The 223,541-nt window shown below is 69.0% G+C and carries 222 protein-coding genes, 4 tRNA genes and 1 pseudogene (1 of these 227 running past the window's edge); 76 read left to right on the forward strand and 151 right to left on the reverse strand.

Going from position 1 to position 223,541, the window contains the following annotated elements:
* Positions 1–952: IS110 family RNA-guided transposase (locus AC0KXF_RS03550; RefSeq protein WP_473107897.1), on the forward strand; the 952-nt coding region annotated here is incomplete at its 5' end.
* Here AC0KXF_RS03550 and AC0KXF_RS03555 read toward each other — a convergent pair.
* From AC0KXF_RS03555 to AC0KXF_RS03600, 10 genes are all read right to left on the reverse strand, one after another.
* Positions 942–1,310 carry an EamA family transporter gene (locus AC0KXF_RS03555; RefSeq protein ID WP_473107898.1) on the reverse strand — a complete coding sequence of 123 codons (369 nt, stop codon included), beginning with the start codon at positions 1,308–1,310 and terminating at the stop codon, positions 942–944. The two genes, AC0KXF_RS03550 and AC0KXF_RS03555, sit on opposite strands and share 11 nt — an antisense overlap.
* 136 nt (positions 1,311–1,446) lie before the next feature.
* Positions 1,447–2,553: a mandelate racemase/muconate lactonizing enzyme family protein gene (locus tag AC0KXF_RS03560; protein ID WP_473107899.1), complete on the reverse strand. Its 1,107-nt coding sequence runs from the start codon at positions 2,551–2,553 to the stop codon at positions 1,447–1,449.
* A 31-nt stretch (positions 2,554–2,584) separates the two neighbouring features.
* On the reverse strand, positions 2,585–3,694 hold the full coding sequence (locus AC0KXF_RS03565) for a saccharopine dehydrogenase NADP-binding domain-containing protein (protein ID WP_473107900.1): 1,110 nt from the start codon (positions 3,692–3,694) through the stop codon (positions 2,585–2,587).
* A 9-nt stretch (positions 3,695–3,703) separates the two neighbouring features.
* Positions 3,704–4,846: an NAD(P)/FAD-dependent oxidoreductase gene (locus AC0KXF_RS03570; protein ID WP_473107901.1), complete on the reverse strand. Its 1,143-nt coding sequence runs from the start codon at positions 4,844–4,846 to the stop codon at positions 3,704–3,706.
* Positions 4,843–6,132: an amidohydrolase gene (locus AC0KXF_RS03575; protein WP_473107902.1), complete on the reverse strand. Its 1,290-nt coding sequence runs from the start codon at positions 6,130–6,132 to the stop codon at positions 4,843–4,845. The genes AC0KXF_RS03570 and AC0KXF_RS03575 overlap by 4 nt, the downstream gene beginning before the upstream one ends.
* Positions 6,104–7,288: an amidohydrolase family protein gene (locus tag AC0KXF_RS03580; protein WP_473107903.1), complete on the reverse strand. Its 1,185-nt coding sequence runs from the start codon at positions 7,286–7,288 to the stop codon at positions 6,104–6,106. The genes AC0KXF_RS03575 and AC0KXF_RS03580 overlap by 29 nt, the downstream gene beginning before the upstream one ends.
* A 16-nt stretch (positions 7,289–7,304) precedes the next feature.
* Positions 7,305–8,519, reverse strand: a complete 1,215-nt coding sequence (locus AC0KXF_RS03585) for a M24 family metallopeptidase (protein ID WP_473107904.1) — start codon at positions 8,517–8,519, stop codon at positions 7,305–7,307.
* Positions 8,520–8,522: 3 nt separating this feature from the next.
* Positions 8,523–9,341, reverse strand: coding sequence for an ABC transporter permease (locus tag AC0KXF_RS03590; RefSeq protein ID WP_017885272.1), 819 nt, complete (start codon positions 9,339–9,341; stop codon positions 8,523–8,525).
* The gene (locus AC0KXF_RS03595; RefSeq protein ID WP_473107905.1) at positions 9,334–10,113 is read right to left on the reverse strand and encodes an ABC transporter ATP-binding protein; all 780 of its coding nucleotides are present in this window, start codon (positions 10,111–10,113) and stop codon (positions 9,334–9,336) included. The genes AC0KXF_RS03590 and AC0KXF_RS03595 overlap by 8 nt, the downstream gene beginning before the upstream one ends.
* Positions 10,114–10,170: 57 nt before the next feature.
* Positions 10,171–11,217: an ABC transporter substrate-binding protein gene (locus AC0KXF_RS03600; protein WP_473107906.1), complete on the reverse strand. Its 1,047-nt coding sequence runs from the start codon at positions 11,215–11,217 to the stop codon at positions 10,171–10,173.
* Positions 11,218–11,341: 124 nt separating this feature from the next.
* On the opposite strand from AC0KXF_RS03600, the gene AC0KXF_RS03605 reads away from it, so the two are divergent.
* Positions 11,342–11,986, forward strand: coding sequence for a GntR family transcriptional regulator (locus AC0KXF_RS03605; RefSeq protein WP_017885275.1), 645 nt, complete (start codon positions 11,342–11,344; stop codon positions 11,984–11,986).
* Here the strand turns inward: AC0KXF_RS03605 and AC0KXF_RS03610 are convergent.
* From AC0KXF_RS03610 to groES, 4 genes are all read right to left on the reverse strand, one after another.
* Positions 11,958–13,511 carry a class I adenylate-forming enzyme family protein gene (locus AC0KXF_RS03610; RefSeq protein ID WP_473107907.1) on the reverse strand — a complete coding sequence of 518 codons (1,554 nt, stop codon included), beginning with the start codon at positions 13,509–13,511 and terminating at the stop codon, positions 11,958–11,960. The genes AC0KXF_RS03605 and AC0KXF_RS03610 overlap by 29 nt on opposite strands.
* A gap of 23 nt (positions 13,512–13,534) precedes the next feature.
* A complete protein-coding gene (locus tag AC0KXF_RS03615) occupies positions 13,535–13,969 on the reverse strand; it encodes a PaaI family thioesterase (protein WP_473107908.1) in 435 nt (144 codons plus the stop codon).
* Positions 13,966–15,000 carry a zinc-binding dehydrogenase gene (locus tag AC0KXF_RS03620; protein ID WP_473107909.1) on the reverse strand — a complete coding sequence of 345 codons (1,035 nt, stop codon included), beginning with the start codon at positions 14,998–15,000 and terminating at the stop codon, positions 13,966–13,968. The genes AC0KXF_RS03615 and AC0KXF_RS03620 overlap by 4 nt, the downstream gene beginning before the upstream one ends.
* A gap of 200 nt (positions 15,001–15,200) precedes the next feature.
* Positions 15,201–15,497 carry a co-chaperone GroES gene (gene groES, locus AC0KXF_RS03625; RefSeq protein WP_223044568.1) on the reverse strand — a complete coding sequence of 99 codons (297 nt, stop codon included), beginning with the start codon at positions 15,495–15,497 and terminating at the stop codon, positions 15,201–15,203.
* Between the two features lie 255 nt (positions 15,498–15,752).
* On the opposite strand from groES, the gene AC0KXF_RS03630 reads away from it, so the two are divergent.
* From AC0KXF_RS03630 to AC0KXF_RS03640, 3 genes are read left to right on the forward strand one after another with little or no spacing between them, the layout of a single operon-like run.
* Positions 15,753–16,190 carry a DUF4190 domain-containing protein gene (locus AC0KXF_RS03630; RefSeq protein WP_473107910.1) on the forward strand — a complete coding sequence of 146 codons (438 nt, stop codon included), beginning with the start codon at positions 15,753–15,755 and terminating at the stop codon, positions 16,188–16,190.
* A 48-nt stretch (positions 16,191–16,238) separates the two neighbouring features.
* Positions 16,239–16,667 (forward strand): DUF4190 domain-containing protein, encoded by a 429-nt coding sequence (locus tag AC0KXF_RS03635; protein WP_473107911.1) that lies wholly within the window; start codon positions 16,239–16,241, stop codon positions 16,665–16,667.
* A 20-nt stretch (positions 16,668–16,687) separates the two neighbouring features.
* Positions 16,688–17,968: a class I SAM-dependent methyltransferase gene (locus AC0KXF_RS03640; RefSeq protein WP_473107912.1), complete on the forward strand. Its 1,281-nt coding sequence runs from the start codon at positions 16,688–16,690 to the stop codon at positions 17,966–17,968.
* A 240-nt stretch (positions 17,969–18,208) separates the two neighbouring features.
* Here the strand turns inward: AC0KXF_RS03640 and AC0KXF_RS03645 are convergent, their stop codons facing one another.
* The 8 genes and pseudogenes from AC0KXF_RS03645 to glmS all read right to left on the reverse strand — a co-directional run bounded on the left by AC0KXF_RS03645 (position 18,209) and on the right by glmS (position 25,366).
* Positions 18,209–18,640 carry a hypothetical protein gene (locus AC0KXF_RS03645; RefSeq protein ID WP_473107913.1) on the reverse strand — a complete coding sequence of 144 codons (432 nt, stop codon included), beginning with the start codon at positions 18,638–18,640 and terminating at the stop codon, positions 18,209–18,211.
* Positions 18,641–18,764: 124 nt separating this feature from the next.
* Positions 18,765–19,847: a tRNA (adenosine(37)-N6)-threonylcarbamoyltransferase complex transferase subunit TsaD gene (gene tsaD, locus AC0KXF_RS03650; RefSeq protein ID WP_473107914.1), complete on the reverse strand. Its 1,083-nt coding sequence runs from the start codon at positions 19,845–19,847 to the stop codon at positions 18,765–18,767.
* Positions 19,848–19,938: 91 nt separating this feature from the next.
* Entirely contained in the window at positions 19,939–20,496 is a 558-nt protein-coding gene (gene rimI / locus AC0KXF_RS03655; RefSeq protein WP_473107915.1) for a ribosomal protein S18-alanine N-acetyltransferase, read from the reverse strand.
* A complete protein-coding gene (tsaB, locus tag AC0KXF_RS03660) occupies positions 20,493–21,182 on the reverse strand; it encodes a tRNA (adenosine(37)-N6)-threonylcarbamoyltransferase complex dimerization subunit type 1 TsaB (RefSeq protein ID WP_473107916.1) in 690 nt (229 codons plus the stop codon). Before tsaB ends, rimI begins: the two co-directional genes overlap by 4 nt.
* Positions 21,179–21,841 carry a tRNA (adenosine(37)-N6)-threonylcarbamoyltransferase complex ATPase subunit type 1 TsaE gene (gene tsaE, locus AC0KXF_RS03665; protein ID WP_473107917.1) on the reverse strand — a complete coding sequence of 221 codons (663 nt, stop codon included), beginning with the start codon at positions 21,839–21,841 and terminating at the stop codon, positions 21,179–21,181. The genes tsaB and tsaE overlap by 4 nt, the downstream gene beginning before the upstream one ends.
* Positions 21,838–22,974, reverse strand: coding sequence for an alanine racemase (alr, locus tag AC0KXF_RS03670; protein WP_473107918.1), 1,137 nt, complete (start codon positions 22,972–22,974; stop codon positions 21,838–21,840). Before alr ends, tsaE begins: the two co-directional genes overlap by 4 nt.
* A 137-nt stretch (positions 22,975–23,111) precedes the next feature.
* Positions 23,112–23,456, reverse strand: a pseudogene (locus AC0KXF_RS03675) (holo-ACP synthase); the annotation flags it as partial.
* A 59-nt stretch (positions 23,457–23,515) separates the two neighbouring features.
* The gene (glmS, locus tag AC0KXF_RS03680) at positions 23,516–25,366 is read right to left on the reverse strand and encodes a glutamine--fructose-6-phosphate transaminase (isomerizing) (RefSeq protein WP_473107919.1); all 1,851 of its coding nucleotides are present in this window, start codon (positions 25,364–25,366) and stop codon (positions 23,516–23,518) included.
* A 32-nt stretch (positions 25,367–25,398) separates the two neighbouring features.
* Between glmS and coaA the strand changes: the two genes are divergently transcribed.
* Positions 25,399–26,421 carry a type I pantothenate kinase gene (coaA, locus tag AC0KXF_RS03685; protein WP_473107920.1) on the forward strand — a complete coding sequence of 341 codons (1,023 nt, stop codon included), beginning with the start codon at positions 25,399–25,401 and terminating at the stop codon, positions 26,419–26,421.
* A 187-nt stretch (positions 26,422–26,608) separates the two neighbouring features.
* Here coaA and AC0KXF_RS03690 read toward each other — a convergent pair whose 3' ends face one another.
* Complete coding sequence (locus AC0KXF_RS03690) at positions 26,609–27,556, reverse strand: helix-turn-helix transcriptional regulator (protein ID WP_473107921.1); 948 nt, start codon at positions 27,554–27,556, stop codon at positions 26,609–26,611.
* A 94-nt stretch (positions 27,557–27,650) separates the two neighbouring features.
* Here AC0KXF_RS03690 and AC0KXF_RS03695 point away from each other — a divergent pair, with 94 nt between their 5' ends.
* Positions 27,651–28,229: a DinB family protein gene (locus AC0KXF_RS03695; RefSeq protein WP_473107922.1), complete on the forward strand. Its 579-nt coding sequence runs from the start codon at positions 27,651–27,653 to the stop codon at positions 28,227–28,229.
* Between the two features lie 64 nt (positions 28,230–28,293).
* On the opposite strand, the gene glmM is transcribed toward AC0KXF_RS03695, so the two are convergent.
* The 35 genes from glmM to AC0KXF_RS03870 all read right to left on the reverse strand — a co-directional run bounded on the left by glmM (position 28,294) and on the right by AC0KXF_RS03870 (position 51,564).
* Entirely contained in the window at positions 28,294–29,643 is a 1,350-nt protein-coding gene (gene glmM / locus AC0KXF_RS03700; RefSeq protein ID WP_473107923.1) for a phosphoglucosamine mutase, read from the reverse strand.
* A gap of 17 nt (positions 29,644–29,660) precedes the next feature.
* On the reverse strand, positions 29,661–30,140 hold the full coding sequence (gene rpsI, locus AC0KXF_RS03705) for a 30S ribosomal protein S9 (RefSeq protein ID WP_473107924.1): 480 nt from the start codon (positions 30,138–30,140) through the stop codon (positions 29,661–29,663).
* A 37-nt stretch (positions 30,141–30,177) separates the two neighbouring features.
* Positions 30,178–30,624 (reverse strand): 50S ribosomal protein L13, encoded by a 447-nt coding sequence (gene rplM / locus AC0KXF_RS03710; protein WP_223044578.1) that lies wholly within the window; start codon positions 30,622–30,624, stop codon positions 30,178–30,180.
* Positions 30,625–30,982: 358 nt separating this feature from the next.
* Entirely contained in the window at positions 30,983–31,852 is an 870-nt protein-coding gene (truA, locus tag AC0KXF_RS03715; RefSeq protein ID WP_473108193.1) for a tRNA pseudouridine(38-40) synthase TruA, read from the reverse strand.
* A gap of 458 nt (positions 31,853–32,310) precedes the next feature.
* Positions 32,311–32,826, reverse strand: a complete 516-nt coding sequence (gene rplQ / locus AC0KXF_RS03720; protein WP_473107925.1) for a 50S ribosomal protein L17 — start codon at positions 32,824–32,826, stop codon at positions 32,311–32,313.
* A 45-nt stretch (positions 32,827–32,871) separates the two neighbouring features.
* Complete coding sequence (locus tag AC0KXF_RS03725) at positions 32,872–33,858, reverse strand: DNA-directed RNA polymerase subunit alpha (RefSeq protein ID WP_223044580.1); 987 nt, start codon at positions 33,856–33,858, stop codon at positions 32,872–32,874.
* 201 nt (positions 33,859–34,059) lie between these two features.
* Positions 34,060–34,458 (reverse strand): 30S ribosomal protein S11, encoded by a 399-nt coding sequence (gene rpsK / locus AC0KXF_RS03730; RefSeq protein WP_017885301.1) that lies wholly within the window; start codon positions 34,456–34,458, stop codon positions 34,060–34,062.
* Positions 34,459–34,506: 48 nt separating this feature from the next.
* Entirely contained in the window at positions 34,507–34,875 is a 369-nt protein-coding gene (gene rpsM, locus AC0KXF_RS03735; protein ID WP_017885302.1) for a 30S ribosomal protein S13, read from the reverse strand.
* Positions 34,876–35,117: 242 nt separating this feature from the next.
* Positions 35,118–35,234: a 50S ribosomal protein L36 gene (rpmJ, locus tag AC0KXF_RS03740; RefSeq protein WP_017885303.1), complete on the reverse strand. Its 117-nt coding sequence runs from the start codon at positions 35,232–35,234 to the stop codon at positions 35,118–35,120.
* Between the two features lie 67 nt (positions 35,235–35,301).
* The gene (gene infA, locus AC0KXF_RS03745) at positions 35,302–35,523 is read right to left on the reverse strand and encodes a translation initiation factor IF-1 (RefSeq protein ID WP_017885304.1); all 222 of its coding nucleotides are present in this window, start codon (positions 35,521–35,523) and stop codon (positions 35,302–35,304) included.
* Positions 35,524–35,719: 196 nt separating this feature from the next.
* Entirely contained in the window at positions 35,720–36,562 is an 843-nt protein-coding gene (gene map, locus AC0KXF_RS03750; protein ID WP_473107926.1) for a type I methionyl aminopeptidase, read from the reverse strand.
* Between the two features lie 3 nt (positions 36,563–36,565).
* On the reverse strand, positions 36,566–37,165 hold the full coding sequence (locus AC0KXF_RS03755; protein WP_473107927.1) for an adenylate kinase: 600 nt from the start codon (positions 37,163–37,165) through the stop codon (positions 36,566–36,568).
* Positions 37,162–38,487 (reverse strand): preprotein translocase subunit SecY, encoded by a 1,326-nt coding sequence (gene secY, locus AC0KXF_RS03760; protein WP_473107928.1) that lies wholly within the window; start codon positions 38,485–38,487, stop codon positions 37,162–37,164. The genes AC0KXF_RS03755 and secY overlap by 4 nt, the downstream gene beginning before the upstream one ends.
* Before the next feature lie 213 nt (positions 38,488–38,700).
* Positions 38,701–39,162 (reverse strand): 50S ribosomal protein L15, encoded by a 462-nt coding sequence (gene rplO / locus AC0KXF_RS03765; protein ID WP_223044584.1) that lies wholly within the window; start codon positions 39,160–39,162, stop codon positions 38,701–38,703.
* Positions 39,159–39,347: a 50S ribosomal protein L30 gene (gene rpmD, locus AC0KXF_RS03770; protein ID WP_223044585.1), complete on the reverse strand. Its 189-nt coding sequence runs from the start codon at positions 39,345–39,347 to the stop codon at positions 39,159–39,161. The genes rplO and rpmD overlap by 4 nt, the downstream gene beginning before the upstream one ends.
* On the reverse strand, positions 39,347–40,015 hold the full coding sequence (rpsE, locus tag AC0KXF_RS03775) for a 30S ribosomal protein S5 (RefSeq protein WP_255572769.1): 669 nt from the start codon (positions 40,013–40,015) through the stop codon (positions 39,347–39,349). The genes rpmD and rpsE overlap by 1 nt, the downstream gene beginning before the upstream one ends.
* 23 nt (positions 40,016–40,038) lie before the next feature.
* On the reverse strand, positions 40,039–40,413 hold the full coding sequence (rplR, locus tag AC0KXF_RS03780; RefSeq protein ID WP_223044587.1) for a 50S ribosomal protein L18: 375 nt from the start codon (positions 40,411–40,413) through the stop codon (positions 40,039–40,041).
* A gap of 3 nt (positions 40,414–40,416) precedes the next feature.
* Positions 40,417–40,953, reverse strand: coding sequence for a 50S ribosomal protein L6 (gene rplF / locus AC0KXF_RS03785; RefSeq protein WP_223044588.1), 537 nt, complete (start codon positions 40,951–40,953; stop codon positions 40,417–40,419).
* A 6-nt stretch (positions 40,954–40,959) separates the two neighbouring features.
* Complete coding sequence (gene rpsH / locus AC0KXF_RS03790; protein WP_473107929.1) at positions 40,960–41,358, reverse strand: 30S ribosomal protein S8; 399 nt, start codon at positions 41,356–41,358, stop codon at positions 40,960–40,962.
* A gap of 117 nt (positions 41,359–41,475) precedes the next feature.
* The gene (rplE, locus tag AC0KXF_RS03795; RefSeq protein ID WP_473107930.1) at positions 41,476–42,036 is read right to left on the reverse strand and encodes a 50S ribosomal protein L5; all 561 of its coding nucleotides are present in this window, start codon (positions 42,034–42,036) and stop codon (positions 41,476–41,478) included.
* Positions 42,037–42,399, reverse strand: coding sequence for a 50S ribosomal protein L24 (gene rplX / locus AC0KXF_RS03800; RefSeq protein ID WP_223044590.1), 363 nt, complete (start codon positions 42,397–42,399; stop codon positions 42,037–42,039). It abuts the gene before it with no gap.
* A 4-nt stretch (positions 42,400–42,403) separates the two neighbouring features.
* Positions 42,404–42,772, reverse strand: coding sequence for a 50S ribosomal protein L14 (rplN, locus tag AC0KXF_RS03805; protein ID WP_017885317.1), 369 nt, complete (start codon positions 42,770–42,772; stop codon positions 42,404–42,406).
* Between the two features lie 31 nt (positions 42,773–42,803).
* Positions 42,804–43,076 (reverse strand): 30S ribosomal protein S17, encoded by a 273-nt coding sequence (gene rpsQ / locus AC0KXF_RS03810; RefSeq protein ID WP_017885318.1) that lies wholly within the window; start codon positions 43,074–43,076, stop codon positions 42,804–42,806.
* A gap of 2 nt (positions 43,077–43,078) precedes the next feature.
* A complete protein-coding gene (gene rpmC / locus AC0KXF_RS03815) occupies positions 43,079–43,390 on the reverse strand; it encodes a 50S ribosomal protein L29 (RefSeq protein WP_017885319.1) in 312 nt (103 codons plus the stop codon).
* Positions 43,390–43,809, reverse strand: coding sequence for a 50S ribosomal protein L16 (gene rplP, locus AC0KXF_RS03820; RefSeq protein ID WP_223044591.1), 420 nt, complete (start codon positions 43,807–43,809; stop codon positions 43,390–43,392). The genes rpmC and rplP overlap by 1 nt, the downstream gene beginning before the upstream one ends.
* Before the next feature lie 2 nt (positions 43,810–43,811).
* The gene (gene rpsC, locus AC0KXF_RS03825; RefSeq protein WP_017885321.1) at positions 43,812–44,570 is read right to left on the reverse strand and encodes a 30S ribosomal protein S3; all 759 of its coding nucleotides are present in this window, start codon (positions 44,568–44,570) and stop codon (positions 43,812–43,814) included.
* Positions 44,571–44,574: 4 nt separating this feature from the next.
* The gene (gene rplV / locus AC0KXF_RS03830; RefSeq protein ID WP_223044592.1) at positions 44,575–44,955 is read right to left on the reverse strand and encodes a 50S ribosomal protein L22; all 381 of its coding nucleotides are present in this window, start codon (positions 44,953–44,955) and stop codon (positions 44,575–44,577) included.
* Positions 44,956–44,980: 25 nt separating this feature from the next.
* Positions 44,981–45,262 carry a 30S ribosomal protein S19 gene (gene rpsS / locus AC0KXF_RS03835; RefSeq protein ID WP_105804995.1) on the reverse strand — a complete coding sequence of 94 codons (282 nt, stop codon included), beginning with the start codon at positions 45,260–45,262 and terminating at the stop codon, positions 44,981–44,983.
* 24 nt (positions 45,263–45,286) lie between these two features.
* Entirely contained in the window at positions 45,287–46,123 is an 837-nt protein-coding gene (gene rplB, locus AC0KXF_RS03840; RefSeq protein ID WP_223044593.1) for a 50S ribosomal protein L2, read from the reverse strand.
* Between the two features lie 22 nt (positions 46,124–46,145).
* Positions 46,146–46,445 carry a 50S ribosomal protein L23 gene (gene rplW / locus AC0KXF_RS03845; protein WP_223044594.1) on the reverse strand — a complete coding sequence of 100 codons (300 nt, stop codon included), beginning with the start codon at positions 46,443–46,445 and terminating at the stop codon, positions 46,146–46,148.
* The gene (gene rplD / locus AC0KXF_RS03850) at positions 46,442–47,110 is read right to left on the reverse strand and encodes a 50S ribosomal protein L4 (protein WP_223044595.1); all 669 of its coding nucleotides are present in this window, start codon (positions 47,108–47,110) and stop codon (positions 46,442–46,444) included. Before rplD ends, rplW begins: the two co-directional genes overlap by 4 nt.
* A 3-nt stretch (positions 47,111–47,113) precedes the next feature.
* Positions 47,114–47,767 (reverse strand): 50S ribosomal protein L3, encoded by a 654-nt coding sequence (gene rplC, locus AC0KXF_RS03855; protein ID WP_223044596.1) that lies wholly within the window; start codon positions 47,765–47,767, stop codon positions 47,114–47,116.
* Positions 47,768–47,783: 16 nt separating this feature from the next.
* Positions 47,784–48,092, reverse strand: a complete 309-nt coding sequence (gene rpsJ, locus AC0KXF_RS03860) for a 30S ribosomal protein S10 (protein ID WP_010156393.1) — start codon at positions 48,090–48,092, stop codon at positions 47,784–47,786.
* Between the two features lie 578 nt (positions 48,093–48,670).
* Complete coding sequence (locus tag AC0KXF_RS03865) at positions 48,671–49,768, reverse strand: MraY family glycosyltransferase (protein WP_473107931.1); 1,098 nt, start codon at positions 49,766–49,768, stop codon at positions 48,671–48,673.
* Complete coding sequence (locus tag AC0KXF_RS03870) at positions 49,765–51,564, reverse strand: polysaccharide biosynthesis protein (RefSeq protein ID WP_473107932.1); 1,800 nt, start codon at positions 51,562–51,564, stop codon at positions 49,765–49,767. Before AC0KXF_RS03870 ends, AC0KXF_RS03865 begins: the two co-directional genes overlap by 4 nt.
* A gap of 269 nt (positions 51,565–51,833) precedes the next feature.
* On the opposite strand from AC0KXF_RS03870, the gene AC0KXF_RS03875 reads away from it, so the two are divergent.
* Positions 51,834–54,089, forward strand: a complete 2,256-nt coding sequence (locus AC0KXF_RS03875; RefSeq protein ID WP_473107933.1) for a M1 family metallopeptidase — start codon at positions 51,834–51,836, stop codon at positions 54,087–54,089.
* Positions 54,090–54,171: 82 nt separating this feature from the next.
* Here the strand turns inward: AC0KXF_RS03875 and tuf are convergent, their stop codons facing one another.
* From tuf to rpoB, 9 genes are all read right to left on the reverse strand, one after another.
* The gene (tuf, locus tag AC0KXF_RS03880) at positions 54,172–55,365 is read right to left on the reverse strand and encodes an elongation factor Tu (RefSeq protein WP_473107934.1); all 1,194 of its coding nucleotides are present in this window, start codon (positions 55,363–55,365) and stop codon (positions 54,172–54,174) included.
* A 165-nt stretch (positions 55,366–55,530) separates the two neighbouring features.
* Positions 55,531–57,651, reverse strand: a complete 2,121-nt coding sequence (gene fusA, locus AC0KXF_RS03885) for an elongation factor G (RefSeq protein ID WP_473107935.1) — start codon at positions 57,649–57,651, stop codon at positions 55,531–55,533.
* Positions 57,652–57,767: 116 nt separating this feature from the next.
* Positions 57,768–58,238 carry a 30S ribosomal protein S7 gene (gene rpsG, locus AC0KXF_RS03890; protein WP_223044602.1) on the reverse strand — a complete coding sequence of 157 codons (471 nt, stop codon included), beginning with the start codon at positions 58,236–58,238 and terminating at the stop codon, positions 57,768–57,770.
* A complete protein-coding gene (gene rpsL / locus AC0KXF_RS03895) occupies positions 58,238–58,609 on the reverse strand; it encodes a 30S ribosomal protein S12 (protein WP_017885335.1) in 372 nt (123 codons plus the stop codon). The genes rpsG and rpsL overlap by 1 nt, the downstream gene beginning before the upstream one ends.
* 276 nt (positions 58,610–58,885) lie before the next feature.
* A complete protein-coding gene (locus tag AC0KXF_RS03900; protein ID WP_473107936.1) occupies positions 58,886–59,521 on the reverse strand; it encodes a spermidine/putrescine ABC transporter substrate-binding protein in 636 nt (211 codons plus the stop codon).
* Between the two features lie 2 nt (positions 59,522–59,523).
* Positions 59,524–60,006, reverse strand: a complete 483-nt coding sequence (locus tag AC0KXF_RS03905; protein ID WP_473107937.1) for a hypothetical protein — start codon at positions 60,004–60,006, stop codon at positions 59,524–59,526.
* A complete protein-coding gene (locus AC0KXF_RS03910) occupies positions 60,003–61,067 on the reverse strand; it encodes a hypothetical protein (protein ID WP_473107938.1) in 1,065 nt (354 codons plus the stop codon). Before AC0KXF_RS03910 ends, AC0KXF_RS03905 begins: the two co-directional genes overlap by 4 nt.
* A 224-nt stretch (positions 61,068–61,291) precedes the next feature.
* Entirely contained in the window at positions 61,292–65,188 is a 3,897-nt protein-coding gene (locus AC0KXF_RS03915) for a DNA-directed RNA polymerase subunit beta' (RefSeq protein WP_473107939.1), read from the reverse strand.
* A gap of 43 nt (positions 65,189–65,231) precedes the next feature.
* Positions 65,232–68,729 (reverse strand): DNA-directed RNA polymerase subunit beta, encoded by a 3,498-nt coding sequence (rpoB, locus tag AC0KXF_RS03920; RefSeq protein WP_473107940.1) that lies wholly within the window; start codon positions 68,727–68,729, stop codon positions 65,232–65,234.
* A 378-nt stretch (positions 68,730–69,107) separates the two neighbouring features.
* Between rpoB and AC0KXF_RS03925 the strand changes: the two genes are divergently transcribed.
* The 4 genes from AC0KXF_RS03925 to AC0KXF_RS03940 are packed head-to-tail and all read left to right on the forward strand — an operon-like array spanning position 69,108 to position 71,427.
* Positions 69,108–69,776: a phosphatase PAP2 family protein gene (locus AC0KXF_RS03925; protein WP_473107941.1), complete on the forward strand. Its 669-nt coding sequence runs from the start codon at positions 69,108–69,110 to the stop codon at positions 69,774–69,776.
* Between the two features lie 10 nt (positions 69,777–69,786).
* Positions 69,787–70,098, forward strand: coding sequence for a glutaredoxin domain-containing protein (locus AC0KXF_RS03930; RefSeq protein ID WP_473107942.1), 312 nt, complete (start codon positions 69,787–69,789; stop codon positions 70,096–70,098).
* Positions 70,095–70,970 carry a spermidine synthase gene (locus AC0KXF_RS03935; protein WP_473107943.1) on the forward strand — a complete coding sequence of 292 codons (876 nt, stop codon included), beginning with the start codon at positions 70,095–70,097 and terminating at the stop codon, positions 70,968–70,970. The genes AC0KXF_RS03930 and AC0KXF_RS03935 overlap by 4 nt, the downstream gene beginning before the upstream one ends.
* On the forward strand, positions 70,963–71,427 hold the full coding sequence (locus tag AC0KXF_RS03940; RefSeq protein WP_473107944.1) for a SprT-like domain-containing protein: 465 nt from the start codon (positions 70,963–70,965) through the stop codon (positions 71,425–71,427). Before AC0KXF_RS03935 ends, AC0KXF_RS03940 begins: the two co-directional genes overlap by 8 nt.
* 24 nt (positions 71,428–71,451) lie before the next feature.
* On the opposite strand, the gene AC0KXF_RS03945 is transcribed toward AC0KXF_RS03940, so the two are convergent.
* The gene (locus tag AC0KXF_RS03945) at positions 71,452–72,027 is read right to left on the reverse strand and encodes a DUF4916 domain-containing protein (RefSeq protein ID WP_473107945.1); all 576 of its coding nucleotides are present in this window, start codon (positions 72,025–72,027) and stop codon (positions 71,452–71,454) included.
* Positions 72,028–72,093: 66 nt separating this feature from the next.
* Between AC0KXF_RS03945 and AC0KXF_RS03950 the strand changes: the two genes are divergently transcribed.
* On the forward strand, positions 72,094–72,969 hold the full coding sequence (locus AC0KXF_RS03950) for a nitrilase-related carbon-nitrogen hydrolase (RefSeq protein WP_473107946.1): 876 nt from the start codon (positions 72,094–72,096) through the stop codon (positions 72,967–72,969).
* Positions 72,970–73,056: 87 nt separating this feature from the next.
* On the opposite strand, the gene AC0KXF_RS03955 is transcribed toward AC0KXF_RS03950, so the two are convergent.
* A complete protein-coding gene (locus AC0KXF_RS03955) occupies positions 73,057–74,307 on the reverse strand; it encodes a CapA family protein (RefSeq protein ID WP_473107947.1) in 1,251 nt (416 codons plus the stop codon).
* A 32-nt stretch (positions 74,308–74,339) separates the two neighbouring features.
* Here AC0KXF_RS03955 and AC0KXF_RS03960 point away from each other — a divergent pair, with 32 nt between their 5' ends.
* Both AC0KXF_RS03960 and AC0KXF_RS03965 read left to right on the forward strand, forming a co-directional pair.
* Complete coding sequence (locus AC0KXF_RS03960; protein WP_473107948.1) at positions 74,340–75,110, forward strand: M15 family metallopeptidase; 771 nt, start codon at positions 74,340–74,342, stop codon at positions 75,108–75,110.
* A 201-nt stretch (positions 75,111–75,311) separates the two neighbouring features.
* Positions 75,312–75,734: an NUDIX hydrolase gene (locus tag AC0KXF_RS03965; protein ID WP_473107949.1), complete on the forward strand. Its 423-nt coding sequence runs from the start codon at positions 75,312–75,314 to the stop codon at positions 75,732–75,734.
* 13 nt (positions 75,735–75,747) lie between these two features.
* Here the strand turns inward: AC0KXF_RS03965 and AC0KXF_RS03970 are convergent, their stop codons facing one another.
* The 5 genes from AC0KXF_RS03970 to AC0KXF_RS03990 are packed head-to-tail and all read right to left on the reverse strand — an operon-like array spanning position 75,748 to position 80,447.
* Positions 75,748–77,295, reverse strand: a complete 1,548-nt coding sequence (locus tag AC0KXF_RS03970) for an FAD-dependent oxidoreductase (protein ID WP_473107950.1) — start codon at positions 77,293–77,295, stop codon at positions 75,748–75,750.
* A 47-nt stretch (positions 77,296–77,342) separates the two neighbouring features.
* Positions 77,343–78,302 carry an ABC transporter substrate-binding protein gene (locus AC0KXF_RS03975; protein WP_473107951.1) on the reverse strand — a complete coding sequence of 320 codons (960 nt, stop codon included), beginning with the start codon at positions 78,300–78,302 and terminating at the stop codon, positions 77,343–77,345.
* A complete protein-coding gene (locus tag AC0KXF_RS03980) occupies positions 78,299–79,000 on the reverse strand; it encodes an ABC transporter permease (protein ID WP_473107952.1) in 702 nt (233 codons plus the stop codon). The genes AC0KXF_RS03975 and AC0KXF_RS03980 overlap by 4 nt, the downstream gene beginning before the upstream one ends.
* On the reverse strand, positions 78,997–79,638 hold the full coding sequence (locus tag AC0KXF_RS03985) for an ABC transporter permease (protein ID WP_473107953.1): 642 nt from the start codon (positions 79,636–79,638) through the stop codon (positions 78,997–78,999). The genes AC0KXF_RS03980 and AC0KXF_RS03985 overlap by 4 nt, the downstream gene beginning before the upstream one ends.
* The gene (locus AC0KXF_RS03990; protein ID WP_473107954.1) at positions 79,635–80,447 is read right to left on the reverse strand and encodes an ABC transporter ATP-binding protein; all 813 of its coding nucleotides are present in this window, start codon (positions 80,445–80,447) and stop codon (positions 79,635–79,637) included. The genes AC0KXF_RS03985 and AC0KXF_RS03990 overlap by 4 nt, the downstream gene beginning before the upstream one ends.
* A gap of 194 nt (positions 80,448–80,641) precedes the next feature.
* Here AC0KXF_RS03990 and AC0KXF_RS03995 point away from each other — a divergent pair, with 194 nt between their 5' ends.
* Together AC0KXF_RS03995 and AC0KXF_RS04000 are read left to right on the forward strand one after the other, a co-directional pair.
* Positions 80,642–81,334, forward strand: coding sequence for a lysophospholipid acyltransferase family protein (locus tag AC0KXF_RS03995; RefSeq protein WP_473107955.1), 693 nt, complete (start codon positions 80,642–80,644; stop codon positions 81,332–81,334).
* A 126-nt stretch (positions 81,335–81,460) separates the two neighbouring features.
* Complete coding sequence (locus AC0KXF_RS04000; protein WP_473107956.1) at positions 81,461–83,140, forward strand: FAD-binding dehydrogenase; 1,680 nt, start codon at positions 81,461–81,463, stop codon at positions 83,138–83,140.
* Positions 83,141–83,163: 23 nt separating this feature from the next.
* Here AC0KXF_RS04000 and AC0KXF_RS04005 read toward each other — a convergent pair whose 3' ends face one another.
* The gene (locus tag AC0KXF_RS04005; RefSeq protein WP_473107957.1) at positions 83,164–84,087 is read right to left on the reverse strand and encodes an Lrp/AsnC family transcriptional regulator; all 924 of its coding nucleotides are present in this window, start codon (positions 84,085–84,087) and stop codon (positions 83,164–83,166) included.
* Positions 84,088–84,285: 198 nt separating this feature from the next.
* Here AC0KXF_RS04005 and AC0KXF_RS04010 point away from each other — a divergent pair, with 198 nt between their 5' ends.
* The 4 genes from AC0KXF_RS04010 (at position 84,286) to AC0KXF_RS04025 (ending at position 90,209) form a co-directional block, all read left to right on the forward strand.
* A complete protein-coding gene (locus AC0KXF_RS04010; RefSeq protein WP_473107958.1) occupies positions 84,286–85,956 on the forward strand; it encodes an amidohydrolase in 1,671 nt (556 codons plus the stop codon).
* 126 nt (positions 85,957–86,082) lie between these two features.
* Entirely contained in the window at positions 86,083–87,444 is a 1,362-nt protein-coding gene (locus AC0KXF_RS04015) for an MFS transporter (RefSeq protein ID WP_473107959.1), read from the forward strand.
* Between the two features lie 132 nt (positions 87,445–87,576).
* Entirely contained in the window at positions 87,577–89,220 is a 1,644-nt protein-coding gene (locus AC0KXF_RS04020; RefSeq protein WP_473107960.1) for a thiamine pyrophosphate-binding protein, read from the forward strand.
* Positions 89,217–90,209, forward strand: coding sequence for a C-terminal binding protein (locus AC0KXF_RS04025; RefSeq protein ID WP_473107961.1), 993 nt, complete (start codon positions 89,217–89,219; stop codon positions 90,207–90,209). Before AC0KXF_RS04020 ends, AC0KXF_RS04025 begins: the two co-directional genes overlap by 4 nt.
* A 63-nt stretch (positions 90,210–90,272) precedes the next feature.
* Here the strand turns inward: AC0KXF_RS04025 and AC0KXF_RS04030 are convergent, their stop codons facing one another.
* The 6 genes from AC0KXF_RS04030 to AC0KXF_RS04055 form a co-directional block, all read right to left on the reverse strand.
* A complete protein-coding gene (locus AC0KXF_RS04030; protein ID WP_473110097.1) occupies positions 90,273–91,049 on the reverse strand; it encodes an HNH endonuclease family protein in 777 nt (258 codons plus the stop codon).
* 104 nt (positions 91,050–91,153) lie between these two features.
* Complete coding sequence (locus AC0KXF_RS04035) at positions 91,154–92,692, reverse strand: SulP family inorganic anion transporter (RefSeq protein WP_473107963.1); 1,539 nt, start codon at positions 92,690–92,692, stop codon at positions 91,154–91,156.
* Positions 92,693–92,738: 46 nt separating this feature from the next.
* Complete coding sequence (locus AC0KXF_RS04040; protein ID WP_473107964.1) at positions 92,739–93,284, reverse strand: MogA/MoaB family molybdenum cofactor biosynthesis protein; 546 nt, start codon at positions 93,282–93,284, stop codon at positions 92,739–92,741.
* Positions 93,281–93,781, reverse strand: coding sequence for a cyclic pyranopterin monophosphate synthase MoaC (gene moaC, locus AC0KXF_RS04045; protein ID WP_473107965.1), 501 nt, complete (start codon positions 93,779–93,781; stop codon positions 93,281–93,283). The genes AC0KXF_RS04040 and moaC overlap by 4 nt, the downstream gene beginning before the upstream one ends.
* Positions 93,774–95,132 (reverse strand): molybdopterin molybdotransferase MoeA, encoded by a 1,359-nt coding sequence (locus AC0KXF_RS04050; RefSeq protein WP_473107966.1) that lies wholly within the window; start codon positions 95,130–95,132, stop codon positions 93,774–93,776. Before AC0KXF_RS04050 ends, moaC begins: the two co-directional genes overlap by 8 nt.
* 13 nt (positions 95,133–95,145) lie before the next feature.
* Positions 95,146–95,406, reverse strand: coding sequence for a MoaD/ThiS family protein (locus AC0KXF_RS04055; RefSeq protein ID WP_473107967.1), 261 nt, complete (start codon positions 95,404–95,406; stop codon positions 95,146–95,148).
* A gap of 50 nt (positions 95,407–95,456) precedes the next feature.
* On the opposite strand from AC0KXF_RS04055, the gene AC0KXF_RS04060 reads away from it, so the two are divergent.
* Together AC0KXF_RS04060 and AC0KXF_RS04065 are read left to right on the forward strand one after the other, a co-directional pair.
* Positions 95,457–96,623, forward strand: coding sequence for a ThiF family adenylyltransferase (locus tag AC0KXF_RS04060; RefSeq protein ID WP_473107968.1), 1,167 nt, complete (start codon positions 95,457–95,459; stop codon positions 96,621–96,623).
* On the forward strand, positions 96,616–97,029 hold the full coding sequence (locus AC0KXF_RS04065; protein WP_473107969.1) for a molybdenum cofactor biosynthesis protein MoaE: 414 nt from the start codon (positions 96,616–96,618) through the stop codon (positions 97,027–97,029). Before AC0KXF_RS04060 ends, AC0KXF_RS04065 begins: the two co-directional genes overlap by 8 nt.
* A gap of 51 nt (positions 97,030–97,080) precedes the next feature.
* On the opposite strand, the gene AC0KXF_RS04070 is transcribed toward AC0KXF_RS04065, so the two are convergent.
* The 10 genes from AC0KXF_RS04070 to AC0KXF_RS04115 form a co-directional block, all read right to left on the reverse strand.
* A complete protein-coding gene (locus tag AC0KXF_RS04070) occupies positions 97,081–98,196 on the reverse strand; it encodes a cysteine desulfurase family protein (RefSeq protein WP_473107970.1) in 1,116 nt (371 codons plus the stop codon).
* A 38-nt stretch (positions 98,197–98,234) separates the two neighbouring features.
* Positions 98,235–98,738, reverse strand: coding sequence for a hypothetical protein (locus AC0KXF_RS04075; RefSeq protein ID WP_473107971.1), 504 nt, complete (start codon positions 98,736–98,738; stop codon positions 98,235–98,237).
* Positions 98,739–98,950: 212 nt separating this feature from the next.
* Positions 98,951–100,033, reverse strand: a complete 1,083-nt coding sequence (gene moaA, locus AC0KXF_RS04080) for a GTP 3',8-cyclase MoaA (protein WP_473107972.1) — start codon at positions 100,031–100,033, stop codon at positions 98,951–98,953.
* A 261-nt stretch (positions 100,034–100,294) separates the two neighbouring features.
* A complete protein-coding gene (locus tag AC0KXF_RS04085) occupies positions 100,295–101,416 on the reverse strand; it encodes an ABC transporter ATP-binding protein (protein ID WP_473107973.1) in 1,122 nt (373 codons plus the stop codon).
* 59 nt (positions 101,417–101,475) lie between these two features.
* Positions 101,476–102,249: an ABC transporter permease gene (locus AC0KXF_RS04090; protein WP_473108194.1), complete on the reverse strand. Its 774-nt coding sequence runs from the start codon at positions 102,247–102,249 to the stop codon at positions 101,476–101,478.
* A 123-nt stretch (positions 102,250–102,372) separates the two neighbouring features.
* A complete protein-coding gene (gene modA, locus AC0KXF_RS04095; protein WP_473107974.1) occupies positions 102,373–103,218 on the reverse strand; it encodes a molybdate ABC transporter substrate-binding protein in 846 nt (281 codons plus the stop codon).
* Positions 103,215–103,622 (reverse strand): TOBE domain-containing protein, encoded by a 408-nt coding sequence (locus AC0KXF_RS04100; protein ID WP_473107975.1) that lies wholly within the window; start codon positions 103,620–103,622, stop codon positions 103,215–103,217. Before AC0KXF_RS04100 ends, modA begins: the two co-directional genes overlap by 4 nt.
* 124 nt (positions 103,623–103,746) lie before the next feature.
* Positions 103,747–105,573, reverse strand: a complete 1,827-nt coding sequence (gene selB, locus AC0KXF_RS04105; protein WP_473108195.1) for a selenocysteine-specific translation elongation factor — start codon at positions 105,571–105,573, stop codon at positions 103,747–103,749.
* Between the two features lies 1 nt (position 105,574).
* On the reverse strand, positions 105,575–106,903 hold the full coding sequence (gene selA, locus AC0KXF_RS04110; RefSeq protein ID WP_473107976.1) for an L-seryl-tRNA(Sec) selenium transferase: 1,329 nt from the start codon (positions 106,901–106,903) through the stop codon (positions 105,575–105,577).
* A gap of 92 nt (positions 106,904–106,995) precedes the next feature.
* Positions 106,996–107,091: transfer RNA gene (locus AC0KXF_RS04115), tRNA-Sec, on the reverse strand.
* A 175-nt stretch (positions 107,092–107,266) separates the two neighbouring features.
* Between AC0KXF_RS04115 and selD the strand changes: the two genes are divergently transcribed.
* Complete coding sequence (selD, locus tag AC0KXF_RS04120; protein WP_473107977.1) at positions 107,267–108,259, forward strand: selenide, water dikinase SelD; 993 nt, start codon at positions 107,267–107,269, stop codon at positions 108,257–108,259.
* Positions 108,260–108,314: 55 nt separating this feature from the next.
* On the opposite strand, the gene AC0KXF_RS04125 is transcribed toward selD, so the two are convergent.
* Genes AC0KXF_RS04125 through fdhD form a run of 5 tightly spaced genes read right to left on the reverse strand, consistent with a single transcriptional unit; the run spans position 108,315 to position 114,975 of the window.
* Positions 108,315–108,656: a TraR/DksA family transcriptional regulator gene (locus AC0KXF_RS04125; protein WP_473107978.1), complete on the reverse strand. Its 342-nt coding sequence runs from the start codon at positions 108,654–108,656 to the stop codon at positions 108,315–108,317.
* Positions 108,657–108,675: 19 nt separating this feature from the next.
* On the reverse strand, positions 108,676–109,773 hold the full coding sequence (nrfD, locus tag AC0KXF_RS04130; protein ID WP_473107979.1) for an NrfD/PsrC family molybdoenzyme membrane anchor subunit: 1,098 nt from the start codon (positions 109,771–109,773) through the stop codon (positions 108,676–108,678).
* A gap of 28 nt (positions 109,774–109,801) precedes the next feature.
* Positions 109,802–110,788 (reverse strand): 4Fe-4S dicluster domain-containing protein, encoded by a 987-nt coding sequence (locus AC0KXF_RS04135; RefSeq protein ID WP_473107980.1) that lies wholly within the window; start codon positions 110,786–110,788, stop codon positions 109,802–109,804.
* The gene (gene fdh, locus AC0KXF_RS04140) at positions 110,785–114,105 is read right to left on the reverse strand and encodes a formate dehydrogenase (RefSeq protein ID WP_473107981.1); all 3,321 of its coding nucleotides are present in this window, start codon (positions 114,103–114,105) and stop codon (positions 110,785–110,787) included. Before fdh ends, AC0KXF_RS04135 begins: the two co-directional genes overlap by 4 nt.
* 9 nt (positions 114,106–114,114) lie before the next feature.
* Positions 114,115–114,975, reverse strand: coding sequence for a formate dehydrogenase accessory sulfurtransferase FdhD (fdhD, locus tag AC0KXF_RS04145; protein WP_473107982.1), 861 nt, complete (start codon positions 114,973–114,975; stop codon positions 114,115–114,117).
* A gap of 150 nt (positions 114,976–115,125) precedes the next feature.
* Between fdhD and AC0KXF_RS04150 the strand changes: the two genes are divergently transcribed.
* The 3 genes from AC0KXF_RS04150 to AC0KXF_RS04160 are packed head-to-tail and all read left to right on the forward strand — an operon-like array spanning position 115,126 to position 117,463.
* Positions 115,126–116,466: a molybdopterin molybdotransferase MoeA gene (locus AC0KXF_RS04150; RefSeq protein WP_473107983.1), complete on the forward strand. Its 1,341-nt coding sequence runs from the start codon at positions 115,126–115,128 to the stop codon at positions 116,464–116,466.
* Positions 116,463–117,179: a molybdenum cofactor guanylyltransferase gene (mobA, locus tag AC0KXF_RS04155; protein ID WP_473107984.1), complete on the forward strand. Its 717-nt coding sequence runs from the start codon at positions 116,463–116,465 to the stop codon at positions 117,177–117,179. Before AC0KXF_RS04150 ends, mobA begins: the two co-directional genes overlap by 4 nt.
* On the forward strand, positions 117,176–117,463 hold the full coding sequence (locus tag AC0KXF_RS04160) for a DUF6457 domain-containing protein (RefSeq protein WP_473107985.1): 288 nt from the start codon (positions 117,176–117,178) through the stop codon (positions 117,461–117,463). Before mobA ends, AC0KXF_RS04160 begins: the two co-directional genes overlap by 4 nt.
* Positions 117,464–117,480: 17 nt before the next feature.
* Here AC0KXF_RS04160 and AC0KXF_RS04165 read toward each other — a convergent pair whose 3' ends face one another.
* The gene (locus AC0KXF_RS04165) at positions 117,481–118,740 is read right to left on the reverse strand and encodes a LuxR C-terminal-related transcriptional regulator (protein ID WP_473107986.1); all 1,260 of its coding nucleotides are present in this window, start codon (positions 118,738–118,740) and stop codon (positions 117,481–117,483) included.
* A gap of 130 nt (positions 118,741–118,870) precedes the next feature.
* Here AC0KXF_RS04165 and fdhA point away from each other — a divergent pair, with 130 nt between their 5' ends.
* A complete protein-coding gene (fdhA, locus tag AC0KXF_RS04170; protein ID WP_473107987.1) occupies positions 118,871–120,088 on the forward strand; it encodes a formaldehyde dehydrogenase, glutathione-independent in 1,218 nt (405 codons plus the stop codon).
* Between the two features lie 128 nt (positions 120,089–120,216).
* Here fdhA and AC0KXF_RS04175 read toward each other — a convergent pair whose 3' ends face one another.
* Positions 120,217–121,140, reverse strand: coding sequence for a LysR family transcriptional regulator (locus AC0KXF_RS04175; RefSeq protein WP_473107988.1), 924 nt, complete (start codon positions 121,138–121,140; stop codon positions 120,217–120,219).
* Positions 121,141–121,286: 146 nt separating this feature from the next.
* Between AC0KXF_RS04175 and AC0KXF_RS04180 the strand changes: the two genes are divergently transcribed.
* The 4 genes from AC0KXF_RS04180 (at position 121,287) to AC0KXF_RS04195 (ending at position 124,416) form a co-directional block, all read left to right on the forward strand.
* Entirely contained in the window at positions 121,287–121,901 is a 615-nt protein-coding gene (locus tag AC0KXF_RS04180) for a CBU_0592 family membrane protein (RefSeq protein ID WP_473107989.1), read from the forward strand.
* 52 nt (positions 121,902–121,953) lie between these two features.
* A complete protein-coding gene (locus AC0KXF_RS04185) occupies positions 121,954–123,144 on the forward strand; it encodes a MarP family serine protease (protein WP_473107990.1) in 1,191 nt (396 codons plus the stop codon).
* Between the two features lie 136 nt (positions 123,145–123,280).
* Complete coding sequence (locus AC0KXF_RS04190) at positions 123,281–123,802, forward strand: RNA polymerase sigma factor (protein WP_473107991.1); 522 nt, start codon at positions 123,281–123,283, stop codon at positions 123,800–123,802.
* On the forward strand, positions 123,799–124,416 hold the full coding sequence (locus AC0KXF_RS04195) for a methylated-DNA--[protein]-cysteine S-methyltransferase (protein ID WP_473107992.1): 618 nt from the start codon (positions 123,799–123,801) through the stop codon (positions 124,414–124,416). The genes AC0KXF_RS04190 and AC0KXF_RS04195 overlap by 4 nt, the downstream gene beginning before the upstream one ends.
* 118 nt (positions 124,417–124,534) lie before the next feature.
* Here AC0KXF_RS04195 and AC0KXF_RS04200 read toward each other — a convergent pair.
* The 4 genes from AC0KXF_RS04200 to galU all read right to left on the reverse strand — a co-directional run bounded on the left by AC0KXF_RS04200 (position 124,535) and on the right by galU (position 127,461).
* Positions 124,535–124,610: transfer RNA gene (locus AC0KXF_RS04200), tRNA-Ala, on the reverse strand.
* Positions 124,611–124,777: 167 nt separating this feature from the next.
* The gene (locus AC0KXF_RS04205; RefSeq protein WP_473107993.1) at positions 124,778–125,878 is read right to left on the reverse strand and encodes a hypothetical protein; all 1,101 of its coding nucleotides are present in this window, start codon (positions 125,876–125,878) and stop codon (positions 124,778–124,780) included.
* Positions 125,879–125,907: 29 nt separating this feature from the next.
* Positions 125,908–126,531 (reverse strand): GNAT family N-acetyltransferase, encoded by a 624-nt coding sequence (locus AC0KXF_RS04210; protein ID WP_473107994.1) that lies wholly within the window; start codon positions 126,529–126,531, stop codon positions 125,908–125,910.
* Positions 126,532–126,534: 3 nt separating this feature from the next.
* Complete coding sequence (gene galU, locus AC0KXF_RS04215) at positions 126,535–127,461, reverse strand: UTP--glucose-1-phosphate uridylyltransferase GalU (RefSeq protein WP_473107995.1); 927 nt, start codon at positions 127,459–127,461, stop codon at positions 126,535–126,537.
* Positions 127,462–127,531: 70 nt separating this feature from the next.
* Between galU and AC0KXF_RS04220 the strand changes: the two genes are divergently transcribed.
* Positions 127,532–128,170, forward strand: a complete 639-nt coding sequence (locus tag AC0KXF_RS04220; RefSeq protein WP_473107996.1) for a 5-formyltetrahydrofolate cyclo-ligase — start codon at positions 127,532–127,534, stop codon at positions 128,168–128,170.
* A gap of 100 nt (positions 128,171–128,270) precedes the next feature.
* Positions 128,271–128,549, forward strand: a complete 279-nt coding sequence (locus AC0KXF_RS04225; protein WP_223044683.1) for an FmdB family zinc ribbon protein — start codon at positions 128,271–128,273, stop codon at positions 128,547–128,549.
* Between the two features lie 273 nt (positions 128,550–128,822).
* Here AC0KXF_RS04225 and AC0KXF_RS04230 read toward each other — a convergent pair whose 3' ends face one another.
* The 6 genes from AC0KXF_RS04230 to AC0KXF_RS04255 all read right to left on the reverse strand — a co-directional run bounded on the left by AC0KXF_RS04230 (position 128,823) and on the right by AC0KXF_RS04255 (position 137,208).
* Positions 128,823–132,626, reverse strand: coding sequence for an AAA family ATPase (locus AC0KXF_RS04230; RefSeq protein ID WP_473107997.1), 3,804 nt, complete (start codon positions 132,624–132,626; stop codon positions 128,823–128,825).
* 69 nt (positions 132,627–132,695) lie between these two features.
* The gene (locus tag AC0KXF_RS04235) at positions 132,696–134,060 is read right to left on the reverse strand and encodes a uracil-xanthine permease family protein (protein ID WP_473107998.1); all 1,365 of its coding nucleotides are present in this window, start codon (positions 134,058–134,060) and stop codon (positions 132,696–132,698) included.
* Between the two features lie 111 nt (positions 134,061–134,171).
* Entirely contained in the window at positions 134,172–134,531 is a 360-nt protein-coding gene (locus tag AC0KXF_RS04240) for a cupin domain-containing protein (protein ID WP_473107999.1), read from the reverse strand.
* 103 nt (positions 134,532–134,634) lie between these two features.
* Positions 134,635–136,056, reverse strand: coding sequence for an NAD(P)/FAD-dependent oxidoreductase (locus AC0KXF_RS04245; RefSeq protein ID WP_473108000.1), 1,422 nt, complete (start codon positions 136,054–136,056; stop codon positions 134,635–134,637).
* Between the two features lie 175 nt (positions 136,057–136,231).
* Positions 136,232–136,441: an HPP family protein gene (locus AC0KXF_RS04250; RefSeq protein WP_473108001.1), complete on the reverse strand. Its 210-nt coding sequence runs from the start codon at positions 136,439–136,441 to the stop codon at positions 136,232–136,234.
* Positions 136,438–137,208 carry a CYTH domain-containing protein gene (locus AC0KXF_RS04255; RefSeq protein WP_473108002.1) on the reverse strand — a complete coding sequence of 257 codons (771 nt, stop codon included), beginning with the start codon at positions 137,206–137,208 and terminating at the stop codon, positions 136,438–136,440. The genes AC0KXF_RS04250 and AC0KXF_RS04255 overlap by 4 nt, the downstream gene beginning before the upstream one ends.
* A 44-nt stretch (positions 137,209–137,252) precedes the next feature.
* On the opposite strand from AC0KXF_RS04255, the gene AC0KXF_RS04260 reads away from it, so the two are divergent.
* Positions 137,253–137,780 carry a hypothetical protein gene (locus AC0KXF_RS04260; RefSeq protein WP_473108003.1) on the forward strand — a complete coding sequence of 176 codons (528 nt, stop codon included), beginning with the start codon at positions 137,253–137,255 and terminating at the stop codon, positions 137,778–137,780.
* 293 nt (positions 137,781–138,073) lie between these two features.
* On the opposite strand, the gene AC0KXF_RS04265 is transcribed toward AC0KXF_RS04260, so the two are convergent.
* The 4 genes from AC0KXF_RS04265 to AC0KXF_RS04280 form a co-directional block, all read right to left on the reverse strand.
* Positions 138,074–138,146 (reverse strand) — tRNA-Arg (locus AC0KXF_RS04265).
* A 103-nt stretch (positions 138,147–138,249) separates the two neighbouring features.
* Positions 138,250–138,915: an NlpC/P60 family protein gene (locus tag AC0KXF_RS04270; RefSeq protein ID WP_223044746.1), complete on the reverse strand. Its 666-nt coding sequence runs from the start codon at positions 138,913–138,915 to the stop codon at positions 138,250–138,252.
* A 302-nt stretch (positions 138,916–139,217) separates the two neighbouring features.
* Positions 139,218–140,570: an NADP-specific glutamate dehydrogenase gene (gene gdhA / locus AC0KXF_RS04275; protein WP_473108004.1), complete on the reverse strand. Its 1,353-nt coding sequence runs from the start codon at positions 140,568–140,570 to the stop codon at positions 139,218–139,220.
* Positions 140,571–140,660: 90 nt separating this feature from the next.
* A complete protein-coding gene (locus AC0KXF_RS04280) occupies positions 140,661–141,353 on the reverse strand; it encodes an iron-dependent transcriptional repressor DtxR (protein WP_473108005.1) in 693 nt (230 codons plus the stop codon).
* Between the two features lie 168 nt (positions 141,354–141,521).
* On the opposite strand from AC0KXF_RS04280, the gene serC reads away from it, so the two are divergent.
* The gene (gene serC / locus AC0KXF_RS04285) at positions 141,522–142,640 is read left to right on the forward strand and encodes a phosphoserine transaminase (protein WP_473108006.1); all 1,119 of its coding nucleotides are present in this window, start codon (positions 141,522–141,524) and stop codon (positions 142,638–142,640) included.
* Between the two features lie 100 nt (positions 142,641–142,740).
* Here the strand turns inward: serC and AC0KXF_RS04290 are convergent, their stop codons facing one another.
* A complete protein-coding gene (locus AC0KXF_RS04290; protein WP_473108007.1) occupies positions 142,741–143,439 on the reverse strand; it encodes a DUF3027 domain-containing protein in 699 nt (232 codons plus the stop codon).
* Positions 143,432–143,809, reverse strand: a complete 378-nt coding sequence (locus tag AC0KXF_RS04295; protein WP_223044751.1) for a cold-shock protein — start codon at positions 143,807–143,809, stop codon at positions 143,432–143,434. The genes AC0KXF_RS04290 and AC0KXF_RS04295 overlap by 8 nt, the downstream gene beginning before the upstream one ends.
* A gap of 160 nt (positions 143,810–143,969) precedes the next feature.
* Between AC0KXF_RS04295 and AC0KXF_RS04300 the strand changes: the two genes are divergently transcribed.
* The 3 genes from AC0KXF_RS04300 to AC0KXF_RS04310 all read left to right on the forward strand — a co-directional run bounded on the left by AC0KXF_RS04300 (position 143,970) and on the right by AC0KXF_RS04310 (position 148,121).
* Positions 143,970–144,236 carry a hypothetical protein gene (locus AC0KXF_RS04300; protein ID WP_255572786.1) on the forward strand — a complete coding sequence of 89 codons (267 nt, stop codon included), beginning with the start codon at positions 143,970–143,972 and terminating at the stop codon, positions 144,234–144,236.
* 13 nt (positions 144,237–144,249) lie between these two features.
* Positions 144,250–146,208, forward strand: coding sequence for a helicase-associated domain-containing protein (locus AC0KXF_RS04305; RefSeq protein ID WP_473108008.1), 1,959 nt, complete (start codon positions 144,250–144,252; stop codon positions 146,206–146,208).
* A 164-nt stretch (positions 146,209–146,372) separates the two neighbouring features.
* Positions 146,373–148,121: a DNA repair helicase XPB gene (locus AC0KXF_RS04310; protein ID WP_473108009.1), complete on the forward strand. Its 1,749-nt coding sequence runs from the start codon at positions 146,373–146,375 to the stop codon at positions 148,119–148,121.
* Positions 148,122–148,131: 10 nt separating this feature from the next.
* Here the strand turns inward: AC0KXF_RS04310 and AC0KXF_RS04315 are convergent, their stop codons facing one another.
* The 6 genes from AC0KXF_RS04315 to AC0KXF_RS04340 form a co-directional block, all read right to left on the reverse strand.
* On the reverse strand, positions 148,132–148,794 hold the full coding sequence (locus AC0KXF_RS04315) for a transaldolase family protein (protein WP_473108010.1): 663 nt from the start codon (positions 148,792–148,794) through the stop codon (positions 148,132–148,134).
* Entirely contained in the window at positions 148,791–150,290 is a 1,500-nt protein-coding gene (gene xylB / locus AC0KXF_RS04320; protein ID WP_473108011.1) for a xylulokinase, read from the reverse strand. Before xylB ends, AC0KXF_RS04315 begins: the two co-directional genes overlap by 4 nt.
* A gap of 37 nt (positions 150,291–150,327) precedes the next feature.
* Complete coding sequence (locus tag AC0KXF_RS04325) at positions 150,328–150,951, reverse strand: SIS domain-containing protein (RefSeq protein ID WP_473108012.1); 624 nt, start codon at positions 150,949–150,951, stop codon at positions 150,328–150,330.
* Between the two features lie 85 nt (positions 150,952–151,036).
* The gene (locus tag AC0KXF_RS04330; protein WP_473108013.1) at positions 151,037–152,566 is read right to left on the reverse strand and encodes a sugar ABC transporter ATP-binding protein; all 1,530 of its coding nucleotides are present in this window, start codon (positions 152,564–152,566) and stop codon (positions 151,037–151,039) included.
* Positions 152,567–152,568: 2 nt separating this feature from the next.
* A complete protein-coding gene (locus AC0KXF_RS04335; protein ID WP_473108014.1) occupies positions 152,569–153,564 on the reverse strand; it encodes a substrate-binding domain-containing protein in 996 nt (331 codons plus the stop codon).
* Between the two features lie 39 nt (positions 153,565–153,603).
* On the reverse strand, positions 153,604–154,611 hold the full coding sequence (locus AC0KXF_RS04340; protein ID WP_473108015.1) for an ABC transporter permease: 1,008 nt from the start codon (positions 154,609–154,611) through the stop codon (positions 153,604–153,606).
* Positions 154,612–154,725: 114 nt separating this feature from the next.
* Here AC0KXF_RS04340 and AC0KXF_RS04345 point away from each other — a divergent pair, with 114 nt between their 5' ends.
* Genes AC0KXF_RS04345 through AC0KXF_RS04360 form a run of 4 tightly spaced genes read left to right on the forward strand, consistent with a single transcriptional unit; the run spans position 154,726 to position 158,600 of the window.
* Positions 154,726–155,703, forward strand: coding sequence for a sugar-binding transcriptional regulator (locus AC0KXF_RS04345; protein ID WP_473108016.1), 978 nt, complete (start codon positions 154,726–154,728; stop codon positions 155,701–155,703).
* Between the two features lie 10 nt (positions 155,704–155,713).
* Complete coding sequence (locus AC0KXF_RS04350) at positions 155,714–156,355, forward strand: beta/alpha barrel domain-containing protein (protein WP_473108017.1); 642 nt, start codon at positions 155,714–155,716, stop codon at positions 156,353–156,355.
* 57 nt (positions 156,356–156,412) lie between these two features.
* Positions 156,413–157,114, forward strand: a complete 702-nt coding sequence (locus tag AC0KXF_RS04355; RefSeq protein WP_223044763.1) for a response regulator transcription factor — start codon at positions 156,413–156,415, stop codon at positions 157,112–157,114.
* A 1-nt stretch (position 157,115) separates the two neighbouring features.
* Positions 157,116–158,600 (forward strand): sensor histidine kinase, encoded by a 1,485-nt coding sequence (locus AC0KXF_RS04360; protein ID WP_473108018.1) that lies wholly within the window; start codon positions 157,116–157,118, stop codon positions 158,598–158,600.
* Between the two features lie 84 nt (positions 158,601–158,684).
* Here AC0KXF_RS04360 and AC0KXF_RS04365 read toward each other — a convergent pair whose 3' ends face one another.
* Positions 158,685–159,344 carry a response regulator gene (locus tag AC0KXF_RS04365; RefSeq protein WP_473108019.1) on the reverse strand — a complete coding sequence of 220 codons (660 nt, stop codon included), beginning with the start codon at positions 159,342–159,344 and terminating at the stop codon, positions 158,685–158,687.
* A complete protein-coding gene (locus AC0KXF_RS04370) occupies positions 159,341–160,657 on the reverse strand; it encodes a sensor histidine kinase (RefSeq protein ID WP_473108020.1) in 1,317 nt (438 codons plus the stop codon). The genes AC0KXF_RS04365 and AC0KXF_RS04370 overlap by 4 nt, the downstream gene beginning before the upstream one ends.
* Positions 160,658–160,766: 109 nt before the next feature.
* On the opposite strand from AC0KXF_RS04370, the gene AC0KXF_RS04375 reads away from it, so the two are divergent.
* Together AC0KXF_RS04375 and AC0KXF_RS04380 are read left to right on the forward strand one after the other, a co-directional pair.
* Positions 160,767–161,636, forward strand: coding sequence for an ABC transporter ATP-binding protein (locus AC0KXF_RS04375; protein WP_473108021.1), 870 nt, complete (start codon positions 160,767–160,769; stop codon positions 161,634–161,636).
* Positions 161,633–162,418 (forward strand): ABC transporter permease, encoded by a 786-nt coding sequence (locus AC0KXF_RS04380; protein ID WP_473108022.1) that lies wholly within the window; start codon positions 161,633–161,635, stop codon positions 162,416–162,418. Before AC0KXF_RS04375 ends, AC0KXF_RS04380 begins: the two co-directional genes overlap by 4 nt.
* A gap of 130 nt (positions 162,419–162,548) precedes the next feature.
* On the opposite strand, the gene AC0KXF_RS04385 is transcribed toward AC0KXF_RS04380, so the two are convergent.
* The 4 genes from AC0KXF_RS04385 to AC0KXF_RS04400 all read right to left on the reverse strand — a co-directional run bounded on the left by AC0KXF_RS04385 (position 162,549) and on the right by AC0KXF_RS04400 (position 167,813).
* Positions 162,549–162,908, reverse strand: a complete 360-nt coding sequence (locus AC0KXF_RS04385) for a hypothetical protein (RefSeq protein ID WP_473108023.1) — start codon at positions 162,906–162,908, stop codon at positions 162,549–162,551.
* 1,018 nt (positions 162,909–163,926) lie between these two features.
* Entirely contained in the window at positions 163,927–165,546 is a 1,620-nt protein-coding gene (groL, locus tag AC0KXF_RS04390; RefSeq protein WP_473108024.1) for a chaperonin GroEL, read from the reverse strand.
* A gap of 205 nt (positions 165,547–165,751) precedes the next feature.
* A complete protein-coding gene (locus tag AC0KXF_RS04395; RefSeq protein WP_473108025.1) occupies positions 165,752–166,537 on the reverse strand; it encodes a LytR C-terminal domain-containing protein in 786 nt (261 codons plus the stop codon).
* A 136-nt stretch (positions 166,538–166,673) separates the two neighbouring features.
* Positions 166,674–167,813, reverse strand: coding sequence for a heme/hemin ABC transporter substrate-binding protein (locus tag AC0KXF_RS04400; RefSeq protein ID WP_473108026.1), 1,140 nt, complete (start codon positions 167,811–167,813; stop codon positions 166,674–166,676).
* Between the two features lie 163 nt (positions 167,814–167,976).
* On the opposite strand from AC0KXF_RS04400, the gene AC0KXF_RS04405 reads away from it, so the two are divergent.
* A complete protein-coding gene (locus AC0KXF_RS04405; RefSeq protein WP_473108027.1) occupies positions 167,977–169,044 on the forward strand; it encodes a FecCD family ABC transporter permease in 1,068 nt (355 codons plus the stop codon).
* The gene (locus AC0KXF_RS04410; protein WP_473108028.1) at positions 169,044–169,859 is read left to right on the forward strand and encodes a heme ABC transporter ATP-binding protein; all 816 of its coding nucleotides are present in this window, start codon (positions 169,044–169,046) and stop codon (positions 169,857–169,859) included. Before AC0KXF_RS04405 ends, AC0KXF_RS04410 begins: the two co-directional genes overlap by 1 nt.
* Positions 169,860–169,868: 9 nt before the next feature.
* On the opposite strand, the gene AC0KXF_RS04415 is transcribed toward AC0KXF_RS04410, so the two are convergent.
* Together AC0KXF_RS04415 and AC0KXF_RS04420 are read right to left on the reverse strand one after the other, a co-directional pair.
* Positions 169,869–170,759, reverse strand: coding sequence for an HtaA domain-containing protein (locus AC0KXF_RS04415; RefSeq protein WP_473108029.1), 891 nt, complete (start codon positions 170,757–170,759; stop codon positions 169,869–169,871).
* 5 nt (positions 170,760–170,764) lie between these two features.
* A complete protein-coding gene (locus AC0KXF_RS04420; RefSeq protein ID WP_473108030.1) occupies positions 170,765–174,925 on the reverse strand; it encodes an HtaA domain-containing protein in 4,161 nt (1,386 codons plus the stop codon).
* 232 nt (positions 174,926–175,157) lie between these two features.
* Between AC0KXF_RS04420 and AC0KXF_RS04425 the strand changes: the two genes are divergently transcribed.
* Both AC0KXF_RS04425 and AC0KXF_RS04430 read left to right on the forward strand, forming a co-directional pair.
* Complete coding sequence (locus AC0KXF_RS04425) at positions 175,158–176,192, forward strand: bile acid:sodium symporter family protein (RefSeq protein ID WP_473108031.1); 1,035 nt, start codon at positions 175,158–175,160, stop codon at positions 176,190–176,192.
* A gap of 27 nt (positions 176,193–176,219) precedes the next feature.
* Positions 176,220–176,801 (forward strand): nitroreductase family protein, encoded by a 582-nt coding sequence (locus AC0KXF_RS04430; protein ID WP_473108032.1) that lies wholly within the window; start codon positions 176,220–176,222, stop codon positions 176,799–176,801.
* Positions 176,802–176,860: 59 nt separating this feature from the next.
* Here the strand turns inward: AC0KXF_RS04430 and AC0KXF_RS04435 are convergent, their stop codons facing one another.
* From AC0KXF_RS04435 to secA, 4 genes are all read right to left on the reverse strand, one after another.
* Complete coding sequence (locus AC0KXF_RS04435; RefSeq protein WP_473108033.1) at positions 176,861–177,802, reverse strand: DMT family transporter; 942 nt, start codon at positions 177,800–177,802, stop codon at positions 176,861–176,863.
* A gap of 118 nt (positions 177,803–177,920) precedes the next feature.
* Positions 177,921–177,996, reverse strand: a tRNA-Thr gene (locus AC0KXF_RS04440).
* 34 nt (positions 177,997–178,030) lie between these two features.
* Positions 178,031–179,005, reverse strand: a complete 975-nt coding sequence (locus tag AC0KXF_RS04445) for a DsbA family protein (protein ID WP_473108034.1) — start codon at positions 179,003–179,005, stop codon at positions 178,031–178,033.
* Positions 179,006–179,072: 67 nt separating this feature from the next.
* Complete coding sequence (gene secA / locus AC0KXF_RS04450) at positions 179,073–181,859, reverse strand: preprotein translocase subunit SecA (protein WP_473108035.1); 2,787 nt, start codon at positions 181,857–181,859, stop codon at positions 179,073–179,075.
* A gap of 133 nt (positions 181,860–181,992) precedes the next feature.
* Between secA and AC0KXF_RS04455 the strand changes: the two genes are divergently transcribed.
* Entirely contained in the window at positions 181,993–182,727 is a 735-nt protein-coding gene (locus AC0KXF_RS04455; protein WP_473108036.1) for a polyprenol monophosphomannose synthase, read from the forward strand.
* A gap of 139 nt (positions 182,728–182,866) precedes the next feature.
* On the opposite strand, the gene hpf is transcribed toward AC0KXF_RS04455, so the two are convergent.
* From hpf to truB, 11 genes are all read right to left on the reverse strand, one after another.
* A complete protein-coding gene (gene hpf / locus AC0KXF_RS04460) occupies positions 182,867–183,499 on the reverse strand; it encodes a ribosome hibernation-promoting factor, HPF/YfiA family (RefSeq protein WP_473108037.1) in 633 nt (210 codons plus the stop codon).
* An 18-nt stretch (positions 183,500–183,517) separates the two neighbouring features.
* On the reverse strand, positions 183,518–184,300 hold the full coding sequence (locus AC0KXF_RS04465; protein ID WP_473108038.1) for a ComF family protein: 783 nt from the start codon (positions 184,298–184,300) through the stop codon (positions 183,518–183,520).
* Between the two features lie 119 nt (positions 184,301–184,419).
* Positions 184,420–186,120 (reverse strand): LpqB family beta-propeller domain-containing protein, encoded by a 1,701-nt coding sequence (locus AC0KXF_RS04470; protein ID WP_473108039.1) that lies wholly within the window; start codon positions 186,118–186,120, stop codon positions 184,420–184,422.
* Positions 186,117–187,841, reverse strand: a complete 1,725-nt coding sequence (gene mtrB, locus AC0KXF_RS04475; RefSeq protein WP_473108040.1) for an MtrAB system histidine kinase MtrB — start codon at positions 187,839–187,841, stop codon at positions 186,117–186,119. Before mtrB ends, AC0KXF_RS04470 begins: the two co-directional genes overlap by 4 nt.
* Before the next feature lie 8 nt (positions 187,842–187,849).
* Positions 187,850–188,533 carry an MtrAB system response regulator MtrA gene (gene mtrA, locus AC0KXF_RS04480; protein WP_305069218.1) on the reverse strand — a complete coding sequence of 228 codons (684 nt, stop codon included), beginning with the start codon at positions 188,531–188,533 and terminating at the stop codon, positions 187,850–187,852.
* Positions 188,534–188,590: 57 nt separating this feature from the next.
* Positions 188,591–189,028, reverse strand: coding sequence for a hypothetical protein (locus tag AC0KXF_RS04485; protein WP_473108041.1), 438 nt, complete (start codon positions 189,026–189,028; stop codon positions 188,591–188,593).
* A gap of 66 nt (positions 189,029–189,094) precedes the next feature.
* A complete protein-coding gene (locus tag AC0KXF_RS04490; RefSeq protein ID WP_473108042.1) occupies positions 189,095–190,492 on the reverse strand; it encodes a DUF5719 family protein in 1,398 nt (465 codons plus the stop codon).
* Complete coding sequence (locus AC0KXF_RS04495; RefSeq protein ID WP_473108043.1) at positions 190,489–193,710, reverse strand: glycosyltransferase family 2 protein; 3,222 nt, start codon at positions 193,708–193,710, stop codon at positions 190,489–190,491. Before AC0KXF_RS04495 ends, AC0KXF_RS04490 begins: the two co-directional genes overlap by 4 nt.
* Before the next feature lie 77 nt (positions 193,711–193,787).
* Positions 193,788–194,006: a WhiB family transcriptional regulator gene (locus tag AC0KXF_RS04500; protein WP_255572847.1), complete on the reverse strand. Its 219-nt coding sequence runs from the start codon at positions 194,004–194,006 to the stop codon at positions 193,788–193,790.
* Between the two features lie 264 nt (positions 194,007–194,270).
* Complete coding sequence (locus AC0KXF_RS04505; protein WP_473108044.1) at positions 194,271–194,627, reverse strand: hypothetical protein; 357 nt, start codon at positions 194,625–194,627, stop codon at positions 194,271–194,273.
* Positions 194,624–195,610: a tRNA pseudouridine(55) synthase TruB gene (truB, locus tag AC0KXF_RS04510; protein ID WP_473108045.1), complete on the reverse strand. Its 987-nt coding sequence runs from the start codon at positions 195,608–195,610 to the stop codon at positions 194,624–194,626. The genes AC0KXF_RS04505 and truB overlap by 4 nt, the downstream gene beginning before the upstream one ends.
* Before the next feature lie 96 nt (positions 195,611–195,706).
* Between truB and AC0KXF_RS04515 the strand changes: the two genes are divergently transcribed.
* Positions 195,707–196,591 (forward strand): HhH-GPD family protein, encoded by an 885-nt coding sequence (locus tag AC0KXF_RS04515; RefSeq protein WP_473108046.1) that lies wholly within the window; start codon positions 195,707–195,709, stop codon positions 196,589–196,591.
* A gap of 106 nt (positions 196,592–196,697) precedes the next feature.
* Here AC0KXF_RS04515 and rbfA read toward each other — a convergent pair whose 3' ends face one another.
* On the reverse strand, positions 196,698–197,132 hold the full coding sequence (gene rbfA / locus AC0KXF_RS04520; protein WP_223044789.1) for a 30S ribosome-binding factor RbfA: 435 nt from the start codon (positions 197,130–197,132) through the stop codon (positions 196,698–196,700).
* A gap of 188 nt (positions 197,133–197,320) precedes the next feature.
* Between rbfA and AC0KXF_RS04525 the strand changes: the two genes are divergently transcribed.
* Positions 197,321–197,791 (forward strand): helix-turn-helix transcriptional regulator, encoded by a 471-nt coding sequence (locus tag AC0KXF_RS04525; protein WP_473108047.1) that lies wholly within the window; start codon positions 197,321–197,323, stop codon positions 197,789–197,791.
* 10 nt (positions 197,792–197,801) lie between these two features.
* Positions 197,802–198,212: a VOC family protein gene (locus AC0KXF_RS04530; protein ID WP_473108048.1), complete on the forward strand. Its 411-nt coding sequence runs from the start codon at positions 197,802–197,804 to the stop codon at positions 198,210–198,212.
* A gap of 176 nt (positions 198,213–198,388) precedes the next feature.
* On the opposite strand, the gene infB is transcribed toward AC0KXF_RS04530, so the two are convergent.
* The 5 genes from infB to AC0KXF_RS04555 form a co-directional block, all read right to left on the reverse strand.
* Complete coding sequence (infB, locus tag AC0KXF_RS04535; protein WP_473108049.1) at positions 198,389–201,085, reverse strand: translation initiation factor IF-2; 2,697 nt, start codon at positions 201,083–201,085, stop codon at positions 198,389–198,391.
* A gap of 74 nt (positions 201,086–201,159) precedes the next feature.
* The gene (locus tag AC0KXF_RS04540) at positions 201,160–201,417 is read right to left on the reverse strand and encodes a YlxR family protein (protein WP_473108050.1); all 258 of its coding nucleotides are present in this window, start codon (positions 201,415–201,417) and stop codon (positions 201,160–201,162) included.
* A gap of 281 nt (positions 201,418–201,698) precedes the next feature.
* Positions 201,699–202,694 carry a transcription termination factor NusA gene (gene nusA, locus AC0KXF_RS04545; RefSeq protein ID WP_223044794.1) on the reverse strand — a complete coding sequence of 332 codons (996 nt, stop codon included), beginning with the start codon at positions 202,692–202,694 and terminating at the stop codon, positions 201,699–201,701.
* 445 nt (positions 202,695–203,139) lie between these two features.
* Complete coding sequence (locus tag AC0KXF_RS04550) at positions 203,140–205,578, reverse strand: FtsK/SpoIIIE domain-containing protein (RefSeq protein WP_473108051.1); 2,439 nt, start codon at positions 205,576–205,578, stop codon at positions 203,140–203,142.
* 231 nt (positions 205,579–205,809) lie between these two features.
* Positions 205,810–206,472, reverse strand: a complete 663-nt coding sequence (locus AC0KXF_RS04555) for a DUF3800 domain-containing protein (protein WP_473108052.1) — start codon at positions 206,470–206,472, stop codon at positions 205,810–205,812.
* Positions 206,473–206,603: 131 nt separating this feature from the next.
* On the opposite strand from AC0KXF_RS04555, the gene AC0KXF_RS04560 reads away from it, so the two are divergent.
* From AC0KXF_RS04560 to AC0KXF_RS04665, 22 genes are all read left to right on the forward strand, one after another.
* Positions 206,604–207,155, forward strand: a complete 552-nt coding sequence (locus AC0KXF_RS04560; RefSeq protein WP_473108053.1) for a hypothetical protein — start codon at positions 206,604–206,606, stop codon at positions 207,153–207,155.
* A gap of 876 nt (positions 207,156–208,031) precedes the next feature.
* Positions 208,032–208,241 carry a hypothetical protein gene (locus AC0KXF_RS04565; RefSeq protein ID WP_473108054.1) on the forward strand — a complete coding sequence of 70 codons (210 nt, stop codon included), beginning with the start codon at positions 208,032–208,034 and terminating at the stop codon, positions 208,239–208,241.
* A gap of 177 nt (positions 208,242–208,418) precedes the next feature.
* Positions 208,419–208,844, forward strand: coding sequence for a hypothetical protein (locus AC0KXF_RS04570; RefSeq protein ID WP_473110050.1), 426 nt, complete (start codon positions 208,419–208,421; stop codon positions 208,842–208,844).
* Between the two features lie 103 nt (positions 208,845–208,947).
* Entirely contained in the window at positions 208,948–210,255 is a 1,308-nt protein-coding gene (locus tag AC0KXF_RS04575; RefSeq protein ID WP_473108056.1) for a helix-turn-helix domain-containing protein, read from the forward strand.
* A gap of 503 nt (positions 210,256–210,758) precedes the next feature.
* A complete protein-coding gene (locus AC0KXF_RS04580; protein ID WP_473108057.1) occupies positions 210,759–210,959 on the forward strand; it encodes a hypothetical protein in 201 nt (66 codons plus the stop codon).
* An 8-nt stretch (positions 210,960–210,967) separates the two neighbouring features.
* Positions 210,968–211,258 (forward strand): hypothetical protein, encoded by a 291-nt coding sequence (locus tag AC0KXF_RS04585; protein WP_473108058.1) that lies wholly within the window; start codon positions 210,968–210,970, stop codon positions 211,256–211,258.
* Between the two features lie 160 nt (positions 211,259–211,418).
* Positions 211,419–211,769: an HNH endonuclease gene (locus AC0KXF_RS04590; protein ID WP_473108059.1), complete on the forward strand. Its 351-nt coding sequence runs from the start codon at positions 211,419–211,421 to the stop codon at positions 211,767–211,769.
* A gap of 478 nt (positions 211,770–212,247) precedes the next feature.
* On the forward strand, positions 212,248–212,535 hold the full coding sequence (locus tag AC0KXF_RS04595; protein ID WP_473108196.1) for an HNH endonuclease: 288 nt from the start codon (positions 212,248–212,250) through the stop codon (positions 212,533–212,535).
* A gap of 11 nt (positions 212,536–212,546) precedes the next feature.
* Positions 212,547–213,023: a phage terminase small subunit gene (locus AC0KXF_RS04600; RefSeq protein ID WP_473108060.1), complete on the forward strand. Its 477-nt coding sequence runs from the start codon at positions 212,547–212,549 to the stop codon at positions 213,021–213,023.
* A 9-nt stretch (positions 213,024–213,032) separates the two neighbouring features.
* Positions 213,033–214,712: a hypothetical protein gene (locus AC0KXF_RS04605; RefSeq protein ID WP_473108061.1), complete on the forward strand. Its 1,680-nt coding sequence runs from the start codon at positions 213,033–213,035 to the stop codon at positions 214,710–214,712.
* A gap of 12 nt (positions 214,713–214,724) precedes the next feature.
* The gene (locus AC0KXF_RS04610) at positions 214,725–216,155 is read left to right on the forward strand and encodes a phage portal protein (RefSeq protein WP_473108062.1); all 1,431 of its coding nucleotides are present in this window, start codon (positions 214,725–214,727) and stop codon (positions 216,153–216,155) included.
* A gap of 172 nt (positions 216,156–216,327) precedes the next feature.
* Positions 216,328–217,167 (forward strand): hypothetical protein, encoded by an 840-nt coding sequence (locus AC0KXF_RS04615; protein ID WP_473108063.1) that lies wholly within the window; start codon positions 216,328–216,330, stop codon positions 217,165–217,167.
* 73 nt (positions 217,168–217,240) lie between these two features.
* Positions 217,241–217,813, forward strand: a complete 573-nt coding sequence (locus AC0KXF_RS04620) for a hypothetical protein (protein WP_473108064.1) — start codon at positions 217,241–217,243, stop codon at positions 217,811–217,813.
* Positions 217,814–217,828: 15 nt separating this feature from the next.
* Complete coding sequence (locus tag AC0KXF_RS04625; RefSeq protein WP_473108065.1) at positions 217,829–218,284, forward strand: head decoration protein; 456 nt, start codon at positions 217,829–217,831, stop codon at positions 218,282–218,284.
* Positions 218,284–219,330, forward strand: a complete 1,047-nt coding sequence (locus AC0KXF_RS04630) for a major capsid protein (protein WP_473108066.1) — start codon at positions 218,284–218,286, stop codon at positions 219,328–219,330. Before AC0KXF_RS04625 ends, AC0KXF_RS04630 begins: the two co-directional genes overlap by 1 nt.
* Positions 219,331–219,332: 2 nt before the next feature.
* Complete coding sequence (locus tag AC0KXF_RS04635) at positions 219,333–219,698, forward strand: hypothetical protein (protein WP_473108067.1); 366 nt, start codon at positions 219,333–219,335, stop codon at positions 219,696–219,698.
* Between the two features lie 12 nt (positions 219,699–219,710).
* Positions 219,711–220,130, forward strand: coding sequence for a Gp19/Gp15/Gp42 family protein (locus AC0KXF_RS04640; protein ID WP_473108068.1), 420 nt, complete (start codon positions 219,711–219,713; stop codon positions 220,128–220,130).
* Between the two features lie 14 nt (positions 220,131–220,144).
* Positions 220,145–220,453 (forward strand): hypothetical protein, encoded by a 309-nt coding sequence (locus tag AC0KXF_RS04645; protein ID WP_473108069.1) that lies wholly within the window; start codon positions 220,145–220,147, stop codon positions 220,451–220,453.
* Positions 220,450–220,833 carry a hypothetical protein gene (locus AC0KXF_RS04650; protein ID WP_473108070.1) on the forward strand — a complete coding sequence of 128 codons (384 nt, stop codon included), beginning with the start codon at positions 220,450–220,452 and terminating at the stop codon, positions 220,831–220,833. The genes AC0KXF_RS04645 and AC0KXF_RS04650 overlap by 4 nt, the downstream gene beginning before the upstream one ends.
* A gap of 33 nt (positions 220,834–220,866) precedes the next feature.
* Positions 220,867–221,049 (forward strand): hypothetical protein, encoded by a 183-nt coding sequence (locus AC0KXF_RS04655; RefSeq protein ID WP_473108071.1) that lies wholly within the window; start codon positions 220,867–220,869, stop codon positions 221,047–221,049.
* Positions 221,049–221,621 carry a hypothetical protein gene (locus AC0KXF_RS04660; RefSeq protein ID WP_473108072.1) on the forward strand — a complete coding sequence of 191 codons (573 nt, stop codon included), beginning with the start codon at positions 221,049–221,051 and terminating at the stop codon, positions 221,619–221,621. The genes AC0KXF_RS04655 and AC0KXF_RS04660 overlap by 1 nt, the downstream gene beginning before the upstream one ends.
* A gap of 85 nt (positions 221,622–221,706) precedes the next feature.
* A complete protein-coding gene (locus AC0KXF_RS04665) occupies positions 221,707–222,105 on the forward strand; it encodes a hypothetical protein (RefSeq protein ID WP_473108073.1) in 399 nt (132 codons plus the stop codon).
* 453 nt (positions 222,106–222,558) lie between these two features.
* Here the strand turns inward: AC0KXF_RS04665 and AC0KXF_RS04670 are convergent, their stop codons facing one another.
* Positions 222,559–222,858: a hypothetical protein gene (locus AC0KXF_RS04670; RefSeq protein ID WP_473108074.1), complete on the reverse strand. Its 300-nt coding sequence runs from the start codon at positions 222,856–222,858 to the stop codon at positions 222,559–222,561.
* 25 nt (positions 222,859–222,883) lie between these two features.
* Between AC0KXF_RS04670 and AC0KXF_RS04675 the strand changes: the two genes are divergently transcribed.
* Positions 222,884–223,144 carry a hypothetical protein gene (locus AC0KXF_RS04675; RefSeq protein ID WP_473108075.1) on the forward strand — a complete coding sequence of 87 codons (261 nt, stop codon included), beginning with the start codon at positions 222,884–222,886 and terminating at the stop codon, positions 223,142–223,144.
* Between the two features lie 55 nt (positions 223,145–223,199).
* Here the strand turns inward: AC0KXF_RS04675 and AC0KXF_RS04680 are convergent, their stop codons facing one another.
* A protein-coding gene (locus AC0KXF_RS04680) for a DUF4352 domain-containing protein (protein ID WP_473108076.1) crosses the window boundary here: on the reverse strand, positions 223,200–223,541 show its 3' portion. 249 nt of this gene lie beyond the right edge of the window; the window shows 342 of its 591 coding nt (coding positions 250–591); its start codon lies off the right edge, out of view; the stop codon is at positions 223,200–223,202.

Consider the following 223,541-nt stretch of genomic DNA (forward strand, 5'->3'; position numbering starts at 1 on the left):
CGCGACCGACACCGCTGGGTTCCGGCAACTCCTCGACTGGGCTGGGACCTTCGGGAGGATCATCTCGTTCGGAATCGAGGGAACCGGCTCCTACGGGGCAGGTCTCACCTCGTTCCTGCGCCGGCAAGGCCACAAAGTCGTCGAGGTCTCACGCCCCGATAGGCGTCTCCGCCGACTCAACGGGAAGTCCGACACCCTCGACGCGGAGAACGCCGCGAGAGCCGTGCTTGCGGGATTCGCGACCGCGACCCCGAAAACGATGGACGGGGCGGTCGAGATGATTCGACAGCTCAAAGTCGCCCATGACACCGCGGTCAAGCAGAAAGCCGCGACGATGGTGACGCTCAAAGCGATGCTCGTGCACGCACCAGAACAGCTCCGCACCGAGACCGCTCGGAAGACCCAGCGGGCTCTCGCGCGTCACTGCGCCGCATTCCGGCCGCGCAGCCTTGAGTCTCCCGAGGACGCGAACCGGCATACCCTGCGGTCGCTCGCGAGGCGTTGGCTCATGCTCGATGAGGAAATCAAAGAACTCAACGGCATGATCGAGGAACTCGTCCTCGGGCGTGCTCCGCACCTGCTGGAGGAGCTCGGTATCGGCGTCGATACTGCTGCCGAGATCCTCATTGTTGCTGGCGATAATCCCGGGCGCATCAAGTCCGAGGCTGCGTTCGCGAAACTCGCCGGCATCAGCCCCGTCCCTACAGGGTCGGGTATGACAAGTGGGAAGCATCGCATCAACCATGGAGGACACCGACAACTCAACGCCGCGATCTATCGGACCGTGATCGCGAGAATGCGATTCCACCAACCCACCATTGATTACGTCGCCCGCAGAACCGCCGAGGGCAAGAGCAAACGAGACATCATCCGATGTCTAAAGCGCTACGTGATCCGAGAGCTCTACCACCTGATCAAAGTCAATCCAAGAACCGGGGAAATCATGAGTTGACAACTATAGGAGCATCAACGCCGATGAGGATCGTGAAGAGCGGGTTGATGAAGTAGCCGAGCGAGGTCTCGAGCACGTGCCCCGTCATCACGCCGATCACGAAGAGCTGCCAGTTCGCGTAGAGCAGCAGCGCTGAGAGGGTGAACCAGCCGAGCAGTCGCGGCGAGCGCAGGATCGCCCCCACCTGGCCCCAGCGACGGGTCGCGGAGACGAGGATCACGCAGAACGTGAGGGTCGCGCCGACCCGCCAGGGCACCACCTCGAACGGCCCGACCACCGCGATGAGGCCGAAGAAGAAGGGGAAGACACCCCAGATGAGGTAGGCGCCCAGCCCGTATCCCAGTCCTGAACGAGTCATGCGCACCGGATCAGGCTACTCCCGCTCCGGTGCGCGGTCTCGTCGGGGCGGGGTCCGCGCGTGGCGCCGCCCGGGTGCCGGCCCGGGGAGGGGGGAGCTCGCCGGTCTCGGACGGCGCGCCGCCCGCGGGCGCCGGCTACTCCCGCGCGAAGACCTCGCGGAACTGCTCCCCGCGGTCGAGGCGGTCGACGTCGGGCACGAGCCCGAGACCCGGAAGGGTGGGCGCCGCTGCGAAGCCGTCGCGCACCACGACGGGCGCGAAGCCGAACTCGAACGGCTGCGGCGGGATCGGCCACTCGAAGTAGCGCGAAGTCGGGCAGGGCAACATGGCGTGCAGATTCGCGAACTGGTTGACCGCGAACCCCCACGAGTGGAACTCGCACCGCAGGCCGAAGGCCTCCGCCAGCGCGCTGAGCTTCCGGCCCTGCGTGATGCCGCCCCAGTTCGCGACGTCTCCCCGCACGATGCTCCATCCTCTGCCGGCGATCGCGTTCGCGTTCGCGAAGAGGGTCGCATTGGTGACCTCGCCCGTGGTGATCGGGATCTCGAGCGTCGAGCTCAGCTTGCGGTACCCCTCTTCGAGGTAGTCCTCCATCGGCATCTCGAACCACTCGAAGCCGGCCGACTCGAGTGCTCGTCCGACCCGCAGCGCGTCGGTGTAGTCGTAGTGCCCGACCGCGTCGGCGAGCAGCACGGTCTCGTCGCCGACGCGCTCCCGCAACTCCTCGACGAGGCGCAGGTCGTCCCGCACCCGACCGGAGAGGTGGATCTTGAAGGCGGTCAGCCCGCGCTCGCTGCGGTAGGCGTCGATGAGCTCGACGTGCTCCTCGACGGTCGGCAGATGCGGGAGCGAACCGTACACGGGGATGCGTTCGCGGCCGCCGCCGAGCAGGCGGTAGACGGGCTGCTGGGCGAGCGTGCCGATCAGGTCCCACAGCGCGAGGTCGAGGGCGGCCGCGGCCTGAGGCGCGGCGTAGAGCTTGATCACCCCGAGGGCGCGCTTCCAGAACCCCTCCGTGTCGAAGGGGTCGCGCCCGAGCAGCATCGGGGCGTAGGTGCTGAGGGTGGACTCCACCAGTTCGCGCCCGTTGCCGTAGGTCGACGTGCCGCCGGTTCCCCTCGCACCGGAGTCGGTGACGACCTCCACGAGCAGCAGTTCCTGCCCGAGGCGAAACCCCTCTCCGAGGGAGAACGACAGCCCGTCGGCGTCGATGATCCGAACGACGATCTCGCGAATCTTCATGGTGCACGTTCCGTTCCCGACCCGTTGCGGGTCATAGCTTGCGAAGGATTTCGAGTTGCGAGCGCGCGACGTCCGCGACGTTCTCGCGGGTGACCGGCTCGAGGGCGGCGCCCGTGATGCTCTGATAGAGGTCGCGAGCGGAGGGCGAGAACTCGACGGCGCCCCGGGGGTCGATCCCGCCGATGCCGTCCAGCCGGGCGGCTCGCCGCTGCTCGGCTGCGAGCTCGCCCTCGTCCCAGTCCTCGGGCAGGGCGAGCCGCACCGAGCCCTCGGCGAGCTCGACGGGATACCCGCCGACCATCCCCAGCGGACCGGCCATGAGGCTGCGCCGCGCGGGCCCCTGCCCGAGGAGTGTTTCGAGATCCTCGACGATCGAGGTCGCCGTCCAGGTGTGGGAAGCGGCTCCGCGCGGCACGGCGGCCCCGGCTCGCCTCAGCAGTGCGCGCTGCTCATCCGCGCCCGGCCCCTCCGGCGCTCCCCGCCCGGTGATGCTCAGCCGCCACCCCTGCGGCAGCTCGGGCTCCCGCATGAGCAGGTTCCTCACGTGCACGTAGTGCGCGCTCAGAGCGATCTCGAGGTCATCGCCGGCTGAACCGGCGCGCTCTGACAGCGCCGTGCGGAGTCCGGGCTCGAGGAGCCTGATGTTCCCCGCCCCCGCGGGGGCGAAGCCGTGCCAGCGGGCGAGCAGCGCGTTGATGGCGTCGGGGTAGGCGGCGTTCATGAACAGCGGTCGGGGTTCGCTCGCGCCGACCGCTGAGGCGACGGCCGAGGCGATCACCAGGTGCAGCGCCAGCCAGGGCCCGAAGCCGAGTTCGTTGAAGCCGCGGCCCACGTCCTGCCTCCCGGCGATGGCCCACCACCGTTCGACCGGCAGCAGCGTCGCGACGTTCACGACGGCGTCCGCTCGGGAGGCCTCGATGAGCGATCGCAGGCCCTGCTCGTCGAGCGCGTCGAGAGCGATGCCCTCGACGTGGGGCGAGAGCGCGACGGCCAGCGCTCGGAGGCCCGCGACCGCCTCGTCGACGCGTTCCCGGTCGCGATCCACGAGCGTGATGCGCCAGCGGCATCCGCGGATTCTCGCCGCCGCCGCGATCTGCTGGCCGAGTCCGCCGGCCCCGATGATGATGACTGATCTGTGCATGGGCTTCTCCTAGGCGTCGACGTTGCTCGTGCTCGGCGAGTACGAGAACCGTGCGGGGGCGAACGGCATCAGGATCGGATCGGGCTCCCCCGTCATCACCTGGCGTGCGATGAGGTCGCCGACGTACGGCCCGAGCAGGAAGCCGTGCCCGGACCACCCCGCCGCGACCAGCAGGCGGTCGGCCCCGTCGATCGACCCGATGATCGGCAGGCGGTCGCGGGACTCGTCGATGATCCCCGCCCAGGAGTCGACCACCCGCGGCTCGCCGAGACCCGGGAGCGAATGCCGGAAGGCTTCGAGCACGAGAGCCGCCTCCCGGTCGGACACGCCGTCGTCGACGCGGATCAGGTCCTGTCCGAGGCAGCCGAACTGCAGCTCTCCGCGCACGTTCTGCCGCAGGAAGAGCTGGGCGTCCCAGTCCTGGAAGAACTGCGCGAAGCGCGGCTCGACGGGCGCCGAGCGCAGCGTCACGACCTTGGCGCTCATGACGGGGAGCGTGAGCCCCGCCGACTCGAGGATCCGCGGTGCGGCGGCTCCCGCCGCGAGGATCAGCCAGTCCGACTCGATCGGTTCTCCACCCGCGAGCGCGAGTCCCCAGCGGCCGGCGCGCTGCTCGATGCCCGTCACCGCGGCGCCGGACCGGATCTCGACGCGGCCGTGGGAGCGCACGAGCTTCGCGACCTGCTGGGTGGCGAGCGCCGGGTCCACCTGGCCGTCCTCGGGGCTGAGCAGACCGAGTTCGACGTCGTGCCGGATCCACGGCATGAGACCGCGGATCTCCTCGCGCTCCAGGAGTCGCGTCGCGCCTCCCCCTCGAGCCGCGCGGGCGTGCTTCTCCCTCAGGTCGGCGACGTGCTCGGCCGAGGATCCGACGAGCAGCACGCCCCCCTGCCGGATGCCGACGTCGACGGAGAACCGCTTCTCGAGCGCGCGCCAGTGCGCGAACGCCCGTTCCGCGAGCTCGGCCTCCGCGTCGGCGCGGCCGGCGCGCCGCAGGGCGCCCGCCGCTCGGCGGGAGCCGCGCTGCCCGAGTTCCGTCTCGCTCTCGATGAGCACCACGCGCCCCGCGAACCCGTGATCCATCAGCCCGAGGGCCGCTCCGAGCCCGGCGACGCCTCCGCCCACGATCGCCACGGTCTGCTGCTTCGTCATTCCTGCCTCATCTCTCGGATCACCGTGCGCACGCACTCCGTCATCAGCGCCACTCCGCTCTCGAGCGCGGCGGGCGAGCAGTCGAAGCGGGCGCTGTGCGCGTCCGCGAGACCACCGGTCGCCAGGAGCCCGTAGGAGCCGATCCCGCCGCCGCGCTGCGTCGCCGCCATCAGGTCGGCCGCGTCGTCGCTCGCCCCGAAATCGCGTACGTCGACGACCGGGAGGCCGGCCCGCTCCGCCGACTCGCGCATGAGGGAGGTCCCGGGGCCGTCGGAGCCGCCCCCGATGCTGCGCCCGACGGTGTCGACGCGCGCGATCACGCCGCGCCTCGCGGACTCCTCCTCGACGATCCGCGTGAAGCGCTCGCGCGCGCGGACGACGGCCGCCCACTCCACCGCCCTGATCTCGCACTTCAGCTCGGCGTGCGCCGCGATGACGTTGCGCGCCTCGCCGCCGGCGAGCGCGTTGCACGAGACCGTCGCGCCGTCCCAATCGCAGCCCCGCAGCGCCGCGTAGATGTCCACCGCCGCCGCGAGGGCGTCACGCCCGAGTTCCGGGCTCTCCGCGGCGTGCGAGGCCCTGCCGGTGAGCACGACGTCGAGCTTCTCGGTCGCGAGGATGCGCCGCGTTCCGGGGACGACCGTTCCCGCGGGCAGGCCCTCGAGCGCGTCGAGGTGCAGACCGAAGAACCACCCGGCGCCTCGGAGCCAGCCCGCATCCACCAGGGCCGCAGCCCCGCGAGTGCCTTCCTCTGCGGGCTGGAAGACGATGCGGACGCCGAGTCCGAGGGGCAGCTGTCCGACCAGCCGGTCGACGCGACGCGCCACCCCGAGACCGATGGCCGCGTGCCCGTCGTGCCCGCAGGCGTGGGAGTAGCCGTCGATGCCGGAGGCGAACCCCTGCGCGACCGGCGCGTGAACCGGGTCGTCCGATTCCCGCACCGCCAACGCGTCGATGTCGAATCGGAGCACCAGCCACCCGCCCCGACTGCCGTCGCCGAACTCGCACACGACGCCGGTTCCGGCGTCGGCGAGCTCGGCGATCAGCTCCGCCGGGCACCCGGCCTCGACGGCGCGACGGGCGAACTCCCGTTGCTGTTCCGGCTCCACGCCGAGACGCCGCTCGCCCAGGCCGAGGGCGCCGCCGTACACGACCCGCGCGTGCTGCAGCAGGGCGAGTTCCTCGATCAGGCGCGCGGTGGTGCGGAACTCCGCCCATCCCGGCTCGGGGTGAGCGTGCAGCTCCCGCCGGAAGCGATCAACCGATGTCGTGGCCAGCGCCCTCACCCGCCATCCTCAGCAGCCGCCGCGGGACCACTGCGGCGATCAGTCGGCTCTCGTGATCCCTCAGGAGGAACTCGGCGTCCGCGCCGGGCGCGCAGACGAGGTCGTCGCGGGCGTCGTCGTCGGACACCGGATCCTCCGAGAGGAAGCGCGCGGGGTTGCGGCAGAAGACCCGATCCGCCAGTCGTCTCCCGAGGCGCGAGGCGGCTCGCTGGTAGCAGTCGGCCAGCATTCCGATGGGGTGGTGCTCCACCTGCAGGAGCCCGGTCTCGAGCCGATGCGACGTCGCGCCGTTCGAGTCGGACGAGACCGACACCCGATCCTCGGAGCGGAGCACGGGGAGCAGCGCTTCGAGGGCCTCCTCGGCGGCGTACGACCCCGCGAAAGTGTCGGGGCGGATCGCCGCCGTCATGTCGACGTGGCAGCCGAGTTCGTGCAGCTCTCGCCCGACTCCGATGTGCGCTCGGCTCCAGTTGAGGTGGGTCACGACGACGAGCCGGCGCAGCTGTCGAGGCAGCAGCGTCAGCAGCTCGATCGCCGCATCGGCGTGCCGCATGTCGGTGCCGAGGTGCACCATGAACCGCGGCACCCGCCCGAAGTCCCTCGCGAGCGCCACCTCCCGCACGATCTCGTCGCGGAGCTCGGCAGGGGTCGCCGTCGGCGAATCGTCGTCCAGGGCGATCTTCCTGCCGATCACCCCCGCCACCAGGGCGACGTCCAGCGAGTGGTCGCCGAGCACCGAGGCGGGCAGCGGCCCGAGACCGCCGGTGAACATCGCGGCGGCCACGCCCCCCTGCTCGATCGCGGCGACGCTCCGCAGCATCTGCTGGCCAGCGCCCTCCCAGGCCTCGCGGCCGATGCATCCGAGAGCGCGCGTCACCCCGGCGCGCAGCAGGTCGTCCGCGCTCAGCGGCTGCGGCCGGGAGACCGGTCCGAACGCTCCCCCGCCGCCGCTGAGGTGGCAGTGCAGGTCGATGAGCCCGGGCGACACCCGGGCTCCCGAGGCGTCGAAGAGGAGATCGGAGGGGGCTCTGGGGCTCGCCTCCGCCACCTCGACGATCCGGCCTCTGCGGATCACGATGTCGACGAGGCCTTCGTCGTCGCGTCGCCTCACGCCGGCGACGGTGCCCGAGATCGTGGGCGCGGTCGGTGTTCGCATCGCTGTGCACCCTCCCTCAGACGTGACTGCTCAAGAGCTCGGGCCCGTTCGCGGTGACGGCCACCGGCACGCCGTACCCCATGTGCCGGGCGCCGTCCAGGGTGGGCGCCCCGGCGAAGAGGAAGAACGTCATGCCCGGATGCAGCTCGTACTCCTGGCTGCGCTTGATCCTGAGCCCCTCGAGCCAGGTGGGCGCGAAGCCGATCCCGGTGCCGTACCCCACGTGGCGCCCGACGCGGCCGCTGCCGGCGCGCACCAGCCGGTCGTGGATCGATCCCGCGACCTCTGCGGCGTTCCTGCCGGGAACCAGCTCTTCGACGCCGGCGAGCACGGTGTCCCGAATCGCGCGATACTGGTCGAGGTACGCCCGAGGCGCACCCTCCATGAAGTAGGTCTGGAACGCGACCGCGTGATACCGCTCCTTCGCGGCTCCGAGCTCGACCGTGACGATGTCCGCCTCCGGCACGGGCAGCGGCTTCGCCGAGAGGTGGGTCTGAGCCAGGGTGCGGCTCCCCGCCGAGATGCACGGGGGCACGGAGGCGGGATCGCACCCCTCGGCCAGCAGCGCGGCGAGCACGGCGCTGCTCAGCTCGGTCTCCAGCACCCCCGGGGCGATCCTCTCCTCCACCGCGAGGTAGGCGCGGTCCAGGGCGCGACCCGCCGCGCGCATGAGATCGAGCTCTCCGTCGTCCTTGACCTCCCTGAGGGCGAGCACCACTTCGTCGCCGCTCTCCAGCGAGATGCCGCACGACTCCGCATGCAGGTAGAGCTCGCGCACGTAGTCTCCGCGCAGCGCGTGCGAGGCGAGCTCGACGTCGATCCGGTCCGCGCCGGACTCCCGCGCCCAGCGCATGAGGGTCGCCGTCGGCGATTCCCGATCGTCGTCGAGCCAGACGCGCACCTCGTCGATGCCCACGCCTCGCGCCATGAGCTCTCGGTCGGGCGCCCTGCAGATGCCCTGCACCGGCTCGGACTCGGACGTCGGCACCCACACCGCTTGGAAGACCCAGTACCCGAGCTGGTCGTATCCGAAGAGGTAGAACATCGAGGCCTGATCGAAGATCAGGAGCCCGCCGCTTCCGCGTCGGCGGAGCGACTCGCGCACTCTCGCGAGTCGCGCGCGGTAGGTCCCCTCGTCGAAGGGGTACGGGAGGCCGAGATCCTGCCGGGCGTGCGCATTGATCGTGCGCCTCGTCGCAGTCCCGGGCTGCGTGCCGTCGTGTCCGTTCATGGTTCAGACCCCCGATCCCGCGGCCCGCGTACTGCCGCTGGTCGTCGACGAGAGCTGTCTGCGCTGGCGGGCGTCCCACGAGAGGAGCCGCTCTGCGATGCCGATGGTGGCGAACAGCAGCCCGGCGAGCACCACCAGGATGATGAGCACGGCGAAGAGGGCCGTGGTGTCGAGCGTCGCGTTGTAGTAGACCAGCAGGTAGCCGAGACCGCGGTCGGACGCCATCCACTCGCCCACGATCGCACCGATCACCGAGTTCGTCATCGCGAGCTTCAGACCGGCGAACAGGTACGGGATCGACGACGGGATCTTGACCGTGCGGTAGATCTGGCCCTGAGAGGCGTTCACGGATCTCCCCAGCGTCACCAGGCCGCGATCGGCGGATTCGAGGCCCGCCACGACATTGATCAGCACGGGGAACAGCGCGAGGAGCGCCACGATGATCACCTTGGGCGTCAGGCCGATGCCGAACCAGACGATCAGCAGCGGCGCGATCGCGATCTTCGGAGTCGTCTGCAGCGCGAGGATGATGGGGTACAGCGTGTTCCGCAGCACCTGCGAGACGTCGAGCAGCACCGCGAGCGCCACGCCGATCAGCGATCCGATGAAGAACCCGACGAGGATCGGGATCAGGGTGTCGAGGATGTGCGGCAGGTAGATGCCGAAGCGCTCCCCGAGGTTCTGCGTGATCTCGATCGGCGAGGGAAGGATGAACTTCGGGATCGAGAACCACTGGGTCGACAGCTCCCAGAAGACGAGCAGCAGCAGGATGAGCAGGACGGGAGAGAGCACCCCCTGCAGGAAGTTCTTCGATTTAAGCATCGGTGCGCTCCTCGGTCTCTGCTCGCATCAGTTCGCTGTGCAGCACGGATTGGAAGTCGGAGGTCTCGTGGGTCTGGCGGCCGAACGGCTCTCTCGGCCTCACGAGGGGGTTGACGTAGTCGGCCTGGATCCGCCCCGGCCTCGCCGACATCACCACGATGCGGTCGGAGAGATAGGCGGCCTCGTCGATCGCGTGCGTGACGAAGACGATGGTCTTCTTCGTCTCCTCCCAGATCCGGAGCAGTTCGACCTGCATCTTCTCCCGCGTGATGGCGTCGAGCGCCCCGAAGGGCTCGTCCATCAGCAGCACCATCGGGTCGAGGATCAACGCCCGGCAGAGGGAGACCCGCTGCCGCATACCGCCCGAGAGCTCGTGCGGATACGAGTTGAGAAACGCCCCGATCCCCACGAAGTCGGCGATCTCCTGGATCTCCGACTGGCCGGGCCGCTGCCCCGCCAGCTCGGAGAGATAGGCGATGTTCGCGCCGACCGTTCGCCACGGCAGCAGTCGGGCCTCCTGGAACACGTTGCCGATCTTGCGCTGCTTCCGCACCTCCTGCACGGTCTGCCCCGCGATCGTGACCGACCCCGACGTGGGCTCCAGCAGAGCCCCGATCGTGGAGAGGAGGGTGCTCTTCCCGCACCCCGATGGGCCGATGAGGCTCACCAACTCTCCCTCCTCGATGTCCAGGTCGATGTGCGAGAGCGCGTGCACGGACTTCGTCTTCGTTTGATACGTCAGACTCAGATCCTTGATCGCGATGTAGGTCATGAGGGGGTCACCACAGCTTTCCGTGTCGTTTCGAGGTCTCTCGGTCGCGCAGCCCGCTCAGTCGAGCGGCTGCGGCTTCCAGGCGTCCTCGGGCAGGTAGTCGTTCGTGTAGATCTCGCTCACCGAGACCTCGGATCCGAGCACCTCGCCCGCGAGCAGACTGTCCGCGAGGGCCTGCCAGGCGGTGTCGTCCATCCATCCCCAGCCGTGCTCGTCGGTGCGGTCGCTGTACATCAGCTCGTGCGACGCCTCCAGGGTCTTCAGCAGGAACGCCGCGTCCGTCTCCGGGCGCTGCTTCACGTAGATGTCGACGACGGCGTCGAGGTCCTCTGCGGCGGTCTCGTACCCGCGCATCGTGGCCTCGAGGAAGCGCGAGACGGCGTCGGCGTGATCGGCCAGGTACGCGTCGTTCGCGAAGATCGAGTGGCCGAGGATCGGCTGCTCCTCCGTGCTGAAGGAGAGGAATACGGGGTCGACGCCCTCGTCGGCGAACTGGATCACGTGGTGGTTGTTCTGACCGGTGCAGGCGTCGGCCGCCCCGGAGAGCACCACCGTGCACTTGGCCTGCGGGTCCACGAACGAGAGCGCGAGATCGCTCTCCGAGTCGAGGCCCGCCTCGGCGAGCTTCGATCGGAGCATCGCCTGCTCGGGGCTCGCCGCGGCCGTCGAGACGGTCTTGCCCTCGAGGTCCTCGAACGACTCGATGCCGCTGGCGGCCGGCGCGATGACACCGGAGGAGGTGCGCTGCAGGTGGTTGGCGACCACCGTGAACTCGAGGCCCGAGTCCACTCCGCTCAGGATCGTGTCCGGGCCGGCGAGGCCGAGGTCGCTCTCGCCCGCCGTGACGGCCTGCACGGTGGCCGTGGAGCCCGAGAGGAACTGGAGCTCGACATCGAGGCCCGCCTCCTCGTAGTATCCGAGCTCATCGGCCACGACGATCCCGTCCCACTCCGCCACGGGGTAGGTCCAGTGAAGCGCGAGCCGCAGCTTCGTCGGCTGCTCGCTCTCGGAGTCCGGGGCGGGCGAGCCGCCGCCGGAACAGGCGACGGTGGCTGCGATCAGGACGCCGGCGAACACGGCCCCCACTGCGCGGATGGTTTTCATGGTTTCTCCTCATCATCGAGTTTTGGCTACCAAATTCGTATTGTGTATACAGTAAAGCATAAATGGATCGCAAATGTTACACTTTTATTAAGAGGCCCGAACGGGCTGGAGCGATAGGAGAACAGTGAGCAGGACACGCAGCGGGACCACCGACGAAGACGTACTCGAAGCGGTCCGCGATCTCCTGACCACCGGTCAGCTGCGCCCCGGACAGGCCATCCGGCAGGTCGAGCTGGCGGAGCGCCTCGGCGTGAGTCGCGTGCCCGTCAGAGAGGCGCTCAAGACCCTCGAAGCCGTCGGGCTGCTGCAGCACACCGCGAACCGCAGCTACATCGTGTCCAAGCTGAGCTTTCGCGAGATCGAGGAGATCTACCGGCTCCGGGAGATCCTCGAATCCGACGCCATCCGCCAGACCCTCGCGCAGGGCGCCTCCCGGCAGCTCATCTGGAAGATGGAGCAGGCGCACGAGCGAGAGCTCGCCGCTCCCGGCGGCGACATCATCCTGAGCACCAAGCTGAACCGCGAGTTCCACTTCCCCGTCTTCGACGGCGCGACCGCCGCGCAAGTGCGACTGATCAGACAGCTCTGGGACTGCACCGACCCCTACCGCATCCTCTACTACGAGAACCACGGGCACCTCGAGAGCGCGCTGGCCGAGCACACCGAGATCCTGGAGGCGGTGAAGACCGGCGACGCCGAGCTCGTCATCGCGCTCTCCGACAGCCACCGCCAGCGCGGCATCACTCAGCTCGCCCCGATCGTCGAGTAGCGGCCGGCGGGCCGGGCCGCTCCTCGGCGCACGCGAGAAGCGCCGCCTCTGCGAGCCGCTTCCGATCCACCTTGTTCGCCGCGGCAAGCGGGAACGCGTCGAGCGACCAGATGCGACGCGGGTGCGCGAACGGCTCGAGCCTGCCCAGCACGTGCTGCTGCAGGGCGCGCTCGTCGAATTCGAAACCCGGGCTGACCAGCACGAACGCGACCGGCTTCCGCCCCTTCAACGCGTCCGGCACGGGCAGCACGACCGCGGAGAGGACCGCGGGATGCGCCTCCAGCGCCTCCTCGACCGCCTGCGGGTAGACGGTCTCGCCGCCGCACTTGAAGACGTCGTCCTCGCGCCCCGCGAACCAGAAGAACCCCTGGTCGTCCACCTCGAACAGATCGCCCGTGTGATGGAACCCGTCGGACGTGACGGGAGGCACGAGATCCGGGCGATTCCGATAGCGCATCATCATCGACGGACTGCGCACCTCCAGGACCCCTCTGCCGCTCGTCGGCTCGCCGTCGGAGTCGACCAGGCGGATCCGGGGCACCCGCCGCGCGGCGCCGACCGACCCGAGGGGCGTCGGAAGGCCGTCCGGGTGGGGGCCGAACACCCCGGGCCCCGACTCCGTGGTGCCGTAGGAGGTCGTCACCGACGCTCCGGGGAACCAGCTCTCGATCTCGGCGAGCATCTCGTGGGAGGAGGGCGCAGAGCCCATCGTCACGCGCGCGACGCTCGACAGATCCAGCTCCCCGAGGAGATCGTGCTCCCTGCCCAGCATCGCGAACATCGGCGGCACACCCGTGAGATCGGTGACGCGGTGGCGCTCCACGGCGCCGAGGAAGGCTCGCGACTCGAATCTTGGCATGACGACCAGGGTTCCCCGCTGCGAGACGCAGGACAGGGCGAACATGAGCGCCGCGATGTGATTGAGCGGAGCCGCCACGAGCATCCGCGTCTCGGGCCGGGCGACGACGGGCGCGACGGTCTCGACGATCCACCTCAGCGTGCGATTGCCGAGTTCGACACCCTTGGGCTGCCCCGTCGAGCCCGACGTGTAGAGGATGAGGCCCAGCTCGTCGTCCGGGCGCCGCACCGCCTCGCCCCCCGCACCGCCGCTCCCCCGCTCTTCGGCGTCGCCTGGCTCCAGCAGCGGCAGCGCCGAGACGCCCCACTCCGAGAGCGATGCGATGCGCGGTCGGTCGGCGAGCACCGTGTGCAGGTCGGCGTCGGCGACGATGAACTCCACGCCGGGCCGAGGCAGCTTCACGCTGATCGGCACGGGCACCGCCCCCGCGTGCACGACCGCGGCGAAGGCGGCGATCCAGGCGATGCCGTTATCGGCGAAGATGCCGATCGCGCGGCCCGGCCTCAACTCCGCCGAGTACTCCGAGAGCATCCGGTCCCGCAGCAGAGCCAGTCGGCGCAGCGTGCAGCGGTGCTCGCCGGTCTCCGACATCTCGATGACCTCCGCCTCCGCCGAGTCGGGGATGAGCAGCCGCTCCCACGCAGTCGATTCGTTCCCGGTTCCCATCTCTCGCCTCTCCTCGTCCCGCTTCACCGCGCGATCGCGAAGGTCGCGAACGCGCCGCTCGCCATCGCGACGAGCACTCCGTCCTCTCGGAGCACTCGCGCCTCCGCCACCGTCAGCGTCCTGCCCTTCCGCACGAGCGAACCCGTCGCCGTCAGCGGTTCCTCCCGAGTCGGCGCGAGGAACCGCACGTTCAGGTCGACGGTCGGGGCGGCCGCGCCGAACGCCGCCATCACGGCGCACTCCGCGGCGAGGTCGAGCAGCGCGGCGATGACGCCTCCGTGCGTGTGACCGCCGTCTCCGCCGTTGCCCCAGCTCGGCACCCACTCCGCTCTGAGACACACCAATCCGTCCGGGTCGATCCCCGTGAGCCGGGCCGGGAGCCACGCCTGGAACGGAGCATCGTCGATCACGTCCAAGATCCGTTCGAGGATCTCCGCCTCGTTCTCGGCCCCGCTCATCGGTCTTCGTCGCCCCAGGGATCGATCAGGATCTTCCCGATCACCTCGCGATCGCGGATCCGCCGGAGTCCCTCGACCGTCTGGCTCAGCGGCAGCACGTCGCTGATGCAGGGCTCGAGGCGCCCCTCCGACACGTCGGCCAGCAGCGCGACGATGTCCTCCGGACCGTATCCGTTCGAACCGATCACCTGAAGCTCGTAGGTCCAGATGTACCGCAGGTCCTCCTCGGGGGCGTATCCGGCGGTGGCTCCGCACGTCAGGATCCTGCCTCCGAGCGCGGTCGACTTCAGCGTCGGGCGCCACGTGTCTCCGCCGGTGAAGTTGATGACGACGTTCATGCCGGAGCGGTCGTCGAAGCGGCTCGGCTTGCCGTGGTGCTCCACCACCCACGCGAAGATGTCCTCTTCGCGGTAGTTCAGCACTTCGTCGGCCCCGAGCTCCAAGAGCGCCCGGCCCTTCTCCTCGCTTCCGACGGCGGCGACCACGTGCGCGCCGAGGCGCTTCGCGAGCTGCACGCAAGCGACGCCCACCCCGCCGGATGCGCCGAGCACCAGCACGCGGTCCCCCGCGCGGATCGCCCCTTTGCCGATCACCATGCGGCGCGCGGTGCCGTAGGCGACGGGCAGCGCCGCCGCGAGGTGCTCGCTCACGTCGTCGGGAAGCCTGATCAGCAGGCGGGCGTCGACCTCCACGTACTGCTGGAGGCCGCCGTCGTACACCTCTCCGATCAGGCCCAGCTCCGGCAGAGAGGCGAGCCAGGGCATCACGACGACGCGGTCTCCGACCGCCCACTCGGCGGCGACGCCCTCGCCGACCTCGACGATGCGGCCCGCCACGTCGATACCGGGCACGACGGGCATCGGTATGGTGATGCCCGGCATCCCGCGGACGGTGAAGATGTCGTGGTAGTTCAGCGACGACGCGCCGACGCGCAGCACCACCCTCCCGGGCCCGGCTGCGGGTCTCGCTCGGTCATCACGGATCTGCAGAACATCGATATCCCCGTGCTCGGGCAGGACGACAGCGCGCATTCAAAACTCTCCTTCGAGTGGCAACACCCGAAGAATACATCACTTTTAGAAAAATAAATACTGATACTTAAAACTGAATACTCTTTACCTCGACCGCGGGAGACCCTCCGGCTCGGGCGAGGCTCCTCGCACACGCATACAACGAGGCCGGGCCCCGATCCATGAAGGATCGGGGCCCGGCCTCGTGCGGGAGGGAGCGCTCAGCGCTCGACGACCGCGAGGATGTCGCGGGCCGAGAGGACCAGGTAGTCGTCGCCGCCGACCTTGACCTCGGTGCCGCCGAACTTCGAGTAGATCACGATATCGCCGACGTTGACGTCGAGCGGGATGCGGGTGCCGCTGTCCGCGACGCGGCCGGGGCCCACTGCGACGACCTCGCCCTCCTGCGGCTTCTCCTTGGCGCTATCCGGAATCACCAGACCGGACGCGGTGGTCTGCTCTGCCTCGACCTGCTTGATGACGATACGATCCTCGAGCGGCTTGATGGCTACCGACACGGTTGACCTCTTTCCAATGTCTGAAGGTTCTCTCGCGCTCGCCCCGTGCGAGCGCGCCTACAGCAGAGTTTAGGACCCTCGTTGGCACTCTCGCAAGGGGAGTGCCAATTCGCGACCCGAGGATCGCCGAAAGCGAACGGGATCCGCGTCCGCCCGACGCGCCCCGCGCCCTCCGCGACCGCGCCGCCTACAATCGAAGGGACAGCCGATGCGCCCCGGGCGGATCGGGAGCCCGCAACCGCTCGAGGAGCAGTCATGACCACCCCGAACCCTCCCCAGCAGCCAGAACGCAGCGCCCCGTCCCCGACCGCGCCGCAGTACTCGCAGACCCCGCAGGGCGGCGCGCCCCAGGCGAGCACGGCGGCACCCCGGTACCAGCAGCCCGCGCAGCAGGCCCCCTACCGCCCGCAGCCGGCCACCGCGACGACACTCGGCGCCACCAACACGTACGCCGTGCTGGCCGTCATCTTCGGCTTCCTGGTGCCCATCGCCGGCATCGTCTTCGGGCACATGGGCCTCTCCCAGATCAAGCGCACCGGCGATCCCGGCCGAGGCCTGGCGCTGACCGGCCTGATCGTGGGCTACGCCTACTTCGCGTTCATCGCGATCTTCATCGTCGTCTACATCGGGTTCATCGCCATGATGATCGCGGCCATGGGCAGCGCCTTCTCGAGCAGCGACCTCTACTACTGATCCGACTCTCGATCCGGGCCTCCCGCGCCTCTCGAAAGGAACATCGCAGTGTCCCAGAACCAGCCCTCCAACGGCGACGACGCCCAGCCCGGCCACGCACCCTCGCAGCCGCAGTACGCACCCCCGCAGCCGCAGTGCGCACCTCCGCAGCCGCAGTACCAGCAGCCCTACGGACAGCAGGCTCCCTACCAGGTCTACCCGCCGGCCGCGCCGACCAACGTCCTGGCCATCGTCTCGATGATCGCCAGCATCGTCGGATTCTTCACCTTCGCGATCTTCGCCGTCGCCGGCGTCATCATGGGGCACATCTCGCTGAACCAGATCAAGCGCACCGGTGAGAACGGGCGAGGCATGGCGATCGCAGGCCTCATCGTCGGCTACGCGGCGATCGGCTTCTGGGTGCTGATCCTGCTCTTCTACGTGCTCATCATCGTGGTGGGGCTCGGGATCGCGGGCGCATCGAGCGGCAGCTTCTGAGCGGGCGACGCTCCCCCGAGATGCCCCAGCGCCCGAAGAGCGCGGCCTCCTCCGCTTCTCCGGGATCCGCCCCACGCGGCGTGCCTCAGGAAGCCCCGGGCTGGCGACAACTCGCCGTGCCGGCGGGTGCCGCGGTGCTCGAACGCATCTCAGCGGGTATCGCAGCCGGTCGCACGCTCGATCAGCTCTCCCGCTCTCTGCGCGCCGAGGGTGCCGATCCGGCGCTGCTCGCCGCTGCGCTGACGCAGACCGAGCTGCGCGGCCGTGCCGTGGCGAAGTTCGGGGAGGCCGCGAGCTCGATGCTCTTCACCCGGGCCGCACTCGAGCAGGCGACCCGGTCGCGCGTGGCCGGGCTGCATGCCGAGCGATTCGTCTCGGCGGGCTGCCGGTCGGTAGCCGATCTCGGCTGCGGTATCGGCGCGGAATCACTCGCGTTCCTGGCAGCCGGCCTCGCGGTTCGCCCCGTAGAGCTCGATCCGCTCACCGCTGAGTTCGCGCAGCACAACCTCTCAGCAGCAGCCGGCGCTCGCGGCGTCGCCGCTCCACTCGTGCTCGTCGGCGATGCGGAATCACTGGGGCCGGGCGACGCCGACGCCGTCTTCCTCGACCCCGCCAGGCGCACCGCAGGCCACAGCAGCACCCGCAGGCTCGCCTCGCCCGACGATTACTCGCCGTCTCTGGACTTCGCGTTCGAACTCGCACGTCGGCATCCCGCGGGTATCAAGCTCGGGCCGGGTCTCGACCGGGAGCTGATCCCGGAAGACGCCGAGGCCCAGTGGATCTCGATCGACGGCCAACTCGTCGAGACCGGCCTCTGGTTCGGCGATGCGGCGCGCCCCGGCGTGCGCCGCTCGTCGCTCGTGCTGCGCGGGGCCGAGGAATCAGCAGAACTGACCGCGGCGGACGATGCCGAGGACGTCGCAACGCGGCCGCTCGGCGAGTACCTCTACGAACCCGACGGCGCGGTGATCCGCGCTCGCCTGATCGGCACGCTCGCCGAGCGGCTTCACGCGGGCACGGTCTCCGACGGCATCGCGTATCTCACCGGCGACGAACTCGTCGAGACGGCCTTCGCCGACGCCTTCCGCGTCATCGAGCGACTGAGCTCGCGGGAGAAGGATCTGCGCCGCGCACTCGCGGCCCGCGACATCGGCGCGCTCGAGATCAAGAAGCGCGGCGCCGACATCGACCCCGCGGCGCTGCGGCGCAGGTTGAAGCTCCAAGGATCTCGGAGCGCGACGCTGTTCCTCACCCGCGACGAGCTCGGCAAGCACGTCGCTCTGCTCGCCGAGCGCTGCTGATGCCCCGACACCCTGGGCCCACCCCGTGCCCACCCCGTCCCACTGCGGGGATCCACACGGGGTCCTGGCACCGAGACCGCCTCTCGCAGTAAGCGCCAGAGGCCGTCTCGGCGGCAGGAGAGCGTTTCTACGGCGGGAGGCGGTTTCGACGATGGGAGAGGGAGCTGGAAGGGGTGAACGGCGAGCGGGGCGGGTCCGGATCGATCCGGACCCGCCCCGCTCGAGGCTCGCTCCCGCGGCTCAGTAGTTCACGTCAGAGCAGGAGACCGTCTGGCCGGCGATCTCCACGAACTCGGCTCCGTTCATGCACTGCTGCACCGCGTCCACGCCCGCACCCAGCGCCCAGATCACGGTGATGGTGACGATCGCGCCGATGATGAGACCGACGACGGAGGTCACGAGGCCCGTGATCGAGAACGCCTTGGGCTGCTTCTTCACGAGGGCGATGATGCTCAGCACCAGACCGACGAGCGCGAGGCCGACGCCGAGGAACGGCACCCAGCTGAGCACGAGGCCCGCGATGCCGAGTGCCATACCGGTGATGGCGAGTGCCTTCTTCGGCTGAGCCGGAGCGGCTCCGTAGGCGGGGACCGCAGGCTGCGCGGAGGGAGCCGGCGGCATGGGAGGGACGGGGTTCGAGGACGGCTCGTTGCCGGGCTGCGTATCAGACATGTTGCTCCTTCGATCAAAGCTCGACGGGGCGCTCCCCCGATCGCCCTTCAACAATAATGAAGATCGGCGGGCAGTCGCGACCCCGAATCGGCGGATCACCCGCCGGCGCCGGTCCCCGACAGTGTCAGCGCACCTGTATCTCCGTCACCGGCAGGGTCGAATCCGCGCCGAACCCGAGCCCCGACGGCTCGTGCCCGGCAGCGACCAGCTGCGCCCCGATCGAGGCGATCATCGCGCCGTTGTCCGTGCACAGGGAGAGCGGCGGCACACGCAGTTCGACGCCGGCCGCGTCGCAGCGCTCGCGGGCGAGTTCCCTCACCCGGGCGTTCGCGACCACACCGCCGCCGAGCAGCAGGCGAGGCACGCCGAGGTCGCGACAGGCGGCGAGCGCCTTCGTGATGAGCACGTCGGCGACCGCCTCGCGGAAGCTGGCGGCCACGTCGGCGACCGGAACGGGCTCTCCGCTCTGCTCCTGCTTCTCGACCCAGCGAGCCACCGATGTCTTGAGCCCCGAGAACGAGAAGTCGTACCGGTGTCGCTCGAGGTCCTTCGGCAGCGTAAGACCGCGCGGGAATCGGATCGCGGTCGGATCCCCGTCAGCAGCGACACGGTCGATCTGCGGGCCGCCGGGGTACGGCAGGCCCAGCAAGCGGGCGACCTTGTCGAAGGCCTCGCCCGCGGCGTCGTCGATCGTCTCCCCCAGCATCTCGACGTCGCCGATGAGATCGCGCACGAGCAGCAGCGAAGTATGCCCGCCCGAGACCAGCAGCGCGATCGTGGGCAGTTCGAGTTCGCCCACCGCCCCCACAGCCTCGCGCAGGCCCTCGCCCTGCAGCAGGTCGGCCCCGACGTGCCCCACGAGATGATTCACGGCGTAGAGCGGTTTGCCGAGCCCGACGGCGAGCGCCTTCGCCGCCGCGACGCCCACCATGAGTGCCCCGGCGAGGCCGGGACCGCAGGTGACGGCGACGGCGTCGAGGTCGTCGAGGCTCACCCCGGCCTCCCGCAGGGCCCGCTCGATCGTGGGCGTCATCGATTCGAGGTGGGCCCGGGCCGCGACCTCGGGCACTACACCGCCGAAGCGCGCATGCTCGTCCATGGACGAGGCGATCGCGTTGGCCAGCAGTCTGCGCCCCCGCACGATGCCGACTCCGGTCTCGTCGCAGCTGGTCTCGATGCCCAGCACGAGCGGCTCCGCGGTACTCATATGCCTTCTCCAAACCATCGTTTCGGCGTCGTCGTCCTGCGTGAGTTCGCGAATCGCAGGCTCCCGCGATCCCGCGGCGCTGCGGCATCGCTCACGAGCGGCGCTTCCGGATCTCGAGTCTCATGATCACCGCGTCCACTCCGTCGGGCTGATAGTAGCGGGGCCTCACCCCGAGCGCCTCGAAGCCGAGCGAGCGGTACAGGGTCTGCGCGACCGGGTTGTCGGCGCGCACCTCGAGGAAGACCTCGCGCACCCCGGCGCGCTCCGCCTCATCGAGCAGCGCGTTCATGAGGCGTCGGCCGTGGCCCTCCCCGCGCGCCCCCGGGGAGACCGCGATCGTCTGCACGTCTCCCTCGGTTCCCACTGCCAGCAGCCCCGCGTAGCCGAGCACCGCGTCGGAGCCGTCGACGAGCGCGAGGTAGCTCCGATGCGGAGCAGTGAGCTCCTCCCGCATCATCTCCCGGCTCCAGGCCTCGGCGCCGAACACCGAGCTCTCGATCCCCCAGATCGCGTCGAGGTCGCTCTCGGCGGCGGCGCGCAGACTCAGTTCCGAGGCTCCGCCCCTCTCCCGCCCGGCCTCGGTCTCCGCGTTCTCGGGCTGAGACCTCGCGTTCGACTCGGCTGCCTCGGTGTCCCGATCATCGCTCACGTCGATACCCGTTTCGGAGCGCTCGGCTGCTTGACGTCAGGGGCACGCAGGTACACGGCCCGGTCGGGCTCGAAGTCCCTCCCCGAGAGGAGACGTCTCGACGCGAGGCGCACGAGCGAACCGGTGGGGATCCGCTCGGGCCACAGCTCGTTCGGCACCGCCTCGTAGTCGGCACGAGCGACAAGCCGCGGTCCCGAGGAGCGCTCGGGAACGCCCGCCCAGTCGAGCCCGGAGAACTCGCTGACGAAGAGTTCGCGCCGTCTCGCGTCCTGCACCACTCGGACGCCGCTCGTAGCTCCCTCGAGTGCTACGAGGGCCACGGCCTCGTGCCCCTGTAGCGGCAGGAGCGGCACCCCGCGAGCCAGGGCGAATGCGTGCGCAGCGGCGATCCCGACCCTCAACCCCGTGAACGGCCCCGGACCGATACCGGCGACCACACCCGTGACCGCCGCGGCCGGCACTCCGGCCGCATCGAGCACCGCGGCCAGCAGGCCGCCGATCGCCTCGGCGTGCCCCCGAGGGTCGTCGCTCGAGACCTCGAAGACCCGCCCCCCGACTCCGAGCGCCACGCTCGTGCCGATGGCCGTGTCGATCGCGAGCAGCACTCGGTCGCCGAGTTCCGGCGCCTCGGCCTCGCGCACGCCGAGCCTCCCGGCGCCCCGAATCGACACCCTGTCGCCCGTCACCGCGGTCCCCTCTCGTCTCCGTCGGTCCGGGAGTCATGCGCGCTCAGGCCGATGCTCTGCTCGGAGATCGATCCCAGCGGATCCGTCTCCCCCGCGACCCACCTCGGCCCGTATCCGGTGACGGTGACGCTTCGCGCCTCGACCGGAGCCTCGGACCAATCGGGTTCCGCGGCAGCCGCGTCGACGCCGCTGCCGACCGGGCGCTCGATCACCACTTCCATCCATGAGCCGCGCGGCTCGACCATTCCGGCGCCCCACTCCGCGACCACCACGGATCCCTCGAAGTCGAGATCGAGGTCGTCGAGCTCGACTGCACCGGAGCCGTCCGACTCGACACGATCCGCGGCGCCCCCGTCGGCGCCGACCCGCTCAGCGCCGCCGATCCGGTAGGCGTCGACGTGCACGAGCGGCGCCCCTCCCACGAGCGACGGGTGCGTGCGGGCGAGCACGAAGGTCGGGCTCTGCACCGGGCCCCGCACGCCGAGGCCCTCGCCGATCCCGCGGGTCAGCGTCGTCTTGCCCGCGCCCAGCGGGCCTGTCAGCAGCACCAGATCCCCGGCCCGCAGCAGACGCCCCAGTCGCACCCCCAGCTCGTGCATCGCATCGGGATCCGCGATGCTCAACCGCACCGTGTTTCCGGCGTCGTCACCGAAGCTCATGCCGGTTCCTCATCGACGGGGATCCGCAGCACGCGCGGCCCGACCCCCACCACGATCTCGTAGTTGATGGTGCGCATGAGGCCCGCCCAGGTCTCCACCGGCGGATGCCCCAGCTCGGGGTCGCCGAACAGCACCACGGGTTCGCCGAGGCTTACGCGACCGGCGAGCGGCCCGACGTCGACGATGAACTGATCCATGCCGATTCGCCCAACGATGGGGCGCGGCTCCCCGGCCACCGTCACCCACGCACCGGAGCCGTTGAGGGCGCGGGGCATGCCGTCCGCATAGCCCATGGGCACCAGCGCGAGCGTCGTGGCCGTCTCGCACACGTGGTTGAAGCCGTAGGAGACCCCGGTGCCCGCGGGCACACCGCGCAGGGCGACGATCTCGGAGCGCAGCGTCATCGCGGGCACGAGCCCGAGCTGCGCGGAGGTCTTGTCCGCGAACGGGCTCAGTCCGTAGGCCGCGATGCCCACCCTGACGGTGTTGTAATGGAGATGCGGGGACGAGAGCGTCGCCGCGCTCGCGGCCAGGTGCTTCATCTCGGGATCGACACCGACCTCGCGCAGCATCGCGATCGCCCGGTCGAACTGCGCGGCCTGCGCCCGATCGTGCTCGTCACCGGCGTTGGCGAGGTGGCTGAAGATGCCGCGCACGCGCACCAGGCCCTCTTCCGAGAGCTCCGCGGCGCGGGCGAAGAGTTCGGGCCATTCCTCGGAAGCCGCGCCGTTGCGGCTGAGGCCCGTATCGATCTTCAGCTGGGCCGTCGCCCGACGCCCCACTCGCCTCGCGGCATCGGCGAGCGCCTCGAGCTGCTGCAGGTGGCTGACCCCGATCTCGATATCGGAGGCGACCGGCTCCGCGAAGTCGACCCGAGCGCCGTGCAACCAGCACAGGATCGGGGCTTCGATGCCCGACTCCCGCAGCGCGAGCGCCTCCTCGAGATCGGCGGTCGCGAGCATCGCGGCACCGCCCGCGAGCGCGGCCTCGCCCACGATCCTCGCGCCGTGCCCGTAGCCGTCCGCCTTCACCACGACGATCACCGAACCGCCCGTGAGGTCGCGCAGATGCGCGACGTTCCGCCTGATGGCGGGCAGCGAGATCTCCGCTACGCGCATTGCACCCGTTCTCATCTGGACTCCGATCCTTGATCCGTCGTCGGAAGATCGGCCACCGATCGTTCCGCTGCCGACGCTGATGCGACTCTACCCGCCCCCTCCGACATCGACGCTCCCGCGCCGGCCTCGCGACGCGATCCGGTCTCCGCACTTTCCACGATCACGAAGGCCGTCGCCGCACCCGCGTCATGGGTCATCGAGAGGTGAACGCGGTCCGCTCCACGATCCGCGAGCGCCATCGCGAGCGCCGGCGTCATGACGAACGCGGGCGCCCGATCCCGGTCCCGCACTACCTCGAGATCGTGCCACCCCAGGCTCCCCGATCCCCCGAGCGCCTTGATGAGCGCTTCCTTCGCGGCGAAGCGGGCCGCCAGCGAAGCGAGCGATAGCGTTCCCTCCGCACCGGTGAACAGCCGCTCTCGCAGGGCCGGGGTGCGCTCGAGCTGACGCTCGAAACGCGCCATGTCGACGGTGTCGACCCCGATGCCCCGAATCATGAAACTCCCGGTGTGCGGCGGCTGCGATCCCTGCGTTCACTCGTTCCGAGCGCGCGAGCTTACTCCACCGTCACCGACTTGGCGAGGTTGCGCGGCTGGTCGACGTCGAGGCCCTTCGCCGTCGAGAGTTCGAGCGCGAACCACTGCAGCGGTACGACCTGCAGCAGGGGCTCGAAGAGCGAGTCGGCCAGCGGGAGGCGGATCACGTCGTCGGCGAACGGCAGCACCGCAGTGTCGCCCTTCTCCACGACGGCGATCACGCGAGCGCCCCTGGCGCGGATCTCCTGGATGTTCGAGACGACCTTCGAGTGCATGAGCGGTGAGGTGCGCGGGCTGGGCACCAGTACGAACACGGGCTGACCGTGGTCGATGAGCGCGATCGGGCCGTGCTTCAGCTCGCCGGCGGCGAAGCCCTCGGCGTGGATGTAGGCGATCTCCTTCAGCTTCAGCGCACCCTCGAGCGCGACCGGGAAGCCCACGTGGCGCCCGAGGAACAGCACCGAGCGGGTATCGGCCATCCAGTGCGCCAGCTGCGCGATCTGGTCGTGCGTGTCGACGGCCTCGCGCACCTTGGCGGGCAGCTCCTCGAACTGCTGCACGGCCTGCGCCGAGTCCTCCGCCGAGAGCGTGCCGCGCACGCGCCCCAGGTGCAGACCGACGAGGTACAGAGCCGTGACCTGGGCGATGAACGCCTTCGTCGAGGCGACCGCGACCTCGGGGCCCGCGTGGGTGTAGACCGCGGCGTCGGACTCGCGAGGGATCGTGGCGCTCTGCGTGTTGCACACCGAGACGGTGGTCACGCCGCGCTCGATGGCGTACTTCACGGCCATGAGGGTGTCCATCGTCTCGCCCGACTGGCTCACCGAGATCACCATCGTGCGATCGGAGAGCACGGGATCGCGGTAGCGGAACTCGTGGCTCAGTTGCACCTCGACGGGGATGCGGGCCCACTGCTCGATCGCGTAAGCGGCGACCTGACCGGCGTACGACGCCGTGCCGCACGCGATGATCACGATGCGGTCGATGCCGCGCAGGCGCTCGTCACCGAGCTCGGTCAACTCGGGGATCTCCACCCCGTCGGCCGAGATACGGCCCCGCACCGTGTTCTCGACGGCGTCGGGCTGCTCGTTGATCTCCTTCGCCATGAACGACGACCAACCGCCCTTGTCGGCCGCGTCGGCGTCCCACTCGACCTCGTACTCGGAGAACTCGACCGGGTTGCCGGCGAAGTCGGTGATGCGCACCTCGTCGGGGGTGATGACCGCGATGTTGTCCTCGGCGACGGCGACCGCGCGGCGGGTCGACGAGACGAACGCCGCGACGTCGGATCCGAGGAAGTTCTCACCGTCTCCGAGACCCACGACGAGCGGCGAGTGGTGCCGGGCGGCGACGACCTTGCCGGGCTCGTCGCGGTGCATGGCGAGCAGCGTGAACGTGCCGCTGAGGCGGGTGACCACCGTGCGGAACGCCGTCTCGAGGTCGCCCTGGCGCGCCACCTCGCGCCCCACGAGCGCCGCGACGACCTCGGTGTCGGTCTCGCTGATCAGCTCGATGCCGTCGGCGTCGAGCTCGGAGCGCAGCTCCGCGAAGTTCTCGACGATGCCGTTGTGGATCAGCGCCAGCTTGCCGTCGTCGCCCAGGTGCGGGTGCGCGTTCGCGTCGGTCGGGCCGCCGTGGGTCGCCCAGCGCGTGTGGCCGATGCCGGTGCCCGTGGCCCGAACCGGGCTCGCCTCGAGCAGTTCTTCCAGGCGGGCGAGCTTGCCCGAGCGCTTCCGCACCGCCAGCTCACCGCTCTCATCGATCACTGCGATACCCGCGGAGTCATAGCCGCGGTACTCCAGGCGGCGCAGACCAGTGATGAGCGCCTCAACCGTATCGTTGGGGCCGACATATCCGACGATTCCACACATGACGCTCAGTTTAGTGGCACGATGGATGAATAATGGCCGAGTACAGCACCCCGGATCCTGCGCGTGTCGAAGACGCCTCCCAGGAGCCCGCCGCACTGAGCACCGATACTCAGGCGCTCATGCGCCCGGAGTTCACGTCTCCATTCACCGAGATCGATCGTGCCGAGTGGGCGAGACTGGCGGGTGAGACACCGATGCCGCTCACCGAGCAGGAGATCGATGCGTTCCGCGGGCTGGGCGAGCCGCTCGATCTCGCCGAGGTCTCGGAGGTCTACCGACCGCTCAGCCGGCTCATCAACCAGTACGCGATCGCGACGCGCGAGATGCACCAGCGCACGCGCGGCTTCCTGCAGCGCGACGGCGAGCGTCAGAGCCCGTTCGTCATCGGGATCGCCGGGTCGGTGGCGGTCGGCAAATCGACGGTCGCGCGTATTCTGCGGGATCTACTGGCACGCTGGCCCGAGACCCCGAACGTGCAGCTGATCACCACCGACGGCTTCCTGCACCCGACGCGCGAGCTCGAGCGGCGCGGGATCGTGCACCGCAAAGGATTCCCCGAGTCGTACGACCGGCGCGCCCTGCTGCGCTTCGTGTCCCAGGTCAAGGCGGGCGTCGAAGAGGTGCACGCACCCGTGTACAGCCACCTCGTCTACGACATCGTGCCCGACGAGTACATCGTCGTGCGGCAGCCTGACATCCTCATCGTCGAGGGGCTCAACGTGCTGCAGCCGGCCTCGATGCAGCACCCCGTCGCGGTGAGCGACCTCTTCGACTTCTCCGTCTACGTCGACGCGCGCATCGCCGATATCCAGCGCTGGTACCGCGACCGGTTCCTGCGCCTCAGGGAGAGCGCGTTCGCGAACCCGCGCTCCCATTTCCGCAGGTTCGCGACGCTCAACGACGAGGCCGCGATCGCGGTCGCGGACGAGTTCTGGAACAACATCAACGAGCCCAACCTGATCGAGAACATCAGGCCGACGAGGGCGCGGTCTACCCTCGTGCTGCGCAAGGAGGCCGATCACCGGGTGCAGAAGGTGCTGCTCAGGAAACTGTAGGGGTTCTCAGGTCGGGCCGGCCTCTCCGAGGATCCTTGCGGTGTGCGCAACGCAGACCGAGGTCGAGCAAGTCTCCGAGGGACTCAGCGAGTTGTTCCCCGATCACGCGTACGCGCGCTTCGACCTCGGCTACAGGTTCGGCGCATAGCGCCCCGAACAGCTCGACGCACGGCGCGCCCGAACCGGGTCACACTTCGAAGCGACGCGCCCAGTCCCGCAGCATCGCCGCGAACTCCGGTGGTTGCGCCGAGAGCACGCGCGCTTCGGATATCCCGACGAGGAACACGGCCCACTCGAGCGACGACGCCTCGATCTCGACCCGGCAGCGATCCGGCGCCAGGGCCTCGACCCGGGCCCAGCGACTGACACGGTCGCGCACCGCCTCGGCTGGGCGATCCAGCTCCGCCGAGGCGGTCACCTCGGACGGACCGTGCACCCCGGCCCGCACGAAGGCTGCGGGATCGCCGTCGCCCGGCAGCCGGCGCTGACGGAAGCGTGCGCCGATGCCCTGCAGTTCGCTGATCCGGTCCAGCCGGAAACTCCGCCAGTCGCCCCGATCCAGGTCGTAAGCCACCAGATACCATCGCCCCGAGAGCGTGACCAGCCGGTGCGGTTCGACGCGCCGCGAGGACCGGGCTCCCTCTGCCGAGACGTAGGCGAAGGAGATCCGCTCGTCGTCCCGGCACGCTCGCGCCGCCGCGACCAGGGTGCCGGGATCGATGGTGCCGCTCGACCACGGCGACTCCGCGCTGACTGTCGCGGCGCGCAGCGCCTCGACCCTGCCGTGGAGCCGGGCAGGCAGCACGGGCACGACCTTGGCGAGCGCACGCGCGGAGGTCTCCGCGGTGTCGGCCAGCGGCGACCGTGCCGAGAGCAGGAGCCCGACGATGACTGCGACCGCCTCGGCATCGTCGAGCATCAACGGCGGCAGCGAGGCACCGCGTTCAAGGCGATACCCGCCGCCCACTCCGGGATCCGCGCTCACCGGGTAGCCGAGCTCCCGCAGGCGATCCACGTCCCGGCGCAGCGTCCGCAGCGAGACGCCGAGCCGTGCGGCGAGGTCGGCGCCGGCCCAGAAGCGGCGCTCCTGCAGCAGGGCGAGCAGGCTGAGTGCCCGCGATCCGGTCGCCGCCATTGCATCCCCCGCTCGTTCCGCCCGATCGGTGACAGAAACTGACCGCTATTGATTCTAGCGTAGGTGCTGCCACCCCTTCGAAAGGACCGGCATCATGCTCAGCACCGACACCTCCGCTTCGTCCCCCGCCGAGACCGCGCCCGCAACCGGCCGGCTCGACGGGGAGCGCTCAGACCTGCTCGCGAGCCTCGCCCACGCGCGCTTCTTCCTGAAGCACACCGCCCGCGGCCTGACGACCGAGCAGGCCGCCCTGCAGCCCACGGCGGGCACGCTCTCGATCGGCGGGCTCATCAAGCACGTGACGGCGGTGGAGCGGGGCTGGATCCGGTTCATCCGGGGCGGGGCCGAGGCCATGATGGATGGGCAGAAGGCCTTCGTCGACTGGACCGCGGAGGACTTCGCGGCTCGCGAGCGGGAGTTCCAGCTGCAGCCGGGCGAGACCCTGGAGGGCGTGCTCGCGGTCTACGACGAACTGGCGGGCGAGGTCGATGCCCTCGTGCGCACGTTCCCCTCCCTCGACACCGCGCACGAACTGCCGAAGGCGCCGTGGAACACCGATCGCGAGTGGTCGATCCGCCGGGTGCTGCTGCACATCGTCGCGGAGACCGCCCAGCACGCGGGGCACGCCGACATCATCCGCGAGTCGATCGACGGCGCCCAGAGCATGGCCTGAGACGAAAAGACGAGGGGCGGGGATCCCGCGTCAGGATCCCCGCCCCTCGTCGGAACAGGAGCGCTCAGACCGCGAGCCGCTCCTTCACGATCTCAGCGAGGTCGTCGGCGAGGCGCTGCGCCTGCTCCTCGTGCTCCGCTTCGACCATCACGCGCACCACGGGCTCGGTGCCCGAGGGGCGCAGCAGCACGCGACCTTTGCCGCCCAGCGCGAGCTCTGCCTGGTGCACCGCCTGCTGCAGCACATCGTCTCCGGAGACCCCGGTGCGGTCGACGCCGCGCACGTTCACGAGCACCTGCGGGTACACGGTCATGCACTGCGCCAGTTCGGCGAGCGACTTGCCGGTGCGCTTCACCTCGGCGGCGATGTGCAGGCCGGTGAGGATGCCGTCGCCCGTGGTCGCGTAATCGCTCATGATGACGTGCCCCGACTGCTCGCCTCCCAGCGAGTAGCCGTGCTCGTTGATCGCCTCGAGCACGTAGCGGTCGCCCACCCCGGTCTCGACGACGTCGATGCCGTTGTCGGCCATCGCCAGCTTCAGCCCGAGGTTCGACATCACGGTCGCGACGAGCGTGTTGCGCTCGAGCTTGCCTCGGGCCGACATCGAGAGCGCGAGGATCGCCATGATCTTGTCGCCGTCGACCACGTTGCCGTCGCCGTCGACCGCGAGACAGCGGTCGGCGTCACCGTCGTGGGCGATGCCGAGGTCGCCGCCGTGCGCGCGAACAGCGGCGATCAGCGGCTCGAGGTGGGTGGAGCCCACACCGTCGTTGATGTTGAAGCCGTCGGGGTCGTTGCCGATCACCGTCACCTTCGCCCCGGCATCGCTGAACACGTCCGGCGAGATCCCGGCCGCGGCGCCGTGCGCGCAGTCGAGCACGACGTGCAGCCCGTCCAGCTTGACGCCCTCGAGCGTGCCGAGCAGGTGCACGAGGTACCGGTCCTCGGCGTCCGCGAAGCGGCGGATCCGGCCGACCTCCCGGCCCGTCACCGCGATCCTGGTGCCGTTCATCGCGGCCTCGATCTCGTCCTCGATGTCGTCGGCCAGCTTGCGGCCGCCCTCGGCGAAGAACTTGATGCCGTTGTCGGGCGCCGGGTTGTGGGAGGCCGAGACCATCACACCGAAGTCGGCTCCGGTGTCGGCGACGAGGTAGGCGGCTGCGGGAGTCGGGATCACGCCGGCGTCGAGCACATCGACGCCGGCAGCGGCCAGGCCGGCCGAGACGGCCGCCGCGATGAACTCACCGGACACTCGCGGATCGCGAGCGACCACGGCTACAGCGCGACGGCTCTCGCTCCGGGCTGAACGCCCGAGAACGAGAGCCGCTGCGTGGGCGAGGTTCATGGCCAGCTCGGCGGTCACATCGACCCCGGCCAGACCACGAACCCCATCGGTGCCGAACAGGCGTCCCATGAGAGGGTGCTTCCTGCTTAGCGCTTCGAGTACTGGGGCGCCTTGCGGGCCTTCTTGAGACCGGCCTTCTTGCGCTCCTTGATGCGGGCGTCGCGGCTGAGGAAGCCGGCCTTCTTGAGCGTCGGGCGGTTGTGCTCCGCGTCGATCTCGTTCAGGGCGCGGGCGATCGCGAGGCGCAGGGCGCCGGCCTGACCCGAGGGGCCGCCGCCGACGATGCGGGCGATCACGTCGTACGAGCCGTTCAGCTCGAGCACGGTGAAGGGATCGGTGATGAGCTGCTGGTGCAGCTTGTTGGGGAAGTACTCATCGAGCTCGCGCCCGTTGACGGTCATCTTGCCCGAGCCGGGGATGAGGCGCACGCGGGCGATGGCCTGCTTGCGACGGCCCACGGCTGCACCGGGAACGGTGAGCGCGGGGCGGGGGCTCGACGCGGTAGCCTGCGAGGCGGGCGTCTCGGTGGTGTAGCTCTCGGGGGCCACGGTCTGCTCTTCAGTCACTGTGAAGTCTCTCTCTTAACGTCTCGTTGCGCCGCGATTACTGCGCGACCTGGCCGAAGGTGTAGGGGGTGGGCTGCTGAGCCGCGTGCGGGTGCTCTGCCCCCGCGTAGACCTTCAGCTTGCGGAAGATGTCGGCGCCCAGGGAGTTCTTCGGCAGCATGCCGCGGATGGCCTTCTCGACGGCGCGCTCGGGGTTCTTCTCGAGCAGTTCGGTGTAGCTCACCGAGCGCAGGCCGCCCGGGTAGCCCGAGTGGCGGTAGGCCTTCTTCTTGGCCGCCTTGCCCGCGGTCAGCACGACCTTGTCGGCGTTGATGATGATGACGTAGTCGCCCATGTCCATGTGGGGGGCGAACGTCGGCTTGTGCTTGCCGCGGAGCAGAGCCGCCGCGTGCGAGGCCAGGCGGCCGAGCACCACGTCGGTGGCGTCGATGACGAGCCAGTCGTGCTTCTGCTCGGAGGCCTTCGGCGAATAAGTGCGAGTCACGAGAGTGCTGCTTTCTGTCGAATTGGAGGTGTTCGTGGATCCCGCTCCGATGCCCGGTCCCCTATGGGTGCGCGAGCGATGGAGGGCTCAACAAATCGGGTGCTTACGCACCAAGGATCAACTTTAGCACAGGATCGCGGAGCCTCTCCGTGATCTCCAGGGTCTTTGTTGCAATCTTCCCAGGCCGCCTCTGGAACAATCGAGACGGCCCATTCCTACCGAGCCGGGCTGCAATTCACGCGAATTGCAGCCCGGCTCGGTACTTTGAGGCCGACTCGCTCGCTCGCCCGGGATCACCACTTCACGAAGGCCCGTCATGGATCCGCGGCGTCGGCGGTCTGCCGTAGGCCAGCAGGCGTCAGCCGTCGAGCAGAGCCCGCTTCGCCCGCGTCTGCTCTGCGCGCGCCGCGAGCGCCTCGTCGGACGGGTACGCGATCTCCTCGAGTGACAGCCCGTGAGCCGGCATGACCGTGAACCTGCTGGATCGCGCACGGGCGTCGCGCAGCCGGATCAGCTCGTCGTGCCCGATCCTCCCGCTGCCCACCGCGACGACCGCCCCGACGAGCGCCCGCACCATCGAGTGGCAGAAGGCATCCGCTTCGATGCGCGCCGCATAGGCGCCGTCCTCGGCCTCGCGCCACTCGAAGCAGAGCAGATCGCGCACAGCGGTGGCCCCCTCGCGCGCCTTGCAGAAGGTCGTGAAGTCGTTCAGGCCGAGCAGTTCGTCGCTGGCGCGCTGGATCGCCGAGAGATCGAGTCGCCGCGGCACCTCGGCGGTGAAGCGCGCGGTCAGCGGATCGCGGCGCATGCCCTCCCCCCGCAGCCGGTATTCATAGCGGCGGCGCAGCGCCGAGAACCGCGCGTCGAACGCGTCGGGCACGATCCTCACTCCATGCACCGCGATGTCGTGCGCACCGCGCTTCAGCACGCCGTTGAGCTTGCGCGCTCGGATCGCGGACTCCTCGGCCTCGGTGCGATGCGTCTGCCCGCGCCGAGCGCTCCACTTCGCGAGCTGCGCGTCCGTGACGTCGAGGTGCGCGACCTGACCCCGGGCATGCACGCCCGCGTCGGTGCGGCCTCCGACGGTGAGCCGCACGCCCTGGCTCTCGGGACCCGTGCGCAGCAGTAGACCGAGGGCCCGCTCCAGCTCACCCTGCACCGTGCGCAAGCCCGGCTGCACTGCCCACCCGGAGAAGTCCGTGCCGTCGTAGGCGAGGTCGAGCCGCAGCCGGGTGCGCTCCGCGGGCCGACCCTCGGTCGCAGGGGCCGGCTCGGCGTGCGGCCCAGCGGGGGCAGGCGCGTCGGACCCGGCGTGCACGGCAGAGGCGTCGGGTTCGCCGGGCACGGGACGGTCGGGCTCAACGTGCGCGGGGCGGTCGGGTCGATCGAGGATCACTCCTCGATCCTGCCAGATCCGCGGTCCGCCGTCCCGACCCGTCGGACCAACCAGCCCCCATCGAGATGACACGTTCGGCCCTCATATCGCCGTGCGAGGGGCAGAACGCGTCATCTCGGCGAGGAAGGAGTACGGAAAAAGAGGAAGGAACACGGGAATGGCGGGAAAAGCCGGGATGACGAAGGAGAGCGGGGCGGGAATGCACGGGAACGGACCGCGGGAGAGGACGGCGAAGCGCCCCGCGTTCCTGGTCGGATCGCGGGGCGCTTCGTCGTGCGGGAGTCGAGAAGTTACTCGGCCTTCTCCTCGGCGGGAGCCTCGGTCTCGGCTGCCTCCTCGGCGGGAGCCTCGGTCTCGGCGACCTCGGTCTCCTCGTCGGGGGTCTCGACGACCTCCTCGGCCTTGGGCTCCTCGGCAGCGGCCTTCTTCGCCTTCGGCTTCGGGTTGACCGGCTCGAGCACGAGCTCGATCACCGCGAGGGGCGCGTTATCGCCCTTGCGGAAACCGGTCTTGATGACGCGGGTGTAGCCGCCCTCGCGGTTCTCGACGAGCGGAGCGATCTCGGTGAAGAGCTCGTGCACGACGCTCTTGTCGAGGATCTGTCGCATCACGCGACGGCGGGCGTGCAGGTCGCCGCGCTTGGCGAAGGTCACGAGGCGCTCGGCCACGGGCTGCAGGCGCTTCGCCTTGGTCTCCGTGGTCTGGATCCGCTTGTGCTCGAAGAGCTGGGACGCCATCTGGTTCAGCATGAGGCGCTCGTGTGCGGGGCCGCCTCCGAGGCGGGGGCCCTTGTTGGGCTTGGGCATTGTTTACTCCAGTAAGTGTGCGATCAGGCGAGCAGCGCCGGGTCGTTAGTTGTTGTCGTCTTCGTAGCTGTAGAACTGCGCACCGTCGAAGCCGGGCACCGCGTCCTTCAGCGAGAGGCCCATCTCGGTGAGCTTGTCGCGCACCTCGAAGACGGACTTCTGGCCGAAGTTGCGGATGTTCATCAGCTGCGCCTCGGAGAGCGCGACGAGCTCGCTCACCGTGTTGATGCCCTCGCGCTTCAGGCAGTTGTAGCTGCGCACCGAGAGATCCAGGTCCTCGATCGGGATCGAGAGCTCACCCTCGGCCACGACCTCGACCGGCGCGGGGCCGATCTCGACGCCCTCGGCGGCGGTGTTGAGCTCGCGGGCCAGACCGAACAGCTCGACGAGAGTCGAGCCGGCCGACGCGATCGCGTCGCGGGGCGTGATGGCGGGCTTGGTCTCGACGTCGACGACGAGGCGATCGAAGTCGGTGCGCTCGCCCGCACGCGTGGCCTCCACGCGGTAGGTGACCTTGAGCACGGGCGAGTAGATCGAGTCGACCGGGATGCGGCCGACCTCGGCGTCCTCGTTGCGGTTCTGAGCAGCCGAGACGTAGCCGCGGCCGCGCTCGATGGTCAGCTCGAGCTCGAACTGCGCGGTGTCGCTGAGCGTCGCGATGACGAGCTCGGGGTTGTGCACCTCGACGCCCGCGGGAGCGGAGATGTCGGCGGCGGTCACCTCACCGGCGCCGGTCTTGCGCAGGTACGCCGTGATCGGCTCGTCATGCTCGCTCGAGACGACGAGATCCTTGATGTTGAGGATGATCTCGGTGACGTCCTCGGTCACACCGGGGATCGTCGTGAACTCGTGGGCGACGCCCTCGAAGCGCACGCTGGTCACCGCGGCACCGGGGATCGACGAGAGCAGGGTGCGACGCAGGGAGTTGCCGAGCGTGTAGCCGAAGCCGGGCTCGAGCGGCTCGATGGCGAAGCGCGAACGGTACTCGGAGATCGATTCTTCAGTCAGAGTGGGTCGCTGTGCAATGAGCACTGTGTGTGGTCCTTTCGCTGGAGTCCGCTATATGACTCATGCGTTGATGGGAAAGGGAAGGACTGAAACAGCCTCGGCGACCGGCCGCAACGGGATTCCATTGCGGCCGGAAGCCGCTAGCATTCGCCGATGTCGATCTGGGTGCCTCGATACCGCGGAGGGCGGCAGTCGAAGCCGACCGCAGTCGGCATGACAATCAGTTCAGACGCGACGGCGCTTCGGCGGACGGCAACCGTTGTGCGTCTGCGGGGTGACATCGGTGATCGACCCGACCTCGAGGCCTGCGGCCTGAAGCGAGCGGATCGCGGTTTCGCGGCCCGAGCCCGGACCCTTCACGAAGACATCGACCTTCTTCATGCCGTGCTCCTGCGCCTTGCGCGCAGCCGACTCCGCGGCGAGCTGAGCGGCGAAGGGGGTCGACTTGCGCGAGCCCTTGAAGCCGACGCCGCCCGAGGAGGCCCAGCTGATCACAGCACCGGTGGTGTCGGTGATCGAGACGATCGTGTTGTTGAACGTCGACTTGATGTGGGCCTGGCCCACGACGACGTTCTTCTTGTCCTTGCGACGCGGCTTACGAGCCGCGGTCTTGGGTGCAGCCATTGAGTATTCTCCTGAAAAGCTCTGTGTGTTCGGTCAGTGAACCGGCGGTTACTTCTTCTTGCCGGCGACGGTGCGCTTCGGGCCCTTGCGGGTGCGAGCGTTCGTCTTGGTGCGCTGACCGTGCACGGGCAGGCCCTTGCGGTGGCGGAGACCCTGGTAGCTGCCGATCTCGACCTTGCGGCGGATGTCGGCTGCGACCTCGCGGCGGAGGTCGCCCTCAACCTTGAAGTTGCCTTCGATGTAGTCGCGGAGCGCGACGAGCTGGTCGTCGGTGAGGTCCTTGACGCGGATGTTGCCGTCGATGCCGGTGTCGGCGAGGGTCTTCAGCGCGCTGGTGCGGCCGACGCCGTAGATGTAGGTGAGTGCGATCTCGACGCGCTTATCGCGCGGGATGTCGACTCCTGCGAGACGTGCCATGTTGGCTCTCCTTGCGGATCGTGGAGGTTTGGTGCGCATCGGGGGTTCGGGCCTCCGACCCGAGGTGTCCCCCGCGCTTCGGCAGACGGTCGGCCTGCGCCCGTGCGGGCTCTTCGATGCGCTGGATCAGTTATTGAGTTGCGTGTTCTGCTCGAGCAGCCTCGTCATCCTGCATGAGCTTGCGAACGGCAGGACCTCGTATGAGAGTCTGCGGCTTCTTGCTCGCGCAGTATGACGATCCGCTAGCCCTGACGCTGCTTGTGGCGCGGGTTGCTCTTGCAGATCACCATGACGCGGCCGTGACGACGAATGACCTTGCAGTGATCGCAGATCGGCTTGACGCTGGGCTTGACCTTCATGATGTTTCCTTCATAGTTCGCTGTCCTCGTACTCGCGGGGTGCCGCGAGCCGTTACTTTCCAGCGACCTACTTGTAGCGGTAGACGATGCGGCCGCGGGTCAGATCGTAGGGCGTCAGCTCCACGATCACGCGGTCCTCGGGGAGGATGCGGATGTAGTGCTGGCGCATCTTTCCGGAGATATGAGCGAGCACCTTGTGTCCATTGGTCAGCTCAACGCGGAACATCGCATTGGGCAGAGCCTCGACAACCTGTCCCTCGATCTCGATGACGCCGTCTTTCTTCGCCATAGCCTCACTATCGCTTGCGTAGGTTTGTGCTGGTCTTGCGAATGCCCTGAACTTGCCTGCGAGCACGAAGCGGAACTTCCGCCGCGAACACGAAAACAGGCGCAAAGCACCAAAGATCAAGAGTACCCGGGCGTGGCGCATTTGTAAACCCGAGGTTTACGACACGCCGATGCGGCTACGGGATCGACAGGAGTGCCTACGGGATCGGAACCGGGGTGATCCCGAGCGGCTCGAGTCCGCTCGCTCCGCCGTCCTCAGCGGTCAGCACCCAGATCCCCTTCTCGTGCACGGCGACAGAGTGCTCCCACTGCGCGCTCATCGAGCCGTCCGCGATCGTGACCGTCCAGTCGTCGTCCTCCACCACGGTGTCGATCCCGCCCGCGGAGATGATGGGTTCGATCGCCACCACGAGGCCGGGCTTCACCTCGGGCCCGCGCCGCTTCACCGGCACGTTGAAGACCGGTGGATCCTCGTGCATGCTGCGTCCGATGCCGTGGCCGATGTAATCCTCGAGCACGCCGAAATCGCTGTGCGAGCGGACGTAGGCGGAGACGGCCTCCCCCACCTCGTTCAGGTGGGATGCCGATGCAAGCCTCGCGATCCCGCGCCACATCGCGGCCTCGGTGACGTCACTGAGCTTCTGGATCTCAGCGGTCCGCTCGGGCCGCGCGTGATCCGGCAGCACTGCGGTGATGGCGGCGTCTCCGTTCCAGCCCTTCACCACGGCCCCGGCGTCGAGAGCGACGATATCGCCCGGCTCGAGCGGGCGATCCGTCGGGATCCCGTGCACCACGTGCTCGTTGACGTTCGCGCAGATCGTATGGCGGTAGCCGGGTTCGAGCACGAAGTTGGGGGCGCCGCCGCGCGAGCGGATCGCTTCCTCGGCGAGCGCGTCGAGTTCGAGCGGCGTGATGCCGGGGCGCACCGCCTCGCGCATCGCCGCGAGGGCCGCGGCGGTCGCGAGTCCCGGCTCGACCATCAGCCGCAGCTGCGCCGGCGACTTGTAGATGGAACGGCGCAGGATCCCTCGACGGGCCACGGCCTAGCGCTCCACCGGAGCGGCAAGCTTCGCTTCGAGCCCCTCGGCGATGCGCTCGGCGACTTCCTCGACGGTGCCGAGGGCGTCGACCGTCACCAGGACCCCGCGCTCCGAGAACAGCGCGATGAGCGGCGCGGTCTGCTCGGCGTACACCTCCTGGCGGTGGCGGATCACTTCTTCGGTGTCGTCGGCGCGGCCTTCGATCTCAGCGCGCTTCAGCAGGCGGGCGACGACCGCGTCGACGTCGGCCTCCAGCAGCACGACCGCGTCGAGCGACGAGCCGTCGAGCATGTCGTCGAGCGCGTGCACCTGATCGACCGTGCGGGGGTACCCGTCCAGCAGGAAACCGGCGGCCGCATCGGGCTGCGCGAGGCGATCCTCGACGATCTCGTTGGTGAGCGAGTCGGGCACGAGCTCGCCGCGCTCGATGATCGCCTGCACCCGCTTGCCGAGTTCGGTGCCGCCCTTGATGTTGGCTCGGAAGATATCACCGGTCGAGATGGCCGGCACCCCGTAGCGCTCCGCGATCGCGGAGGCCTGGGTACCCTTGCCCGCACCTGGCGGGCCGATGATCAGCAGTCGAGTGGTCTGGGTATCGGTCACTTGAGAAGCCCTTCGTAGTGGCGCTGCTGCAGCTGAGCGTCGATCTGCTTGACGGTCTCGAGACCGACACCCACGATGATCAGGATCGAAGCACCGCCGAACGGGAAGTTCTGGTTGGCTCCGAAGAAGGCGAGCGCGATGAGCGGGATGAGCGCGATCAGCCCCAGGTAGAGCGATCCCGCGCTGGTGATACGGGTGAGCACGTAGTTGAGGTACTCGGCGGTGGGTCGCCCGGCGCGGATGCCGGGGATGAACCCGCCGTACTGCTTCATGTTGTCGGAGACCTCTTCGGGGTTGAAGGTGATCTGCACGTAGAAGAAGGTGAATCCGATGGTGAGCAGGAAGAAGACGAGCATGTACACGGGCTGGTCGCCGTACACGAGATTGTTCTGGATCCAGACCACCCAGGCCTTCGGCTCCTCGCCGATCTGCGGCTGATTGAACTGAGTGATCAGCATGGGCAGGTACAGGATCGCGGAGGCGAAGATGACCGGGATCACACCGGCCATGTTGACCTTGATCGGGATATAGGTGCTGCTGCCCCCATAGGTCCGACGCCCCACCACGCGCTTCGCGTACTGCACGGGAATACGGCGCTGGGACTGCTCGACGAAGACGACCGCGGCGACGACGACGAGGCCGACCGCGAGCACCAGGATGAACACCTCCCAGCCCTTCGACTCCTTGATCATCCACATGGCGCTGGGGAAGGTCGCCGCGATCGAGGTGAAGATGAGGAGCGACATGCCGTTGCCGATGCCGCGCTCGGTGATCAGCTCGCCGAACCACATGATGAGACCGGTGCCGGCCGTCATCGTGATGATCATGATGAGGATCGCCCACCACTCCTGCGAGACGAGGTTCTGGCATGCCTGGTTCGCCACCGCTCCGAAGAGCTGGCCCGAGCGGGCGACGGTGATCAGCGTGGTCGACTGCAGGACCGCGAGTGCGATCGTCAGGTAGCGGGTGTACTGGGTCAGCTTGGCCTGGCCCGCCTGTCCTTCCTTGTGCAGCGCTTCGAAGTGCGGGATCACCACGCGCAGCAGCTGCGTGATGATGGAGGCGGTGATGTAGGGCATGATGCCCAGCGCGAAGATCGACAGCTGCAGCAGAGCGCCGCCGCTGAACAGGTTGATCATGTCATAGAGGCCCGAGGTGCCCTGCGCCTGATTGGCGACGAGGCAGGCCTGCACATTGTCGAACTGAACGAACGGTGCCGGGATGAAGGATCCGAGCCGGAAAAGGGAAACGATCGCGAGCGTGAAGACGATCTTCCGCCGCAGATCAGGGGTCCGGAAGATCCGTCCGATGGCGCTGAACAAAATCTGCCTCCTGGGAACGTCGTATGGGCCTTCGCCTGACGACGAGAACCGATTGCACCAGCCTACATGGATGGTGGGGCCTGAAAAACAGGGACCGGCCGAGCGGCGATCCCTCAAACGAAAAGCGGGGGCGAGGCGGGGCGGCACGTGTGCCGACCCCGCCGCGCCCCCACTACCCGAGTCATGCTCGAGTGTTCGAGTCCTGACGGACCCTTACTTGATCTCTCCGCCGGCGGCGACGATCTTCTGCTCGGCAGAGCCGGAGACCTTGTCGACCGACACGGTGAGCTTGACCTGCAGGTCGCCGTCACCCAGCACCTTGACGGGCTGGTTCTTGCGGACGGCGCCCTTCGACACGAGATCCTCGACGGTCACGTCGCCACCCTGCGGGTAGAGCTCTGCGAGCTTCGCGACGTTGACGACCTGGTACTCGGTGCGGAACGGGTTCTTGAACCCGCGCAGCTTCGGGGTGCGCATGTGCAGCGGCATCTGCCCACCCTCGAAGCCGGCCTTCACCTGGTACCGGGCCTTGGTGCCCTTGGTACCGCGGCCCGCGGTCTTGCCCTTCGAGCCCTCGCCGCGACCCACACGGGTCTTGGCCTTCTTCGAGCCCGGAGCCGGACGCAGGTGATGCGCCTTGAGCACCGGCTCGCGCTCCTCGTTCTTCTCGCTCATGCGTCGATCTCCTCAACCTCTACAAGGTGAGCGACAGCGCGCACGTAGCCGCGGTTAGCCTGGGTGTCCTCACGAACGACCGACTGGCCGATCTTCTTGAGGCCGAGGCTGCGCAGGGTATCGCGCTGGTTCTGCTTCTCACTGATAACGGACTTCGTCTGCGTAATCCTCAGGCTCTTCGCCATTACGCACCTGCCTTTGCCTTCGCGGCAGCGTCGGCCGCGGCCTTCGCCTCGGCGCGCACGATGCGAGCCGGGGCGACGCGGTCGAAGTCGAGGCCGCGGCGTGCTGCGACGGAGCGGGGCTCCTCGAGCTGCTGCAGCGCCTCGACGGTCGCGTGCACGATGTTCAGGGTGTTCGACGAGCCGAGCGACTTGCTCAGCACATCGTGGATGCCGGCGCACTCGAGCACGGCGCGGACCGGACCGCCGGCGATAACACCGGTACCGGCAGCGGCCGGGCGCAGCAGCACGACGCCGGCTGCGGCCTCGCCCTGCACCGGGTGCGGGATGGTGCTGCCGACGCGGGGCACGCGGAAGAAGTTCTTCTTCGCCTCCTCGACACCCTTGGAGATGGCGAGGGGCACCTCCTTCGCCTTGCCGTAGCCGACACCGACGGTGCCGTTGCCGTCGCCCACCACGACGAGCGCGGTGAAGCTGAAGCGACGGCCGCCCTTGACGACCTTCGACACGCGGTTGATGGTCACGACGCGCTCGAGGAACTGGCTCTCGCTGCGATCGCGTCCGCCGCGCTCGCCACGGGTACCGCGGTCACGGCTGCCGCGACGCTGCTCGCGGGGCTCGTTGCGGTGATCCTGAGCCGGCGCCTCGGCGGCCTGAGTCTCAGCAGACACTTCCTGCTCCTTCGTTTCGTTGCTCACAGGGCCAGCCCCCCTTCGCGAGCGCCATCGGCGATCGCTGCGACGCGGCCTGCGTACTTGCTGCCGCCGCGGTCGAAGACGACTGCCTCGACACCGGCGTTCTTCGCGCGCTCTGCGACGAGCTCGCCGACCTTGCGCGCCTTGGCGGTCTTGTCGCCGTCGAACGCGCGCAGATCGGCCTCCATGGTCGAGGCCGAAGCGACGGTGACGCCCTTCGAGTCGTCGACGATCTGAACGAAGACGTGGCGAGCCGAGCGGTTCACGACGAGGCGGGGACGCGCCTCGGTGCCGACGATCTTCTTGCGCAGGCGGGTGTGGCGACGGATGCGAGCAGCCGTACGACCCTTAGCCCGAGATACTGAAGCGGCCATGGGTTACTTACCAGCCTTTCCTGCCTTGCGACGGACGTTCTCACCGGCGTAGCGAATGCCCTTGCCCTTGTAGGGCTCCGGCTTCTTCAGCTTGCGGATGTTCGCAGCGGCCTCGCCGACCGCCTGCTTCGAGATGCCGCTCACGATGATCTTCGTGTTGCCCTCGACGGCGAGCGTGATGCCCTCCGGTGCCTCGACGTTCACCGGGTGCGAGAAGCCGAGCGCGAGCTCGAGGCCCTGGCCCTTCTGCTGCACGCGGTAACCCGTGCCGACGACCTCGAGCTGCTTCGAGTAGCCCTCGGTCACACCGATGATGTTGTTGTTGATGAGCGTGCGGGTCAGACCGTGCAGCGCTCGGGAGTCGCGCTCGTCGTCGGGACGGGTGACCAGCACCTGGCCGTCCTCGAGAGCAACGCGGATCGGTTCGGCGACGACGAGCGACAGCTCGCCCTTCGAACCCTTGACCGTGACCTTCTGGCCTTCGATCTTGACGTCTACACCACCGGGAACGGTGATGGGAAGCTTACCAATACGTGACATGACGGCTTACCACACGTAAGCGAGGACTTCCCCGCCAACGCCCTTCTGCTCAGCCTCGCGGTCGGTGAGGAGCCCCGAGGAGGTGGACAGGATCGCGATGCCGAGGCCGCCGAGCACGCTCGGGATCTCGGTCGAGCGCGCGTACACCCGGAGACCGGGCTTCGATACGCGCTTGATGCCCTCGATGGAGCGCTCGCGGTTCGGGCCGTACTTCAGCGACATGGTGAGGGTGGTGCCGACGCGAGCCTCCTCCACCTTCCAGTCCTTGATGTAGCCTTCGCGCTTGAGGATCTCAGCGATCCGCTCCTTCAGCTTCGAGCCGGGGAGCGAAACGTCGTCATGATGCGCAGAGTTGGCGTTGCGCAGCCGGGTCAGCATGTCTGCTACCGGATCAGTCATCGTCATGAGTGACTCTTCTTTCTCGCCTGGTATCACACACCGTTACACGGAGTGTGACCTGGGTGACACACGGATCGGGTGCCCGGGAAACTCCCGAGCACCCTCACCGTTTGGACTATTCAGTTATTCCGACTTGAAGGGGAAGCCGAGCGCCTTGAGCAGCGCGCGACCCTCGTCGTCGGACTTCGCGGTGGTCACGACAGTGATGTCGAAACCGCGCACTCGATCAATCTTATCCTGATCGATCTCGTGGAACACACTCTGCTCGGTCAAACCGAAGGTGTAGTTGCCGTTTCCATCGAACTGCTTGGCCGAAAGACCGCGGAAATCGCGGATTCGGGGCAGCGCGAGGCTGATCAGGCGATCGAGGAACTCCCACGCGCGGTCACCGCGCAGGGTGACGTGCGCGCCGATGGCCTGGCCCTCGCGCAGCTTGAACTGCGCGATGGACTTGCGGGCCTTGGTCACCATGGGCTTCTGGCCGGTGATCTTGGTGAGGTCGGCGATCGCGCCCTCGATCACCTTGCTGTCGCGAGCGGCGTCGCCGACACCGGTGTTCACGACCACCTTGACGATGCCCGGAACCTGCATGATGTTGGCGTACTCGAACTCCTCGCGCAGCTGCGGAACGATGTCGTTCCGGTACTTCTGCTTGAGACGGGGCTGAACCTTGGTCTCAGTCATTTAGAGGTCCTTCCCAGACTGCTTGGCGTAGCGCACGCGAACGGTCTTCTTCTTGCCGTTCTTCTCGACCTCCTCGACGCGGAACCCGACGCGAGTCGGCTTCTTCGTCTCGGGATCGACGATAGCGACGTTGGAGACGTGGATCGGGGCCTCGACGGTCTCGATGCCGCCCTCGCGGGTGCCTCGATCCGACTGGCCGACGCGCACGTGCTTCGTCACGAAGTTCACACCCTCGACGACCACGCGGTCGCTCTCGGTGAGCACGTCGATGACGCGGCCCTGCTTGCCCTTGTAGCCGCCGCGCTCCTGCGACGGGCCCGAGATGACCTCGACGAGGTCACCCTTCTTGATCTTTGCGCCCATAGGACTAGATCACCTCCGGTGCGAGCGAGACGATCTTCATGAACCGCTTGTCGCGCAGCTCACGGCCGACCGGCCCGAAGATACGGGTGCCGCGGGGCTCCCCGTCTGCCTTGAGAATGACGGCTGCGTTCTCGTCGAAGCTGATGTACGAGCCATCGGCACGACGGGTCGACTTGCGAGCCCGGACGACGACGGCCTTGACCACGTCGCCCTTCTTCACGTTGCCGCCGGGGATCGCGTCCTTCACGGTCGCGACGATCGTGTCGCCGAGACCGGCGTAACGACGCTTCGAGCCCCCGAGCACACGGATGGTGAGCAACTCCTTGGCGCCGGTGTTATCGGCGACCTTGAGTCGGGATTCCTGCTGAATCACTTGTTACTCCTTCACTCAGTAAGCGCGAGGCTTACTTCGCCTTCTCGAGGATCTCGACCAGACGCCAGCGCTTGGTGGCGCTCAGCGGGCGGGTCTCGTGGATGAGCACGAGATCGCCGATGCCTGCGGTGTTCTGCTCGTCATGGGCCTTGACCTTCGACGACCGGCGCATGACCTTGCCGTAGAGCGGGTGCTTCACGCGATCCTCGACCTCGACGACGATGGTCTTGTCCATCTTGTCGCTGACGACGTAACCGCGGCGGGCCTTACGGTAGCCGCGCTGTTCCTTCTCGACCTCAGCCATTCTTAGGCCTCCTTCGTCTCAGCGGCGGCGTCCGCCTGCTCGGTCTTCTTGCTGCTCTTCTTCGCCTTGGCGGGAGCAGGGGCGGCCGCCGGGGTCACCCGGAGACCGAGCTCGCGCTCGCGCAGCACGGTGTAGATGCGAGCGATGTCGCGCTTCACCTGGCGCACGCGGCCGTGGCTCTCCAGCTGGCCGGTGGCCGACTGGAAACGAAGGTTGAAGAGCTCGGCCTTGGCCTTCTTGAGCTCCTCGGCCAGACGCTCGTCCTCGAAGCTATCGAGTTCGGTGATGGCCAGTTCTTTGGTACCGATCGCCATTACGCGTCGCCCTCCTCGCGCTTGATAATACGGGCCTTGAGCGGCAGCTTGTGGATCGCGCGGGTCAGCGCCTCACGAGCGAGCTGCTCGTCGACGCCGGCGACCTCGAAGAGCACACGGCCCGGCTTGACGTTGGCCACCCACCACTCGGGCGAACCCTTACCCGAGCCCATACGGGTCTCCGCGGGCTTCTTGGTGAGGGGACGATCGGGGTAGATGTTGATCCACACCTTGCCGCCGCGCTTGATGTGACGGGTCATCGCGATACGAGCGGACTCGATCTGACGGTTCGTCACGTAAGCGGGGGTGAGGGCCTGGATACCGAACTCGCCGAACGCGACCGTGGTGCCGCCCTTCGACTGACCGCTGCGGCTGGGGTGGTGCTGCTTGCGGTACTTAACTCGACGGGGAATCAGCATGCTTACTTCTCCGCTCCTGCTGCAGCGGGTGCAGCCTCGGCCTGCGCGCCACGGGGCGCGCGGCGACGATCGCCGCGGTCGCGCGACGGCTTCTGGGCCGCCTGCTCGCGAGCGAGTTCCTTGTTGGTGAGGTCACCCTTGTAGATCCAGACCTTCACGCCGATGCGGCCGAAGGTGGTCTTCGCCTCGTAGAAGCCGTAGTCGATGTTCGCGCGCAGCGTGTGCAGCGGCACACGACCCTCGCGGTAGAACTCCGAACGGCTCATCTCGGCGCCGCCGAGACGGCCGGAGACCTGGATTCGGATGCCCTTGGCGCCCGCGCGCTGAGCGCCCTGCAGACCCTTGCGCATCGCGCGACGGAACGCCACGCGAGCAGCGAGCTGCTCGGCGATGCCCTGAGCGACGAGCTGAGCGTCGGCCTCGGGGTTCTTCACCTCGAGGATGTTCAGCTGGATCTGCTTGCCGGTGAGCTTCTCGAGGTCGGCGCGGATGCGCTCGGCCTCGGCGCCGCGGCGGCCGATGACGATGCCGGGACGAGCCGAGTGGATGTCCACGCGGACGCGGTCACGGGTGCGCTCGATCTCGACGCGGGAAACGCCCGCGCGGTCGAGCTGCTTCGTCAGGTGCTGGCGGATCTTGATGTCCTCGGCCAGGTAGTCGGCGTAGCGCTGACCCTTCTTGGTCGAGTCCGAGAACCAGCGCGACACGTGGTCGGTGGTGACCCCGAGGCGGAAGCCGTAGGGATGAATCTTCTGGCCCATACCGTTAGGCTCCCTTCTTCGCGGCGGCGAGCTCGTCAGCGGTCTGCAGAACGACCGTGATGTGGCTCGTGCGCTTGTTGATGCGGAATGCGCGCCCCTGCGCACGAGGGCGGAAACGCTTGAGCGTCGCTCCCTCGTCGACGAAGGCGCGAGCAACGACGAGCTCGTCCTCGTTGAGGCGCAGGTTCTCGTTGTCGGCCTTGACACGCGCGTTCGCGATCGCCGATGCGACGAGCTTGAACACGGGTTCCGCGGCCGCCTGCGGGGCGAACTTCAGGATGGCGAGGGCCTCCTGAGCGTTCTTTCCGCGAACCAGGTCAACAACGCGACGGGCCTTCTGGGGGGTGATGCGGATATGACGCACGCGTGCGATCGACTCCACCATTTCTCTTCCTCCTTCACGTCACCGCTTAGCGGCGACGGCCCTTCTTGTCGTCCTTCACGTGGCCACGGAAGGTGCGGGTGGGCGCGAACTCGCCCAGCTTGTGACCCACCATGGTTTCGGTGACGAACACCGGGATGTGCTTGCGACCGTCGTGGACCGCGATGGTGTGCCCCAGCATGGCGGGGATGATCATCGAACGGCGCGACCAGGTCTTGATCACGTTCTTGGTGCCGGCTTCGTTCTGGGCAACCACCTTGTTCAGCAGGTGGTTGTCGACGAAGGGGCCCTTCTTGAGACTACGAGGCATCTTCTACTCTCTCCTACCTGCCGTTTAACGCTTCTTGCCGGTCGGACGGCGACGCACGATGAGCTTGTCGCTTTCCTTGTTCGGGTGGCGCGTGCGGCCTTCCTTCTGACCCCAGGGGCTGACCGGGTGACGACCGCCCGAGGTGCGGCCTTCGCCGCCGCCGTGCGGGTGATCCACCGGGTTCATGACGACACCGCGCACGGTCGGGCGGACGCCCTTCCAGCGCATGCGGCCGGCCTTGCCCCAGTTGATGTTCGACTGCTCGGCGTTGCCCACCTCGCCGACGGTCGCGCGGCAGCGCGCGTCGACGTTGCGGATCTCGCCCGAGGGCAGACGCAGCTGGGCGTAGGGGCCGTCCTTCGCCACGAGGCGAACCGACGCACCGGCGGAACGAGCGAGCTTCGCTCCCCCGCCCGGCTTCAGCTCGATCGCGTGGATAACCGTACCGGTGGGGATGTTCTTCAGCGGCAGGTTGTTGCCGGGCTTGATATCCGCGCCGGCGCCCGACTCGACGATGTCGCCCTGCTTCAGCTTGTTGGGGGCGATGATGTAGCGCTTCGTGCCGTCCTCGAAGTGCAGCAGCGCGATGCGCGCCGTGCGGTTCGGGTCGTACTCGATGTGCGCGACCTTGGCGTTCACGCCGTCCTTGTCATTGCGACGGAAGTCGATGACGCGGTACTGGCGCTTGTGTCCACCACCGATGTGACGGGTGGTGATACGGCCCTGGTTGTTGCGGCCGCCCGTCTTGGGGAGCGGGCGGAGCAGCGACTTCTCAGGCGTCGAACGCGTGATCTCAGCGAAATCAGCGACGCTCGAGCCGCGACGACCCGGGGTCGTCGGCTTGTACTTGCGAATAGCCATATTGTGTTCCTCTTCGCCCCTTCTACAGCGCAGCCGTGAAGATGTCGATGGAGCCCGACTTCAGCGTGACAATGGCGCGCTTGGTGTCCTTGCGCTTGCCCATGCCGAACTTCGTGCGGCGGGTCTTGCCCTTGCGGTTGAGGGTGCGGACCTTGTCGACCTTCACGCTGAAGACCTGCTCGATGGCGAGCTTGATCTCGGTCTTGTTCGCGGTCGGCTGCACCTCGAAGGTGTACTGGCCGTTCGCGTCGATGAGGTTGTAGCTCTTCTCCGAGACGATCGGGCGGATGATGACGTCGTGTGCAGACTTAGGCAGGCTCACTTCGCGCCCTCCTTAGCGGTGTTGGTGTCAACCGTGCGGCCGGCGACGAACGCGTCGAAGGCTGCCTTGGTGAAGACGAGATCGTCGCTGACGACCACGTCGTAGGCGTTGAGCTGATCCTGGAACAGCACGTGGACGTGCTGCAGGTTGCGAACGCTGAGCGCGGTGACCTCATCCTCACGGGTGATGACCACGAGCACACGCTTGCCCGGCGCGACCGATGCGAGGAACTCGCGAGCCGACTTGGTGCTGGGCTTCTCACCGATGCCGAACGACTCGACGACGTGCAGACGGTTCGCACGAGCGCGATCCGAGAGCAGGCCGGTGAGCGCGGCAGCGATCATCTTCTTGGGGGTGCGCTGTGCGTAATCGCGCGGCACGGGACCGTGCACGATACCACCGCCGCGGTGCTGCGGCATGCGGACCGAACCCTGGCGGGCGCGGCCGGTGCCCTTCTGCTTGAACGGCTTGACACCCGAACCGGAGCGCTCGCCGCGGTTCTTGGTCTTGTGCGTACCCTGGCGCGCAGCTGCGAGCTGAGCGGTGACCACCTGGTGGATCAGCGGGACGTTGGTCTCGGCGCCGAAGATGGCCTCGGGAAGATCGACCGATCCGGCCTTCTTGCCCTGGGCATCGAGCACCTCGAGCTTGGTAGCGGTAGCCATGAACTACGCCCCCTTCACTGCGTTGCGAACGAAAACGAGACGACCGCGAGCGCCGGGAACCGCACCCTTGACCAGGATGAGACCCTTCTCGGCGTCGATCGCCTGCACGGTGAGGTTCTGCACGGTGACACGATCGCCGCCCATACGGCCGGCCATGCGCTGTCCCTTGAAGACGCGACCCGGGGTGGCTGCGCCACCGATCGAGCCCGGCTTGCGGTGGTTGCGGTGCGCACCGTGCGAAGCCGAAACGCCCTTGAAGTTGTGGCGCTTCATCGTGCCCGCGAAGCCCTTGCCCTTCGAGGTACCCACGACGTCGATCTTCTGACCGGCCTCGAAGGTGGCGTCGACGGTGAGCTCCTGACCGAGCGAGTACTCGGCCGCGTCGGCCGTGCGCACCTCGGTGAGGTGACGGCGAGGCGTGACGCCCGCCTTCTCGAAGTGACCGGCGGAAGGCTTGTTGACCTTGCGGGGATCGATCTGACCCGCGGCGATCTGAACGGCGCTGTAGCCGTCGACCTCGGGGGTGCGGATCTGGGTGACCACGTTGGGGGCCACCTCGATGACGGTCACGGGGACGACGTTGCCGTTCTCATCCCAGACCTGCGTCATACCGAGCTTGGTGCCCAGAAGACCCTTCACGTTACGTGCTACTGACATGCTGCGGATCCCCCCCTTAGAGCTTGATCTCGATGTTGACGTCGGCAGGCAGATCGAGACGCATGAGCGAATCGACGGCCTTCGGGGTGGGATCGACGATGTCGATCAGGCGCTTGTGCGTGCGCTTCTCGAAGTGCTCGCGGCTGTCCTTGTACTTGTGGGGCGAACGAATCACTGCGATCACGTTCTTCTCCGTGGGGAGCGGCACGGGGCCGATCACGGTCGCACCCGCGCGGGTCACCGTGTCGACGATCTTACGTGCGGAGCTGTCGATGACCTCGTGGTCATACGACTTCAGTCGAATGCGGATCTTCTGTCCCGCCATGACATCTCTACTTTCTACTTGCGTCGTACCGCTGCGCTCCCCGAGCTTGTCGGGAGGCGCGCCGGCATTGGACGTCTTGCGTACCAGCGCCCTGGCACACGCGCTCTGACGAGCGCTCCGTGCTGGGTCTCTGTTCACCTGTCAAGAACCGCGCCTGCGACCTGCGCAGAGGCGGCCCCGCACACATGAAGCGACCGGGCTTTCGCCGAGCCGCTTCGATGCACGGGTGGTGTTCGCTACCCGCGGCCTCACCCGCTCCGGACGAACCCGAGCGATGATGCACTGCCTGGCAGTGATCCGCGCAAAGGCGCGGAGTACTGAACCTGTCTATTCTCGCACGGGTGCGGGAGTTGATGCAACCCGGGCGTGTCGCGGTTCGGGATCGCGCGCTCGCTAGGCAGGGAACCCCGCCGCGTCTTCGCTCCGCTCAGCCGCGCCAACCCTGATGCGCTCGCTCTCCGCGATCCCTCACCGCCCGAGAAGCAGGCCCCGATGCGCGCAGAACTCCAATCCCCTCACCGCCCGAGGGAAGAGCGGCCCTGATGCGCTCGCTCTCCGCGATACCTCACCGCCGCGGTTCAGACGCGGCGAGGAAGCAGACGGGGAAGGAGCGTGTAGAAGACCACCACCGCGAGACCGCCCACGAGCAGTGCGAGCGTGCCCCAGAGGCCTGTGAACAGCGACACCAGCCCGAGCAGCGATGCCAGCGCGGTGCATCCTGCCGTGATGAGCGAGGCCTGCACATGCGTGTAGCCGAGCTGCTGAATGCGCTGGTAGGCGTGCTCCTTGTGCGGCTCGTCCCACTTGTGGCCGGCGCGCACGCGCTTCACGAGCGTGACCCCCACATCGCCGAAGTAGATGACCATGGGGCCGATCGTGGCGAGGAACGGCACGCCCGAGACGAGCGCCGCGAAGCTCGTGATCGCCACCGCTCCGCCGAGCAGATAGCTGCCGACGTCACCGAGGAACGCGCCGGGTCTGGTCAGGTTCCACGGCAGGAACCCGCCGAATCCGGCGGCCAGCACGAGGCCCGCGAGCAGCAGCCAGCCGTGGCCCGTGAGATATCCGGCGGTACCGAACGCGAGGCCGGCGATGACTCCGTGGAAGCCGCTGATCCCGTTGAGCCCGTCCATGAAGTTGGCCACGTTGATGTAGCTGGAGATGAACAGGATCGCATAGACCGCCAGCAGGATGAGACCCCACAGCGGCAGCGGGCTCTGGCTCGCCCACCCCGACACCCACTGCAGGATCACCGGGCTCGCCAAGCCGGATGCCTCGGAGAAGAGCTGCGGCTGCCACAGCATCGAGGTGGAGACGCAGCAGGCGATGAGCAGCAGGCAGAGACTGCGGATGCGTACGCTCAGGCCCCGCAGGTCCTCGGCGAGGCCGAGCAGGCCGGCCGCGAGCGAACCGAGCACCACAGTGATCAGGGTGCTCGAGACGTAGGACTCGCCGAGAAGGGGCGGCAGCAGCGCACCGGCACCGCCGCCGACAGCCATCGCGATGAGCACCGCGAGTCCCAGACCGCGCAGCACCGGCTTCTCGTGCGAGGAGCGCTCGTTGGGAACGTCCATGATGCCGAGTTTGAACAGCCAAGGTCTCACGGCGAAGGGCAGCAGCAGGCTGAGCACGAGCGTGACCGCGCCGATGACGAACGCGCTTCCGATCCCGATCACTGCACGCGCTCCTCAGCGGCCTCCGTCAGGTCGAGGCGGGCGACCCATCCCTCATGGTCGAGCACCTCCGGTGAGATCGTGTCGACGTGGGCGTGCGAGATCTTCGGGTGGAAGGGACGTTCGTCGCCCTCGCCGACACCCACCAGCTCCTCGTGCAGCTTCTCCCCGTGCCGCAACCCGGTGAACACGATCTCGATGTCCTTGCCCGATTGCGCGATCATGCGCCGCGCAACATCGATAATGCGCACGGGATCCCCCATGTCGAGGATCAGCACCTCACCCGGCCGCCCGATGCCGCCGGCCTGCACGACCAGCTGACACGCCTCCGGGATCGTCATGAAGAACCGCGTCACCTCGGGGTGCGTCACCGTGATGGGTCCGCCCGCCTCGATGAGCTTGCGGAAGGTCGGCAGCATGGAGCCCCGGCTGCCGATCACGTTGCCGAAGCGGACCGACAGGTACCGCCGGCCCGTCTGCTGGGCCATCCACGCTGTGAGCTTCTCGGCGACCCGCTTCGAGTGGCCGAGCACGCTCGTGGGGTTCGCGGCCTTGTCGGTCGAGATGTTGACGAACGTTCCGACGTGCGCGGCCTGCGCCGCGCGCAGCACGTTCAGCGTGCCGAGCACGTTGGTCTTCCACGCCTCGTCCGGATACTGCTCGAGCATCGGCAGGTGCTTGAGCGCGGCCGCGTGGAACACGACCTCGGGGCGACGCGCGGTGAAGATGCGCTGCAGAGCGGCCTCGTCGCGGATGTCGGCGAGCACCACGTCGTTGGTGTCGAGGAGCCCGTGGCCGCTGATCGACAGCTGGGTCTCCTGGAGCGCGGTCTCGTCGCGGTCGAGCATGATCAGCTCGCTCGGGGCGAAGCGCGCGAGCTGGCGGCACAGCTCGGATCCGATCGACCCGCCTGCGCCCGTGACCAGCACACGACGATCCTGCAGGTACTCGGCGATCGATTCCGTCTCGAGCCGCACGGGGTGGCGGCCGATGAGATCCTCGATCGACAGCTCGCGCACATTGGAGATCGCAGAGGCGTTCTGCAGGATCTGCTCGAGCGGCGGCAGCACCATGGCGGTGATCCCCGCCTCGTCCGCAGCCTGATCGACGCGCCGCATCATTGAGGCATCCGCATCGCCGATGCACACGATCAGCCGGGTCGCGCGGGTCTGCCGCGCGGCATCGGCGAGGTCCTCGAAGCTGCCGAGCACCCGCACTCCCCTGACCTCCTGGTGCCGCTTCTCGGGATCGTCGTCGATGAATCCGACCGGCAGCACCGACCCCTTGGAGTCCGTGAGCAGACGCTTCGCGGTCTGCACGCCCAGATATCCGGCGCCGTACAGCAGCGCTCGCTCCGCCTCGGCCCCCGGCTTGAGCTGCCGCTCGTTGTAGAGGCGCAGCACATATCGCGACACCCCCATGAGACTGAAGGTGATCGGTGCGGCGATGATCATGGTGCTGCGCGGGATCCCATTGCCGTATCCGACAAGGAAGGCGAACACCCAGGCGACGATCATCACAGCGGTGATGTTCAGCACCAGTGCCCGCACCTCGTCGAAACTGCCGATCTCGTATCGGTTGCGGTACAACCAGAAGATCCACCCGCCGAGCAGCTGCAGCACCACGGTGATGCCGACCACCGCGAGGGTCCATCCCCAATGGATGCGGTTGAGGTTGAAGTCGAAGCGCAGTACGAGAGCGGCGAGGATCCCGATCGCCCAGGAGGCGGCGTCGAGCAGGAAGAGCAGCCCGTACTGGCGGGTAAAGTGGGCGACGCGCTCGCCCGGGGTCTGCGGCACTCGTTCTCCATTCGCTCTGCTGGACCGATCAGAGGCTGAGCCTCGGAACACTTCGAGGATACCGCTCAGCTCCTGGCCGCGAGCCGCACCGCGCCGTCCCGAGCACCACCGCTCAAGCCCCGGTATGGACCCCTGTCGAACATGTACCGCACGGCCCGCGCGGAGACCTCTATAGATTGGATCTCGTCGCCTTCGGCGATGTCCGGGCGTGGGCGCCGCTCGCTGCGCCCGCTCCCCTGCAATGACGCAAAGGAACAGGTGCACCCGCTATGACTGTCACATCCGCCGCCCGCCCTTCGACACCCGAGCCTCCGCCGCCCACGCACCCGCGGCGCTCCGGACGCCGAGGCGTCCGCGTCGCGGCGGCCTCGCTGCTCGTCGCCGGGTTGCCGCTCATCGGCGCGTCCCCTGCGCACGCGGCCCCGACCGACGGCTCGTTGAGCTACGGCGACTCGCTCTTCACCGGCATCGGCAACGGCGGCTACGACGTGCTCCACTACGATGTGGAGCTCGATTACGCGCACACGGCGATCGACGATCGACCCGCGGGCGACCTCGACGCGACGGCCGGGATCACCGCCACCGCCCCCGAAGCGCTCAGGTCGTTCTCCCTCGATTTCGAGGGGATGACCGTCGACTCGGTGACCGTGAACGGCGAGCCCGCGACATTCACGCGGCCGGCGGTCGATAAGCCGTCCGAGTCGTACAAGCTCGTGATCACCCCGGCCGCCCCGGTGCAGGGCGAGTTCACCACGGTCGTGCAGTACTCGGGCGTGCCCAGCATGCACCTCGACAACGACGGTTCGAGCGAGGGCTGGGTCGCCACCCCGAACGGCGTGATCGCGCTCGGTCAGCCGGTGGGCACCATGACCTGGCTGCCGAGCAACAACACGCCGGCGGACAAGGCCACCTTCAACACTCAGATCACCGTCCCGACGACGATGAACGAGCTCCCGGCCTCGGCTGTGAGCAATGGAGAGCTCGTCGGTTCCGTCGACAACGGGGACGGCACCACGACCTGGCACTGGCAACAGCAGAAGCAGCAGGCGACGATGTCCGCGATGGTGGGGATCGGCAACTACGATCTGCACCAGAGCACGATCACGCTGAGCGACGGTCGCGAGATCCCCGAGTGGTCGTTCATCGACGCCTCACTCACGCCGGAGCAGAAGAGCACGACGATCGACCGCCTCGGCCGGATGCAGGAGATCCACCGTTTCCTGGAGTCCAAGTACGGCCCGTACCCCGGCAACAGCACCGGCATCATCGTGCACGAGTCGAACGTGGGCTACGCGCTCGAGACGCAGGACCGCTCGTACTTCCCCGGAGTCCCCGGGCTCGGCACGCTCGTGCACGAGATCGCCCACCAGTGGTTCGGCGCGGCCGTCACCCCCGACGACTGGAACAACATCTGGATGAGCGAGGGGCAGGCCACCTACTCGTCGGCGATGTTCGATCAGGAGATCGGGCTCGGCGCGGAGCCGGGCAAGACCACCGCTGAGACGTACTTCGCGATCTGGGACGACACGGACGCGGCGCACGACAGGTGGAAGGTCGCACCCGCGGCCATGACGGATCAGGTCGAGCTCTTCGGGTGGCAGTCGTACACGCGTGGAGCGATGACCTACGAGGCGCTGCGCCAGGTCGTCGGCGACGAGGTCTTCTTCGACCTCCTCTCGACGTGGGCCCAGTCGAACAGCGGGCAGAGCAAGTCGACCGCTGACTTCATCGCGCTGGCTGAGGAGAAGTCGGGGAAGGATCTCGCGGCGTTCTTCCAGGACTGGCTCTACGAGCGCGACAAGCCCGCCTGGCCGTCGACGTGGGCTCTCGACCTCGCCGCAGATCCCGCGGGCGGCGAAGTGGCGCCCGGCAGCGAGATCGTGTACACGCTGACGGCGAAGAACACCGGACAGGTCCCACTCGCGGGGACCGCGACGGTCGACCTCTCCGAGGTCCTCGACGATGCGCAGCTCGATGACGCGGCCCTCGATCCCGCTCTGTCGCTCGACGGCACCACGCTCACCTGGGACGTGCCCGAGATCACCGGCACGGAGTCCACGACCGCATCGTTCGCCGTGCGGGTCCAGGATCACGCCTACGGCGCCGCCCTCGACGCGACCGCCTCGGGTTCGCTGGGCGCATTCTGCGGTACGTGCGCCGTCGGCCACACCACGGCCCCGGACCAGGACAGCACCGGCGATCCCGACGCCACGGGTGATCCCGACGCCACCGGTGATCCCGACAGCGCCGGTTATCCCGACGGCACCGGCAACCCCGACGGCACCGGCAACCCCGACGGTACCGGCGACCCCGACGGTACCGGCGACCCCGACGGCGCAGGTTCGGGCGGTGCCGGTGCGAGCGGCGATGCCGACGGCGGGACTCCCCCGCGTACGGACGGGAACGGTACGCTTCCCACCACGGGCGGGAGCGCAGACATCGCGCCGTGGGCGATCGGAACCGGCGCGCTACTGCTCATCGCCGGAGCGATCCTGCTGCTCCGTCGCCGGGCCTCCGTAGAGTAGAGAGCCGGTAAACGCGAAGAACCCCCGGGATCGCTCCCGGGGGTTCTTCAGCGGATCGGGATCCGCTCAGTCAGTCTGAGACTTACTCGACGACCTTGGTCACCGTGCCGGCGCCGACGGTACGGCCACCCTCACGGATCGCGAAGCCGAGGCCCTCCTCCATAGCGATCGGCTGGATCAGCTCGACCGACATGTCGGTGGTGTCGCCGGGCATGACCATCGGCTTGTCCTCGGGCAGGGTGATGACACCGGTCACGTCAGTCGTACGGAAGTAGAACTGCGGACGGTAGTTCGTCTCGAACGGGTTGTGACGGCCGCCCTCTTCCTTCTTCAGGATGTAGGCGGTGCCCTCGAACTTGGTGTGCGGGGTGATCGAACCGGGAGCGACCACGACCTGACCGCGCTCGACCTCTTCGCGCTTGGTGCCGCGGAGGAGGAGGCCGCAGTTCTCGCCGGCCCAGGCCTCGTCGAGCTGCTTGTGGAACATCTCGATGCCGGTGACGGTGGTCTTCTGCGTCGGGCGCAGACCCACGATCTCGACCTCGGAGTTGATCTTCAGCGTACCGCGCTCGGCGCGGCCGGTGACCACGGTGCCGCGGCCGGTGATGGTGAAGACGTCCTCGACGGGCATGAGGAACGGCTTGTCCTTGTCACGCACGGGATCGGGGATGCTCGCGTCGACGGCCTCCATGAGCTCGAGGACCGAGTTGACCCACTTCTCCTCGCCCTGGAGCGCCTGGTAGCCCGAGACGCGCACGACGGGAGCGTTGTCGCCGTCGAAGCCGTTCTTTGTGAGCTCCTCGCGGACCTCCATCTCGACGAGCTCGAGGATCTCCTCGTCGTCGACCTGGTCGCACTTGTTCAGCGCGACGAGCAGGTAGGGAACGCCGACCTGCTTGGCGAGCAGGATGTGCTCCTTCGACTGAGCCATGAGACCGTCGGTGGCCGCGACCACGAGGATCGCGCCGTCCATCTGAGCGGCGCCGGTGATCATGTTCTTGATGTAGTCAGCGTGACCGGGGGCATCAACGTGAGCGTAGTGGCGCTTGTCGGTCTCGTACTCGACGTGCGAGATGTTGATGGTGATGCCGCGCTGGCGCTCCTCGGGAGCCGAGTCGATCGTATCGAAGTCGCGCTGCACGTTGACGTCAGACGGGAACTTGTCAGCGAGGGTCTTCGAGATCGCCGCGGTAAGAGTGGTCTTACCGTGGTCGACGTGACCGATCGTTCCGATGTTTACGTGCGGCTTGGTCCGCTCGAACTTGGCCTTCGCCACTATGGTCCTCCTCAGGACATCGTTGCACTCGCTTTCCCTCGACGGTTTCGAGGGCACGCGAATACGGGGTGTGTGTACCTATGTTACAAGCTCAAGCCTGCGATCGCGACCTGAGCGATGTGTTCGGCGGCGGAGCCGGAGTCCGCCGCCGAACAGCGGGCGGGATTACTCGCCCTTAGCCTTCTGAACGATCTCATCGGCCACGGCCTTCGGCACCTCAGCGTAGGAGTCGAAGGTCATCGAGAACACCGCACGACCGCTGGTCTTCGACCGCAGATCGCCGATGTACCCGAACATCTCGGAGAGCGGCACGAGGGCCCGCACGACCTTGACGCCGCTCGCATCCTCCATGGACTGGATCTGCCCGCGGCGGGAGTTCAGGTCGCCGATCACGTCGCCCATGTACTCCTCGGGAGTACGCACCTCGACCGCCATGAGCGGCTCGAGGATGACGGGCTGAGCGAGGCGCGCGGCCTCCTTGAAGGCCATCGAACCCGCGATCTTGAACGCCATCTCCGAGGAGTCGACATCGTGGTACTGGCCGTCGAGCAGCTGAGCCTTGACGTTGACCACGGGGAACCCGGCGAGGATGCCGTACTGCATGGCGTCCTGGATGCCGGCGTCGACCGACGGGATGTACTCGCGAGGAACGCGACCACCGGTCACCTTGTCCTCGAACTCGTACGTCTTGTCGCTGCCCTCTTCGATCTCGAGCGGCGCCAGCGAGATCTGCACCTTCGCGAACTGACCGGATCCACCGGTCTGCTTCTTGTGGGTGTAGTCGTACTTCGGCACCTCGCGACGGATCGTCTCGCGGTAGGCCACCTGGGGCTTGCCCACGTTCGCCTCAACCTTGAACTCGCGCTTCATGCGATCGACGAGGATGTCGAGGTGCAGCTCGCCCATGCCGGCGATGACGGTCTGGCCGGTCTCGGCGTTGAGGCTCACGCGGAACGTGGGATCCTCTTCGGCGAGCTTCTGGATCGCGACGCCGAGCTTCTCCTGATCGCCCTTGGTCTTCGGCTCGATGGCCACCTCGATCACGGGCTCCGGGAAGGTCATCGACTCGAGCACGACCTGGTTGTTCGGGTCGCAGAGCGTGTCGCCCGTGGTCGTGTCCTTGAGACCGATCACCGCGTAGATGTTGCCTGCGGTGAGCTCGTCGACCGGGTTCTCCTTGTTGGCGTGCATCTGGAAGATCTTTCCGATGCGTTCCTTCTTGCCCTTGGTCGAGTTCACGACCTGGGCGCCCGACTCGACCTTGCCCGAGTACACGCGCACGTAGGTGAGGCGTCCGAAGAAGGGGTGCACGGCGATCTTGAACGCGAGCGCCGAGAACGGCTCGTCGGCCGACGGCTTGCGCTCGATGACGACCGACTCGTCGCGGGGATCGTGCGCCTGGATCGCGCCCACGTCGAGCGGGTTCGGCAGGAAGTCGACGACCGCGTCGAGCATCGGCTGGATGCCGCGGTTCTTGAACGCCGAGCCGCAGTACACGGGGTAGATCTCGTTGTTCACGACCAGCTTGCGGATGCCCGCCTTGAGCTCCTCGACGGTGAGCTCCTCGCCGCCGAAGAACTTCTCGAGCAGCTCGTCGTCGCTCTCGGCGACGGTCTCGACAAGCTGCGCGCGGTACTCCTCGGCCTTGGCCTGGAGCTCGGCGGGGATCTCGCGGGTCTCGTAGGCGGCGCCCAGGGACACGTCGCCCTTGGAGTCGCCCTCCCAGACGAAGGCCTGCATCGACAGCAGGTCGACGACGCCGATGAAGTCGCTCTCCGAGCCGATGGGCAGCTGCATCACGAGCGGCTTGGCGCCGAGGCGGCTGATGATGGTGTCGACCGTGAAGTAGAAGTCGGCGCCCATCTTGTCCATCTTGTTGACGAAGCAGATGCGGGGAACGCCGTACTTGTCGGCCTGACGCCACACGGTCTCGGACTGGGGCTCCACGCCCTCCTTGCCGTCGAACACGGCGACGGCGCCGTCGAGCACGCGCAGCGAGCGCTCCACCTCGACGGTGAAGTCGACGTGGCCCGGGGTGTCGATGATGTTGATCTGGTTCTTGTTCCAGAAGCAGGTCACCGCGGCGCTGGTGATGGTGATGCCGCGCTCCTTCTCCTGCTCCATCCAGTCGGTCGTCGAAGCGCCGTCGTGGGTCTCACCCAGCTTGTGGTTGACACCCGTGTAGAACAGGATGCGCTCGGTCGTAGTGGTCTTGCCGGCATCGATGTGCGCCATGATGCCGATGTTGCGGACCTTGCTCAGGTCGGTGAGCACGTCTTGTGCCACAGGGGTCTCCTCCGAATAGGGGGTGAAAAGATGATGCGGACCGGGATTACCGATCGTTCATCGAGCTTGTCGGAATGACGGGATCCGCCACCCCGACAAGCTCGATGCGCAGATGACTACCAGCGGTAGTGAGCGAACGCGCGGTTCGACTCGGCCATCTTGTGAGTGTCCTCGCGGCGCTTCACGGCGGCGCCGAGGCCGTTGGAAGCATCGAGGATCTCGTTGGTGAGGCGATCGGTCATCGAGTTCTCACGACGAGCCTTCGCGTAGCTGGTGAGCCAGCGCAGCGCGAGCGTGTTCGCGCGGTGCGGCTTCACCTCGACGGGCACCTGGTAGGTGCTGCCGCCGACGCGACGCGAGCGGACCTCGAGCGTGGGACGCACGTTGTCGAGCGCCTTCTTGAGCACCGTCACCGCGTCCTGACCGGACTTCTCGGCGACGTTCTCGAGGGCACCGTAGACGATGCGCTCGGCGAGACCCTTCTTGCCGTCCAGCAGGATCTTGTTGACGAGCTGGCTGACGATGGGGGCACCGTAAACAGGATCGGCGACGACGGGGCGCTTGGGAGCGGGACCTTTACGGGGCATTACTTCACCTTCTTCGCACCGTAGCGGCTGCGAGCCTGCTGGCGATCCTTGACCGCCTGCGTGTCGAGCGCGCCGCGCACGATCTTGTAACGGACACCGGGGAGGTCCTTGACACGACCACCGCGCACGAGCACCAGCGAGTGCTCCTGCAGGTTGTGGCCCTCACCCGGAATGTAGGCGGTGACCTCGGTCCCGTTGCGGAGCTTCACACGAGCGACCTTGCGCATCGCCGAGTTCGGCTTCTTCGGGGTGGTGGTGTAGACACGGGTGCAGACCCCGGCCTGCTGCGGGTTCGCCTTCAGGGCGGGCGCCTTGGTCTTGGAGACCTTCGGCGTGCGGCCCTTGCGAACCAGCTGCTGAATAGTAGGCACTGATTCTCCTCATTCGTCCTGCACGGTGACAGGAATGCTTTCATGGTCAAGCATGTGCGATCGCTTGCGCGGCCGCTGAGCTGCTGTCGAAGACGACGCGCGAGCGCGTCGTCGGCGACCGAGTGCAGCTATGCCGTGGGGGTGTCAGCTCTGCTGAGCGAGGGACCCGACGGTGAGCACTCCCCCGCTCACCCCGTCACATGCATGACGAAACCATCGGTGGAGGGCACCAAGGGTTAACTTTACGCCCTGCGGGACGGCTTGGCAAGAGCCGGCCTACTGCGGCGGCACGAGGTGCTGGGACAGCTCATCGAGCATGGCCTTGATCTGCGGTTCGATGAAGTGCTGGATCGCGGCCTCGATCCGCCCCCGGTGCGCCACGAGCGCGAAGCAGACCTCCCGCCCGGTCTCCTCGGCGTGCGCGTCGGCGAGCTCGATCTCCCGGCGCAGCCGCTGCTTCTCCTCATGGCTCAGGGGCGGCCTCGGGAGCGGCGGCTCGGGCTTGCTCTCCTCAGCGAGCCCCGCGAGCGTGAAGAGGAAGGGCTGCTCGCTGTCGTCGGGCTCGGGGTCGGGATCCAGCCCCTCGTACTCGGGGGCGAGCCCCTCCGCGGGATCATAGCCGCCCGCCCGCCACAGCTCCTCCCCCGTCAGCTCCTCGTGCAGCGCGGGGAGTTCGGCCGCCGTGAACTCGTCGACCCGCCTGTCGATGATGCGCTGCATGCGCGAGACGAGGGCGTGGGTGACCTGGTGGGGCACATCGTTCGCGAGGCCGGCGGCCGCGAGGATCGGGGATCCGGTGCACCTCCGGCAGAGGCGGGACCTCCCGCGGTGCGTGCCCGGAGACCAGCTCGGCACCCACCGCAGCCAGGCGTCCACGGCCGCATTCACTCTCTCGTCGATGGCGCCCGCCACGATCACTCGTCCTCCCCCGCGCGCTCCCACGGCCACTTCGGGGCGGGGCGATCGGTGTAGACCCGGCGCGCGAGCACGCTCCAGAACAGCAGCGAAGCCGCAGCCCAGATCACGGGCAGTGCTGCCGCGAACGGGCTCACCCAGGTCTCGTCGACCGAGAGGCCGGCCAGCATCCCGCCGAGGCACCACAGCAGGTACACACCGCCCGCGACCGTGATGACGGTGCCCCAGGCGGGACCGCGGCGGCCGCGCAGCAGCACGATCGCCTGCTGCCACAATGCGGCGGCGAGCAGCGCGAGACCGAGCAGCAGCAGGACCGGGGCGGCCCACCGGGGCACCCCGTCACTCGAGATCGGGTCCCGCTGCATGGCGAGAGAGAGCATGCCCCAGGTCGCGATGAGCAGTGCGGCGGCGACGATCACGCCGGCCAGAGCCAGGCCGGCGACGTAGCCGCGCGTCACACCGCGTCGGGGGCCTTCGGTCACGGCTGAGTCGCCCGCTTACCGGCCTGATCGGACGTCGAGGCACCGAAGGCCTGCTGGGAGGCCGAGTGCTTCTCCTGGGACTCGGCGAGCGCGGCCTCGTACTCGGCGAGGGCCTCCGCGTTCTTCTGCTTCATGCGACGACCGCGGCCGCCGATCCACGCACCGAACCAGATCGTGACTTCGCGCGCCACGAGCACCGCCACGACCGCGGGCACCGTCAAACCGAAACGCTCCGCGATCACCAGCGGGGGCAGGTGGAACAGCGCGCCGAACCCGCTCACATCGGTCATGACGCCGATGGTCGTCGCGACCCAGACCGCGCCCGCGACGAGGAACCCGCCCAGCACGTAGGCCCACCACCCTGCGCGGCCGACGATCAGTACGAGCACCGAGAGGCTCACGAAGAAGGCCGCCACCGCGGCGGCGGTGCTCCACCTCAGCAGCTGCTCCGTCAGACCGTCGACGAACTGCGACGGAGCGAGCGAGGGCGCGAGCACCAGGGCGTACACCCCCGCGTACACGAGCGCGAAACCGACGGTGGCGAGCACGGAGATGAGCAGGCCGGCGCCGCGGTTGCCGCGGATGTCGGGGGGCATGGGCGTCTGCATGTAGAGAGCCGCCATCGGGTGGTCAGCGCTGATGCGGATCTCGCCATCCCGAGCCGGCGGGAGGGGCGCCTCGGCGGAGGCCGACGGAAGATCGTCGAGCGCCGGCAGCGAGGACACCTCGCTCTCCGCGGGCTCGCTGGGACGCCCGACGCCCAGCGTCTCGAGATCGAGCTGCGTGTCGACCTCCGAGGCGGCCTCACGGCGGGCGCGCTCGGCTTCGGCCTCGTCGACGGGCGATGCCTCCTCCGCGTCCACCACTACAATCTCCTCGGCCGCGACGACCTCGCGCTCCGATCCCGCGTCGGAATCGGAGCTCGTGCTCCTCGATCGCTGCACCGCGGCGAGCACGTCGGTCTGGCTCGCCTCGGCCTCCTCCACCGGCGCCCCCGGATTCGCCGACGTCTCGGGAGCCTCTGCGGCTCTCGATGCGGGGGTCTCGCGGTCGTCGCTCATCGCTGCACCTCTCGTCGTGGGGCGCTCGGTCGCCGAGTCACCACCGAGCACATACTCTGGCCGTCACACTACAAGCAGCCGCCGACATTCCGGGGAGCCCGCGCGCAGAACGCGCGAAAAAGGGCGCCCGCACCAAAGTGCGAGCGCCCTTTCCACGGCCCGGATCCTGCGTGCTGCGACTCGCTAGGCTCGCGCAGCACGACGCTGAGGCCTACGCCCCGGCGTCAGCTGTAGTTGCCGGGGTTGAACTCGTCGGCGGTGAAGCTGTCGAAGTCCACGAACGAGAGGTCGTTCTCGTCGAAGGTGCCCTCGGTCGCGAACAGGCGGTTCGGGTAGCGCTCCGCCTTCGCCTCCTCGGTCGCCTCGACCTCGACGTCGCGGTAGGTGCTCAGGCCGGTACCGGCCGGGATGAGCTTACCGATGATGACGTTCTCCTTGAGGCCGATGAGCGGATCCTTCGATCCTTCCATCGCCGCCTGCGTGAGCACGCGAGTGGTCTCCTGGAAGGAGGCCGCAGAGAGCCACGACTCGGTCGCGAGCGAGGCCTTGGTGATGCCCATGACCTCGGGACGGGCGGTCGCGGCGCGCTTGCCCTCGAGCAGCGCCTCGCGGTTGATGCGCTGGTAACGCGAACGGTCGACGAGCTCGCCCGGGAGCAGCTCGGTCTCGCCGTGATCCACCACGGTCACCTTGCGCAGCATCTGGCGCACGATCACCTCGATGTGCTTGTCGTGGATCGGCACGCCCTGCGAGCGGTAGACGCCCTGCACGCCCTCGACGAGGTACTTCTGCACCGCGCGCTCGCCCGGGATGTGCTTCCCGTCCTCGGTGGTGGATCCCACCTGCAGGATATCCTTCGGATCCAGCGTGCCCGCCAGGAACGGCTGGCCGAGCTCGACGTGGTCGCCGTCCTCGACGAGCAGCGTGGCGCGCTTCAGCACGGGGTACTGCTTCTCCTCGGTGCCGTCGTCCGGCGTGAGAAGGATGCGGCGGCTCTTCTCGGTGTCCTCGATCGTGATGCGGCCCGCGGCCTCGGCGATCGGCGACGCGCCCTTCGGGGTGCGCGCCTCGAACAGCTCCTGGACGCGCGGCAGACCCTGGGTGATGTCGTCGGCCGAGGCCGAACCACCCGTGTGGAACGTACGCATCGTCAGCTGAGTACCGGGCTCGCCGATCGACTGAGCGGCGATGATGCCGACCGCCTCGCCGATGTCGACGCGCTGGCCGGTCGCGAGCGAGCGGCCGTAGCAGGTGGCGCAGACGCCCACGGCCGAGGCGCAGGTGAGCACGGAGCGCACCTTGATCTCGGTCACGCCGGCCTCAACCAGCTTGTCGATGAGCACGTCGCCCACGTCATCGCCGGCGCTCGCCACGACCGTGCCGTCGGGCGACACCGCGTCGGTGGCGAGGGTGCGGGCGTAGACCGAGTTCTCGACGTTCTCGTCGCGCACGAGCACGCCGTTCGCGTCGGCCGCGGCGATCGGGAGATCGAGTCCGCGCCTGGTGCCGCAGTCCTCCTCGCGAATGATGACGTCCTGCGACACGTCGACCAGACGACGGGTCAGGTAGCCCGAGTCGGCGGTGCGCAGAGCGGTATCGGCGAGGCCCTTACGGGCACCGTGGGTCGCGATGAAGTACTCCGCCACCGACAGGCCCTCGCGGTACGAGTTGATGATCGGACGCGGGATGATCTCACCCTTCGGGTTCGACACCAGGCCTCGCATACCCGCGATGTTGCGGATCTGCAGCCAGTTACCGCGGGCGCCCGACGACACCATCCGGAAGATGGTGTTGTCCTCGGGGAAGGACTCGCGCATCGCGGCGGCCACCTCGTCGGTCGCCTCCGTCCAGATGTCGGTGAGCGCCTTGCGGCGATCGCCGTCGCTGATCATGCCGCGATCGTAGTCGCGCTGCACCTTGGCCGCGCGCTTCTCGTGCTCGGCGATGATCTCGCTCTTGTTCGCCGGCGTCACGACATCGGAGAGCGACACCGTCACACCCGAGCGCGATGCCCAGTAGAAGCCCGCGTCCTTGATGCGGTCGAGGGTCGCCGCGACCTCCACCTTCGGGTAGCGCTCGGCGAGGTCGTTGACCAGCCCCGAGAGGCTGCCCTTGTCGGCCACGCGCTCGAAGTAGGGGTAGTCGGACGGCAGCGCCTCGTTGAAGATCGCGCGGCCGAGAGTGGTCTCCACGAGCACGGGCTTCTCGGAGGTGACGCCGTTCGCGTCGGTGTAGCCGTTGAGACGCAGCTTGACCTTCGAACCCAGATCGAGGGTGCCCTCGTCCATCGCCAGGATCGCCTCGGCGATCGAGCCGAACGCGCGACCGGTGCCGGCGGCGTCCTTCTTGACCGTGGTGAGGTGGTGCAGGCCGATGATCATGTCCTGCGAGGGCAGGGTCACCGGGCGGCCGTCCGAGGGCTTCAGGATGTTGTTCGAGGCGAGCATCAGCACGCGGGCCTCGGCCTGGGCCTCGACCGACAGCGGCAGGTGCACAGCCATCTGGTCGCCGTCGAAGTCGGCGTTGAAGGCCGCGCAGACGAGCGGGTGCAGCTGAATGGCCTTGCCCTCGACGAGCTGCGGCTCGAACGCCTGGATGCCGAGGCGGTGCAGCGTCGGCGCGCGGTTGAGCAGCACGGGGCGCTCGCGGATGATCTCCTCGAGCACGTCCCACACCTCGGAGCGGGAGCGCTCCACCATGCGCTTCGCGGCCTTCACGTTCTGCGCGTGCGACAGATCCATGAGGCGCTTGATCACGAACGGCTTGAACAGCTCGAGCGCCATCTGCTTGGGCAGACCGCACTGGTGCAGCTTGAGCTGCGGGCCGACCACGATGACCGAACGGCCCGAGTAGTCGACGCGCTTGCCGAGCAGGTTCTGGCGGAACCGGCCCTGCTTGCCCTTGAGCATGTCGCTCAGGGACTTCAGGGCGCGGTTGCCCGTGCCCGTCACGGGGCGACCGCGGCGGCCGTTGTCGAACAGCGCGTCGACGGCCTCCTGCAGCATGCGCTTCTCGTTGTTGACGATGATCTCGGGGGCGCCGAGATCGAGCAGGCGGCGCAGACGGTTGTTGCGGTTGATCACACGACGGTAGAGGTCGTTGAGATCGGAGGTCGCGAAGCGGCCGCCGTCGAGCTGCACCATCGGGCGGAGCTCGGGCGGGATCACCGGAACGACGTCGAGCACCATCGCGGCCGGGCTCGCACCCGTCTGCAGGAAGGCGCTGACGACCTTCAGGCGCTTGATCGCGCGGATCTTCTTCTGTCCCTTGCCCTCGGCGATCTGCAGGTGCAGCGTCTCCGCCTCGGCCTCGAGATCGAAGGACTCGAGGCGCTTCTTGATCGCCTCGGCGCCCATGTACGCCTCGAAGTAGTCGCCGTAGCGATCCATGAGATCGGCGAACACCGCGTCCTCGGGCTTGAGGTCGCCCACCTTGAGATTGCGGAAGTCCTCCCACACGCGCTGCAGCCGAGCGATGTCGTCGTCGAAGCCCTTGCGGATCGCCGCCATCTCCTTCTCGGCCGAGGCCTCGGCGCGACGGCGCTGATCCGCCTTCGCCCCTTCGGCCTCGAGCGCGGCGAGATCCGATTCGGCCTGCTGCTGGCGCTGCGCGATGGCGATGTCGCGCTGATCCTCGAGCGCCTTCAGCTCGAGACGCAGCTCGGCCTCCAGCTCCGCCATGTCCTCGCGACGGCCCTCGTCATCGATGTCGATGATCATGTACGCAGCGAAGTAGATGACCTTCTCGAGATCCTTCGGCGCCATGTCGAGCAGGTAGCCCAGACGGGACGGCACACCCTTGAAGTACCAGATGTGCGTGACGGGCGCGGCCAGTTCGATGTGGCCCATGCGCTCTCGGCGCACGCTCGACTTCGTCACCTCGACGCCGCAGCGCTCGCAGACGATGCCCTTGTAGCGCACGCGCTTGTACTTGCCGCACGCGCACTCCCAGTCGCGGCTCGGTCCGAAGATCTGCTCGCCGAACAGACCGTCCTTCTCCGGCTTCAGCGTGCGGTAGTTGATGGTCTCCGGCTTCTTGACCTCGCCGAACGACCAGCTGCGGATGTCGTCGGCCGTGGCCAGACGGATCTGCAGCTCGTTGAAATCTGTACCCTCGAGCAAAATATTCTCCTTGAGAATCTGAAAAATCTACGTCTGGTGCGGCTTAGATCTCGTCGACCGACGAGGTCTCGAAGCGGCTGGACAGATTGATGCCGAGCTCCTCCGCGGTGCGGTGGGCCTCGTCATCGTTGTCACGCAGGTTGACGGCGTTGCCGTCGGCGCCCAGCACCTCGACGTTCAGGCAGAGCGACTGCATCTCCTTCATCAGCACTCGGAACGACTCGGGCACACCCGGCTCGGGGATGTTCTCGCCGCGGACGATCGCCTCGTACACCTTGACGCGGCCGAGGATGTCGTCGGACTTGACCGTGAGCAGCTCCTGCAGCGCGTATGCGGCACCGTAGGCCTCGAGCGCCCACACCTCCATCTCACCGAAGCGCTGGCCACCGAACTGGGCCTTACCGCCGAGCGGCTGCTGGGTGATCATCGAGTAGGGACCCGTCGAGCGCGCGTGGATCTTGTCATCGACGAGGTGGTGCAGCTTCAGGATGTACATGTAGCCGACCGAGATCGGGTACGGGTAGGGCTCGCCCGAGCGGCCGTCGAACAGGCGGGTCTTGCCGCTGGAGTCGATGAGCCGCTCGCCGTCTCGCGTCACGAGCGTCGAGTCGAGCAGACCGGCGATCTCGGCCTCGGTCGCACCGTCGAACACCGGGGTCGCGACCTTGGTGTTCGGCGCCGCCTCGAGGGCCTCCTTCGAGAGCTTCGCAGCCCACTCCGGGTTGCCCTCGACCTTCCAGCCCTGCTTCGCGATCCACCCGAGGTGGATCTCGAGCACCTGGCCGAAGTTCATTCGGCCCGGGATGCCGAGCGGGTTCAGGATCACGTCGACCGGGGTGCCGTCGGCGAGGAACGGCATGTCCTCGACGGGCAGGATCTTCGAGATGACGCCCTTGTTGCCATGACGGCCGGCGAGCTTGTCGCCCTCGGTGATCTTGCGCTTCTGGGCGATGTAGACGACCACGCGCTGGTTGACGCCCGAGCCGAGCTCGTCGTCGTTATCGTTCTCGGCGTCGAACACCTTGACGGCGGTGACCGTGCCCGAGACGCCGTGCGGCACCTTGAGCGAGGTATCGCGCACCTCGCGGCTCTTCTCGTTGAAGATCGCGCGGAGCAGGCGCTCCTCGGCCGACAGCTCGGTCTCGCCCTTCGGCGTGACCTTGCCGACGAGGATGTCGCCCTGCTTGACCTCGGCGCCGATGCGGATGATGCCGCGCTCGTCGAGATCCTTCAGCGCCTCCATGCTGGCGTTGGGGAGATCGCGGGTGATCTCCTCCTTGCCGAGCTTGGTGTCGCGGGCATCGATGTCGTACTCCTCGATGTGGATCGAGGAGAGGGTGTCGTCCTTCACCAGGTTCTGGCTGAGGATGATCGCGTCCTCGAAGTTGTGCCCCTCCCACGACATGAACGCGACGAGCAGGTTGCGGCCGAGCGCGAGCTCGCCGTTCTCCGTGGCGGGGCCGTCTGCGATGACCTCGCCGGCCTCGATGCGCTCGCCGGCCTTCACGATGACGCGGTGGTTGTAGTTCGTGCCCTGGTTCGAGCGGTCGAACTTGCGCATGAAGTAGGTCTTCGACCCGCCTTCGTCGTGCTGCACGGTCACGAAGTCGGCTGAGACCTCCTCGATGACGCCGGACTTCTGCGCGGTGATCACGTCACCCGCGTCGATCGCCGCGTAGCCCTCCATGCCGGTGCCGACCACGGGCGACTCGCTGCGCACGAGCGGCACGGCCTGACGCTGCATGTTCGCTCCCATGAGGGCGCGGTTCGCGTCGTCGTGCTCGAGGAACGGGATGAGCGACGTGGCCACGGACACCATCTGGCGGGGCGACACGTCCATGTACTGCACGCGATCGGAGTCGACCAGCACGACCTCGGAGCCGCGGGGGCGCGCGAGCACCTGCTGCTCGGCGAAGCGGCCGTCCTCGGTGAGCGGGGCGCCGGCCTGGGCGATGAGGTACTCGTCCTCCTCGTGCGCGGTCAGGTAGTCGACCTGGTCGGTGACCTTGCCGTCGACGATGCGGCGGTAGGGGGTCTCGATGAAGCCGAACGCGTTGATGCGCGCGAAGGTCGCGAGCGCGCCGATCAGGCCGATGTTCGGGCCCTCAGGGGTCTCGATCGGGCACATGCGGCCGTAGTGCGAGGGGTGCACGTCTCGCACCTCGACGCCGGCGCGGTCGCGGCTCAGGCCGCCCGGGCCGAGCGCGGAGAGGCGGCGCTTGTTGGTCAGGCCCGCGAGCGGGTTGTTCTGATCCATGAACTGCGACAGCTGCGAGGTGCCGAAGAACTCCTTGATCGCCGCCAGCACGGGGCGAGTGTTGATCAGGGTGTTCGGGGTGATCGCCTCGATGTCCTGCGTGGTCATGCGCTCGCGCACCACGCGCTCCATACGGCTGAGGCCGGTGCGCACCTGGTTCTGGATGAGCTCGCCCACGGCGCGGATGCGGCGGTTGCCGAAGTGGTCGATGTCGTCGGTGTCGAGGCGGACGTCGATATCCTTGCCGTCGCGCACGCCGGGCAGCGTCTCGGTGCCCGCGTGGAGGCCGACGAGGTACTTGATGGTCGCGACGATGTCCTCGAGCGACAGCACCGAGTCGGTGATGGGGGCGTCGACGCCGAGCTTCCGGTTGATCTTGTACCGGCCGACCTTGGCGAGATCGTAGCGCTTCGGGTTGAAGTAGCTGTTGTCGAGCAGGGCCTTGGCGGCCTCGATGGCCACCTGCTCGCCCGGGCGCTGCTTGCGGTAGATGTCCTTGAGCGCCTCCTCCTGGGTGAGGATGCCGTCCTTCTCGAGGGTGAGCGCGATCGACTCGTAGCCGGCGAACTCCTCGAGGATCTCCTCGCTGGTCATGCCGAGCGCCTTGAGGAACACGGTGACCGACTGCTTGCGCTTGCGGTCGATGCGCACGCCGACCTGGTCGCGCTTGTCGACCTCGAACTCGAGCCACGCGCCGCGGCTCGGGATCACGCGGGCGGTGAAGACGTCCTTATCACTGGTCTTCTCCTGGGCGCGCTCGAAGTACACGCCGGGGCTGCGCACGAGCTGCGAGACGATGACGCGCTCGGTGCCGTTGATGATGAAGGTGCCCTTGTCGGTCATGATGGGGAAATCGCCCATGTAGACCGTCTGGCTCTTCAGCACCTGGGTCTCGGTGTTGTAGAAGGCCGCCTCGACGTAGAGCGGAGCGGCGTAGGTCTTACCGCGCTCCTTGCACTCCTCGATGGTGAACTTCTGCTCGTCGAGGATCGGGTTCTCGAACGAGAGCTGCATGGTGCCAGCGTTGTCCTCGATCGGGGAGATCTCGTCGAAGATCTCCTCGAGGCCGCTCTTCAGCGCGATGTCATCGCGCCCCTCGGCCTGTGCCTCTGCGACGCGCTCCTTCCACGCGTCGTTGCCGACGAGCCAGTCGAAGCTCTCGAGCTGCAGTGCCAGCAGGTTGGGCACCGACAGCGTGTCGGAAATCTTGGCGAAGGAGAGTCGCGAGTGGTTGCGACCGTTCTTCGGTTGGGTGGTTGACGATGCGTTGCGCGCAGCAGCCAAGGAAACTACCTCCGTGGGCCCCGTCGGGCCGGTTGACCTGGTCTTGCGAGAGATGCATCGGATCACGCGAGCGAGGCTCATCTGCGCTTTCGCGCCAGCTCCCGGGGCCTACCGATATATGAAGGCACACTGGTGTCCGTAGTGCAACTATCAACTGTAACACCATTGTTACCGTCTGTCCACTGCATTCGCGGAACTCTCCTCGCGGAGTCCAGGCCACTCCCAGCATATTGCTCGCCGCGCCGGACGCAAATCGGCGACGGGCCGATCGGCCGCGTCCCGCACCCCTGTTCCACAAAGCACCGATCGGTGCGGAAGGAGCATGCGAGCAGCGGCCGCTCCGGGATGCTCGCAGGAGGCCGGGTTAGCGTGGATCGCATGTCGACCTCCCCCGGCGCCGCCCCGCTCACTCGCACCGCGACCCCGTGGGCGTTCGCGGGCCTCGTGCTCATCGCGGCGCTGGGAGCGTACCTGCGGCTCGTGCACTCGGGCCCGTTCGGCGTCGACGAGTGGTGGCACGGGATCGCCGGAGCGGCCCGCGGATCGGCGGCCTACGCGGTCGCGGTGTTCATGGCCGAAGCGGGCAGCGGGATCGGCGCCGCCGCGTGCACGGCGATCGCGGCGGCACTGCTGCTCGCGCTCCGCCGCCCTCGCGACGCGGCCTCCGTCGCGACCGCGATGGTGATCGGCATCGCCGCCTCAGAGACCATGAAGGCGCTCGTACTGCGCCCGCGACCGTGGGATCCGCTCTTCCACGCCTCCGGCAGTTCGTATCCCTCAGGGCACTCGATGGGCGCGGCCGCACTGGCGTGCTCGCTCGCGCTGGTGGCGGCGCAGGCCGAGGCACTCGACGAACGTGCGAGACGACTGATCTGGATCCTGGCCGCTTCGTGGGTTCTGGTGATGATGTGGAGCCGCGCGGCACTGCACGTGCACTGGCTCAGCGACACGCTCGCGGGCGCGCTGCTCGGGATCTGCGCGGCCGTGCTCGGCCGGCGGATGTGGGTTCGCCGACGGCCGAACGCCGATGTCGGAGGTGCGGCCTAGGCTGGTGGTCATGAGCGAGACCATCATCTTCGGAGCCGACTGGTGCGGTGACTGCCGCCGCGCCAAGCTGATCTTCGACCGGGCCGGCGCCCCCTACCGGTACGTCGATCTGGTGCAGGATCCCGCGTCCGCCGAGGTGGCCCGTGATATCAGCGGCCGCACCAACATCCCCGTGATCGTCTACCCCGACCGCAGCCACCAGGTCGAGCCGTCGAACGCCGACATGCTGCAGAAGATCGCGGAGCTGGGGTTGGGCAGCGCGAGGACCGAGGGAGCGACGCGGATCGACGCCGACGGCACCACGACCGAGACGGCGCCGTGAGGCTGCCCGATCCCGTCGCCCTCGGCTCCGGCCTCACCGCCGAGTTCGAGGAGGACCGGTGGGTGCCCGGCGCGATCCAGCTGCTCGTCGACGGCACGCCGCAATCCCATGTCAACCTGCGCGATCCGTCCGAGCTCTTCTTCGAGTACGTGCGCCGCATCGGTCACGTGATCGACCTGTTCCGCCCCGCCGGCGCGCCGATCTCGGCACTGCACCTGGGCGGCGGCGCGTTCACGCTCCCGCGGTACGTCGACGCGACGCGTCCGGGCAGCCGGCAGCAGATCATCGAGCTCGAGGGAGCGCTCGTCGATCTCGTGCGCGAAGCCGCTCCGCTGCCGCGCCGCGCGAGCATCCGCATCAGACGCGGCGATGCGCGCGAGGTCCTCGGCAAGCTGCCCGAGGGCATGCGCGGCACGATGGACCTCGTCGTCGTCGATATCTTCTCGGGCGACCGCACCCCCGCCCACGTCTCGAGTGCCGAGTTCTACCAGCTGATCAGGCCGCTCCTTGCTCCGGGCGGCCTGATCGTGGTGAACGTCACGGATGGGGCCGGTCAGGCCTTCACCCGAGGTCAGGTCGCGACACTCGCCTCGATCTTCTCCACGGTCGCCGCGATCGCCGAGCCGCAGGTGCTGAAGGGACGGCGCTTCGGCAACGTGGTGCTGCTCGCTTCCGGCGACCCTGCATCCGCAGACGGGACGGCCGCCCCCGACCTCGAGTGGTTGCCCCGTCTGCTCGCGGGAGGCCCCCACCCCGCGCGCATGCTCGTCGACCGCGAACTGACCGAGTGGCTGCGGGGCGCGCGTCCCGTCGCCGACGCCGACGCCACCCCGAGCCCGGAGCCGCCGCCCGAGGTGTTCGGCCGTGGCTGAGCTCGCGCGTGTGCGGGTGTGGGCCGAAGCGCTGATCCGGATGCACCTCGAGCCCCGTTTCGGCGCGGGAGCGTGGGACTTCGACTTCGACCGCGCGAAGCGTCGAGCCGGCCTCTGCAACTACACCGAGCGCCGCATCACGGTGTCGCGCTACCTCGCCGAGAAGTTCGACGACGACGAGATCCACCAGGTGCTGCTGCACGAGGTGGCGCACGCGATGGCCGGACCCGACGCCGGCCACGGCCCGGAGTGGAAGCGGACGGCGGCCGAGATCGGCTATGTCGGCGGGCGCACGCACGACGGGGAGATCGCGCACGAGAGGGCTCCGTGGGTGGGATCGTGCCCGGCGGGCCACAAGCACTACCGATTCAGGAGGCCGACCCGCGTCACCTCCTGCGGCAGATGCGCGCGGGGCTTCTCGCGCGCCCACGTCATCGCCTGGCAGCGGCGGGCCTGATCCCGAGCCGCGTTCTCGTCCGCCCTAGCACCCCACGGCGGCGAGCGCGTCGCGCAGCAGGCGCCCGCGGCCGTCGGGCAGCTCGTCGAGGGTGTCGGGCGAAAGCGCCTCCGCGGGCGACATCCAGCTCACCTCCAGCGCATCCTGCCTGGGATTGCAGGTGCCCGTGACCGGCACCACGTAGACCAACGAGACCGCATGCTGACGCTCGTCGACGTAGGGCGTTATGCCGGGCATCGGAAAGTACTCCGCCACCTGCACCGGCACGAGCGTGGCCGGCATCTGCGGGAAGGCCATCGGGCCGAGATCGTTCTCGAGGTGCCGGAAGAGCGCCTCGCGCAGCGTCTCCCCGAAACGCACCCGCCCCGAGACGAGCGAGCGCGTGATCACACCCTCGGGCGTGCTGCGCAGCAGCAGCCCGACCTCGACGATGCTGCCGAGGCCGTCGAGCCGCACCGGCACGGCCTCGACGTAGACGACCGGCAGTCGGCCTCGGACGAATCGCAGTTCGTCGTCGCTCAGCCAGCCGGGGTTGCCGGCCGGCGCCGGGCGATCCTCCGGCCCCTCCGGTTCGGGCAGGTCCGCGGTGTCGATGCTCATGGTGCCATTCTTGCACCGCCGCGACGCGCCCGCCCCGCCGAGCGGCGCACTCGTTAGGCTGGGGGCATGAACGCGACGAAGCCGACGACCGCCAGCCCGGATCCCGCCAGCGGCGTGCGCCGCATCGCCCTCGTGCAGGTTGCGAGCCCCGACTCCGAGTCCCCCGAAGCCCGCATCGACCGCATCGAGCAGCTGCTGCGCCAGCACGACGGCATCGACCTGTTCGTGCTGCCCGAGCTGTGGAGCGCCGGCTACTTCGCGTTCGATCGCTACGAGGAGCGCGCCGAGACGCTCGACGGCGCGACCGTGACCATGGGCCGACGCGTCGCACGCGACCTCGGCTCCGCCATCCATCTCGGGAGCATCGTCGAGCGCGGTGCCGACGGGGCGCTGCACAACACGGCGGTGCTCATCGATGCGGAGGGGCGGATCGCCCAGACCTATCGCAAGATCCACGTGTTCGGCTATCAGTCGCTCGAATCGCAGCTGCTCAGGCCGGGGGGCTCGCTGAGCGTCGTGCCCGGCCCGCTCGGCCGGATCGCGAGCACCACCTGCTACGACCTCCGCTTCCCGGGGCTGTGGCAGGAGCTCAGCGCGCGCGGCGCCGAGACCGTCGTGGTGCCCGCGGCCTGGCCCGCGGCCCGCCGCGAGCACTGGCGCCTGCTGACGCAGGCGCGCGCGGTCGAGCACCAGGTATGGGTACTGGCCTGCAACGCGTGCGGCACGCAGGGCGAGGGCGACCGGGCGGTGCCGCTCGGCGGCTTCAGCCGCGTCGTCGATCCCTCGGGGCGCGTCGTGGCCGAGTGCGGCGACGGCGAGGAGGTGCTCGTGGTCGAGGTCGAGACGACCCGCGTCGCCGAGGTGCGCGAGGAGTTCCCCGTGATCGCCGACCGGCTGAGCACGGAGCAGTACGCGGCGCTCTCGGCCGATCCGGTCTCCTGAGCTTTCGTTCCCCGAGCTCGTGGACCCCTGAGCCTGTCGAAGGACACGAAGGCTCACGCGCGCTTCGACAGGCTCAGCGCACAAGCACTACTCGGGCAGCACTGCGACGTCGGGCCCGAGGATCGCCGCGGACGCCTCGACCTGCTGCTCGGCCGTCACCCCGAAGCTCGTCTGCTGCAGCAGCTCACCCGAAGCGGAGAGCGGCGTGATCGACAGGCTGTGCCGCGCCATGAGGTCGCCCGCCGCTTCCTGCTCCGGCGTCCACTCGTAGTGCATGTAGGTGAGGATCGCCGTGGGATTCTTCACGCGCACGGCGCCGGCGTCGTCCCGCACGAGGTCGAAGCCGGCGATCACACCGGTGCGCTGCGCGAGCTCGAGCTGGGTGCTGAGCATGTTGCCGATGGAGTACCAGACGAGGGTGCGACCGCCGTCTGCCCGGTCGAGCCAGGTGACCGGCTGCAGCACGTGCGGGCCGGTGCCGACGACCACGTCGGCCCCCAGGTCGGCGACGCGCTGGGCGAACGCCGTCTGCGCGTCGTTCACCTCGTGCGAGTCCTCCGTGCCCCAGTGCGCGGAGACGATCACGGTGTCGGCCTGATCCCGAGCCTCGGCCATCAGCTCGGCGACGAGCGCGTCGTCCCCCATCATGTTCAGCGAGACCCCGTCGATCGGAGCGTTCGAGTACTCGGCGAACGAGACGAGCGCGATGCGCACCCCGTCCTGCTCGAAGACCTGCACCGCCCGCTGCTCCTCGGCGCTGCGATTGGCCCCGCTCACCGCCGAGGGGGTGAGCCCGTCCCACACCGCGCGGGTCGCCGCGATGCCCTCCGCACCCTTGTCGGCGGCATGGTTGTTGGCCAGGTTGACGAGGTCGCATCCGACCGCGCCGTGCAGATCGCGCGCGAACTCCGTCGGCGCGTTGAAGGTCGGGTAGCCGCTGATGCCGAAGTCGGCTCCCGCGCTCGGCACCTCCTGGTTGCAGAACGTCGCGTCCGCCGCGTCGAGCTGCGCGCGGATGCCCTCGAAGAACCGACCGTAGTCCCACCCGCCGTCGGGCAGCTGCGCGTTCGCGTTCACGGAGTCGTGCGGCAGCATGTCGCCCATCGCGATGACGTGGAGCGGCTCGGTCTCGGCCGGAGCGTCCGTTCCCGGGTCGGGCTCCGGCTGCTCGGGGGCCGGGTCGGGTGCCGCTGCGGGTGCGGGATCCGGATCCGATCCGCCCCACCACAGCGCCACCGCCGTGCCGCCGCCCAGCAGCACGAGTGCCGCGACGACGATCGTGATGGTGAGCCTGGTACGCCGGGACGGGCCGGAGCGGGCGGGGTTCTCCTGCGTCATGATCCCACCCTATGCGCGATTAGGCTGAGGGTATGACGGCCAGGATCCTCCGCCCCTCGCTCGCCGCGCTGCTGCTTTTCGGCGTCGCGCTGCCGGTCGTCGGCTGCGCCCCGGAACCCGCGGCCGATCCCGAACCCGCCGCCGAGGCTCCCGCGACCCCCGCTCCGACCGCTGAACCGCCGGTCGAACCCGAGTTCGACCGAGCCGCCCACTCGATCGACGACCCCGCGTCGATCTGGGTGGTGAGCAACAAGCTGCGTCCCCTCTCCCCCGTCGACTTCGCCCCCTCCGATCTCTCGATGCCCGAGGGAGTCGAGAACGAGTTCTCGCAGCCGCTGCGCGAACCAGCGGCGCGCGCCGTCGAGGGCTTCGTCGCCGCAGCCGCGGCCGCGGGTCACGAGGTGCGCATCATCAGCGCCTACCGCGACTACGCGACGCAGGTGACGCTCTACGACACCTACGTCGCGCGCGACGGCCAGGCCGCGGCCGACACCTACTCGGCCCGCCCCGGGCACTCCGAGCACCAGACGGGGCTCGTGGTCGACCTCGACGACCACGGGGAGTGCTACCTGGCCGCCTGCTTCGGGGAGACGCCCGCGGGCGTCTGGCTCGCCGAGCACGCCGCCGAGCACGGCTTCATCGTGCGCTACCCCGAGGGCGAGCAGGAGGTCACCGGGTTCATGCCCGAGCCGTGGCACTTCCGCTACGTCGGCGTCGAGCTGGCGCAGGAGATGCGCGCGAGCGGCACGCCCACCCTCGAGGAGTTCTTCGGGCTGCCGCCGGCCCCCGACTACGCCGAGTAGACCGCGCTGCGTGGTCGCCGTCTCGATGCGCAGCGCACGACTTGGCTGAGGAGCCTCGGCGCCGTTGTAGACCTCCCGCACCGTTGTAGATCTCTCGCGCGGTGTGAGAGGTCTACAACGGTGCGGGAGGTCTACGCCGGCAAGGCGGAGGGAGCGCCTTCGGCGCAGAACCCGCACCGAGGGAAACGCTAGGCTCGACGGGTGACCGCTGCAGCAGAAACCCTCATCATCCGTGTCAGCGCCGTCGTGATGCGCGACGAATCCGGCCGCGTGCTCAACGTGCGCAAGCGCGGCACGTCATCGCTCATGCTGCCGGGCGGCAAGCACGAGCTGGGCGAGGATCCGCGGGACACCGCCGTGCGGGAGTTCGAGGAGGAGCTCGGGATCGTACTCGACCGCGACCGCCTGCGCGATCTGGGTGTGTTCAGCGCCGCAGCGGCGAACGAGCCCGGGCACACGGTCGAGGCGTCGGTCTTCGAGCACCCGCTCGTCGACGGTGCCGCGGATGCGAAGCCGCGGGCCGAGATCGAACACCTCGAGTGGGTGGACCCGGCTGCGGCCGCGCGCCCCGACATGGCCCCGCTCAACACCGACTTCGTGTTCCCGGCGCTGCTCGGCCGGTGACCGGGGTCTGGCCTCAGAGCGCGTCGCCGAGGGGCGTCTCGAGGCCGAGCAGCGCGTTCTCCACGACCTCCATGAGGGCGGGATGGATCCAGTACTGCCCCCGCGCCGCCGTGTGCGCGTCGATCCCGAAGCTCATCGCCATCACCACGACCTGCACCAGGTTCGACGCCTGATACCCCATCGCGTGAGCTCCGAGGATGCGCCCGTCGCGCCGATCGGCGATGACCTTGAAGACCCCCGTCCGATCCTCCATCGCCCAGCCGTACGCCGTGTCGCCGTAGCGCTGCACCTTCACGGTGACGTGCTCGGCGCCGATCGACTCGACCGCCTCCGCCTCGGTGAGCCCGACCTGTGCGAGCTCGGGGTCGCTGAACACCGCGGCCGGCACAGCCTCGTGCCGCGAACGGCGCAGGTCGTCGGGGTGCTCGAGGTTGTGGGCCACGACGCGCGCCTCGTGGTTGGCGACGTGCTTGAGCTGGAACGGCGAGCAGACGTCGCCGAGGGCGTAGACGCCGTCGACCGGGTGCCCGCCCGAGAGAACACGCTGGTACTCGTCGACCGCGATCCGGCCGTCGTCGTGCAGATCGAAGCCGGCCTCGGCAGCGCCCACGAGATCGGAGTTGGGGCGACGGCCGGTCGCCACGAGCACGATGTCGGCGCGCACCGGGCCGTCGCCGCCCGCCCGGGAGCCGGATCCTGAGTCCGATCCCGAATCCGAGCCGGAGCCGGTTCCCGAATCCGAGCCGGTTCCCGAGTCTGAGCCCGATGCCGCATCCGACCGCACGAGCTCCGCGAGCAGCCCTCCCGCCCCGTCCTCGGAGATCTCCGCCACCGAGCAGCCGAGCCGCAGGTCCCAGCGCTTCGCGGCCTCGGCGGTGAAGCACTCCGAGATCTCGGCGTCGAGACGGCGCAGCAGCGCGTCGCCGCGCACCACCTGCACGACCTCGGATCCGAGGCCCGAGAAGACGGCCGCGAACTCGCACGCGATGTAGCCGCCGCCGATCACGACGACGCGGCGCGGCAGCTCGTCGATGCGCATCACCGTGTCGGAGGTGTGCACGCCGGGCAGGTCGATGCCCGGGATCTCGGGCAGCACCGCCCGCGAGCCGGCTGCGATGACCAGCTGCTCGGCCTCGATGCGGGTGACGGCTCCCTCACCGCTCCCTGCCTCGGGCGCGGCCTCGTCGACCACGAGCGCCCGCTGCCCGTCGAGCCGCACGCGGCTCCGGACGAGCTCGACGTTGTCGAGCTCGTCGGCGCGGTACCGCTCGCCTGCCTCGGAGATCGCGTCGATCCGCGAGAAGATGCGGTCGCGGATCCCTCGCCAATCCGCCCCTTCGAACCGCAGGTCGACTCCGAGCCTCGCGGCTTCAGCGGTGCTGCTCGCGAGCGCCGCCGGGCGCACGTACATCTTCGTGGGGATGCACCCCACGTTCAGGCAGGTGCCGCCGAACACCCCGTGCTCGGCGATCGCGACCCGCTTGTCATCCCAGAACGGGGTGACGAGCGAGTTGCCCGACCCCGAGCCGACGATCGCGAGGTCCACGCTGATGCTGTTCATGCCACGTATCCTTTCAGATCCCGGGGACGCGCCGCCGGGGAACGCCCTCAGACGAGCTTCTTCTCGGCGAGCCAATCGCCCGCGATGCGGTCGGCCGACAGCTCGTCGTTCACGCTGCGGCCGTTCATCGCGAGGAGGTCCTCCGAAGTCAGGGCCGCGCTGACCTCGTCGATGATGCGCTCGGCACCGTCGTCGACGCGGTCGCTCGCGAGCGGCACGACGTGCGAGGCGAGGAAGAGACCCTTCGTGTCCTCGAGCGCAACGAGATCGTTCTCGGCGACGCTGGGGTCGGCGGTGTAGATGATGGCGAGCTGGATCGAACCGTCTCGCAGCGCCTTCACCGTGAGCGGGCCGCCGCCGTCCTCGATGGGGGTGAACGCGACACCCTCGACGCCGTAGACGTCGGCGAGTCCCTTCGGTCCGTAAGGGCGGCTCTCGGCCTCCGAGTTCGCGCCGAGGGTGAGCGGCTCGTCGACCTCAGCCAGGTCTTCCACCTGCTCGACGTTCCACTGCTCGGCGAACTCGCGGGTCACCATGTAGGAGTCCTGATCGGTGGCGGGCGCCTGCTCGAGCACGCGCAAGCCGTCTGGCGCGGCCTGCTCGAGCGCGGAGTAGACGTCGTCGCTCAGGCGGGCCTCGGTGTCGGGCTCCCAGTACTGCAGCAGGTTGCCGCTGTACTCGGGGAAGAGGTCGATCGATCCCGCCTCGAGCTCGGGCAGGTAGACCTCGCGCTGGCCGATGCGGAACTGCCGGTCGACGTCGTAGCCGCCGGCCTCGAGCGCCTGCGCATACACCTCGGCGATGATCTCGTTCGAGTAGTAGTCCTGGGAGCCGATCACGATGGTGTCCCCCTCGGCCGGCGTCGCGGGGTCCGGATCGGCGAGCGGGTCGCGGTCCCCGCAGGCGGTGAGGAGGCCCGCGGAGAGCACGAGCGCGCCCGCGGCGAGCGCGACGCGGCGCCACGGGGTGCGACCGATGGTTCGGCTGGGCTGAAGGCGATGGATCATGATCGTGCTTCCTCTCGTTCGGTAGTCGGGGTAGTGGCTCGGGCCGCCGCGCGCTGGCAGAGCGCGAGCAGCAATTCGAGCAGCAGGGTGATCGCTACGACGAGCAGTGCGCCCGCCAGCATCTGCACGTAGTCGCGCGACTTGAGGCCGGCGAACAGGTAGCGACCGAGACCGATATCGGCCGTGTAGGCGGCGAGCGTCGCGGTCGACACGACCTGCAGCGTCGCCGCCCGCACTCCGCCGACCATCACGGGCAGCGACAGCGGCAGTTCGACGCGCAGGATCACCTGGGCGGGGCTGAACCCCACGGCCTTCGCCGCTGCGGGTACCGCGGGGTCGATGGCCTGCACCCCCGCGTACGCCCCGGCGAGCAGCGACGGCACCGCGAGCACGACGAGTGCCAGCAGGGGCGCCGTCAGGCCGATCCCGAACGCGAGGCCGAAGAGCGTGAGCAGGCCGAGGGTGGGCAGCGCGCGGGCGGCCCCGGTGAGTCCGCCGACGAGCCCGGATCCGCGCCTGGTATGCCCGATGAGCACCCCGGCCGGCAGTGCGACGGCTCCCGCGATGAGGAGCACGAGCGCGGTCACCCCGAGGTGCTGGAGCATGCGGGTCGGGATCCCTCCGGCGCCGCTCCAGTGCGCGGGATCGGCGAGCCAGCCCAGTGCCTCCCCGAACAGGCCGAGTGCGGCGGGGGTCATACCCTCGCCCCTCTCGTCCACGGGGTGAGCGCCCGGCCGATCCCGAGCACCGCGGCATCGAGCAGCAGCGCCAGGATCGCGGTGGCGAGCACCCCGGTCCACACCTCCGCCGCGATTCCGCGCTGGAAGCCGTCGGTGAGCAGCGTGCCGAGGCCGGGCACGCCGATCAGCGCGCCGAGGGTGACCAGACTGATCGTCGATACCGTCACCACGCGCACGCCCGAGATCAGCACCGGCACCGCGAGCGGCAGGTCGACCCGCCAGAACAGGCCCCGCGGCGAGTAACCAGTCGCGGTGGCCGCGTCGCGCAGCTGCGGGTCGACGGCCGAGAACGCGTCGCACGCGGTGCGCACGAGCAGCGCGACGCCGTAGACCGTGAGCGCGGCGACCATCGTCTGCCACGACCGCAGGGGCGTGCCGATGATCGCGGGGAGGATGATGAGCAACGGTAGCGCCGGGATCGCGTAGGCGAGCGTCGCGAGCGAGAGCAGCGGACCGCCGATGCGGGGCCTGCGGAACGCGAGGCGGCCGATCGGCACGGCGATGAGCACGCTCACGAGGATCGCGGGCAGGCTGAGCAGCAGGTGGTCGACCGCGAGCACCGCCACGGCGTCCCAGTTCGCGAGCAGCCAGCTCACCCGCCCAGCACCCCCACGGGCCGGCCGTCCTCGTCGACGGCGACGCTGCGGCCTCCCACTTCGACGCGGCGCAGCCGGCGCTCGGCGCGATCCGCACCGACGAAGTCGCGCACGAAGTCGCTCGCCGGATCCGCGAGGATCTCCGCCGGCGTGCCGCGCTGCGCGGTCCTGCCCCCGCTCTCGAGCACGACCACCTCGTCGCCTAACAGGAACGCCTCGTCGACGTCGTGCGTCACGAACACGATCGTCTTGCCGAGCTCGGACTGCAGCTGCAGCAGCTCGTGCTGCAGCTCTCGGCGAACGATCGGGTCGACGGCGCCGAACGGCTCGTCCATGAGCAGGATGTTGGGATCGGAAGCGAGGGCGCGTGCGACGCCGACGCGCTGCTGCTGACCGCCCGAGAGCTGCGCCGGGTAGCGGTCGCCGAGCGCGGGATCGAGCCCCACCCGCTCCAGCAGCTCCCCCGCTGCGGCGCGCGCCTCTCGCCGCGGGGTTCCCGACAGGATCGGCACGGTCGCCACGTTGTCGCGCACGGTGCGGTGCGGCAGCAGCCCGCCGTGCTGCATCACGTATCCGATCGAGCGGCGCAGCTCGACGGGGTCGCGGTCGCGCACGTCCTCACCGTCGATGAGCACCCGGCCCTGCGTGGGATCGACCATGCGGTTCACCATCCGCAGCAGAGTGGTCTTGCCCGAGCCGGAGGATCCGACGAGCACCACCGTGCGGTGCGAGGGCACGGCGCATGAGAAAGCATGCACGGCCGTCGCTCCTCCCGGGTAGGCCTTGGATACGTGCTCGAACTCGATCACGTCGTCACCTCCCTGAGGTCGGGCGCGCGGTGGTTCCGCTCACCCCACCCTAACGACCGCCCGCGAGCGCCGCACAGGGGGCTTGCCAGACGATGCGCCACGGTGTATGCGCGACGGGGCCCTCGCTTCCGGATCCGCGACACGCACGAAACTGACCCCGGTTGCCGGGGCGCGAGGCTGGATAGGCTCGCAGTGTGAGCTCCTCGACCGCCGCGAACACACCGCCCGCACGCCCGGGCCCCGTCTTCTTCATCGGCCGGGCAGTGCTGCGACCGCTCCTGCGGCTGCGCTTCCGGCCTCGCGTCTCCGGGCGCGAACACGTACCCGCGACAGGCCCCGTGCTGCTCGCCAGCAACCATCTCTCGGGGCTCGACACGATCCTCATCCCGTCGTTCTCACCGCGCAAGGTGCAGTTCCTCGCCAAGGCGTCGCTCTTCGAATCCCGTATCGGAGGCTGGTTCTTCAGGCAGATCGGCGCGATCCCGGTGCACCGCGAGACCTCGTCGGCCGCGCAGGAGGCGCTCGACGCCGGGCGCGGGGTGCTCGCCTCCGGCAGCGTCTTCGCGGTCTTCCCGGAGGGCAGCCGATCGCGCGACGGCCGCCTCTACCGCGGGCGCGCCGGGGTCGCCTGGCTCGCGCTCGAAACCGGGGCGACCGTGGTGCCGGTGGGCCTCATCGGCACGAACCGCAAGCTGCGGGATCCCGCCACGGGGCGGGCCGCCCGGGTGGAAGTGCGCTTCGGCCCGCCGGTGCCGCTCGAAGACCTCGCGGGACTGCCGGGCGGCCGCGCCCGCCGCGAGGCCACCGAGCGGATCATGACGGCGATCCACTCCCTCACCGGCCAGGAGCTCGCCGACGACCACGCCGCGGGAGGCCGCGGCGCCTGAGCGGAGGGTCCGCGCGAGTCGGATGAGGCCTGCGCGGGCGCGAGAAGCCGACCCGCGTCACTAGCCCGCGTCGCGGGCACGCAGGTCGGGCTGGGCCGGGCAGCCGGGACGCGGCACAATGGGAGCATGGACGCCGATGTCATCATCGTGGGGGCCGGGCTCTCGGGGCTCGTCGCCGCGCGCGAGGTCCACCGCGCGGGGCTGCGCACCGTGCTCATCGACCAGGAGGGACCGCAGGATCTGGGCGGCCAGGCCTGGTGGTCGTTCGGCGGGCTGTTCCTCGTCGGCTCCCCCGAGCAGCGGCGCCTGGGGGTGCGCGACTCCTTCGACCTCGCCTGGCAGGACTGGCGCGGCAGCGCTGGGTGGGATCGACTCGAGGGCGAGCACCCCGAGGACGAATGGGCCGCGCGCTGGGGCCGCGCCTACGTCGAGTTCGCCGCGGGCGAGAAGCGCGCCTGGATCCGGGAGGCCGGCATCGAGCTCACACCCGTGGTCGGCTGGGCGGAACGCGGCGACCTGACGGCAGGCGGGCACGGCAACTCGGTGCCGCGCTTCCACGTGCCCTGGGGCACCGGCACCGGGGTCATCGACCCCTTCGTCGCCGCGGCACAGGGCGCTGCGGCCGAGGGCCGCACCCGGATCCTGCACCGGCACCGCTGCGACGGCATCGTGGTCGAGAACGGCCGCGCGGTCGGCGTGCGCGGGAGCGTGCTCGCCCCCGACACCAACGCCCGCGGGGCGCGCTCCTCGCGCGAGGTCGTGGGCGAGTTCGATCTGCGCGCCGACGCCGTGATCGTGGCGAGCGGCGGTATCGGCGGCGACCACGACCTCGTGCGGCGGTTCTGGCCGGATCGGCTCGGCGCCCCGCCGCGCAGCATGGTCACGGGCGTGCCCGCCTACGTCGACGGACGCATGATCGGGATCACGCAGCAGGCGGGTGCGCGCCTCGTCAACCGCGACCGCATGTGGCACTACACGGAGGGCGTGCGCAACTGGAACCCCGTCTGGCCCGGGCACGCGATCCGGATCCTGCCCGGCCCTTCCCCGCTGTGGCTCGACGCGCTGGGGCGCCGCCTGCCGCCTCCGGGACTGCCCGGCCACGACACGCTCGCGACGCTCCGAATGCTGCGCACCCGGCCGGGCCTCGCCGAGCACGACCACTCCTGGTTCGTCGTGACGAGCCGCATCGCGGCCAAGGAGTTCGCGCTGTCCGGATCCGAGCAGAATCCCGACATCACAGGCCGCGACCACAAGCTGCTGCTCAAGACGCGTCTCGGCCGCGGGGCACCCGGGCCGGTGCAGGCGTTCATCGACCGCGGCGCCGACTTCGTGATGGCCGAAGGCGTGCCCGAGCTCGTGGCGAAGATGAACGCCCTCACCGCCGAGCCGCTGCTCTCGGCCGAGGCCGTCGAACGGGTGATCCGCGAACGGGACGCCGAGATCCGCAACCCCTTCTCGAAGGACGCGCAGGTGATGAGCATCCGCAACTCCCGCCGCTACCTCGGCGACCGCCTCACCCGCACCACGGCGCCGCATCGGCTCCTGGATCCCGCGGCGGGACCGCTCGTCGCGGTGCAGCTCCACGTGCTCACTCGCAAGACGCTGGGCGGGATCCAGACCGACCTCTCGTCGCGCGCGCTCGGCCCCGACGGGGCGCCCGTACCGGGCCTCTACGCCGCCGGCGAGGCCGCCGGCTTCGGCGGGGGCGGGGTGCACGGCTACAACGCGCTCGAGGGCACATTCCTGGGCGGGTGCCTGTTCTCGGGGCGGGCCGCGGGACGGACCGCCGCGGAGGCCGTGCGCTGAGGGCCGCGATGCGGGCGAATCGCTCACGCCCGGCGATTGCGCTCCAGGCGGTCGAGACTCCACTCGTAGCGCTCGAGCCAGACGAAGGCGTGGATCCAGGTCTCGACGAAGCGCACCCCGGGGTGCGCGCGGATCCTCCGCACGATATCCGTGTAATCGGCGAGCGACCTCGCCGCGATCGTCGCGATGAGCCCGTAGCGGCCCAGCGTGCGCGCGGCGAACTCGATCGTCGGGATGCCGAGCAGCAGCTCCTCCGCCGACGCCAGGTCGTCGGCTTCTCCGGTGAGCATGATCCCGACCCCCGACAGCACCGATGTCGTCGCGCTGCGTCGGCTGCGCACCGCCCCGATGCGCATGATGCCCGAGCCGAGCAGCCGCAGCACGCGCGCCCGGCACGCCGACGCCGACCGGCCGGTGCGCCGCGCGAGCTCGCCGAAGGTGAGCCGGCCGTCCGTCTGCAACTGCGCCATGAGCTCGATATCGAAGTCGTCGAACTCGAGGTCCGTCGGCTCGGGGTCCTCCCCCAGGCGCAGCCGCCGGAGCACCCGATCGTAGAGGGAGAACTGCACCTCATCCACGCCGTCGATCGCCTGGATCGCGCGCACCGACCGACCCACGTCGTCGCTGTCGGCCGCCCACACCTCGACCACGGCCTGCGACTGCCCGCTGATCTCCGACAGGAACACGACGTTCGGGAACTCGCGCAGCCGCTCGAACACGGGCGAGGTGGGTCCGCTGATGCGCAGTTGCAGGTTGGCCTGGATCGGGAGGCCGACGGCGCGCGGGTGCACGGCCGCGAGGATCCGGATCTCGCCGGCTGCCAGCAGTTCATGGACCCTCTGGGCGACGAGAGTCCGATGCACGCCGAGCTTCGTCGCGAGCGCGGAGAACTGCGCGCGTCCGTCGAGCTGGAGTGCGCGAATGAGATCCTCATCGAAATCGTCCATGCCTGCATCCTGCCAGAACCGTCCCCGAAGAATCGCGGCAAAAATTCTGTCATGCGATCCAGATCAGCACATCCGGTCAAAAAAATGCCACTTGGAGACGACATAACTGCGGTGACAGCGAAACTGACGCACAATCTGGCTTCACACGCGAGCCCCACCCGCGTACTCTCGTATCGATTCGACACGAAGGAGTTCACCGTGCGCAAGCTCGCGTTCACCCAGGCCCCCGTCCCGACCGCGCCGAAGATCGTCACGGCCGCGCGCATCGACGCCCTCGACGCGTCGGGGAGCACGCCCGAAGCGTTCCTTATCATCGGAGACCGCTTCGCGCACGTCGGCACCGTGGCCGAGTGCCGCGCCGCGGCCGCCGAGGTGAGCGCGCTCGAGCCCGAGCTCGTGGATCTGGGCGACGCCACGGTGGTGCCCGGCTTCATCGACGCGCACGCCCACCCCCTCATGCTCGGCCAGATGATGAGCTGGGTCGACTGCGGCCCCGACAAGGCCGGCTCGATCCCCGAGATCGTCGCCCTGCTGCAGGAGGCCGCGAAGACGCTCCCCGCGGGCCGACCGATCCGGGGCTATGGGTACGAGCAGCGCAATCTCGCAGAACGCCGCCACCCGACCCGGTTCGAGCTCGACCAGGTGGCGACCGATCGCGAGGTCTACCTCATGAACGCGTCGGGCCACGGCGGTGTGGTCAACAGCTACACCTTCGAGCTGCACGGCGTGACCCGCGACACCCCGAACCCGAAGGGCGGCGAGTTCTTCCGCGATGCCGACGGCGAGCTCACGGGCGAGCTCTCCGACGCGGCGTGCAACGTGCTCACCGGCCTCGAGGGCGTCAAGATCGGGCACCACGGCCCCAACTTCCACCTCGCCGACGAGCCCGAGGAGCACAAGCGCCAGCTCGCAGCGGCCCAGGAGAACTTCCTCGCCGGCGGCGTCACCACGATCGGCGACGCCCAGGTGAGCCGACGCGAGTTCGACATGTACCTGCGTCTCGCGGAGTCCGGCGACCTCAAGGTGCGCGTGAGCATGTACCTGCTCTCGCACCTGCTCGACGAGGCGATCGAGATGGGCCTGCACGGGCAGTTCGGCAACGAGCACCTCAGCTTCGCCGGCATCAAGTTCTACTCCGACGGCACGCTCGGCGGCTGGACCGCGTACTTCCCCGACGGCTACGTGGGCGACCCCTGCCGCACCGGTCAGCTCTACCACGAGCCGGGCGACTACACCGAGCTCATCAGGAAGGCGCACCGCGTCGGCCTGCAGACCGCCACGCACTCGCAGTCGCCCACAGCGCTCGAGATGGTGATCAGCGCGATCGAGGCGGCACTCGCGGATCGCCCGGACCCCGACGCACGCCACCGCATCGAGCACTGCGGCCTGCCCACCCCCGAGCAGATCACCCGCATGGCGAAGGCCGGCATCTACCCCGTCAACCAGCCCCAGCATCACTACAACTGGGGCGAGGGGGTCGAGCAGGCCGTCGGCACCCCCGGCGAGCGCTTCAACCCCCTCGGCGAGTTCGAGCGCGCGGGCGTACCCGTCACGATCTCCTCCGATGCGCCGGTCGCCGATCCTCGTCCGATGGAGGCCGTGCAGGCCGCCGTCTCGCGCATCACCCGCCGCGGCACGCAGCTCGGTTCCGACGACCTCGCGGTGTCGCTCGACACAGCCCTCCGCGCCCACACCATCTCGGCGGCCCGTGCGCTGGGACGAGAGGACGAGCTCGGCAGCATCGAGGCCGGCAAGCGCGCCGACTTCGCGGTGCTCGACCGCGATCCTCACGCCGCCCCGGTGCCCGAGCTCGCGAAGATCTCGGTGACCGAGACCTGGGTCGGCGGCGAGCGCGTCTTCACCCGCTGATCCCAGCCCTATCCCCCTATCCCCGCCGAAAGGCGGATAATGCGTGTTATATCCCCACCGCGCACGCGTTTTCCGCCTTTCGGCACCTTCCCGAGCGTTCTCCGACATCCAAGCAAAGGAGCTCACATGTCCACCACCACGGCCGCTGCGCCGAACTCCCATAAACGCGCCCTGAGAGGCGGTATGGCCGCTCTCGTCGGCACCTCGATCGAGTGGTACGACTTCTACGTCTACGCGACGGCCGCGGCGATCATCTTCCCGCACGTCTTCTTCCCCGAGGCCGAACCGGCGCTCGCCACCCTCGCCTCCTTCGGCACCTACGCCGTCGCGTTCTTCATGCGCCCGATCGGCGGCATCATCTTCGGCCACGTGGGCGACAAGCTCGGCCGCAAACCGGCGCTGACCATCACTCTGATCCTCATGGGCGTCGCCACGACGCTCGTCGGCGTGCTGCCCGGATACGCGACCATCGGGATCTGGGGCCCGATGCTGCTGATCATCTGCCGTATGGCCCAGGGACTCGCCGTCGGCGGCGAGTGGGGCGGCGCCAGCCTCATGGCGGTCGAGAGCGCGCCGCCGAAGTGGAAGAGCTTCTACGGCGGCTTCACGCAGGTCGGCAACCCGCTCGGCGCCATGATGGCGACCGGCGCGTTCTGGGCGCTCTCGGCGCTCGGCGAGGACGCGCTGCTGAGCTGGGGCTGGCGCATCCCGTTCCTCTTCAGCATCGTGCTCATCGCCGTCGGCTTCTGGGTGCGCTGGCGCGTCGAGGAGACGCCCGTGTTCGAGCAGAAGGTCGAGGGGCACGAGCAGTCGGCCCCGCTGCTCTTCGCGCTGAAGAACAACTGGCTGCCGATCCTGCTCGGCTTCGGCATCATCGCGATGTCGTCGGGCGGCTACGTGATCGCGACCACCTTCGTGCAGAACTACGCCGACACCCCCGAGATCGGGCTGGATCCCTCGATCATCCTCGGCGCCATGACGATCGCGTCGCTCGTCGAGTTCATCGTGACGCTGCCGATCGCCGCGCTCGGCGACAAGATCGGCCCCAAGATGGTCATGTACCTCGGCATCATCCCGTCGTTCATCGTGATCATCCCGCTCGTGCTCTCGATCCAGGCCAAGAACGTCGGAATGATCTGGCTGTTCGTGATCCTGATCCGCGTCACGCTGAGCGGCGCCTGGGCACCCCTCTCGACCCTCATGGCGCAGATGTTCCGACCGCAGTCGCGGTACACCTCGATGTCGCTCTCCTACGGCATCGGCGCCGCGGTCTGGGGCGGTCTCTCGCCCGCGATCGCCTCCACCCTGCTCATCGTGACCGACGGCAATTTCTGGTCGGTCGTCGCGTTCTTCGGCGTACTCGCGCTCGCGGCCTTCATCGGCGTGCGCTTCGCCCCGCAGCACTCGGACGCGGCCCCGGTCACGGGGTCGTTCACCCCGCGGCTCGACACGACCACGGTCGACACGCAGGATCCCGAGACCCGCTGAGACCGCGCCGCGCCTGACCCGGCCTCATCCCACCTCCCTTTCCCCGACCGAGAGACGGATTTCGCAGCGTAGTCGCGCGACCCCGCTGCGAAATCCGTCTCTCGGCGCACCACCACGACTTCGAGGACCACCATGGAAACCACTCCCAAGCGCACGACCGGCTGGGTCGTCATGGAGACCCTGCGCGGATACGGCGTCAACACCGTCTTCGGCATCCCCGGCACCCACAATCTCGAGCTCTACCGCCCCCTCGGCGAGCTCGGGATCCACCCCGTCACCACCCGCCACGAGCAGGGCGCGGGGTACGGCGCCGATGGCTGGTCGCTGCAGACCGGCCTGCCCGGCGTCGTCATCACCACGAGCGGTCCCGGTCTGCTCAACGCGCTCTCCGCGGCTGGCACCGCCTACTGCGAGTCGCGCCCCATGATCATCGTCTCGCCCGGACCGGCGCTCGGCGCCGAGTTCGCCGACGTCGGCACGCTGCACGAGACGAAGGATCAGCTCGGCGCCGCCTCCGCGATCGTCGAGTGGGGCCGCCGCGTGCGCTCCGCCGAGGAGGCCGTCGCGGCGATCCACGACGCCTTCGAGCTGTTCGCCACGACCCGGCCGCGCCCCGTCTACCTCGAAATCCCGCTCGACGTGCTCGAGCGCGAAACCGAGCTGCCCGCCGCCGCGACCGCCCCGCGCGAGCTCCCCTCGCCGGTTGCGCCCGACGCTGCCGCCGCGGCAGAGGCGGCCGCGCTGCTCGCCGGCGCCGCGCGGCCCGCCATCCTCGCGGGCGGCGGATCGCGCCGGGCCGGGGCGCAGCTGCGCGCGCTCGCGGAGCGGATCGCCGCGCCCGTGGTCACGACCCTCAACGCGAAGGGGGTGCTCGACGAGCACCACCCGCTCTCCGCCGGATCGAACCTGCGCCTGGCCGCGGGCCGGAGGGTCGCTCAGGAGGCCGACGTGCTGCTTGTCGTCGGCTCGAAGCTCGGCGAGGCGGAGCTGTGGGTGCCGCGGCTCGAGGCGGGCGGCACCGTGATCCGCATCGATCTGCTGGAGTCGCAGATCGACAAGAATCAACGCGCAGACGTCGGCCTCGTGGGCGACGCCGCGGCGACGCTCTCAGCGATCCTCGACGCGCTGCCGGACGAGGATCCGGATCCCGCGCGCACCGAAACCGCCGAGGCGCTGGTGCGCGACGCGCTCGCCGCCGCGCGCACCGAATCGGCCGAGCTGTCCGCGACGAACACCGTGCTCGCCGAACGCATCGCCGCAGCCCTGCCCGAGCACGCGATCATCTCGACCGACTCCTCGCAGATCGCCTACTGGGGACTGCTCAACGCCCTGCGTGTGTCCGAGCCGAACTCGACGCCGTACATGGCGACCTATGCCACGCTCGGCTACGGGCTGCCCGCGGCACTCGGCTCCCGCATCGCATCACCGCACCGCCCCTCGTTCGTCGTCACGGGCGACGGGGCCCTCATGTTCTCCATGAACGAGTTCATCACGGTCGTCGAGCAGGGTGAGGACGTCACCGTGATCGTGGTCGACAACGGCGGTTACGCCGAGATCAAGCAGAACGAGGCGGATGCCGGTATCGCGCCGGTGGGCGTCGAGCTCGCGCAGCCCGACTGGGTCGCCGTCGCCGATGCGTTCGGCGGGCGGGGTCGCAGCGCCGGCAACCCGGCCGAGCTGGCGCGCGCCGTCGAGGCAGCAGTGAGCGAGGGGGGCCTGCAGCTGATCCACATCGATCAGGCGGCGTTCGACCTCTCGGAAGCGGACGCCTCGTGAGCGCCCGCGGCGAGCGGCCCCTCGCGGTCTACACCGACGTCGACGACACGGACCCCTCGATCGGCATCCGGCTGCTCGAGGAGCACGGTTTCGAGGTGCGGGTGATCGGCACCCGCGATCCCCAGGCGATCATCGAGGGATCGCGGGGCGCCGTCGCACTGCTGCCCGGATACGCCCCCGTGACCCGCGAGGTCATCGAGGCGCTGCCCGAGTTGCGGATCGTCCCGCTCATGTCGATGGGCTTCGACTACGTCGACCTGGAGGCGGCGACCGAGCGCGGAGTCTGGGTGACGAATGTGCCGGGCGCCGCCACCGAGGAGGTCGCGACCCACGCGCTCGCGATCCTGCTCAGCACCGTGCGGCAGCTCCCCTTCTACACCGCCTCGGCGAACCCGCTCGACTGGAACGACCGAGCACCCACGGCACCGCCCCGCCTCAGCGAGACGACGCTCGGCGTCATCGGGCTCGGACGGATCGGGCGCGAGCTCGTGCGCCTCGCCGCTCCTCTCTTCGGCTCGGTGATCGGCTACGATCCGATGCTGCCCGACACCGCCGAGGTGCGCGCCGAGCTCGACTCGCTCGGCGTGCGGCGCGCGAGCCTCGACGAGGTGCGGGCGTCGTCGCACGTGCTCTCGCTCCACCTGCCGCTCACGCCGGAGACCGAGCGCATGGTCGATACCGAGTTCCTATCGGCGATGCCTCGCGGCTCCGTGCTCGTGAACGTGTCGCGGGGCGCACTCATCGACAACGACGCGCTGGTCGCCGCACTCGACTCGGGGCAGCTCTCGGGTGCGGCCCTCGACGTGCTCGATCAGGAGCCGCCCGAGCCGGGGCATCCGCTCCTCGGCCGCGACGACGTAGTGCTCACCCCGCACATCGCGTACTTCTCGGCGCGCACCGAGGTCGAGTACGTGCGGATCCAGGCGCAGAACGCCGTCTCACTGCTCGAAACGGGCGCGCCCGACTCTCCGGTCAATCGCCCAGCGTAGGGCGCCGGGAGCCTGCCCCGGGGCGGGCCTGCCTCGGGGTGGGCCTGCCTCGGGGCGGGCGCGTCACGGAGCAGGCTCGTGGCAGGCATCGAGCACGCGCCGCATCGCATCGCGCTCGGCCGCCGTCACCCACAGACCGTAGACGGCCTTGACTTCGATCTGGCGCGCCACGTACTCGCAGCGGAACCCCCGCGACGGCGGCAGCCACGTCGCCGCGTCGCCATCGCCCTTGCTCGAGTTGACGGAGCCGTCGACGGCCAGCAGGTTGAGCGGGTCGTTGGCGAAGGCGATCCGCTGCTCCTGCGTGAGCGCCTGCGCGCCCTTCTGCCAGGCGTCCGAGAGCGCGACCAGGTGATCGATCTGCACCGCCTGCGAGGTGCGGTCGCCGCGCACGAAGTCGATCCGCGTGCCGGTGTAGGGGTCGATCAGCACCCCCGAGAGCACCTTGCAGGGCCCGTCGAGCACGACCTCGGTCAGGTCGCGCCGCAGGGTGTCGTTGCGGGCGTCGCAGCCGTTGCGATCCGGGTCCTTCCAGCCGTGCCCGAAGCGCTCGCGCCGGTCGTAACCGGTCTTCGGTGCGCGTCCCTTGACGGGCAGGGCGTCGAGCATCTCGGTCGCGTACTCTGCCGAGGGCGGCTGCGGGGTGTCGGGGTCCGGCGTCGCCTCGCCGGGAGGTGAGGAGGGATCGGGATCCGCGTCGCTCTCCCGCACGTCCCCGTCCCGCAGCACCGCGGTGCCGCCGCTGCGCTCGTCCGGATCGCCCGGACTCTCGTCGCCGCCGGAACCCTGCACGAGAACACCCGCGAGCATCAGCAGGCACAGCGCCAACCCCGCGGGCACAAGCGCACGACCGCGGCGGGAGTCCCGCGCGCCGCCACTGCGACGGGACCGACGGAACCGGCGGGAAGGACCGCCGGCACCACCGGTATCTCGATGAGAACCGCTCAACCCTCGCCGCCGAGCGTGCCTGTGAGCCGCGAGTGGAAGTCGCTCGTGCGCGCGTTCATGCCGGTCAGCTCGACCCGCTTCCCGAGACGTTCGTACTTGGTCATGACCGCGTCGAGCGCGGCGACCGTCGAGGCGTCCCAGACGTGGGCGGCCGACATGTCGATCACCACGCGCTCGGGATCCCGACGGTATTCGAACTGGGTCGTGAGGTCGTTGCTCGACGCGAAGAACAGTTCTCCGGTCACGGTGTAGTGCGCACGCTCGGGGCCACCCTCCTCGGTGTGCTCGGCGGGCCGCACCTCCCGCTCCACTCGAACGAGATGCGCGACCCGCCGAACGAACAGCACCGAGGCCACGAGCACGCCGCCGATGACGCCGATCGCCAGGTTGTGGGTAGCGACGACAAGGACGACCGTGGCGAGCATGACGAAGGTCTCGCTCTTCGGCATGCGCCGCAGCGTCGAGGGAGCGACACTGTGCCAGTCGAAGGCCTCGATCGACACCATGATCATCACCGCGACGAGCGCCGCCATCGGAATCATCGCGACGAGGTCACCGAGCACCACCACGAGCAGCAGCAGGAAGACACCGGCGAGGAACGTCGAGATACGCGTGCGCGCACCCGACACCTTGACGTTGATCATGGTCTGCCCGATGACGGCGCAGCCGCCCATGCCGCCGCCGAAGCCGGAGAGCAGGTTGGCGACGCCCTGCGCCCAGCCCTCGCGCGTCTTATCGGAGTGGGTGTCGGTGATTTCGTCGACGAGCTTCGCCGTCATGAGCGACTCCATGAGGCCCACGAGCGCCATGGCGAAGGCGTAGGGGGCGATCGCGGCGAGCGTGCTCCACTCGAGGGGCACGCTCGGGATCACGAGCTCGGGCAGGCTGCGCGGCAGCTCGCCCTGGTCGCCGACCGTCGGTACGTTGATTGCGCAGACCACCACCACGACGGTCACGATGATCACGGAGACGAGCGGCGCGGGCACGGCCTGGGTGATCCTGGGCATGAGCAGCAGGATCAGGATCCCGCCCGCCACCAGGGGGTACACCGCCCAGGGCACCCCGATCAGCTGGGGCAGCTGCGCGACGAAGACGAGGATCGCGAGGGAGTTCACGAAGCCCACCATCACGCTGCGCGGGATGAAGCGCATGAGCTTCGCGACTCCCAGCACGGCGAGCAGGATCTGGACCGCACCCGCCAGCAGCACCGTCGCGATGAGGTACTCCGGCCCGTGCTCCCGCACCACCGGCGCCACCACGAGGGCCACGGCGCCGGTCGCGGCCGTGATCATCGCCGGGCGGCCGCCGAGAAAGGCGATGCTCACCGCCATGATGAACGACGAGAGCAGCCCCATACGCGGGTCGACGCCCGCGATCACCGAGAAGGCGATCGCCTCGGGGATCAGCGCGAGCGCCACCACCACCCCGGCGAGCACCTCTCTCGTCAGCAGCCGCGGGCTGCGCAGCGCCGTCAGCACAGAGGGATCGGGGCGGTAGCGGGCGCGCTCGTCCGCGGCGGTCTGGGATGGGGTCACTGCGATTCCTTCGGGCGAAGCGGGCGCCGGTGGCCCGAGCTGTCGGCTAGCAGCCTACCGGTCCCGGGTCGTGGCGCGATCCCCGATCCGCCCGCTGGCGCAGCAGGTGCTCGATCACGCCCCCGAGCACGTCGAGGCCGTCAGCGACCCCTCCAGGCGATCCCGGCAGCGTGACCACGAGGGTGTCCCCCGCGAACCCGGCCACCCCGCGGGTGATGAGCGCGAGCGGTGACGAGGCGAGGCCGCGGCGGCGGATCTCCTCGATCAGGCCGGGCACGCGCACGTCGAGCAGCGGGGCGACGACCTCGGGGGTGAGGTCGCTCGGCGAGACCCCGGTACCGCCTGTGATGATGACGACGGCGGCCCGCTCCTCGAGCGCGGCCCGAACCGCCGCCCCGACGGGTTCGCCGTCGGCCACGACGATCGGCTCCCCGGTTTCGAAGCTCCGCTCCCGCAGCCAGTTGCGGATAACGGGCCCGGTGCGATCGACCGAGCGCCCCGCCGCCGCGCTCGTCGAGGCGACGATCGCCACGGCCCGACGCCCGGCCTCCGACCCGCCGAGGCCATCGTCACCGCCGCCGACGCCGTTCACGCGGCCTCCCAGTCGCCGCTCTTGCCGCCCGACTTGGCGAGCACCCGCGTGCCGGTGATCTCCGCGTGCTTGTGCACCGCTTTGATCATGTCGTACAGGGTCAGCGCGGCGACGCTCGCGGCGGTGAGCGCCTCCATCTCGACGCCCGTGACACCGCGCGTCGTCACCTCGGCCAGCACCCGTACCCGATCCCCCTCGGCCTCGAAGTCCACCGACACCCGGCTGATGGGCAGCGGGTGGCAGAGCGGGATCAGCTCCCACGTGCGCTTCGCCGCCATGATGCCGGCGACGCGGGCCGTGCCGAGCGCCTCGCCCTTCGGCAGCTGCCCCTCCACGAGCTGCCGCACCACCTCGGGAAGGGTCACGAGCACGGCCTCGGCGCGGGCGGTGCGCTTGGTGACGGCCTTGTCGCTCACGTCGACCATGTGCGCGCTGCCGTCCTCGCGCAGGTGGGTGAGGCCGGGATCGGCTGGGCGTTCGGCACGGGGGTCAGTCATGGATCCTCCAGACGCTGACGGGAGTGTTCTCGGCCGCGAAACCTACTCCGAGCGGGATCTCGGCGATCACGTCGGCTGCCGCGAGTCCGCTGAGCAGGTGGGAGCTCGGCCCGCTGAGCACGATCCGACCGTCGGGGGCGAGCGTGCCGCGGCGAAGCTGCAGCTTGCCCTCGGGCGAGTCGGCGTCGTGGGCGAGCGGCCGCCGCTCGCGCGGCCGCTCGGGCGCGAGACCCGCGTAGTCCCGCAGCGCGGGCAGCAGGAAGAGCTCGGCCGAGAGCATCGCGCTCACCGGATTGCCGGGGAAGCAGAGCACGGGCAGCCGGTGCCCGCCGCCTGTCTCGTCAACGCCGCCTGTCTCGTCGAACATGAGCACGCCGAGACCCTGCGGCCCTCCCGGCTGCATGGCGACCTTCACGAACTCCGCTCCCAGCGGTGCGAGCGCATCCCGGACCACCTCGAACGCGCCCGCGCTGATGCCGCCCGAGGTCACGATCAGGTCGGCCCACGGCGCATCCGCGCGGATCGCCGCCCGCAGCGCCGCGGGGTCGTCCTCGCATCGCAGCACCCGCACGTCGGCGTTCACGGCTCGCAGCGCCGCGGCGAGCATCGGGGTGTTCGCATCGTGGATCCGCCCCGGGACGAGGCAGTTCGCCTGATCCGGCGGCACGATCTCGTCCCCGGTCGAGCAGAGCAGCACGCGCACACGCGGCAGCACCGGCACCGCGGCGATCCCGGCCGCGGCGAGCGCGCCGATGCGAGCGGGCGTGAGGCGGGCGCCCGCGGCGAGGATCTCCGCGCCGGATCCGAGATCGGATCCCGCGCGCCTCACGAATTCCCCCACCGGCACCGGAGCGATGAACGTCACCGTTCCCCTCGGCTCACCCCGACCGGCTCTGGCAAGCGCCGGGAACTCGGGCGGCAGCACCCGCTCGATCGGCACGACCGCGTCCGCCCCGCCGGGGATCGCCGCACCCGTCATCACCGGCGACGCGCTGCCCGGCGCGTGCTCGACGGGAGCATCGCCCGCGGCGGTCGCGATCCCGATCCGGAGTTCCACGGGTCTCGCCTCGGTCGCCTCCGCAAGATCGCGAGAGCGCACCGCGTAGCCGTCCATCTGCGAATTGTCGAAGGGCGGCAGCGGGATCGGCGAGATGGCGGCCTCCGCCGTCACCCGCCCGAGCAGGCCGGCATCGACGACGCTCAGTCTCTCGGGCCCTCGAGTGCGGGCCCTCAGCAACGCTTCGCCCAGCACGCGACGACAGGCCGCGACGTGCTCCTCAGCGGTGCGAGCAGCCGCTGACTCGATGCCCTGCCCCGCGCCCGCCGCCGCTTCCCGCCCGGCTGCGCTCACCGTTCGACGCCCATCATCCACCGGCGAACGGCGGGAGCACGTCGACGACCGGTCCCCCCGGACCGGCGCCGATCTCCCCGCCGTCGCGTCGCACCTCGCCGTCGACGAGAAAGGACCCGCTGCGCAGCACCCGCAGCATCGCGGCGCCGTGCCGATCCGCGAGCTCCGCCCGCAGCGCGTCGAGCGTCGCCGGCGCGCTCAGCAGCACCTCCTCCTGCGCCGTGCCCGCCGCGTCGGCCGCCGCGGCGAAGTACCGAACCGTGATGCCCGTCATGCCCTCCATCGTAGCCCCGGGATGCAGCACCGAGACCTACAATGGGCGATATGCCCTCCGACAACCCAGCACGTCCGGCGCCGCTCGTCGAGCCGGCCGCCTCGCTCCCCCCGGAGCGGCTGCGACGCGCTCAGCGCCAGCTCCCACTGCCCGGTTTCGGGGAGACGGCTCAGGCCCGTCTGCATGCGGCGCGCGTGCTGGTCATCGGCGCCGGAGGGCTCGGCAGCGCGAGCGTGCCGTACCTGGTGGGCGCGGGAGTGGGCACGATCGGCATCGTCGACGACGACGAGGTCGAGCTCTCGAACCTCCACCGCCAGGTCGCTCACGGAACCGCCGACCTCGGACGTCCGAAGACGGCCTCGCTCGCTGACGCGGCGAATCGTCTCGACCCCGGCGTGCGCATCGAGCAGCATCGCATCAGGCTCGACTCCTCGAACGCGCTCGACCTGTTCGAGCGCTACGACCTGATCATCGACGGCAGCGACAACTTCGCCACCCGCTACCTCGCGAACGACGCCGCCGAACTCACCGGCAGACCGCTCGTCTGGGGTGCGATTCTGCAGTACCACGGTCAGCTCGGGGTCGCCTGGCACCGCTACGGCCCCGGCTACCGCGACCTCTTCCCATCGCCTCCCCCACCGGACGAGGTGCTGGACTGCGGCACCGGAGGCGTGCTACCCGGCCTGTGCGGCACGATCGGCTCCCTCCTCGCGACCGAGACCCTCAAACTGATCACGGGGCTGGGCGAACCGCTCATCGGACGCGTGCTGCTCTACGACGCACTCGCCGCCGACTTCCGCGAGCTGTCGTACCGGCGGGACTCTCAGGCATCGCCCGTGTCGGAGCTCGTCGACTACGAGCAGTTCTGCGCCGGAGCCGACCCGCTTCCCGCGGCGGTGTCAGCTGAGGCGCTCGCATCCGAACTGGCCACCGGGGCTCCGCCACGACTTCTCGACGTGCGCACACCCGCGGAACACGCCGCGCGGCGCATCGTCGGTTCGAAGGCAGCGCCTCTGGATCAGCTCGAATCCGAGAACGCCGCGCTCGAGATCGCCGCCGGGCCGGGCCCTGTCACCGTGTACTGCGAACGCGATCCGCGATCCATTCGCGCCGCCCGCCTGCTCGCAGAGCGAGGCGTCGAGGTCCGCTACCTGCGAGGCGGAGTGACCGCTCTCGCCGCCGTCGCACCGAAGCTGCTGGAGGGGCACGATGTCTGAACCGCTGGCGAGGATCACCGACGAGACCATCGACGAGGCAGCGGTGCGGGCCGCGGTCGACGCCGCGGAGTGCGGCGCAGTGGTCATGTTCCACGGTGTCGTACGAGACCACGACGGCGGTGAGCGAGTGCGCGCGCTCGACTACAGCTCGCACCCCGACGCGCAACGCTTCATCGCGGATATCGTCGCGGAGGAGCAACGCCGGTCTGGGGTGCGACTCGCGGCCGTGCACCGGATCGGCGCACTCGCCGTCGGCGACGCCGCGCTTGTCGCAGCAGCCTCCGCCCCGCACCGTCGCGAGGCCTTCGAGGCCGTCGAGCGGCTGGTCGAGCGTATCAAGCACGAGGTGCCGATCTGGAAGCGCCAGCACTATGCCGACGGCGTCTCCGATTGGGTGGGGCTGTAAGCGTCCTTGCCTGGACCGCCTGGTGGCAGCACCTCTCCGGCCGCGATTCGGTCAGCCGGCCCGCACCGCCGCGATCAGCGCGTCCGCGGCGGCCTCGACCTCCGGCTCGGTGGTCGCGCGGCCCATTGAGAGTCGCAGCGCTCCGAGCGCGAGGTCGGGATCGAGTCCCATCTCGGTGAGCGTGCTCGAGGGCGTGTGCGTCCCCGAGTGACAGGCGCTGCCGGTGGAGGCGCCGACCTCGGGTGCCCGATCCAACACCCCACTGCCGATGCACCCCGGGACCGCCACCATGAGCGTGTTCGGCAGACAGCCGTCGGGCGGGCTGACCCGCACCAGCTGCGGGAGGCCCGCGACCAGGCGCTCCCAGAGCAGCTCCCGCAGATGCCGTTGGCGGGCGGCTTCGGCGTCGAGCAGCTCGCCGGCCAGCTCGGCGGCGGCCCCGAGCGCGACGATACCCGCCACGTTCTCCGTCCCCGGCCGCAGCCCCCGCTCCTGCCCCGCGCCGACGAGCACGGGTGCGATCGGCGTGCCGCGCCGCACGTAGAGCGCGCCCACACCCTTGGGCGCGTAGAGCTTGTGGCCGGCGATGCTCAGCAGGTCGACTCCGAGCCCGTCGACCGAGATGGGGATCTTCCCCGCGGCCTGTGCCGCGTCGGCGTGCATGACGCCGCCCGCGGCGCGCACCCGATCCGCGACCTCGGGGATCGGCTGGATCGTGCCGACCTCGTTCTGCGCGAGGATCAGGGTCCCGATCCCCAGCGCCCCGGCCGGCACTGCACGGGGATCGACGCGCCCCTCGGAGTCAACGGCGAGCCTGCGGACATCCCAGCCGTCGCGCTCGAGCCCGTCCACCGGACGGGCTGTGGCCGGGTGCTCGACCACCGAGGTCAGCAGCCTCCGATGTGAGGAGAGCACGGCGGCACCCCGGATCGCGAGGTTGTTGGCCTCGGTACCGCCCGAGGTGAAGACGATCTCGTCAGGGTGTGCGCCGACGAGCGCTGCGAGTTGCTCGCGAGCCTTCTCGACGGCGCTACGAGCCGCGAGCCCCTGCGAGGTCGAGCTCGAGGGGTTGCCGAAGCGCTCCGTGAGGTACGGGAGCATCGCTTCGACGACCTCCCGCGCGACCGGCGTGGTGCCGTTGTGATCGAGGTAGACCTGCTGCGACATACCCGCAGTGTAGCGGCGCACTGGGCACGATACGCCCGTCACCCCAGCATGAGCAACGGCGGACGCGCGGGCCCCTCCAGTCGGGCGACCGCGACCTTCAGCTCGGCCACGTCTCCGCGCAGCCCGCCGACCTCCTCCGAGAGCACGTCGATCCGGGTCGACAACCGCTGCTCCAGCCCGGTTTCCACTGCGTCGATTCGGGTCGACAACCGTGCATCCGACGCGTCGATTCGGGCCGACAGACGCTGCTCCAGCCCAGTTTCCACTGCGTCGATTCGGGTCGACAACCGCGCATCCAACGCATCGATCCGGGTCGACAACCGCGCATCCAACGCATCGATCCGCGCCGACAGACGCTGCTCCAGCCCGGACTCGACCCCATCGATCCGTGCCGACAGGCGGCGCTCCGTCTCCTCATTGCATGCCTCGACCCCGTCGATCCGCGCCGACAGACGCTGCTCCAACCCGCTGAGGCCCGAGTCAAGGCGTGAGTCGAGCCGGGTGATGACCCACCCGAAACCGCCGGCCATCGCGAGCAGCACTCCGACTGCGCTCAGGATCGTAGCGAGGATATCCGGGGACACGAGCCGCCTCCTCTCGAATGCTCTGCGCGGTTCGTGTTCGTAGTCTACGTCTCGGATCGCGAGGCGGAAACGCGCCCCCAGAATCTGTGGAGAACTCGCGAATGTTCACCTGCTTCGGCCTGATGTGAGCGAAGTCCGCACCCGACAGAGCCGGTGCGCGGACCGAGGCATCAACCCCCGATGTACGACATCTCGATACGGGCCGGGGCCTCCGCCGGGGTGCTCAGACCGCGCAGCTCCGAGTACCGGTCGTCCCGCCGCTCCCACAGCCCCGACAGCGCCCGCCCCACCTCGGCATCGGATGCGCCCGAGCGCAGTAGCGCTCGCAGGTCGAAACCGCTCGACGCGAAGAGGCAGGTGAAGAGCCTTCCCTCGGCCGACACGCGGGCGCGCGAGCAGTCGCCGCAGAACGCCCCCGTGACGCTCGAGATCACTCCGATCTCACCTGCGCCGTCGCGATACCGCCAACGCTTCGCCGTCTCACCGGGCGCGGCTGGAGCCACCGGTTCGAGCGGGTGGACCTCATCGATGCGACGCACCACCTCGGTCGAGGGCACCACGTCGTCGAGGCGCCAACCGTTCGAGGAACCCACGTCCATGTACTCGATGAACCGCAGTGGGTGGCCGGTGCCGCGGAAGCGCTCGGCGAGGGGCAGGATCTCGTCGTCGTTCACCCCCCGCTTGAGCACGGTGTTGATCTTCACGGGCGAGAGCCCTGCCGCGTTCGCAGCGTCGATGCCGTCGAGCACGCGCTGCACGGGGAAGCGCACATCGTTGACCGCGCGGAACCGCGCGTCGTCGAGGGAGTCGAGCGACACGGTCACTCGGCGCAGCCCGGCCGCTCGCAGCGCCTCGGCTTTCATCGGCAGCGCTGATCCGTTCGTCGTCAGGGCCAGGTCGAGCGGCCGCCCGTCGGGAGACCGGATCGCGGCGAGTCGCGCGATGAGATCCTCGATACCGCGCCGCAGCAGCGGTTCGCCGCCGGTGATCCGCAGCTTGACGACGCCGAGGGACGCTCCGATGCGCGCCAGCCGCTCGATCTCCTCGAAGCTCAGGATCTCGGAGCGGTCGAGAAACTGGTAGTCGCGCCCGAAGATCTCCTTGGGCATGCAGTAGACGCAGCGGAAGTTGCAGCGGTCGGTCACCGAGATGCGCAGATCGCGCAGAGGCCTGCCCCGGGCGTCCGAAAGGCCGGTCGAGGGGAGTCGACGCACCCCGGGCACGGTTCCCGTTTCCCGCTCATCCGATCGCATCGCAATCCTCACTTCGGCACTCACCCTAGCATCGAGTCTCGCGGTCGCGTCCGTGTCCTGTGCTCCGGTGATGATCCGGTCCCCCGGAACAATCGAGACGGTCCATTCCTATCGAGCCGGGCTGCAATTCGCGTGAATTGCAGCCCGGCTCGATACTTTGAGGCCGACTCGCACGCACGCAGGATCGCGGTCCGGCGTGCGAAATCCGTATCTCGATGAGGATCCACCGTCCCTGAGTCCGTCGAAGGGGGCAGGAGCGGCTCACGAGGCCGGAACCGCGAACCGCACCTCGGCGGCGCTCAACTCGATGCGCACCCGAGCTCCTGGAGCGATCTCCGGGTCGAGCGCGCGGCTCACCGGTACCTCCGCGACGAACCCGGGCCACTCCTCGAACTCGAGGCGCACGCCGGTGCGGCTCGCAGCGAGTGCGGATACAGTGCCGTCCCAGGTCGCACCGACCCCATCGCCGGGCCCGTGCGACGAGGCCGGGAAGACATCGGGCCCGGGGCCGGGGCCCTGGCCCCGATCGGTGATCGGGCTCACCCGCACGGCGACGGGGTCGAAACTCGCCACCGCCGGACGACCGGGGGCGGGCAGGGAACCGGATCCGCGGATCCCCTCGACGGGCCCACCGCTCAGCCGCAGCGAGCCGTCCTCCGCCGCGATGCCCCGGAGCAGCACCCGCCCCGAGAACTCCGCCGCGAAGTCGGTCGCGGGCGCCGCGAGCACCTGGGCGGCCGAGCCGAGCTGCCTGATCCTTCCCTCCTCGATCACCATCACCCGGTCGGCCAATGCGATGAGGTCGACCGGGTCGTGGGTGACGAGCAGTGCGGGCACCCCGAGCCGGCGGATCTCGGATGCGACGAGGCTGCGCAGTTGCTGCGCACTCGCGACGTCGAGCGCAGCGAAGGGCTCGTCGAGCAGCAGCAGATCCGGATCGGCCGCGAGCGTGCGAGCGATGGCCACCCGTTGCTGCTGGCCGCCCGAGAGCTCCGACTCTCGCGCGTCGCCGCGGCGTCCGAGGCCCACCCGCTCGAGCCACTCGCGGGAGAGGCTCGCCGCCCGCGACCGCGATATCCGCTGAGAGCGCGGCCCGAACGCGATGTTCGCGGCGGCGTCGAGGTGCGGGAAGAGTCTGGCCCGCTGATCGAGGTGTCCCACCCGCCTCGAGGATCGCGGCAGGAACACCTCGACCGCGCCCTCCTCGCTGCGGCTCAGGAAGCGCCCGCCGAGCTCGATGCGACCGCTGCTGAGCGGCAGCGTTCCCGCGATGGCGCCGAGCAGCGTCGATTTGCCCGCACCGTTCGGACCGATCACCCCGAGGATCTCCCCCGGCGCGACCTCGAGCGAGAGGTCCAGGAGGAAGTTTCCCCGAGCGACCACCACCGTGCACCGCAGCTCCCTCGGAACAGCGGCGCGGGCCCCGTCGCGCCCCGCGCCGCTCACAGCGCACCCCGCGCGCTCCGAGCGTCCCGCGAACGCATGCACAGCAGGGCGACGACGGCGACCAGCACCAGCAGCAGCGAAAGAGTCAGCGCCGTATCCTGGGTGACGCCGGCGCCGTTGAACGCGGTGTAGATCGCGAGCGGCACGGTGCGGGTGCTGCCCGCAGCGTTCCCCGCGAAGAGAGCGGTCGCGCCGAACTCCCCCAGCGCGCGGGTGAAGCAGAGGATGCCTCCCGCGATGAGACTGGGGGCGAGCAGCGGCAGAGTCACGCGGCGCAGCACGGTCCATGGGCGCGCTCCGAGGCTCTCGGCCACGCGCTCGTAGCTGCTCCCGCGCCCCCGCAACGCCCCCTCCACCGAGATCACGAGAAAAGGCAGCGCGACGAAGGTCTGTGCGACGACCACGGCGGCGGTCGTGAAAGGGAGGCGGATCCCGAGCCCGAACAGCCAGTCCCCGAGCAGCCCGCCGCGCCCGAGCAGGCTCAGCAGCGCGAGTCCGCCCACGAGCGGGGGCAGCACGAGCGGCAACGTGACGCAGGCGCGCAGCACCGCCGCGAGTGCGCCCTCGGTGCGCGCGATCACGAGCGCGAGGGGCACGCCGAGCAGAAAGCAGAGCCCCGTCGCGACCGCCGCAGTGCCGAGCGAGAGCCCGAGCGCCTCGCGCGTGGCGGGGGCGGCGAGCGTCGCCGGGACGGTCGCCCAGTCGATGCGCAGCAGCAGAGCTCCGAGCGGAAGCAGCAGCACCGCCGCACCGATCGCGGCCGGAAGCATCACACCGGCGGGGAGCCGCACCCGCTGCGTCTGCCGCCTCCGCCCCGACCGCGGCGCTCCGCGTCTCCGGGACGAGCGCGAGCTCCGGTTCCGGATCAGGTAGGGCTTCGCGTCGGGCACGGCTCAGCGGGCGGGCCCGAAGCCCAGGTCGGCGAGTAGCCGCTGCGGACGCTCGGAGCGGAGGAACTCGGCGAAGGCTGCGGCGGTATCGGGGGCGTCGGATCCGGCCATGGGCACGACCAGGTAGTCGCCCGCGGCGTCCGAGGCGTGCTCGATCTCGACGCCCTCGACCTCGCCCTGAGCGCGCAGCACGTCGGAGCGGTAGACGAGCCCGGCATCGGCCTCCCTCTCACGCACCTTGGTGAGCACGGCGGTGACGTTCTGCTCCTCGCTCGCGGGATCGAGTTCGCCCCCGTCGCGCTCGAGCAGCGCGTGCGCTGCGTTGCCGCACGGCACCTCGGCCGCGCAGAGCACCGTCACCGGGGCATCACCGCCCGATCCCGCGAGGTCGGCGAGCGACTCGATGCCCAGCGGGTTGCCCGGGGCCACCGCGATCGCAAGCTCGCTCGTGGCGAAGCCGATGGGTTCGCCGTCGCCCAGGCCCTCGGCCGTGATCTTCTCCATGTTCGGGGCGTCGGCCGAGGCGAAGACGTCCGCCGGAGCGCCGCTGAGGATCTGCGTCGCGAGCATCGAGGAGCCGTCGTACGAGAACTCGAGCGAGACCCCGGGGTGCTCCTCGACGAACCAGCCGCCGACCTCCTCGAACGCCGGCTCGAGCGACGCCGCGGCGTACACCGTGAGGCCGCCGCTGACCTCCGAGGCTGCCGGTTCGGTTTCCTGAGATCCGCGGAGATCGGGATGGGGATCCGGATCCGCGCTCGCCCCGCACCCGGCGAGCGCCGCAGCGAGACCCGATGCGAGCAGCAGCGCGCCGAACCGCAGCGCGTGCGCGGGAGCGTTCGCCTTCATCCGGCATCCCTCCGGGGAGTCTCGATGATCACGTTCGTGGCTTTGACGATCGCCGTCGCTCGCGAACCGACATCGAGGCCGAGTTCCTCGACGGCCTCCCTCGTCATGATCGACACGAGCCGGTGCGGACCGCACTGCGCCTCGACCACCGCGACCACGCCGTCCGCCTCGACCCGGGTGACGATGCCCGTGAAGCGGTTGCGGGCGCTGCGCAGCACGGGCTCCGCGTCATCGGCCTCGGGTGCCAGCTGCTTCGCACGCTCAGCCAGGGAGACGCCCTCGATCACCTGCAGGCCCGCCTCATCGGTGTCGGCGTCGAGCAGTCCCTGCGTCACCCAGCGGCGGATCGTGTCATCGCTGACCCCGATCAGCTGCGCGGCCTCGCGAACCCGGTAGCGCGTCATGCGACCGATCCTACACGCACGCGCGGCGCGGATCGCCGATCCTCACCGCTCATGCGCCGATCATGGAGCCGCCGAACCGCACGCGCGCCAGCTCCCAAACCCGGGCGATCCGCGCTCGCTCGCCCTAACGGACGACCGTCCTCTGCACTCCGTCGATGCGCCGCGTCCATCCCCGCGCGTCGAGGTGCTCGAGCAGCGGGATCACCACTCGGCGCGTGGTGTCGAGCGCGCGCCGGGCCTCGCTCGTGGTGAACGGCTGCTCCAGCGACGAGAGGCGACGCATCGCCTCGGCCGGCGCCGCGGGCAGCAGCACGATCCCACCGCCGAGCCGCAGCAGGCGGCCTGCGCGCTCGGCCGCCGCCAGCTCCCGAGCACCGAGTCGCAGCGCCGAGAGTTCGTCGGCCTCCGGGGCCGCGAAGGGGTGCTCGCGAAGACGCCGCTCGAGCCGCGCGACCCCGGTCTCGGCCGCCCCGAGATCCACGCCGGCCCCCGGCGGTCTCAGTGCTCCCGAGCGAGATTCGAGCCCCGCACGGCGCACCACGAGCGGCAGCAGCGAGGCATCCGGCAGCGGCGGCTCGGCGCGCAGCAGCGCGTCGGCCGCCGCGCCCTCTGCGAGGCCCGGCGAGATCGGATCCGCACGAAGCTTCTCGGCCACCGCCTCGCGCAACCGGCGCGCCCAACGGTCCAGTGCGGGCGGATGCACCCACCACCCCCCGTCGCGCCCCACCGCGGCGATCCCCTCGGGCACCGCATCGAGTCCGCGCAGCCCCAGCCAGCGCAAACGCGCGACCGGCATCGCGCCGCGGCGCTCCACTTCGACCGCGGCGTCTCCCGTCTCCGACCGTGCGGCGAGCGCAGCCGCCCTCCGCGCTCCGTCGCCGCGCCTCGTGAGGGCCGGCGGGTCGGCGTCGAGCACCAGCGCTCCCGCGAAGACGAAGCGGCTGCCCGGGCTGCGCAGCACGAGACGGTCGCCGAGCTGCAGGGGCAGCGGCCGCGCGAGGGCGAGCCGCGCGTGGTCGTCGCCGAGCGGCCGCAGGCGCGCCTGCACCGCGGCCGTGCCGATGTGCATCACCAGCTGCTGGGGCGCGTCGGAGAAGCCCGACCCCGTCGTGCGCCGCACGTCGATCACGTCGACGATCGGCCAGGCGCCGGGTGTCACGAGCGCATCTCCGCGGTGCGCGCTGTCGGCGGCGATGTCGCGCAGGTTCACCGCCACGCGGGCGTGCGGCGTCACTGAGGTCGCGGCGGCGTTCCGACTGTGGAGCCCGCGCACGGCCGTCGCCCGCGCCCCGCTCTCGCCGACCAGCTGCAGGCGGTCCCCCTGGTGCAGCGTGCCCGCGGTGAGGCTGCCCGTCACCACCGTGCCGGCGCCCCTGATCGTGAACGAGCGGTCGATCCACAATCGCACGCGCGCGGCGGCCTCGGGGGCGGGAGCAGCGGCGAGCACCTCGTCGAGCCGTGCGACGAACTCTCCCAGCCCGGCCGTGGCCGCCGACTCATCGGCCGGCAGCGCCGAGACCACCAGGGGCGCGTGCTCGAGCGGGGTGCCGACCAGGGCGCTCCGGGTCTGCTCGATCGTGTCCGAGACCCGATCCGGGGCCCGATCCGCCCGCGTGATCACCACGATGCCGTGCTCGATACCGAGGGCCGCTATCGCGTCGCGATGATCCGACGACTGCTCCTGCCAGCCCTTGTCGGCGGCGACGACGAAGCACACGACCGGGGCGGGCCCCACGCCCGCGAGCATGTTCGCGAGGAAGCGCTCGTGCCCCGGTACATCGACGAAGGCGACCTCGCGCCCCGAGGGCAGCTGCGTCCACGCGAAGCCGAGGTCGATCGTCAGCCCGCGCCGCCGCTCCTCGGCGAGACGGTCGGGCTCCATGCCGGTGAGCGCGCGCACGAGCGTCGATTTGCCGTGATCGACGTGGCCGGCGGTGGCGACGACGTACATGTCAGCGGGGCCCGAGCCGACGGGGTTCGGGATCGCGCATCGCTGCGAGCACCGCCGCTCCCAGCCGCTCATCGTCTTCCTCCGCCACGCAGCGCAGGTCGACGAGGCAGCGGCCCCGATGCACCCGGGCGACGACCGCGGGTTCGCCGGCACGCAATCGCTCCGAGGCCGACTCGGGAAGCTCGACCGCCCACCCCGGCAGCGGCACCCCGGGGGCGCCCCCGCCGCCCACGCGTCCATCGTGGGGCACGACCTCGGCTCCCACCCGCTCCGCGAGCATCAGGGTCCGCTCCCGGAGGCGCCCCGGATCGGCGTGCAGCGCCGCCGACACCGGGGTTTCCGCGATCCTGAGCGTCGCCTCGATGGCCGCGAGCGTGAGCTTGTCGCTGCGCATCGCGCGGGCGAGCGGATGCGCGGCGATGCGCCGGATCGCGGCGCTCCGTCCCAGCAGCAGGCCCGCCTGAGGACCGCCGAGCAGTTTGTCGCCGCTCGCGATCACCACGTCGGCGCCCGCGCGCAGGGCGCTCGCGATGTCGGGTTCGTCCGGCAGCGCGGGGTCGGGGCTCAGCAGTCCGCTGCCGAGATCGACGATGAGCGACAGCCCGTGCTCGTCGGCCAGGGGACGCAGCGCCGACGTTTCGACCCCCGCGGTGAAGCCCTGCACCCGGAAGTTGCTGGGGTGGATCTTCAGCAGGCACCCGGTCTCAGGACCGAGCGCCTGCGCGTAGTCGTCGAGGTGGGTGCGGTTCGTCGTGCCGACCTCGCGCAGACGAGCCCCCGTGGTGACGAGCAGGTCGGGCAGGCGGAAGCCCGCGCCGATCTCGACGAGCTCACCGCGGCTCACGATCATCTCGCCCGTTCCGGCCACAGCCGTGACGGCGAGCAGCAGCGCGGCTGCACCGTTGTTGACGATCAGTGCGTCCTCGGCATCCGGGCAGGCCTGCAGCAGCGCCTCGCGTGCTCCGGCCCCGCGCGCGCTGCGCTTGCCGGTCGCGAGATCCATCTCGACATCGACGTAGCCCGCCGCGCCCAGCACCGCCTCGCGCGCGCTCCGCGCGAGCGGCGCCCGTCCGAGGTTGGTGTGCACGATCACCCCGGTCGCATTGAGCACCGGCGTCAGAGAGGTCGGATGCTCGGCCCGCAGCGCTTGCTCGACCTCCGCCTCGACCCGCTCCGCCGGCAGTCGTCCCTCGCGCGCCGCGCACTGCCGCGCGTCGATGATGCGTCGCACTGCGGCGTCACCGATCCGCTCCCGCGCCTCTTGTGCCGCCGGCAGAGCCAGCAGCCGGTCGGTTCGGGGGATGCGCCTGCGATGATCCTCGTCGCTCATCGGCTCCCCTCACAGCCCGTCGAACCCGCGCCGACGAGCGCCCTCGCAACGATGCGCCCGCGACGGAAGCTCGATATTCTTCGATCGGCATATGGCGGAGGCGGACGGGAATCGAACCCGCCAGACCGAGATACTCGGCCTCACCGGTTTTGAAGACCGGGGGGCCCACCAGGAACCCTGACGCCTCCACCGACGAGCCTACACTCCTCGTTCTCCGCCGTCGGGCCTCGCTCCTGCCCGATCGTGATCCGTATTTCGGACCTTGCCGTTGTTTCGGATGGATTGCCGCGGTTTCATCCGAATTAAGAGAGAGATCCGAAGTACGGGCCGCGCTCGGAGAGACGCAGCCGGTAGTCTCGGGGCATGGCACCCGAGTTGGATCCCGCACGACTGACCGGCTACGCGCACGGAGGCGGCTGCGCCTGCAAGATCCCGCCGGGCGAGCTCGAGGACGCGGTGCGCGGGCTCGTCGGGCAGGCCGCCGGGAACGTGCTCGTGGGGCTCGACGACGGCGACGATGCGGCAGCGGTGCTCGTGCGCGACGACCTCGCCGTGCTCTCGACCGCGGACTTCTTCACGCCCGTGGTCGACGACGCCTACGACTGGGGCCGCATCGCCGCCGCCAACGCGCTCTCGGATATCTACGCGATGGGCGGCACCCCCATCACCGCGATCAACCTCGTCGGGTGGCCCCGCGAGGTGCTGCCGCTGGAACTGCTCACCGAGGTGCTGCGCGGCGGCTTAGACGTCGCCGCGGAGGCGAACTGCCCCGTCACGGGCGGCCACTCGATCGACGACCCCGAACCCAAGTACGGCATGGCGGTCACCGGGGTGGCCGATCCCGCGCAGCTCATGCGCAATGACGCAGCCGAGCCGGGCCTGCCGCTCACGCTGACCAAGCCCATCGGCGTGGGTGTGCTGAACAACCGGCACAAGCGCACCGGCGAGGTCTTCGAGCACGCGATCGCGCAGATGGTGCAACTGAACCGCGACGCCTCGATCGCCGCGGTCACAGCGGGCGCGCGGGCCGCGACGGACGTCACCGGTTTCGGCCTGCTCGGGCACCTGTACAAGATGTGCCGCGCCTCGGGCGTCGGCGCCGTGCTCGACTCCGGCGCGGTGCCCGTGCTCGAGGACGTGCGGCAGTCGATGGACGAGGGTTTCATCCCGGGCGGATCGCGCCGCAATCTCGACTGGGTGCGACCGCATCTGAGCGTCGAGCGGGGGCTGAGCGAGGAGGAGCTGGTGCTGCTCGCAGACGCGCAGACCTCGGGCGGCTTGCTGGTCGTGGGCGAGGTGCCGGGCTACCCGGTGATCGGCGAGATCGTCGCGGGATCCGGCATCACGATTCGCTAGGTTTCGCAGCGCGGTTTCGACCCGGCTTCGCCTCGCCCGACCGGCGGGAAGGAGGTCAGGAGCACGCTACGCAGCGCTCCCTGAACGGCCGCGCCTCGAGCTGCCCCTCCGGGATGGGCTGCCCGCAGGCCGTGCAGATCCCGTAATCCCCCGCGTCGAACCGCTGCACTGCGGCCTCGGCCGCCCGCGCATCCTCGCGGGCGGAGGCAAGCAGGCCGGCCAGCATCGACCACTGGGAGGAGAGCGTCACGCCCTCCGGATCGTGCTCGTCGTCGTCCGATTCGCTGCGACGAGCGCGGGTCAGCGCGTCGAGTTCGGCTTCGAATCGAGCCGCCCTGGCATCCGTCTGCTCCCGCAGCGCCACGAGCTGTTCCCGCACTTCTTCGCTCTGCCCCACGATCCGCCCTCCGTCTCGACTACTCGGCGGTGGTGATCGAGTCGTCGATGATGCCCGCGCGACGGCGCGCCTCGAGGCGACGCTTCTGCGGTTCGATCACGTAGCGCGGATCCTTCGTCGAGTGGAGGCCGGCCTCGAGCACGGCGAAGCGGGTCAGCGCCGAGGCCGCGAGCAGCGCGACCCCCGAGACCACCGCGACCGTACGACTGCGTCCGGCGAAGAGCGCACCTGCACCGCCGATCGCGGCGAGACGCTTGCTCCACTTGTGCATCGCGCCCGCGCTGCCATGGTGCAGCGGCTCGGCGGCGACCGGATCCATGCGCCGGTCCATGAGCTCGGACGCTGCCAGCTCGGCCGCGGCCCCCGCCACGGCGAGCACGCGAGCGGGCTTCGCATCCGCCACCGGCGTGGTGACCATGCCGAGACCACCCGCGGCGAGGCTCGCCGAGCTCACGAAGACGAACGACAGGTCTTCCTTCGCCGCGTTCCACGTGGGATTCGCCGTGTTCGACAGCAGCACGCCAGTGTAGGCCGCGAGAGGCGCGGCGAACACCGCGGAGGCGACCCCGGCCGGCTTCTCGGCGAGGTTCAGCAGCTTGCGCAGCGGCCCGAGGGGCAGCCTGCGCTTCGTCATGCGGTCGACCTCGGCGACGGCGGCGACGCCCGCGCCCGCGCTGAACGCCCCCAGGATCCACGATCCGACGCTCATCGGTGAGGTCACCTTGAGTGTGCGGAACATATTCAGGAACCGCTCGGGTCGGCCCAGGTCGGCGATGAGCGCCACGGCGCCGGCGCCGGCGGCGCCGATCGCGGCGAGCCGGCTGTTGCGCCGCAGCTTCTCGTTGCCGCTGAACTGCGCACCCGCGGCGAGCAGCGACGATCCGCCGGCGACTCCCCCCAGGAACAGGTAGATGCCGATCGGCGCCTCCCACGGCGGCGGCTTCACGATGGGCCGGTCGTAGTAGCTGGCGAACTCCGCCTCGGGCACCATCGACATCTCGCGCGAGCCGTCAGTCGCCCCGGCTCCCCCGCGCCCGGCGCCGCGACGCCGGCGCTTGCCGCCGAAGCGACGCGGTTTCTCGGGCGGACGGTAGCTGTCGAACTCCGAGAGCGTCACCGGCGTTCACCTTTCCAGTCGAGGCGGGTCATCGGCGCCCTCCGGTGAGGAACGCGAGCGCCACGGCGCCGATCATGCCGAGCGCGGCGAGCCCGGCCCGCTTGTACATGCGCGGCAGATCCTTCGTCGCGACCTGCGGATCCGGCGGCAGACCGTACACCTCGGGCTCGTCGAGCAGCAGGAAGATCGATCCCGTGCCGCCCACGCCGTCGCGCTCGTTCGCGCCGTACAGCCGCGCCTCCGTGAGGCCCTGCTTGTGCAGTTCGCGCACACGGGCCCGGGCGATCTTCGCGAGCTCCTCGCGGCTGCCGAACTTGATCGACGTGGTCGGGCAGGCCTGCGCGCACGCGGGAGTCTGGTCGTCGGTGAGACGGTCGTAGCAGAGGGTGCACTTCTGGGCGACACCGGCGTTGCGGGTGGGCGCCTGCTCCCCCGGCACGAAGTCGCGGTTGGTCTTGGGCACGGCGATCCCGTCACTGCGCCGCTCGATCACGCCGAACGGGCACCCCGCCACGCAGGTGCCGCAGCCGTTGCAGATGTCCTCCTGCACCACGACGGTGCCGAACTCGGTGCGGAAGAGCGCACCCGTGGGGCAGACGTCGAGGCAGCCGGCGTTGGTGCAGTGCTTGCACACGTCCGACGACATGAGCCAGCGGAAATCAGGCGTGTCCGGTGGCGTGGTGTCGACGCCGGAGAGATCATCTGGATCCTTGCGCACCGTGGGCATGCCGAGGCTCACGAGCTTGCGGCCGCTCTCGCGGGCCTGCTCGATGCGCTCCTGGCCCTGCTCGATGAACGCCACGTGGCGCCAGGTGTCGGCACCCAACCCTTCGGAGTTGTCGTACGAGGAGTCGGAGAGTTGCCAGTCGGAGTCGGCCGGGTTGCGGTTCCACTCCTTGCAGGCCACCTCGCAGGCCTTGCACCCGATGCAGATCGAGGTGTCGGTGAAGAAGCCCTTGCGGGGGTGCACGTGCTCGTGGTGGGCGGCGTGCTCGGATTCGGTGAGTCTGGTCATCGCTCCCCCTCATCGTGCTGCGGCTCGTCCCCAGCGTACTCGCGACCACCGGCATCGTCGGCGTGCCGCATGCCGGTGTCGATCGTCACCCCGGCGCGCCGCCGGTACCGCTCGACGAGCTCGAGGAGCTCCTCGCCGCGCGGTCGGCGACCCGGGATGATGGCGCAGGATCCCGCCTTCGACTCCTGGATCAGCACGTTCGGATCCATCACGACACCCAGCAGATCGTTCGCGGAGTCGCCGCTCACCACCGCATCGCCGCCCACGCCCCAGTGATAGGGCAGGCCGATCTGATGCACCGTGCGCCCGCCCGCCTGCAGCGGCTTCACCCGGTCGGTCACCAGCACCTTCGCCTCGATCGCGGAGCGCGGCGAGATGATGGTCGCCCAGCCGTAGGGTTCGAGACCGCACTCCTCGGCGAGCTCGCGCGACACCTCGCAGAACATCTCGGGCTGCAGCTCCGCGAGGTACGGCAGCCACCGGCTCATTCCGCCCGCGGTGTGGTGTTCCGTGAGCCGGTAGGTAGTGAACATGTAGGGGTAGACGCCGGCCCCGCGCTCGTCGTCGCTCGGCGCACTGAGGTTGTCTTCGCGCGCCATGGTCACGCGCGCCGGCGAGCGCTGCTGCCCGTAGACGGGGTTCGCGACGGGCGACTCCTGCGGCTCGTAGTGCGCGGGCAGCGGACCGTCGACGAGGCCCTTCGGCGCGTAGAGCCATCCCTTGCCGTCGGACTGCATGATGAAGGCATCGGTGCCCGAGAGAGCCTCCGGTCCGCCCGCCTCCGGCGCGGGCTGCGTGCCGGGCGCGAGAGTGGCGGGGAAGTCGGGCACGTCCTCGCCGATCCAGCGCTCCTGGGCTTCATCCCACCAGACGTACTTCTTGCGCTCGCTCCACGGGCGGCCCTCGGGGTCGGCCGACGCCCGGTTGTAGAGCACCCGCCGGTTGGCCGGCCACACCCAGCCCCAGTCCGGGTTCACCGCCGCCTGCTCGTCGCGCGAGGGCCGCAGCGCGGCGTGATTCACCCCGTCAGCGTAGACGCCCGTGTAGATCCAGCATCCGCCCTCGGTCGACCCGTCGGCGCGCATCTCGGTGTACGACGAGAGCGGCTGCCCGGCCCGCTCCCCCGTGCGGAAGCGCCCGTTGATCTCCGCGAGCACGGCCTCGGGATCGGGGTTGCCGTGCTCATCGAGCGGGTAGTCCCAGGTGAGGTCGAGCAGCGGACGATCGCGCGGATCCGTGGAGCCCGCGAGGCGCTCCCGGATCCTGACCCCCAGCTCGTAGAAGAAGTCGAGCTCGCTCTGCGCCTGCCCCGGTGGCTGTACCGCCTGGTGCCGCCACTGCACCATGCGCTGCGTCTGGGTGAAGGTGCCCGACTTCTCGACGTGATTGGCTGCGGGCATGAAGAACACCTCGGTCGCGATGTCCTCCGTGCGGAGTTCGCCCGACTCGATCTCCGGCCCGTCCTTCCACCAGGTCGCCGACTCGATCATCGCAAAATCGCGCACCACGAGCCATTTGAGATGCGACATGCCGAGCCGCTGCATGCGGCCGTGCGCCGAACCCACGGCCGGGTTCTGCCCGAAAACGAAGTAGCCGTCGATCTCGTCCGCGAGCATCTTCGCGACCGTCTGGTAGGTGCCGTGCGGTCCGGTGAGGCGCGGCAGATACTCGTAGGCCCAGTCGTTGTCCTCGCGCGCGGCGTCGCCCCACCACGCCTTCAGCAGGCTGACCGTGTAGGCGTCGGCGTTCGCCCAGTACCCCTTCTGGTCGGGCGAGGCGATGCCGGCGAGGTAGTCCTGCAGGGTTTCTGCGGTCGAAGTCGGCATCGGCAGGTAGCCGGGCAGCAGGTTGAACAGCGTCGGGATGTCGGTGGAGCCCTGGATGCTCGCGTGGCCGCGCAGCGCCATGATCCCGCCGCCCGGCCGCCCGATGTTGCCGAGCAGCAGTTGCAGGATCGCCGAGGTGCGGATGAACTGGGCGCCCATGGTGTGCTGGGTCCAGCCGACGGCATAGGCGAAGCAGGTCGTGCGATCGCGCCCCGAGTTCTCGGTGATCGTGCGCGCGAGATAGGCGAAGTCCTCCTCGGAGATGCCGCAGACCTCGCGCACCATCTCGGGTGTGTAGCGCGAGTAGTGGCGCTTCAGGATCTGGAACACCGTATGCGGATCTTCCAGCGTCTCGTCCGTGAGGTAGCGATCACCCGCCGCCGGTCCGCCGCTGCCGTACTGGTGGCCGGATCCCTGCATCTCCTGGAGCTCGTCGGCCCCCTCCGCCTCCTTCGCCTCGTCCCGCTTCTGCGCGCCGGTCTTCTTGTAGGCCCAGCTCGAGGGGTCGTACGTGCCGGTCTCGGCGTCGTACCCCGAGAACAGCCCGTCGAGATCCTCGGTGTCGCGGAACTCCTCGCTCACGATCGTCGCAGCGTTCGTGTAGGCGAGCACGTACTCCTTGAACCACAGGTCGTTCTCGATGACATGGTTGATGAGCGCGCCGAGCAGCACGATGTCGGAGCCGGCCCGGATCGGGACGTGCTTGTCGGCCACCGCAGAGGTGCGCGTGAAGCGAGGATCGACGTGGATGATCTTCGCGCCGCGCGCCTTTGCCTCCGAGACCCACTGGAATCCGACGGGGTGGCACTCGGCCATGTTGGATCCTTGGATCACGATGCAATCCGCATTGGCCATGTCCTGCAGCGGTTGAGTCGCGCCGCCTCGGCCGAACGAGGCTCCCAGACTGGGAACCGTGGCGGAGTGTCAGATGCGGGCCTGATTCTCGATCTGGATCGCACCGGCCGCGGTGAACAACTTCTTGATGAGGTAGTTCTCCTCGTTGTCGAGCGTCGCGCCGCCGAGCGCCGCGATACCCATGGTGCGCCGTACCGGGCGGCCGTGCTCGTCGTGATCCTGCCACCACTTCTTGCGCGCCTCGATGAAGCGCTCGGCGATCATGTCGATCGCGGTGCTGAGGGACAGCTTCTGCCACTCGGTCGCGTACGGGGCGCGGTAGAGGATCTCGGTCTGCCGTGATGCCGAATTGACGAGCTGCTCGCTCGCCGAGCCCTTGGGGCACAGCCGGCCGCGCGAGATCGGGGAATCGGGATCGCCCTCGATCTGCACCACCCGCTCGTCTTTGACGAACACCTTCTGGCCGCAGCCCACCGCGCAATAGGGGCAGACGCTCTGCACGACGCGGTCGGCGGTCGAAGTGCGCGGCGCGATCTCGCGGGTCTTGCGAGACATGACCGAGTCGCCTCGCCCGAACCGGTCGGGAGAGGCGAATTGCCGGAACACCGGCCACTCGAGCGGGCTGAAACGCGCCATGCCCCAACCCTAGCCGAAGCGCGAGGGGTCATCCAGGGCCGAGGACCCCAGATCCAGACGATCCTCACGGCTGTAGACCACCATCGACGGCCCGCGCAGGAACCCCACGAGGGTGAGGCCCGCCTCGGCGGCGAGCTCCGCCGCGAGCGACGACGGCGCCGAGACGGCAGCGAGCATCGGAATCCCGGCCATGAGCGCCTTCTGCGTGAGCTCGAAACTCGCCCGCCCCGACACCATGAGCACGCAGCCCCGAGCCGGGAGGCGATCGTGCTGCAGCGCCCAACCGACGACCTTGTCGACGGCGTTGTGCCGGCCGACGTCCTCGCGCAGCACCAGCATCTCCCCCGTGGCGCCGTCGAACAGCGCTGCCGCGTGCAATCCCCCGGTGCGCTCGAATACGGCCTGCCCCGCTCGCAGCGCATCGGGGAACCCGGCGACCAGGTCGGGATCGAGCCGCAGCGGATCCTCGTCCACCCGGTAGCGCGAGACCGTCGAGACCGCGTCGATGCTCGCCTTGCCGCACACCCCGCACGAGCTCGTGGTGTAGAAGTTGCGCTCGACGCTCGGATCGGGCGGCGCGACCCCGGGCGCGAGCGCGATATCGAGCACGTTGTAGGTGTTCTCCTCGCCGTCGGCGGCGCAGTGAATCGCCGCGGCGAGGTGTTCGGATCGGTGGATCACCCCCTCGGAGACCAGGAAGCCGGCGGCGAGCTCGACGTCGCTGCCCGGCGTGCGCATGGTGACCGTGAGGGCTCGGCCGCCGACCCTGATCTCGAGCGGCTCCTCGACCGCGAGGAAGTCGGCGCGGCGGCGCGGGGCCTGGCCGACGGTGACGCGGGTGACTCGGCGGCGGGCGGCGATGCGTGACATACCTCCATTGAACCCCACGGCCTTCGCCCTCACGGACTCCGCCCGCACGGATTCCGAAACGCGGAGTCCCGAACTGCTGGCACCTCAAGGCCGGAAACAGCAGTTTGAGACTCCGCGCCCCCGCGGCGGGCGGCGGGTAGGATCAGCCCCATGCGTGTGTCGGCTGCGGAGTGGCGGGAGTGGATCCTCGCCGGCATCGGGCGCCTCGGCACAGTCGTGCTCCCCGTCGAGCGGGCTCACGGGCGCACGCTCATCGAGGACGTGCGATCCGCCCACGATCTGCCGCTCTGGGACAACTCCGCGATGGACGGCTACGCGCTGCGCGCCTCCGACACCGCCGGCGCGACACCGCAGCAGCCGGTCGGGCTCGCCGTGACGGGCGAGGTGCTCGCGGGGAGCGCCGCCGATCCGGCTGTCGCTCCGGGCACCGCCGTGCGGATCATGACTGGAGCCCCCGTTCCCTCCGATGCCGACGCGGTCGTCCCCGTCGAGCTCGTCTCGGGGCCGGAGGCCGATCTGATCGAAGCGACCGGCACCGCGCATGAGACCGAGCTCTGGGGTCGCACCGAGATCCGGCTCGACGCGCCGGTGCGGGCGGGGGCGAACATCCGTCGCCGGGGCGAGGACCTGAGCGCGGGATCGCCGGTCGCCCGCGGGGGTGACGCGCTCACTGCGGCGCGGCTCTCGGCACTCGCCGCCGCCGGCGTGGCCGAGGTTCGGGTGAGCGAGGTCCCCCGGGTCGCCGTACTCGTGACGGGTGCCGAGCTGCGCCCGCCCGGTGCACCGCTCGCCCGGGGTCAGATCGTCGAGTCGAACTCGCTGCTCGTCGCAGGACTGCTGCGCGAGAGCGGTATCGAGCCGGTCGCGGTGCGGCGGTGCCCCGACGACGCGGACGCCGTGCGTGAGCAGCTCCGCGACCTCGCGCGCGACTGCGACGCGATCATCACCACTGGCGGTGTCGGGCCCGGCAGCCACGATGTGGTGCGCCTCGCGGTGCGGTCGGAGCCCGGCGTGCGCGCCGCGAGGGTCGCGATCCGCCCCGGTCAGCCGCAGTGCGCCGGCCGCCTCTCCTCAGGCGCTTGGCTGTTCGCCCTGCCGGGAAACCCCGTGAGCGCGGCCACGAGCTTCGAGGTGTTCGTGCGCCCGGCGCTGCTCGCCTGGCAGGGGCGCGCCGATCCGCTCCCCCGGCTGATCCCTGCGGTGGCGGCGGTCGGGTGGCGCGGGGCTCGGGAGCGTCTGCAGCTCATGCCCGTGACGCTCGATGCGGGAGCGAACGCCGCCGATGACCCCGGAGACCCCGGTGCGCCGGGCGACGACCGCGACGCCACGGTGCCGCCGGCGCTCCTGTGCCGTCCCGCCGTCGACCCCCGCGGAGTCTCCCACGCCGTCGGCGGGCACGGCGCAGTGCAGGCGTACGCCGTGGTGGACGAGGATCGCGGGGACATCGCCGCGGGCGACCCCGTCGGCCTCCTCATGGTGGGGCCGCGATGAACCGGGCACTCCTCGACGCGATCGTGCTGGCCGGCGGGAGAGGAAGCCGCCTGGGCGGCGTCGACAAGGGCGCTCTGCTGCTGCGCGACGAGCGACTCCTCGACCGCGTCGTCGACGCGGCGCGGGGGATCGGGACCGAGCGCATCGTCGTGGTCGGCTCACCGAGCGCTGCGGCGCCCGGCATCATCTCCGTGCGGGAGGATCCGCCGTTCTCCGGCCCGCTCGCGGCGCTCGCCGAGGGTCTCGACGCGCTCGACACCCGCTTCGCGGCGGAGACCTGCGCCTCCGAGTGGGTGCTGCTGCTCGCCTGCGACCTCGAGCACCCGGCGGCGGTGTGCGATGCGCTCGCCGCCGAGTTCGCGCGGTTGCCGCGCGACGGCACGCTACTCGATGACGAGCCGAGCGGAGGCCGGCGCGATAACGCACTGCGCGACGATGCCCGGGGCAACGACCGGCCCGGCGGCGAGCGCTGGGACGGCGTGCTGCTCGAGGATCTCGACGGCCGCCCCCAGTGGCTCGCCGGGATCTACCGCACCTCGTCCTTGCGCGCCGGCCTCGCAGCCGCCGGCCCCCTCGCCGACCGACCGCTGCGGCTCGCCTTCTCCGAGGCCCGGCTGGTCCCGCTCCCCGCCCCGAGCGATACGATCGCCGACATCGACACCCCGGAAGATCTCGCGCGCGCCAGGCGTGCCGCAGCGAAGGAGCGACCATGAGCAACTCCCGCCACCTGCCACCCGAGGCCCTCGACGACTGGCTCGCGGCGGCGGCCGCCGAGCTCGGCCTCGATCCGGGCTCCGTCGACATCGCGACGGTGCTGAACGTGGCCCGTGACGTAGCGCACGAGGTCGCCCGCCCGGCCGCACCGCTCAGCACGTTCCTGCTCGGCGTCGCCGTGGGCCGCACGGCGACCGAAGGCGGCGATGCCGCCGCGGCGCTCGCCGAGCGGGCCGCGGCGATCACGACGCTCGCCGAGGGCTGGCGCGAGAACTCCGGCTGATCCGCCCGGCCCGTCGACTAGCCCCGCTGCCCCGCGGTGAGCACGGCGATGGCCTCGGCCCGCGAGTCCGCTCCCAACTGGCGCAGGATGCGCGAGACGTGGAACTTGACCGTGTTCTCGCTGATCCGCAGCTCGTCGGCGATGGCGCGGTTGCGATAGCCCGCCACCATGAGCGCCGCGACCTGCACTTCGCGGGGACGCATGCCCGCCATGGCCGAGGAGGCCGGGTGCGTGCGGGGCGGATCGAGCGGCAGCGTGACATTGATCCGCGTGCCCCAGCCGGGCGTCGTGTCGACGGTCACGGTGCCGTTCAGCGACCAGATCCGCTCCCTGAGCTTGCCCAGCAGCGTCTTCGCCGCCGCGGCCGACCCGGGCCCGTCGTCCTGCATGCGGATGAGCAGGTTGGTGCCGTCGCAGTCCCAGTGGACGCGGATGTGGTTCACCTCCTCCCCCTCCACGAGGGTGAGCACGGCACGATACACGAGGGCGCGGGCGCCGAGCGACACCTCGCCCGGCAGCGGCCGCCCGTCGGCGGGCGGATCCGCGAACTGCAGCTTGACCGGCGAGTAGCGCGAGATCGCCCGCAGGTCCTCCTTCAGGCGCTCGAACGAGACGGTCACCGATTCCTCGGTCAGGGTGCGCACCTGCTCGACGGCGCTCGACATCCTGGAGAGCGCCGCGACGGCGCGGCTGAGGGCTTCGGCCCGGGCCTGCGCGTCGTTGAGCCGCTTCGAGCGCAGCGCCGCGAGCACCGACTCCATGGCCGCGGCGTACTCGTCCTCGAGCTCTGTCAACGCCTTCAGCCGCGTCCCCGCGATCACCCGAGCGTGCTGCAGGTAGTCGGGTTTCGCCTCGTCGGCCCGCTCCTGCACGTGCTGCGCCACGATGTCCCAGACGGCGAGCAGCAGCTGCGCCTGCGCCTCAGCTCCGCTGCCCGGACCGGCGACTACCAGCAGGGCACCGTTGCGCGACAGCAGCTGCAGCGTCCGGTGCTCCGAGCCCGCGATCTCCAGCGTCTCGCTCCGCACCCCGCCGGAGGCTTCGAGCTGCTTCCGCAGGCGTTCCAGCTCGAGACCCCGCATCCGCCGCACGAACACCGGGTCACCGGCTCCCTGTACTCGCCCGCCTCCGACATCGGCCGCGAGCATCACGAGGCCGGTGTGCGGCACCAGCGGAGAGATCAGCTCCGAGAGGGCGGGAAGCATGAGTCGGAGAGGCGAGGCGAGCACATCCGAGAGGCCCCGGAGCAGGGCCTCGCGGGAGACTTCACTACACATGACACGAGCATAGTCTCGAATGCCTACCCGAAGGTATGGCTCCCCTCATCCTCGCGAACAGTTGTGAGCCTCCCGGGAGCACGCGAGGCTGGGGACAGGTCACCGTCGACCTCCGAAAGAAAGGACGCTGATGTCAGGTAACAAAGCTGTTGCGTACAAGGGCCCAGGGGTCGTCGAGGTCATCGACACCGACTATCCGGAGTTCGAGCTGAAGGACGGGCCGGGCGTCAACCCGGCGAACGTCGGTCGCAAGGTGCCGCACGGCGCCATCCTGCGCACCGTCGCGACCAACATCTGCGGCTCCGACCAGCACATGGTGCGCGGGCGCACCACCGCTCCCGAGGGGCTCGTGCTCGGCCACGAGATCACCGGCGAGGTCGTGGAGGTCGGCCCCGACGTCGAGTTCATCAAGGTCGGCGACATCGTCTCCGTGCCGTTTAACATCGCCTGCGGTCGCTGCCGCAACTGCAAGGAGGGCAAGACCGGCATCTGTCTGAACGTCAACCCCGACCGGCCGGGCAGCGCCTACGGCTACGTCGACATGGGCGGATGGGTCGGCGGTCAGGCGGAGTACGTGCTCGTGCCCTATGCGGACTGGAACCTGCTGAAGTTCCCGGACCGCGACCAGGCGCTCGAGAAGATCCTCGATCTCACGATGCTCTCAGATATCTTCCCCACCGGCTTCCACGGCGCCTACAGCGCCGGCGTGAAACCCGGTTCGACGGTGTACGTCGCGGGAGCCGGCCCGGTCGGCATCGCCGCCGCGGTCGGCGCGCAGCTGCTGGGCGCGGGTGTGGTGATCGTCGGGGATCTCAATGAGGATCGCCTCGCGCAGACACGCTCGATCGGCTGCGAGACCGTCGACGTATCGAAGGGCGACCCGCGTGATCAGATCGAGCAGATCCTCGGGGTGCCCGAGGTCGAGTGCGGAGTCGACGCCGTCGGCTTCGAAGCGCGCGGCCACGGATCCGACGCGAGTCACGAGGCGCCCGCGACCGTGCTCAACTCGTTGATGGACATCACGGAGGCGGGCGGCGCCCTGGGCATCCCGGGCCTCTACGTGACCGGTGACCCGGGCGGCATTGACGAGGCCGCGAAGGTGGGATCGCTGTCGATCCGGCTCGGTCTCGGATGGGCGAAGTCGCTGTCGTTCACCACGGGTCAGTGCCCGGTGATGAAGTACAACCGCCAGCTCATGCAGGCGATCCTGCACGACAAGGTGCAGATCGCGAAGGCGGTCAACGCGACACCGATCTCGCTCGAGGACGCCCCGCGCGGCTACGCCGAGTTCGATCAGGGCGCGGCCAAGAAGTACGTGCTGAACCCGAACGGCTACATCAAGTCGTAGTCACCGCGGCGACGACGTGAACGCGGAGTCCCGATCTGCTGCCTCCCCCTCGGGCGAAGCGGCAGATCGGGACTCCGCGTTTTCGAGCGCAGGCACTGCGTCGCTCGCCCGGGCGAGCATCGACTCGGCTACGCCGTCTGGTCCGGCTGCTCCCCCGAAGCCGCGAGCGAGCGCAGGAAGTCGACGGCCGCCGCAACGGCGGGGTTCGGCTTGCGCCCCGCCCGGTAGCGCAGCGCGATGCGGCGCACCCCGAGCCCGGGCGCCTCGTGCACCTCGACGCCGTTCAGAGTCTGCTCGCGCAGCGCGAGCTGCGGCATGAGAGTGACGCCCTCTCCGGCGGCGACGAGCGCGAGCGCGGTCTGATGGTTCTTGTACCGGTGCGGGGCGGTGACCGAGTTGCGAAGGCTCCGTCGCACCCGTCGCACCGCGTGCGATGCACCTGCCCCGGCGTCGACCTCGAGCCACGGGAGCCGCAGATTCTCGAGTTCCACCACACCCATCGCGGCCTGGGTGCCCGCGGGGGCGACCAACACCCACGGATCGTCGAGCAGCGGGGCCTCCCGCACACCCGGTCCGAGCGGGGCCGGATCGACGGACTCGTCGAACTCCGTTGCGATGAGATCGAGGTCCGCCGTGCGGAGCGCGCGCAGCAACTCGGTCTGCTCGGCTTCGACCACGAGCAGATCGACACCCGAGAGCTCGCTCCGCCACTGCGGAAGCGACGGCGCGAGCAGGCCGCCGATGAAGCTCTGGAACGCCCCGAAGCGCACGCGCCCGCTCGGCAGGTCGCTCACCGCGCCGACCCGCAGGGCCGCCTCGTTGACCTCTCGCTCAACGTTCTCCGCGAGCTCGATCAGTTCGCGGCCGGCGGCGGTCGGCACGATGCCGCGGGGGCTGCGCTCGACCAGCGGAACGCCCACTTCCGCCTCGAGTCTCGCGAGCTGCTGCGATACCGCGGAGGGCGTCAGCCCCAGCACATCGGCCGCCGCCAGCACACCCCCGCTGCGCGAGATCTGGAGGAAGTACTGCAGGCGCGCGACGTTGATCCTCATATTCACTTATTCTAAATGCCCGATTCTTATTTATTCGATTGTGCTGAACCATTCTCGAGGCGCAGAATGGTGCTATTCGACGCTCGGGAAGCTCCGCTTCCGATCCGCGTTAACCGTGCCCGCATCGAAACGCACAAGGAACACCGTTGGAAGACTTCGTCGGAGCCACACTCGGGTGGCTCGGCACCGCAGGCACCTTCTCCGCCTACCTCATGATCTGGCGCGGCTGGGCCTCGCCCACCGCTATCCGCTACGCCTCCCTCAACGCGATCGGCGGGTTCATGGCGGCGGGCGGCGCGCTGATGTACGGCGCGTGGCCAGCGGTCGCGTCGAATCTGGTGTGGGGAGTCATCGGCGCCCACGGTGTGCTGTGCGCGCTGCGGAGCCGCTGGGCGAGGATGCGCCTGACCGCGCCGGGCGATCCAGCGGCTTCCCTCACCGCTGCTTCCGCCGCGCCTGCCGCTTCCTCCGCTGACGCCCAGCAGGAGGAGCCGACTGATGTCACCCCTGGCGCGTGGACCCCGAGCGTCACCGACGCCCTCGCGATCAGCCTGCCCTGGCTCGATCCCTCCCGCCACGTCGAGCCCGAGGACCCCTCGGCCTTCGACACCATCCCGATCAGCCTGCCCTGGCTGCGAACGGAGGAGACTGCAGCAGAGGAGACCGATGCCGCGGAGGCCGATGCTTCGGGGCCCGATGCTTCGGGAGCTGCCGGGGCCGATCCCGAACCGACCCGGCCCCATCCCATTCCCGTGATGTAAGCTCAGCGCCGAAGCGCGCCGACCCGGCGCCGCACGTTCGTGAGAGGGGCCGATGCTCGGGATCGCAGATGTCATCATCCTGCTCCTGCTGCTCGTGGGCCTGGTAGCGGGGTTCCGAGCGGGTTTCTTCTCGGCGCTCGGCATGTTCTGCGGGCTTCTCGCGGGCGCGGCCGCCTCCCCCTGGGTGCTGCCGCTCATCGCCCGGGAGCTGCCCGAGGCCGGCTGGCGCAGCCCTGCCGTGATCGCCTCCGCGGTGCTGCTGCTCGTGCTGGGCGCCTCGATCGGCGCGGGCATCGGCGGGATCGTGCGCCGCGGAGCCGATCGCATCAGGCTCAAGCCTCTGGAGCGGCTGCTCGGAGGCGCGCTCGGCCTGGTTGCGGCCGTGACCTCGGTCTCGCTGATCGGGGCGGGCGTCGCCGCCTCCGGTATCCCGGGGGTCTCCGCGGCCGCGGCCTCGTCGTCCGTGCTGCGGTACATCGACCGGGTGACTCCGGATCCGCTCGTCGCCGTCATGGCCCGGCTGCACTCGGCGGTGCTCGGCGACACCGTACTGCCGACGATCGACGGGCTGATCGACGGCAACCTCGTGCTCGCGGCGCCCGATCCCGCGCAGATCGACACCGATGATCCGGCGCTCTCCGCCGCAGCGGCATCGGTGGCGCGCGTCTCGGGGGTCGCCTACGGCTGCGGCACCATCCCGACCGGCAGCGGTTTCGTCGTGGCCGAGGATCGCGTCGTCACCAACGCCCACGTGGTCGCCGGCATCGAGACGCCGCTGGTCGAACTGCCCGGAGAGCCCGCGCGCGACGGACGCATCGTGTACTTCGACCCCGTCGACGACCTCGCGGTCATCGCCGTCGACGTCGACGCGGCTCCCCTGCCCCTCGATGACGCCCTCGCGCCAGGAGGAGTCGGCGCGGTGCAGGGCTACCCGCACGGCGGGCCGTTCAGCACGGTGCCGGCGGGAGTGCTCGCGACCGGCACGATCTCCGTCCCCGACATCTACGGGACGGGCGGATCGCCCCGGTCCGTGCACACGCTCGACGCCGACGTGCAGCCCGGCAACTCCGGCGGGCCGCTGCTCACGGAGGAGGGCGCCGTCGCCGGGGTGGTGTTCGCCCGCGACACGGCGCGCGCGGAGGTGGGCTACGCCATGACGCTCGCCGAGCTGCTGCCCGTGCTCGCGTCGGTCGACGGCTCCGCCGATCCCGCACCCGTATCCTCCGGGCAGTGCGTCAGATAGCCTCCCCGCGCGCGGGGTACCGACGACCGAAGCCGCGCCGGACGCCGATCTCACGTTTCGGGGCTCGCCGACGTCTTCACGGTACAGAGAGCACGAGCGCTGACGCCGGATCTCGCAGCAGACGAGATGGAAGCGTATGCGATGGGATGAACATGACTGGATCGATATGAAAGCCCCGTTCGAGACCGTGGTCGCCGATCACGGCATCACCGTCCTCCGCGTCTGCCGATCCCTGCTCGGGATCCATGACGCCGACGACGCCTGGTCGGAGACCTTCCTCGCCGCGATGCGCGCCTACCCCGAACTCTCGGACACGGCGAATGTCGAGGCCTGGCTGGTGACCATCGCCCGCCGCAAATCGATCGACGTGCACCGTGCCGCGAAGCGCAACCCCCTGCCGGTCGAGGATCTGCCCGAGGCCCCGACGGCCCTCGGGATCCCCGGCGCGAGCGACACCCATCTCTGGGAGGCTGTCGGCCGGCTGCCCGAGAAGCAGCGGCTCTCGATCACCCTCCGATACCTCGTCGGCATGTCTCACGCGGAGATCGCGACGATCCTCGGCGGCACCGTCGACGCCGCCAGAAGAGCCGCCGCCGACGGACTCAAGACCCTGCGAAGAACCTACCCGGGCCGCGCCGTGAAAGGAGCACGATCATGACCGACACCCGAAACGATGACGCTCTCACCGCCCCCGCAGCGCCCGTCGACCCCGCGAAGCTCGAGGACCTGCACCGTCGCTTGGAGGCCGCGGCGCAGGCCGAAGGTCTCGTCGAGGTCGCCTATCGGATCGTCGACAGCCCGGTCGGCGAGCTGCTGCTGGCATCGACGCCGAAGGGGCTGATCCGGGTCGCCTTCGCGAACGAGGATCACGACCGGGTGCTCGAGACCCTGGCGATGAAGGTCGGCCCGCGCATCCTGCGCTCCCCCGCGCAGCTCGACACCGCCGCGCGCGAGCTCGACGAGTACTTCGCGCACCGGCGCGAGGCTTTCGACCTGCCGCTCGACTTCTCGCTGTCGAGGGGGTTCCGTCAACTGGTGCAACGGCATCTGCCCGAGATCGGTTACGGCCAGACCCGCAGCTACAAGGAGATGGCCGAGATGGTCGGCAGCCCGAAGGCCGTGCGCGCGGTCGGCAGCGCCTGCGCCACGAACCCGCTGCCGGTGGTGGTGCCGTGCCACCGGGTGCTGCGCACCGACGGATCGCTCGGCGGCTACATCGGGGGCCTCGATGCCAAGACGGCCCTGCTCGAACTGGAGAGGGGCGGATCATGACAGTCTGCCCCGCGTGACCTTCTCATCGAAGAACCGAGGTCGACTCCGGGAGCGCCCGCCGGGAACGCAAATAGCGGGGCCGATCGGTGATTTCTCACCGGTCGGCCCCGCTTCTCGTTGGTGGATCTGAGGGGAATCGAACCCCTGACCTTCTCATTGCGAACGAGACGCGCTACCAACTGCGCCACAGACCCTGACAGCGAACTACTCTAGCAGCCGCACCGCCCTGAAGTGAAATCGACGCCCCGCGCCCATTCCAGGGAGGAGATCCTGTTCTGTGCGGGCGCTTCTCCGTGGTTGCTTCCGCTTGGACCGGGATCTCCTGCCTGGAGTGCGCTCGGATCAGCACCCGCCGACCGCCTCAACCGGCGTTGCGGCGGCGACGCAGGGCCGCGTCGAGGTCGGGCAGCCCGCTGCTCGTATCGCCGATCACGCCCATCTGCCGCAGCCGCTCGCGAGCGGCGTTCTCCTGCGCGCTCACGGCGGCGCCGGGTGCGCGGCGTGCGGCACGGCGCGCGTCTCCGGCTTCCCGCGCGTTCGCTGGCGCCGCGGGTCTGGCGGGGATCGGAGCGCTCGAAGGCCGATCGGCGGGCGCTCCGGCCGCTCGACTCGGGTCGGAGAGCGCGGGACCCGCAGCCTTGCCAGCCCCGGCGCGCGCGGCGCCGACCTGTGCTCGGGCCTCCCGCAGCAGGATCGAGTCGGTCTGGTTCTCGCGCACGACGGGACGCTCGGCGCGAGCGCGGGCCATGGCGCGGGCCCGATCGATCCGTTCGGCGGCCGCGCGCTGGGCCGCGGCGTGCGCCTCTGCCGTGCGCTCGGTCTCCCCCGTCGCGATCGGTTCGTCCTCGACCGGCGCCGCGGCGACGGGTCGCTCCTGCATCGCGACGCGCTCGGCCTCGATCGACCGCACGCGCGCCCGGCCCGGCGCGAGCAGCACGAGGGCGCCCATCGAGGTGACGAACACCAGCACGCTCCAGCCGAGGAGCACTGCCCCGCTTCCGGCGACGGCGAGGCCCGCGCCCACGAGCGCGCCGACCAGTCCGAGCAGGGCGCCGAGCGCCGAGAGCGCGCGAACACGGCGCGCCACGGGCCTGCGCAGCTTCGCCGCGCGCTGCGCCGCAGCCTGCTTGCGACGCATCTGCTGCGCGCGGATCTCGGCGCGCACCTGCTCGGCCCGCGCCTCGGCGAGCTGCGCCTCGCGTTCGGCTTCCTGCCGCTTCTGCGCGGTGCGCAGCAGCTTCTCCTGTGCCAGAGCCTCGCGCGCGGTCGCTTCGATACGCATCTCCTGGGGCACCTCCGTCGTCTCGGCCAGCACGCGCAGCGTGCGCTGCAGCCTCGCAGCATTCCGCTCGGCCGCGCGGAACTCCCTGCGGCGCATCCACGCGGGCACCAGTACGGCTGCCCAGAGCAGCGCCGCCACCACGAAGATCACGCCGCCTCCGAGTACTCCGCCGCCAGTCATGGGCATCACTGTACGGCCTCGACGCGCGCCTACGCTCCCGGCACGCCGCGATCTCGCAAGCGGGTGAGCATCCCGGCGTCGGCTTCTTCACGCGTCACGACATAGCACTCATGATCCCGCCACGCACCGTCGATGTGGATGTACGATTCCCGTTTGCCCTCGTAGCGCAGTCCGAGCTTCTCGACCACGCGCAGCGAGGCCGCGTTCTCGGGGCGGATGCAGATCTCCACGCGGTGCAGCCCGAGTTCCGCGAACAGGTAGTCGATGGCCAGAGCGACGGCCATCGGCGTCACCCCCTGACCGGCCACGTGCTCGGACACCCAGTACCCGATCTGCGCCGACTGCAGCGCTCCGCCGCTCAGCTCCGAAACGCTCAGCTGCCCCACGACCTCACCGTCGAGCATCACGACGAAGGGCACTCCGGACCCCGTCCGCAGTTGCCGGCGCAGGGCTTTCACCGTCGGCTTCATCGAGACGCTTCCCGGCGTCACACTCCTGCCCGACGGATGCGTCGCCTCCCAGCGCTGCAGCCACCCCCGGTTTCTGGAGAGCAGAGCGCGCAGCGGATCGGCGTCGCGGCCGCGGATCACCCGCAGTTCGACGCGACCGGCGCGCAGCGGCGCGGGCTCCTCGATCGGGCGGCCGAGGGGCATGCCTCAGCCGTCGGAGCGGCGCGCGCGCAGTTGCTCGGCGAAGTCGATGATCCAGTCGGAGATCTCCTCGCCCAGCTCGTGGTGATCCACTCCGAGCAGCACGTTCGCCTTGATCCAGTCGGCGCGGTCGCCGGTATCGTAGCGTCGGCCGCGGAACACGACGCCGTACACGGGGCCGTCTCCCCTGCCCTCCGCGAGCTGATTGAGCGCGTCGGTGAGCTGGATCTCGCCGCCCCGGCCGGGCTCGAGGTCGTCGAGGATGTCGAAGATCTCGGGCCGCAGCACATACCGTCCGATCACCGCGAGATTGGACGGGGCCTCCTCGGCAGACGGCTTCTCCACGAGGCCGGTCACGCGCACCACGTCGGGATCTTCGGTCGGTTCGACCGCTGCGCAGCCGTACAGGTGGATCGACTCCTGGGGCACCTCCATGAGCGCGATGACGGTCGCCCCCCGGGCGTCGTGCTCGGCGATCATGCGATCGAGCAGCGGATCGCGGTCGTCGATGAGGTCGTCGCCGAGCAGCACGGCGAACGATTCGTCGCCGACATGGCGGCGAGCGCACGCGACGGCGTGGCCGAGGCCCGCCGGCTTGCCCTGGCGCAGCAGGTGCACCTCGGCGAGATCACTCGACTCGCGCACCTTCGCGAGCTTGCCCTCGTCGCCCTTCCTCTCGAGCGCGTACTCGAGCTCGGGAACGCTGTCGAAGTGGTTCGAGATATTCGACTTGTTGCGTCCGGTGATGATGAGCACGTCGCTCAGGCCCGCCGAGGCGGCCTCCTCGACGACGTACTGGATCGCCGGCTTGTCTACGATCGGCAGCATCTCCTTCGGCATCGCCTTCGTGGCGGGGAGAAAGCGCGTGCCGAGACCGGCCGCGGGGATGACCGCCTTGGCCACCGAACTACGAACGGGCTGAGTGTCTGTCATGGCGACCAGCCTAGTCTGCGTCGTGAGCGCCTCCAAGCTGCTCGGACCGGTTCGTCGTAGGCTGTCCCGTATGGAGAGCGGGCGCGACGGGGGCTGGATCGAGGCGCCGCCCGGGGTCGACGACTCGCCGGAGGGCATCGCTGCACTGAAGCGGCACGTGCGCGACGAGGTGCGCAGCAGACGAGCGGGCATGAGCGACCGGAAGCGGCGCGCGGCGGCGGTCGCGCTCACCGAGCGACTGATCTCGCTGGTTCAGGACCGGGGCGCCGAATCCGTCTCCTGCTACGCGTCGCTGCTCGGGGAGCCCGACACCTCGGCGTTCCTGACCTGGGCGCATCGCACGGGCGTCGAGGTGCTGTTGCCGATCTCGCTGCCGGGGAGCAGGCTCGCGTGGAGGCGCTTCGACGGTGAGCAGATGGTGCCGGGAAGGCACGGCATCCCCGAGCCGGGGGGTGAACTCGTGCCCGTTTCCGTGATCGCGTCGGTCGACCTCATGCTGGTACCGGCCTGCGCGGTCGATCTGCGGGGCACGCGCCTGGGATGGGGGCTGGGTTACTTCGACCGGATGCTCTCCGCGGCGGATCGACTGCCGCCCGTCTTCGCCGTCGTGCACGATCACGAGGTGCTGCCCGCACTGCCGCGCGAGCCTCACGATGTGCCGGTCGAGGGGGTGGTCACGCCCTCCGCGATCCGCACCTTCTCCCGGTGACCCGATCCGACCCGCGGCGCAGGCGCAGATTCTGCGACTCCTCCCTCTCGCAGCATGACGGAGAAGTGCGTCACCGGCGCGAGCGGTAGAATCATGTCTCGTGCCTACCTATGCTTACCGCTGTGCCGCCTGCGAGCACGCGTTCGACATCTACCAGTCCTTCTCCGACGATGCGCTGACCGAGTGCCCGGAGTGCGGCGGCAAGCTGCGCAAGGTCTTCGGTTCGCTGGGCGTCACCTTCAACGGTTCGGGCTTCTACCGCACCGACTCGCGCTCGGGCGGCTCCGGCTCGAAGCCCTCGGGTGATTCAGGATCGGGATCCGCGTCCTCGAGCAGTTCCTCGTCTTCCGCACCGTCGAAGTCTCCAGCCGCCTCCTGACCTCGCGTTCCCGCTCCGGGGCTCACCCCCAGTGAGGCGGGCGATCGCCGAGCAGGCGGGCGTCGTTCTCGGCCGCTGAGCGCCTCTCGACGGGCGGGTCGTAGGGTTCGGGATCGCTGCCCGCCGGAGCGGGCAGGCTTGCACGACGCGACCTGCGCGGAACGCGCGCCCGCCGATCAGCGCCGTCGTTGATCCCGTCACCCGCACGCGTATCGGAACCCTCACCCCGGGCGCCCGGGAGCGATCCCGAACTGCCCGACGGGGCCTCCCCGGTCACGCCTGCTCCGCCTCCGAGCCGCCCGCCTCGTCGTAGCCGACGATGCGGGCGATCCGCAGCGCGACCTCGTCGGGGTCGGCGAAGAGGTCGAAACTGTGCACGCGATGGTAGTGCCAGCCGAGGCGCCGCAACACAGCGGGGCGCAGACGCAGCGTGTCGCGCAGACTGTCGCCGCCGTCGACGCCGCCCAGGTCGAGATCGATCGCGATCGCACGATCCCCGAGCGAGGCCGCGAGCGGGATCGCACCCCGGTAATCGATCGCGACGGTGAGCCCCATCGCCTCCAGCCGGTCGGCGAGCTCGCCGATCATCGGATCGCGCTCCGCCGGCAGCGCCGGGGGTTCGGGCGCCGGATGCTCGAAGGCCAGCAGTTCGGCCAGCTCGACCACGCCATGCTTGATGCGTCCGGTGTCGAGGTGCTCGGGCTTGAAGCAGCTGACGATCGTCATGGCACGACGGGCGCGGGTCATCGCGACCGCGAGTAGACGCTCCCCGCCGGGGCGGCCGAGACCGCCGAAGTTCGACAGCACCCGTCCGTGCGGGGTGCGCCCGTATCCGATCGAGAAGATCACCCGGTCGCGGCTCTGCGCGGTCGCCTGCTCGAGAGTGAGCACGGCGAACGGCTCCGCGCGCTCCCCCAGCAGGAACTCGCGGTACTGCGGGAACTTCGAGAAGGCCTGCAGCACCGCCTGATAGACGCGCACCGCGTGCCGCTCGCTCGCGGTGATCACCATGAGCGATTCGCGCGGGCGGTCGCTCGCGTGCTCGAGCACGAGCTGCACGACGCGGTCGACCTCGGCGTCGGTGCTCTCGACCGCGCCCGTGTGCTGGTCGGGAAGCCCCTGCCCGCCGGGCACGAACTCGTAGGTCAGACTCGAGTGGCCCAGGAAGCTGCCCGCCCACGGGAGCGTCTGGATCGCACCGTCGTAGAAGCGGTTGTTGACGAGGTTCGTGAGATCCTCGCCGCCCGCGCGATAGCTCCGGGTCAGGGTGAGCTTCGGCAGTACCTCGCTCAGCTGCGCGAAAGCCGAACTGCGATGCAGGGCGTCGACGTCGACGGGATCCTCCTCGCCCTCGTCGAGCGAGCCGCCCACCGAGATGTCGAACGGCGCCGGGGTCTGCGTCATGGTATCGCCGAAGGCGATCACCTGGTCGGCGCGGCGGATCGCGCCCAGGTTCTCGACGAGCGTCGTGGCCCCCGCGTCGACGAGCAGCGCCGCATCGAAGCGCATAGTGTCGGGCAGCTGCGCGACCTCGTACGGCGACATGACCCAGACAGGAGCGAGCACCGACATCAGGTTGGGTGAGCGCTGGGCGAGCACCGCGGGCGACACGTATCCGCTGCGCAGGGCCTCGCGCAGCGCGAGGGCCTCCTCCTTGTGGTCGAGCACGGCCACTCGCCAGGCGTCGGCGAGGGAGCTCGCGAGCAGCGCTCCGTTCGCACCGGCGTGGGCGTCGTCGACGAGCCTGAAGTCGGCCTCGAGACGCTCGATCACACTCGTGTTGGCGCTCAGCAGCGCCTGGTTGGTCTGCAGCATGCGCTCCAGTACCGACTGCCACCAGGCCAGCTCGAGTTCCGAGGCGACGTCCTCGGCGGGCACGTGGCGCGCCGAGAGGTCGTCGAGCAGCGGCTCCAGGTGCGCGGCCCGCATGCGCTCCACGACCGTGGTGCGCTCCTGGATGTTCTGCAGCACCTCCGACTCGCGGGCGAGATCGGAGACGCGGTGAGCGAGCTTGCCGAGCGACAGATTCTTGAGGCGATCCGCGTCGCCCGCGGTGCCGAGCACCCGGTCGAGCTCATCGAGATCCTGATAGGCCGCCTGGAAGGCCACCACCACATCGGCGATACCGAGCGGCACCTCCGGCCTGGCGCCGACGACGGTCGTGTACCGCTGCCAGAGCACACGCTGCTGCTGGATCTGCACGAGCCTCGAGTACATATCGGTGATGTGCACGCCGGGGCGCACGTACTCGCGGGCGAGCTTGCGCAGCCGGCGCTTGTTGGCCGACGACATCTCGTCGCCGCCGCGCGGCGCGTGCGCGGCGATGACCTCGGTGAGCGAGCGGTCGTACACCTCCGGGGTGAAGCGGTCGAGGGTGTCGCGGATCCCCATGAGCAGCCGCAGGTACACGCCCAGCTCGGCGATCGTCTCGTAGGGGCGCATCGAGGTCTGCCCGATGACCTCGTTCGCCATCGAGATGAGCCGGGGCAGCTGCGACTCGGCGAGATCGACCGCGAGACCGTACGCGTTGCGCGCCTCCTCGGTGGTGCTGAAGCTCACGCCGTACCACGGTGAATCCTCGGGACCGTACTGGAACTGGCCGAGCCGGGCCACCTCGGTGAGCGCTTCCGCGACCGACGACCGGTCGAGCGTGAGCTGCCCCAGGGCCTGATCGTCGAGGCGCACCGTCGTGCTCGGCGGCCGCTCGTCGAGGGCGAGCACTGTGAGCTTGCGCAGGGCGTCGAGCGGGGAGACGCCGTAGCGCTCGTCGGGCGTCGACAGCGCCTTCTGGTAATCGAGCAGCACTCCCCGCAGACGGATGAGGGCCTCGTCGACGTCGCGCAGCTGCTCGCCGCGCGCGTTCTCGTTGCGGCTGATCGCCTCGACCAGGTTGCGGCGCAGGCGCCGCGGCGTCACGGCGAGACCTGCGAGGCCCGCGCGCGTAAGGCGGTGGGTGATACCGTCGAGCGCCGCTCGGCGCGGCGACACCACCAGCACGCGCTTGCCCGCGCGCACCAGATTGCCGATGGCGTTGACCACGGTCTGCGTGCCGCCGGTGCCGGGAAGCGTGTGCACCACGAGGGAGTGCCCGGCATCGATCTGCGCCAGCACGTCATCCTGCTCGACATCGGCGTCGTAGAGGTTGCGGTCGGTGTCGGGCGCGCGCTCGTCGGGCGGGGTCGGGCTGACGGGGCGGTACGTTTCGGAGAGGCGCCGGCGAGCCGGTTCGTTGCCGCAGATGGCCTCGAGGATCGGCGAATCGAGCGTCTTCGCGTCGGCGACCATGCGCTCCGAGACGTTGTGGAACGACGACACCACGAGTCGCGGCTGCACGACGAAGCCCGGCACGCCCGCGGCCATCTGACGCAGTCGGTCGATCACGGGCTGCGGTTTGAAGACGCCCTCCGACTGCGAGAGCTCGATGAGGGCGCGGGCGTCGACCGAGATCCCGAACTGCTCGCGCAGGGCGCGGATCAGCTCGGAGTTGACGACGGGGAACTGCTTGAGCTTGAGCTCGAAGTCGCGCCCGTAACGGCGGATCGCGAGCGGACGCAACAGGATCGGCGCGCAGAATTCCTCGCCCTCGAAACTCCACTTGGCGATGCCGACGCCCAGGTTGACGGTCTCGAGGCCGCGCACCGTGCGCATCTCGATGGCCTTGTCCGTGACGCGGCCGGCCGCGGCACGAGCGTGGCGCAGCGCGAGGTCGTCGCGGATCAGGGCCGACAGCAGGATCTTGTTCCCCGTGATGAACTGGGGCAGACCGCCCGGGTGCGTGGTCGAGAGCTCGATGCGGTTGGCGGGGCGGTCGTCGAAGTGCAGCAGCGGGTTGCGGCCGCCGATACGCGCGAGTTCGCGCCGCCATTCGGCGTGCTCGTCGGCGTAAGCATCCACGAGCGAGACGGGGCCGGCCAGCTGCGCGGCGAGATCCTTCTCCTGCTTCTGGGGCGCAGGACCGGGCGCCTTCGCGAGGGAGCCTTCGTTCTGAGGCAGCACGACATCGGTGACCGCCTCTTCCGGCGCATCCCTGTCGCGATCATTGGCACTGTTCTGCCGTCGCCGATCTACACTCCACACACGGCCACCCTAAGCCGCCAGCCCGAAAATCACCGCAACGCCGGCGGTGTTTCGCCGGGTGCCCGCCGCCTACCCGTCGGCCGCTACCCGCGTCGTCCCGGTCTCGGCCGTGACCACCGGGTCAGCGACCTGCACCTCTCCACCGCGCAGCCGCGACAGACCGCTCATGAAGTGGTAGACCGCGACCGCCGCGATCGTGCCGAGCGCGATGCCGTTGAACACGACCGAGCCGAGCTGCAGCGTGAAGTCGGCGATGCCGATGATGAGCGCCACCGCGGCGGTGAACTGGTTGACGGGCTTGCCGAAGTCGACACGGTTATCGATCCAGATCTTCACGCCGATCAGGCCGATGAGGCCGTAGAGGGCGACGGTCACGCCCGCGAGCACACCCGCGGGGATCGTGTTGATGAGGGCGCCGATCTTCGGCGAGAAGCTGAGCAGCACCGCGATGATGCCCGCGACCCAGTAGGCCGCGGTCGAGTAGACGCGGGTAGCCGCCATCACGCCGATGTTCTCGCCGTAGGTGGTGGTGCCGGATCCGCCGCCGAAGCCCGCGAGCACCGTCGATACGCCGTCCGCGAGCAGAGCCCGCCCGGTGACCGGGTCGAGGTCGCGGTCGATCATGAGCCCCACGCTCTTCACATGGCCGACGTTCTCGGCGATGAGCACGAGCACCACGGGCAGGAAGGCGGGCAGCAGCCCCCACAGGGTCGGGTCGGCGAAGGGGTTGCCCACGGCGTGGAAGGCGGGGAGCCCGATCCAGGCGGCCTCGTTCACGGTCGAGAAGTCGACCTCGCCCATCGCCACCGCCGCGACGTATCCGACGACCACACCGAGCACGATCGAGAGGCGGCCGATGAGCCCGCGGAACAGCACCGTGATGAGCAGCATCGCGACGAGCGTGATGAGCGCGACCCAGCCCGAGAGCTCGGTCGCGTTCCAGTTGTTCTTGACCGCGGGGCCCAGGTTGAAGCCGATGAGCGCGACGATGGCGCCCATCACCACGGGCGGCATGAGGGCGTTGATCCAGCCGGTGCCCCACTTCGCGACGACGATGCCGACGATCGCCATGAGCACGCCGATCGAGAGGATTCCGAACGACGCGCGCGCCAGACCGGCAGCGCTGTCCTCCCCGCCGCTCGCGGTCGCGGCCATGATGGGCGCGATGAAGGCGAACGACGAGCCGAGGTAGCTCGGCAGCCGGTTGCCGGTGATGAGCAGGAAGAGCAGGGTGCCGAGACCCGAGAAGAACAGGGTCGCGGTCGGGCTGAAGCCCGTGATCAGCGGTACCAGGAAGGTCGCGCCGAACATCGCCACGACGTGCTGCGCGCCGAAGCCGATGGTGCGCGGCCAGGTCATGCGCTCCTCGGGCAGCACGATCGCGTCGGAAGAGACGTGCTTGCCGTCTCGGTGCAGCTTCCAGGGCAGCGCCATGGTGGCTCCTTCGGGTTCGGGTTCGACGCGCTCGCGCCAACGCATTATCTTAATGCGCCGGGCGCCGTATCCGCGCCCCTCCCATCATCCTGCGCTCCGCACTTCCGTCCGCTACTCCGCGGAGATGTAGACCTTACGGATGTGATCCTCGACCGTCCAGCGGGTGCGAGTGCCGGCGACGAGGCGCATCACGTCGCCCGGACCGACCTCGACCGTGCGATCCTCGTCGAGCAGTTCGATGAGTGCGCTCCCCGAGAGCACCACGAACAACTCGTCAACCTCGGTATCGGTGACCACTCCCCCGCGCAGCTCCCAGATGCCGGCCTCGGCAGTGCCGATCGTACCGAGTTCGGCAATCCCCTGCCGCGGTGCACCCGAGACGACGTCGCCGGCGGGCACGTCCTCGAGTGCGACGTCGGCGGTGATCCCGCGCACCGCCTCGTTGCGCCCCGCGGGCAGCCGTTCGCTCATGAGTCGAACCCCGGCCGCGCGCTCAGGGCAACGCGCAGCGTTGCGCGCGCACGCCGCGTGGCCCGTCCTCGGGCCACGGACACGTTATCGGTTCCACACTGATTCACGAGTCGAACCCCAATCCCAGTGCGTCGAGCGTCTTCAGCAGCACGTTGCGCTTGCCGTCGTTGTGGTCGGCGCGGTCGAGCGACCAGCGCGTCAGGTTGATGCCAATCGACGCTGCGGGCTCGGGCGGGAACGGCAGCGGCACCTGCTTGACCATCTCGAGCTCCGTGCGTTCGGTGACGCGTCCCTCGAAGCGGTCGACCAGCACGTCCGCGGCGAAGTGCGTCGCCCCGACTCCCAGGCCGGTGAAGCCGGCGACGTACTGCACTCGGCCCCCGTGGGCCTGGCCGAAGAACGCGCAGAAGCGGGTCGAGGTGTCGATCACGCCGGCCCAACGGTGCGTGAACTTGACGCCGGCGAGCTGCGGGAACGTGGTGAAGAAATGGCTGGCGAGTTTGCGGTGGCTCTCCATGCGGTCCTCGTACTCGCGCTTGATGCGGCCGCCCGAGAAGTAGACGGCGTCGTAGCCGCCCCAGAGGATGCGGTTGTCGGCGGTGAGACGCGAGTAGTGGAACTGGTTCGCCATGTCGGCGAGCCCCTCGCGCCCCTCCCAGCCGATCGAAGCGAGCTGCTCGTCGGTGAGCGGCTCGGTCATGAGCACGTAGTCGTACACCGGCACGGTGTGGAAGCGGTAGCGCTTCAGCAGCGAGGGGAACACGTTGGTGCAGAGCGCGACGCGCTCGGCGAACACGGTGCCGCGGTCGGTCGTGAGCTGGATCGGAGCATCGGCCGCCCCCGCGAGGCTGGTCACCGGGCTCTGCTCGTAGATCTCGACTCCGATGGAGGCGGCGTGGCGCGCGAGCTCGGCCGCCAGCTTGGCGGGGTGGAGATTGGCGTTCTCGAGCGGCGAGAACTCGCCGCCGAGGAAAGTGGGCGACTTGATGCGCTGCTGCACCTGCTCGCGGTCGAGCGTGATGACGTGCGGGTCCTCGCTCTCGCCGAGCCATTCGGTCTGATAGGGCTCGTTCGCGACCGCGAGCTGGCCGGTGCGCTCGAAATCGACGTCGAGCTCGTTCTGCTCGATGAAGCGCTGGATCGCATCGAGGTTCTCGTAGCCGAGACGACGCAGTGTGCCCGTCTCGTCGGGCCACCGCGACTCGGCGTTCGGCTCGCCGTGCGTGATGCTCGCCTCGCAGAAACCGCCGTTGCGTCCGGAGGCGGCCCAGCCGACCTGCACGGCCTCGAGCAGCACGATCCGGCGATCGGGGTGCTCGGTCTTCAGCTTGATCGCGGTCCACAGTCCGGCGTAACCACCGCCGACGACGGCGTCGTCGACGCGCTGGTCGCCGTCGAGCGCGGGGTAGCGCGCCGCGGAGTCAGCGACGTCCTCTGTCCAGAAGACTGCGAGCTTCGTATCGGCCAGCGAGTCGTCGATGATCTTCGCGGCGGGGCGGTTGGTTTCGAAAATGGTGGGTTGCATGGGATCCTCGTCCTCGATTTCCTGATCGATCCTCGCACATCGCCGTCGCAATGTAAATGCGAATGTCAATGACGTTTACATGCGAGGCGCTTCGGTGTTCAGGAAACTGCGGCGATCCGCACGGTGCCGGTCGTTTCGGGCTGACCACCGCCACTCTCGCGCCGATCGCCGGGGTTCAGTCGCTCGGCGGCTTCATGATCGCGCCCGTCGCGAGTCCCATCGCGAGGCCCGCGGGCAGCCACAGCCAGAACTCGGTGAGCGCGCTGAGCACGACTCCGACCACGGCCCCGATCACCAGCGCGACGATGATCTGCTTGCGACGCGCCCGCGCCGCGGCCTCGTCCTGCTTTCCCGACTGCTTCCGCGACTTCGATCCGCTGCTCATGCCTCCAGCGTACGCGCCGCCTCCTGATCAGAGGCGTCGAGCCGTTCGAGCGCCGCGATCCGATCCTCCCCGGCGCCCTTCGCCCGCGCGACGGCGACCAGCTGCCCGGTCGCCCGCGCGATCTTCGCGAAGCTCAGCGAGGGAGTCGCCCCCGCGTCGAGGAGCACCGGCTCCACGCGATCCAGCACCGCGGCCGCGCCCGCCGCGCCGCCTTCCGCGTGGGCGTCGGGCAGCGCCTCGGCCTCCCACTCCCGCCACGCGCGCCGCACCCCGGTCGCGCCGGCGACGGCGCGCACCCGATCGTCGGCCAGCTCGATGAGTTCACGGCCGGCGGTGTCGCGCAGCACCACCGTCGTACGCTCGGTCTCGAGCTCGGCGATCGGCACGAGTCGCGAGGCCGGCACGCCGACCCGGGCCTCGATCTCGGCCCGAAGCGCCTCCGGCATCGCGGCGGGCCCCGGCATCCCCTCGATCGCCGGATCGAGAGGCCACAGCAGCTCTCGATTGCCCTGCTCGGTGCGCTGCTTCAGGTGCCAACCGGCGTCCTTGCCCCCGCGGCGCACCCGCACGGCGAACCCGAGGCGCGCGAGATCGGCCGCGGCGGTATCGAAGTATCGTGCCGACAGACGCTGGACGGCGGGCGGATCGGCCGTGAGACCGACCGCCAGAAACGCCCCTGCGGGCGGCAGCGTCAGACCGACCGCCGCCTCGTACTTCCGTTCGATCTCGAGCGATCCGGCGGCCTGCGCGTCTGCCTGTTCAGTCACACCGACAGCATACGGGCTTCGCTGACGCCGGATACACTGGCCGGATGGCAGGGGAGGTCGCAGCCGCAGAGCGCGCACAGCGGGCGTGCGCCGAGACCGTGTCGAAGCTGCGCGCCGCGGGCGTCCCGACCGAGGCGCTCGCCGAGTACGTAGCCCCGCGCCGCGTACTGCTCTGGACGCGACCCGCGACCATGCACCGACTCGGCGAGGTCTGGCGACTCGGCTCTCTCCTGCTCGGCACCGACGGCGGCCTGTACGCGGTGGGCCGGGCGACCCGTGCGGCGGAGCGCGGGCGACCGGGCTACCAATCGGTCTCCCGGGAGGAACGCAGGGAACTCGCGGCGGCCGCGCTGCGCGGCGGATTCGAGGTCGGATCGCCCGTCAACTACGACACCGCCCCGATCCCGCTCGATGCGAGTGCGCTGACCTCGCTCCCCCCGGAGGGCCCGGTGGGGTTCGCAGACGGCGAGGTGCGCGTGCGCTGGCGAGCCGGGGCCGACCTGAACGGGGCACCCCCGCTCTCGGAGTTCCTGGCGGAACGCGCCGGGTTGCTCATCGACCCGCCGGTGTAGCAGCCAACGATCGTTCACGTAGCGGGCCACGCTTGACCGAGCCGAACTGTTTTTGTCGAGCCGGCCCAAGAATCGCGCACATCGTAGGCCGACTCGATAGTTCAGGTGCTCCTCGCCGTGCGGCCTCAGCACAAGGACGCGGTTCGGCAGTGCCCTGGAGAGGAATCGAACCCGGCCGGCTGCTGAGAGCAACGCGCCAGCGTTGCGCGGCCACGCCGCGTGACGAGCCTGCGAGTCACGTTCAAGGTTCGTCATGACGCCTCGACAGGGCAGGAAGAAGCGAAGCGACTGAGTGCCCTGGAGAGGAATCGAACCTCCGACACCTTCTTTAGGAGAGAAGTGCTCTATCCACTGAGCTACCAAGGCGCGGCCGCTGATGAACGGCCTCTGCGAGTCTAGCAGCGCTACCCCGCAGACGACGAAGCGGGCGGGGCCGAAGCCCCGCCCGCCGCGTCAAAACCTGTCGGGATCAGCCGAATCGCACGACACCGCTGGGAGCGCCGTCGATGAAGGCGCTGGCGACGACGGTCTGGTTGCCGCCGTACCCGCCGTGAACGGCCTGCCCGTTACCAATGTAGACGGCCACGTGACGGCCCGACCAGATGAGCACGTCGCCGGGCGCGTAGTCGCCGCTGGTGACGAGCGTGCCGCCGAGACCGGTGTACTCGCCGATCTGCGTGCCGAGATCGCCGGCGGGGATACCCACGGCGCGAAGCGAGTTCTCGACGAGCGCGGTGCAGTCCTGCATCACACCGAGCTGAGCCAGAGCGGCGGAGACGATGCCCTCGGCACCGGCACCCGCGGGGATGTCCTTACCGCTGGGGGCGGCAGACCCCTCGGAGCTCTGCCCCGACTGAGTGGTCTGCTGCTGCCGCTGCTGCGCCTTCAGCTCTTCAGCGCGCTTCGCAGCCTCGGCCTCTTCCTTCGCCTTGCGCTCCTGCTCGAGGATCTCGGCTCCGACTGCACCCTCGGGCGCCGTGATCGGCACGACCGCGTCATCGACCGCGTTGGCCTCGAGGGACTGGGCCGGAGCCTGGTAGCCGTCGATAGTGCCCTCGGGATCGGGAGCGGTTGCGTAAGCCGGGAGGCTGAAGGTACCCACCAGGCCGAAGCTGAGTGCGGCTGCACCCGCCATCTGTGCGATTCGCTTCGCCTTCCGCGAGGCCGGCTGAGCGGGGACGCCGGAGGCTACGAGCTCCGTGCTGGGGTTCTGAGTCACGAGATTATCTGCCTAACGTTGCTTTGCGGTTCTCTGCGTGAGAAACGGCCCTTTCGAGCCGCGACCGTTTAAGAGTAACCGAAGATCACGGGAATGTCACGCTCAGGTCACGAAAGTCTCAACTCGCCTTGAAACTTCAGGGATCCCGAGCCGCTCGGAACCCCTGAAGTATCTCGACATCGAGAGATTCGACCCGAGCGTGAGAGCGCGTGGGCCGCTTAGATGACACCCTGCTCGAGCATCGCCTGCGCCACCGTGACGAACGCCGCGGAGTTCGCGCCGAGCACGTAGTCGCCGGGCCGGCCGTACCGCTCGGAGGCCTCGTAGGTGGCCGAGTGCACATCGCGCATGATGTCGTGCAGACGGGACTCGCTCTTGTCGCGATCCCAGCGCGAGCGCGCCGCGTTCTGGCTCATCTCCAGCGCCGAGGTGGCCACGCCCCCCGCGTTGGCGGCCTTGCCGGGGGCGAACAGCACGCCCGCCTCCTGGAACAGCTCCACGGCCTCCGGGGTCGTGGGCATGTTGGCGCCCTCGGCGACGGCGCGCACTCCGCCGGCGATGAGCGCGCGAGCGTGATCCTCGTTCAGCTCGTTCTGCGTCGCGCACGGAAGCGCGATCTCGGCCGGCACGTCCCACACCGCGCCGGTCGCCACGAAGCGGGCACCGGGGCGGCGCTCGGCGTACTCCGAGATGCGGGCGCGCTCGGCCCCCTTGATCTGCTTCAGGAGGTCGACGTCGATGCCCTGCTCGTCGACGACGTAACCGCTCGAGTCCGAGGCGGTGATCGCCTTGCCGCCGAGCTGCTGGATCTTCTCGATCGCATACGTCGCGACATTGCCCGATCCCGAGACCACGGCCCTGCGGCCCTCGATCCCCTCGCCGGCGCGCAGCAGCATCTCCTCGGCGAAGAACACGGCCCCGTAGCCGGTGGCCTCCGTGCGCACCTCGGCGCCGCCCCAGCCCACGCCCTTGCCGGTCAGCACGCCGGCCTCGTAGCGCTGCGTGATGCGGCGGTACTGCCCGAAGAGGAAGCCGATCTCGCGGCCGCCGACGCCGATGTCGCCCGCGGGGATATCGGTGTGCTCGCCGATGTGGTGCACCAGTTCCGTCATGAAGCTCTGGCAGAAGCGCATCACCTCGGCGTCGCTCTTACCGCTCGGATCGAAATCGGATCCGCCCTTGCCTCCGCCGATGCGCTGCGAGGTGAGCGCGTTCTTGAAGATCTGCTCGAAGCCGAGGAACTTGATCACCGACAGGTTCACGGAGGGATGGAAGCGCAGGCCGCCCTTGTAGGGGCCGAGGGCCGAGTTGAACTGCACGCGGAAACCGCGGTTGACCCGCACGAACCCCTCGTCGTCGGTCCACGGCACGCGGAAGATCAGTTGGCGCTCGGGCTCGACGAGCCGGTCGAGGATGCCGCCGTCGATGAACTCGGGGTGCTCGGCGAGCACCGGGGTGAGCGTGTCGAGCACCTCGTGCACGGCCTGCAGGAACTCGGGTTCCCCGGCGCTTCGAAGTTCGACGGTCTCGGCTACGGTGCGAAGGTGCACCTCAGGGGTGGGCAGCGACAATGCGGACTCCTCGGTCTATCAGCTCCATTGCGAACGGGCCGGTGCAGGCCCGTCTCATTTTCACGTTCACCCGCTCGCGCGGGCTCGCCTCTACACCGAGACGAAGATGTGGGCGGCGACCTCGAATGGGAGGTCGATCGCTTCGTCGGACCCGTCGACTTCGACGTGCACGACGTCGCCCCTGCGGGTGAAGGTGGCCGATCTGCCGGGCACGACGCCCGCGGCCGCGAGCTGTTCGAGCAACTCGGGATCGACCTGCATGGGTTCGGCCAGCCGCTTGATGGCGGCAGTGACCGGTCGATCCGTCTCGATGAGCAGTTCGCCGAGGCCGGTGACTCCCGACTGGAAGGAACCGGTGCGGATCCCGCCCAGCTCCTCGAGGCCCGGGATCGGGTTGCCGTAGGGCGATTCGGTGGGGCGGCCGAGGATGTCGATGAGCTTGCGCTCGACGCGCTCGCTCATCACGTGCTCCCAACGGCAGGCCTCCTCGTGCACGTACTCCCACTCGAGGCCGATCACATCGGCGAGCAGTCGCTCGGCGAGGCGGTGCTTGCGCATGACGTGCACGGCTTTGGTGCGCCCGTCCTGCGTGAGCTCGAGCCGACGATCGTCGGTCACCACCACCAGGCCGTCGCGCTCCATCCGGCCGACGGTCTGCGACACCGTGGGACCGGAGTGGCGGAGTCTCTCGGAGATGCGGGCGCGCAGCGGCACGATCCCCTCTTCCTCGAGCTCGAGAATAGTGCGGAGATACATCTCGGTCGTATCGATGAGATCCGTCATCGCCGTCCCCTCTGCACATCGTTATCGCCCCGACGCCCTGCGCCGGGGGTTCTAGCCTAAAGCATCTTCGAGGCGCCGCCGCGCCGTATGCCCTCTCGCATCCGCGCGAGGGAGCCCGCCCGCGCTCGCGACTCCGGAGCGTCCGAGGCCGTCGATAAGATGTAGCGCATGGCCGACATCACGATCCCATCCGAATTCCTTCCCGCCGACGGCCGCTTCGGCTGCGGTCCCTCCAAGGTCCGAGACGAGCAGCTCGGCTTCCTCTCGACCCTGCAGCCGGGGGTGCTCGGCACCTCGCACCGGCAGGCTCCGGTGAAAGACCTGGTGGGCAGCGTGCGCGCGGGCCTCGCCGACCTGTTCCGCGCTCCCGAGGGCTACGAGATCCTCCTCGCCAACGGCGGGGCGACCACTTTCTGGGATTCGGCGGTGCACTCCCTCATCGAACGCCGCAGCCAGCACCTCGCCTTCGGCGAGTTCGGGGCGAAGTTCGCGAAGGCGGCCGCCTCGGCGCCCTTCCTCGACGATCCCGACGTGCGGAACGCCGACGCGGGTTCGCGCTCCGAGGCGGAGGCGGTCGAGGGCGTCGACGTGTACGCCTACCCCCACAACGAGACCTCCACGGGCGTCATGGCACCCGTGCGGCGCGTGGCAGGAGATGCGGGATCGCTGACGGTCGTCGACGCGACGAGCGGTGCCGGCGGTATCGACTTCGACGCCCGCGAAGTCGACGTCTACTACTTCTCCCCGCAGAAGAACTTCGCCTCCGACGGGGGCCTGTGGTTCGCACTGGTCTCCCCCGCGGCCATCGAGCGCATCGAGCGCGTCGCAGCCTCCGGCCGCTACATCCCCGAGACCCTGAACCTTGCCGGCGCCATCGAGAACTCGCGCAAGAATCAGACGCTCAACACCCCGGCCCTCGCGACCCTCGGCCTCATGGACGAGCAGGTGCGCTGGATCAACGACCAGGGCGGTCTCGCATGGGCGGCCGAGCGCACCCGCGAGTCGTCGCAGGTGCTCTACGACTGGGCCGAGCGGACCGCCGTCGCCACGCCGTTCGTGGCGGATCCGGATCACCGCTCGCAGGTCGTCGTCACGATCGACTTCAACGACTCCGTCGACGCATCCGCGATCTCGAAGACGCTGCGCGCGAACGGCATCGTCGATACCGAGCCGTACCGCAAACTCGGCCGCAACCAGCTGCGCATCGCGACGTTCACCGCGATCGAGCCCGACGACGTGCGCAAGCTGACCGGCGCGATCAACTACGTGCTCGAGCGCCTGGGCTAGATCCGGGTTTCATGCGCTGAGCCCCTGTTCTCCTCGAATCCGTCGAGGAGAACAGGGGCTCAGCGCATGAGTGCTCGGCGGTCGGAGGCCGGACTCGCGGCTAGACGCGCGCAGAGGCCGAATCGCCGCCGTTCGCGTCGTCCGGCTCTTCGTCGTCATCGGAGTCGTCGAAGAGATCCGTGTCGTCGGCGTCGTCATCGAGATCCTCGGCGTCGTCATCGAGGTCGTCGTCTGCCTCGTCCTCGAGATCCACTCCGTCGATCTCATCGTCGTAGTCGCTGAAATCGTTGTCGAGGATATCGGCCTCGGCGTCCGCATCGTCCTCGTCCTTGAGCTCCGATGCCGCTTCCTCGGCCGCCGCGGCCTCTTCAGCCGCCTGGCGAACCTGCGTCTCCCGGTACTGCGCCAGGCGCACCGACCACGGCACCCACTCGGGCGCCACGACCGATCCCTCTCCGGGCAGCAGCTCGACCTCGAGCACGTTGACCGGCGAATCCTCGTCCACGCGGGCGAGGGTGGCCGCCCAGCGCCAGCCGGGGTAGCCCGCCATTCCGCACTCGAAGAAGAGCGTGAGCACGTGGGCCTCATGCACCTCGTGGCCCGCCTCAGCCCCGATCGTCGCCGGGTCGGCGATCTCGGCGAGGGCCTCCCTCGCCTGCTGACGAGCCGCGAGCAGGACGGGATCGGCCATCTGCTCCACCGCTTCCGCCGCGTCCGCAGCTTCCCCCGCGGCGACGATCGACTCGGCGTCGAGCTCGCTCACGGGTGCTTCGAGCCCTGCGTCGTTCCGCTCAGACATCGAAGTCATCCGCCACTCGGCGCAGCATCGTGGCCACCTTGCGAGCCTGGGCGCGCTCGGGATACTGGCCGTTCTTGAGTCGGCTCCCGAGCCCGTCGAGCAGCTTCACGAGATCCTCGATGATGACGGCCATCTCGTCGGCCGACTTCCGATTGCGCTTGGCGATGCGCGGGGTCTCGAGGACCCGCACGGAAAGCGCCTGCGGCCCCTTCCTGCCGTCGGCGACGCTGTACTCCAGGCGGGTGCCCGCCTGGACGTCGACGCCGTCAGGGATCACCGAAGCATGCAGGTACACCTGCGCTCCGTCATCCCCCTGGATGAACCCGAAGCCCTTCGCCTCGTCATAGAACCTGACCTTGCCGTTCGGCATGCCTCGTCCCTCTCATGTTCGGCGGATCACCCGCGTGTCGAGCCGCGATCACTGCGTGTTCGCATACCGGCCCAAGTCTAGCCCGCGGAGCTTGAGAGGTCGTGTCACGAGTTGCGCCTCGCCCGGTGCGTTCGGAGGGAGCGGGGATAAGATGGAGCGGATGTCGACCGAACCCAGCTCCCCCTCGCTTCTCGAGCGCATTCTCGCCTACGCCTCGCTGACCATCATCGCGGTGGCGCTCCTGTCGTTCTTCGCCACGCTCATCGTGGGCATGAACGACCGCTACGCCATGGCCGAGGGTCTGTGGCCCTTCGTCTACGGGATCTCGCTGTTCGGGCTTCCCGTTGGCTTCGTCCTGCTGATCCTCCTCATCGTGCTGAGCCAGCGCCGGCGCCGCGCCGAGTTCCGACGCACCGGCGAGCGCTGAGCGCCTCCCCGTCATGAGCGGCATCCTCGCGCTCGCCTCCGCCATCGCCGAGATGGAACGGCCGTCGCTCGAGGCGCTCGTGCGCCGCAGGCGCGTGCAGTCCCCGGCGAACGTGCTCGATCCGATCGGCCTCGCGACCGAGCTGCTGCGGCCGGAGTCGATCGCGCGCACGCTGGCGGATCTCGACCGTCCGCACCTCGTGGCGCTGCTGCGGCCCGATCTCCTCGCCGGATCCGCCGAGGTCGCCGAGATGACCGATCTCGGGCTGCTCGGGGTCGAACGGCACGATGGGCAGGGCGACGACAAGGATCCCGTGACGCTGCCGGAGGTCGAGGCCGTGCTGCGCGACGCGCTCCGGGACGTGGGCATCGATCCCGAAGCTCTCTCCGATCCCGCGACCGTTTCAGAGGATTCGAGCATCTCCCATGCGTCGGCCGCGGACCGCGCTGCTGACGCGGCCACGGGCACCGACGGCGCGGCTTCCGACCGCGACGGATCCTGGTACGCCGAGGCTCTCACCGCCGTGGCGCAGGCCGCGGAGTGTCTGCGTGCGCTGCAGGAGCGACCGGGCCGCCTCAACCGCAGCGGCACGGTCGCCGTGGCGGCGGTGCGCGCCCTATCGGAGGCAACGAGCGTCGATGTCGCCGATCTCTCCCGCACGCTCACGGCTCTCGGCCGGGCCGGCCTCACCAGGACCGCGATCTCCGAGGCCGCGCTGATTCCGGCTGCCGGTGCGCGCGACTGGCTGGGGTCTTCGCATACCCGTCGATGGCTGGTCCTCGCGGAGGCCGCACTCGCGGCGATGGCGCCCCCGCTGCGCGCCTCGCTGCAGCACCGCGACGGGGCTGATCTCGCCGGGGCAGCTGCGGCGCTCCCGAGCAGATTCCCGCTGCTCCCCGAAGCGGAGTTCGCCGCGTCTCGATCCTTCGTCGACGACCTCGAGCACTTGGGCCTCACCGCGCGGGGACGCCTCAGCGACGTCGGTCTGATGCTGCTCGACGGCGAGTTCGAAGCGGCTCTCTCCGCGGTCGAGCGGCTGTTCCCGGGCGTCTCCCCCGGCGTGTACGTGCAGCCCGACCTCAGCGTGATCGTCCCCGGCCCGCTCTCGCCCGATGATGAGGCGATCATCGCGTCCCTCACCGTCCCCGAGCACGTGGGGGTGGCTTCGACGCGGCGCATCACCGAGGCGCGGATGACATCGACCCTCGAGCGGGGGCGCACCGCGGCCGAGGCCAGGGAAGCCTTCGAGCGGCTCTCGTCGACCGGCATTCCGCAGCCTCTCGACTACCTGCTGACCTCCCTGACCGAGCGGCTGGGCAGCATCCTCGTCGAGGAGAACGACGGCGACGAGGGCCGCACCCGCCTCGTGGTCGCACGCCCCGACCTGGCCGGGACCCTGCTCGTGGACCGGGCGCTGCAGCACCTGCAGCTGCATCGCCCCGCCCCGGGGGATCCCGCATCCGCCCGATCCGAGGTTCCCGGCTCGACAGTCCTCTTCTCCCGCCTGCGCATCGACCACGTGCTCGCGGCTCTCGGCGATGCCCGCTACCCCGCGACGGGCAGGCGCGGCGCCTCACGCACCCTCGGAGCCGCCTCCGAGGGCCCCTCCCTCGAGCGCGCAGGGGAAGGATCGGGATCGGACGGCGCCCCCGAGGCTGTCTTCGAGCCGCCCGCCCCCTCCGCTGCTGAGCGCTTCGAGGACGGCCTGCCGGAGCCCCTCGCCGCGCTTGTGGACCGGGTCTTCGCAGCGGCTCGTTCGGAACCGGGCACGGGCGACTTCACGCGGCGGCTCGAACTCGCGATCCGGGATCGCAGCCCCGTGCGCGTCACCGCGGAGGCGCGCGGGCGGAGCCACACCTTCACCCTGCTGCCGGTGTCGGTCACGGCGGGCAGGCTCCGGGCGAGCGATCAGGCCGCGGGTGTGGAGCGCACGCTGCCGATCAGCACCATCACCGCGGTCGACCCGGCCTGATCCGCCTGCGCGCCGCGCCCCGCCGCCCGCCCGCTCCGCCACCTCGAAACGAGGAGTTCCGAACTGCTGGATCCACCGTGCTCGAAACAGCAGATCAGGACTCCGCGATCCAACGGGGCCGCGGCGGGGCAGGTTCCAAGCGGCGCCGCGTAAACTCGACAGCTATGACTCTCGGCCCCCTTATCGTGCAGAGCGACCACACCGTGCTCCTGGAGGTCGCGCACCCCGATGCCGAGGACGCCCGCCACGAGCTCGCCGTCTTCGCCGAGCTGGAGCGCGCGCCCGAGCACATCCACACCTACCGGGTCACCAGGCTCGGGCTGTGGAACGCGCGCGCCGCCGGCCACACCGCCGAGGAGATCCTCGGCACTCTGAACCGCTACGCCAAGTTCCCGGTGCCGACCGGAGTGGCGAGCGAGATCGAAGACACGATGCGACGGTACGGTCGCCTCACGATCGAGCGGTTGGAGGGGGTATGCGACCCGCAGGACGACGGCAGCGCCGCGCCCCAGCTCGTGCTCCGCTCCGACGACCCCGCGATCCTGCGGGAGGTCACGAGCGCGAAGAAGATCGCCCCCCTGCTCGGCAACCGCATCGACGAGCGCACCTACCCGCTCGAGCCCTGGGCGCGCGGCGAGCTCAAGCAGCAGCTCGTGGCGCGCGGGTGGCCCGCCGAAGATCTCGCCGGTTACACGCCCGGCGATCCCTACGACATCGACCTCGAGCAGCAGGGGTGGCAGCTCCGCGATTACCAGGCGAAGGCCGTCGATGCCTTCCAGCGCGGAGGGTCGGGGGTCGTCGTGCTCCCCTGCGGCGCCGGGAAGACGATCGTGGGCGCCGCGGCGATGGCCGCGGTCGGTGCGAAGGCGCTGATCCTCGTCACCAACGCCGTCTCGGCCCGTCAGTGGCGCGACGAGCTGCTGCGCCGCACCTCGCTCACCGAGGAGGAGATCGGCGAGTACTCCGGTCAGGTGAAGGAGATCAAGCCGGTCACCATCGCCACCTATCAGATCCTGACGAGCCGCCGGAAGGGCGAGTACCAGCACCTCTCGCTGCTCGACGCCCAGGACTGGGGCGTGATCGTCTACGACGAGGTGCACCTGCTGCCCGCGCCGGTGTTCAAGCTCACCGCCGACCTGCAGGCGCGCCGCCGCCTCGGCCTCACCGCGACCCTCGTGCGCGAGGACAGCCGCGAGGGCGACGTGTTCAGCCTGATCGGCCCGAAGCGCTACGACGCCGCTTGGAAGGACATCGAGGCGCAGGGCTTCATCGCGCCTGCGGCGTGCTTCGAGGTGCGGGTCGATCTCCCCGAGTCGGAGCGCATGGACTACGCGGTGGCCGAGGATCAGGATCGCTATCGCATCGCATCGTCGACGCCCGAGAAGCAGCGCATCGCGCAGAGGATCATCGAGAAGCATCCGGGCGAGAGCGTGCTCGTGATCGGGCAGTACATCGACCAGCTGGAAGCGATGGCGGAGGCGCTCGACGCGCCGCTGATCACCGGACAGACGCCTGTCGACGAGCGCGAGCAGCTGTTCCAGGCGTTCCGCGACGGGGAGGAGCGCATCCTGGTCGTGTCGAAGGTCGCGAACTTCTCGGTGGATCTCCCCGACGCATCGGTGGCGATCCAGATCTCGGGTTCCTTCGGCTCACGTCAGGAGGAGGCGCAGCGCCTCGGCCGACTGCTGCGCCCCAAGTCAAGGGCGCGGGCGGAAACGGTGGCGCGAAGCGGCACCGCCGCCCGCGGCGACGCACACGTCGCCGACGATGAGGGCGAAGCCCTTCCCCTGACCGCGTCGTTCTACACTCTGATCGCCCGCGACACGGTCGACCAGGATTTCGCGCAGAACCGTCAGCGCTTCCTCGCCGAGCAGGGATACAGCTACACGATCCTCGACGCCCCCGAGCTCTAATCCCCGAGCTCTAGTCGACGACGCTCTCCATGGCCTCCTCGAAGGCGCGGGCCGATGCGTCCGACGCCTCTGCTCGGAGCGCCTGACGCAGCACGGCGGGCTTGGCGGTGAAGGCGTTCACGCCGCACTGGGCGAGGTCGAGGATGCGGTCGGGAGAGCGCAGGCTCGCCGCGAGCACCTCGGTGCCGGTTCCGGCGACCGCGATGGCCATCGTCTCGATGATGCCCGCGCCGTCGTAGCCGGCGTCATCGAGCCGCCCGAGGTACGGTGCGATGTACCGAGCTCCGACGGACGCGGCTGCCAGCGCCTGCACCGGGTTGTACACGGCGGTCACGAGAACCGTGGCCCCCTCCTTCACCAGTCGCGCGGCTGCCGAGAACCCGGCCTCGGTCGCCGGGGCCTTGATGCACACCCGGGGCGATATCCCGAGCAGCTCCCGGGCATGCTCGACCATCTCGTCGGCGGTGCTCCCCCAGGTCTGGAAGAACACCTCCTCGGCTCCGTGCCCCACCCAGCTGCGCGCGAGCTCGGGCAGGCGCCCGAGCGTCACGCCGTCCGCGCGCAGGATCTCGGGATTGGTCGTCACGCCGCACACGAGCCCCTCGTCGAGCAGTCGCAGCACCTCGCCCTCATTCGCCGAGTCGGCGTACCATCGAATGCGGCGCGTGTTCATCTGACCCCTCCAATTGCGTCGTCGGCGCGGTCCGTTCCAGTCCACTCCGCGAGCGTCCGATAACGCTCGCGAACCGCCGTGTAGTCCGAATCTCGAGGCTCGGTCGCCACGAGGGCGTCCGGCCGCAGTTCCTCCGCGAGCTCCGCCACCGGTCGGCCGCGCAGCACCGCGGCTGCCTGGATCGCGGCCCCGCGCGCCGTCGACTCGTCCACGTCGCGCACCACCACCGGTCGCCCGAGAAGGTCGGCGAGGATCTGGCGGTAGGCGATCCCTCTCGCACCGCCGCCCATGACCATGACCTCGCCGTCGGCGTCGGCGCCCACGGTCTGCAGGTGCTCGTGTGCGTTCAGCATGCCGAACAGCACCCCCTCGAAGGCCGCCCGCGCGATCTCCTCGCGGCTCGTCGCGGTGGTCAGGCCGGCGATCGTCCCCGTCGCCAGCGGCCTGTTGGGTGTCCGTTCCCCGTCGAGGTACGCAGCGAACACCGGCCTGCCCGCCGGCGGCGCCCCCTCGGCGTCGACGCTGAGCGCCATCTCTCCGAGTTCCTCGATACCGACGCCGAGCGTGCGCGCGGCCCAGTCGGTGACCTTGGTCGAGTTGAGCGTGCAGGCCAGCGGCAGGTACCCGCCCACGGCGTTCGCAACGCCGGTCACGATCCCGCTGCCGTCGAACACCGGCTGCTCGTTCATGGTCATCACGACACCCGAGGTGCCGATGCTGTATGCCACGTCGCCATCCCGCAGCCCCAGGCCCACGGCCCCGAGATGCTGGTCGCCGCCGCCGGCGCCGACGATCGCGTCTCTGCGCAGACCGAGTTCCTCCGCCGCGGCCGCGCAGACGCGCCCGGCCGGTTCGTCCGGTCCGAGCACTGTCGAGAGCATCGGCGCCCAATCGCGCGGCGCCACGAAGCGGTCGAGCAGATCGAGGCGCCAGCGCCCCTCGTGCGCGGCGTAGTACCCCGTGCCGGAGGCTTCCGAGCGATCCGTGACCGCGCGACCGGTGAGGCGGAAGGTGAGGTAGTCGTGAGGCTGCATGATCCGCGCCGTGCGAGCCAGCACCTCGGGCTCGTGCTCAGCCATCCACGCCAGCTTCGAGATCGTGAAGGCGGCGATGGGCACCGATCCGACCGCCTCCGCCCAGGCGTCTCCGCCCAGCTCAGCGACCACGCGCTCGGATTGCGGGGCGGAGGTCGTATCGTTCCAGAGCTTCGCGGCGCGCAGCGGCCTGCCGTCTGCATCGAGCATGACGAGGCCGTGGCACTGGCCCGCGACGCTGATCGCATCGATATCGGAGATCGCGATGCCGGCCTCGGTCGCAGCCGCGCGGAGCGCCGAGGTGAAGGCCTCCCACCACGCCTCGGGCCGCTGCTCGCTCACCGGAGGATAGGTCAGCGGGTGCAGCGCGCGGCCGCCGCCCAGCAGCGCCCCGCTGTCGGCGTCGCGCAGTTCGACGGTGCTCGATTGGGTCGACGCGTCGACTCCGGCGACGATGGCCATGCGTGTTCTCCTGGATCCGATCCGATTGGGCTCGAGACTACCGAATCGGGTCCAGAGCGCTCGGTCGCGTGTGCGACTTCCCGACCGCGCCGCCCGGGTGCGTCTCGAGCATCTGCTCCCAGGTGTACCCGCGCTGCCGCATGAGCAGGATCGCGAGCGCATCGCCCCAGACAGCCGTGACGAGCGTCGAGCCCATCGCGATGACGTTGCCGGGATCAGCCCCCTCCCGGTTGTGCAGCACGACGACCGTGTCGGCGAGGCCGGCCATGGTCGACTCTGGGTTGGAGGTGATGGCGACGATCTTCACGTCGCGGCGCTTGGCGAGCTCGATGAGGTCGTTGATCTCCGTGGTCTCGCCGCCCTTCGACAGCGTCATCATGATGTCGCCGGGGGCGAGCACCCCCATGGTGCCGTGGAGCGCGTCCATGGGCGCCAGGTAGGCCGCCGGGGTGCCGCAGACGCTGAGCAGGTGCGCCATGCGCCGCGCGATCGCGCCCGAGGTGCCCGAGCCGACGACGAAGACCTTCCCGGTGCAGGCCATCAGCTGCTCGAACACCGAGAGGAAGCTCTCATCGAGCTGCTCGGCGGCGGCTGCGACGGCCGCCGCCTCATCGGTGATCGTCTTGCGGGCGGCTTCGAGGAGTCGGGCGTCGAGGGACATGTCGTGGCTTCCAGTTCTTGAGTGGTTCGAGTGGGATTGCGGGCCCGCGGCGGAGCGCGGAAGGTAGGGGCGGGACCGACCCGGCCTACGCGGCCGCCCAGGCGATGCGCCGCAGCGCGTGAGGGGTGCGGTCGTCGTCGGCGACGTACTCGCCGTCGGCGTGGCCGCCGCTCATGACCATGACGTCGTCTGCGACATCCGCGACCTCCTCCTCCTCGCTCGAGACGAGGATGACGGTGAGGCCCTCGTCGTGCGCGAGGGATCTGATCAGCCGGTGTATCTCGGCCTTGACGCCCAGATCGACGCCCTTGGTCGGCTCGTCGAGCAGCAGGATCTTGGGCTTCTGGGCGAGCGCCCGAGCGAGGATGACCTTCTGCTGGTTGCCTCCGGAGAGCCGTTCCACCGGCGCCTGGCGGTTGCCGCGCACGCGCATCACGTTCATCAGCTCGTCGGCGCGGCGGTGCATGGCCCGTCGGCGCAGGAAGCCGGCCGTCGAGACGGTGGAGAGGACCGGGAGCATGAGGTTCAGGGTCGAGTCGAGCTGCGGAACGATCCCGTCCTGCTTGCGCTCCTCCGTGACGTAGGCGATCCCGAGCTTCGACGCCTCCGAAGGCGACCTGGGGTGCCGCTTCGCGCCGTCGACGATCAGCTCGCCTCCTTCGATCCGATCGATGCCCGCGATCGCGCGGAGGGTCTCGGTGCGCCCGGCGCCGACCAGCCCGTAGATGCCGAGGATGCGGCCCTCGTACGCGCGCAGATTCACGTCGCGCAGGGTGCGGGTCGTGAGCCCTCTGGCCTCGACGGTGACCTTGGCGTCGCTCGGCGCGGGAGCATGCGGCTTGTGCCCGAGCGTCGATACGTCGATGTCCTCGCCCGCGATCGCCGCCACCACCTCGTCGCGGCCGACCTCGCCGACCTTCGCGTCGATCCGCACCTCGCCGTCGACGAGGGCGACCACTCGGGAGCAGACCTCGTACAGCTCTTCGAGCTTGTGGTTCACCAGCACGATGCCGAAGCCGCGCGCGGCGAGTGATTTGACGGTGTCGAGGAAGCGCGCGACCTGATTGCCCTCGAGCGATGTGGTGGGCTCATCGAGCAGCAAGTAGCGCGCGTTGCGATGGGTGCGGATGGCGACCTCGAGCAGCTGTCGGATCGCGACGGGGATCTCGCTCACCGGGGTGTCGGGATCGATCCCGAGCTCGAACTCCTCGATGAGTTCCCTGCTGACCTGCCGCATGGACTCCTTCGAGAGCAGACCGCCGCGCTTCTTCTCGCGCCCGAGGAAGACGTTCTCCATCACCGTGAGGTTGGGGAGGAGCGAAAGCTCCTGGTAGACGGTCGCGATCCCCGCCTCGATCGAGGCCGTCGGGTCGCCGAGCCGTACCGCCTCGCCATCGACGGTCACGCTCCCCGAGTCGGCCTTGGCCGCCCCGGAGATGCACTTCATCAGCGTCGACTTGCCCGCTCCGTTGTGTCCGACGAGGCCGACGACCTCGCCGGGGGCGACAGTGACCGAGATGCCGTGCAGCACGGTCGTGCCGCCGTAGCTCTTGACGATTCCATCGACCTGCAGCCCGGCGCCACGGCCGGACATCTCGGTCCCTGTCGCGTTCATGGTCAGCCGACCTCTCCCGGTGCCGGGGTTTCACCCGGGCCGAACATCTTCAGCGGGAGCAGAATCTCGGCCTCGGGCTCTTCGCCGTCGATCCAGCCGCTGATCTGCTCGATCACCTGACTGCCGTAGACCTCGGGCTCCTGAGCGACGCAGCCGGCGTAGGGGCCGTCGAGCTTGACCTCGGAGGCGCAGAAGCCGTAGACCTTCACATCGCTGCTGGCGCCGAGCGCCTGCAGCGCGCCGTAGGTGGCGGGGCCGGTGCTCGCGAAGATCACGTTGATGTCGGGGTTGCCCGAGAGCATCTCCGTGGTGGCCTTGAGGCTGTCATCGGGCTTCACGTTGCCGTCGACGGTGGCGACCACCTCGGCGTTGGGGTTCGCCGCGATGGCCTCGCTGAAGCCCTTGTCGCGGGTGACGGTGGGAGTCTCGTCGGGCTCGGTCACGAAACCGATCTTGAGCTCCGCGTCGGCGCCGAAATCGGCGATGACCTGCTCGCCGGCCTGCTTGCCGCCGGCGAAGTTGTCGGCGCCGAGGTACTGCACGATCGACGCGCCCTGGGACTTCAGAGCTTCGGGATCGACGCCCACGTTGACCGTGAACACCGGCACCCCCGCCTTGTTCGCCGCGGAGACGATCGCGGCGCCCGGCTCGGACTTGACCGCGTTCAGCGCGAGCGCGCAGGGCTTCTGCTGCAGCATGGCCTGCACCTGCGACAGCTGCTCGGCATCGTCGTCGTTCGCGATCTGCACCTGGACGTCGAAGCCCGCTTCCTCACCCGCGGCTTCGAAGCCGGCCTTCATGGCCACGTAATAGGGGTTGGTGAGGTTGGGCAGTGCAACCGCGATGAACGGGTTCTCCGAGTCGCAGGACTCGGGTCGCACATCGGCGGCCGGAGTGGCGTCGCCGCCGGTGTTGGTGCCGGTATCGACGGCGCCGCAACCGGTGAGAAGCAGCAGCAGCGCTGCACCCGCACCGGCGAGCAGTGTCTTGTGTCGCATGATTTCTCCTAGATCTGGATGAGTACTTCGGGTATGGGGTCAGGAGGAGGCGGTCGTGGTCGTCACGGGCCGCTGCCCGGGGTTGCCTCGCAGCATCCGGCTGAACAGCGTGCCGATCGAAATGCTGCGGCGATGGGTGTCGATGATGACGCCGATGAGGATGATGACGCCGATCACGAGGGGCTGCCAGTAGCTCTCGACGCCGATCACGTTCATGCCGTTGGAGACGGTCGCGATGAGCACGGCTCCCAGCAGCGCGCCGACCACCGTGCCGACACCGCCGAACAGGCTGACACCGCCCACGACCGCCGCAGCGATGGAGTAGAAGAGCTCGTTGCCCGAGCCCGCGCTGGGGTAACCCACCATGAGACGGCTCGTCACGATGATGCCGCCCATCGCAGCGCACAGGCCGCTGATCGCATAGGCGAACATGATGATGCCGCCGCTGCGCACGCCGGCCAGCCGGCTCGTCTCGGCGTTGCCGCCGACGGCGTAGAGGTGCACGCCGGTCGAGGTGTACCGCAGCAGCACGCTGAAGATGATCGCGGCGAGGGCGACCAGGAGGATCGGCATCGGAATGCCGAAGATCGAGCCGCGGCCGACGATCGCGAACATCGGATCGGCCACGTTCACCGAGCTCGCGCCGGTGAGGATCAGTGGGATGCTCAGCGCGATGCCGTTCGTGGAGAACGTCACGATGAAGGGAGGAAGTTTGAGGTAGTAGACCGCTGCTCCGTTGAAGACACCCACTGCGAGGCCCAGCAGGATCGCCGACAGCGCGGCCGCCCACCACGGCAGCCCCGATTGCATCAGCAGCGCCGCCGTGATGCCGGTGAGCGCGATGTTCGAGCCCGTCGAGAGGTCGATGCCGCCTGTGAGCAGCACGAAGGTCTGGCCCAGCGCGAGGAAGGCGACGACGGCGCCGTTCAGCAGCAGCACCTCGAGGTTGGACATCGTGCGGAACGTCGGCGAGATGATCGCCAGCACCGCGGCGACCAGCAGGACGACGACCGCGATGCCGACCTCGTTCGGAATTCTCCGCTTCATTCGAATGCCTCCTTGCACAAGCGCTCATTTGAGCACCTTGCGCGCTCATCTGTGATACATGGATAATAGAGCGAACACCCCCGCGCATGCAAGCTGCCGATCAGAGAGGATCCCATGCCGAAGCGATCCCCCACCGAAGCCGTTTCGGCCGCCGACCGCGCTCTCGCCGCACGGGTCGCGCGGCTCTTCTACCTCGACGACCGCAGCAAGGTGCAGATCTCCGAGAGCCTCGGCGTCTCCCGCTTCAAGGTCGCGCGCCTGCTCGATCTTGCGCTCAACGAGGGGATCGTGACCATCAGCATCGACGACGGCGGGATGCTCGACGAGGCCCTCTCCGAGCGGGCGGGCGAAGTGCTCGGCCTCGAGCGGGTCACCGCCGTCTCGGCGTTCGGCACTCTCGACGAGGTGCGCGGCACCGTGGGCCGCGAGGCCGCGAGGCTGCTGAGCACCACCCTGCGCGACGGCGAGACACTCGGCATGGGGTGGGGCCGAGCGCTCGGATCCACCGCCGAGGCGATCGAGTCGCTCCCCCAGGTCTCGGTGGTGCAGATGACGGGTGCCACGGAGATGACGCGCCATCTCTCCCCCGTCGAGGTCGTGCGCCGGATCGGCAACCACTCCGGAGGCGACATGCTCCCGCTCTTCGCCCCGCTCGTCGCCGACGACGAGGAGACCGCGGAGGTCTTCAGGCGCCAGTCGGACATCGCGCGCGTACTCGATCACCACCGCGATGTCACCACCGCCGTCATGGCAGTGGGATCGTGGAACCCGCCGTCGTCGCAGCTCTACAACTCGCTCTCGCCCGAGGCCAGGCAGGAGCTCCTGGCGCAGGGAGCGGTCGCCGAGATCGGCGTCACCCTGCTCGACCGGGACGGCGGCGAGGTCGCGTCCGACTTCGCCAAGCGCTGCATCGCCGTGACCACCGAGCGGCTGCGCGCCATCCCCCGGGTCATCGCCGTGGCTGCCGGAACGGAGAAGGCCACCGCCGTCGTCGCACTGGCCCGGTCCGGGCTCATCTCCGAGCTCGTCGTCGACGCCGAGCTGGCCGAGGCCGCGATCGCCGTGGCCGAGCAGACCGGGTCGAACGCATGAGGGCGGCCCTGTGATCCGCGTCGCCGCGTCGCTCTGGTCGGTCGCCCCGCCCGAGCTGGAGAGCGTCTCCCGCCGCCTCATCGACGACGGCCTGACCCGCTTCCACTGGGACCACGCCGACGGCACCATCGGCCCCGCGGGAGGCTTCACCCCGGCGGAGGCACGCCGGCTCGGGGCGGGAGCGGCGGCGGAGGCGCACCTCATGCACCGCGATCCCCGGCCCGCGATCGCCGAGTGGGCGGAGTTCTGCGACGCAGTGGCCGTGCACGTGAGCGAACCGCACTGGCGCGAGTGCTTCAGCCTCATTCGAAGGCACGGCGCCCTCCCCGTCGCCGCCGTCTCGAGCTTCGACGAGCTTCGCGCGGCCGCTGAGGAGGAGGATCCGCTCGCCTCGGGGGCACTGGTCATGACCATCCGCCCGGGCCACGCCGGCTCCGCGTTCGATCCCGCGAGCTACGACCTCGTCGCCGAGGCTTCGCGCCTCGGGTTCGGTCCCGTGGGCGTCGACGGCAGCGTGACGGAAGAGCGCGCCGCGCGGCTCGTGGATCACGGAGCGGACTGGATCGTGAGCGGCACGAGCCTGGTGGGCGCCGGCGACCGAGCGGCGTGGATCGCGAACGTGCAGGGCCCTTCCGGGCAGCGAACGGGTTAACGATCCCCACCGACACATTTCCAGCTACTTCATAGCAATCTTCCAGAGACTGGAAGCATGACTACGCAGAACAAGGGACCCCGGATCCTCATCGTCGATGACGAACCCAGCATCCGCGAGCTGCTCAGCACGAGCCTGCGATTCGCCGGCTTCGGAGTGCGCGCGGTCGGCAACGGCGCGCAGACCATCTCCGCCGTTCTCGAAGAAGAGCCCGACCTCATCGTGCTCGACGTCATGCTGCCCGATATGAACGGCTTCAGCGTGACCAAGCGGCTGCGATCCGCCGGTTACACGGCCCCCATCATCTTCCTCACCGCGAAGGACGATACCGAGGACAAGGTCGAGGGCCTCACCGTCGGCGGAGACGATTACGTCACGAAGCCGTTCAGCCTCGACGAGATCATCGCCCGCATCAAGGCCGTGCTGCGCCGCACCATTCAGGAGGACGAGGACTCGGTGCTCGCCGTCGGCCCGATCACGATGGACCAGGACACCCACGAGGTCTCGGTCGCGGGCACCCCGGTCGAGCTCTCCCCCACCGAGTTCAAGCTGCTGCGCTACCTCATGCAGAACGCCAACCGCGTGCTGTCGAAGGCGCAGATCCTCGACCACGTCTGGGAGTACGACTTCAACGGAGACGCCGGCATCGTCGAGTCGTACATCTCGTACCTGCGCCGCAAGCTCGACCCCCTCACCGAGGAGTCGCTGATCCAGACCAAGCGCGGCTTCGGGTACATGCTGAAGACCGAGACGAAGTAGCGTGACGCGCTTCGCCGATCGCTGGGCCGATGTCTCACTGCGCGCGAAGATCACCGGTGTCACGGTGTTCATCCTGTTCCTGGGACTCATCGTGGCCGGCGTCGGCACCCTGTCGGTGCTGCGGCCGATGCTCGAGCTGAATCAGTCGAACACGCTGGTTCAGCTGCGCAGCGATCCAGCCGAGGCGCTGGCGCCGCAGGCCGACGTCAACAACCTCGGGCGCGACGACATCCTGTATGCGAACCGCAGGTACTACGTCGCGCTGCTCGGCCCCGACGGCACGCTGCAGTACGACAACGCCCGGGGCGACAGGTCGTCCTCCACCCCCGAGGTGCCGCCGGCCGGCAGCATCAACAGCGACGGGTTCACGCCGATGTCGAGCCCCGACGGCACCGAGTGGCAGGCGATCACGATACCGATCGTGCAGAACGGCGCCGTCAAGGGCACCCTGCTCATCGCCATGTCCAGCTTCGTCGATCAGGTGCTCACTCAGTACGTGGTCATCTTCACCGCGTTCGGCGTGGCGGTGATCCTGCTCGGTGCCGCCCTCACCCGGCTGCTCGTCACCGCCACCTTCCTCCCACTCGCCGAGGTGGAGCAGACCGCCCTCGAGATCTCGCGCGGCGACTACTCGAAACGCATCATGGTGTCGAGCCCGCACACCGAGGTCGGGCACCTCGGCGAGTCGCTCAACATCATGCTCGACCGGCTCGACGGCTCCCTCGAGGATCAGGCGCGCACCATCGAGCGCATGCGCCGCTTCATCGGCGACGCCAGCCACGAGCTGCGCACGCCGCTCGTCTCGGTCCGCGGCTACGCGGAGCTGTACCGCATGGGTGCGCTGCAGGAGGACGAGCAGGTGCGGCAGGCGATGGAGCGGATCGAGAAGGAGGCGATCCGCATGACCTCGCTGGTCGAGGATCTCCTCGCCCTCGCGCGCCTCGACGAGCGCCGGCCCATGGAGCTCACGCCCCTGCCGCTGAACCGCCTCGCCCGGGACGCCGCGCTCGACGCGCGCGCCCAGGCGCAGGACCGCGAGGTGCAGGTGATCGAGGATCCCACAGCCCCCGAGGTGCTCGGCGACGAGCACAAGGTGCGCCAGCTCATGACCAACCTGATCGGCAACGCCATGCGGCACACACCGGAGGGCAGCCCCATCGAGGTCGTCGTGTCCGCCGTGCCCCTGGCCGAGATCCCGGAGGGCAGGCCCCCGATGTCGCGCTTCGAGATCGTCGACCACGGCGAGGGCATCCCCGAGCAGATCCGCGAGAAGATCTTCGGAAGGTTCTGGCGCGCCGACACCTCGCGCAACCGTGAGACGGGCGGCTCGGGCCTCGGCCTGGCCATCGTCAAGTCGATCGTCGATGCGCACGGCGGCACCGTCGGCGTGTTCGAGACGCCCGGCGGCGGAGCGACGTTCCGCGTCGACCTGCCGGCGCCGCCGCTCTCCGACGACACCGTGCCGGTGCCGCGGCTGCAGGCGTAGTCTCAGCACGGAGGCCCTGCTTACTGCGGGCCCGGCCACCGCTCCCGGGCGACGACTCGGCGCGCACCCGATCGCTCGCGCGGTTCAGCCGAGCACACCCTCGCGCAACGCGCGCAGCACGGCCCGCGTGCGATCCCGCGCGTCGAGCTTGGTGAGGATCGCGGAGACATGATTCTTCACGGTCCCTTCGGCGAGGAAGAGCGCGTCCGAGATCTCCCGGTTGCTGTACCCCTCGGCCATGAGTCGCAGCACCTCGAGCTCGCGCTCCGTGAGCGGGTCGACCGGGGGCGTCTGCGCGTCGGCCGGCGCCGACCCCGAACGCAGGGTGCGCAGCAGGCGATCGGTGACCGACGGAGCGATGAGGGTGCCGCCGCTCGCGAGTGTCTCGACCGCGCGGGTCAGCTGCTCGAGCGTGACGTCCTTGAGCAGATACCCCCTCGCCCCCGCACGCAAAGCGTCGAGCACGAGCTGGTCATCGTCGAAGGTGGTGAGCACGAGCACGGGAACATCTCGATCCGGATCCTCCGCCGCCGCCTCGCGAAGCCTCCGCAGCACCCAGATCCCGTCCCGATGCGGCATCCGCAGATCGAGCAGCACCACGTCGGGCTGCACCTCGCCGATCACCGCCAGCGCCTCTCCGCCGTCCCCCGCTTCGCCCGCGACCTCGACACCGGCGATCTCGAGCAGCGTACGGATCCCCTGACGCACGAGCGCCTGATCGTCGACCACCACCACTCGGGTCACGCCGGCCCCCGCTCCGCGGGCGCGGCGGCTGCGGCGGGCCCCGCACCCGGTGCCGCACGGATTCCCGCGTCCGGCTCCTCGACAGCCGCCACGGAGGCCGCGTCCCGCGATCCCTCACCCGTCTCAGTCGGCAGCCGGGCCGTCACACTGAAGCCGCCCGGGCCATCGGATCCCCCGTCCCCGCGAGTGCGACGGCCGCCGTCGAAGACCGCGCTCCCTCCGTACGCCTCGAACCGCTCGCGCAGTCCCTGCAGCCCGTTGCCGAGCGCGACCTCACGCGCACCCCAGCCGTCATCGCGCGAGCGCAGCAGCACCCCCGAGCCCGTCGCGCGCACCTCGATCCACAACTCACGCGCGTGCGCGTGCCTGATCGTATTGGTGACGATCTCCTGCACCGCCCGCACGAGCAGCACGGTGCGCTCCTCGTCGAGCTCCAGCGCCTCGTCCACCTCGAGGACGACGCGGGGCTCGGCGAGATCCTCCACCACGCGCTGCAGCGTCTCGCGCAGGTCGCCGCTGCCGCTCCGCAGCTCCCCCACGGTCGCGCGCACGCTCGACAGCAGGTCGCGCGCGACGGTGTCGGCGCGCTCGATGTGCGGGATCGCGGCCTCGGCTGGGGCACGATGCTTGGCGGCCTCCAGCTCGAGGGTCAGCACGGTCAGCTGGTGTCCGATCAGATCGTGCAGTTCGCGCGAGATACGCAGCCGCTCGCCCGTGCGCGTCGACTCCGCCAGCAGCGCCGACGCGGCCTGCAGCTCGACGTGCGCCTCCGCCAGATCACGGCGCGCCCGCTGCTCGCGCAGCAGCGCGGCCGAGCTCAGCAGCGAGGCCGCCTGGATCAGCAGATAGAAGACGCCGAACATCGAGAGCTCGGTGATCGCCTCTCGCGTGGCCGCACCCGACCCGAACATCTCCGGCGGCGGCTTCCACGGCACGAAGGCCACGATCAGCACCAGCTGGTTGAGCGCGATGAGCATCCAGCCCGTCCGCAACGGAGCGATGTACGGGCAGACGGAGACCGTCACCACGAGCAGGATCGCGACGAGCCCGCGACCGCCCGCACCCAGCACGAGCGCCCACGACGCCAGAACCGCGATCCCGAACGAGCCGTGCACCCGGAAGCTGGGGCGCTGCAGATCCTCATCGCCCCAGAGCCCGGCCGTCAGCGCGAGGAGCATCACGATGAACAGCCCCACCCAGACCGGATGCGGGATCCGCGTCGGCGCCCCGCCGAAGAGCGCCGGGCCCGCTGCGACCAGCATCACCGCGAACATCGCGACCCCGGACCACAGTTCGGGGTTGAAGCGCCGCATGCTTCCAGCGTACGGGTCCGCGCCGCGTCGCGCAGGTGCCGGAAGTCACGTTCGAAGAGGTGACCGGAGGCACGGGTGATCCAACCGCCCCGCACCTAGCGTGATGGGCATGGATACGCACCACGACGCAGCGAGCACGGAGACCGAGGCGCGGAGGGACAGCGCGGCCGCGGCAGCCGGCGAGGTCGGCGCCGCAGCCGGCACCGGCGCGGCAGCTGGCACCGGCGCGAGCGCTTCAGACCCGGCGGTCGTCGTCGAGGGGCTGCGCAAGCAGTACAGGCGGAAGGTCGCCGTCGAGGACATCAGCCTGCGCGTCGAGCACGGCGAGATATTCGGGCTTCTCGGTGCGAATGGGGCCGGCAAGACCACGACGGTCGAGGCGATCGCGGGCCTGCGCAAGCCCCGCCGGCACGACCGCGGCACCGTGCGGGTGCTCGGCCTCGACCCGCAGCGCGACCGCGCCGCACTGCGGCACCTGCTCGGCGTGCAGTTGCAGAGTGCGACCCTGCACGGCGCGCTCACCGTCGACGAACTGATCAACCTGTACCGCGGTTTCTACCCGAACCCCCGGCCGGCTGCGCAGCTGATCGGACTCGTCGGGCTCGAGGAGCAGCGGCGCGTGCGGTTCGACCAGCTCTCGGGCGGTCAGCAGCAGCGGCTCTCGATCGCGCTCGCGCTCGCCGGGCGCCCGCGCGTCGTGATCCTCGACGAGCTCACCACGGGCCTCGATCCGAAAGCGCGGCGTCAGATGTGGACGACCGTCGAGCGACTGCGGGACGAGGGATGCACGATCCTGCTCGTCAGCCACGCCATGGAGGAGGTCGAACGGCTGTGCGACCGCGTCGCTCTGCTCGATGCCGGGCGGATACTCGCGACAGGCACGCCCGCGGCGCTCATCGAGCAGGCCCGGGCCGCCGACCTCGACGAGGCCTTCGTCGCACTCACCGGCAAGCATCTCGAAGAGGAGGAAGCAGCATGACTCTCGACCGCGCCAACACTCCCGTGCACACCCGGCACCGGCCGGGTGTCGCCACCTGGCTGCGGCTCTGCGTCTGCGAGGCGAAGATGACCGCGCGTGACACGGCGGGGCTCGTGGTTCCGTTCGGCCTGCCGATCCTCATCCTGCTCACCTCGGCGTCGGGCGCGGGGACCGAGATCGTCGCGAACGGCCGCAGCGTGCTCGACCTGTACGTGCTGCCCCTCGTCTTCGTCATGATCGCGACGCTCATCGGGGTCACCAACATGCCGAGCTTCCTCGCCACCTACCGGCGCACCGGCGTGCTGCGCCGACTCGCCACGACGCCGCTCTCACCGCTCGCGGTACTCGGCGCGCAGGTCGCCGTGAGCTTCGCGCAAGCGATCCTCGGGATCGCGCTCGCCTACGGCGTCGCGGCGGCCTTCTTCGGCGCACGGCCGCCAGTGCACCCCTGGGCGGCGCTCGGCGCACTGCTTCTCACGATGCTCGCCATGTACGGAGTCGGCATGGTCGTCGCGTCGGTCTCGCCCACGCCGAACGCGGCGGTGGCGCTCGGGATCATCGGATTCCTGGGACTCGGGGCGCTCGGCGGGATGTTCGGGTCGCGCGACTCGCTGCCCGGATGGCTCGCCGTCGCAGGCGAAGCGCTGCCGTTCGGCGCCGGGGTCGAGGCCCTGTCGGCGGCCTGGGCGGGTGCCGCGGTCGACACCGCACACCTCATCAGTCTGGGCGTCTCCGCCGTGCTGGGGGCGAGCATCGCGGCGCTCTTCTTCCGCTGGGAGTGAGCGGGCCCCGACCCGAGCGCGCACCGTTCCCCGCACACCGCAGTCGATCGAGATGACGCGTTCGGCCCGATCTCAGCCCGATAATGGCCGTATGAGTCATCTCGAGCTCGGCGCGAGGTAACGCGGTTCGTTAGTAGGGCTCGGCGAAGTACCCGGCGAGACCCGGTGCGACCCGGCGGGGCCGTCGCTGCAAGAAGGCGCACATCTCTTCGCGCGTCTGTTCGAGCGCTCGGGGCTGGAAGTCCTCGAGGTGGGTGCGTTTCACCTCGTAGCCGGCATCTCTTGCCCGGTCGAGCCGACGCTGGTCGCGCAGATACTGCTTCCGGTCGAGCCGATGCTGCTCGCCGTCGTATTCGAGGACGAGCCTCCTCACGCGATCGACGGCATCGAACCTGCCGATCCAGCGCCCCTCGGCGTCATAGACCTCGGCCTGCAGCTCCAAGTCATCGATCCCCATTCTCGCGAGTTCGAAGTGCTGCAGGCTCTCCATACGAGCCTCCGCCCCTACCCGAGCCACGCGCAAAGCCGCCCTCAGTCTCCGGATACCTCTCGCGTTCGAAGCCTCCGCTGCCTCCAGAAGCTGTTCGAGACCGACCAACGACCACTGGCATGCACCGCGACCACGGAGTTTCACCAGGTGGTCAGCCGCCACGACCTGCTCCCGGAAACTCAGCAGCGGAGCCGACTGGATGAGCGCGGTCACCGGAGGCACACAGGCGAATGAGACCCCCTCGACCCCCTCGATCCCCTCGGTGCCCTCGACTCGGACCTGCCACGGTTCCACCTCCGTGCCGTGATGATGTCCGTGGACGAGCGCACCGCGCGCAGGTCCGTGCGGACGGGGAATCGACACGTGCAGATCCGGCGGAGTGCGGATGGGCGCACCGTGCAGGTGGAGCGCCGTCGTGTGGCTGAACGCTTCGCCGCGCGACAGCCGCAGCAACGGCAAGTAGTCGGACGCCGACTGCGCGACGCGTTCGCGGAGGGTCTTCGGATGCGCGGAGTCACGCCGAAGGCGCCGAACGCCCCGATAGGGGGCTTCGAACCGGGGATGACGAAGCTGTTTGCTGCTCAGGTCGCTCTGTACCGCCGAACCCACAAGAAAGGCGCGGCCGGGCAGTTCGTACGGATGCGGTTGATCGAGGGCTCCGGGCATGCACACATCCTGCAGGCTTCCGCCCGCCGAAACGCGGTTCTCCACAGCACCCTGGCCGAAATAGGCGGGATACCGTGTTGCCCCATGCCTGTGGACGAAGCACCCTTCCCACGTTCGGGACGGGAAACCCGTGAGCCTCCTCGAGATGACGCGTGTTGCCCCGATCTCGACCGAACAGGGGCAGCACGCGTCATCTCGATAGCAGGCGGAGCGACGGGAGGCGGGATGGCAGAGTGGCGGGACGCCGGGCAGCGGGGCGAAGGGGAAGAGAATGCGGGCAGTGGGACGAAGGGGAAACGCAGAACAGGGGCCGCACCCAAAGGTGCGACCCCTGTTCGAAAGGAACTCGGACTTAGAAGTCCATGCCTGCGCCCGGATCAGCCGCCGCGGGGGCAGCCGGCTCGGGCTTGTCGGCGACGACGGCCTCGGTGGTGAGGAAGAGGCCGGCGATCGACGCGGCGTTCTGCAGCGCCGAACGGGTCACCTTGGCGGGATCGAGGATGCCCTGCTCGGCCAGGTCGCCGTACTCGCCGGTCGCGGCGTTCAGGCCGTGGCCGAGGGGCAGGCTCGCCACACGATCGGCGACCACGCCGGGCTCGAGGCCCGCGTTGAGCGCGATCTGACGCAGCGGCGCCTCGATGGCGGCCTTGACGATCTTGGCGCCGACGGCCTCGTCGCCCGAGAGGCCGAGCCCCTCGAAGACGTCCTTGCCGGCCTGGATCAGCGCGACACCACCGCCGGGCAGCACGCCCTCGTCGACGGCGGCCTTCGCGTTGCGCACCGCGTCCTCGATGCGGTGCTTGCGCTCCTTGAGCTCGACCTCGGTGGCCGCGCCCGCCTTGATGACGGCGACGCCGCCGGCGAGCTTCGCGAGGCGCTCCTGCAGCTTCTCGCGGTCGTAGTCGCTATCGGTCGACTCGATCTCGCGACGGATCTGCTGCACGCGGCCGGCGATCTGCTCTTCCTCGCCGCCGCCCTGGACGATGGTGGTCTCGTCCTTGGTGATGATGACCTTGCGCGCGGTGCCGAGCATGTCGAGGGTCGCGTTCTCGAGCTTGAGACCGACCTCCTCGGAGATGACGGTGCCGCCGGTGAGGATCGCGATGTCCTGCAGCATGGCCTTGCGGCGATCGCCGAAGCCGGGAGCCTTGACGGCGGCCGACTTGAAGATGCCGCGGATCTTGTTGAGCACGAGGGTGGCGAGCGCCTCGCCCTCGACGTCCTCAGCGATGATGAGGAGCTGCTTGCCCGACTGGATCACGGGATCGACGACGGGGAGCAGGTCCTTGATGTTCGAAACCTTGCTGTTGACGATGAGGATGTAGGGATCCTCGAAGACCGCCTCCTGGCGATCGGCGTCGGTGACGAAGTAGGCCGAGAGGTAGCCCTTGTCGAAGCGCATGCCCTCGGTCAGCTCGAGCTCGGTGCCGAAGGTGTTCGACTCCTCGACGGTGACGACGCCCTCCTTGCCGACCTTGTCGATGGCCTCGGCGATGAGCTGACCGATCTGCTCGTCGGCGGCCGAGATCGAGGCGGTGGCGGCGATCTGCTCAGTGGTCTCGATCTCCTTCGCGTTCTCGAGGAGCTTCGCCGAGACGGCGGCGACGGCCTTCTCGATGCCCTTCTTGATGGCGATGGGGTCGCTGCCGGCGGCAACGTTGCGGAGGCCCTCACGCACGAGCGCCTGTGCGAGCACGGTGGCGGTGGTGGTGCCGTCGCCCGCGACGTCGTCGGTCTTCTTGGCGACCTCCTTGACGAGCTCGGCGCCGATCTTCTCGTACGGATCGTCGAGTTCGATCTCCTTGGCGATGGAGACGCCGTCGTTGGTGATGGTGGGAGCGCCCCACTTCTTCTCGAGCACGACGTTGCGGCCGCGCGGGCCGAGCGTCACCTTAACCGTATCGGCGAGGGTGTTCAGACCCCGCTCGAGTCCACGACGCGCTTCCTCATCAAACGCAATGATCTTTGCCATGTACTTCGCCCCTCCCGGACGTCTCTACCGATGGTCAGCTCCGTGCCGGCGCAGGCACCGACGCACGGATGTTTTAGCACTCAGCCGAATCGACTGCTAACACCAATCTTGGCACTCAAGCATGTCGAGTGCAAGCAGCGGTGCTCGCGATCAGCGAACACGCAGCCCGATCATTCGTCGTCGCGAAGGCGCGGCGACCGTCGCGTCACTCAGCGGGCAGGGTGGCGGGATCGACGGCCATGCCGGTAGCGGGGTCCACCGGCCAGCCGGTGACGGGGTCGATCAGCCAGCCCGTCCCGGGGTCGATGAGCAGACCGGTTTCGGGATCGATCTCGTATCCGGTCTCCGGATCGATCTGGGGTTCGCCCTCCGCGGGCTCCTCGGACCCGGCGCCATCGAGGTTCTTCGCTTCCTCGATCCCCGGCCCCGCATAGTCGGCCCCCAGCAGCACGACGAGCTGCGATCCGTACTCCTGGTACTCGTCGGCCTGGTAGGTCGAGAGGCCACCGAGCTTGGCCGCGAGACCCGCCGCGGCCGATGCGTCCGCCTCATCGCTGTAGAAGACCGCTGAGATCTGCACGTCGCTCGCGGAGGCACTGCCGCTGAACAGGATCGTGCCCCACTGCTCCTGGGTGATGATCTGATCGAGTGCGGCCGCGAGGTTGGTGGTCTCGGTGCCGTTGAGCACGGCCACGGTCGCCTCGGGATCGAGCACGGCGTCCGGAGTCTGGGCCGTGCTCGAGGTTCTCTTCGGACGGTCGCCCGGCAGTTGGCCCGCCTTGTCGATCGCGATCACGAAGCCGATACCCGCAGCCGTGAGCAGCGCGAAACCGAGCAGAGCGGCGATCAGGTACTGCGAGACGTAGCGGGGCTGGGCCGTGAAACGATGCGCTCCGACCCGGCCGCTGCGGGGAACGCGGTCGAATCTGTCTTCGGGGTAGTCCTGGCGCGCGCCACGAGGCTCGGTCGTGCCCTCGGTCTTCTGCGCCACCCCTGCTCCCGTCCAATCCTTCGGCCGCCGGGATGCTCCCCCGCGATTCCCCCTTAGCGTACCTTGCCGCATCCTGACAGTTCTCCGACGACGCGACGGTTTCGCAGTCGTCGCCCCGGGCGGTCGGAGCGAATCCTCAGGATCCGGCTTCGGCGGGATCCTGCAGCGAATCGGGTGCGTAGATCGCGCGCGCGAGGCCGTCGATGACATCGGGGATGCGGGTGCCACCCGCGAACAGCACCGAGTCGTCGATATCGATGATGCGCCGGTGCTGCCCCGCGGAGGTGAGGCCGATGCTCGGCTGCGCCCGGATCAGGCCGTCCACGCCGCCCGCGCTCTCGAGCCCCTTCGACATCACGATGATGATGTCGGGATCCATCGCGATCAACGCCTCCTCGGTCATCGGCCGTTCGCCCTCCCAGCCGATCTCGGCGGCGACGTCGACGGCACCGAGCGAACGGATGAGGGAATCGATGCCGCTGCCCTCGCCGAAGAGATAGAAGATGCCGGCGGTGCCCCGCACATAGAGGAAGGCGACACGGGGCAGATCGGCCGGATCAGCGGGCAGCATCTGCTGCACCTCGGCCTCCTTCTCGGAGATCGCCCGGCGCAGGGTGTCGATGAGCGGGGGCGCCGCTTCCCCGACACCCAGCGCATCGGCGACCTGCTGCGCGGTGATGAAGCTGGTCTCCGCGTCGACGGCGCGGTCGACGGTGACGACGGGGATGCCCGCGTCGCGCAGCTGCAGCACCACATCGGTCGGGCCGATGCTGCCGTCGGTGATGATGAGGCTCGGGTTGAGCGCGAGCACCCCCTCGGCGTCGATCGAGTGACCGTCCTTCGTGACGACCGGAACGTCGTCGGAGCCAGGGAAGACGGTCGAGACGTCTCGGCCCACGATGTCGTCCGCCATGCCGAATGCGTAGACCAGCTCCCCCACGGACCCGCTGAGCGAGAGCGGCACGATGCGCGAGCTGTCTTCGACCGTCACCTCGGTGTCTCCCGAGCCGTCGTGCGAGACGACGGTGACGGGCAGTCGGGGTTCGGGAGCGTCGGCGAGAACGGGGATGCTCGGTCCGCCGACGACCGCGGTGGTGGGCCCCTCGTAGGAGGTCGGGTCGTCGAGCGGGGTGACCTCGCTGAGCGGCGGCAGCTCGACGGCTTCGGCCCCGGCGGCGCCCTCTCGCTCGGGCCCGGCCTGACAGCCGCTCGCGCCGAGGCCGATCAGCGTCACGAGGGCGAGCGCGACGATCCCCCGCCTCGATGCGATCCTCATGCGGCGCGACCTCTCTTCTTCCGCTCTTCCCCCGACGAATACCGGGGTTTAGCCTAACCCAAGCTAGGTATGATGATTAGTGGACTTCGAAGATCCACCTCATTCTCGCACCGGCCGAGCCGCGCTCCCCCGTGTGATCCACGCAAAGGTTTTCCGAGCTCGTATGACCCCCTCCTCGTCCGTGACACGTGACCGTCGCGCGACGACCAAAGCCGTTCTGTTCGCGACGCTCACGGTGGCGCTCGTCGCCGCGATCGTGCTCTCGGGCAGCACCGGGCAGCTCGGGATCCCGCCGCAGGAGGTGCTGGGCTCGCTGCTGCACCGCGTCGGCATCGACTGGCTGCCCCTGCCCGGTCATCCCATGGGAGACCAGACGCTGTGGTCCGTGCGCTTTCCCCGCGTCGCCATCGCGGTGCTCATCGGGGCGGGTCTCTCGGTCGCCGGCCTGCTCATGCAGGCCATCTTCGGCAACCCCCTCGCGGAGCCCGGCGTGATCGGCATCTCCTCCGGAGCCGCGGTGGGCGCGGGTCTCGCGATCGTCTTCGGCGTCACGGTGTTCGGCGAGTGGACGACCGCGGTGTTCGCCTTCGCGGCCGGGCTCGCCGCCACCCTCGTGGTGTACGCGATGAGCCGGGCCGATGGCCGCACCGAGGTGGTGACCCTGGTGCTCACCGGCATCGCGGTGAACGCGATCGCGGGCGCGGGCATCGCCCTGCTCACCTTCCTCGGCGACACGCAGTCGCGGGAGCAGATCGTCTTCTGGCAGCTCGGCAGCCTCGCGGGCAGTCGCTGGTCGCAGGTCGCGATCATCGCCCCCGTGATCGCGGTGGGCCTGCTCGCCGCCTACTTCGCGGCCCGCCGGCTCGACCTGCTATCGCTCGGCGAGCGCAACGCCCGCCACCTCGGCGTCAACGTCGAGCTGCTGCGCATCGGCATGATCTTCGTGGTGGCGCTGCTGACCGGCGCCGCCGTCGCCTTCGCGGGCATCATCTCGTTCGTGGGGCTCGTGATCCCGCACCTCATGCGCATGATCCTCGGCCCGGCGCACCTGCCGCTCGTCACCGCGTCTGCGCTCGGCGGTGGCCTGCTGCTGACCCTCGCCGACCTCGGCGCACGCACCATCGTGCCGAACGCCGACATGCCGATCGGCATGCTCACGGCGCTCGTCGGCGGACCCTTCTTCTTCTGGCTGCTGCGGCGCACGCGCAAGCGGAGCGGAGGCTGGGGCTGATGGCCGCGCGTCATTTCCGGCTGCCCGAGCGCCCCGCGCCCGGCGAGGTCGTGTGCGCGGCCGAGGCCGTGCACCTGGAGCGCGGCGGGCGCGTGCTGCTCGACTCCGTGTCTCTCGAACTGCGCGCGGGCGAGGTACTCGCGCTGCTCGGGCCGAACGGGGCGGGCAAGTCGACGCTGATGAGCATGCTCTCGGGCGATCTCGCCCCGGATCGCGGAACGGTGCGCTTCGGCGGCCGCCCCATCTCGGAGTGGTCGCTCGGCGAGCTCTCGCGCCGCCGCAGCGTGCTGCTGCAGGACAACCAGCTCATGTTCCCCTTCACCGTGCACCAGGTGGTCGAGATGGGACGCGCGCCGTGGCGGCGCACGCCGCTCGAGGACGAGGACAACGAGGCCATCTCGGAGGCGATCGGCGCGGCCGACGTCGCGCACCTCGGCAACCGCCGGGTGCCGTCGCTGTCGGGCGGCGAGCGCGCCCGCTCCGGCTTCGCGCGCGTCATGGCGGGCCGCACGGGCGTGCTCATGCTCGACGAGCCCACGGCCGCCCTCGACCTCGGTCACCAGGAGGGGGTGCTCGGGATCGCGCGCGAGCGCGCCCGGGCCGGCGACGCCGTGCTGGTGGTGCTGCACGACCTCAACCTCGCAGGGGCCTATGCCGACCGGATCGCGCTGCTGCGCGACGGGCGCGTCGTGGCCTGCGATGCGCCGGATCGCGTGCTCACCGCGGAGATCGTGAGCGAGGCCTACCGCACCCCGGTCGAGGTGATCCCGCACCCCGTCACCGGTCAGGGCATCGTGCTGCCGCGGCGGTCCTGACGGGCCGGCTCAGGGGGTGGGATCCTCCGTGCTGTCCTTCTTGCCGCGGCCGGCGATCAGCATGCCCGCGGTGACGCCGATCACGAGCAGCGCGACGCCGGCGACGGCGATCGGCACCCACGGGACGCCCGGTTCCGCGGCCTCGGTCTGCGGCTCGGCCGTCTCGGCCGCGTGTGGAGTCTCGGCGGGCGCCGCCGGCTCCTCGGCCGTGCTCGCCTCGAAGCTGCAGTCGGTCGCCGCGGTGAGGCTGACGGGGTCGAGCTCCTCGCCCGACACGTAGCTGCCGTACTCGCCGTTGAAGGCCTCGGCACCCTCGGCGGTGAGGCGCACGGGGGCCGCGACGACCTCGAGGTCGCCGCCCTCGGCCGTCACGGCGCCGCTCAGGTCGATCTTCGCGGCGCGCACCTCGGCCGCGGTCGCCTCTCCGCCCGCGTTCGCGGTGTCGGTGGCTCCCAAGTTGAGCACGAGGTACGCGGTGTCATCACCTGCGAATTCGATCGCGGGATCGGCCAGGTCGAGCTGCATCGCGCCGTCGTGCCCGGTGAAGTGCACCGCACCGGTGAACCCGACCCGCCCCTCGTCGAGGGCGTCCGACAGAGCGCCCTGCGCCCGATCCCAGATGAAATCGGGCGTCTCGTAGCGCATGTCGTCGCTCACGGTCCACTCGCCGTTCGCGATCGACCCGCTGATGTACGAGCGGAAGCTCTCCTTCACGCCCCAGCGCAACTCGGCCGACTGCACCGCGCAGCCCGCGGGCTGCGCGGTTGCGGACTGAGGGGCCGCGTGCTGAGGCGCGGCGGGCTCGAGGGGCGTCGCGGTCGCGCTCGTCGCGGCGGCTCCCGTCGCCGCGACCCCGATCAGGGTCGCGACGACGAGGCTTCGGATCATCGGCTGCTGCATGCTCCTCATTCTCCCGGACCGCCCTGAGCCGCACCTGCCGCACCGGCGCCCGCACCGGCACCCCGGCGCTGCGCCACGACGAGCCCGCTCATCGCGACCGCGATCAGCACCAGGCCGGCCGCCGCGGCCCACCACACCCAGGCCGGGCTGCCCGCCGTCGGCCCGACGCCGGCGGCCATCGGCTCGGCACCGTCCTCGACCGCGGCGGCGACGGTCTGCTCGGCCTTCTCAGCCCGATCCTCGTCCTGCCGATCCAGCACCTCGATCACCGCGCCGGTGTCGATGCTGCCCTGGAGCGTGATCGTGTGCGTGCCGGGGGCGAGGTCCTCGGGCAGGGTGCCGATCCAGCGCACCCCTCCGTCGCCGTCAGCACCGGCCGCCTCGTCGAGCACGATCGGATCCGAGTAGAGCACCACGAGGATGTCGCGCTCCGTCGGCTCGTAGCCGGCGGCCTCGAACTCGATCTCGCCGCCGGGCACGAGGTCCTCGGCGGGGGTGAGCACCCGGATCCCGGTCGTCGCGGGCGGCGTCGCGGCCGCGGTGCGCTTCTCGGTCTTCGCACTGACGGTGGTCGAGCCGTAGCCGACGCCGCTCGGCGCGCCCACGGTGAAGGTCAGCGGATCCGCCCCGAAGGCGCCTCCGCCGCCACCGCCGCCACCGCTGAAGCCGCCGGAGACGGGCACCCCGCTCCAGCTCACCTCGCCGTTCGCGCCGACCGACTTGCTCGCCGCCGCGAGGTTCAGGCCGAAGCTGTGGCCGCCCGCGTTCATTGTGGCGCTGCCCGGCCCGGTCACCGAGATGATCGGGTTGCTCACCGAGACGTGCATCTGGCCGCGGTGCGCCGAGAAGGCGACCACCCCCGAGTACTGCACCGTGCCAGTCTGGGTGGCGCTGTTCCAGCTGCCGCCCGCGGCCTGCGGGAAGACGTAGCCGCCCCCGCCGACGCCGACGCCGCTCGTCGAGATCTCGCCGCCGGAGCGGCCGCCCGCGCGGCTCCGGTTGGTGGTGTAGTCGGCGAAGTCGCCCGAAACGCTCCACACGAGCGATCCCGCCGCCTGCACGCCGTTCTGCACGGGTGCGGGGCGCTCCGCGGGCGGCTTCGGCTGCGGCTTCGGCTCGGGCTTCGGCTCGGACGGATCGACCGGATCCACGTCGGCCGCGCCGCCCGCGGTGAAGGTGATCGGATCCAGCTCGTCGTCCTGCGCCAGGTACCTCTCGAAGTAGACCTCCGCGCCCGCGCGAGTCAGGGTCGCGTCGGCATCGGCGAAGCGCACGGAGCCGTCCTGCAGCGTCGATTTCTCTGCGGAGCGCAGGTCGATCGTGGCGATCGTGAGCAGTTCCTCGCCCGAGGGCACCCGCAGGAGCGCCTTCGAGGCGCTCTCGACCACGATCACCGGGTTGCGCAGGTCGAGATCCAGCTGACCGCCGTGCCCGGTGAAGTTGACGCCGCCCGCGAACTCGAGCGTGCCGGTCTGCGTGCGCTCGTCCCAGCTGCCGCCCTCGATCTGGGGGAAGCGGAAGGTGTCGGTGCCGGTCGCGGGCTCCCGCACCTCGATGCGGCCGTGCGCGATGGGGCCGCGCACGTACTCGCGGAACTCCTTGCGCACGCCCCATTCGAGGCTGCCCGCCGCGGGTTCGGGATCCGGCCCGGGAGTCACCCCGAATACCGCGTTCCACTGCTCCTCGGTCACCTCGAGCGATGCGCGCAGGAACGTCGTGTCAGCCGTGGCCGGGCCGTGCGCCCGCCAGACGAGCGCCTCATAGCGCTTCGTGCGGTCGAGCTCGTCGGTCGATGCCACCAGGCGGTGCGCGAAGGATCCGTCGCGGATGTCGCCCGAGCGCAGGTAGTCGACGGCCGCGATCTCCGCCTCCGTGCCGGTGCGCACCTGCGCCCCGGCCTCGACGACGGCGACGTACAGCCCGTTGGGCGCCGCCTCGGGGGCGAAGCCGCTGCCCGTGAACTCGACGGTCAGCCCCCGCTCGCCGGCCTCGGCGAGCACGGCATCGGCCGCGGGGTGCGTCTGGTCGGGGAACACCGCGTTCCACTGCGCATCGGTCACCTCGAGCGGCAGCACCAGCACGTTCGTCTCGGCGGACGGGTTCGTGTGGCCGCGCCACACCAGCACGTCGTACTGCTTCGCACGGTCGAGTTCTGCGGCCGCGGCCGCGATCCGCTGCGTCAGCGCGCCGTCGGCGGGGATCGTCCGCACCCACTGCGCGCCGACGATGGAGTCCATCGTCGCCGAGTCGGCGCCGCCGCGCTCGACGAGGCCGACGTAGACCCCGTTCGGCAGCGAGGCGGGGTCGAGATCGGCGAGCGCCGCGTCGACGGTCAGGCCCGTCTCATCGGCCGCTGCGACGGTCGCCGTGCCCGAGGGGCCGGCGGCGGCGAAGCCGAGCTCCGCCTTCGCGTCCTGCGAGCGGTCGCCCATCGCCGTGTGATTCGCGATCGTGTACAGCGCCGTCGAGCCCTCCCGCTGCACGAGCGGCATGGTCAGCTCGAACGAGCCGTCGTCCGAGAACTCGACGCCGCGGCCCTTGCCGTGCTCCCACACGAGCTGGGCGCCGTCGGTGCAGCCGTCGTTGATGAACCCGAAGTCGACCTCGGCGAGCGGCCGGTCGGTGCAGGTCGCCACGTAGATCGCCTGGGCCGGGTTGTAGCCGGTGCCGCGCACCGTCACCGTGTCGCCGTTCGAGAGGCCGGTCGAGGGCGTCACCGCGAGCTGCGGATGAGTCGGTTCGGGATCGGGATCCGGATCCGCGAACCGGATCGGCGTGAAGGTCTCGAACGGCGCGTGCTTCGCGCCGCCGCCCGGGTAGGTCACGATGCCCCAACTGCCGTCCGCGACCGCCATCGCCTCGTCCAGCCGCACGGTGAGCTCGGCCTCGAAGGTGCCGTCGGGGCGCAGCTCGATCGCGCCGGCCGCCGGGCCGCCGATCACCGCCATGCTCTCCTCTGGCACGGCCCAGCGCTGATCGACGCTGCCGCGCGTCTCCCGCGCCGCTCCGGCGGACGGCTGCCACACCTCGGCGTACGAGCCGAAGGCCACGTAGACGCCGGTGAACCTGTCCGCGAGCGGCGGACGGGTGCCCGAGGTCGCGGGAGGATCGGGCAGGAAGCCGGAGCCGGTCACCGTGACGCGGGTCTCGCCCACGGGGTCGAAGCCGTCGGCCTGCGACACCTGCACCTGAGGGGTCGGCTTCGGCTCGGGCTCCGGCTCCGCGGCGGCGGGGGTCGAGAAGGCGAACGGATCGGCGGCCTGGCCCGCGTAGCGGGAGATCCCGTTCGGCGCCAGCGAGGCGGCGAAGCTCGCCGCGACGCCACTCCAGGCGAGCGCGCCGTCTGCGGTCCCGGGAGCGCCGGTCGCGGGGATCACCGCGACCGCGATGCGCGCCACCGATGCGGCGCCCGCGGTGTCGTCGGTGCTGGTCTCGGCGGTGACCGTGGCGGTGCCGTCGGCGGCCACGACGACGCGCGGGTTCTGGAGCGCGATCGAGAAGCCGTGCGCGGGGCTCGACCACAGCACGCCCCCGGTGTAGGCGATCTCGCCGACGCCGGTCGCGGGGTCGAAGGTCGAGGCGGCCGACTCGGGGTAGCTCACCACGCCGTCTGCGTCGAGCGTCGCGCCTCCGTACGGGGTCTGGGTGCCCTGGGTCCAGGGCGAGGCGAGGTAGTTGCGCCAGCTCTCCTTGAACCCCCAGGCGAGCGATCCGCCGCCCTCCCGCACGGCTTCGAGGACGGCGGGGAGCTCCGCGGCCGCGGCCTCGGGCGCGGGCTCGGCGGCGGGCTCGGCGGCCGGCGCGGGCTCCGTATCCGCGGGCTCTGCGGGCGCCTGCTGAGGCGCCCGGGTCGAAGTCTCCGCGGCGGCGGCTTCGGGTTGCGGCGCAGCGGTCGGCTCGGAATCGGCCGCGCCGGGATCGGTGAAGGCCGGGTCGGCCTGACCCGAACCGGCCGGTGTATCGGTCGCTACCGGATCGGCCGGCGCATCGGCCGGCGCGGATCCGCCCTCTGTCCCGGTCCCGGAGCCCTCGGCGACCGTCGTCCGCTGCGGGGCCGGGAGCTCCTCGGCCGAGGCCGCGGTCCCGCCGAGCAGCGCTCCCCCGGCGACCAGCGCGGAAACCAGTAGTGCGGCGAGCGACGCTCGCGGACCCCGACGTGCAAACATGCGAAACGCACTCCTTCGAAGGAAGACTCGGGACGTGAGCGTCAGCGCATCTCCAGCCGTATCCGGCTTCACGTCCGATCCAGGTGAGGGTAACCTAACTCGGCACCGCTCATAAGTCTGACGAATATCATCCGATGATGCAAGTCGGGACTTCGTTCCGCGCGTCGCGCGTCGCACGGCTGCGCCCCTGGCGAGGTCAAGCCCGCCGCGGAAGCTGTGGCAGAGTTGTTCCATGAGTTCGTCGGATTCCCCCGCGCCCGAAGCCCCCGCACGCAGCGAGGGAGGTGCGCCGGCGCCGAGTACCGACCGCGCCGCCCGCATCGCAGTCACGCTCTTCCCGCTCATGGTGATCGTGGCCGGCATCATCGGTTTCGCGCTTCCCGGCCCCTCGTCGACGCTCGGGCCCGCCGTGCCCTGGCTGCTCGGCGTGATCATGTTCTGCATGGGACTCACGCTGACGCTGCCCGACTTCGCGCGCATCGCGAAGCGCCCCTGGATAGTGCTCATCGGCGTCGTGCTGCAGTACCTCATCATGCCGCTGCTCGCGTGGATCATCACGTTGGCGCTCCAACTGCCGCCCGAGCTCGCGGCCGGCGTGATCCTCGTAGGGTGCGCGCCCGGCGGCACCGCCTCGAACGTCGTCACCTACCTGTCGCGCGGAGACACGGCGCTCTCCGTCACGGTGACGACCTGCTCGACTCTGCTCGCCCCGCTCATGACGCCGCTGCTCACGCTGTGGCTGGCGGGCACCTTCCTCGCCGTGCCCTTCCAGCCGATGATGGTTTCGATCCTGCAGACGGTGCTGCTGCCGGTGATCGGCGGCCTCATCGTCAGGCTCTTCCTGCGTCGCGTCATCGATCGGATCCAGGGGGTTTTCCCGTGGCTGTCGACGATCGCGATCGCGCTCATCGTCGCCGCGGTCGTAGCCGGCAGCGCCGACAAGATCGTCGAGGCCGGCCTCCTGGTCCTCATCGCGGTCGTGCTGCACAACGGCTTCGGGCTGCTGCTGGGGTACCTCGCCGCCTGGGGCATGCGACTCACGCAGCGCGAACGCCGAGCGATCTCGGTCGAGGTCGGCATGCAGAACTCCGGGCTCGCCGCGTCCCTGGCGGCGGCCCACTTCTCTCCGCTCGCCGCGCTCCCCGCCGCTGTGTTCTCGGTCTGGCACAACCTCTCGGGCGCCCTCTTCGCGATGATCATGGCACGCCGCCCGGTCACCGACGAGGATGAGCGGCGGCGCGGGAAGCAGCCTTCCGGCGTACACTGAGCAGCGCCGGACGAGCGGAGGATCCCCATGAGTCAGCAGCCCGAGCCCCGTGACCGCGCCGCGAGTCGGCCCGCGCTCGAGGCCGTGCGGATCCGCCGCTCCCACTCGAAGGTCACCGACGAGGCTCCCTCGCCGCGCGAGATCGAGGAGCTCGTGTCGGCGATGTCGAGCATCGCCGACCACTCGGGGCTGCGCCCCTGGCGCATCATCTCCATTCGGGGCGACGCCCGCGAGATGCTGGGCGAGGCGCTCGCTCAGGCCGAGGGCGGCGGCCGCGACAAGTACATCGCGAAGGCGCAGCGGGCTCCCCTGCTGCTGGCGATCGTCGTCTGCCCGCGCAAGAACAAGATCCCCGTGTGGGAGCAGGAGACCGTCGCGAGCGGCGTCGCCCACACGCTCGGGCTTCTGCTGCACGAGGCGGGCTGGGGCACGATCTGGCGCACCGGATCGCTGACGCGCAGCAAGCCCGTGCGCAAGGCGCTGGGGCTCGAGAAGCCCGAGTATCTGCTCGGATGGATCTACGTCGGCGGCGTTCCCGAGAAGGAACGCGGGCGCCGCCCGAAACCGCGCAAGCCCATCGACCTGTCGCGCCACCTCAGCGAGCTCTGATCAGGGAGCTTCGAGCGGCGAGCTCCGAGCGCGCAGGTTCGTGTCTTACGGCCGTGTCTTCAGGCCCGCGATCCCCGCCCGGGCAGCGACGCGATCACCACCGCGGCCAGCGCGACGGCGGTGCCGATCGCCATGGCGGTCGAGACCCCTCCGGCGAGCGGCAGCCCCGCTTCCAGCAGCAGCGACGCGATCAACTGTCCCGCCACGTTCGACATGCTCAGCAGCAGCACACCGGCCGCTCGCACCAGCATGGCGGCCACGGCGATGAACACGGTGCCGATGATGCCGCCCACGTAGTAGAGCGGGGAGGTCGGCCACTCCGTCGGCCAACCCGAGCTCGCCACCGACACGACCGCGATCACCGCGAGAACAGCGGTGCCGACGACGAAGTTCACGAACGTGGAGGTGACGGCGCTCCGCGCGGCCGCCCGGACCAGTCCGTTCACCATCGACTGCCCGGCGACGCCCACTCCGATGAGCACCGGGAAGACGACGAGCCACATCGCGTGCGATACGGCCAGATCCAGACCGACGGAGATGATGACGGCGAGCACCGCCAGGCCGGTGCCGACGAGCCTCGGGGGCGTCGGATCGATGCGGCCGCCCGGGCCCAGGCCGGCTCGATCGAGGATCAGGCCGCCGAGCACCTGGCCGGCGACGATGCCCACGGTGAAGAGCGCGAGCCCCGTGAGCGGCGCCACGAGGCCCTGCCCTAGTACGAAGGCGGCGCCCGCGGCCCCGCCGAGCAGGGTCCACAGGGGGAGCCGGCCGGCCGTCACCTCGGCCCGCAGGCTCACGAGGCCGGCCTTCGCGCGCCGCGACACGAGCACGGCGATGCACATCACGACAAGGCCCGATCCGAAGGAGACGACGGCCGTCACGTAGCCGTTGCCGATCTGCTGGCTCAGACCCCCGTTGACACGCGATTGCACCGCGACGAGCATTCCGGCGATGCCCGAACCCAGGAGTGCAGCCCAGACGGGCAGTTTGGAACTCGACACTCCCCACAGCTTAGTCCCCGCGGAGCGGGGCCAGCGTGGAGCCCGGCCCTCGCTTCGCTCCGTGGCCGGCGCCTGTGGGCGCCGCGACTCTGCGACGAAACGCTGCCGCGTTTCTTACTGGAGCCGCCTGTCGGACTCGAACCGACCACCTGCGCTTTACAAGGGCGCTGCTCTACCAGATGAGCTAAGGCGGCGAAGGGGGCGGCGCGAAGCACCGCCCCGATCAGCTTACTCCGACTCCCCCTCATCAGCGGAATCGCCGGAAGCATCGGCCGAATCGGCCTTGGCCGCGCTCTTCTCGACCTCGCTCTTCACCTTGAGCAGGTACGACTCGAGGTCGCCGTCGCGAGCCTGGTTCCACTGCTGACCGTTGACGATCACGGTCGGCGTGCTCACGAGGCGCTGGGGCTCGCCCGCGGGCTGCAGCTCGGTGCCGCTCGAGTCGAAGAGCTGAGCTCCCTTGGCGAGACCCTGAACACCGTTCTCGCTCACCGACTTGTAGTTCGTCGCGATGAAGTTGCCGAAGCGCACGTCTTTCACGCACTGCCGCAGCTCGGTGGTGAGTTCCGCACCGGCGGCCTCCGCCTGCTCGAGCAGTTCGTCATCGGTCAGACCGGTGGTTCCCTCGGAGGGCTGCACGTCGGCGCTCAGCAGGGTGTTGTGCAGTTTGAAGGCGACGTCGGGCTGCTGCTCCACGACGCAGCTGAAGAGGTTGGCCGCGCGCGTGGAGTACTTGGTGCCGAGCGACGCGCTGTCGAGGAAGTTCAGCGGGTAGACCTGCAGGTTCACATCTCCGCTGCCGACGTAGTTCTCGAGCATGGTGCCGTACTGCTGCTCGAACGCGCCGCACGCGGGGCACATGTAGTCGACGTAGGTGGTGACATCGAGCGGCAGCTGCTTGCGGTCGACCTCGGGCGCCTCGCGATCCTCGCCCGACTGCAGCGCAGGAGTCTCGACGACCTTGAGGTCCTTCGTGAACACGGCGCCGCCCGACGCCATGTTCTCCGGGCCGGGGCCCGCCGGCTTCATCGTCTGCGTGAGGATCAGGGCGACGACGGCGAGGATCGCCAGCACGCCGACCACGATGCCTCCCTGCAGCAGGAATCGGCCGCGCTTCTCGCGGCGCTTCTCCGCTTCGCGGGCGAGGCGCGCCTGCTCGCGTGCGCGCTCGCGGCGCTCGTTCTTGGTGAGTTTCTCTGACATGGCTCTCTCCACGGGGCCGGGGACCGGCGGTCTGGTTCTTAGCTGGCGATGACGCGCTGCCGCGCCGCTACTTCTTCTTGTTGGCTCGACGCTCGGCCCGGTTGCCGGAAGCGGCGTCACCGGGCACCTGCTGACCGAACGCGCCGCGCTGGGCCGGCTGCTGCGCCGGAGCTCCGGCCGGCTTCTTGCCGCGGCCCGCGCCGCGCGTGCTCGGTACGGCATTGTCCGTCTCGCCCTGAGCACCGCTCACCGCGGGAGCACCGTCCTCGTCGGGGGCGGTGTAGCTGAGCTTGGACTGATCCGGGGTCTGCTGATCCTCGAGTCCGCCGCCCTCGAGGTGCACGTGATCCTGCGGCCCCTCGGCCGGACGCACCTTCACCTCGAGGTTGTAGAGCAGCCCCATGGACTCCTCCTTGATCTGCCCCATCATGCCCTCGAACATCGTGAAGCCCTCGCGCTGGTACTCGACCAGCGGATCGCGCTGCGCCATCGCGCGCAGCCCGATGCCCTCCTTGAGGTACTCCATCTCGTAGAGGTGATCGCGCCAGCGACGGTCGATCGTGGCGAGCACCACGCGACGTTCGAGCTCGCGCATGGCCTCCTCGCCGAGCTCCTCCTCGCGCTTGCGGTAGGCGACCTCGGCATCCGAGAGGATCTCGCGACGCAGGAACGCCTTGTCGACACGGGTGCCCCCCGCTTCCGCGACGAGCTCGTCGATGGTGATACCGATCGGGTAGACCTGCTTGAGATCGCTCCACAGCGCGTCGAAGTCCCACTCGCCGTCGAGGCCATGGGAATCGAGGATCGCGTCGATCGTCTGCTCGCGGAAGGCATCGATGCGCGGCTCGATCTCCTCGCCGTCGAGGATCTGCTGACGGTCGCCGTAGATCGCCTTGCGCTGACGATCCAGCACATCGTCGTACTTCAGCACGTTCTTGCGGATCTCGGCGTTGCGCTGCTCGACCTGGCTCTGCGCGCTCTGAATCGCCCGCGTGACGACCTTCGACTCGATCGCGAGATCGTCGGGGAAGCTGTCGCGGTTCATGAGCGCCGCGGCGGCGCCCGAGTTGAAGAGGCGCATCAGGTCATCGGCGAGCGACAGGTAGAAGCGGCTCTCGCCGGGGTCACCCTGACGGCCCGAGCGGCCGCGCAGCTGGTTGTCGATGCGACGCGATTCGTGGCGCTCGGTGCCGAGCACGTAGAGGCCTCCGACGGCGACGACCTTCTCCGCCTCCTCGTCGACGGTGCGCTTGACGGCCTCGAAGACGTCGTCCCACGCGGCCTCGTAGGCCTCGGGATCGTCTTCCGTGGAGAGGCCGCGCGCAGCCATCTCCTGCACGGCGAGGAACTCGGCGTTGCCGCCGAGCATGATGTCGGTACCGCGGCCGGCCATGTTCGTGGCGACGGTGACGGCGCCGAGACGACCGGCCTGCGCGATGATCGCGGCCTCGCGCGCGTGGTTCTTGGCGTTGAGCACCTCGTGGCGCACGCCCTTCTTGGCGAGCAGGCGCGACAGGTACTCGCTCTTCTCGACGCTCGTGGTGCCGACGAGTACCGGCTGGCCCTTCTCGTGGCGCTCGGCGATGTCTTCGACGGCCTGCTTGAACTTCGCCTCCTCGTTCTTGTAGACGAGGTCGGGCTGGTCCTTGCGCTGCATGGGCTTATTGGTGGGGATCGGCACCACACCCAGCTTGTAGGTCGACATGAACTCGCCGGCCTCGGTCTCGGCCGTACCGGTCATGCCCGAGAGCTTCTCGTACAGGCGGAAGTAGTTCTGCAGGGTCACGGTCGCGAGCATCTGGTTCTCGGCCTTGACCTGCACCCCCTCCTTGGCCTCGATCGCCTGGTGCATGCCCTCGTTGTAGCGGCGACCCGCGAGGATGCGGCCGGTGTGCTCGTCGACGATCAGCACCTCGCCGTTCAGCACGACGTAGTCCTTGTCGCGGGTGAAGAGCGCCTTCGCCTTGATCGAGTTGTTGAGGAAGGAGATCAGGGGCGTGTTCACCGACTCGTAGAGGTTGGTGATGCCGAGGTGATCCTCGACCTTCTCGATACCCGGCTCGAGCACGCCGATCGTGCGCTTCTTCTCGTCGACCTCGTAGTCCACGCCCGGCTCGAGCTTGCGCGCGATGCGCGCGAACTCGGCGAACCAGCGGTTCGCCTCGCCCGAGGAGGGGCCGGAGATGATGAGCGGGGTGCGGGCCTCGTCGATGAGGATCGAGTCGACCTCGTCGATGATCGCGAAGAAGTGACCGCGCTGCACGCGCTCAGCGGAGCTCGACGCCATGTTGTCGCGCAGATAGTCGAAACCGAACTCGTTGTTCGTGCCGTAGGTGATGTCGGCGTTGTACTGCTCGCGGCGAGTGGCGGGATCCTGCCCCGCGACGATGCAGCCGGTGGTCATGCCGAGCGCCCGGAAGACGCGGCCCATGAGCTCGCTCTGGTAGGTGGCGAGGTAGTCGTTGACCGTGACGATGTGCACGCCCTTGCCCGCGAGCGCGTTGAGGTAGGCGGGCATGGTGGCCACGAGGGTCTTGCCCTCACCGGTCTTCATCTCGGAGATGTTGCCGAGGTGCAGGTTTGCACCGCCCATGACCTGCACGTCGAACGGGCGCAGGCCGATGGTGCGCTTGGCGGCCTCGCGCACCGCGGCGAAGGCCTCGGGCAGCAGGTCGTCGAGGCTCTCGCCCTTCTCGAGGCGAGCACGGAACTCGACGGTCTCTCCGCGCAGCTCTTCGTCGCTGAGGTCGGCGAAGGAGCTCTCGAGATCGGCGACCGTCTTCGCCAATCGCTGGAGCTTCTTCAGAGTGCGACCCTCGCCGACGCGAAGGAGCTTTTCGAGAACTGTCGCCACGTTGTGTCTCCTGTAAGGTTCTGCGGAGTGGGCCGCTTCGCGCCCTCAACCGCCGTTGCCGAATTGTGACAACTCCTCAGCTTAGCAAGGCGAAACCCGGTGCCGGCTGGGGAGTTGCCCGAATGGAGGCCCAGTGGGCGAACCCTCGCGCGAGGTGCTCGTGGTCCTGCCCACCTACAACGAGCGCGCGACGCTGCCCGGAGTGCTCTCCCAGCTGCTGCGAGCAGTGCCGGAGGCGCACGTGCTCGTGGTCGACGACCGCAGCCCTGACGGCACGGGACTGCTCGCGGATCGCCTCTCCGAGGCCGACCCCCGTATTCGGGTGCATCACCGCGCGGGGAAGCTCGGTCTCGGCACCGCGTACATCGCCGGGTTCCGCGTCGGGATCGCCGAGGGGTACCGGCTGATCGTCGAGATGGACTCCGACGGCTCCCACCTCCCGGAGGAGCTGCCGAGCCTGATCGATGCAGCTCGGGGATGCGGGGGCGCAGCGATCGGCGCGCGCTGGATCGTCGGCGGACGGATCGTCGGTTGGCCGCGCTATCGGCGCTGGATCTCTCGCACCGGCACGCGGGTCGCGAGGATCGCGCTGCGTTCGGAGCTGCACGATCTCACCAGCGGATTCCGTGCGATCGAGGCGTCTTGGTTGGCGCGACTGGATCTCGACTCGCTCGATTCCGAGGGCTACGGCTTCCAGGTGGAGACGGCCTGGGCGCTCGAGCGGCTCGGCTGCCCCATCGCGGAGGTGCCCATCACCTTCGTAGAGCGGACCGGCGGACGCTCGAAGATGACGTTCGGGATCGTGCTCGAAGCGCTCTGGAACGTGCTGCGCCGCGGTTGGAGGCTGCGCTTCGGCGGCATGAGCTGAGCCTGCCGCCCCCTTTCGACAGACTCGGGGGACGACAGGCTCAGGGTACGACAGACTCAAGCGACGAGGGCTCCGGAAACCGCGCACTCAGGGAGCGACCCGCTCAGGGAGCGACCCGCTCACCGAGCAGTGGTCTCACCTACTCCTCGGTGAGCGAGATCACGCCGTAGTTCCAACCTTTGCGGCGGTAGACCACGCTGGGGCGCCCGGTGCCGGCCTCCACGAACAGGAAGAAGTCATGGCCGACGAGCTCCATCTGATCCACCGCGTCCTCGACCGAGAGCCGCTCGGCGGGGAACTCCTTGCTTCGGATCACGACGGGCGAGTACTGCTCTTCGCCGCCCTCCTGCTCGGGAAGGGGGATGCTGCCGGTCGCGACCGCGTCGATCACCTCGGCGGGAGCCGGGGTGACGTCGATCTCGGAGAAGTCATGGGCTGCGGCATCGGCGAGCGAGAGCCGGCCACGACCGCGACGGTCCTGTCGCTTGCCCTTCATGCGGCGAATACGCTCGAGCACCCGACCGTAGGCCATGTCGAAGGCCGAGTACTTGTCTCCGCCCGCGGATTCGGCGCGGATCACGGGTCCGGGACCGATGAGCGTGATCTCCACGAGATCGCCGTGCTTGGGGCTTCGGTCGCTCTGCCTCGAAACCTTCACCTCGAGCGCCTGCGCCCGCGGCAACAGGCCAGACACCTTCTCGGTCTTCGATTCGACGTAGTTCTCGAAGCGGTCAGTGATCCCGACGTTCTTGCCGCGGATGTTCACGTCCATGGTGACCTCCCAAGTGACTCAGGCGGGTGGGCCTCTGTGGCGCACCGTTACGCCTTTCCCGAACTCTACTGCACTCGGGGTTTTGGGTGCCACCTCGTCGTGCGACGCATGCGCACCGCGCGTGTCACGGCGGCGCGCGTGACAGAGCGCCACGACGGCGACCACTCGCCCGCCCGCCGCCTCGAGCGCTTCTCGACAGGCCAGCGCGGTCGCGCCGGTGGTGATCACGTCGTCCACCAGGATGATCTCCCGCCCCTGCAGCACCGTGCGCCGGGCGCGCCTCACGACCACGCGCCTCGCATTCTCCGCGCGATCCGTCGCGCTGAGACCGACCTGGCCCCGTCGCCCGCGGCCGGCCCGCAGCGCGGGGACGCGCAGCACGCGGATTCTCTGTCCGCGCAGAGCCGCGGTCACCAGCAGGTCCACATGCCGATAGCCTCGGCGGCGCTCCGAGGAGCGACGCGACGGCGCCGTGACGACGACGGGAGCCGCGGGGCCCCGACAGCGGGCGAGCGCCGCGCGCAACGGGGGTCGCAGCTGCGCGCCCAGCTCGCGGCCGAGCCCCACCCGGCCACCGTGCTTGAAGGCGACGAGCACCGCGCGCAGCGGGCCGTCGTAGACGCCCCTCGCGAAGCAGAGCACCCCGATATCGGGCCGCAGCGGCTCGGATGGACGCCGCAGCTCGACCAGGCAGGGCAGGCAGCAATCGCGGTCGGCGTCACCGCAGCTCACGCATGCCGTCGGCCAGAGCAGCGACAGAAGATCGAGGAGCGTCTCGGTGACTTTCGCGATGAGGGACATACTCAGATCCTGCCTCCCGCGGGCGCCTCCGACGGGCTCCGGGGGCGAATCTGTGGAGAAGACGGCGGGATCCCCGTGATCCCCCTCGTTGTGAGCGAAGTCGTCCCGTTTCCGCCCCGCTACCCGCGTTTCGCGAGCAGTTCCACGTCCACAGCCGAGCGCTGCCACCCGCCCGCCTGCGCCGAGAAGAGGTCGCCCTTCTCGCCGAGCACCCGCATTTGCGTGCCTCCGCCGCCGCCCGAGACGCGGGAAGCGCCCGGCACCGATCCGCCCTGCTCCCCGCTGAGCTTGCCCGGTCCCCCGAGCGTCACCTTGCCCGCGCCGTCGACCCTGGTCAGCGCCACGAGGTTCTGCTGGCCGACCCAGTCGAGATCGACGGGGTCCCCGGGCGCCCACATCTGGATGTCGGCCTCCTCGGTCGTCGCCACGGGCACGCCGTTCTCATCGCGTACTACCCCCGCTACGAGCACCTGCGCACCGGTCTCTCCGGGCACGAGTGCCGCGATCCTCGCGCCCTCAGGCGATATCCTCACCGCCGCGGGGCTCCTCCCGGCGAGCCAGGGCGCGGGTACGGAGATCGACGAGCCGTCGGGCCCCCAGACCTGCAGCTGCTGCGCCGTCGCCGGCTGAACCGTCCACACGTAGTCGAACACGTCGACGCTCGGCTCGAGCAATCCGTCGCGAGCGTCGACGAGCACCTGCCCGGAGTCATCGATGCGCGTCACTCCCTCGTCGTTCAGCACGGCGGCCACCCCGCCGTCGAGGGAGAGAGACACCGCCTCGGGATGGAAGTCGGCGAGTGTGCCGGCGAAGCCCGTCGCCGGTTTGAATCCCCCGGCGATCAGCGACCCGAACCTGCCGCCCCTCAGCACCGCGGGCTCGTACACCTCGGTGAGCACGCGCGGCCCCTCGCCATCATCCGGCACCTGCGCCTGCGCTCCGTCAACGTACAGGTCGACCCCGTTGACATCCGCCGCCGTCTGCAGGCTCATCCGCAACTGCTGATAGGCCTCGGCGAGACCCGCCTGACCGCCCTGCAGCAGAGCCCCGCTGAGATCCACCCGCACACGGCCGTCGTCGACGGGCACCGTGTTCGAGACGAGCGTCGTTCCCGACGGGAACCCGCTGTGCACCGACTCGCGCAGCCGCTCCGAAGGGCCCTCGAGAAGTGTTCGCACGATGGCGGTCGGCAGCGATGCCCGGTTGAGAAACCACCGGGTGTCGGGCACGAGCATGTCGCCGGGGCCCACGAAGTACAGCTGCCTGGCCGACCACGTGGAGGTGAACGTGGTGCTGTCGAGGATGATGCCGGCCGGCGCCGAGGCGATCCGCCACTCCCCCTCGACCCGGGTGAACTCGAAGCGCATGTCGGTGGACGGCCCGGGCTGCACGGGCAGCATGACCCCGCGCGAATCGACCTTCGCGACCGCCGAGAGCGATAGGATCCCCGCGGTCTCGCCCTCCTCCTGGTACGGCCTGCTGCCGTCGTCGATGAGCACCCCGAAGTGGGGATCCCACTGCTCCGCGTACTCCGGGGCGAGGAACTCCCGCGCCACGGCGTAGTCGTCGGATCCCGACGAAGCCGCCTCCACGAACCCGCGCACCACATCCTTCTGGCTCGCGCCGGGCGACGGACCCACCGGGATGTTCTGCCAGGGCTGATCCGCCTGTCTCAGATCCGTGAGCCCGGTCTGCACCGGCCCCGACGACGGGATCGCCGCGCAACCGCTCAGCAGCAGGGCCGCCGCGGTCAGCGTGACCACCGGACGGGCTGCCCTCCGGCCGCCGCGCCCGCGCGCTCCGTTCATCCGCTCGCTCATCGTCTGCCCCTTCGAATGCGCCTGCCCGGTCGGCGCAGCCAGCCACCGGTCTTCTGCGGGTCGCCGGCCTCGGGCTCGACATCATCGGGAACGACCGGCAGCGGCGACATGAAGCTCTCGATCGCTTCCCCCCTCGGCAGGGTGAGACGGAAGTTGGATCCCTCGCCGGGCCGCGACCAGACCTCCAGGATGCCGCCGTGCACAGCGGCATCCTCCTGCGCGATCGCAAGTCCGAGCCCCGTGCCGCCGAGTGTGCGCTTGCGAGACGGATCCGCCCGCCAGAAGCGGTCGAAGACGTGCTCGACGTCCTCGGGCTTCATGCCGACGCCCCAGTCGCGCACCGTGACGGAGATGGCGGCGGCGTTCGAGTCGATGGTCACGACGATCGGCTGCCCCTCTCCGTGCTCGATCGCGTTGCCGACGAGGTTCGAGACGATGCGACGGATGCGACGGGCATCGACGTCGACCGGCGCGTATCCTCCGAGGGGGCGCACCTCTATGAGGCTCTCCGAGAGCGGTTGCAGGCCGTCGACGACCTCGTGCACGAGCGAGACGAGGTTCGTGGGCTCGGTGTCGAGAGTCACCCTGCCGGCGTCGTAGCGGGAGATCTCGAGCAGGTCGCCGAGCAGCGATTCGAAGCGCTCCACCTGCGCCCCGAGCACCTCGACGGCGCGCTGCTGGCCCGGCGCGAGCTCCTCCGAGCTGCCCTGCAGTACCTCGCTCGCGAGCCTGATCGTGGTGAGGGGTGTGCGCAGCTCGTGCGAGACGTCCGAGACGAAGCGCTGCTGCATCTCCGAGAGGAGATCGAGTTCCTGGATGCGCGCCTGCAGCGTGTCGGCCATGTCGTTGAAGCCTTCCGAGAGCGCGTCGAAGTGCTCGTCGTTCTGCGAGGGCATCCGGGCCTCGTTCTCGCCCCCCGCCAGTCGTCGGCTGGTATCGGCGGCGGCGCGGATCGGGCGGAACACGATGCGCGACATGATCCATACGAGGATGCCGATGAACGCCATCATCGCGGCCGCGGTGATCAGCAGGGTGCGCTGCACGAAGCTCAGCGTGTCCTGCGTATCCGCGAGGTTGTATCCGATGAAGAGATCGTAATTACCCGCGGTGCCCGGGAAGACCAGGGTGGAGCCGACGACGATGCCCGGCGGCTGCGAGCCGTCCTCCGTCTGGAACGTCACCGCCTGCCAGTGCTGCGGGGTGTCGCGATCGAGCGCCGCCCGGCTCAGTTCCGTGCTCACCGCGTCCTGCAGCATCACGCTCGTCACGCCCGCCTGCGGCGCCACCGGGTCGGCCGGCTGCCCGGCCTGGCGGCGCAGGTAGACGAGCTGGCTCGCCGAGGTGTCTTGCACCGTGCGGCGCACGGAGAGGGCGAGCTGGCTGAGCCCACCGCCGTCGGAGGTGTCCCACGCGTCGATCTGCCGCTGCGCCGCGAGCGTGGCGCGCGCCGAATCCTGCAGCGCCTGGTCCCGACGCGACGAGTAGAGGTCGTCGCTGATGCTGGTGAGGATGAACACGCCGGCGATGAGGATCATGAACCCCGTCACCATGCCCGTTATGGTCATGGTGCGCAGCATCAACGAGCGCTGCCAGCGCTTGCGGAAGGGGCCGAGCACCGGCTGCGTGAACCTGATCCAGCTCAGTCGCAGGCGTCGCAGCGCGATCCCCGGCCGCGTTCTGCCCCGGTGCGATCGGTCGGACTGCGATCGGCTGGTGGGCACGGGAGCTCCTACTCGACGGGCGCGCCCGCGCGATAGCCGACACCGCGCACGGTCGTGATGATGGTCGGGTGATCGGGATCCTGCTCGACCTTCGCCCGCAGGCGCTGCACGTGCACGTTGACGAGCCTCGTGTCGGCCTTGTACTGGTATCCCCACACCTTCTCGAGCAGCACCTCGCGGGTGAACACCTGCTGGGGCTTGCGGGCGAGGATCACCAGCAGGTCGAACTCGAGCGGCGTGAGCGGGATCGACTGCGATCCCCGCCGCACCTCGTGCGCGGAGACGTCGATCGTGAGGTCGCCGATGCGCAGGGTCTCGGCCGCATCCTGCTGCGGGTCTCGCAGGCGGGCGCGGATCCTCGCGATCAGCTCGGCCGGGTTGAACGGCTTGACCACATAGTCGTCGGCCCCGGCCTCGAGGCCGCGCACCACGTCGCGCGTGTCGGTGCGGGCCGTGAGCATGATGATGGGGGTGCCCGAATCCGCCCGGATCCGCTCGGCGACCTCGATGCCGTCGAGCCCCGGCAGCATCACATCGAGCAGCACCAGATCGGGCCTCATCTCGCGGAACTTCTCGACGGCCTCGGCACCGTCGACCGAGAACTCCGTGACGAATCCCTCGCCCTGCAGCACCATGCCGAGCATCTCGGCGAGTGCCCTGTCATCGTCAACCACCAGGATGCGCGCGCTCATGTTCTCCATTATGGTCGCTTCGGCTGGGGCGCGGTGGATTGAAACGACACTTGCGGATCAATAGTGCTCGAAGCGGCCCGGCAGCAACTCCCACGGCTCGCGCCCGAGGTACTCGCACACCGCCAGGTAGACGCAGTGCTCGACGAAGTAGCGGCGGTGCTCCTCGTCATCGACGTGCAGGCCGCGTGCGCGCTGGATGGGCATGCGGAACATCATGATCGTGCGCGCCTGCCTGTCGATCGAGTAGAAGAGCGGGAGACGGCTCTCCCCGCGGCCGGAGGGCGCCGTCTGGAAGCCGATCTGCACATCGCGCAGTTCGTCCGGGAAGTGCGACTGCAGCAGTTCGACCGCGCCCCTGGCGTAGATCTCGAAGCGCAGCACCCTGGCGTTCGGATCGGGCAGCCCCGGCCCGGTGAGCGAGGACCGCATGGGCCGCCGGCCGTGCCGTCGGTTCGCCCGCGCTGGGGCTGTGGGCTTGCGCTCGCGACGGAACATGCGTCCAGTCTACGCGGGCGCCGTCGGCTGAACCTCGACGGGCTCGGCCGACGCGGATCACCGTCCCTACCGCGTGTAGACCGTGATCTCCCCGTCGCGCGGGTCGGGGGCCAGGATCGGGTAGCCGGCCACCGCGCCGTCGCGCACGTACCGCACGCCGGCGTGCACCGGAGCCGAGCTGGTGATCACGGCGTTCTGGGGCGCGCGCACGACGGCAGCCGCTCCGGCCTCGATGGTCTGCTCGTGCGGTTCGCCCTTCCCGTCGGCGCTCTCGACCGTCACCCGAGCCTCTTCCCCGCCCGGGTTCACCACGATCAGCTCGCCGCCGCTGACCACCGCCGCCGCGGCCGGGACGTCGGCCGTCGTCGCCGGGGCCGGGGCGAACCACTCGTAGTCGTGGCCGTCGCTGTCCGTCACCGAGCCGAGCGCTCCGGCGATGATCGGCACGTCCGCCTCGACGATCACGGCCTGTGCATCCTCCGGCCACCGGGGTATCGACAGCTCGCCGACCGCGGAGGCTGCGAGCTCGATGTCGCCCAGGTCGGTGCTCTTCCCGTGCGCGTCTACGGCGCGCACGTGGGCGCTGCCCTCCTCGCCCGCGGGCGCGAGCGCTCGCACGACCACCGGGGTGTCGTCGTTCTCCCCGGAGTCGCTCGGGCCGTGCCCGTGGTCGCTGCGGTTGAGAACCCCCGGGATCACCAGGGCGGTCGCGGGTTCGACCTGCCGATCGACCGACGACACCGCGAACGGCGAGATCCCCTCCGTCTGACCGACGCCCATGCTGGCCGTGACCGGCGCACCGGTGCTGACCACGCGCACCGCGAGGCGCTCGCGCTCGGGCGCGTAACCGTTGAGCGACACGGTCTGGTCGGTGCCGGGCGCGACGAGCACCCCCGCCGTCTGCACGGCATCGACCGGGCCGGACTCGTCGTAGACGCCGATCAGCACCGTCGCCGGCACCGTCCCCGGATTGCCGAGGCTGAGCGTGGTCGAGACGCCGAGAGAGGTCGCACCGCCGATCAGCCACTGCTCGTTCAGGGGCTCGGCGCAGGAACTCGCGACCGCACCGCTCAGACTCTCGGTGCTCACCGCCTGCACCTGAGCAGCGGCGAGCGGCTCGGAGACCGGCGAGGTCAGCACCGCGGGCAGGGAGTCGCCGCCCTCGGGGCGTTCCAGATGCGTGTTCTCCGCCGCGCTGCCCGAGACGGCCACCGTCGGAGACCCCGTGGGGATCGCCACGGCCGGGCGGGCGGGATCGGCTCCGAGCTCGGAGAAGGGTCCGGCGCAGACGAGGCTGCGCGCCGTGTTCTGCGTGCTGTCGACGGTCACCGCGATCGGCTCCTGCTCGACGGCGGGCAGCTCGGTCTGACCCAGCAGCACCACGGCCGCGGCGCACACGCCGACTACGGCGAGGCCCGTCACGGCGCGGGCTCCGCCGCGCAGCGCACTGGAACGCTTGCTCATCGCTCGCCTCCGTTCTCGAGGTGCTCGGTCCGGGCGCTCTCGTCGGGAGCATCGGGGTTCTCGGGGGCGGCCGGGGTTTCGCTCGCGGCCTCGGGGTCAGGATCATCGCCGGCTTCGGGATCGGGATCCTCTACCGCGGTCCCGGAGTCAGGATCGTCACCGGCTTCGGGATCGGGATCTTTCTCGGCGACCGGATCGTCGCCGGCCGGTTCCACGGCGGGGCCGCCGTCGGCGAGCTCCGGCTCGGGTGCGGTCCCCGGATCCTCCACGGCGGGTGCGCCATCGACGATCGCCGCCTCCGCAGCATCCCTCGGCGCGTCCGTTTCCTCCGGCGCGTCCGTCTGGCCCTGCGCCGAGACCGCGGCGAGCTCCTGCGACGGGGCCGCGACCGTGCTCCCGACCGCAGCGGATGCGACCCTGGCGCGCGCCTTCTTCGCGGCGCGACGATTCGGCCGCTTCCTCCGCTCGGGCCGGTAGGTCACCTCGCCGGTCGGCAGCGCGAGCAGCAGCACGCCGAGCAGTACGACCAGCTGGATGCCCCAGATCGTCTGCCCCGTCAGCGAGGTTCCGCCGACCCGGGTCGCCGCATCGCCCTCGGGCTCCGTGATCGTCTCGGGATCGACGACTCGCCACAGCAGCCCCTGCTCCGTGAGCCCTGCGCTCGCCAGGGACGCGTGCTGATCGAACACTCGCTGCAGCTCGGCGCGTTCGAGATCGCTGCCGCCCTCGACGAGCAGCACGAAGCCGATCCCCTCGGCCTGCAGGTCCTCGCGGATATCCGGGCCGCCGACGCTCGCGAGGCCGCCGACCAGGGCGGCGAGGCGCTGGTCCTCCGCCGTCTCATGGGGCGAGCCGAGCGCCGAGCGAATGCGATCCAGGCGCAGCCCGCTGCCAGTCACCAGCTCGGCCCGCACGCTGTGCGCGGCCTCGGGCGTGAGCACGAGCGTGCGAACGCCGGGGTCGCTCTCGCCCGCGGCCTGCACGAGAGCCGGCATCTGCGCGCTGGCCGGAACGAACGGCACACGATTGAGCAGCAGGTTTCCTGCGACCGGAACGACCGCGATCAGCGCCGCGGTGAGGCCCACCGCGACCACGGGGGCCGCGCCGCGCTGCAGCGTGGTCGCTCCCACCGCCGCGAGGCTCAGCACCGCGATCCAGTACACCGCGAGTCCCGAGCCGGTCCACACCGCAACGCTCTGATCCCCGGTCACCGCGAGATGGAGCTGAGCGGCGAGGATCGCGGTCGCCATGCCGAGCCCGCCGAGCACCGCGTTCAGCAGCGTGACGGCCACCCGCCCGGTGAAGAGTCCGAGCAGGGCCAGCAGCGCGATCGGGGCCATAAGCACGCCCACGAGCAGTGTCGCCGGCGGGCCGCCGAGGCCGATCCCCTCGAGAATGCCGCCCCAGCCCTCGAGGCCGAACTCGGGGAAGCCGAGCAGCAGGTGCCAGGTCGTTCCCGCATCGAACGGCGCGACCACACCCGGGTCGCGCAGCAGATCGAGCGGCCGGCCGTTCGTGAGGGCGTAGACGGCCTTCGGAGCGAACAGCACCGCCGGCATGAGCGCCGTGGTGAGCACGCGCGCAGCCCCCCGGAGAGTGGTGAAGAGGCCCACCACGAGCAGCACGATCGCCGCGGGGATCAGGATCGGCGCGGCGGCGAGCGCCACGGCCGCGAGCAGCGACGCCGTGCCCGCCCAGCTCCACGACTCGCGGCAGCGGGTCGCCGCGAGCAGCAGCCAGGGCAGCACGATCGTGAGCACCAGCGTCGGCAGCCGCCCGGCGTCGAGGGATCCCAGCAGCACCGGGCTCAGGGCGAAGCCGAGACTCAGCAGCACGCGCGCGGCGCGCGACTCGGTGAGCTGCGCCGCCCAGATCCAGCCCCCGAGCGCTGTGAGCGGGATCGCCGCGATCATGAGCAGCACGAGCGCGTGCGAGGGGTTCCAGAACGTCAGCGTGCCGAGCAGCGCCAGCACCCAGGTGAACGGGTCGGCGGGCACCCCGCCGAGCGGGCGGGTGTTCCACCACAGCTGGTCGATGGGGCTCAGCGGGGCGAGCCCGCCGCCCGCGAGACTCGTCTGCGGGAACGCCCACCAGGTGAGCGCGATCGCCGCCACGGCCGCCGCGGCCAGCACCGCGAGGCCTCCGCTCGAGATGAAGTGCAGCTCTCTCCGCTGCCGTCCTGAGGAGGCGAGGATCGCCTCGCGGTCGATCATGCGGGCCGTGCGCACGCTCTTCGGGTCGATGCGCAGCTGCCGGATCGCGGGCCACCCCGCCGTGGAGTGCTTTCGGATCCTCCGTCGGGAGGCGATGATCGCGTGAGGCTTGAAGAACACCGTGAACGCCGCCGCGAACTCGCCGATCATGAATCCCGGCTGCTCGCGGATCAGCGCCCAGAGCACTCGCAGCACGGCGTAGATCGGCAGTCCGAGCCATTCGAAGAAGGCGACGAGGGCCGGCGCGTACGAGATCCGCCGATGCAGCTGCGCGGTGCGCGCCTGCCGGTGGGCGGTGCGCAGCAGGGAGCGACGGCGGTCGATGTGGGGGCCCGCGACGCCGCTCTGAGCGAAGCGCACCCGTGAGGCGGGGGCGACCTCGACCCGGTGCCCGGCCAGCCGGGCGCGCACGCAGAAGTCGAGGCCGTCGTCGTAGATCGGCAGGGCGGGATCGAAGCCTCCGAGCTCGTCCCAGACGTCGCGACGCACGAGCATGCCGACGGGGCCCACGCCCAGCACGTCCTGCATGTGGTCGTACTGCTGCTGATCGAGCTCCTGTCGGCGCAGCGTCCACCGCGAGCCGTAGCGGGTGAGGCTCTGGCCGAGCTCGATGATGCGCTCCGGGTGATCCCAGTCGACCAGCTTCGGGCCGGCGACGACCACCGACGGCGCGCGCTGCACGCTGCTGAGGATGTGCTCGAGCGCCTCGGGCTCGGGGCACGCGTCCTCGCTGAGCAGCCAGATCCAGTCCTCGATCTCCGGATCGACCGGCACGGTCTGCACCCCGCGGGCGACGGCCTGACCGAACGAGACACGGGAGGAGAGTCCCACGACGCGCGCAGCACCGCTGTTCATGAGCTGCTCGCCGACGCGCTCGGAACCGCCGTTGTTCACCGCGATCACAGCGGAGGGCTGGGCGGTCTGCTCGGCGATGCCGGCGATGGTCTGGTCGAGCCACTCCCCGCCCCTCTGGGCGATCAGGATGGCGGTCACTCTCGTACGCATATCGCGCTCAGTCTAGGCGCGGAACGTGCGCGGCTTCTGAAGCCATGCGGAGGGGATGCGAATCCGCTCGTGAACTCTCAGCCGGCCTCGCGGCGCAGCCGGCGGCGCTCGCGCTCGGAGAGGCCGCCCCAGATGCCGAAGCGCTCATCGTTCTCGAGGGCGTACTCGAGGCACTCGGACCGGACCTCGCAGCTCTCGCAGATGCGCTTCGCCTCGCGGGTCGATCCGCCCTTCTCCGGGAAGAAGGCCTCGGGGTCCGTCTGCGCGCACAGCGCGTCCGCCTGCCACGCGAGCATCTCGTCGTCGTTGCGGATCCCAGGCACGCCCAGAAACACCGGGTCTACGAACCAGTTGCCCGGAACGGGGGTTTGCGACTGCTCTGCCAAACGTCGCTCCTTTCCTCAGCTCCGGATGCGCGACTCGCACTGGTACCTGAACAATTACATCGGTGTGATTCGTTCAAGTCAAGCCGGGAAGTTTAAACCCTCAAGTATCCCTGAAGGTTCAAAGACACGCCGGCGTGTCGCAAACGTGTCCCCGACGGACCTCGCGACGCGCACCTACCCCCAGATCACGAGCATGCGGTACACCATCACCGCGACCGCCAGATGCACGACGCCGAGCACCGCGTTCGCCCACCGGGTGCGATCCACGAGCGCCCAGAAGCCGGCGGCAGGGGGCAGCAGGAAGGCCACGATCAGATACATCCAGAACTCCAGCGGATCCCCCACGGCATGGTTACCCGAGAACGGCGCCGCGATCGAGATGACGATCTGCGCGATCAGCAGCAGCGCGACCAGCAGCGTCGCCCCCATCGTGAAGTCGTCGGGGCCGCGCTTGCGCAGCGCGGCGACAAGGCACAGCACGGCGCCGACGAGCGCCACCGCGATCGTCACGACGGCGTACCAGAGGATCATGCCGCCCCCTCCGCCGCAGCGCTGTCCGGAGTCGGGAAGTTCGTCACCACGCGGGTGCGTCCCCTCTTCACCTCGACGAGACCGACGAGCCGCCCGTCCGGAGCAACGGCCGCGGCGAGCCTCGCATCGGGGTTCGCCGTCGGATCCACCTCGACGCGCTTGCCGTGCCCCAGATCGACCGCCTGCGCCTCCGTGAGCATCAGTGCGGGGAACAGCGCCGTCGCGACCTCGGCCGGTTCGGCGAGCGCGCCGATCCTGCCCTCCGCGAGCGCCTCCGTCGAAATGGCATCCGCGACCTCGAACGGACCGACCTCCGTGCGACGCAGCGCCGTGAGGTGACCCCCCACCCCCAGCGCCGCACCCAGGTCTCGCGCGAGCGCCCGGATGTACGTGCCCGACGAGCAGCGCACCGTCGCCTCGATGTCGATCACCGGATGCGCCCCCTCCTCCGCGGCCCCGGGCGTCGGGTCGCCGATCTCGAAAGCATGGATCGTCACCGGCCGCTTCTTCAGCTCGACCTGCTCGCCCGCGCGCACCCGATCGTAGGCGCGGCGTCCGTCGACCTTGATGGCGCTCACCGCGCTCGGAGCCTGCTCGATGTCGCCTGTGAGCTCGGCGACGGCGGCCGCGATCCGCGCGGGATCCGCCGCGAGCTCCGCGACCGCGGCCGGGTCTGCGACCTCGAGGGTGTCGCCCTCGCGGTCGTCCGTGACCGTCGTCATGCCGAGGCGGATCGTCGCGGTGTAGGTCTTGTCGAGTCCGACCAGGTGAGTGAGCAGACGAGTCGCGGGACCGGCGCCGAGCACGAGCAGCCCGGTCGCCATCGGGTCGAGCGTGCCCGCGTGTCCCACCTTGCGAGTGCCGAGGGCGCGGCGGCTCTTCGCGACGACGTCGTGGCTGGTCCAGCCCTCCGCCTTGTCGATCAACAGGATCGCTCCCTGCGGCGGGAGCGGTGCGGGCGCGTTCAGGGGATCCTTCGTCACCCGACCAGCCTAGCGATCCGCCCCGCCGCCGGTGTCGCGGCAACAGGCGTCATCTGGCCAGCAGTGTCGCAGGCGCCGGATCGCTAGGCTGTGCGGATGGATACGACAGCGATCGCCCGGGAACTGAACGCCTGGTACCAGCGCGAAGCCCGGGCTCTGCCCTGGCGCGCGGACGACGCGACGCCGTGGGCGATCCTCGTCTCCGAATTCATGCTGCAGCAGACCCAGGTCGATCGTGTGCTCCCCCGGTGGACCGCCTGGATCGAGCGCTGGCCGACGCCGTCCGCTCTCGCGGCCGAGGAGCCCGGGGAGGCCGTGCGCGCGTGGGATCGCCTCGGCTACCCGCGCCGCGCCCTCTGGCTGCACCGCGCCGCCGTCGAGATCGCCTCCCGGCACGGGGACCGCGTGCCATCCGATGTCGAGCACCTGCTCGCCCTCACCGGCATCGGCCCCTACACGGCGCGCGCGGTCGCGGCCTTCGCGTTCGGCGAGCGGCACCCCGTCGTCGACACCAATACCCGTCGCGTCATCGCGCGCCTGGTGCACGGGCGGGCCGCGGCAGGAATGCCCTCCCCACGCGACCTCGACGACATGGCGGCGCTGCTGCCCGAGGAGCCCCGCGAGGCCGCGGTATTCAACGCCGCGGCGATGGAGCTGGGCGCGATCGTCTGCACCGCCCGAGCGCCCCGCTGCGACGCCTGCCCGATCGCGCGGTGGTGCGAGTGGCGCGGGGCGGGCTACCCCGATAACGCTCCCTCGAAGCGACCGAAGCAGGCGAAGTTCGAGGGCAGCGACCGGCAGGTGCGGGGGCGGATCATGGCGCTGCTGCGCAGGGCCGAGACACCGGTCTCAGCGGAGGAGGCGCTCGCAGCCGCGGCCTCGGGCGGGGTGCGCGATCCAGAGCAGCCGCGCCGGGCCTACGACTCGCTCATCGCGGACGGGCTTCTCGTGGAGCTCGACGGGCATGTGCGGCTGCCGTGAGCGGCCGACCCTGAGCCCTCGTCTCTGAGCCCTCGTCCCTGAGCTTGTCGGAGGGCCATGCGCGCGCTTCGCCAAGCTCAGACAGGCTCAGCGAACGGGCGCCGGCTCAGCGATCCTCGTCGTCCTCGCGAGGCTTCACGTACGGATCCGCCTCGCCCGCGTACTGCGCGCTCGCAGCCTGCGCCGCCGACTCCTCGTCGCGACGCCTCGCCTCGGCGAGCAGATCGTTGAGGTGCTGCGCACTCTCGGGAAGCTCGTCGTGGATGAACTCCAGCGTCGGGGTGAGCCGGGTGCCCAGCTGCTTGCCGACCTCGGTGCGCAGCATGCCGGTCGCGGCCTTCAGCGCCGCTGCGGAGTCGGCCTGCTCCTGCTCGTCTCCGTACACGGTGTAGAAGATGCTCGCGTGCTGCAGATCACCGGTCACGCGCACATCGGTGATGGTCACGAAACCCAGACGCGGATCCCGCAGCCCCTTCTCCAGCCTGCGCGCGATGATCTGCTGGATGCGCTCTGCCACCTTGCCGGCCCTCGGATTGCTCATGCTCCAAGCCTACCGCTCCCGAGAGGCCGAGAACGGCTGCGGATGCCGCCTCCCAGAGCCCTTTCTGACCTCTCAAGCAGCGCCCGGCAGTCACGACGACCACCGCAGAATCGATACGGACCCCTATCGTCGAAACCGCTTCGCACCGAGAGGGCCGAAGACGGTCTCGACTGCGAGAGGCCGTCTCGATGCCGGGATACGGCAAGATGGGCCTGGTGGGAAGGAAGAGCGACGACGACCAGCGGCTGCGCGACCTCGTGCTGCTCAGGCGTGTACGGGATCGGATCGACCGCGAGTACGCGAGCCCGCTCGATGTCGAGTCGCTCGCCGCGGGCGTCGGCTTCTCCGCCGGCCACCTCAGCCGCGAGTTCAAGGCGACGTACGGGGAATCGCCGTACAGCTACCTCATGACCCGGCGCATCGAGCGCGCCATGACGCTGCTGCGCCGCGGCGACCTCAGCGTCACCGAGGTGTGCTTCGCGGTCGGCTACGGGTCCCTCGGTACCTTCACCACTCGCTTCACCGAGCTCGTGGGCATGTCCCCCGGTCGCTACCGACGAGAGGGATGCGGGCCCCTCACCGGGCTCCCCGGCATCATCACGATGCGTGCGACGAAACCGGTCAGGAATCGAGAAGTTTCCGGCCACGGCGACGAGTAGCGTGACGGGCATGAAGATCAACATTCACGTCACGTTCCTGCCCCACACCGACCCCGAGGCGTCTCTCGCGTTCTACCGCGATGTGCTCGGATTCGAGGTCCGCAACGATGTCGGATACGAGGATATGCGCTGGATCACGGTCGGTCCGGCGAATCAGCCCGACACCTCCATCGTGCTCACCCCGCCGGCCATCGACCCGGGTCTCACCGAAGACGAGCGACGGGTCGTGCGCGAGCTCGTCGCCAAGGGCGCCTACGCCTCAGTCGTGTTCGCGACTGACGAGCTGCAGCAGCTCTTCGAGAAGGTCGAGGCCTCGGGCGTCGACGTGCTGCAGGAGCCCATGGACCAGGACTGGGGCGCGCGGGACTTCGCCTTCCGCGATCCGGCGGGCAACACCGTCCGTGTGCAGCAGCTCGGCTGAGTTCCGGGCTGCCGCAGGCGGAGCCTCTCACGGGTAGGAGATCCGTCTCCGCGCGGGAGAGGCTCTCGGCTTCCACCCGCCTAGATCTGGATCTCCTACCTGGGCGAGGGTGTCGACGGGGTCGACGCACGAGAAAGGGGCCGGTGCGAGTGCACCGGCCCCGTCCAGCGGAGAACTCAGCCCCGCGGCTTCTCCACCATCTCGGTGGTCTCGATCTCGTCGCCGATCTGGATGTCGTTGAACTTGCCGAGGCCGACACCGGCCTCGAAGTCCGTCCTGACCTCGGTGACGTCGTCCTTGAAGCGGCGCAGCGACTCGATGGCCAGGCCATCGGCGATCACGACGCCCTCGCGGATCACGCGCGCCTTGGCGTTGCGCGTGATCGTACCGCTGCGCACGATGACACCCGCGATGTTGCCGAACTTCGAGGAGCGGAACACCTCGCGGATCTCGGCGACACCCGACTGGACTTCCTCATATTCGGGCTTGAGCAGGCCCTTGAGCGAGTTCTCGATGTCCTCGAGCGCGTTGTAGATGACGTTGTAGAAGCGGATATCGATGCCCTCGCGCGCTGCGCGCTCGCGAGCCTTGACATCCGGGCGGACGTTGAAACCCAGCACGATCGCGTTGTCGATCGTGGCCAGGTCGACGTCGGACTCGGTGATCGCACCGACGCCGCGGTGCAGAATGCGCAGCTGCACCGACTCGTCGACCTCGATCTTCATGAGCGACTCCTCGAGCGCCTCGACGGCACCCGACACGTCGCCCTTGATGATGAGGTTGAGCGACTCGACCTTGCCGTCCTCAAGGGCCTTCGTGAAGTCCTCGAGGCTGATGCGCTTGCGGGCCTTGGCGAGCTGAGCATTGCGCTCCGCCGCCTCGCGCTTCTCTGCGATCTGGCGGGCGGTGCGATCCTCGGAGGTGACGATGAAGTTGTCACCGGCCCGGGGCACGCTCGACAGACCCTGCACCTGCACGGGGCGCGAGGGCAGCGCCTCGAGCACCGCGTCGCCGTTCTCGTCGCTCATCGCGCGCACGCGGCCGTAGGCGGTACCCGCCACGATCGCGTCGCCGACGCGCAGCGTACCCGACTGGATGAGCACGGTCGCGACCGAGCCGCGGCCCTTGTCGAGCTTCGCCTCGATGGCCACGCCGCGCGCGTCCTTATCGGGGTTCGCGCGCAGATCGAGGCCGGCGTCCGCCGTGAGCAGCACGGCGTCGAGCAGTTCGGTGATACCGACGTTGTTCTTCGCCGAGACGTCGACGAACATGACGTCGCCGCCCCACTCCTCGGAGACCAGGCCGAACTCGGTGAGCTGCTGACGCACCTTCTCGGGGTTCGCGCCCTCCTTGTCGATCTTGTTGACCGCGACCACGATCGGCACGTTCGCCGACTGCGCGTGGTTCAGCGCCTCGATCGTCTGGGGCATGATGCCGTCGTCGGCCGCGACCACGAGGATCGCGATGTCGGTCACCTGCGCACCGCGGGCACGCATGGCGGTGAACGCCTCGTGACCCGGGGTATCGATGAAGGTGAGCGCGCGATCGACGCCCTCGTGCTCGGTGTGGACCTGGTAGGCGCCGATGTGCTGCGTGATGCCGCCGGCCTCGCCACCGCCCACGTCCGCCTTGCGGATCGCGTCGAGCAGTCGGGTCTTACCGTGATCGACGTGACCCATGACCGTGACCACAGGGGGTCGCGGCTGCAGGACGTCGTCGCCCTCCTCCTCGAGCTCGGCATCGATATCGATGTCGAAGCCCTCGAGCAGCTCGCGATCCTCGTCCTCGGGCGAGACGATCTGGATCTTGTAGCCCAGTTCGTCGCCGAGAATCTCGAAGGTCGCCTCGTCGAGCGACTCAGTCGCGGTCGCCATCTCACCGAGGTGGAAGAGGATCGTCACGAGGTTCGATGCGCTCGTATCGATCTTGTCGGCGAAATCGGAGAGCGATGCGCCACGACGCAGGCGGATCGGCGTATTGCCATCGCCACGAGGAACCTGCACGCCGCCGATGGACGGCGCCTGCCGCATCTCGAATTCTTGCCGCTTCGCCCGCTTCGACTTGCGGGCCTTGCTCTTCGAGCCGCCGCGACCGAACGCGCCGGCGGTACCGGCACCGCGACCGCCGCGACCGCGACCCGCGAAACCGCCGCCGGGACGGGGCCCACCGAAGCCCGCACCCGGGCCGGTGCCGCCGCCGGGACGGTTACCGCCGCCACCCGGACGACCGCCGCCCGGACGACCGGCACCGCCGGGACGACCGGCGCCCGCACCCTGGGGGCGCGGAGCCGGGCGCGGGATGTTGCCGGGGTTGGGGCGAGTGCCGCCACCGCGGTTCATACCCTGGTTGGGAGCGAAGGGGTTGTTGCCCGGACGCGGAGGGCGGGGGATCCCCATGCCCTGGCTCGAGGCGAACGGGTTGTTGCCGGGACGCGGACCGGCGGGCTTGGGAGCACCGGGCTTCGCACCCGGCTTGGGCGCAGCCGCGGGCTTCGCACCGGGCTTCGGCGCGCTTCCGGGCCTGGGAGCCCCGGCGGAGCCGGGCTTCGGGGCCGCGTCGGGCTTGGGCGCGGCAGGCTTCTTCTCGGCCGCGGGAGCCTGGGGCTCAGGGGCAGCCTTGGGAGCCGGCTTCGGGCCGGGCTTCGGGGTGGACGACTTCTTCGCCGCGGGCTTCGGAGCCGCGGACGAGCCTTCGGCGTCCGACTTGGTCACGCCTTCCGCCTCGAGGGCGGCCTTGACCTTTCGCGCCACTGGGGGCGCGATAGCGGACGAGGGCGCCTTGACGAACTCGCCCATTTCTTTCAGCTTGGCCAGAACGACCTTGCTATCGACACCGATCTCAGTAGCGATCTCGTGTACGCGTGGGTTTGCCACTTTTCTCCTGTCTGGGTTCACGCCAGACAGGCGAGAACCTTGGTTATCGGACGGGCCTCATTTTGAGCCGCTCATTAGTTGTCCATGAGTGTTTTCAGCCTGTTCTCTAAGGGACTGGCATCGGGCCTCCCCGACACCTTCAGCGCGCGCGGAAAAGCTCCGCGCGACACCGCTTGATTCAGACACTGCACCGTGGGATGCACCCAGGCTCCCCGCCCGGGGAGCACCGCTCGATCATCGACAATCAGTCGTCCATCGTGCAGCACCACTCGCAGCAGTTCCGCGCGCGACGCACGCTTGCGACACGCGACACAGGTCCGAACCGAATCCATCCTACCAGCTTCCTCCACGACACACCCGCCCGGGCCTCCGCTCACAGCGATAGCCGGGCGGGTTGCAGATGTCCGTCAGTCGTTCATGATCGAGTCCGGTTGGATCTCTGTGCTTGCTGCGCGGCCTGCGGCCGCGAACCGGAGCGCGGAATCGCCTGCGGCAGTGGCCGCAGCGCCCCGGGCCGCGAAACGCTGACGCGTTTCTCTCCCAGCCCGCGGCGCAATTCCCCTGAGCGCTCCGGCGCGAAGATCGAAATATCCAGCCTCGACCCGGAGAAATGTCAGTCGTTCATGATCGAGTCCGGCTGGATATCGATCTTCGCGCCCGTCAGCTTCGCAGCGAGGCGGGCGTTCTGCCCCTCCTTGCCGATCGCGAGGGAGAGCTGGAAGTCGGGCACCAGAGCGCGCACCTGCTTCAGCGACTCGTTCAGCATGAACACGTCGGTGACCTTCGCCGGCGAGAGCGCGTTCGCGACGAACGCCGGAAGCTGCGACGAGTAGTCGACGATGTCGATCTTCTCCTCGCCGAGCTCGCTCATCACGGCGCGCACTCGACTGCCCATCTCACCGATGCAGGTGCCCTTCGCGTTGATACCGGGCTGCTTCGCGCGCACGGCGACCTTCGTGCGGTGCCCTGCCTCGCGGGCGAGGGACACGATCTCGACGATCCCCTCGGCGAGCTCGGGAACCTCCCGTTCGAACAGCTTGCGCACGAGACCCGGGTGAGTGCGAGACACGATCACCTGAGGACCCTTCAGCCCCTTCGACACGCTCGTCACGTACACGCGGATCCGCGCGCCGTGAGGGTACTTCTCACCGGGGACCTGCTCCTCGGGGGGCAGGATCGCCTCGAGCTCACCCAGGTCGACGTGCACCATGCGGGGGTTGGGCCCCTGTTGGACGACACCCGAGACGATCTGCCCCTCCTTGTCCTTGAAGGCTCCCAGGACGGCGTCGTCGCTGAGATCGCGCAGCCGCTGGTTGATGACCTGCTTGGCGGCGCTCGATGCGACGCGACCGAACTCGTCGGTGGTGACGAAGGCCTCTCCGATGACCTGGCCCTCGTCGTCGACCTCGGGAACGAGCACCGAGATCTCGCCGCTCTTGCGGTCGAGCGTGACCCGCACCTCGTCTTCCTTCGGCACCGACATGTTCTGATTCTCGGCATGACGCAGATAGGCGGACTGGATCGCCTGCTCGATGATCTCCACGAGCTCGTCGAAGGGGATCTCCTTCTCACGCTCGATCTGTCGCAGCGTGACGAGTTCGATCTTCACGGTGGCCTCCTTGGTATTGAGATGTCTATTCAGCTATGCAGCCCGTGGGCCGATCCTCCAGAGTAGCGCACTCGTCGGCGCAGCATCTCTATCTCGCCCAAGGTCCTCTTAATGTCCGGTGAGGTGTCTGAGTGTCCTGGGATCTCGCATCGCGGCGCGGGTCGCGGCAGCGACATTGGTCGCTCCGGCCAGGCGGTGGATACTGATCGCGAGGTTCCGGATCGTGGCCATCAGGTGCGCAGCGGTACGAGTTCTCTCTCCCAAGAGCGCTCCTATGCTCCGTTTGCTCCGTTCATGATCCATGCCCCTGGAACAATCGAGACGGTCCATTCCTATCGAGTCGGGCTGCAATTCGCGTGAATTGCAGCCCGGCTCGATACTTTGAGGCCGACTCGCGCGCTCGCTCGGGATCACGACTTGAAGAAGGCCCCCATATCGCCTCTCTTCAGTCGGTGACGGCGACGTGAACCGGAGTCGCCTTCCCGCTCGCGATCGCAAAGCCCCGCCCCGGCGGGAAGTGCGCGCGCCGCACGCGCCCGAGGTCCTCGCGGAACGGCGTCTGGGTCTCGTGCTGGTCGGGTTGCAGCGAGATCCCCCACCTCGGCTGTTTGATGGCCTGGTACAGCTCCCAGACGGCACTCGCCGTGCCCGTCTCGAACTCGAAGAGCACGAGCACTCCGGCTTTGCGCGCGGCCTTTGCGAGCGCGACGAGCTGCGCGAGCGCGGCCGTCCCGTCGGCTTCGGCCGGCCGCTCTACCACGACGACTCCGCGGGCACCGGGGCCGGGAAAGCGGAGCGGCGGCGCGGCAGGATCCTCCCGCTCAGCGCTGAGGCTCGTGATCGGGCCCGCGCTGGAGGCCGAAGCCGCGGGCTTCCCGCCGAGCGCGACGACGAGCCGAGCCGCAAGCCGTTCGACGAGTCCAGCGCCGCGCGCGAGGTGGGCCCATTCGCGACGCGCGCCGATCCCGCACTCCGCAAAGCTCAGCAGTACCGCCTCGACCCGCTCGCCGTGTTCACCTGCCGCTCGCTCGAGGGCGACGACGCAGCTGAGCGCGGCCTGGGAGAGCCCCGATCCGCTCGGTCCGGCGATGACCCCCAGTCCACTGCTCGGCAGAGCCACCGGCTCGAGCGTCCGCACGTCGATGCCGTACACCGGTTCTCCGTCGAGGCTCGCCGGAAGCTCCGTGAGCGGCACGCGGTCTGGCGCATTGACGATCCGCGGTGCCCGAGTGACGCGATCGCGAAGCTCGGCGGCGAGCGCGTCGATCACCGCGGCTTGTGAGGCGAGATCTGCCCCTCCGATGAGGGCGAACTGCAGTTCGCGGTCGTCTCCGGCGAGCACCGCCCGTCCCGGTGAAGACTTCTCGAGCACATCGGGCGGCACGCCGAGAACCCCGTAGTCGTGCGGGTTCGCGAGCCTGAGCACGAACTGCCGCTGCAGACTCGCTGCCATCGAGGCGGGGATCGCCGACGGTCGATCCGCCGTGAGCACGACGTGCACTCCGACCGCGCGCCCGCGCTGCATGATCTCGGCGAGCAACCGGAACGGGGAATCCTCTGCGGTGAGCATCTCGGTCGCCTGCCTGAACGCGGCGAAGCCGTCGACCATCAGGATGACGCGGGGTTCCCCCCGACCGGCCTTCGTCGCGCGATACGCCTCGATGCCGTTCGCCCGCGCGGCGGCGTACCGCGGGCCGCGTTCCACGACCAGCTCTCGCACATGGCGCAGCACTCGGCTCACCAGCTCGGTGTCGGCGAGCGGGGCCACGGCACCGACCGTGGGCAGGACGCTGAGGCCGCCGAGGCCGCCTCCAGCCGCATCGACGGCGTAGAGCTGCACGGCATCGCGATCACCGTCGGCGCTGACTGCGGCCGCGAGCGAGAAGAGAGTGCTCGTCTTGCCCGTGCCGCCGGCTCCGATGACGGAGAAGCTGCCCGCGTCCTCGAAATCGATGCGCACCGGACGCCGCGCCTGGGCGGCGGGGTCGTCGCCCAGGCCGATGAGAACACCCCTCGCGGAGTCCTCGCTGCTGCCGTGCCTCCGAGTGTCGACTTGAGCCGGTGCAGACACCCTCGCGATCCCGGACGCGCCGCCCAGCGCAGACGCCTCGGCCAGAGTCAGTGCTGCGGGCAGGGGGTCGAGCCACGGCCTGCGCGGTGCGGTGAGGCGCAGCTGCCGTGCGGCCGCCGCGATCCCGTCGCGCAGCCGCTCGATGTCCCGCGTTCGTCGCCGGCCCTGCCCACCCCGAGGCGCTTCGACGGGGATACTCCACGGCTCGCTCTCGGTGAAGCCGAGGGATCGAACCTCAATACTCGCCGACGCGCTTTCGGGCGAAGCGCGCCCGCCGAGGTAGCCCGTCTGGAAGTGAGTGATGCGGCCCGGGCCGACCTTGATCGCCCCTCGCCCCGGGGTCTCCGCGTCGAAGAATGCGGCGTCCTTCACACCGATCACATCGGTGCTGTCGGCTTCGTCGGCCATTCGCAGTGCGATGCGCAGATTGGTGTTGGCGCGCAGATTGTCGGTGATGACGCCGGCCGGACGCTGAGTGGCCATGACGAGGTGCAGACCGAGGGATCGCCCCCGCTGGGCGACGTCGATGACACCGTCGACGAACTCGGGCACCTCGCGGGCGAGTGCCGCGAACTCGTCGATCACGATGACGAGCACGGGCGGTGCGGCGGCATCGGAGCACCGTTCCATGGAGATGAGATCCTTCGCACCATGCGCTGCGAGGAGTTCTTCGCGGTAGCGGAGCTCGGCGTGCAGCGACGTGAGCGCGCGACGCACGAGGTACGGGGTGAGGTCGGTCACGAGGCCGACGGTGTGCGGCAGGTCGACGCACTCCGCGAAAGCGGCGCCGCCCTTGTAATCGACGAGCAGCAACTACCGTAACCAACGATCCGCGGCTCTCGTCTGCGATGGAAGCACTCAGCGGGCTACTCACGTAGGGCGCCACTCTTTTGCCGTTGGGCGCGATTGCCCGTTGTTGTCCGTCGTTGCCCGTCGTTGCCCGTTGCGGGAGTTGTGTATGGACCGTACACTAGAGGAAAGGTTCCACCCTGCTGATAAGAACTCCTGAGTTCTGCCGAGAGGCTAGGCGGGGTGGTCGCATTTTCACCAGTATCTCGTGTGGCCGTACTGGAAGATGTTGAACTTGCTGTGCGATACAGGTAGTTGCGAGAGTGGCACCGGGTCGTTGCTCTCAAGTTGCCGGAACAACGCCCACGCGAAATAATCTGCGATCTGCCCGCAAGGCTCTTCTTTGATGGTGGCGAACGAGATCCGATACTCAACGCCAAGCGCGGCCAACTGCGGCTTGATGACCTTCAGGAATGCTGCACGATGCTTCTTCGACAGTGCAGAATCAAACATCAAGACAATGGGGCTGTGGTAGTCGCGGAAGCTCTTTACGATGTACTTTGCCAGTGCGCCAGCGACAAGTGAGTAGAAGACCTCGGGTGAGTGCTTCGACTGGTGCGCATAATGCTTGTCGCAATAGATGCTGTGCACCCTGCAACGATGCGTTGAACCGCAGAGCGCTTCGCTGAACCGCTGGCGCGTGCCTCTACTGTTGTACACCGCATGAAAAGGCAACTGCGCGTCGAGCCCCCGCCGCATGAACTCGTACTTGAGATTCACAACGTTCTGGGAGCACTCCGCAGGGGACGACGTAATGAACGCTGACATCACGAAGTGATCAGTGCCATTCCCACTGAAGTCCAAGTTCCCCGACTCGTCAATGAAGACGTAGAGGGGCAGCTTCTCATTCTTTGGCATCCTCACATTCTCTCCCAAGTGTGGGTCGAACGTTTGTGCCGCACACTTCTCCGAGTAGCTGATATTCTCTAACCACATTCTTTAATAGCCGAGCACTGGTGGTTGGGGCTCGAGCACGCAGGAACCACAGCATGAACACGCTGGATAACCTTGTCGCCCTCGATCACACCGGACACGCAGATGTCGGCTACCTCGAGATGCGCGACTTCAATCGATTCGTCTGGGCCTGGGCCGAAGGTGCACGCATCACCACATGGCTGTACTCGGCCGGCAACCTGAACAGCACGAGCGAAACCGACGTGCGAGTCGACTCCTCCGCTACGGCGTCGATCAATCTGCCGGCGACATGGCTCGCCGCAGACGAGATCTCCCGGCTGCTGCAGCAGCTCAACCGCTTCCCCACCCCGGAGGATGCAGCGAATGACAAGATCGGCGCCTCCCTCGCGATCGACCTCGGGAAGGCCGTTGCCACTGCTGATTATCGGTGGCCCCGTGAGGAGAAGCCGCACAAGGTCACCTACATGAGGTGCGGCGGGTGCGAGATGCTCACCCTGAAGTTTCGCCCGCCACGCTGGCATGGGGACTTCATCAAAGTTGACTGCTCATGCGGGTACGAGCTCAGCGAAGAGGAATGGACGTGGGCTGCGCAGATCGTCATGGCCGAGATGGAGGCAGCGGCATGACCACCTCACAAGACTGGGTGATGGCGAAGGATGCTCCGGCTCTTCTTGCCCGACCGAAGAGCACCATCTATAAGTGGGTTGAGTCGGGCGAGGTACGCACTTTCCGGCCTCTTCATGAGAAGTGGCTATTTGTCCCCGATCTGCGGCGAATGGATCGTGCCACGCCGAGACGACGGCGCGCTAAGCAGGCGGCTTGACTTTCTTATGACCGATATGTAATCTGAGATCAGATGGTGGAGTTCTATACCCACACACCATGGCCCCGGCAGCGAACAGCGTCGGGGCTTTCGTGTTCCATCTACACAATCGAATAGCCCGGGATCAAGGTTCGCGGGCGGCCCCACAGGGTTGAGATGCCACACGATAGACGGTGGGCGGATGGTTCGACTCCATCCGGGGGCGCGGTGGCACCTCTGAAAGACGAGGAGAGCGCCAATTCCGGGCAATGACGGAACGCTTAGCGAACCCGAGCCCGCGTAGCTCGCACTACAAGGCCCCATTGTGAGGGAACTGGCGCGAGTGCCTGCGGCATGACGATGCGCGGCAGACACATGCACGTCTTCGGGCCTGCATCAGCCGCGTGCGGGGCTTCTGGAATCCGGTGGCCCCGCACAGCGCGCTTTACATGGCTTTACATTTCATCCACAGGCTTCCCGCGCGTGACGGGAGCGTTGCCGAGTCCGGGTTGATCGCCGGAGGGACCGCAGCCAATAGCGACTGGAACGGCCACAGCCTAGGTCGCATCACGCACCGCCAGTACGCGCCCTGCCTCGGTTGTCCCGGGACCGCCTCTGCTGGCGTTCTTCGTAGATACATTCGGTTCCCATCGACTAGGGTTTGTGATAGGCTGTAGCCACAAATCAATAGTGATGGGAGGTGAGAAATATCCCGGCAGATAAGCGATTGAAACCGCTTCTCGAAAAGCTGGAATCCCAGGGGTGGCGAATCGAAACCACCACCAAGGGATACATGGCCTACCCGCCCGACAAGAGCAAAGATCCGGTCTTAATGCACAAGACCAACTCGGATCACCGAGCGTTCAAGAACACGCTCGCTCGACTCAAGCGCAGCGGCTACATCCAGTGAGCGGATAGAAGTTGTGGGGAGCTAAACCTTGGCCGGGGAAGCTCCCCACAATCTAACTCAATCGCCTCCCTCTAAGCAATCGAACAGATATACGGAGGATTCACCATGCCTACATGGCACGCATCAGTAGCATTCACTTGCGCAAGCGAGTTCAGCGCCGATGCAGCATTCGACCTCATGGATGAACTCCTGAATCACGGAGCATCCATGACCACGGCCCGCGATCACCTTGGCGGCACCATAACCGTCACCATCGATGCCGACACCGCGCTCGATGCCGCAACGGCCACCAACAGACTCCTGCACGACCACGCCCCGGCCGCCATTGGCGCAGTCGAAATAGCAGGTATCGAGATCCTGTCCGAAGCAGGGATGGACGCATACCTCGCCGAACCGGTATTCCCGGAAGTCGTCGGATATGCCGAGATCGCTGCGATGGGCGGGTTCTCGCGCCAGCGCGCACGCCAGCTCGCAGACAGTGCGGCGTTCCCCAAGGCAGTCATCACGACCGCGCAGGGACCGCTGTACTCCAAGCACGCTGTCGAGCGCTGGCTTGAAACCCGGAACACCAAACCGGGACGCCCCGCAAAGGCGAACGCATAACCCCGCAACCTCATCCGCTTACGAGGTAGAAACCCCCGCGCCATCACTGGCCGGGGGTTTCGTCATTTCTAGACCACCCGTGCCGCGCCACACTCACTCAACGATGACCAAGCGGGCGTCCGAGCACGGGGAACACTTCAAGCCGGGAGGCCCAATGTCGCGTCGTCCCCGGAAGATCGATGACCAACGTGTCGCCGCCCTCATCACTGAGGGGCTATCGAACTCGGCGATCGCACGCGAAATCGGCTGCGACGAAGCATCCGTGAGACGCGCACGGAAACGCCTCAAGGTAGAACCAGCTCCCCCAGTGAACGCGGGCAGCAAAGTAGCCCCAGCAGGTGAATCGGAGACGCACCGCCCCGACGGAAGCTCTGACTACGTTCTCAGCTCTGACCGGGCGTGGGGATACCGTGACTTCTGCGAGTTCATCCGATCCAAAGGGCAAGACCCGGAACAGGTGACCTTCACTTGGGGTGTCACGACGAACCCGACCGGCGGGTTCTGGAACAAGCTGAACAACGTCCGCCCCAAGCAGGGCGAACAGGCCATCGATGTTGCCGGGATCGAGCAGCGCGTCCGCGACTACCGGCCCGCCATCACCCTGCGCGACGACACGCACCCGAAGTCGCTCGTCATTGTCGCCACCGATTTCCAGCTCGGCAAAACCGACTGGAACGGCGGCACCGACGACACCGTGCAACAGGTCCTAGAGTCTTTCACCCGTGCAGCGGAACTTGCCGTCACAGAACGACCACAAGAGATCGTCATCGTAGACGCCGGCGACATCATCGAGAACATCTACTCAACAAGCTCACAGCTCGGCACGAACGACCGCGACCTACCCCACCAGGTAGAAGCGGCCATGCACGTCATGCTGACCGGGCTTCAGATGCTCGCACCCCTCGCACCGTCCGTGAAGTACGTGGCCGTGTCCTCGAACCACGGGGCGCACCGTATCGGCCCCAAGAGCCCCGCGGGGAACGTGCACGCCGACTACGGTCTCGTCGTCGCGAAGATGCTCGGGCACGCCCTACGCCTCAACACGGCAGCGTTCGGGCACGTCGAAGTGCTCACCCCACTCCCCTACATGGAGTCTCTCGCATTCGACACCAGCGGGTCGCGTATCGGCGTCGTGCACGGCCATCAAGCCGGAAGTGCTGACAAGCTCGGTGAATGGTGGAAGGGCCAATCGCACGGGCGCATGCCGACCGCAGACGCACGGATCCTTCTCGCCGGCCACTGGCATTCCCTGCGAGTGCAGCAGTCCGGAGACGCACGCTGGATCTTCGTCGGACCCGCCTCAGATCGCGGCTCGTCATGGTTCACGAACAGTCGGGGTGAGTCGTCACAGTCGGGCATGCTCACGTTCCTCACCTCGAACAACACGTGGGAACAACTCCGAATCGTGTAGGAGGCTGTCGTGAAGACCCTGACGCGGCCACTCGGACTCCCCGAACCTCCAGCAGAGGGCGACTGGGATCTGCTCACGAGTGAGGCAGGAGACGACGATGCATGAGTGCGAGGTGTGTGGCGGCATGTACCCGTCACAGCTCGCGGCAGCCCTGTGTGGTGAGGATGATCGCGAAGCCGACCTCCACGCCCGCCAGATGGTGCGCGGACGGCACAGGGCTACCCAGTAGCGAACCCGAACCGGTGCAGCATCGCGTCGCTCATCGGGCGGGTGAAGTGCTCCACGAACACACCACACGCGAGACATTCGTAACGGACCTCAGCCGGTGACGCAGCCCCAGCGGTGTACGAACCATCACGCGACTGATGCTCCACCATCAACTCCACTTGCGGCACATACCGGGTGATACGAAGCCGCTGCTGCTCACCACAGCCGGGACACTTCATCGGACGCACACTCATACGGCCAGGGTAAACGACACCACCGACACGGAAGGCATCACAATGAGCACGCCGCGACTTCGAGTCCTCGAGCTCCCGATGGAGCATCAAGGCGAGTACACGAACACGCCCTACCTGCTCATCATCGACCGCTGCACCGAAGAGATCGCAAACAACCTGGCTACGGTCGACGGCGATGCTCTCAATGAAACCACTGGAGCACGCGGCCTCCTGACGTTCGACTTCGAGATCGACCTTGAATAGGAATCAAAGTGCTCATAGAACCTACCGAGCAGGACAAGCTCCGCGCCCGCAAGGCCGGGGCCTCAGCGGCAGCAACCGTGACGGTCACGACGACAACCACCGACCGTGTACTTAAGCCCGAGACCGACCCGGACCTGTTCGCAGACGCAGCCCGTGAAGCCCTGACAGAAGCAACGACCGCCGGGTATCACACGATCGCCTACGTCAGCGTTACCGAGTTCATCACCTGGCCAGGCGGCTTCGCGGAAGACCCCATCGAGTACCGATACGTATGGGAGTTCACAGCACATCGGGAGTAGAGCTGAACAACCCCAGGGAGGTCCGAAGCAACCCCCGGGGTGCCGTGTTTGACACCCCGGGGGGGGTGTCTCAAAACCCTCAGCAGACCCCCTCCCACTATCCCAGGTAGACCCCCAGCACCTCCCCCGGGATCGTCCGCACCAGCACCCTTGGAGACCCATGCCCCGAGCGCCACGCAAGTGCCCACATCCCGGATGCGAGAATCGGATCACCAACACACGGTACTGCGACGATCACACCCAACACCACTGGGGCAAAGGCAGCCCCCGAGACGCAGCAGACAGAGCATGGTCACGCACAGTGAGACGCAGAGACAAGACCTGCAAGCTCCAACTACCAGGCTGCACCGGCAACGCCGACGAAGCAGACCACATCATCAACATCAAACGCGGCGGCGCACGCCTCGACCCCAACAACGGGCAAGGCGCATGCACCTCATGCCACAAGAAAAAAACACAAGCAGAAGCCCTCGCAGCACGCAAGCAAAGGACAGCACAGGGCTACCACTGACAGCCTCTCAGAACGGCGCAGGCGAACAGCCACGCCCCGTGCAGGGGAGGCTGTCACCCCCCTCCCCCGGACCGCACAGAGCAGCGGTGAGGTGCTGTGGATTTGAATCTGCGGGGGTCTGGGATTATTGACCCGTACGGAAGGGGAAGCAGTGCAGCCGAAGAAGGTATACACGGTTTGTGTTAGCTGCCGCGAACCCCTGATGCCTGCGACGCGGGCTCGCAACCCGAAGAAGTGGTGCTCCGAGGCATGTCGGCTGAGGCACTATCGTTCACGCAATCCCGAGTACGTCGAGCGTCAGGCGAAGCTAGCTAAACGGAGGCACGAGGAGCGCTACGTCCCATCTCGGCATGATCTGGAGTGCGTGGTCTGCGGCGAACGATTCGTCGGCGTCCATGCTAGGCGAAAGTACTGTTCTCAGACCTGCCGAAACCGTGAGTTTAATGCCCGCCGCAGGGCTGATGGTCGTGCTGCTGAGATGTCCGCAAAGCGGCGCGCCCTCGAGGCTGGGGCGAAGATTCAAGATGGTAAGCGCCTCGCGGTGCTCGAAGCCGACAATTACCTCTGCCACTTGTGCGGGCGGGCGACGAATCCAGGCGCCGCGTATCCGCATCCTGACTATCCGGTCGTTGATCACGTAGTTCCGCTCTCACGCGGTGGTGAGCATGCGCCGTCGAACTGGCGTTGCGCGCACAACTCGTGCAACTCGAAGCGCGGGAACATGACTGTTGAGGCGTTCAAGGAGTTGCTCGCGCTCGCTGCGTAGGAGGTGATCGTATGGCTGGCCGAGGGCCCGTTCCGAATCACCCAAGCAGACGTTCCAAGAAGTCTGGGCATGCGGATCTTCGTCTGATTGTTGCTGAGCCTGTTGAGCAGCCGCCGCTCCCAGATTTCGATGTACAGGTCGAGATTGATGGCGAGCTTGTCTCTCAGGAGTTCAAGTGGCCGCAGCGGACTCGTGATTGGTGGCAGATGTGGGCGGATTCCCCGTTGTCTGCTGAGTTCACGTCGACTGATTGGTCTGAGCTGCTGGACACGGCTCTGATTCATGCGAAGTTCTGGTCTGGTGATGTGAAGGTTGCCGGCGAGCTTCGTCTTCGTGTGGCGAAGTTTGGTGCGACTCCCGAGGATCGGGCGCGGTTGAAGATTCAGTTTGCGCAGGCGGATGAGGCTGAGACTCGTGCTGCTCGGCGCAAGGAGTCGATCAAGAAGCCACCGAAGAGTGATGACCCGAGGTTGACGCTCGTGGAGTAGGTGGTGGCCATGGCGACGCTGATTGTGCCGCCACTGGATCTCGACTATCCGACTCTGGGGCCTGCTCTGAAGGATTTCATCGAGGAGCGCTTCGTGTTCGGCCCTGGCTCCCTGTCGGGGCAGCCAGCACGGGTTGATGCGGAGAAGTATGCGGCGCTCTGCCGAATGTACGAAGTGTTTCCGAAGGGCCACCGCTACGAGGGACGTCGACGATTTCAGCGCGGAGGCATCGAGTGGCGCAAGGGCATGGCGAAGACCGAGTTCGCGGCCTGGGTTGTGGCGCTCGAGCTTCATCCCGAGGCACCGGTTCGTGGTTACTACGAGGGCGATGAACTCCGCGGTATGCCGGTCGACTTCCCGTACATCCCGATGATGGCGGTCGCGAAGGAACAGGTCGAAGAGCTCGCGTTCGGCGTGCTGAAGTACGTCATTGGCGAGGGCCCCGACGCTGACTTGTTCGACATCACCGATGAGCGTGTGATGCGCCTTGGAAACCGTGGCCAGGATGACGGCAAGGCCGTTCCCGTCGCTGGCGCTCCCGGTTCGCGTGACGGTGCGCTGACGACGTTCATGCACTTCGATGAGCCTCACCGCCTGAAGTTGCCGACGCACAAGGCCGCGTACGAGACGATGATGGCGAACCTGTCGAAGCGTCCGCTCGAGGATCCTTGGGCGTTGCACACGTCGACGGCGGGCGCTCCTGGTGAGAAGTCCGTTGAGGAGGATCTGCGCGCCGAGGCTGAAGCGATCCACCGCGGCGAGATCGATGATCCTGCTCTGTTCTTCTTTGCACGCTGGGCGGCGGAGGATGATCATCCGAAGCTCGAGACTCGTGAGCAGATCATCGCCGCGGTTTCGGATGCTACTGGCCCGGTTGGAGAGTATGGCCCGGGCCAGTTTGAGAACATCGCGAAGAACTGGGAGCGGCCCGGCGCGGACAAGGCTTACCTCGAGCGGGTCTGGCTGAATCGGTGGCGTAAGTCGGGTTCGACGTTCTTCTCACTCCCGCAGATCGTCGGGCTCTGCGAACCGGGGCGCACGATCCCACGTGGTGCGTTCGTTGCGCTCGGTTTCGATGGTGCCCGGTTCCGTGACGCTACCGCGATCGTTGCTACCGACATCGACACTGGTATGCAGCAGCTCATCGGCCTCTGGGAGCGCCCGGAGAACGTTGAAGAGTGGGAAGTGCCCGAGCATGAGGTGACGGAAGTCATCGAGTGGGCGTTCAAGTACTTCCGCGTCTACAAGCTCTACGCAGACCCGCCGCACTGGACTGAAACGGTCGGAGCGTGGCATGCGAAGCGGCCGGGGCACGTAGAAGAGTTCTACACGAAGCGGCACGGCATGATGGCGTACGTTCTGCGCGAGTATCAGGAAGCGCTCGACGCCGGCGACATCAGCTTCGGCGGGCTCTCGATCCCCGACACCGTGATCGGTGAGTCCGTATCCCCGCATGACGATCTGATTCGGCATCTCGGCAACGCGGGCAAGAAGGAACTTCGCCTGCGTGACGACGAAGGCAAACCCCTGTATGTGATGCAGAAGCAGGACGGACAGATGGGTCTCAAGTTCGATGCGGCAATGGCCGCGGTTCTCTCGTGGAAGGCGCGCTTGGACGCCATCAAGGGTGGCGCGAAAGCGACACCGGCAAAGCGTTCTGTGATTCGAAGGCTGAATGCCCGTGGCTGATTGGAGGCTTGCATGGCTATCAGTGTGAGCAGGAAGAACAGCCCCGGATGGTGGCTCGAGAAGTGCTTCACCAAGCGCGCTGCCGGGCTCGCACGGCTGAACGATCTCGATGCTTGGCGGAAGGGCGAACCGCCAGTTCCGCAGGCCGTGAAGGAAGCTCGTGAAGCGTTCCGTGAGTTCGAGTCGGAGGCGGTGACGAACTGGGCGCAGCTCATCATCGCTCTGCTTCGTGAACGACTGGGAGTGCGAGATATTCGTACTGGCGCTTCCGGGGATGACCCTGATGAGGAAGCGTGGGCGTATTGGCTTGCATCGAACCTTGATGTTGAGTTCTCGACGTTCGTTGACACCATGCTGTGGGCCGGCGACGCGTACGCCATGGTCGGTGAGGACGAAGACGGCGACGTGTCCGTCACGCCTCAGGATCCCCGCGACGTGGTGACGTTCCACGATCCGATCCGCCAGTCCCGCTACCGTGCCGCAGCCAGGTTCCTGCACGATGGCGACGAGGGCAAGGACTATGTGTATCTCTCGGTGGCCGGTCGGTACTTCGAGGACGGGTATGCACGCGTCTTCGTCGCTGTGAAGAGTGGCGATGGCACGGCTTCAACGGACTTTGATCCGAAAGCGTGGTCGTGGGACAAGGAACAAGGCGGGCCGGACGGCCAAGCACTGAATCATGGGCTCGTGCCGGTAGTTCGGCTCCGCAACACGGGAGGCATGGGCGAGTTCGAACCGTTCCTGCCGCAGTTGCGCCGCATCAACCGGTTCACGTTCCAGCTCTCGGTCATCATCCTGTACCAGGCCTACAAGCAGCGGGCGATCCTCGCTGACGTAGACGACCCGGACGCTGCCGCTCGAGGTGACCTCGCGAACACCTTCAACGTGGAAGACCTCGAAGACGTACTCACGTCCGATCCAGGCTCGTGGTTCCTGCTGCCGTCCGGGTCGAAGGTGTGGGAATCGACTCAGGCTGATACTCAGGGGCTGGTTGCGGCGATCAAGGCGGAGCAGCTTTCTCTGGCTGCGGTGTCTCGGCGGCCGATGGGCATGTTTGCTCCTGATAACCAGTCGGCTTCAGGCGCGAACTTCACTCGCGAGGGGCTGACCTTCGCGGTAGAGGACAAGCAGAAGCGCCTCCGCAGGTTCCTGGTTGACGTGTTCCATCTCATCTTCCTCACGGCAGGAGATGAGGAGCGCGCGGATAAGAAGAACATCCGGGTATCGTTCACGCCTGCTGATCGGTACACGATCACCGATAAGGCGTCTGCGACTTCGCAGGTTTCGTCGGTTCTGCCTCTCCGCACCATCCTTCGCGAGGTGTGGCAGATGAGTCCGGATGAGATCGCTGCGGTTGAGGCTGAGGCTGCTGACGCGGCGCTGCTGTTCTCGGAGATCGGGGATGCTGCGCAGCCAGCCAGCCAGCCAGCCAGCCTGATCTGACGCCTGAGCAGAAAAAGGCAGCAGCAGACGCGCTCGGTGTGCTTATCCGGGCCGGAGTCGAGCCCACAAATGCGGCGGCGGAAGTTGGTCTCCCTGCGCTCGAGTTCACTGGCGCCATGCCAGTTGCGCTGCGTCTCCCAGAGACGAAGGCGGGTGAAGTGGAGGAGCGCTAGTGGCCACAAAGCTTGATGTCGCCTACCAGTCAGAGGTGCAGAAGGTTCGTGATGCTCTGTTACGTTTCGCCCGCAATCAATGGAACGGTCTCGGTTCGTGGCGCGACGCCGACTATGAGCGCATGCTCAGGGTGCTCGTGCCTCGAATCGAGGCGGGCCAGCAGAAGATTTCTGACCTGACGGACGCCTACGTTCGGCGGCTCGCGGTCGAGGAGTTTGGCAGCATCCGGAACGGTCTGCCGTTCTCCGCTTCTACCGAGGCTCTACGAGGCACGTCCGCTGCGGAGGTCTACCATCGGCCGTTCGCATCCACCTATACGGCGCTGAACGAAGGCAAGGCCGTCACTGCGGCAGTCTCTGCCGGGGCCGAGCGCCTCGCTGATCTCATCTCGACCGGCATGCAGCTCGCCAAGACGCACTCCGCGCGGAACGCGATCGGCCGCTCGAGGTTCCAAGGGTTCCAGCGTGCGCTTACCGGTCGCGAGAACTGCGCGCTGTGCGTGATCGCGTCCACCCAGCGTTACCACCGTGGGGATCTGCTTCCGATCCATCCCGGATGCGATTGTGGCTGCAAGCCGTATTACGGCGAGTTCGGCCAGCAAGTGATCAACCCAACTCTGCTGGATGAGACGTACACCCAGATCGCGACGCATCTCGATCACGTCTCAGTCGGACGGGATGCTCGCGATCTTGGGATCGGCAAGACCGACGCAAAGGGCCGGCCGCTGTCGGACTTCACCGACCTCATCGTGACGCACGAGCACGGCGAGATCGGGCCGCTGCTGACCTGGCGCGACTACACATTCACGTCCCCTGAGGATATCGCAGCGCTCGCTTAATCTTCCGCACACCATGCGGCAGCCCCTTCGTGGGGAAACACACTCATCCCTTCGTGGGAAAGGAAACCAAACCATGTTCATTCACCGCCCGTTCCGACTCATGTTCACCGGCCCCGAAGGGGAAGGTGGCAAGCCGGAGGAGAAGCCGAAGCCCACCTCGGAGATGACCGCTGAAGAGCGTGCAGAGTTCGAGGAGAAGGCTAAGCGCCGCGCTCAGGACAAGCTCAAGGCATTCAACGGGAAGACCCCCGAGGATGTCGCGAAGCTTGAACAGGAGCTTGAGCGGCTCCGCAAGGAGAAGCTCAGCGAGCAGGAACGTGCCGTGGAAGAGGCACGCGCTGAAGCACGCGCCGCAGCACTCGCGGAAGCGAACTCGCAGACCGTCGAGACCTCGCTGCGGATTGCCCTTCGTGGGCGCACCGCTGATGCTGCCGCGCTGCTGGATCTCGACCGTTCCACCTTCGTGGCGGACGGGCGAGTCGACGCCGACGCAATCACGAAGTGGGTTGAGGAGCATTCCGCGCCTGCTGATGGCGGTAAGCGTCCCCCGGTGAAGATCGGGCAGGGCCACCACGAACAGTTGAAGGTTTCCGACCGGGCAACCGGCAAAGCCGAAGCCGAGAAGCGCTTCGGGAAGAAGAACTAACGAAAGGAACTCGACATGAGTGACATCACTGTACGTCGCTCGACGTTCCAGGCAGAGAATCGGTCGTGGCTTCAGAGCCAGGCCGGTGTCGGCCCTGGTGAGACGCCGAGCGTGACTCTCGACCTGGCACTGTTCGACAGCGACGACCACTACCCGAACGGATTCGTTCCTTCGGGCATCGTGCTTGGCCAGGTCACCGCGAGCAAGAAGTACGGCCCCTACGACCCGGACGCCTCGGATGGCCGCGAGACCGCAGCAGGCCACCTGTTCGGTTCGCTGACCGTGCCCGCCCCGACCGGGGTTGTGGGCGGCGCGCTGGTTCGCACCAACGCGACCATCGACCCGACCAAGCTGCCCGTCGCCTCCGGCGCCGGCGCACTCGATGACGCGGCACGGCTCGCGCTGTTCAACATCACCTACACCGACAAGCCGACCGTCATCCCGACGCCGGCAGAAGGGAGCGAGGGCTGATGGCTATCGTCTTCGACGCACCCGTTTCGCCGGGTGCACTCACCGAGTTCGTACGCAACGTGCCGTCGCCGGACAACCTGGCGCTGCTCAACGCGTTCCCCTCGGTCACCAACGAGACCAACACGATCAACTTCGCGGAGATCGTGAAGCGCAACCGCACCGCCAAGTACCGCGCCTTCGACGGCAGCATCTCGGTGTCCGACCGCGACACCGGCTCGGTGTCGAGCGTCGGCATGATCCCGCTCTCGGACTCGCGAAACATGGGCGAGTACGAGCGGCTCAAGCTCGAGTTCGCCCGTACCGGCGGCACCGCGACCGGGGTGCTCGCGAACGCGATCTACAACGACGCTACCGATCTCACCCGGAACGTGCAGCGCCGACTCGAGCTCGCCTGGGGCGACGTTCTCGCGGATGGTGTGCTCACCATCAACGAGAACGGCCTCGTCGGCTTCGAGGCGGACTTCGGGGTTCCCGCCGACCAGAAGGTCGCACCGTCCGGGGCGCTGTGGTCGAACGTGACCACCTCGACCCCGCTCTCGGATCTCATCCTCTGGCACGACGTGTACGTCGCCGCCAACGGTGCCCCCGCCGGGGCGATCCGCACCTCGCAGGCGGTCATCCGTCTCGTGCAGAAGAACAAGGAGATCATCGACGCCGTTCACGGTGCGACCTCGGGCAAGACCCGTGTGACGCTCACCGAGCTCAACGACCTGATGGCCTCTGAGGGTCTGCCCGCGTTTGCGGCGCCCTACGATCTTCAGCTCGACGTGGATGGGTCGTTCGTACGCTCGGTCCCGTCGAACCGTGTGCTGTTCACGCCCGCGGATCTCGGCGACCTTGGCCACACCGAGTGGGGTGTCACCGCGACCGCTCTTGAGCTGGTCAATAGCAAGGAAGCGGAGTTCGGCTTCTCGGAGGCGCCCGGCATCGTGGGCGTGGTCGAGAAGATCGGCCCTCCCTACCGTGAGTTCACCTACGTGGATGCGGTGGCGATGCCGGTGCTCGATCGTGCTGAGGCGCTGCTGATTGCGACGGTGACGGCGTAATCATGTCCACTCTCGCGCAGAGCGTGTGGCTGGAGCGGGAGGGGGAGCTGGTCTGCTTTACGGCAGGCAGCACCCCTCCCGCTTGGGCGGCGAAGCTCATCACGAACCCGCTCGCATGGGCCGAGGCTGGCGTACCGGTCGAACCCATCACAGAGGAACGCACCGAGGAGATCGCTGAGGAAGTCGCGAAGACCGCCGACGCTCTCACCGAGGCGACCTCGCCAAAGATCCCGCCGAAGTCCGGCAAGGGTTCGTCCGCAGCGGCCTGGGCGGCGTACGCCAAGGCCAACGGCTTTGAAGTTGAAGATGACGCGAAGGCGTCGGAGATCCGCGAAGCCCTGGCCGAGGCTGGCGTACCGGTCGAGTAAAGGAGGTGCCCCATGGCGCTTGAACCATTCGCTGATGTCGAGGACGTTGAAGCGGTGTGGGGCGAACTCACGGTCGCTGAATCACAGCAGGTCACTGCCTGGCTGGTGACGGCCTCGAACAACCTGCGTCTCATCGGCAAGGAACGCGGGGTGGACGTTGACGCGTTTATCTCGGGGAACGAGCTGCTGGAGCAGGCCGCGAAGGATGCTGTCGTGGAGTCGATCAGGCGCCGCCTGATGAACCCTGACGGGATCCGGCAACGCTCCCGAACTGTGACGGACGGGCCGTTCTCGGACACTTCCTCGGAGACGATCGACACGGCGATCTCGTCGGGCGGGTTGTACTTCAATGCGGATGATCTGCGCTGGCTGCCAGTGAAGCGGTCCCGCCTGTTTCGCACGATCCGCGCGAAGTCGGGGTACTACTCATGAGGTACGAGCCGGTCATGATTCGCCGCGCCGAGATCACCTACGACGAGGCGGGAGACCGCGTCGATGATGATTTCGCGGATCATCTGCAGTTGATGATGAAGTTCGCGCCGTCGAACTCGTCGGAACCAGTGGAGATCGGCAGCAACGCGGTCATCACCGGTGGGACTGTGTACGCGCGTGATCTTGCCACTCCCCCGGACGTGCGGTCTACAGACCAAGCACGTATACGTGGTCTCGATTTCGAGATCGAGGGCGAGATCGGGGTGTGGCAGCGCGCGGACACGTGGGCGGTCCAGTTCGCAGTGAAGCGGGTGACGGGATGAGCGAGTACATCTTCGACCCCGTGGAACTCACCGTGCAGGACTACCTACGTTCCGTTCAGTCCGAAACGGTAGTGATCACAAGGCCCGAGAGCCTGCCGGAGAAGTTCGTGCAGGTGCAAAGCGTTGGCGGAACCGCTTCGCTGGTCTCGCAGGCTGCGATGGTCACGCTCATCTGCTGGGGCAAGTCTCGGGCTGACGCGATGCGGTTCGCTGAGACGATACGAGCGCACATGCGTTCCTGTCGTTCCCTGGCAGGTCTCCCGGTCTACCGGGTGCGCGAGATCGGTGGTCCTACCTCTCGCCCGGACCCTGAGACGGGCCGGCAACGCTATCAATTCACTCTCGAGCTCACGGTTCGAGGTAAGCATTTCGCCCCCTGAATGGGGGCTTTCTCATTTGAAGGAGGTGCCGCCGTGACGCGAGTTGAGGTGGTGAACCGTCAGGAGATTGACGGGAAGCAGTACAAGCGGGGTGAGGTGATCGACGTGCCTGATGGGCGCGCTCGTGACCTGATCACCGCAGGCAAGGTGCGTGAGCCGCGGAAGGCTCCCGCACAGGCAGACGAGAAGGCTGCCGTGACGAAGGGCGGTAAGTGATGGTCGACATCGTAAAGGACAACGTCCGCGTCTGGTCGGATATGAACTCGATGGTGTTCTGGGCCCCCAAGGGTACTCCGCTGCCCGAGACTCTGACCGAGGATCTGGACGAGGCGTTCCTCCCGATCGGCGCGCTGAACGAGGACGGCCCCTCTGAGGGTGTTTCGGTGGACGTGAACAAGATCAAGGGTTGGCCTGCGGGTCAGACGCTGCGGATCAAGACCACGTCGACTGAGAAGACGTTCAGTTTCACCGCGCTCGAGGAGAAGCCGGTCGTGACGCGCATCTTCTACGATCACGGCGCGGTGACGGTTACCGGTACCGGTGCAGATGCGGTCGCACGCTACGACATCCCGGATTCGTTCGGGACCGTCGAGGGCACCATGGTCACCGTCCTCAACGACGGCGCGTACAAGAAGGTGCGCTGCATGGAACTCGTGCAGGTCTCCGAGCGTGGCGACGTGTCGAACGGCAACGAGGACCCCGCCGGGTACGAACTGACCGTCGACAACATCGGCAAGGACTACGTGCTGACCAATCAGCCCGCCTATCTCGCTGAAGGTACGCCGTAACGAGACCGGGTGGGGCGCGTGGTGACTCCGCGCCCCACCCTATCCCCAGAGTCACACCAAACTACTTCTAGAAATGGAGTCACCCATGACTGAATCCCCTACCCGTGAAGAACTGGTTACCATGACCCGCGAGGAGTTCGAGTCCCGTCTCGCTGAGCACGTCGGTTTCGCGGACGCGACCGCTTCGTCGACGCGCGAGCGCTCCCCCATCAAGCCGCAGGACCACCAGCCTGCCGCCGAGGACCTCGTGAAGGTCGAGCACAACGGCGTCACCTACGAGGTGCGCAAGAAGGCTCTCGGGAACCTGCGCCTCCTCGATCTGATGGAGCACAACCAGCTTGCCTCCGCACTGCGACTTCTCGTCGGCGATGCGAAGTTCGAAGAGTTTCTCGAGTCAGCGGACGACGGCACCGGGTTCGTCGACGTTGAAGAGGCTGGCCCCCTGCTCCAGGCGATCTCCGAGAAGGCTGGCGCAAAAAACTGATCACGCTCCTCGTCTGGCTCCGAGAGGCGCGCGCACAGCTGAACGCTGATTTGCAGCGTGAGTATGGCGTGTGCCTCTCGGACATGTACGAGGGGCGAGTCGGTGTACTTGATGTCGCCGATTTCGCTGCGAACCTCCCTCGTGGAGGTGCCGTTTATCAGTGGTACGGCGGCTGGTGGGCGGTCTCTGCCGAGGTGGAAGCGATGATGCGCATCGAGCATCTTTTGCAGGCGCAGCTCGTGCAGGCATCGGGTAAGAAACGAAACATTCCAGATCCGAAACCGCCGGCATCTCTGCGTGACGCGGATATCCGGTCGAGAGAGAAGCGAGACCGACTCGCTCAGGCACGTGCAGATGCGGCCGCATACCGGAGGTAGATGAGAAATGGAGACGGTTGTCGAGAACAATTCGAACAGGCCCGAACCGATACTGAGCGCCGCCGAATGGGATCATCTACTCCGCGTTCGCGACGACAGTCACAGGCCCTTCGAGAATGATCGCATCAAGAACCAGCGCAGCTTGTTCAGCGTATTCAACGTATTCGGGCTTCCCGGCGTCGTACGTGAACTGAAGCGTCGTCGTCGGGTCAATCGTGAGCTCAAAGGCTACATTGGTGGCCTGGTCGAAGACCCGCAGTAGGAACGTGCGTCCGTCTATAGCGCACTTTCTAGTGGCGTCCTCGATCGCTGCGACGGTGATTGAGGTGAGGCGGAAGTTGTGACCGCTACTAAGGGTGATTGTTCCCAGGTCCACTCCATGAGCCTATAAGGATGTAGAGATGTCCAAGCACGATGTTAAGGTCAAGCTCCAGATCCGGGGCATCAACAAGGTAATGAGAGGTGCCGGTGCGCAGCGCACAGTGAACGAGGCTGCGTACCGACTCGCCAGTCGCGCTGGTGCGGGACATGAAGTCGTGCCAGCGCAGGCGAGGCCGCACCGGTGGGTAGCACGTGCCTATGTGCAGCAGGAAGACGCAGCGCAGGCTCGAACCGATCCTGACGGCCTTGTTCTATTGCGTGCCGTCGCGCTCCGGGAATGACGTTCAGCATGGGGATAGGGCTGACATCGCATTCAGCCGCATTCGCCGACGCGAGCTACTGCACAGCTACGAATGCCTTATCTCCAAGCAGGTCAGGTTGCACCGCCAGAGTGCCTTCGCCGACGTTCACTTCCGGAACCTCGAAAGCTAGCGCTCCGGAGTGCGTCGCGCCCTCGTAGAGTTCGGTTAAGAGGCTGAAGTCCTGGGCGCCAGACCCCGTTGTATCCACCCACGCCTGCATGATGGTGTTCCCGTCCGCGGTCACGAAGTCAATCTGGCCCATAGGAATTTCGCCCGCAGGATCATTCCCATTGTACGCGACGGTCGCTGTGACAAGCACGTAGGTATTGCCTTCGGCAGCCGGCTCGTTGAACTCGTTTGTCGCGATAACGTCGTT

It is taken from the genome of Leucobacter holotrichiae (assembly GCF_055791005.1).

Excerpts from the sequence above, each read along its gene's own strand:
- AC0KXF_RS04345 (WP_473108016.1), top strand. The coding sequence starts at position 154,726 with ATGCCGAAGCGATCCCCCACCGAAGCCGTTTCGGCCGCCGACCGCGCT.
- rplX (WP_223044590.1), bottom strand. The coding sequence starts at position 42,399 with ATGGGCGCAAAGATCAAGAAGGGTGACCTCGTCGAGGTCATCTCGGGC.
- AC0KXF_RS04385 (WP_473108023.1), bottom strand. The coding sequence starts at position 162,908 with ATGGAGAGCCTGCAGCACTTCGAACTCGCGAGAATGGGGATCGATGAC.
- AC0KXF_RS04625 (WP_473108065.1), top strand. The coding sequence starts at position 217,829 with ATGAGTGACATCACTGTACGTCGCTCGACGTTCCAGGCAGAGAATCGG.
- AC0KXF_RS04160 (WP_473107985.1), top strand. The coding sequence starts at position 117,176 with ATGAGCAACTCCCGCCACCTGCCACCCGAGGCCCTCGACGACTGGCTC.
- AC0KXF_RS04260 (WP_473108003.1), top strand. The coding sequence starts at position 137,253 with ATGGCAGGGGAGGTCGCAGCCGCAGAGCGCGCACAGCGGGCGTGCGCC.
- AC0KXF_RS04380 (WP_473108022.1), top strand. The coding sequence starts at position 161,633 with ATGACTCTCGACCGCGCCAACACTCCCGTGCACACCCGGCACCGGCCG.
- fdhA (WP_473107987.1), top strand. The coding sequence starts at position 118,871 with ATGTCAGGTAACAAAGCTGTTGCGTACAAGGGCCCAGGGGTCGTCGAG.
- tsaE (WP_473107917.1), bottom strand. The coding sequence starts at position 21,841 with ATGAGCTTCGGTGACGACGCCGGAAACACGGTGCGGTTGAGCATCGCG.
- AC0KXF_RS04190 (WP_473107991.1), top strand. The coding sequence starts at position 123,281 with ATGCGATGGGATGAACATGACTGGATCGATATGAAAGCCCCGTTCGAG.
- AC0KXF_RS04310 (WP_473108009.1), top strand. The coding sequence starts at position 146,373 with ATGACTCTCGGCCCCCTTATCGTGCAGAGCGACCACACCGTGCTCCTG.
- AC0KXF_RS04415 (WP_473108029.1), bottom strand. The coding sequence starts at position 170,759 with ATGCAGCAGCCGATGATCCGAAGCCTCGTCGTCGCGACCCTGATCGGG.
- AC0KXF_RS04325 (WP_473108012.1), bottom strand. The coding sequence starts at position 150,951 with ATGTCCCTCGACGCCCGACTCCTCGAAGCCGCCCGCAAGACGATCACC.
- AC0KXF_RS04375 (WP_473108021.1), top strand. The coding sequence starts at position 160,767 with ATGGATACGCACCACGACGCAGCGAGCACGGAGACCGAGGCGCGGAGG.
- rpsH (WP_473107929.1), bottom strand. The coding sequence starts at position 41,358 with ATGACGATGACTGATCCGGTAGCAGACATGCTGACCCGGCTGCGCAAC.
- hpf (WP_473108037.1), bottom strand. The coding sequence starts at position 183,499 with ATGGACGTGAACATCCGCGGCAAGAACGTCGGGATCACTGACCGCTTC.
- AC0KXF_RS03565 (WP_473107900.1), bottom strand. The coding sequence starts at position 3,694 with ATGCACAGATCAGTCATCATCATCGGGGCCGGCGGACTCGGCCAGCAG.
- selD (WP_473107977.1), top strand. The coding sequence starts at position 107,267 with ATGGCACCCGAGTTGGATCCCGCACGACTGACCGGCTACGCGCACGGA.
- AC0KXF_RS03615 (WP_473107908.1), bottom strand. The coding sequence starts at position 13,969 with ATGAGCGGGGCCGAGAACGAGGCGGAGATCCTCGAACGGATCTTGGAC.
- AC0KXF_RS04290 (WP_473108007.1), bottom strand. The coding sequence starts at position 143,439 with ATGTCTGAGCGGAACGACGCAGGGCTCGAAGCACCCGTGAGCGAGCTC.
- AC0KXF_RS04675 (WP_473108075.1), top strand. The coding sequence starts at position 222,884 with ATGTCCAAGCACGATGTTAAGGTCAAGCTCCAGATCCGGGGCATCAAC.
- AC0KXF_RS04620 (WP_473108064.1), top strand. The coding sequence starts at position 217,241 with ATGTTCATTCACCGCCCGTTCCGACTCATGTTCACCGGCCCCGAAGGG.
- AC0KXF_RS03925 (WP_473107941.1), top strand. The coding sequence starts at position 69,108 with ATGTCGACCTCCCCCGGCGCCGCCCCGCTCACTCGCACCGCGACCCCG.
- rpsJ (WP_010156393.1), bottom strand. The coding sequence starts at position 48,092 with ATGGCGGGACAGAAGATCCGCATTCGACTGAAGTCGTATGACCACGAG.
- alr (WP_473107918.1), bottom strand. The coding sequence starts at position 22,974 with ATGAGAACGGGTGCAATGCGCGTAGCGGAGATCTCGCTGCCCGCCATC.
- fdhD (WP_473107982.1), bottom strand. The coding sequence starts at position 114,975 with ATGTCACGCATCGCCGCCCGCCGCCGAGTCACCCGCGTCACCGTCGGC.
- rpsK (WP_017885301.1), bottom strand. The coding sequence starts at position 34,458 with ATGGCTGCACCCAAGACCGCGGCTCGTAAGCCGCGTCGCAAGGACAAG.
- AC0KXF_RS04420 (WP_473108030.1), bottom strand. The coding sequence starts at position 174,925 with ATGTTTGCACGTCGGGGTCCGCGAGCGTCGCTCGCCGCACTACTGGTT.
- galU (WP_473107995.1), bottom strand. The coding sequence starts at position 127,461 with ATGACAGACACTCAGCCCGTTCGTAGTTCGGTGGCCAAGGCGGTCATC.
- AC0KXF_RS03950 (WP_473107946.1), top strand. The coding sequence starts at position 72,094 with ATGAACGCGACGAAGCCGACGACCGCCAGCCCGGATCCCGCCAGCGGC.
- AC0KXF_RS04000 (WP_473107956.1), top strand. The coding sequence starts at position 81,461 with ATGGACGCCGATGTCATCATCGTGGGGGCCGGGCTCTCGGGGCTCGTC.
- AC0KXF_RS03875 (WP_473107933.1), top strand. The coding sequence starts at position 51,834 with ATGACTGTCACATCCGCCGCCCGCCCTTCGACACCCGAGCCTCCGCCG.
- AC0KXF_RS03580 (WP_473107903.1), bottom strand. The coding sequence starts at position 7,288 with ATGCGAACACCGACCGCGCCCACGATCTCGGGCACCGTCGCCGGCGTG.
- selA (WP_473107976.1), bottom strand. The coding sequence starts at position 106,903 with ATGAGCGACGAGGATCATCGCAGGCGCATCCCCCGAACCGACCGGCTG.
- rpsG (WP_223044602.1), bottom strand. The coding sequence starts at position 58,238 with ATGCCCCGTAAAGGTCCCGCTCCCAAGCGCCCCGTCGTCGCCGATCCT.
- rpmJ (WP_017885303.1), bottom strand. The coding sequence starts at position 35,234 with ATGAAGGTCAAGCCCAGCGTCAAGCCGATCTGCGATCACTGCAAGGTC.
- AC0KXF_RS04645 (WP_473108069.1), top strand. The coding sequence starts at position 220,145 with ATGATTCGCCGCGCCGAGATCACCTACGACGAGGCGGGAGACCGCGTC.
- rbfA (WP_223044789.1), bottom strand. The coding sequence starts at position 197,132 with ATGAGCAATCCGAGGGCCGGCAAGGTGGCAGAGCGCATCCAGCAGATC.
- AC0KXF_RS04610 (WP_473108062.1), top strand. The coding sequence starts at position 214,725 with ATGGCTATCAGTGTGAGCAGGAAGAACAGCCCCGGATGGTGGCTCGAG.
- AC0KXF_RS04430 (WP_473108032.1), top strand. The coding sequence starts at position 176,220 with ATGAGTCAGCAGCCCGAGCCCCGTGACCGCGCCGCGAGTCGGCCCGCG.
- AC0KXF_RS04665 (WP_473108073.1), top strand. The coding sequence starts at position 221,707 with ATGACTGAATCCCCTACCCGTGAAGAACTGGTTACCATGACCCGCGAG.
- AC0KXF_RS04575 (WP_473108056.1), top strand. The coding sequence starts at position 208,948 with ATGACCAAGCGGGCGTCCGAGCACGGGGAACACTTCAAGCCGGGAGGC.
- glmM (WP_473107923.1), bottom strand. The coding sequence starts at position 29,643 with ATGGGACGCCTGTTCGGCACCGATGGGGTTCGTGGTCTGGCCGGGGTC.
- AC0KXF_RS04315 (WP_473108010.1), bottom strand. The coding sequence starts at position 148,794 with ATGAACACGCGCCGCATTCGATGGTACGCCGACTCGGCGAATGAGGGC.
- AC0KXF_RS04055 (WP_473107967.1), bottom strand. The coding sequence starts at position 95,406 with ATGACGGGCATCACGGTTCGGTACTTCGCCGCGGCGGCCGACGCGGCG.
- AC0KXF_RS04590 (WP_473108059.1), top strand. The coding sequence starts at position 211,419 with ATGCCCCGAGCGCCACGCAAGTGCCCACATCCCGGATGCGAGAATCGG.
- AC0KXF_RS03645 (WP_473107913.1), bottom strand. The coding sequence starts at position 18,640 with ATGTCTGATACGCAGCCCGGCAACGAGCCGTCCTCGAACCCCGTCCCT.
- AC0KXF_RS03595 (WP_473107905.1), bottom strand. The coding sequence starts at position 10,113 with ATGACCTACATCGCGATCAAGGATCTGAGTCTGACGTATCAAACGAAG.
- AC0KXF_RS03585 (WP_473107904.1), bottom strand. The coding sequence starts at position 8,519 with ATGAACGGACACGACGGCACGCAGCCCGGGACTGCGACGAGGCGCACG.
- rplC (WP_223044596.1), bottom strand. The coding sequence starts at position 47,767 with ATGTCAGTAGCACGTAACGTGAAGGGTCTTCTGGGCACCAAGCTCGGT.
- coaA (WP_473107920.1), top strand. The coding sequence starts at position 25,399 with ATGGCCGAGTACAGCACCCCGGATCCTGCGCGTGTCGAAGACGCCTCC.
- rplE (WP_473107930.1), bottom strand. The coding sequence starts at position 42,036 with ATGACTGAGACCAAGGTTCAGCCCCGTCTCAAGCAGAAGTACCGGAAC.
- AC0KXF_RS04580 (WP_473108057.1), top strand. The coding sequence starts at position 210,759 with ATGAGCACGCCGCGACTTCGAGTCCTCGAGCTCCCGATGGAGCATCAA.
- rplB (WP_223044593.1), bottom strand. The coding sequence starts at position 46,123 with ATGGCTATTCGCAAGTACAAGCCGACGACCCCGGGTCGTCGCGGCTCG.
- AC0KXF_RS04465 (WP_473108038.1), bottom strand. The coding sequence starts at position 184,300 with ATGTCCCTCATCGCGAAAGTCACCGAGACGCTCCTCGATCTTCTGTCG.
- AC0KXF_RS04295 (WP_223044751.1), bottom strand. The coding sequence starts at position 143,809 with ATGCCGAACGGCAAGGTCAGGTTCTATGACGAGGCGAAGGGCTTCGGG.
- AC0KXF_RS04070 (WP_473107970.1), bottom strand. The coding sequence starts at position 98,196 with ATGTCGCAGCAGGTCTACCTCGATCACAACGGCACCACGCCGGTCGCG.
- rpsQ (WP_017885318.1), bottom strand. The coding sequence starts at position 43,076 with ATGGCTGAGGTCGAGAAGGAACAGCGCGGCTACCGTAAGGCCCGCCGC.
- AC0KXF_RS03975 (WP_473107951.1), bottom strand. The coding sequence starts at position 78,302 with ATGATCCATCGCCTTCAGCCCAGCCGAACCATCGGTCGCACCCCGTGG.
- AC0KXF_RS04635 (WP_473108067.1), top strand. The coding sequence starts at position 219,333 with ATGTCCACTCTCGCGCAGAGCGTGTGGCTGGAGCGGGAGGGGGAGCTG.
- rplO (WP_223044584.1), bottom strand. The coding sequence starts at position 39,162 with ATGAGCGAGAAGAACGAGGAGCGCGAGCCGGTGCTCAAGGCGCATCAC.
- rpsC (WP_017885321.1), bottom strand. The coding sequence starts at position 44,570 with ATGGGCCAGAAGATTCATCCCTACGGCTTCCGCCTCGGGGTCACCACC.
- AC0KXF_RS04330 (WP_473108013.1), bottom strand. The coding sequence starts at position 152,566 with ATGAACGCGACAGGGACCGAGATGTCCGGCCGTGGCGCCGGGCTGCAG.
- infA (WP_017885304.1), bottom strand. The coding sequence starts at position 35,523 with ATGGCGAAGAAAGACGGCGTCATCGAGATCGAGGGACAGGTTGTCGAG.
- AC0KXF_RS04500 (WP_255572847.1), bottom strand. The coding sequence starts at position 194,006 with ATGCTCGCGTGGCAGGCGGACGCGCTGTGCGCGCAGACGGACCCCGAG.
- AC0KXF_RS04595 (WP_473108196.1), top strand. The coding sequence starts at position 212,248 with ATGTCCGCAAAGCGGCGCGCCCTCGAGGCTGGGGCGAAGATTCAAGAT.
- AC0KXF_RS04005 (WP_473107957.1), bottom strand. The coding sequence starts at position 84,087 with ATGGACGATTTCGATGAGGATCTCATTCGCGCACTCCAGCTCGACGGA.
- AC0KXF_RS04065 (WP_473107969.1), top strand. The coding sequence starts at position 96,616 with ATGTCTGAACCGCTGGCGAGGATCACCGACGAGACCATCGACGAGGCA.
- AC0KXF_RS04100 (WP_473107975.1), bottom strand. The coding sequence starts at position 103,622 with ATGACGCGCTACCGGGTTCGCGAGGCCGCGCAGCTGATCGGGGTCAGC.
- AC0KXF_RS04305 (WP_473108008.1), top strand. The coding sequence starts at position 144,250 with ATGAGCGGCATCCTCGCGCTCGCCTCCGCCATCGCCGAGATGGAACGG.
- AC0KXF_RS04335 (WP_473108014.1), bottom strand. The coding sequence starts at position 153,564 with ATGCGACACAAGACACTGCTCGCCGGTGCGGGTGCAGCGCTGCTGCTG.
- AC0KXF_RS03930 (WP_473107942.1), top strand. The coding sequence starts at position 69,787 with ATGAGCGAGACCATCATCTTCGGAGCCGACTGGTGCGGTGACTGCCGC.
- AC0KXF_RS04165 (WP_473107986.1), bottom strand. The coding sequence starts at position 118,740 with ATGTGTAGTGAAGTCTCCCGCGAGGCCCTGCTCCGGGGCCTCTCGGAT.
- AC0KXF_RS04605 (WP_473108061.1), top strand. The coding sequence starts at position 213,033 with ATGGCGACGCTGATTGTGCCGCCACTGGATCTCGACTATCCGACTCTG.
- glmS (WP_473107919.1), bottom strand. The coding sequence starts at position 25,366 with ATGTGTGGAATCGTCGGATATGTCGGCCCCAACGATACGGTTGAGGCG.
- AC0KXF_RS03955 (WP_473107947.1), bottom strand. The coding sequence starts at position 74,307 with ATGACGCAGGAGAACCCCGCCCGCTCCGGCCCGTCCCGGCGTACCAGG.
- rplD (WP_223044595.1), bottom strand. The coding sequence starts at position 47,110 with ATGGCTACCGCTACCAAGCTCGAGGTGCTCGATGCCCAGGGCAAGAAG.
- AC0KXF_RS04240 (WP_473107999.1), bottom strand. The coding sequence starts at position 134,531 with ATGAGCGAACGGCTGCCCGCGGGGCGCAACGAGGCGGTGCGCGGGATC.
- AC0KXF_RS03630 (WP_473107910.1), top strand. The coding sequence starts at position 15,753 with ATGACCACCCCGAACCCTCCCCAGCAGCCAGAACGCAGCGCCCCGTCC.
- selB (WP_473108195.1), bottom strand. The coding sequence starts at position 105,573 with ATGTACGTCGTCGCCACCGCCGGCCACGTCGATCACGGCAAATCGACG.
- AC0KXF_RS04555 (WP_473108052.1), bottom strand. The coding sequence starts at position 206,472 with ATGCCAAAGAATGAGAAGCTGCCCCTCTACGTCTTCATTGACGAGTCG.
- AC0KXF_RS04015 (WP_473107959.1), top strand. The coding sequence starts at position 86,083 with ATGTCCACCACCACGGCCGCTGCGCCGAACTCCCATAAACGCGCCCTG.
- AC0KXF_RS03600 (WP_473107906.1), bottom strand. The coding sequence starts at position 11,217 with ATGAAAACCATCCGCGCAGTGGGGGCCGTGTTCGCCGGCGTCCTGATC.
- AC0KXF_RS03555 (WP_473107898.1), bottom strand. The coding sequence starts at position 1,310 with ATGACTCGTTCAGGACTGGGATACGGGCTGGGCGCCTACCTCATCTGG.
- AC0KXF_RS04470 (WP_473108039.1), bottom strand. The coding sequence starts at position 186,120 with ATGAGCGAGCGGATGAACGGAGCGCGCGGGCGCGGCGGCCGGAGGGCA.
- moaA (WP_473107972.1), bottom strand. The coding sequence starts at position 100,033 with ATGCGATCGGATGAGCGGGAAACGGGAACCGTGCCCGGGGTGCGTCGA.
- AC0KXF_RS04235 (WP_473107998.1), bottom strand. The coding sequence starts at position 134,060 with ATGGCGCTGCCCTGGAAGCTGCACCGAGACGGCAAGCACGTCTCTTCC.
- rpsS (WP_105804995.1), bottom strand. The coding sequence starts at position 45,262 with ATGCCTCGTAGTCTCAAGAAGGGCCCCTTCGTCGACAACCACCTGCTG.
- AC0KXF_RS04530 (WP_473108048.1), top strand. The coding sequence starts at position 197,802 with ATGAAGATCAACATTCACGTCACGTTCCTGCCCCACACCGACCCCGAG.
- serC (WP_473108006.1), top strand. The coding sequence starts at position 141,522 with ATGGCCGACATCACGATCCCATCCGAATTCCTTCCCGCCGACGGCCGC.
- AC0KXF_RS03560 (WP_473107899.1), bottom strand. The coding sequence starts at position 2,553 with ATGAAGATTCGCGAGATCGTCGTTCGGATCATCGACGCCGACGGGCTG.
- rpsM (WP_017885302.1), bottom strand. The coding sequence starts at position 34,875 with ATGGCACGTCTCGCAGGAGTCGACATCCCGCGCGATAAGCGCGTCGAG.
- AC0KXF_RS04540 (WP_473108050.1), bottom strand. The coding sequence starts at position 201,417 with ATGGATTCGGTTCGGACCTGTGTCGCGTGTCGCAAGCGTGCGTCGCGC.
- AC0KXF_RS03910 (WP_473107938.1), bottom strand. The coding sequence starts at position 61,067 with ATGAGCGACGACCGCGAGACCCCCGCATCGAGAGCCGCAGAGGCTCCC.
- AC0KXF_RS04445 (WP_473108034.1), bottom strand. The coding sequence starts at position 179,005 with ATGTCAGAGAAACTCACCAAGAACGAGCGCCGCGAGCGCGCACGCGAG.
- AC0KXF_RS04495 (WP_473108043.1), bottom strand. The coding sequence starts at position 193,710 with ATGCGTACGAGAGTGACCGCCATCCTGATCGCCCAGAGGGGCGGGGAG.
- xylB (WP_473108011.1), bottom strand. The coding sequence starts at position 150,290 with ATGGCCATCGTCGCCGGAGTCGACGCGTCGACCCAATCGAGCACCGTC.
- AC0KXF_RS04600 (WP_473108060.1), top strand. The coding sequence starts at position 212,547 with ATGGCTGGCCGAGGGCCCGTTCCGAATCACCCAAGCAGACGTTCCAAG.
- AC0KXF_RS04210 (WP_473107994.1), bottom strand. The coding sequence starts at position 126,531 with ATGCCCCTCGGCCGCCCGATCGAGGAGCCCGCGCCGCTGCGCGCCGGT.
- AC0KXF_RS03970 (WP_473107950.1), bottom strand. The coding sequence starts at position 77,295 with ATGAACAGCATCAGCGTGGACCTCGCGATCGTCGGCTCGGGGTCGGGC.
- AC0KXF_RS04250 (WP_473108001.1), bottom strand. The coding sequence starts at position 136,441 with ATGAGCAGCGGATCGAAGTCGCGGAAGCAGTCGGGAAAGCAGGACGAG.
- AC0KXF_RS04220 (WP_473107996.1), top strand. The coding sequence starts at position 127,532 with ATGGAGAGCGGGCGCGACGGGGGCTGGATCGAGGCGCCGCCCGGGGTC.
- AC0KXF_RS04090 (WP_473108194.1), bottom strand. The coding sequence starts at position 102,249 with ATGCTTCCGGCCGCGATCGGTGCGGCGGTGCTGCTGCTTCCGCTCGGA.
- AC0KXF_RS04135 (WP_473107980.1), bottom strand. The coding sequence starts at position 110,788 with ATGACCAGACTCACCGAATCCGAGCACGCCGCCCACCACGAGCACGTG.
- AC0KXF_RS03960 (WP_473107948.1), top strand. The coding sequence starts at position 74,340 with ATGACGGCCAGGATCCTCCGCCCCTCGCTCGCCGCGCTGCTGCTTTTC.
- AC0KXF_RS03640 (WP_473107912.1), top strand. The coding sequence starts at position 16,688 with ATGCCCCAGCGCCCGAAGAGCGCGGCCTCCTCCGCTTCTCCGGGATCC.
- mtrA (WP_305069218.1), bottom strand. The coding sequence starts at position 188,533 with ATGAGCGCGCGCATCCTGGTGGTTGACGATGACAGGGCACTCGCCGAG.
- AC0KXF_RS04020 (WP_473107960.1), top strand. The coding sequence starts at position 87,577 with ATGGAAACCACTCCCAAGCGCACGACCGGCTGGGTCGTCATGGAGACC.
- rplP (WP_223044591.1), bottom strand. The coding sequence starts at position 43,809 with ATGCTGATTCCCCGTCGAGTTAAGTACCGCAAGCAGCACCACCCCAGC.
- mobA (WP_473107984.1), top strand. The coding sequence starts at position 116,463 with ATGAACCGGGCACTCCTCGACGCGATCGTGCTGGCCGGCGGGAGAGGA.
- AC0KXF_RS03590 (WP_017885272.1), bottom strand. The coding sequence starts at position 9,341 with ATGCTTAAATCGAAGAACTTCCTGCAGGGGGTGCTCTCTCCCGTCCTG.
- AC0KXF_RS04195 (WP_473107992.1), top strand. The coding sequence starts at position 123,799 with ATGACCGACACCCGAAACGATGACGCTCTCACCGCCCCCGCAGCGCCC.
- rplR (WP_223044587.1), bottom strand. The coding sequence starts at position 40,413 with ATGGCCGCTTCAGTATCTCGGGCTAAGGGTCGTACGGCTGCTCGCATC.
- AC0KXF_RS04245 (WP_473108000.1), bottom strand. The coding sequence starts at position 136,056 with ATGCAACCCACCATTTTCGAAACCAACCGCCCCGCCGCGAAGATCATC.
- AC0KXF_RS04205 (WP_473107993.1), bottom strand. The coding sequence starts at position 125,878 with ATGACTGGCGGCGGAGTACTCGGAGGCGGCGTGATCTTCGTGGTGGCG.
- rplV (WP_223044592.1), bottom strand. The coding sequence starts at position 44,955 with ATGGTGGAGTCGATCGCACGCGTGCGTCATATCCGCATCACCCCCCAG.
- AC0KXF_RS04175 (WP_473107988.1), bottom strand. The coding sequence starts at position 121,140 with ATGAGGATCAACGTCGCGCGCCTGCAGTACTTCCTCCAGATCTCGCGC.
- AC0KXF_RS04525 (WP_473108047.1), top strand. The coding sequence starts at position 197,321 with ATGCCGGGATACGGCAAGATGGGCCTGGTGGGAAGGAAGAGCGACGAC.
- AC0KXF_RS04355 (WP_223044763.1), top strand. The coding sequence starts at position 156,413 with ATGACTACGCAGAACAAGGGACCCCGGATCCTCATCGTCGATGACGAA.
- rpmC (WP_017885319.1), bottom strand. The coding sequence starts at position 43,390 with ATGGCGATCGGTACCAAAGAACTGGCCATCACCGAACTCGATAGCTTC.
- moaC (WP_473107965.1), bottom strand. The coding sequence starts at position 93,781 with ATGACTGACCCCCGTGCCGAACGCCCAGCCGATCCCGGCCTCACCCAC.
- AC0KXF_RS03695 (WP_473107922.1), top strand. The coding sequence starts at position 27,651 with ATGCTCAGCACCGACACCTCCGCTTCGTCCCCCGCCGAGACCGCGCCC.
- AC0KXF_RS04650 (WP_473108070.1), top strand. The coding sequence starts at position 220,450 with ATGAGCGAGTACATCTTCGACCCCGTGGAACTCACCGTGCAGGACTAC.
- AC0KXF_RS03690 (WP_473107921.1), bottom strand. The coding sequence starts at position 27,556 with ATGGCGGCGACCGGATCGCGGGCACTCAGCCTGCTCGCCCTGCTGCAG.
- AC0KXF_RS04640 (WP_473108068.1), top strand. The coding sequence starts at position 219,711 with ATGGCGCTTGAACCATTCGCTGATGTCGAGGACGTTGAAGCGGTGTGG.
- AC0KXF_RS03980 (WP_473107952.1), bottom strand. The coding sequence starts at position 79,000 with ATGACCCCCGCCGCACTCGGCCTGTTCGGGGAGGCACTGGGCTGGCTC.
- rpmD (WP_223044585.1), bottom strand. The coding sequence starts at position 39,347 with ATGGCGAAGAGCCTGAGGATTACGCAGACGAAGTCCGTTATCAGTGAG.
- AC0KXF_RS04340 (WP_473108015.1), bottom strand. The coding sequence starts at position 154,611 with ATGAAGCGGAGAATTCCGAACGAGGTCGGCATCGCGGTCGTCGTCCTG.
- rplQ (WP_473107925.1), bottom strand. The coding sequence starts at position 32,826 with ATGCCCAAGCCCAACAAGGGCCCCCGCCTCGGAGGCGGCCCCGCACAC.
- AC0KXF_RS04505 (WP_473108044.1), bottom strand. The coding sequence starts at position 194,627 with ATGATCCTCTGGTACGCCGTCGTGACGATCGCGGTGGCGCTCGTCGGC.
- AC0KXF_RS04280 (WP_473108005.1), bottom strand. The coding sequence starts at position 141,353 with ATGACGGATCTCATCGATACGACCGAGATGTATCTCCGCACTATTCTC.
- AC0KXF_RS04270 (WP_223044746.1), bottom strand. The coding sequence starts at position 138,915 with ATGGCGGGTGCAGCCGCACTCAGCTTCGGCCTGGTGGGTACCTTCAGC.
- AC0KXF_RS04060 (WP_473107968.1), top strand. The coding sequence starts at position 95,457 with ATGCCCTCCGACAACCCAGCACGTCCGGCGCCGCTCGTCGAGCCGGCC.
- AC0KXF_RS04405 (WP_473108027.1), top strand. The coding sequence starts at position 167,977 with ATGACCCCCTCCTCGTCCGTGACACGTGACCGTCGCGCGACGACCAAA.
- AC0KXF_RS04400 (WP_473108026.1), bottom strand. The coding sequence starts at position 167,813 with ATGAGGATCGCATCGAGGCGGGGGATCGTCGCGCTCGCCCTCGTGACG.
- AC0KXF_RS04630 (WP_473108066.1), top strand. The coding sequence starts at position 218,284 with ATGGCTATCGTCTTCGACGCACCCGTTTCGCCGGGTGCACTCACCGAG.
- AC0KXF_RS03945 (WP_473107945.1), bottom strand. The coding sequence starts at position 72,027 with ATGAGCATCGACACCGCGGACCTGCCCGAACCGGAGGGGCCGGAGGAT.
- AC0KXF_RS04660 (WP_473108072.1), top strand. The coding sequence starts at position 221,049 with ATGGTCGACATCGTAAAGGACAACGTCCGCGTCTGGTCGGATATGAAC.
- AC0KXF_RS04300 (WP_255572786.1), top strand. The coding sequence starts at position 143,970 with ATGTCGACCGAACCCAGCTCCCCCTCGCTTCTCGAGCGCATTCTCGCC.
- AC0KXF_RS03620 (WP_473107909.1), bottom strand. The coding sequence starts at position 15,000 with ATGCGCGCTGTCGTCCTGCCCGAGCACGGGGATATCGATGTTCTGCAG.
- groL (WP_473108024.1), bottom strand. The coding sequence starts at position 165,546 with ATGGCAAAGATCATTGCGTTTGATGAGGAAGCGCGTCGTGGACTCGAG.
- AC0KXF_RS03610 (WP_473107907.1), bottom strand. The coding sequence starts at position 13,511 with ATGGGAACCGGGAACGAATCGACTGCGTGGGAGCGGCTGCTCATCCCC.
- AC0KXF_RS04370 (WP_473108020.1), bottom strand. The coding sequence starts at position 160,657 with ATGCGGCGCTTCAACCCCGAACTGTGGTCCGGGGTCGCGATGTTCGCG.
- modA (WP_473107974.1), bottom strand. The coding sequence starts at position 103,218 with ATGAAGGCGAACGCTCCCGCGCACGCGCTGCGGTTCGGCGCGCTGCTG.
- AC0KXF_RS04485 (WP_473108041.1), bottom strand. The coding sequence starts at position 189,028 with ATGTTCCGTCGCGAGCGCAAGCCCACAGCCCCAGCGCGGGCGAACCGA.
- AC0KXF_RS04410 (WP_473108028.1), top strand. The coding sequence starts at position 169,044 with ATGGCCGCGCGTCATTTCCGGCTGCCCGAGCGCCCCGCGCCCGGCGAG.
- rplF (WP_223044588.1), bottom strand. The coding sequence starts at position 40,953 with ATGTCACGTATTGGTAAGCTTCCCATCACCGTTCCCGGTGGTGTAGAC.
- AC0KXF_RS04185 (WP_473107990.1), top strand. The coding sequence starts at position 121,954 with ATGCTCGGGATCGCAGATGTCATCATCCTGCTCCTGCTGCTCGTGGGC.
- AC0KXF_RS04150 (WP_473107983.1), top strand. The coding sequence starts at position 115,126 with ATGCGTGTGTCGGCTGCGGAGTGGCGGGAGTGGATCCTCGCCGGCATC.
- AC0KXF_RS04570 (WP_473110050.1), top strand. The coding sequence starts at position 208,419 with ATGGATGAACTCCTGAATCACGGAGCATCCATGACCACGGCCCGCGAT.
- AC0KXF_RS04490 (WP_473108042.1), bottom strand. The coding sequence starts at position 190,492 with ATGAGCAAGCGTTCCAGTGCGCTGCGCGGCGGAGCCCGCGCCGTGACG.
- AC0KXF_RS04560 (WP_473108053.1), top strand. The coding sequence starts at position 206,604 with ATGAACACGCTGGATAACCTTGTCGCCCTCGATCACACCGGACACGCA.
- tsaD (WP_473107914.1), bottom strand. The coding sequence starts at position 19,847 with ATGAGTACCGCGGAGCCGCTCGTGCTGGGCATCGAGACCAGCTGCGAC.
- AC0KXF_RS04425 (WP_473108031.1), top strand. The coding sequence starts at position 175,158 with ATGAGTTCGTCGGATTCCCCCGCGCCCGAAGCCCCCGCACGCAGCGAG.
- AC0KXF_RS04515 (WP_473108046.1), top strand. The coding sequence starts at position 195,707 with ATGGATACGACAGCGATCGCCCGGGAACTGAACGCCTGGTACCAGCGC.
- AC0KXF_RS03570 (WP_473107901.1), bottom strand. The coding sequence starts at position 4,846 with ATGACGAAGCAGCAGACCGTGGCGATCGTGGGCGGAGGCGTCGCCGGG.